Origin of the sequence: Veillonella parvula, assembly GCF_018378075.1 — a bacterium.
Lineage (GTDB): Bacteria > Bacillota > Negativicutes > Veillonellales > Veillonellaceae > Veillonella > Veillonella parvula_K.
In genome coordinates this window covers 1-162142 of sequence record NZ_JAGZYE010000006.1, presented here as the reverse complement: position 1 = coordinate 162142, position 162142 = coordinate 1, and the positions used below count along the sequence as shown (strand labels likewise).

Genomic DNA, 162142 nt, shown 5'->3' with positions numbered 1-162142 from the left:
TTCTATGAGTAAGACTTTCACAAAAAATATCCCAGTCAACGAAATTTTACATCTAGGCGATTGTTTAGAGTATAAAGAAGGGCAAGTGATTAGTATTACGATTGCCCAAAATGAACGCCTCAGTATTACCTTATTTGCGTTACCAAAGGGCGAAGAAATCTCAACGCATATAACTGTAGGCGATGCGATTGTGCAAATCCTCGATGGAGAGGCACATATCGTCGTCGGTGATGTGGAACACAATGTGAAAGCTGGTGAAACATTGATCATGCCTTCTGAAGTCCCTCATAGCCTCGATGCCCAAGAAAACTTCAAGATGCTGTTGACCGTTGTTAAATAAATATATCATAATAAATGCATCCCTTAGATTATAAGGGGTGCATTTTTAATGCGTTGAGAGAGGTCGAATGTATGAATGTCGTTGAACAGTATAATTTAACTTTACAAATAGAAGTTCTAAAAGAACAAAGCGCGGAAACATTAGCGCGTCTCTGTAACTTAGTTGAGGAGAGTGACACTAGTGACTGTGTAGAGCTATTAAAAGCGTATTCTCATATTGTAAATACAGAGTTATATTTAGCCACGTCTATACATGAGTTAGACGTTCTAAAATCAGATATGGTAGAGCTTGAAAGCAATATTAAAGAGTCATTAGCACAAGCTTCTCATGACATTAGTGATGTTAAAGCTGTTAAAGAGACTAGTGATGTACAAGCTATTGAATCCTATAGCTCTGAAGACTTTGATAAGGCCTTAGAACGTACCATTGATTTCTTAACGTTTAATAAAAATATATCTAGTACACCTCGTGCTGTTATTTTAGGTGGTCAAAGTGGAGCCGGGAAAACCACAATTCATCGTGTGAAAATGCTAGAGTCAAAAGGTAATTATATTATCATTGATGGCGATACATACCGTGCTCAACACCCGTATTTTAGAGAGTTACAAGAAAAATATGGTGTTGATAGTGTAGATTACACAAAAATGTTTGCAGGTAAGATGGTAGAGGCTGTAATTGATAAATTAAGCTCTTTAAAATACAATTTAATTATTGAAGGCACATTACGTTCCGCCGCAGTACCAATTAATACAGCTACATTATTAAAATCTAAAGGCTATACCGTCGATTTTTGTTTGATTGCTACTAAGCCAGAGTTATCTTATTTGACGACGCAATTGCGCTATTTAGAAATGATGATTGTGGATCCTTTACAAGCGAGAGCCACTCCTAAAGATCATCATGATGGAATTGTAAAATCCTTGGTCGCTAATATTACTGAACTAGAACAGAGTGGAGTCTTTGAAACTATTCAAGTGTATAAACGTGATTTAGAACAAGTATATAATTCAAAATTATGTACTGAATCTGTTGGAACTGTTGTAGACCAAATTTTATTTGGTCCTTGGACTCAAGATGAATCGGCCTTGTTAGAAGAGAGTAAATCACAGGAACAGGAGTTAAGAGCGAAATTACCTTAGGGAGTAAAAGTGTAATGGATTACTTCGACTATTCATATAAACATAATTACATAGAGTTTAGTAGCAACATATATTGAGTTGGCACATACCATTACAACTGGCATAGTGAGACGGAGATTGTTATTTTATTAAAAGGCCAAATGGAGATGAGTTGTAATGGTGAGACATTTACGATGGAACCACTTGATGTGGTCATTATCTCTCCTCAAGTGGGACATGCCACATTAGCTCTGGAAGAGGATGTCATTGCCTTTGTCATTCATGTAGGAAATGAATTTTACCAACAGTATGATCCAGATTTTGGCGCCTATCAATTTGTATTGCGTTCAGATAATAGTACTCGTCACAATCAATTCTTTACAACCTTACGGCATCATGCAGCTATGACGATGTTATTGATGACTAAAGGTGAAAGCCCGGTACATCGAATGTGGATAGAGCATCATTACTTAGCGTTGGCTGGGGATGTATTTAGAGAGTTTGATCCCATTAAAAAGGTTCATGAAAATGCTAGACCTGGTGATATGAAACCCGCAACGTTCGATAAAATGATTGCCTATATTGATGAGCATTATGAGCAGAAAATAGAGTTGGAAGATATTGCAAAAATTGGGGGCTATAATGTTGCCTATACATCTCAGTTCTTTAAAAAGCAAATGGGGATTTCATTTGTTGAGTATGTATTGAGGTTAAGAATCCGTGACGCTACTGTTCGCTTAGCTGGTACGGATGAGGCTGTCGCAAGAATTGCAAGCGATTGTGGATTTGCAGATGTGAAAGCCTTTAATGTGGCTTTTAAAAAACACTTTAATATGACTCCCACAGAATATCGTAAGCAAGTCAAAAGCATTGGGCGTAAAACCGTCTTACAAGATTGGAAAGAAATTATTTCTGTAGACAATCAAGATGTTCTTGATGTATTGCATTCATTCTTGTCGTATGAAGATGATTCCCGAGCTAAGAGTGAATTGGAATTTATGAGCAAAAAATTGGAATCTTTGAAAGAAAAGTTAGCAGATGTAGTAAAGGATTTATAAAGGTATTTTGTTATATCTCTATGGCAACTAGATTCTTATAGTAACTAATTCTTATAGTAGCTAATTCTTTTAGTAGCTATATTCTTGTGATAAGAGTTTGGTAAGCAAATTATTTTGATGAATTTATGACACATATAGAAAGATTAGAATTGGGTAAATTTCTATATCAAAAAACCCTATAAAGTTATTGAAAAAGCACTACTGTTGATAAGTAGTGCTTTTTTATATGTATTTTCCGGGTGAATTTATATATTGTTATAGTCCCAAAATACAATAAATCGAGAGAAATCTATCTTTTTTCGTTGATTTTAATATAAAAATTATCTTTTAATTTGGATAGTTATATTCACTAAACTGAGTAGAATATATCTCATCAGGAGTAAAAAAATTAGTAAGTTATAATTTTGGAGGATATATGAATCAAGTAAAATTTATGGAAAACGTAGGTAAAGTTGCAACTGTTACTGCTGTAGCTATGTATGTATCTTATTTCCCACAAATCATGCATAACCTTGCACATCCAGGTACTGGTGATTGGATTCAACCACTTGTAGCTGCAATCAACTGTACATTATGGGTAGCGTATGGTTTGTTTAAAGAACATAGAGATATTCCAGTAGCATTAGCCAATGCACCAGGTATCTTCTTTGGTTTAGCAGCGGCTATTACAGCGGTTATGTAATTTTAAGAATAGATATATAATGCTATAGAAGCATAAAACTATAATTTATTAATATATAAAATAAGATTACTGTTGACCGTTATTAATTATATATATCATAATGAATGCATCCCTTTGATTAATAAGGGGTGCATTTTTTATGTAAATAATTGAGAGGTATTTGTTTGATTTTATGAGGGGTATTACGTTGTTATGGATTACTTTCACTATACCTATAAACACAATCATATAGATTTCAATAGTGATATATATAAGGTTAGTACATATCATTACAACTGGCACAGTGGCGTTGAAGTCTTGATCTTGTTAAAGGGCAGAATCGACATGAGTTGTAATAGTGAGGTTTTTACAATGGAACCTCTTGATACCATTATTATTTCCCCTCAAGTAGGTCATGCTACGTTGGCCTTAGAGGAGGATACAACAGCTCTTGTTATTCATGTGAGTAAGGAGTTTTTCCAATACTTTGATCCTAACTTCGGCATGTACCAATTTGTATTGCGCTCAGATAAAACTAATAGGGATAATGAATTCTTTACGTCCTTACGTTATCTTGCGGCACAAATGATGTTGTTAATGGTGAATAGTGAAAGTCCTGATCGTCAATTATGGTTGGAGAGTCACTTTTTAGCCATGACGAGTGATATATATCGTGAAATTGATGCGGTTAAGACTATCCCTATACATACAAAGCCTGCTGATATGACTGTAGCTACCTTTGATAAAATGATTGCCTATATTGATGAAAACTATAAGCAGAAGATAGAGTTAGAAGATATTGCTAAAATAGGCGGTTATAATGTGAACTATACATCTCAATTTTTTAAACGCCAATTAGGGGTTTCCTTTTTAGAGTATTTGTTGCGGTTGAGATTACGAGAGGCTACAGTTCGTTTAGCTAACTCTGAAGATGGAGTAGCACATATTGCAAGTAGTTGTGGCTTTGCAGATATTAAAGCCTTTAATGTGGCCTTCAAGAAACATTTCCATACAACACCATCTGAATATAGAAAGCAAGCAAAAGAGATGGGGCGTAAGACAAAATTACATGATTGGAAGGAAATTATTTCTACTCAGGAAGAAGATATTATAGACATTTTACAAACTTACTTACCCTATCAAGATGTCTCTATCGATAAGAATAGATTAGATGAGGCTAATCAAAAGTTACAGGATGTTAGAGACCAACTTGAGATGGTTGTAAAAAGATTACAATCATAATTTTCATTCTTATAATAACTTGTAATTACCTATAATTTCATGATTTTGAAAATTAAATTAGGTGGATATACAATTATTAGGTATAGGTGATTTTGTATATTTGTTAATCCTATTAAAATATATGGTGAAAGAGCACTACGTTCTGATGGTAGTGCTCTTTTTTTTATAATCATATAGGTGAAATTGTATATTTTTAATGGGTTAAAAGAAAATAATTAAGGAAATTTTGTATGTGTTTGACAGACTTTCACCAATAAAAATCAACTTGTAAATTGGATAGTTATATACTGAAAAAAGAGTAGAATAGAATCATCGAAAGGAGCTAAGGTTCCGAAACAGAAATAATCACGTCTTAAATATTGAAGTCTTTTTGGAGGTTTGCGATGAGTACGAAGGAACAACAAGTACAAGAAATGACAAATAAGATAGCTAATTTCATTTCTTATATGGCAAAGGTATTGCCTGATGATGTACAAGAAAAAATTCATGAATTGGCACAGGATGAAAAAAATCCTATGGCCAAATCTATTTATGAAACAATGCAACATAATATGGATTTAGCAGCTCAGCTTAATCGTCCTTCTTGTCAAGATACTGGTGTATTACAATTTTGGGTAAAGGTTGGATCTAATTATCCCTTATTAGGAGAATTAGAAGATATTCTAAGAGAAGCAACTTATAAGGCTACACAAGAGGCTCCATTACGATTGAACTGTGTAGAAACTTTTGATGAGTTTAATACTGGTAAAAATATTGGCCTCACTGCACCTTATATTCACTGGGATATCATTTCTGGTTGTGATGATGTAGAAATCTTCCCTTATATGGCTGGTGGCGGGTGTTCCTTGCCAGGGTCAGGTAAAACATTGATGCCAGGCGAAGGCTATGAAGGTATTGCTAAGTTTGTTCTTGATTTGATGACAAGCTATGGATTGAATGCGTGTCCTCCACTATTGGTAGGTGTAGGGATTGCTACAACTATTGATACCGCTGCTGGATTATCTAAAAAAGCATTAATGCGCCCTGTATCTTCAAAAGCACCTAATGAAAAAGCGGCTTATATGGAACAATTGTTAGAAGATGGAATTAATAAGATTGGTATTGGACCTCAAGGTATGGGTGGGGATAAAACTGTTTTAGGTGTGAACATTGAACATGGTACACGTCATCCATCTGTTATTTCTTGTGCTGTTAGTGTAGGTTGTTGGAATCATCGTCGCGGCGATCTCGTATTTGACAAGGATGGTAATTGCACAGTTAAATCTCATAAAGGAGTGACATTATAATGGCTAAGAAAATATTAACTACACCTATTCAACAATCTGATTTAGCAGGCATTAAGCCAGGCGATGTGATTTATTTGACTGGGCATATTACAACCTGTCGTGATATGGGGCATCGTCGTGTGGTAGAAGAAGGTAAAACGTTACCGGTTGATGTTAAAGATGGGGCTATACTTCATGCAGGTCCAATTATTCGTACTTTAAGCGATAATGAATTTGAAGTTGTATCTGTAGGACCTACTACATCTATGAGGATGGAAAAATACGAATATGAATTTGTTAAAAAGACAGGTGTACGTCTCATTGTAGGTAAAGGTGGCATGGGTCCTGAAACAGCACGTGCCTGCAAAGACTTTGGTGCACTACACTGTGTGTTCCCTGCAGGTAATGCGGTTCTTGCTGCTACAGAAGTCGAAAAAGTAGAATCTGCTAATTGGCGTGAATTAGGTATGTGTGAGACTTTGTGGACTTTTAAGGTTAAAGAATTTGGTCCGCTTATCGTATCCATTGATGCAGACGGTAATAACTACTTTGAAGAAAAGAAAATAGAATATAATAAGAAAAAAGATGAAATATTAGACGAAATATATAAACACGTAGGTTTCATCAAATAATAAGATAAGAATAGCGATTTCTTTATATTATGAATAACTTCATAACTTGTAAATATATCTATATGAGAAATAATTATTAATAATATTGTTTTGTGATTTACAGCGTATCTTCATATAGATATACTATAAGAGTATGACTACCATGAAAGGAATTCTCATGGATTATAGTATTGCTATTACACTGGGATTTCTTGTATTTGCAATCGTAATGTTTGCATTGGAGAAAATTCCATTGTCTATTACGGCTATGATTGTGGCCGTTGGATTACATCTTTCTGGTGTATTAACTGCAGCGGAAGCTTTTAAAGGTTTCGTTGACTCTAATGTTATTTTGTTTATTGCTATGTTTATTATCGGCGCTGCTTTCTTTGAAACAGGTGTAGCTGTTGATGTTGGTAACGTTGTTAATAAATTTGCTAAAAATGAAACTATCCTTATTATTGCTATTATGATGCTTACAGGTATTATGTCTGGCTTCTTATCTAATACAGGTACTGCAGCGGTTATGATTCCTGTTGTTATTGGTATTTGCAAAAAGGGTGGTTTTAACCAAACTAAATTCTTAATGCCAATCGTATTTGCCGCTGCTATGGGGGGGAATATTTCTATGATTGGCTCTCCTGGTAATATGATTGCAAATTCTAATTTGCAAGAAGCCGGCCTTGGATCCTTTAGTTTCTTTGCTTATGGTGAAGTAGGTTTACCTATGCTTATCGTAGGTACTTTATTCTATGCATTCATTGGTAAAAGATTCTTACCTGAAGTTCCAACGCGTGAACCTGATCCAAACTATCAAAAAAATGCTGATTTCAGTCATGTTCCAGTTTGGAAAAAATGGGTAGCTGGTTTGGTATTGGTGTTGACTATCGCTGCTATGATTTTTGAAAAACAAATTGGCGTATCCTTAGCGGTTAGTGCCTGGGTAGGCGCACTTGTTATCGTAGCGACAGGAGTTATTACCGAAAACGAAGCAGTTAAGTCTATTGATATGAAGACTATTTTATTATTTGTAGGTTCCTTAGCTCTTGGCACAGCAATGGTAAAATCTGGGGCAGGTGCATATATTGCAAATCTTATTGTTGATGCTTTGGGGGATACACCTAATCCATTGGCATTATTAGCGGTACTTTTCTTCCTATCTGTATTTATGACAAACTTCATGTCCAATACAGCAGATGTTGCATTGCTAGCTCCAATCGGATTGTCTCTAGCATCTCAATTAGGTTTTGATCCTAAAGCGATTCTTGTTGCCATCGTAATTTCTAGCTCTCTTGCGTATGGTACACCTATAGGGATGCCTGCAAATACTATGGTATATAATGTAGCTGGGTATAGTTTTAAAGACTATGTAAAAGCAGGCGTACCGTTAATTGTAGTATCTGCAATTGTATCTTTAGTGTTGTTACCGATTTTGTTCCCGTTTAACCCATAATTATATAAAGGTTAGTCATACAAAACCGTCACCATAGGTGGCGGTTTTATTTTTGTACTATTGGGAGAGAATATTTTAGTAATAAGTTAATATAATGTATAGATAGGTAAGAATTGATTAGACATAAGGGCTACTTTCATATATAATAGATTACTGTAGTTGTACAAATATACATCTACAGTAGACATTGAATGTGGTTTCATAGTTGTTATATAGTTTTTGAGCTGGCCATGGTGCCGAGGAGGCTTTATGTTAAGCGATATTGAGATTGCCCAACAGAATAGAATGGAAAAGATTCAGGTTATTGCCAATAAATGTGGTTTAACACCTGATGACATTGAACAATATGGTCATTATAAAGCTAAAATTTCTTTTGATGCTATTCGTCGTTTAGAATCTGAGCCAGATGGTAAGTTAGTGCTAGTCACAGCGATTACGCCAACACCAGCAGGGGAAGGTAAGTCTACAACGAGCATTGGTCTCGTACAAGGTTTACAAAAAATCGGTAAAAATGCAATTGCTACATTACGTGAGCCATCCTTAGGACCTGTTTTTGGGATTAAAGGTGGTGCAGCAGGTGGCGGTTATGCTCAAGTTGTACCTATGGATGACATCAATCTTCACTTTACAGGTGATATGCATGCTATTACAGCGGCTAACAATTTATTATCCGCTATGATTGATAATCACATCCATCAAGGCAATGAATTGCAAATTGACTTGCGTCAATTATCATGGACTCGTGTTCTGGATATGAATGATCGTGCTCTTCGCAATGTGACGGTGGCTCTTGGTGGCAAAGTATGTGGATTCCCTCGGGAAGATCATTTTATGATTACTGTAGCTTCTGAAATCATGGCTATTCTTTGCTTAGCTAAGGATTTAGAAGATTTGAAAGAACGTTTTGGTCGCATCGTTATCGGTTGTAACTTAGCAGGTGATCCTGTTTATGTTCATCAACTTGGTTGCCAAGGGGCAATGGCTCTCCTTATGAAAGATGCTATCAAGCCGAATCTTGTACAGACATTGGAACATACACCAGCTATTGTTCACGGTGGTCCCTTTGCCAATATCGCTCATGGTTGTAACTCCATTGTAGCTACAAAACTAGGACTTAAGCTTGGTGATATCGTAGTTACGGAAGCCGGTTTTGGCGCTGACTTGGGTGCTGAAAAGTTCCTTGATATTAAATGCCGATACGGCGATATTTTCCCTGATGCAATCGTCATCGTAGCTACATTACGAGCTCTTAAAATGCATGGTGGTGTACCAAAACAAGAGTTGAATACAGAAAATGTTGAAGCCATAACTAAAGGTTTCAGTAACTTGCAAAAAGCAATTGAAAACATGCGTTATTTCAATGTGCCTGTATTAGTGGCAATCAATAAATTTGCTAGCGATACAGATGCAGAAATTGCTGAGTTGACTCGCCTATGTGATGAGTTTGGCGTGCCTGTAGAGCTTAATGAATGTTGGGAAAAGGGCGGCGAAGGCGGCACTGATATGGCGAAAAAAGTTGTAGAGTTACTTGAAGGCCCTAAGCCAGCACCTAAATTCGTATATGATTTGGAAGATAGTTTAGAGGATAAAGTTAATAAAATCGTTAAAACTATTTATGGTGGCGATGGAGTTATCTTTACGGACAAAGCCAAAAAGCAAATTAAACAATTAGCAGATTGGGGACTGGATCGTTTGCCTGTATGTATGGCGAAAACGCAATATTCCTTATCTGATAATCCAGCATTATTAGGGGCTCCAACAGGATTCACTATTACTGTATCCGATATTCGTGTTGCCAATGGGGCAGGCTTTATTGTATGTCGTACAGGTGACGTAATGGTCATGCCGGGCCTTCCTAAACGTCCTGCTGCTCTTAATATGGATATCGAAGCAGACGGCACAATTAAAGGCTTGTTTTAATAGAAAGTGTTTTTACATGAGGCTATGTTATGAAATTAGTAGAACAACGAGTAATAGATTTTGTGGCTGCTACTGCCTCTAAAGAGCCAACGCCAGGTGGTGGTGCTATTGCGGCATTGACTGCCGCAACGGGGGCGGCTTTAGCAGAAATGGTAGCAAACCTTACATTTGGTAAAAAAGGTTATGAAGCGGTTCAGACCGAAATGGAGGAGCTTCAAGCTAAAGCAGAAGCGATTCGCAAGCGCATGCTCGAATTATCTCAAGCTGATGCAGATGTATTTAATATCTTTATGAACGCCTTAGGATTGCCAAAGAATACAGATGAAGAGAAGGCTGCGCGTACAGCTGCTATTCAACAAGCATACAAAGATGCTGCTATGGTACCTTTTGAAATTGGAGAATTAGCGAATCAAATATTTGATTTAGCAGAATTAGCCTCTCGTAAGGGGAATCAAAATCTTATTACAGATGGTATTATTGCGGCTATTAATGCGCGTGCTGCGGTGAAATCGGCTTTTTTGAATGTGCGTATTAATTTATCTGGTATTAAAGATGAAAGTTTTGTAGCAGAACTAACATCTAAGATGTATGCCATTGAAAAAGATCTTGATGTTAAAGAGTCGTCTATCATAGGGTTATATGAATAATAAGAGATTATAATATAAATCGAATAATATAACCGAGCAAACTATAAAAGTTCGGGAAATAATATAAAGAGAGCCTATTAATACATATAAAATAATAGACTCTCTTTTTTGTATTGTTAAAATCCGAACGATAGTGTAAAATAAACGGGTGATATTTCGAGATTTTATGTAGGAGACATTATGACAGATCAAAAACAAATGAATACGGTCGATAGCATGCTGCCCATACCACAGCTCTTTGCCTTTGGTTTACAGCATGTACTTGCTATGTATGCTGGAGCTGTTGCGGTACCGATTATTGTGGCACAGGCGATGAATTTACCGGTGGAGGACTTGATTCGACTTATTACAGCAGACTTGTTTACCTGCGGCATTGCGACCTTAATTCAAACATTAGGCTTCGGTAATATAGGTGGGCGTATTCCTATGATCCAAGGTGTTACCTTTGCATCTGTCGGACCTATGACTATGATTGGGGCACAGCATGGTATGACTGCCATTTACGGTGCCATTATTGTAGCAGGTCTATTTACTTTTATAGTAGCTCTATTCTTTAGCCGTCTAATTCGACTGTTTCCCCCTGTTGTAACGGGAACAATAATTACTCTTATTGGGATTAATTTGATGCCAGTTGCCATTAATTGGATGGGGGGCGGTGTAGGAAATCCAGAATTTGGAAGTTATACGAACATAGGACTTGGATTTCTTACGTTCTTAATTGTTGTCTTTGTATACAAGTTTGCTAAAGGTTTCTTAAGTAATCTTTCTGTATTAATAGGCTTGATCGCAGGCACAGCAATTGCCTTTGCAATGGGTGTTGCTAATTTTGATGAAGTTGGTCGATCTCAATGGGTTGCTTTCATTGAACCATTCTATTTTGGTTTGCCAACCTTTGACTGGGCTTCTGTATTATCTATGATTATCGTCATGCTCGTTGTTATGGTAGAGACGACAGGTGATAGTATTGCTATTGGTGAAATTGTGGATAAGCCAATAGGTCGAAAAGAATTAGCCTCTGTTATTCGTGCCGATGGTATCTCTACTTTAATAGGGGGAATTCTTAATAGTTTCCCATATACAGCCTTTGCTCAAAATGTAGGACTTATTGCGGTTACAGGTGTTAAAAGTCGTTTTGTAGTAGCTGCATCTGGAGTAATCTTAATTTTGTTAGGTTTATTCCCTAAGTTAGCCGCTATTGTTGCTAGTATTCCAAATGCAGTACTCGGTGGTGCTGGCATTGCTATGTTTGGCATGATTGTTGCCAGTGGTATCCGCTCTCTTGGCAAGGTTAGTTTTGATGGTAATCATAACTTGATGCTTGTGGCGATTAGTATTGGAGTGGCTATGATCCCTATTGCGGCGCCGAACTTTTATGCTAATTTCCCTGATTGGGCACAAATTATTTTAAAATCTGGCATTACCTTTGGTAGTATTACGGCAATCTTGCTTAACTTATTACTCAATGGTGTTAATCATGGCGATGAAATTCAAGAAATGGGTCGTCGCTAAATAATACATACGAGAACTCTATTCCTATAGAATAGAGTTCTTTTTAGTGATTAAATTCACAGGGAAAATGTATGAATACTATGTTATAATATATAGATAATTGTAGAACTATTTTGTGATACTTTCATAAAATAGGAATACAGTCTGGATTTACAATTAAGTGTTTATAAAAAGTTATGTATATGGAATGTTCCTATAAGAAGGGAAGGGGCACGTGGCAGACGGAAAGATTATTGCTATCTCCATTAGTGAGAAAAAAGGGCAAAAAAAACATAATATTGAATCCGCCAATCTCATTGTAGATCATGGGATGGAGGGAGATGCTCATGCAGGAAATTGGCACCGCCAAATCAGCTTACTTGGTATCGCTAGTATTGAACATATGCGGGCACAAGGGGCAGATGTAAAACCTGGTGATTTTGCTGAAAACATTACAGTAGAAGGTATGGTTCTTTATGAATTAGCTGTAGGGACTCACTTACAAGTAGGGACTGATGTTATTCTTGAAATTACTCAAATTGGCAAGGAATGCCATCATGGTTGCGAAATCATGAAACAAGTTGGTTCTTGCATTATGCCTACACAAGGTATCTTTGGTAAGGTTCTTAAAAACGGTACGATTCGCGTAGGTGATGAAGTATCTATTATTAAATAATTTTGAGTTGGTAAACGAGGTGTATTATGAAAGACGCATGGGGCCGTACAATTGAATATGTACGTCTGTCGTTGACAGATGCGTGTAATTTTTGTTGTCCCTACTGCCGACCTGCAGAAATTACTCCTCAAAGTCAAACACAACTATTATCTGTTGATGAATGGATGAATATATTAGGGGCCTTCCATCATATTGGTGTGAAGGCAGTACGCCTCACAGGCGGTGAGCCTTTGCTCTATCCACATATCGAAGAGTTACTAGGTCGTATTAAAGAAACAGGTTGGTTTGAAGATATTTCTATGACTACCAATGGTAGTTTATTAGCCTCACGAGCGCAACGGTTAAAAAAACTTGGCTTGAATCGTGTGAATATTAGTTTGGACTCTCTTGAAACTGAAGCTTTTGCCACCTGTGTTGGTAAAGTGGGACAGTTGGAGTCCGTCCTCGACGGTATACGTAGTGCTATTAATGCTAACTTTAAATCCGTTAAGATTAATACGGTTTTATCTCGTTATTGGTCCGATGATGAAGTTAAATCTTTATTACAATATGTTGAAAAATGGCCTGTTGTTTGGCGATTTATTGAATACATGCCGTTCCAAGGTGATGCCTTTCATGGGCCTACCTTTGATGAATGGAAGGAACAACTAGAACGCGTTAGTGGCGGATCTCTCACAGAGGTTCATTCTGTTTATGGCTTTGGTCCTGCTACATATTTGGCACTACCTAGTGGTAAGGCTGTAGGCTTTATATTCTCTATGTCTCATAGCTATTGTGACACTTGCAATCGTGTACGTCTTACATCTGACGGTCAAATGCGATTGTGCTTGTTGCGAGATGATGAGGCTGATCTCGTATCACTCGTACGCAAAGGTGTATCTATAAAGGACTTAGCTAATCATATTGAACGTGCTTTGCAACGAAAACAAGAACGACATGATGGTATAGGTATGGATCAACCTGAGCGTCCAATGTGGCGAATCGGAGGGTAGTATGGGATTTTTTGATTTTTTAAAGCCTAGATCAAAGGAGAATGTTGAATCATGCTGGCCTGGAGGCAAGATGCTTCAAGTCCATATAGAATACAATACACAAGAAACCGTATTTACTTATTTTGGTCGTTATGGGTTACAGTTTAGCGTTCCTAAGTCTAATTTGACGAATGTTATTGTAAAAGAAGTAAGTCGCACTCATAGTGTGCTTCAACTATATAGTGGTGAAAACTGCGTAGGGACTAGTGATCTACTCCCTACTGAGGCCTGTAATATTATGAAGGATTGGGTATTACAATATTAATAATATGAATGTTGATATTTTATAGGAGTGTAATAAATTTTCTTTACATTCCTATAAAATAAGCATATAATTATTCATGTCATGGACCACTAGCTCAGCTGGCAGAGCACCTGACTCTTAATCAGGGTGTCCAGGGTTCGAACCCCTGGTGGTCCACCAGAGTAAAGAACTCACATTTTGTGTGAGTTCTTTTTTTGTGTAAATATTTTTCTTTTAGCTTTTTACATATCTTTTTAGCCTTTATATAGTTATTTACATGGTTAAAATACGTTGTGGTTTAATCCTATTTTTCTCAAACGAGTAGTCATTGATTTAATTAAGTTTATAAACTTTGATATTAATTGAATATAGTATTGATACAATATAATATATTTTATAGACAGTAAAACTATAATAGCTTATGATGGTTTTATAATAGTTTTCTCACTAGGAGGTACCAAATGGCAGTAGATGTTTCTAGAACACAAGATGTGTATAAAGATGCTGGCCAAAGTGTCAACTTCACCACTTTGTTATTAAACCGTAAAGATCATGAGGCAGAGCTTGAAGTGATTCAAGATATGGCAGATCGTATTCAAGCCATTAAACGTTCTGTTAGTATTCGCGCTAATGGGGAAGGTTTGGGCATTGCCTTTGGCTTTAGCCGTAAGGCATGGGATTATTTGTTCCCTAATGCACCGGTACCAAAAGAGTTAGAAGACTTCGAAGGCATAAAAGGTGATAAACAAGATGTACCCGCTGTAGCAGCTGACTTATTTTTGCATGTCCGCTCTAATGATGAATCTGTTACGTATACTGTAGTAGATCAAATTATGGAGTTCTTACGCCCTATTACATCTGTTGTAGATGAAACCCATGGCTTCCACTACGAACAAGGTCGTGCGATTATTGATTTCGTTGATGGTACGGAAAACCCTGTTGGCCAAGAGGCTGTAGAGTGGGGCGTTATTGGAGATGAAGATCCTGAATTTACTAATGGCTCTTATGCATTTGCACAGAAATATGAACATGATCTTGATGCATGGCGTGCACTTCCTACAGAAATGCAAGAGAAATTCATTGGCCGCCGCAAATTTAGTGATATCGAATTAGAGGATGACGAAAAAGACCCGGCAGCTCACAATGTAGTGGCTCAAGACAATCGTGATGATGAAGAACATAAGATCGTTCGTATGAATGTTCCATTTGCTCAACCTGGTCAAGGTGTTCGAGGCACATACTTTATAGGTTATGCTCGTTACTGGGATGTGACCAAAACAATGCTTACCAATATGTTTACACAAAATGATAAATTGCTTGATTATTCTAAGCCTATTACGGGCATGCTATTTTTCATTCCGTCTCTTGATACATTGGATGCTATTGCAGAAGGTGAACTATAATCGATTTCTAATTGATGGTGGAGACTAAACATTTATCTAATTAGCTAGTAATGTTTAGTTCTATCTACAAGATTAAAATTTATTATATAATTCTATAGAAAGCGCCCCAAGTGGGCGCTTTTATGCTATAATAAATCTATTAAACTCGTAAAAATCCATTGTAGTTATAAATGAGGTATTCTATGAATTATACTAGCACCCGCGGTACCGTTGCGGTAAATGAAACATATGCATTGTTGCACGGATTGGCAGAGGATGGTGGCCTATATGTACCATCTTTATTCCCTACAAACTGCTTAACTTATAATGATGTGAAAGATAAAAACTACCAAGAAGTAGCAGCCGTTGTTTTAGCAAAGTTGTTTCCATGCTTTTCTGAAGCTCATTTAAATGAAATGATTAATTCTGCTTACTGCGATGCTAATTTCAGCACCCGTGATATTGCACCATTACACTCTTTATTGGAAAAGGTTTCCGTATTGGAACTATTCCATGGCCGCACACAAGCTTTCAAAGATATGGCGTTGTCCTTATTCCCATATTTGTTAGTGGCAGCTAAAGAGGCGGAAGGTGAGAAAAAAGAAGTTCTTATCTTAACGGCTACTTCTGGTGATACTGGTAAAGCAGCTCTTGAAGGCTTCAAGGATATACCTGGCACTCATATTCAGGTATTTTACCCAACTGATGGCGTTAGTCCTATGCAAGCGGAACAAATGCAAAAACAAGAAGGGGCGAATGTCAATGTCACAGCCATTCATGGTAACTTTGACGATGCGCAACAATTCTTGAAACGTCTCTTTGTTGATAAAGTAACTGCAGAAGAGGTTGCTGAAAAAGGGGTTATGTTCTCTAGTGCGAACTCTATCAATATTGGTCGTTTAGCTCCACAAGTAGTTTACTATGTAAATGCCTATGCTGAACTGGTTGCACAAGGTGCAATCCATGAAGACGAAGCTTTCAATGTTGTAGTTCCAACTGGTAACTTCGGTAATATTTTGGCTGCTTACTATGCTAAAAAAATGGGGATTCCTATCGGCAAATTGATTTGTGCGTCCAATCAAAACAACGTACTTACTGACTTCTTTGAAAACGGTACCTACGATATGAACCGCCCATTCTATACGACGATTTCTCCATCTATGGATATTCTTGAGTCCTCTAACTTTGAACGATTCTTATATTATATTTCTGGTGAAGATAGCGAACGTACAGCAGGATGGATGAAAGATCTTAAAGCAACAGGCAAATTAACTGTTAATGAAGAAGAGTTCAAACGTATTAAGACTGATTTTGCTGGTGCCTATGTGGATGATGAAGAAACGAAAGCAATCATTGAACAAGTATACAATTCTTACGGTTATGTAATGGATCCTCACACGGCGGTTGCTATGGGGGCCTATATGAAGGAGTTGGAGAAACATCCTGAAGATGGCGCTCGTCATACAGTGATTGCATCTACAGCACATCCATTTAAATTCCCTACACCAATCTGTGAGGCATTGGATATCAAGGTAGGCGAGACTCCTTATGAAAGCTTAGATAATATCTCTACTGTAACGGGTGTTGCCTTCCCTAAACAATTGGAAGCCTTACAATCCAAACCATTGCGCTTTACAAAAGCAATCGACAAAGAGAATATGAAACAAGAAATCTTAGATTTTGTAGATACATTCTCTAAATAATACAATGCCGCCTTTCATTAGAAGGGCGGCATATCTATATGTTTCTTATTGAGTAACCATTTTTTATTGATTAACCAATTTAATTCATTTTCTCATTAAATTAACATTCATCATATATGATATGGAATTTTGTTAGTATGTATTGATGTATCCATTATTTATAGAAATATGGGTTTATAATTATATAGAGAAATATAATTATAGGAGGGGCTATGGCTAAAAAGGGCCTTATATATGCATTGTTATCTGCACTTTTGTTTAGTACGATGAATGTATTCGTAAAACTGTTGGGGACGAATATTCCACCTGGGGAGATCGCTTTTGCCCGTGGATTCTTTGGGACTGTTGCGGTGCTCATTATCATGTATGTGAAGGGAATCCGATTTTCAAAAGAGGATCGGGGGCTCCTTGTCATGCGTGGCCTATACGGCGGTTTTGGTATGGTCTGTAATTTTATTGCTTTGGTACACATAAAATTATCTGATGCAACAATTCTATTTCAGACGACAGGAATATTTGTTTTTATCTTTAGTGCTCTGTTTCTGAAGGAATCGATACCTAAAGGGGCTGGCAAATGGCTCGGAGTTATTTTGATTGCTGTCTTAGTAATGGTAAATCCTTTTAGTTATGAATCATTTTCTTGGTATGCCTTGTTAGCAATTTTAGGTGCTGCTCTAGCTGCGGCGGCTTATACGACAATACGAACTATTAGTAAACGCGGACAACATAGTAATTTTGAAATTATGGCCTATTTTATGATTACTGGTATGATTGCGGGCCTCGTCACTACAGAACAGCTCGTTATGCCTCAAGGTACAGACTGGCTAATTATCTTTGCTATCGGTGGTATTAGTGTAGTGGCTCAGTTTTTCTTGACCGGAGCCTTTGTTACGACCAATGCTGTAGTGGCTCAATTCTTGCAATACGTTGGCGTATTTATTAGTTCCTTCTACGGGTTCTTGATCTTTGGTGAAAGTTTATCCATAGCCACAGTGGGTGCTGGTATTGCCATGTTTATATCTTCTGTTATGTTGGCGCGTCTTAAAGAACAGAGTGGTCCATTAAGAGAGGGCAAGGTCATAGAGGATAAAATCAAATAAATGTCGAATATATACAATATCAGATTGTATATGACAGTGGGGTGCTGATTACATTCGTGATTAGCACCTTTTTACATAAAAGAGATAATACAAGGGTATTAGTTAGTGATTTGTGGTAATGAAATATACTAGAGCTCTTTCATTTTGAAAGTAGCTACAGACGGAGGAGCTATGTATATAAAATGGATGCATATTGAAAACTATAGGAACTTAGCCGATGTAACACTAAGCTTTCACAATGATATTAATTACTTTGTCGGTGAGAATGCAGTAGGTAAGTCTAATTTTCTAGATCTCTTAGAAATTATCATGGAGTGCCATGGGTTCATTGAAAGTGATTTCACGGATGTAAACAAGCCTATCCGCATTGATTTTGAAATATCTTTAGGTGAGTTAAATTATAAAAGCATGTATACTGCTGATGAAGGCCCCACCTACCGTTTACGACTTGAACAAGTTGTACAAGAGGTATATCCACGATTATACAGAGTCACTGATGCAGGGATTGAACCTATGGCGTTATCTATGATTCGTCATGCCTTATATGTGTGTCATCGCGATACATCAGAGCAAGAGCTATTTTCTATACCCTCTGCTGTATATATTGAATTAGGACATCTCTTACAAGCTTATGTATCTCGATTAGAAATGGCGACTGATGATTTGCAGCGTGAAATTGTCAGTTTACGCAAGGATTTAGATCCCTATTGTATGCTCAATATTCAACACCTTATAGAGGTGTTGTCTACATCTTCTGCTATAGAACGCAAGTATTCTGCTGATAATGTGCGTTTAATAATGGCTGTGGCTCTTAAAATTTTAGCTCAAATCTATATGAAGGTGAGTAGTGCGACTACAAATCTAGAAGCTTTACTTGTATATGATGGAAAGGGTCGCAAGTTTTTACCAATCTTTATCAGTGTGGATGAGCCAGAGCTACATTTAAGCCCTTATTTGCAACGGGCTGTGCTCAATTATTACCGCCAAATTGCAACTAATGAAAATGAAGAGTTTTTATCGTTGTTGCGAGATGTATTTAAAATTGATGGATTGTTAGGACAACTTTTTGTAGTTACACATAGTACAGATGCGCTTGTTGATGATTATCGGCACATTATTCGCCTTTATCGGGATGAAAATAATATGGTCTGTGCAGCTTGTGGGGTTACGTTTAACTTCCCTAAAGAGGTAGAGAAACATTTGATTATGCATTTTCCAGAGGCTAAGGAGGCGCTCTACGCTCGGTGTATTATCATTGTAGAAGGAGAGACAGAGTACGGTAGCTTTGCAGGTTTTGGTAAACGATTGGGGGTAGATTTTGATTACTTTGGCATCTGTCTTATCAATGCCCGAGGAGAGTCTTCTATTAGTAAATTACAAAAATTATTTAATAGATTCTCTATTCCAACAGTAGCTCTCTATGATCGAGATGTAGAGGGAAAGTATGCAAAAGCACATAGCAATATATTTTACACACAAGAAATTTGTTTTGAAATGGATTTTGTATCGTATTTGCTTGCGATGCACAAGCGTTCCATAATGGATGCCATTATCAAGGATATTATTGATGATGCTCGGCCAATGGTAACAAAGGACATGGCACGTCGTGGTTATGCGAAACTAGGTATTACTAAAAGTCAAATTGTACAACGATGTTTATCGAATATTTCGGATCGTAAGTTAGATGATTTACATATTTATTACTTCTCTTGGTTCTATGCCAATAAAGGGGTAATTGTAGGGCGTCGTATTAGTCAATTCTTAGATGCTTCCATGATACCACCTGCATTTATTGCAGTAATAGAGCGTGCTAAACTTCTTTCACTAGGTTTAGGTTAATGGAACAATACATTAATACTTCTAATTAATAGAGTCTGACCAAAGTTTGGTTAGGCTCTATTTTCTAGTATGTATCAAAGCGTTTTAGAGTGTAGGCATAGAAAATATGGTGCAAAAAATACGCATAATACGTGATTTATTACAATAATAGATAGAATTATGAAAAACTATATTAACTAAATTTTAAAAACTACATCGAAATTTCTTGACATCTTTTTATCTTTATTTTATGATTAGTACTGTTATTAATGCATTCTCAATTAAACGTATCTAGGAGTATGAAAATGAAAGACTTTTTAAACGACTTTAAAGCATTTGCTTTCAAAGGCAATATGATGGACCTAGCTATTGGTATGATTATTGGTGCTGCTTTCACAGCATTGGTTAATTCTGTTGTAAACAACCTATTCATGCCTGTTCTCAGTATATTCACAGGTGGTATTGATTTTAGTAATTTGTATTTGCCATTGAGCACAGGTTCTAAAGATGCATTCATGGCTGGCGCTGATATTGCTACAGCTCGTGCAGCTGGATCTGTATTGCCATATGGTACATTTATTACTGATTTGATTCAATTCTTGATTTTGGCATTTGTTGTATTCTTGATGGTTCGTGGTTTGGCTAAAATGATGAAATCCGCGAAAGAAGAGGAAGTTGCAGAAGCACCTGCAACGAAAGAATGTCAATTCTGTAAATCTGAAATCAATATTAATGCAGTTAAATGTCCTAACTGTACTGCAGATTTGAACTAGTTCAAATTTAAATTATACATAAAAGGAGTGAGGTTTTGGCCTTACTCCTTTTTGTTGTATTACGTTAGCTTTCTAGTATAAAATATAATTATAATATATAGAATTTTTTAGGGAGGGATATACATGGAAAAGAAACCTCTAGTAGTAGTAAATGGACTGGTTCGCAAAGATGCGATTGCATATTTAAAAGAGCATGTAGATGTGCGCCAATGGACTGAAAAAACAGTGATGCCTCGTGAGGTACTGAAGGAATGGCTCATTAATGCGGATGGTTTGTGGTGTGTACGACCTTTAGATGTAGATGGTGATCTTGTAAAGAATGCGCCAAATTTAAAGGTTATAGCACAAGCGGCCGTAGGTTATGATAATGTAAATATTGATGAACTAACAGCGGCAGGTATTCCTTATGGCAATACGCCAGGTGTTCTCAATGAAACGGTAGCAGAACTTGCGTTTACGTTGATTGCCACGGCTAGTCGTCGTATTATAGAAAATGCTAACTTTGTAAAAGACGGTCGTTGGGCTCAAAGACCTTCTAATATTAAAGGTTTTGATTTAAGTCGTCGCACTCTTGGTATCATTGGCATGGGGGCTATCGGCGTATCCATTTCTCGACGTGCCCGTGCGTTTGGTATGACTGTTGTGTATCATAATCGTAATCAACGTTTGGATGATAAGATTCATAAGACTACTTATATGGAGTTAGATGATTTATTAGCCATTAGTGATGTAGTATGCGTTATGGCTCCATTGACAGATGAAACATATCATATGTGTGACGAAGCGTTTTTCAAGAAAATGAAGAATACCGCTTTATTTGTTAATGTTGGTCGTGGACCTATAGTAGATACAGAGGCACTTATCAATGCCCTTAAAACGGGTGAAATCGATTATGCAGCCCTTGATGTAACGGATCCAGAACCATTACCAGTGGATCATCCATTATTAGATGTAGAAAATTGCCTCATTGTACCACATATTGGTTCTTATACAGATCGAACTCGTTTAGATATGTCTATTTTGACAGCAGACAATATTATTGCCGGCGTTTATAAGAAACCTTTAAAAACATGTGTAAATGAAGAAGTAAATTATAAGAAACCTCAAATGGATGTAGAGTCTGCGCTAGAAGAGCTTAAAAAGGCTGGCGTTGATTTAACTGATTTCGACTAAAAGTGGAAGACATTAAAAGATATGCGGTTTTATACAAAATATGGTAAAATAAAAGAATATTTTTCCTATGGAGGTAAGAACGTTGGAACATAAAGACATTGAAAAAGATGTAGCTCCTGAAGAAGTTGTATCTGTTAACTTTATTGAAGCTATTATCAACAAAGATAACGAAACTGGCAAATACGGTGGCCGTGTATTGACTCGCTTTCCACCAGAACCAAATGGTTACTTGCATATTGGACATGCTAAATCTATTTGCCTCAACTTTGGTATTGGTAAACAATACAATGGCTTAACAAATCTTCGCTTTGATGATACAAATCCTGTAAAAGAAGATGTCGAATATGTAAACTCCATCATGGAAGATGTTAAATGGCTTGGATTTGATTGGAATGAACAACCACGTTATGCATCTGATTATTTTGACCAAATGTATGAGTATGCTAAGAAATTAATCACGCTTGGCAAAGCTTATGTAGATGATCAAACTGCAGATGAAATTAAACAAAATCGTGGCGATTTCTCTACTCCTGGTGTCAATAGTCCATACCGTGATCGTAGTGTAGAAGAAAATTTGATGCTCTTCGAAGAAATGAAAGCTGGCAAGTATAAAGATGGGGAAAAGGTATTGCGTGCAAAAATCGATATGGCGCATCCTAATATCGTAATGCGTGATCCTGTTATTTATCGTATTGTAAATACAGAGCATCATAATACGGGTAATGAGTGGAAAATTTACCCTATGTATGATTTTGCCCATCCTATTGAAGATGCTATTGAACGCATTACGCATTCTATTTGTACATTAGAATTTGAAGTTCACCGGCCATTATATGATTGGGTGTTAGAGGAATGGGATGATACTGAAATTCCTCAACAAATTGAGTTTGCTCGCTTGAATGTAACTAAAATGGTTATGTCCAAACGTAAATTGCGTGCTCTTGTTGAAGCTGGTCTCGTAGCTGGTTGGGATGATCCTCGTATGCCAACTATTTCAGGCTTGCGCCGTCGTGGTTATACTCCAGAATCTATTCGTGACTTCTGTGATCGTATTGGCGTTGCTAAAGCTGATAGCGTTGTTGATATTGCTTTGCTTGAGTTCTGTATCCGTGAAGATTTGAAACTCAAAGCTACACGCCCTATGGTAGTTATTGATCCTGTGAAAGTTATTATTACGAACTATCCAGAAGGTCAAACTGAACTTTGCACAGTTGAAAACAATCCAGAAAATGAAGAGTTGGGTAACCGTGAAGTTGTATTCGGTCGTGAAATCTACATTGAACGCAATGACTTTATGGAAGAACCAGTTAAGAAATTCTTCCGCTTGGCACCAGGTAAAGAAGTACGCTTGAAAGGAGCTTACTTCATTACATGCACTGATGTTATTAAAGATGAAAATGGTAATATTACAGAAATTCACTGTACATATGACCCTGAAACTAAGAGCGGTAGCGGTTGTACACGTAAGGTTAAGGGCACATTACATTGGGTTGAAGCATCTACTGCAGTAGATATTGAATCCCGTTTATATGATTACCTGCTCAAAGAAGATTCTGATGGCAAAGATTTCTTAGGTGATTTTAATCATGAGTCTTTACAAGTATTCCATAGTAAAGGTGAGGCAAGTCTTGCTACAACTGTACCAGGTGATCATTTCCAATTCTTGCGTCAAGGTTACTTTGTAACTGATAAAGACAGTACTTCAGACCATATTGTGATGAACCGTATTGTTGGTTTACGCGATAGTTGGGCTAAGGCACAAAAGAAATAATATAACGCTTATTTTATATTACTATAATGTTAAAGAACCGCTCCTTGGTGGGCGGTTCTTTAACACTGGGTTATTACTATAAATACTTTAATGACAATAGATGTTTAGAATAGCCTAAGCCATTGTTTGGCTTTAATCTCTAGATGTTGTATTGCTAGTTTATTATATTAATGCTTTCATGAGGAGAAAAATGAAAAAAATAGTACTACTTGCTACGGTAGCGGCTGCGTTGGTATCTATGCCTGCTACGGGTTCTGCAGCAAACATAAAGTCCATTTTAAATAGAAGTCAAACTATAACATATCAAGGTGTTAAATTGCCTGAAGGTGTTACTATGTATCAAAATAATCCTAAAGCGTTGTTTGCTGGGGAGGGTAAAAAAGATATTAAGTCTGTACTTCTTGGGTTGGGCGCGTCTTCTGCAGACGTATATACATTAAACATTAAAAATGAGAATGAAATGCAATATGCTGTTTATGCGAATGTTGTGTTAGGTAAACAATTATTTGGTCGCATGAGTGAAACAAAACATTTGAATACAGATTCTTCATCTCTTGGAGTATTAGCTGCGGCTATTAACAATGGCGATAGTCCTGTACTTGGTACTTTCACGGTAATAAACCCATTAGTAAAACAAGGCAATGCCTATAAAGGCACATTGAAATATAAAAGTATAGCTAATAATAATTCTTATAATGAGATATTACATATTAGTATTTCTGAAGATAAATATACAGGACCAAATGCTCATTTAATTGCTGTTGACGAAGCTAATGATAGTGTTGTATTCCCTAAAGTTAAAGGTTTATTACATACCAAATAATAAATAATTATTGAAAATATATATCAATTATTCTTGACAATTTTTCTCATCAAGAGTACTATGAGCCTATAGGAATTATTCTCATTAGAGGAAATTCTAACGATGTGCAACAGGCAGGTACTATTATGATGAATTCAATTGACCATATCATTGGATATCATTGTGCACCGGCAATTCGAGGTATTAAGCTATCGAACTTGGTTTCTATTCCACGGGACATGAATGAACAAATCCAATTTGTATTGATAGAGTATAATAAAGCGTTCAATGAAAAAGGATTGTTCTTCTTTGAATTATGTCGTTGTAAAGCGCGAAGACTATTATTGGTATTCCGTGAGAAGCAATTAAGAGACTATGTACGGCAACCTGCGGTGATGTTATTTTTGAAAGCCTACGGTTATCATGATCGAATGAGCATTATGGAGATGCTCGAACATCTTAGATATCGTATGGAAGTAAGCATTGAGTTTCCACATGAAATCGGCATTTTTCTAGGTTACCCATTAAAGGATGTGAAATGTTTTATTTCCTATCGTGGTGGGGGATACCGAATGTGCGGAGAGTGGAAGGTTTACCATGATGTGGTAAATGCACAACGCTCTTTCTTGTGTTACAAAGCATGTCGTGAATTTTGTCAAACTCAATTGATGTTGGGAAAAACATTTAGTTCATTGGTCGCAAGAACGGCCTAGGAGGTACAAGATGATTGGTGTAATTTTTTGGTCCGGTACAGGCAATACAGAACGCATGGCTTATGAAGTAGCTGAAGGTATTAAAGCTGCAGGTCAAGAAGTTGAAGTAAAATCCGTTTCTGAAGTATCTGTTGATGAAGCAGCCGCTTATGAAAAATTAGCTCTTGGCTGTGCTGATATGGGTGCAGAACAATTAGAAGAAGGCGAATTTGAACCATTCTACACTGAACTAGAAGGCAAGTTGAGTGGTAAAAAAATAGCGATCTTTGGCTCCTATGGTTGGGGTGGTACTTGGTTGGAAGACTGGGGCACTCGAATTAAAGATGCTGGTGGCGAATTAGTGGCTGATGGCGTAGCAATCTTGGGCGAACCTGATGATGATGGTAATGCACAATGCCAAGAATTAGGTAAAACATTAGCAAACGCTTAATTTGATTTTAATTACTAACATAAATACTAATAGTTAATAATAAAAGGTTGTAATGACGATAATTCGTTATTACAGCCTTTTTTGTATGTACTTATGATTGATATGATGGAGCAAAGGTCATTAAAAATTTTGATATCGATAAGTAAATGTGATGAAAATCATAATGTTTATTTATCTTTATCTCTATTTGTGTATATAAGCGCATAATTATAAATAACTTTAATACATAATTATATTGCGTTTTTGTACACATAGTCCTATAATTTAGTTAAAGAACCTAACAAAAATTTAGGTTGATACAAAAATAGTTAGGGTTAATTTTATATTAGCTATTAACCGGGCTAGCGTAATTTAAACGGGAAAGGTTAATCTATGACATTGAAAGAGGGGTTATTTCAATGAGTACATTAGAGCGAATAAAAGTCATAGCCCATGGATTAGCGGTACAATTTGGACCATCCTGTGAAGTATTGATTCATGATTTACAAGGGGATATTAATTCTTCTCTTGTATATATTGAGAATGGAACTATAACTAATAGACATGTTGGTGATGGCCCATCGCATGTGGTTTTAGATGTGCTGAGTCATGACGATGGTAGCGAGGGCAGATTTGGTTATCTCACAAAGACTAAAGATGGTCGAATATTAAAATCTTCTACCATGTATATTCGTGATGATACAGGTCGTATAGCATACTTGTTGGGGATTAACCAAGATATAACAGAGTTTGTTATGATGCATCGACTTTTGGATAGTTTGGTCAATACAGGTCAGGAAGATGCAGGATCTGTTGAAAAAATTACGACGAGTGTATCGGAACTATTAGATGATTTATTACTAGACGTAGAACGTTTAGTTGGTAAACCAGGACCATTGATGAATAAGGTGGAACGCTTAAAAGCTATTTCCTATTTAAACGAAAAAGGGGCTTTTCTTATCTCGAAGTCTTCTGAGAAGATAGCAGAGTATTTTAATATTTCTAAGTTTACTCTTTATAGTGATTTAAATACTGTAAAGGAAGAATCCTAGGAGGCAAATATGGAACGAATTCAGTGGAAACGTAATACAATGGTACCATCAAGTGACAAGTTTTTGTCCGTTATGGATGTTAGAGAGGTTAAGAAAGCTAAAGCGTTTCATGAAAGTTTTCCACAATATAGCGTTACTCCACTTGTATCGCTTAAGAATTTAGCGTCTTATATCGGTGTTGATGCACTCTTTGTAAAAGATGAATCCTACCGATTTGGCCTTAATGCATTTAAGGTATTAGGCGGCTCCTATGCGATGGCAAAATATGTGGCGCAACAAACTGGTAAAGCTGTTGAGGATGTACCATATGATGTATTAACATCAGCAAAATTAAAAGAAGAGTTTGGTCAAGCTACATTCTTTACTGCCACTGATGGTAACCACGGTCGAGGTGTAGCATGGGCAGCCAATAAATTAGGTCAAAAATCTGTAGTATTTATGCCAAAGGGCTCTACAGAATATCGTAGAAAACAAATCGAAAACGAAGGCGCTACTGTAACAATCGAAGACTTCAACTACGATGAGTGTGTACGCTTAGCAACTAAAAAGTCTAAAGAAGTTCCTAATGGTGTTGTAGTTCAAGATACTGCCTGGGAAGGTTATGAAGAAATTCCAAACTGGATTATGCAAGGCTATGGCACAATGGCTATGGAAACAGCCAATCAATTAGAAGCTGATAATTGTAAAGTTCCTACTCATGTATTTGTACAAGCTGGTGTAGGTTCCCTTGCCGGTTCTGTAGTGGGTTACTTCACTAATCTATACAGCAATGTGGCTAAAAAACCTAAATTAATTGTTGTAGAAGCGGCAGCTGCAGCTTGTTTATACAAAGGTGCTGTAGCTGATGATGGTAAACCTCGTATCGTAGAGGGTGATTTAGAAACAATCATGGCAGGCTTAGCTTGTGGTGAACCGAACACAGTTTCTTGGGATATTTTGAGAAATCATGCAGATGTATTCGTTTCTGCGCCTGACTGGGTGGCACGTTTAGGCATGCGCGTTGGTGGTGCACCAATTAAAGGTGATACTCCAATTACTACTGGTGAGTCTGGTGCAGTTCCATTAGGCCTTGTAATGGCACTTATGACGATGCCGGAATATGAAGATTTACGGAAAGAGTTAGAACTAGATGCGTCTTCAAAGGTACTCTGTTTCTCCACTGAAGGTGATACGGATCCTGAAAGATATAAAAATATTATGTGGTATGGTGAAGATCGTTAGGAGGCATTAATTATGGATTTACAAGCAATTAAACAAGCAGCGGCAACTTATGGCCCAGCGATGACAAAATTTTTACGTGAGATCGTAGCATTCCCAGGTGAAAGTGCTGAAGAAAAAGATCATGTAAAACGTATAGAACAAGAGATGAAAGACCTAGGATTTGATGAAGTTGAAGTAGATCCTATGGGGAATATTCTTGGATATATGGGTACAGGGAAAACCCTCATTGCCTTTGATGGACATATTGATACAGTTGGTATTGGCAATCGTGACAATTGGGATTTTGATCCATATGATGGTTTCGAAGACGAAACTAAAATTGGTGGCCGTGGCGTATCTGACCAATTGGGTGGTATCGTATCCGCTGTATACGGCGCTAAGATTATGAAAGATTTAGGACTTCTAAGTGATAAATATCGTGTACTTGTTGTAGGCACCGTACAAGAAGAGGACTGCGATGGCCTTTGCTGGGAATACATGATTAAGGAACGCAATATCCGTCCTGAATTTGTAGTATCTACAGAACCAACCGATGGCGGTATCTATCGTGGGCAACGTGGTCGCATGGAAATTCGTGTAGATGTACAAGGCGTATCTTGCCATGGTTCTGCTCCTGAACGCGGTGATAACGCAATTTATAAAATGGCAGATATACTTCAAGACATCCGTGAATTGAATGCTAACTCTGCTGATGAAAGCACAAAAATTAAGGGCCTTGTTAAAATGCTTGATCCAAAATTCAACCCTGACCACTATGAAGAAGCTCGCTTCTTAGGTCGCGGTACAGTAACTACTTCCCAAATTTTCTATACTTCTCCAAGCCGTTGTGCAGTAGCTGACTCCTGCGCTATTTCCTTGGACCGTCGTATGACTGCTGGTGAAACTTGGCAAAGTTGCTTGGCAGAAATCGAAGAATTACCACATGTTAAAGAATATGGTGCGAAAGTATCCATGTACGAATACGCTCGTCCATCTTGGACTGGTTTGACATATCCAATCGAATGTTACTTCCCAACTTGGGTAATTCCTAAAGATCATAAAGTAACAGAAGCTTTGGAAGAAGCATACACTAGCTTATATGGCAACGAACGTATTGGTGCAGAAGATACAGTTGAAATGCGTAAAGCTCGCCCATTAACTGATAAATGGACATTCTCCACAAATGGTGTATCTATCATGGGTCGTAATGGCATCCCTTGTATTGGCTTCGGTCCTGGTGCAGAAGCACAAGCACATGCTCCTAACGAAATTACATGGAAACAAGATCTTGTAACATGTGCTGCTGTATATGCATTATTACCATCCGTATACTGCAAAGACTAATATCACATACGTTGAATTAGATTTATTTTAACGAAAATAACTGAAAATAGTTGATATTAAGAATTTCATATGGTACCTCAACATTTGATGAGGCATCGTATAAAGTTAGATCCTAAGTAGCCCTTTAGGGAATTGAAAGAGAGGACTTACAGATGACAGACTTCAATAAAAGTATTGAAACTTTACAAAAATTAGACGTTAGTAAAATGTACGGCGAAGATTTCTTCTTAACTTGGGAAAAATCTGATGATGAATTGCAAGGTGTTTGGGCCGTAGCTGATGCATTACGTGCTCTTAGAGAACGCAATATTTCTACTAAAGTATTTGACAGTGGCCTTGGCATTTCTTTATTCCGTGATAACTCTACAAGAACTCGCTTCTCCTTTGCTTCCGCTTGTAATTTGCTAGGTCTTGAAGTTCAAGATTTAGACGAAGGTAAATCTCAAATTGCTCATGGTGAAACAGTTCGTGAAACAGCTAATATGATTTCCTTTATGGCAGATGTTATCGGTATTCGTGATGATATGTATATCGGTAAAGGGAATGCTTATATGCATCAAGTATCTGATGCAGTTAAAGAAGGTCATGAAGATGGTGTACTAGAGCAACGCCCAACGCTTGTAAACCTCCAATGTGATATCGACCATCCTACGCAAATCATGGCTGATACAGCTCATATCATCAAAGAATTTGGCGGTGTAGAAAACCTTAAAGGTAAAAAGATTGCTATGACGTGGGCGTATTCTCCATCCTATGGTAAACCTTTATCCGTACCTCAAGGTGCTATTGGTTTATTCACTCGTTTAGGTATGGAAGTTGTATTAGCACATCCAGAAGGGTATGAAGTAATGCCGGAAGTTGAAGAAATCGCTAAGAAACAAGCTGAAGCTAGCGGCGGTTCATTCCGTAGAACTAACGACATGAAGGATGCTTTCAAAGATGCAGACATCGTATATCCTAAGAGCTGGGCTCCATTCGGTGCAATGGAAAAACGTACAAAACTGTATGGTGAAAATGATCATGAAGGTATTAAAGCATTAGAAAAAGTTCTTCTTGAAGAAAATGGTAAACATAAAGATTGGGCATGTACGGAAGAGATGATGAGTCTCACAAAGGACGGCAAAGCTCTTTACTTACATTGCTTACCAGCAGATATTACAGGTGTAAGTTGTGAAGAAGGCGAAGTAGATGCAACAGTATTTGATCGCTACCGCATACCTCTTTATAAGGAAGCAAGCTACAAACCATATGTTATTGCAGCTATGATTTTCCTTAGCAAATTTAAAAATCCTGTAGAAACCTTAAAAGAATTAGAACGGAAGGGAACCGAACGAGTTCAACCGTAAAGTAAAGTTTAGGGGCCATCCGTATTGATGGCTCCTTTTATTCTTAATAGTTTGTTATGAGGCATAACATGAAAAAGAGAGTTGTAGTAGCACTAGGGGGGAATGCATTAGGCAATTCCTTACCAGAACAGAAAATTGCAGTAAAAAGTACAGCTAAAACAATCATTGATTTAGTAGAAGCTGATTGTGACGTAGTGGTAACACATGGTAATGGACCTCAAATTGGTATGATCAACAATGCGATGGCTGCATTGACTCGTGAAGTAGAAGGTCAACCAAACACTCCATTATCTGTATGTGTAGCAATGAGCCAAGCTTATATTGGTTATGACTTACAAAATGCTCTTCACGAAGAGCTCTTAAATCGTGGTATTAAAGATTTGCCAACAATGACCATGGTTACACAAGTACTTGTTGATCAAAATGACCCAGCTTTTCAAAATCCTACAAAACCAATTGGTCACTTTATGACTCAGGAAGAAGCTGAATACGCAGAAAAGAATTACGATTATGTGGTAAAAGAAGATGCGGGGCGTGGTTATCGTCGTGTGGTGGCATCTCCAGCACCAAAAGAAATTATTGAACTAGAAGCAATTAAAGGTTTAGTAGGTAAACAATTAATTGTTGCTTGTGGCGGGGGAGGTATCCCAGTAACTAAAGAAGGTAATGAACTTCATGGTGCAGCTGCTGTTATTGATAAAGATTGGACTAGTAGTTTATTGGCCCAAGAAATTGATGCTGATGTTCTCGTTATTTTAACAGCTGTTGAAAAGGTTGCCATTAACTTTGGTAAAGAAAATGAAAAATGGCTTGATGAAATAACCGTTACACAAGCTAAAGAATTTGTATCAGCTGGTGAGTTTGCAGAAGGCTCGATGAAACCAAAGGTAGAAGCCGCTATAGCATTTGCAGAATCCAAAAAAGGCCGTGTTTCAATTGTCACATTATTAGAGAAATCTAAAGATGGTATAGCAGGAAAAACAGGCACACGTATCGTATTATAATAATATATAAGTTTATAAGTATGCATTTCAACGAATCGTTGAGGAGGTGCCCACATGATTATATTAGGAAAAGGTACTGTTATTACTCGCGACGCTGATAGACCTATCATTTATGATGGTGCTATTGCTATCGACGGGACTCAAATTGTTGATATTGGTATATATGATGAATTATGTAAAACGTATGTAAATGCAGAAATCATTGATGCTCATGGTGGCCTAATTATGCCAGGTTTCATTAATGCACATCACCATATTTATTCCGCTCTTGCACGAGGTTTATCATTGCCAGGTCCGGCACCGACTAACTTCGGTGAAATCTTGGAAGGACTTTGGTTCTACTTAGATAATAAATTGACCGCTCCTGATGTAAAAGCAAGTGCATTACTTACGTATTTAGGCTGTATCGAAAATGGTGTAACTACTATTTTTGACCATCACGCAAGTTATGGTGAAGTGCCTAACAGCTTATCCATCATTGCAGATGTAGCTAAACAGTTTGGTGTTCGCTCTTGCTTGTGCTACGAAGTGTCTGACCGTAACGGTGTTGATCAGATGAAAGCCGCTGTTGCAGAAAATGTACGTTTTGGTAAAGAGGCTAAAAAAGATCCATCTAGACTCGCTGCTATGATGGGCTTACATGCATCCTTTACTCTAAGTCCTGAAACATTAGATTATGTGAAAGCACAAAATGAAGACAAGTTAGGATATCACGTTCATGTTGCTGAAGGCCCAGAAGATGTGGCAGATAGTAAAGAAAAATATGGCATGACACCTGTTAGACGCCTCGTAGAGGCAGGTATTTTAGGCCCTAAGAGCATCGCTGGTCACTGTGTACACGTAACTGACGAAGATGTGGCATTATTGAAAAACTCTCAAGCTAAGGTCGTACATAACCCAGAAAGTAACATGGGTAATGCAGTAGGCACGACAGATATCTTAAAACTATTAGATGCAGGGATCACTGTTGGGCTTGGCACAGATGGTTATACAAATGATATGCTCGAATCTTATAAAGTAGCGAATTGTCTCGTGAAACATGAGCAACATAAACCATATGTAGGCTGGGGCGAAGTACCTCATATGCTATTTGAAAACAACCGCAAAATGGCTAATGAATTCTTCGATACTACGGTAGGCATCCTTAAAAAAGGTGCTGCCGCTGACGTAATTGTTCTTGATTACGCAGCACCAACACCACTTGATGAAAACAACATCAATGGTCACTTACTATTCGGTGCTAATGGTATGTATGTGGTAACAACTATTAGTGATGGTGTACCACGCATGATTGATCGTAAATTACAAGGCATTGATAAAGCTGAAGTAATGGACGAAGTTTTAGCAACATCTAAAGGTTTATGGAAACGACTAAACCCATAACGCAAACGCTTTAAAGGAGTGTGACATTATGAGTGACATTATGTATCCGGTAAGTTTCGGAAATTTGATGAACCACATTATGACTGAGTACAAGATGTACAATCGTATTTACAATGTAAATAAAATTCATCGTACGAATCATGATCAACGCTTATCTATCTTTGGTAAATCTATTGAAAATCCTGTAGGCCCAGCAGCTGGCCCTAATACACAGTTGGCACAAAACATTGTGGCATCCTATGTAGCTGGTGCTCGTTGCATCGAATTAAAAACCGTACAAATTATGTATGGTGAAGAATTAGGTATTCCTAGACCTTGTATCTACTCTGTAGACGAAGCATATAACGTAGAGTGGTCTTCTGAATATAGCTGTGATGAAGCTGCTGATGAATATATCAAAGCTTGGTTCGCATTGAAATTAATCTCTAAAGAATTAGGTTTAGGTGATCCAGATGGATTTTTATTCATCATGAGTGTTGGCTATAACTTGGCTGGTATTAAGAGCCCTATGGTTGATAAATTCATCAATACAATGCGAAATGCATCTCAATCTCCTATGTGGGATACATGTAAACAATGGTGTCTTGACCATGTAGATGAATTTGAGCATATTGATGCTGATTATATCAACTCTATCAGTGATGAACTTTGCCAAGCAATTACATTGTCCACAATGCACGGTTGCCCAGCAGAAGAAATCGAATCCATTTGTTCGTACCTTATCAGTGAAAAAGGTCTTCATTTATACTTAAAATGCAACCCTACATTGTTAGGGCCAAAACGCATTAGAGAATTATTGGATAACGCTGGTTTTGAATACATTGACTTTGAAGATCATCAGTTTGAAGTTGACCTTCAATTCGATAAAGCTGTTCCGATGTTAGAGCGTCTTATCGCTCTTGGTGAAAAACACAATAAGATTTTCGGTGTTAAATTGACAAATACATTCCCTGTACAAATTCACAACAATGAATTGCCAGGCGAGCAAATGTATATGTCTGGTAAATCCTTGTTACCTGTAACAATTGGTGTAGCTGAGCTCTTAAGTGCTCAATTCGGCGAACGTTTGCCTATGTCTTATAGCGGTGGTGCTGTAAAACAAAATATCAAAGCTATCTTTGATTGTGGTATTTGGCCTGTAACAGTATGTACAATTCTTCTACAAGGTGAAGGTTACAATACTTTCAAAGGCTTAGCAGACGAAGTGGAATCTACTGATTACAATGCTGCTTTAAAAGTTCATAAAGATCTCATCGCTAAACTTGCTAAAGACATTAGTGAAAATAAAATCTTCAAGAAGAGCGATACAATGAAGAAAAAACGTGAAGCAATGCCATCCTTCCCAGGCACACGTAGTTCTGACTATCACTGCCGCGTAGTGTGTGGTGCTTGTGTTCGCGTATGTCCTAATAGATGTAATGAAGTCGTTACTGTAAATGATGCTAAATTGATCGTCCATGTTGATCAAAGCTGTAATGAGTGTGGTAACTGTGCATGTCATTGCGTAGAACCTTGTCAACCATACAAGGATCGCATTACATTCTTCCACAATGCTGAAGCTTTAGCAGATAGTACAAATGATGGTTTCTACATCAAAGGCACTAGCTGTGGTTATCGCTTCAAAGGTGAAGAAGCAGTATGTGACATCGATGCATTACCTGAAGAATTGAAAGGAGTCGTACATGCCTTCTGTAAAGAGCATGTGTACTATGTATCATGATTATCATACAACAAGGGGACTTGGTCTTAACTGATCGAATCCTTACCGGAGATTTATTAATTGATAGCGACAAAATTGTCGCCATCGATGAACACATTCCTGTTCCAGACGGGGCTAAAGTAATTGATGCAAAAGGTTGCTATGTGTTCCCTGGATTTATTGATCCTCATACACACTTTCAAATGACAAATGCCTTGGCGTCTACTGCAGATGATTTTGATAGTGGTACAAAAGCCGCTATTCTTGGTGGGACAACATCAATTATTAACTTTGCTTCTCCTGAGGAAGGATCCCTTTGTAAAGGTTTAGAAGTTCACAAGGAGCGTGCCTTAGGGCATTGCTCCTGTGACTACAAATTCCATATGGAGCTTGTAGAAATGAATGAAGAGGTATCTCATGAAATACCAAAGGTTGTAGAAGCTGGTGTATCATCCTTTAAAGTGTACTTAGCGTATGGCTTCCGTTTAACAGATCGAGAAATTTATGATGCTATTGAAGCTATAAAACCAACGGGTGCGCTTGTAGGGGCTCACTGTGAAAACGGTGATCTTATCGATGCCTTTGTAGCAGATAAACGTAAACGTGGTGAATTAGATGTAGACAATCATCCACTCACAAGACCGGCCATGATTGAATCGGAAGCGATTAAGCGATTTAGTACAATTGGTGCTGCATTAGAGTATCCCGTGCATATTGTGCATGTAAGTTCTAAAGAAGGCGTAGATGAAGTTCTACGTGAGCGGGCATTAGGACATCAAGTCACTTGTGAAACATGTCCACAGTATTTGGTGCTTGATGAATCACGATATAAATTACCTGATTTTGAAGGGGTTAAATTTGTGATGAGTCCTCCACTTAGAACGATACAAGATCAAATGGCATTGAAGGATGCACTAGTAAATGGTGTTTTTCAAACCATTGGTTCCGACCATTGTAGCTTTACCTTTAATGACCAAAAATTAAAGAGTCGGTATGACTTTACCCGAATTCCTGGAGGTATTCCTGGAGCCGAAGAACGGGGTATCATTGCTTATGATGTGTTGGTTAATCAATGCAATATGAGCGCTGTAGATTTTATGAAATTAGTTAGTGAAAACCCAGCAAAGCTATATGGCATGTATCCCAAGAAGGGTACATTAGCTGTAGGTAGTGATGGGGATATAACAATTGTAGATAAGCATATAGAACATGTGCTTTCAAAAGAGTCCGCCCATACAAAGGCTGACTATATACCTTACGAAGGAATATCTGTAACTGGCAAGGTTCGAGATGTTATCCTTAGAGGTCACCATGTGGTACAAGATGGATCCTTAACAGAATCATATCTTGGTGAATGTATTCCTTAATGAGAGGAGGGCTATATATGTACCGCTTTCAAGTGAATGGCACCCAATATGAGGTTCAAGAGGATCAACGTTTAATTGATTTCTTGCGAGCTGATTTAAAGTTGACGGGCACTAAAGAAGGTTGTAGTGCTGGTGCATGTGGTACGTGTACAGTAATTATAGACGGAAAAAAAGCAAAGGCTTGTGTAAGCAAACTATCTCAATTAGATGGTAAATCAATTGTCACGATTGAAGGTTTATCTGAACGAGAAAAAGCAGTATACACCTATGCTTTTGGTGAATGCGGAGCGGTGCAGTGTGGTTTCTGTATACCAGGTATGATTATTAGTGCAAAAGTATTGATTGACGAAAATAATGACCCTACACCTGACGATGTTAAAAAGGCGATATTAGGTAATATTTGCCGTTGTACAGGCTATGTAAAAATTGAAGAGGGCATTATGTTAGCTGCAAAAATGTTCCGTGAGAACTTACCAGTTCCAGAAAAGGATACAAATGGTAATGTAGGCGCTCGTTTACACCGTGTAGATGCTGAGGAAAAAGCATTAGGTACTGGACAATACTCTGATGATATCTATATGGATGGCATGATTTATGCCAAAGCATTGCGTTCTAAATACCCACGAGCTAGAGTTGATCGTGTTGATGTGTCTAAAGCTCTTGAACATCCAGCATGTGTAACGGCATTGACTGCTAAGGATGTACCATTCAATAAGACTGGTCATTTAGTACCGGATTGGGATGTACTTATCGCCGAAGGTGATATTACACGTTATGTAGGCGATGCAATTGCATTGGTAGCAACTACTGAGAAGAAGTATCTAGATGAAGTATTGGCTTTAGTTGAAGTTGATTATACTGAATTAGAACCTATACTAGATCCATTGGAAGCGCTAAAACCAGATGCTCCTCAATTACATCCAGAGGGAAATGTATTGTCTCGTCAAACGTTATCTCGTGGCGATGTAGATAAGGCTATTGCAGAGGCTGCTTTTGTAGTAACAAATCATTATTCTACGCCTCAAACCGACCATGCATTTATGGAACCAGAATGTGCCGTTGCATATCGTGAGGGAGACGAAATTCATCTGCATTCAGGTAGCCAAAATGTTTATGATGATCGGCGTGAAGTTGCTCGTATGCTTGGCATTCCAAATGAATCTGTAAAGGTTCATAGCATGCTCGTAGGTGGCGGCTTTGGTGGTAAAGAGGATATGACCGTACAGCATCATGCATCTCTCGTAGCTTGGCTTACAGGTAAACCAACTAAGGTTCTATTCTCTCGTCAAGAAAGTCTTAATATCCATACTAAACGTCATGCGATGGAAATGGATATTACAACAGCTTGTGATGCAGAAGGTAATCTGGTAGCAAGTAAGGTAAATATCATTTCTAATTGTGGCGCGTATGCATCTTTAGGTGGTCCTGTACTTCAACGTGCTGGTACTCATTCTTGTGGCCCTTATCACTTTGATAATTTTGCCTTTGATGGTGTATGTGTTTATACAAATACTGTTCCTGGTGGTGCATTCCGTGGGTTCGGCGTAACACAAACTATCTTTGGTCAAGAGCAAAATATTGATGAATTAGCTGCGTTAGTAGGCATGGATCCTTGGGAATTCCGCTATAAAAATGTTGTGCGCCCTGGTGACTCATTACCAAATGGCCAAATTTGTTCCAAAGAAACCGCTTTAGTAGAATGTTTGGAAGCTGTAAAAGATGCATATTATGCCTCTGATCGTACTGGTCTTGCGGTATGTTTGAAAAATAGTGGTATTGGTGTAGGACTACCTGATACGGGTCGCGTTATTTTAGAAGTACGTGATGGTAAAGTTCGTATTCGTACGGGTGCTGCTTGTATTGGTCAAGGCATGGCTACTATGGCAACACAAGTACTTTGTGAAACAACAGGCTTAACGGCGGATAAAGTATTTGTAGAATGTCCTGATACAGTACGCACACCAGATTCTGGTACAACTACTGCATCTCGCCAAACGCTCTTTACCGGTGAAGCAACGCGCAAAGCAAGTCTTCGCTTAAAAGAAATGTTAGATTCTAAAACATTAGAAGAACTGAATGGCGTAGAGATTTATGAAGAGTTCCTCGGTGAAACAGATCCATTTAATTCTGATAAATCGCATCCAAAAAATCACGTTGCCTATGGTTATGGTGCATGTGTAGCAACAATTGGTGAAGACAATAAGGTTGCTAATTTACATGTAGCATACGATGTAGGTCGTGTAGTGAACCCTCAATCCTGTACAGGTCAGGCCGAAGGTGGTGCCATTATGGGAATGGGTTATGCCGTTACAGAAGACTTCCCTTATAAAGAAGGGTATGTAACATCTAAATACGGTACGCTAGGACTTCTTAGAGCTACCCAATGTCCTCCAATTCATGTAAGTCTTATCGAAAAAGGGACACCAGAACAATATGCATACGGAGCTAAAGGTATTGGCGAAATCTCTAGCATTCCGATTGCACCGGCTATTGCAAATGCGTATCGTCGTATCGACGGAGAACCACGTAGGTCCTTGCCGATTAAACATACAGGTTATAAAAAATAGAATATTTGCTTAATGGTAGGGGCTTTTGCCCCTAGCCATCAAGGTTCCCACGTGAAGTCGATGAGATTTCTAAACTCTATCATGTACGATAGTATGACTATATTGTTTAACTAGTAACTAAAACGTAAGATATGAGGTGATTCTTATGAGTAAAGGTGCATCTGGTGTCGACCATGTAGATGGTATGCTGCCAATCCCGCAGTTATTCGCTTATGGTTTACAGCACGTTCTGGCTATGTATGCTGGGGCAGTAGCTGTACCAATTATTATTGCACAAGCTATGCATTTGCCAATTGAAGATTTAATTCGTTTGATTACAGCTGACTTATTTACATGTGGTGTAGCTACATTGATTCAAACATTAGGATTCGGACCAGTTGGCGGGCGTATTCCTCTTATTCAAGGTGTTACATTTGCTTCTGTAGGCCCTATGATTATGATTGGTCAACAGCATGATATCAATACGATTTACGGTGCGATTATCGTAGCTGGTCTCTTTACATTCCTTGTGGCACCATTTTTCAGTCGTTTGATTCGGCTATTCCCACCTGTAGTAACAGGTACTATCATTACTATTATTGGTATCAACTTGATGCCAGTAGCTGTTAACTGGATGGGGGGTGGCGTAGGCAATAAAAACTTTGGCGATCCACTATACATAGCTCTTGGTGTAGCTACATTTGTTCTCGTTATATTAACTTATCGATTTGGTAAAGGTTTCCTTGGTAATTTGGCAATCTTAGTTGGCCTTATTCTCGGTACAGCCTTAGCTATGATTGTTGGTATTACAGATTTTTCAGAGGTAGGACGTTCTCAATGGATTTCTGTTGTAACACCATTCTATTTTGGTCTTCCAACCTTTGACTTTGCTTCTATTGTATCTATGATTATTGTAATGCTCGTAGTTATGGTAGAAACAACTGGTGATAGTATTGCGGTAGGTGAAATTGTAGATAAACCTATTGGTCAAAATGAATTGGCTGCGGTACTTCGCGCGGATGGCTTGTCTACTATTATTGGTGGTATCCTTAATAGTTTTCCGTATACAGCATTTGCTCAAAACGTAGGTCTTATTGCTGTAACACGTGTTAAGAGTCGTTTCGTTGTAGCAGCATCTGGTGTAATTTTAATTTTATTAGGCCTTTTCCCTAAATTAGCCGCTATCGTAGCTTGTATTCCAAATGCTGTACTAGGGGGCGCAGGGATTGCTATGTTCGGCATGATTATCGCCAGTGGGATTCGTTCTCTTGGTAAAGTTAGTTTCGATGGTAACTATAACCTGATGCTAGTTGCCATTAGTATTGGGGTATCCATGATTCCTCTTGCAGCACCTCAATTCTATACACACTTTCCAGCATGGGCTCAAATTCTTTTGAAATCTGGTATCACAGCTGGTAGTATAGTAGCTGTTATTTTAAATGTAATGTTTAATGGTTTTGGTTATAAAACTGTTAACGAACCTAATCGTGCGACTCGTAAATATCGCCACTTCACACGATTCAAAGGTTATCCTAAACATTTCTACCAATAAGATATAGTTAGACGAGTTTACTCTCATGCGATTATATGTATTGTCTCTCACAGTAGAAACCTTGTTAGTATAGGTAAAACATCAATATATATGGTTTCGTTTGTTAAAAAGATCTCACTCTGATTTGGAGTGAGGTCTTTTTTTATGGAATCGTATACTACTTTGGTATATAATTAAATAATATTATTGCAAAGGAGACGCATTATGAAAGACGAGCGATTTATAGTTACATATAGAATAGAAGCGAGTACATATGAAGAAGCAAAATCAATTGCTTGGGCTGTTCAAGTGGAGCAAACTATAGAATTTCCTTATGAGTTTGTAACGGATCCATACATTAAAGAAACTATTACTGGTCGACTAGAATCTCTTGAACCTATAGTAGAAGACTCTCCTTATATCAATGTAGGTGTGATGCCAAATGCTGTAATTGACACCTCTCGTTACTATTTGGCTCGTATTTCATATCACGTAGATACCACGGCCTTAGAGGCTACACAATTTTTAAATGTTGTCTTTGGTAATTCTTCGTTACAGCCACATATTTGGGTAGTAGATATTGAACTATGTCCAACACTTTACGATGTGTTTAAGGGACCACAATTTGGCTTACAAGGAATTCGTCGATTAGTGGAAACCCCGACGCGTCCAATGATTCAAGCCGTTGTAAAGCCGATGGGCACACCGAATGTAGAATTGGCTCGTATGTGTGGCGCTTACACACGTGGTGGTGCAGATGTCATAAAGGATGATCATGGTATTTCTAATCAGTCCTTCTCTCAATATAAAGATCGTGTAAAACGATGTGCTGCTATGGTACAGGAAATGAATGCTGTACATGGTACACATACTTTATATGCTGCAAACGTATCAGGTGATGGTACAGATGTGTTAGAACGCGCTTATTTTGCCAAAGAGGCTGGTGCTACAGCTCTCATGGTGGCTGCAGGTCTCGTTGGTTTCGGTTGGTTACACAAATTAGCTACTGATGAAAACTTACGATTGCCCATTATTCATCATCCAGCTTATTCTGGTGGATTTGTAAGCCCTGGTGTATCTGGAGTAGCTGACTATTTACAACTAGGTTTATTACCTCGTATCTTTGGGGCTGATATGTCAATTTTCGTATCTTATGGTGGACGCTTTACTTTTACAGAGGAACAATGCAAGAGAATTTCCTCTTACATTAAACGACCAATGGGCTTGATGAAAGCAGCTTGCCCGGCACCGGGTGGTGGTGTTACAGATGCTCGTCTTAATGAACTCGTTGAGCTGTACGGAAATGATACTATGTTCCTCGTTGGCGGTGACATGTTCCGTCGAGGACCAGATATTGAGGCTAATATGTCGTACTTTGTAGAGCGTTTGACTAAATTATCTGAAAGAACGTAATAATAGCTTGAATTTAAATGAGTTAATACAATGTTTAACTAAATAACTAAGCTATTGACTTTTACAGAAATAATAGATTTATGATTAAGTATATGGAGTGTTTTGATGAGTGAATCATCACCGTTGGAGGTCCATGTCCTTGCCAGTGGTAGCAAGGGCAATTGTACAGTAATAAAAAAAGGGAACTCTGTCATATTGCATGATGTAGGCATTAGTTGCCGGCGCATTGTCAATGGGTTAAAAGAATTGCATATAGACATGGCTCAGGTGGAGGGCATATTCGTCAGTCATGAACATAGTGATCATATTGCGGGACTACAACAATTACTAAAACGATTTGATCTTCCTGTGTATACGAAGCAGGGCACATGGCGTGAAATTCAAGATAAGTTAATCGTACCGAAGAATCGATTGATTGAGCTTACAAAGGGCAGTTTAACGTTGGGCGGTCTCACCGTAGAGCCGTTTTCGGTAAGTCATGATGCGGCTGATCCAATTGGAATAAATGTGTTTGCTGGGAACGATAAGGCAACTGTTGTTACTGATACAGGTGTGATTTCAGATGATATTTTACGCAGGCTTGATGATACGACGCTGTTAGTGCTAGAGGCAAATTATGATCCGCATATGTTGCGTTTCGGACCCTATCAGCCGTTTTTAAAACAACGTGTGGCTAGTGATGAAGGTCATTTGAGTAATGAAATGGCTGCACAAGCTCTACTCATGATGAAGCGTCCTAATTTTATGCAAGTTATATTGGCTCATCGATCTGAAAATAATAATAACGCTGTCCTTGTTACTCAAACCATTGGTAAAATGCTTGTGGATGGTGGTGTTCGTATTGGACCTGAAATGAAGCTGCAACATGGTCAACCTAATGAAATCGTGTCCATCCAATCTGTGAAGAGGTAAAAATGAGATTTTATATAGTCTGTATTGGTAAATTGAAGGATGCTTATTTACGTGAGGGTGTAGCAGAGTTTGTGAAACGTATGCGTCCCTATGGTGGTATTACAATTACAGAGCTGAATGAAAGTAAAATTGGAGATAAGCCGAGTGATGCGGATCGCAAACAAGTTGTTGCCGAAGAAGGAGACCGTTTATTAAAAGCGGTTCCTAAAAATGCGTATACCGTATTACTTGATGTGTATGGCAAAACGATGTCCTCTGAAGAACTCGCTAAGACGGTATCTAAACTTGAGGTGGATGGTGTGAGCGATATGGCCTTCATTATTGGTGGTGCCTTTGGGGTGAGTGATACATTACGTCAGACTGCAAATTATAAATTATCCTTTAGCCCTATGACTTTTACACATCAAATGGTTCGATTGTTACTCGTAGAGCAAATATATCGAGCATCAAAAATTAATCGCAATGAACCTTATCATTGGTAGAAGAAGTAGATTTAAAAATTATTTGTATAATACTTTCAGAAAAAAGGAGTTTTATTATACTGTGGCGAATAGTATAATAAAGCAAGATGTATTTGTAAGGAGGAATTCACTATGAAAATCCAAGAAGTAATGAATAAATACCCTGTTACTGTTGGCAAAGATGCGCCGATTTCTGATGTAGCTGATTTGTTGGTTAAATATAATTTAACAGCGGTGTCCGTAGTGGATGATGATAATAAGTTGTTAGGTATTATCTCTGAAGGTGATTTACTATATAAAAAAGTACGTCCTCATGTGCCTCATTATGTTAATGTATTAGGCGCTAGCATCTATTACAATGGCATTGGCGAATACAATGCTCAATTCAAAAAATTATTGGCATCTCACGTTCATGAGTTGATGACTGATGAAGTAATTACAACCACACCGGATAAAGATGTAGAAGAAATTGTATCTGTTATGCTTGATCAACATTTGAAAAATGTGCCAGTTGTAGATAAAGAGTATCGTTTGATCGGGATTTTGTCTCGTCGTGACATTATCAAATTGATTGCTAAAGATAACTAATTAGCATAATTATGTAAAATATGTAAAGACCACCCATTTTGGGGTGGTCTTTTAGTGTATATTGAGAAGAATTGCATTGACCTTGCATTTATGTTATTATTAGGAGTGCATAATATACTACAGAAATTTGGGCATATTGCCCTTCGAGGAGGACATATTTTAAATGAAAGCAACTGTAAATCCTGTTGATCAACACGTAGTAACGTTAACTATTGAAGTACCTGCAGCAGAAGTAGATAAGGGCATTAAACAAGCTGTAAAACGCATTGCAGGTCAAGTGAACATCCCTGGCTTCCGTAAAGGACATGCGCCTCGCCGTATTTTGGAAATGAACTTCGGCAAAGAAGCTATCTTGGAAGAAGCATTTGAAGTATTGGCTAGCCAAAACTATAGTGCTGCACTTCGTGAAAATGATATTGTGCCTGTATCTGAACCTGAAATCGAACGAGAACAATTCGAAGAAGGCAAAGATTTGATTTTCAAAGCTACTGTAACTAAACGCCCTGAAGTTAAACTTGGCGATTACAAAGGCTTAGAAGCAGAAAAACAAGATGCTACAGTATCTGATGAACAAATCGAAGAACAGTTGAACAATATTCGTGAACAACAAGCAAAAATGGTTGTTGCTGAAGAAGGCGCTACAATTCAAAAAGATGACTTCGCAGTAATCGACTTTGCTGGTTCCGTTGATGGTAAACCTTTTGATGGTGGTGAAGGTAAATCCTACCCATTACAAATCGGTTCTGGTAGCTTCATTCCTGGCTTCGAAGATCAATTAATTGGCGCTAAAGCTGGTGATGATGTAACTGTAAAAGTAACATTCCCTGAAGACTACTTCGTAGCAGAACTTGCTGGTAAAGAAGCAGAATTCAAAACTCATATCCATGATATTAAACGTAAAGAATTGCCTGAATTGAATGATGAATTTGCAAAAGAAGCAAGCTCTTACGAAACTATTGAAGAATTGAAAAAAGATCTTCGCACTAAAATGGAGGAAGAAGCTTCCCGTCGTGCAATCGATACTTACAATGCTGACTTGATTCAAACAGCTGTTAAAAATGCAACTGTAGAAATCCCAGAAGTAATGATTAAAGATCGCGTAGAACAAATGATTCAAGAATTGGCTATGAATATGGAAGGCCGTGGCTTGAAACTTGATGACTACTTGAAATTCTCCAATAAAACTATCGAAGATTTACGCTCTGAATACAAAGATTCCGCAGCTGAAAACGTACGCGCTGATTTAGTATTGGATGCTATTGCAACTGCTGAAGGTATCGAAGTAACTCCAGATGATATGAACCGTGAAATCTTCATTATGGCTCAAAACTTTGGGGCAGATCCTAAAGAAGTTTGGGATATTATTGCAAAAGAAGGTCGTGTAGCTATGTTGGCAGGCTCTGTAGCTCGCAAAAAAGCAGCTCGATTCATTATTGATAATGCAAAAGGCGCTGAAGCGGCTGAATAATAGTTTGCTCAACTAGGTACATGAAAAGGTGATTATATGTATGTACCAATCGTAGTTGAACAAGGTGAACGCGGAGAGCGTTCCTATGATATTTACTCTCGCTTGTTAAAGGATCGCATTATTTTCCTTGGTGGCCCCATCGATGATAATGTGGCAAATGCGGTTATTGCGCAAATGTTATTCCTAGAAGCAGAGGATCCTGATAAGGATATCCATTTGTACATCAATAGCCCTGGCGGTGTTGTAACTGCTGGCATGGCTATTTATGATACGATGCAATATATCAAACCAGATGTGTCTACTATTTGTGTAGGCTCTGCAGCGAGCATGGGTGCTGTGCTTTTAACAGCTGGCACTAAAGGTAAACGATATGCGTTGCCTCATGCGCGCATCATGATTCACCAACCATTAGGCGGTGTGCAAGGGCAAGCATCTGAAATTGAAATCCATGCCCGTGAGATTCTTCGCATGCGTGAAGAGTTAAATGGTATCTTAGCTTCTCGCAGTGGACAAGATATTGAAGTAGTAGCTCGCGATACAGATCGCGATAACTTCATGAGTGCTCAGGATGCCGTTGAATACGGCTTAATCGATGAGGTACTCACAAGAGAACCTGTAGAAAGCAAGTAATGGAGGCGCCCCTTGGCAAAAGATAAAGATACTATGCGCTGCAGTTTTTGTGGACGCACAAGCGAAGAAGTCCGCAAATTAGTGGCGGGTCCTAACGTGTATATTTGTGACGAATGCGTTGAAGTTTGTGAACGCATCATTGCAGATGAGTTGGGTGCGGTTGAGACGGACGACTTCAATTTAAAAGAATTGCCAACGCCTAGAGAAATTAAAGCTCATCTTGACGAATATGTTATTGGTCAAGATGATGCTAAAATCTCTTTAGCTGTGGCCGTATATAATCACTACAAACGCTTACAAACAGATAATGTAGTAGATGATGTAGAATTACAAAAGGCTAATGTATTGTTCATTGGTCCTACTGGTAGTGGTAAAACACTATTGGCTCAAACCTTAGCGAAAATGCTAGAAGTACCATTTGCTATTGCAGATGCTACAAGCTTAACTGAAGCTGGGTATGTGGGGGAAGATGTAGAAAACATCCTACTCAAAATTATTCAAGCTGCAGATTATGATATAGCTCGGGCTGAACGTGGCATTATCTATATCGATGAAATCGATAAAATTGCTCGTAAGTCTGAAAATCCTTCTATTACACGTGATGTGTCTGGTGAAGGTGTACAACAAGCATTGCTTAAAATCTTAGAAGGTACCGTTGCTTCTGTTCCTCCTCAAGGTGGTAGAAAGCATCCTAATCAGGAAATGCTTCAAATCGACACTACGAATATTCTCTTTATTTGTGGTGGAGCATTTGATGGTATGGACAAGGTTATTACTAAGCGTACCGCTAAGAAAACACTTGGTTTTGGTGCAGATGTACAGCGTAAAGAAGAACGTAATATATCGGCTATCTTAAAAGATGTTGTACCTGAAGATTTATTAAAATTTGGTTTGATCCCTGAGTTTATTGGACGTTTGCCTGTAATGGTGACATTAGATCAATTAGACAGAGATGCATTAATTCAAATTTTGACAAAGCCTAAAAATGCATTAACAAAACAATATGAAAAAATTCTATCCCTTGATGGTGTAGAGTTAACTTTCACTGAAGATGCATTAGAAGAAATCGCTGATGAAGCATTACAGCGAAAAACAGGTGCTCGTGGTTTGCGTGCTATCATTGAAAAGGTGATGAAACGCGTAATGTTTGAGGTTCCTTCCATGCCGGAAGTAACTAAGTGCATTGTGAATCGTGAATCCGTATTAAGCACAGGTGAACCTATACTCAAAAATGAGGCAGACCAAGACATCCAGTTGAAATCGTAATTCGAAGAAACTCATTTCTGTGTAGGAATGAGTTTCTTTTCATAATATATATACCTGGAGGAAGTATGAATTTACTCGAAGTTGGGATCCCTACCGTACCTCTCAGAGGCATGGTAGTATACCCGAATATCGTGATTCACCTCGATATCGGTCGAGACAAATCCATTAAGGCGGTGGAAGCCGCAATGAATGAGGACCGCATTTTAGCCGTCGTAACTCAAAAAGATGATGCTGTAGATGCACCAACAGTTCATGATTTAGCCCAAATGGGTACATTAGTAAAAATTAAACAAATGTTGCGCTTACCAGGTGGTATAGTACGTGTTCTTGTAGAGGGCATCACTCGTATTCGTCTTATGAATATTACTAGCATGGACCCTTATTATATAGGAGACTATGAACGAGTGGCGTCTGAATTTGAAGACGATGTAGAGCTTGAAGCTTATCGTCGTTTGGTTCAAGCTAAATTTGGCGAATGGGCAGAAGAAGCTAAATCAGTTACTGATGAAGGTGTAACGCGCGTTATGGAATTACGCAATCCTTGTGAATTAGCTGACCAAGTTGCATTTCTATTGCCTATTAATAATTTGAAACGTCAAGAGTTACTTGAAGAATTATCTGTAGCTCGTCGTCTTAACATGATTGTAGGCATTTTAAATATGGAATTACAAATCTCTGATTTGGAAAATTCCATCAATAATCAAGTGCGTCAATCTATGGAAAAAGCGCAGAAGGAATATTTTTTGCGCGAAAAAATCCGCGTTATCCACGATGAGTTGGGTGATAAAGGAGATCCCGAGGAGGAGGCAGAAGAACTACGAGTTAAGTTAAAAGCACTTAACCTAAGTGAAGACGTACATACGCGTATTGATAAAGAAATTTCTCGTTACAGCCGCATGCCTCAATTGATGCCGGAAGCAACAATTTTGCGCAATTACCTAGATTGGGTATTGGCATTACCGTGGAATGAATTAACGGAAGACCGCTTAGATATCAAGGGCGCTCATGCTATGCTCGAAGCCGATCATTATGGCCTTGAAAAGGTTAAGAAACGCATTTTAGAATTTTTAGCGGTTCGTAAATTAACCGGTAAAAATAGTGGCTCTATTCTTTGTTTAGTAGGCCCACCAGGCGTTGGTAAAACCTCTTTGGCTACCTCTATTGCTAAAGCAATGAATCGTAAGTTTATCCGTGCATCCTTAGGTGGTGTTCGTGATGAAGCTGAAATTCGTGGACATCGACGTACTTATATTGGTGCTTTACCTGGTCGTATGATTCAGGGGTTAAAAAATGTAGGTACTAAGAATCCTGTATTTTTATTGGATGAAATTGATAAATTAGCATCTGATTATAAAGGTGATCCATCTTCAGCGTTATTAGAAGTATTGGATCCAGAACAAAATAGCACATTTAGTGATCACTTTATCGAAGTACCGTTCGACTTCTCTGAAGTTTTCTGGATTACTACGGCTAATGTAGCATCTAATATTCCTGGTCCATTGTTAGATCGTATGGAAATTATTGAGTTGTCCAGCTATATGGAAGAAGAAAAACTAGAAATTGCTAAGCGTTACTTAACACCTAAGCAAATTAAGAAAAATGGCCTTGAAGATTACAAGGTTAAATTATCTGATGCTGTGTTAAGAAAGGTAATTTCCGAATATACTCGCGAAGCAGGTGTTCGTACTTTAGAGAAAACAATTGCTAAGATTTGCCGTAAGATTGCTTTCAAAGTAGTTGAAGAAGGCGGAGACGCACCAAAAGTCACTACTAAGAATCTGCACGAATTCTTAGGCGCACCAATCTTTGTTGACCAAGAGCGAGAAAAGAAAGCACAAGTTGGCTATGTAAATGGATTAGCTTGGACATCTGTTGGTGGTGTAGTATTACCATGTGAAGCTACAACTATGAATGGTACCGGTAAATTGGCTTTAACTGGTAGTCTCGGCAAGGTTATGCAAGAGTCTGGTCAAGCGGCTATGAGTTATATTCGCCATAATGCAAAAGCTTTAAAGATTGAAGAAGATTTTTATAAAAAGCTTGATATTCACGTTCACTTGCCAGAAGGGGCAACCCCTAAAGATGGTCCTTCTGCAGGTATTACAATGACATTAGCTATGGTATCTATTTTGACTAACCGCAAGGTTCGTTCTGATATTGCCATGACTGGTGAAATCACATTGCGTGGCCGCGTATTACCAATAGGCGGCTTAAAAGAAAAATTATTAGCAGCCTTGTCTCATGGTATAAAAGAGGTATTGATTCCAAAAGGCAATGAAAAGGATATTGCAGAATTACCTGACATTGTGAAAGAAGGCCTCATCATTACGCCAGTTAAGACAATGGATGAAGTATTAGCAAAGGCACTTGTGTAATGCAAAAGAAGAAAAAATCCACTAAACCAATGGGCCCAAAACCACAATATACACGAAAAGAACCAAAGGGGCCTCGTATTATAGCTGCAAAATATAATACTTCCTGTGTGAAGGCGGATCAATATCCTGAAGGGGATACCGTAGAAATCGCCTTCCTTGGACGCTCTAATGTGGGCAAGTCTTCGTTGATTAATTCTTTATGTAACTATCGTGGGTTAGCCCTCGTTAGTGGTCAGCCAGGTAAGACTAAGACGATAAACTACTTTGATATTGAATCAAAAGAGGATATTTCTGACACCGAGGAACGCAGATATAACTGGTTTCTTGTGGACCTTCCTGGTTATGGTTTTGCAAAGACAAATAAAGGAAACCGCAATCTGTGGTCTTCCTTTATTGCCGATTATATTTTACATTCTGAACGATTGATGTTGTTGTGTTTGCTTATCGATGGTCGCCATCCTGAAATGACCATTGATAAGGTGGCCTTTGATTGGCTCGTCGAAGCCGGTGTTCCGTTACAAATTGTAGTGACCAAGGCCGATAAATTGACGGCTAAAGAAAAGTCTGCAAACTTGTCTATTATTAAAGAACTATATCCAACGGCTACCCCGCCGATTTTGTACAGCTCTTTAAAGCATACTGGACGTGAGCTTTTACAACAACGAATCAATAAAATTTTGGTAGGAGATGAAGCATGAGTCAAACGAACGAATTAGAGATTATGGAACGCATTGCTCTAGATTTAGAGCATGTCGAAGAGTCTCTTGCATCATCTTTTAATACCGGTGCAGAGGACTTCAATGCACTGATTCGACCGTTATCAGCAGCAGGTGGTAAGCGTTTGCGCGCTCAATTGTGTCTATTGATTGCTAATGCAGGTACATCTATAGAGCGTCAACGCATTAAAATTGCTGAGGCTGTTGAAATGCTTCATTTAGCAACACTTATCCATGACGATGTTTTAGATCAAGCTGAAATTCGCCGTGGGGAGGATACAATTCACATGCATAAAGGTAATAAGGTAGCTATCCTTAGTGGTGATTATTTATTTGCCAAAGCATTTAAAATCGTATCTGAAATGACGAATATGAAGTATCTTCAAGTATTCTCTCATATTATTACATGCCTCGTAGAAGGTGAGTTCATGCAAATGGAAGATGTATATCGCATCGATCAAGGCATAGAGCGTTATATGACAAAGACGCAAAAGAAAACAGCAGACTTCATGGAAGGCTGTATGGAGCTTGGTGGTCTCTTAGGAGATTGGCAAGAGGATGAAATCATAGAGTTGAAAAAATATGGTCATGCATTAGGCATGGCATTCCAAATTACAGACGATATTATGGATTATCGTGAAACAGCGGAGACAACGGGAAAGCCTGTAGGGAATGATCTTCGAGAGGGACTATTGACGTATCCGTTATTAAGTATCGTTAACGATGGTAATAAAGATAAATTGCTTGAAGATATTAAAGGCTTAAATAATGGTGGTAATGAGCAAGACATTATTGATTATGTTATTGCTCAAGGTGGCATTGATAATACATTAGCTGTAGCTGATAAATATTGTAAAGATGCTCTAGCGGCACTCGCTGCAGTGCGTGATTTCCCAGGGAAGGAATTCCTTGTGATGGCTGTAGAAAATCTAGCTGATAGAAAGGTATAATATGGAACCATTCGAACCAAAATCGGATTTCGAATATCCCATGCAAAAACCTTCTTTTGACAGTGTAGTTCGTCAAAAACGGCGTGAAGCAGAACAAAAGTCTGAGCAAGAACGATATAAGGTGGCAACTCAACACATTCCTGAGGATGTGGAAGATGAACCAGTTTATACGGCTATAGAGCAGAAGATGATGGATGAAGCAAGGGAATTGTCTCTTGTAGGACATCTTTCAGAGCTGCGAAAACGATTGATTATAATAGCTGTAGCAGTTATTGTGGGAACTTGTATTTCTTATTATTATGTAGACTTATTATTGGAAATACTCCTAAAACCGGCTGGCAAGCTCTATTATATGAGACCTACTGAAGCATTTTTTACATATATGAAGGTGTCTGTTGTAGGTGGCTTAGTCATAGCCGCTCCCATTATATTGCATCAGATTTGGCTATTTGTTAAGCCTGCACTAACTGTGCGAGAAAAGCAGCTATCTAACTGGATCTTACCAGTAGCAATTGGTCTATTCGGGATAGGTATTGTATTTTCTTATTTTCTCGTATTGCCTGCAGCAGTGAGGTTCTTTATGGGCTTTGCTACAGATGAATTACAGCCGATGTTTTCTATTGGTCAGTATATGGACTTTGTATTATCCTTTGTACTGCCCTTTGGATTTATCTTTGAGTTGCCGTTGATCTTAATTATTTTGGGATATTTCAACTTAATTACATCACGCTTTTTAAAAACGAAGCGAAAGATATTTATTCTTATATCCTTTATCATAGGTGCTGTCATTTCACCTACACCGGATATGTTCTCGCAAACGATGATTGCATTACCTATGATATTGCTATATGAAACAAGCCTATTTGTATTGGCTAAAATTATGAAGCGCTAAGGAGTCTTTTAGGAGGAACGATGAAAACCTACGAAAATTTAACCACATATAATCCTGGTGAAATAGAAGGCAAATGGTATTCTTATTGGGAAAATCAAGGATACTTTCACGAAGAAGTAGACACGAATAAAGAGCCATTTAGTATCGTATTACCACCTCCTAATGTAACTGGTATGTTGCATATGGGGCATGCCCTTGATAACACATTACAAGACATCCTCATCCGTTTCAAACGCATGCAAGGCTACAATGTATTGTGGATGCCAGGTACAGACCACGCTGGTATTGCTACACAAATCAAAGTAGAAGAGATGCTTGCTAAAGAAGAAGGAAAATCTCGCTATGATTTGGGCCGTGAAAAATTCGTAGAGCGCGTGTGGGAATGGAAAAAAGAATATGGTGATACTATTGTAAAACAAATCCGTAGCCTTGGCGCATCCTGTGATTGGAACCGTGAGCGATTTACTTTGGATGAAGGGTATTACCATGCAGTGCGCGAAGTATTTGTAAGTCTTTATGAAAAAGGTTTGATCTATCGCGGTGAACGCATCATCAACTGGTGTCCTCGTTGTGCCACTGCGTTATCTGATGTTGAAGTTGAGCATGAAGATGAACATGGCCATTTATGGCATATTAAATATCCTGTAAAAGGTGAAGATAATCGTTTTGTTGTTGTTGCTACAACTCGTCCAGAAACAATGTTTGGTGACGTAGCAGTAGCAGTAAATCCTGATGATGATCGTTATAAAGATCTCATTGGTAAAACATTGATCTTGCCATTTGTTAATCGAGAAATTCCTGTAATTGCCGATGACTATGTAGATGCTAGCTTCGGTACAGGCTGTGTAAAAATTACACCTGCTCATGACCCTAATGACTTTGAAATGGGCCAACGTCATAATTTGGAATCCATCGTTGTTATGAACAATGATGCAACAATGAATGAAGGTGCTGGCAAATTTAATGGCTTACCTCGTGAAGAAGCGCGTAAACAAGTAGTAGCAGAACTTAAAGAATTAGGCCTACTTGAAAAAATTGATGATCATGACCATGCAGTAGGTCATTGCTCCCGTTGTAATACAATCATCGAACCAATGGTATCTAAACAATGGTTCGTAGATATGAAACCATTGGCAGAGCCCGCTCTTAAGGTTGTTAAAGACCACGAAGTAGAGTTCGTTCCTGAACGTTTTACAAAAACATATGTGAACTGGCTTGAAAATATCCGCGATTGGACGATTTCTCGTCAATTGTGGTGGGGCCATCGCATTCCTGCATGGTATTGTGATGACTGTGGTGAAACTATCGTTAGCCGTGAAGATATTACAGAATGTCCTCATTGCCACGGTCATGTTACACAAGATCCAGATGTTCTTGATACATGGTTTAGCTCTGGTTTATGGCCGTTTGCCACAATGGGTTGGCCTAAGCAAACTCCAGAACTTAAACAATGGTATCCAACAAGTGTGCTTGTAACTGGTTACGATATTATCTTCTTCTGGGTTGCTCGTATGATCTTTATGGCTCTTGAGTTTGAACATGAAATTCCATTTAAACATGTATTTATTCATGGTCTTGTTCGCGATAGCCAGGGCCGTAAAATGAGTAAATCTTTGGGCAATGGTATTAATCCGCTTGAAGTTATCGACCAATATGGTGCTGATGCATTGCGCTTTACTCTTGTAACTGGCAACACACCTGGTAACGATATGCGTTTCTATATGGAACGTGTTGAGGCTAACCGTAACTTTGCCAATAAGATTTGGAATGCATCAAAATTTGTATTGATGAACCTTACTAATTATGATGAAAGTTTCGTTCCAACAGCAGATGATTTGACATTAGCAGACCAATGGATTGTTCAAAAATACAATGAAACAGTACAAAGCGTAACATCTAATCTCGATAAATTCGAACTTGGTGAAGCGGCAAGTTCCGTATATGATTTCATTTGGAATACGTACTGCGATTGGTACATTGAATTAGCGAAACCTCGTTTGTATAGTGAAAGCGACGAACGTGATCGTCGTACAGTTCAATATTTACTTGTAACAATCTTACGTCATATGCTCGAATTATTACATCCATTCATGCCGTTCGTAACTGAACATATTTGGCAACATTTGCCACACGAAGGGGACAGCATCGTTGTTACTAAATGGCCTGAAGCATTGAAATTCGATAATCTTGAAGGGGCAGCACGTCAAATGGAAGTTATGATGGATGCTATCAAAGGTATTCGTAACATGCGTGCTGAAATGAATGTGCCTTTAGGTAAAAAAGCTGAGGTTATCGTAGCGCCAACAGATGAAGCATTAGCTAAAACTGTAGCAGAACATAGTGACTACTTCGTAACATTGGCTTGGGCTGAGAAAGTAACAATTCTTGGTACCGATGATCCAAAACCAGAAAATGCGACTGTAACCGTTGTCAATGGTATGGAAGTATATCTCTTACTTAAAGACTTGATTGACGGTGAAAAAGAAAGAGAGCGTATTGCAAAGGAAAAAATCCAAATGGAAAAAGAAATTTCTCGTTTGGAAGGTAAATTGTCTAACCAAGGCTTCTTAGCAAAAGCTCCTGAAGCTGTAGTAGCAAAAGAAAAAGAAAAGTTAGAAGAATATAAACAAAAACAACAAGCGTTATTGGAACGTGAAGCGTTCCTTGAAACCTTATAATAGGAGGTTTATATGACATATCAGGAGGCCTTAGCCTATTTGGAGCAGGCATCTTCATTTGGTATTAAACCTGGCCTTGAACGAATTACGGCTCTTATGGATGTGTTAGGGAATCCACAAGAAGATTATAAAATTGTTCATGTTACAGGTACAAATGGTAAGGGCTCGGTTACCTCATATATTTCCTACGCACTGTTTACAAGTGGATTACGGGTGGGGCGATTTACATCGCCTCACCTTCAATCCTATACGGAGCGTATTCAAATTAATGATGGAAATATAACAGAGGAAGCCTTTGGGACATTAATTAGTCGCGTAAAGGTTGCCGTAGATACTATTATTAACAATGGAATAGAAGCGCCAACACAATTTGAAATATTAACAGCTGCCGCATTTTTATTCTTTAAGGAGCAAGGTGTAGACTATGCCGTAGTAGAAGTTGGTTTAGGGGGCTTACTAGATTCTACTAATATCGTGACTCCAAAAGTATCTGTTATTACTAATGTAACAATAGATCATCAAGCATATTGTGGTGATACTGTCGAGGAAATTGCACGCCATAAAGCGGGGATTATTAAACCTAAGGTGCCTGTAGTGACAGCTGCACAAGATACACCTCTTAATATCATTGAGGACGTAGCTAAAAAACGACATGCCAAGCTTTATGTTTTTAATAAAGATTTTGGTATTGATAGCCGCAGCGCTGTAATGGGTGGTCAAATGATTACGGTTAGTTCTAACAATGCTGCACCTGCTATGTTGTTTACGACGATGGCTGGCATTCATCAATCTGTAAACCTCGCTTGTGCATTGATGGCCGTACGCCTGTTGATGAAAGAGGATACGAACATCAGTGAAGAAACAATGCGTGAAGGATTTGCCCGCACTACGTGGGCGGGGCGCTTTGAAGTTAAACGAGGCTTAGATCGTACCTTTATATTTGACGGTGCTCACAATGCGGCAGGGGCTGAGTCTTTTGCCATGACGTACAATGAACTATTTAAGGACACACCGAAAACGGTGGTAATGGCTATCCTTAAAGATAAAGACCAAGAGGCTATTATTCGTGAAGTGGTTAAATCTGGCGACACAGTCCTCGTTGTACCTGCACCAACAGATAGAACAGAGGTACCTGAGAGCTTGGTTGAAGTGATTCGCCGTACTGTGCCTAAGGTGACGGCTCAAACTGCAGAATCTGTTGAGGCTGCGTTAGCCTTAGCATACAAACATACAAAGAATGGTGATATCATTGCTGTATGTGGTTCTTTATATATTCTAGGGGATGCTCGTCAGTGGTTTTTCCATGAGATGAGTCATTGAGGTGAGATTATGGAGCTCTCACTCATTCCTAATCAGAAACGAATTACTTTTTATATTGAACGATTAATCTATGGTGTTGTCATTGCGATGCCACTTCAGCCAATGGTGGGAGATGTACTTCTCTGGTTGGCCATAGGTCTAGCATTATATGATTTAATTTCTAGTAAATCATTGAGTCTGCCGACCGGTTATCTATCTTGGACTGTTATGATCTTTGTTATCTGGACAGGTATATCGTCGTTAATGTCACCAAACTGGGATTGGTCTATTCAGAGTTGGTTCTACCAAATTGTGGCGGGTGGGGGCATGTACTATTTAGTTCGTACCTATATTCGAACACCTAAACAGTGGAACTATTTTCTTCGTGCCTTTTTAGGTACAGCCCTTCTTGTATGCATAATCGGGGCCTATCAGTATATATTTGTTCCTAATATACATATAAAAGAATGGGTTGATGCAGCACAATTTCCTAAATTGATGCGTCGAATGGCGTCTACATTGCAAAATCCTAACTTGTTAGGGGCTTATCTATTGATGGTATTAAGTGTATGTATTAGCTATATTCTTGTTTATATGAAAGAGAATCGTACTCGTGAAGTTGTTACAATGCTGATTATTGGTATTGTATTATTTTTAACGATGTTATTAACCTATTCGCGTGGTATTTGGATTAGTTTTGCGGCCATGATTCTGTATTGGGCTATTTTCGTAGAACGAAGACTATTCTTATCTTTGTTAGTGGTACCGCTAATTCTATACTTCTATGAAGGGGAAGTTGCTTCGCGACTTTGGTCTATATTCCAAGGTCATGATACGTCATCAGATCTTCGCTGGGCTCTATGGGACAGCACAATGTATATCGTACGAGAAAATCCAATCTTTGGTATAGGGTGGAATACATTCTACTTAGTTTATCCAGAGTATAACTATTACATTCAAGGTCCTAATGTGTTGATGTATCATGCCCATAATTTATATTTAAATATATTGGCTGAAACAGGTATTCCTGGCTTGCTATCATTCCTAGCAGTTATCGTCGGTCATGTTATTACATCTGTTCGTTTGAAAGGGGATATGTTCCGACAAGCTGCACAGATAGGTATAGGTGCTTTAGCTATCGGAGTCCTTTTTAGTGGATTGTCTGATTTTGAGCTCTATAGCCATCAAGTTACTATTGTTTTTTGGCAACTCCTTGGTTGGGTTGGGGCCTTTGTGAAAGTACAACTTTCCACAAAGAAACATATGTAAAAGGTACATTTTGTATAATCAGTAAGTTTTATGGTAGAGATATAATTTCATAGTATGGTATAATTTATATATACCTTAGCAGGGTAAGCTTAAGTATATTTAACCGGTTTTCTAATGTTAGGATAATTGAACATTATTGCTTGCATTTGAAAACCGGTTTTTTGTATATCTATATTTTTATAGGAGGTGTAGCAGTCAGTTTTGTATATATTATTTTTTTTATATTGATAAGGCTCTATATGTTGTATTGAGATAGTTCGATATGCATAAAAAACAACAATATATACTATTAAAATGATAATTCCTGTGAGTTATATCGGTGTGAATAAAACTTATGTGAAAATGTAAAAACCTATGCGTTTTAGTCATAATGCACAGTCGAAGTGTGATAAAAAATACATTTTAGTCATATAAGTTGACAATACATTGGATGTGGACTACGATGAAGTCGGTTTAAGGAACGTATTAGACCAAAGAGATTCAATTGTCGTTTAACAATGTTACTCTTAAAGGAGATGGTTATGGTGATAGACATCAAAGACCGCGTAAAAAATGTGGACCTGCAAGGTAAAATTGTCACTGCTTATGATGCAGCTCAGTTGATTAACCCTAATGATAAAGTTGGTATTTCCGGCTTTACACCATCGGGTTATGCAAAAGTTGTGCCATTGGCATTGGCAGAAAGAATGGAAAAAGAACCATTCAAAATCGATTTGTGGACAGGTGCTTCTGTAGGTGATGAAGCTGATGGTGCGTTAACTCGTGCTAATGGTATTAATCGCCGTTTTCCATATCAAACCAATAAAGATATGAGAAAGGCTTTAAATGGTGGAGATGTTAAATACATCGATATGCATTTAAGCACAATGGCACAAAATATTCGTTATGGATTTTTCGGAGATTTAGATGTAGCAATTATTGAAGTATGTCAAATCAACGAAGATGGTTCTTTAGTACCGACTACCTCTGTTGGCAATTCTCCAACATTTGTTAGTCAAGCTAAAAAGGTTATCGTAGAGGTAAATGTATCTCAACCATTATCCTTAGTTGGTATGCATGATATCTATGAACCGTTGGATCCGCCACATCGTAAACCAATTCCGTTGGAACAGGCCGGCGATCGCATCGGTACAGAAGCAATACCTTGTGATCCTAGCAAAATTATTGCTGTGGTTCCAAGTGATGTACCTGATACAACAAGACCTTTAGCTGCTATTGATGATGATGCAAAGGCAATGAGTCAACATCTTATCAAATTCTTTGAACAAGAAATTGCAGAAGGTCGTTTGCCTAAAAACTTGCTTCCGTTGCAATCCGGCGTAGGTTCTGTAGCAAATGCGGTAATCAGTGGCTTGGCTCAAGGGCCTTTCACAGATTTATCTATTTATACAGAAGTAATTCAAGACGGTATGTTTGACTTGATCGATGCTGGTAAAGTAACTGTATGTTCCGGTACTGCATTGAGTCCTTCTCCAGATGGATTGAAACGTTTCTATGCGAATATTGATGAATATCGTAAAAAAATTATTCTTCGTCCGCAAGAAATTTCCAATAACCCTGGTATTGCTCGTCGTATTGGTGTCATTGCCATGAATACTGCTATCGAATTTGATATTTTTGGCAATGTAAACTCTACTCATATTATGGGTAGCAAAATGATGAATGGTGTTGGTGGTTCTGGTGACTTTGCACGTAGTGCATATCTCACTATCTTCTGTACCAACTCCGTTGCTAAAAATGGCGACATCAGTTCTATCGTTCCATATGTATCCCATGTGGATCATCCAGAACATGACACTATGATTTTCTGTACAGAACAAGGTGTTGCTGACTGTCGTGGTTTGAGCCCAGTGGAAAGAGCTCGTTTGATTATTGAAAAATGTGCTCACCCAGACTACAAACCTATGTTAACTGAATACCTAGAAAAAGCATTAGCTGCAACAAAGGATGCCCATACACCAATGTTGCTTGATGAAGCTCTTTCTTGGCATAAACGCTTCACAGAAACTGGAAGCATGAAAAAATAACCTGTTTTTTTAGGAGGATGATGAAAACATGGCTTACGAAAACTTAAAAGCCCAAATTGCTGAGTACAACAAACTTTGTGACGAAAAATGCGCAAAAACTCCAGAACGTCAAAACTTAAAATACAACCGTGTGTATACACCAGTTGATATTGAAGGCTTTGATTATGAACGCGATTTGGGAATGCCTGGCGAATTCCCTTATACTCGTGGCGTACAACCTACTATGTACCGTGGCCGTTTCTGGACAATGCGTATGTATGCAGGCTTCGCTACAGCTGAAGAATCTAACAAACGTTACCGCTACCTAATCGAATCTGGTGCAACAGGTCTTTCCTGTGCATTTGACTTGCCTACACAAATCGGTTATGACTCTGATGATGTTATGGCTGAAGGCGAAGTTGGTAAAGTAGGCGTTGCTATTGACTCCTTGGCAGATATGGAAATCTTGTTCGAGGGCATCGACCTTGGTAAAGTATCCACATCCATGACAATTAACGCTCCGGCGTCTGTTTTGTTGGCAATGTATATTGCAGTAGCTGAAAAACAAGGCGTACCTTCCACTGAATTGAAAGGTACAATTCAAAATGATATTTTGAAAGAATATGCAGCTCGTGGTACTTACATTTTCCCTCCAAAACCATCCATGCGTTTGATCACTAATATCTTCGAATATTGTTCTCAATACGTTCCTAAATGGAATACTATTTCCATCTCCGGTTACCACATCCGTGAAGCAGGTTCCACGGCAGTGCAAGAAATCGCATTTACAATTGCTAATGGTATCGCATACGTAGAAGCAGCTTTGAAAGCTGGTCTTGATGTTGATACATTCGCTGGTCGTCTTTCCTTCTTCTGGAATGCTCATAATAACGTACTTGAAGAAGTTGCTAAATTCCGCGCATCTCGTCGCTTGTGGGCAACAATCATGAAAGAACGTTTTGGTGCTAAAAAACCAAAATCCATGATGCTTCGTGTACATACTCAAACAGCTGGTTCCATGTTGACTGCACAACAAGTTGATAACAACATCGTTCGTGTTGCTCTTCAAACTGCAGCTGCTGTAATGGGCGGTACTCAATCCTTACATACAAACTCCCGTGACGAAGCTTTGGCTCTTCCTACAGAAGCATCTGTACAAGTAGCCCTTCGTACTCAACAAATCGTGGCTTACGAATCTGGTTTGGCTGACGTAGTTGACCCATTGGGCGGCTCCTACTATGTTGAAGCTATGACTAACGCTATCTATGACGAAGCTATGGCATACATCAAGAAAATTGATGAAATGGGCGGCGCTGTAGTAGCAATCGAAAAAGGCTACATCCAAAAAGAAATTCAAGAATCCGCTTACAAATGGCAAATGGAAGTTGAATCTGGCTTGCGCACAATCGTTGGCGTAAACAAATTCCAAGTTGAAGAAGAAGCTCCAAAAGACTTGCTTCGCGTAGACGCTTCCGTAGGTGTTAACCAATCTAAGAAAACTCAAGCAGTTCGTGCTAACCGCGATCAAGCCGCAGTTGATAAAGCCTTAGCTGATTTGAAAGCTGGTGCAGCTGACGAATCTGTTAACTTGATGCCATTAATTCTTGCAGCAGTTAAAACATATGCTACTTTGGGTGAAATTTGTAATGTATTGCGCGAAGTATTCGGTGAATACGAAGCTCATTCCACATTATAATATCAGCTGATTTCGGAGGTAATATATCATGGCAGAAAAACGTATTAGAGTAATTGTAGCAAAACCAGGTCTTGATGGTCATGACCGTGGTGCAAAAGTAGTAGCACGCGCACTTCGCGATGCTGGTTTCGAAGTAATCTACACTGGTCTTCGTCAAACACCAGAACAAATCGTTGAAGCAGCGCTTTCTGAAGACGTTAATGTAGTTGCATTATCTCTTCTTTCCGGTGCTCACAATACATTGTTCCCTAAAATTGTTGAACTTTTGAAAGAAAAAGGCATGGGGGATGTTCTTGTAATCGGTGGTGGCGTTATTCCTGACGCTGATATCCCTGGCTTGAAAAAAGCTGGCGTAGCGGCAGTATTCACACCTGGCACACCAACTAGCGATATCGTTAACTTTATTAAAGAAAACGTAAAATAATTGCTTGGGCAAAGAGGGGTGCAACTCGAATAGTTGGCTCCCCTCTATTCCCATATTCGAAGATAGGTGGTGAGGCGAATGGATTTAGTTAAAGGCCTTTTTGAAGGTTCTAGACTAGCCTTAGCACGGTCCATAACAGCTGTAGAAAACGAGTATGATAATGCCATCGATATTATGAAGGCAATTTACCCTAAAACGGGGAACGCACGTATTCTCGGTATTACAGGGGCCCCTGGTGCTGGTAAAAGTACTTTGACCGATAAGGTAGTTAAACATTATTTAGATCAAGGTAAAAAAATCGGCATCGTTGCCATCGACCCAACTAGCCCATTCTCTGGAGGTGCTATCTTGGGGGACCGTATTCGAATGAATGATTTAACATTAAATGAAAATGTATTCATTCGAAGCATGGGCACGCGTGGTAGTCTTGGTGGATTATCTAAAAAGACTGCAGACGTTGTAAAACTCATGGATGCCTTTGGCATGGATTTAGTAATTATTGAAACTGTAGGCGTAGGTCAATCTGAAGTAGATATTGTAAAAAATGCTGATACTACATTGGTTGTACTAGTTCCTGGTCTCGGTGATGATATCCAAGCTATCAAGGCGGGTATTCTTGAAATTGGCGATGTATTTGCTATCAACAAAGCGGATCGGGACGGTTGCGATCGTTTGAATGTTGAAATCGAGATGATGCTTGATCTCGATTCTCGCGAAGTCAAATGGAGACCTCCGATTAAGCGTACTGTTGCCAGCAAAGATCAAGGTGTAGATGAACTCATCGAAGCCTTGGATGAACATTTTGAGTATCTTGAAGACTCTGGTGAGTTGGATGCTCGCCGGGCAGAACGTACGCGTGATGAAATCATCGCAATGATTAATGAGCAAATTGGTCGTTATGTGGCGGAAAAAATAGTCACTAGCGATGAATTTAATAGCCAAGTGGCAGCTGTAAATGAACGCATGAGCGATCCATATACAGTTGTTAACGGCGTTATGTCAAATGTGCTAAAGTAGACGGCGACTACATAGCATGAGAGATTTAGCCTTATAAAAGGAGATAATCAAAATGGCTTTTAAAGTATTACAAGTGGACCACATCGGTATTGGTGTTAATGATTTAGCAGCAACTAAAGAATTCTATAAAAATGCATTAGGCATTGAACATCTTCCTGAAGACGAAATCGTAGAAGAACAAAAGGTAAAAGTATCCTTCTTCCCTTGTGGTGATGCTGAACTTGAATTCTTAGAAACTACAACTCCAGATGGCCCTATCGGTAAATTTATCGAAAAAAATGGCGGTCGTGATGGCATCCAACACGTTGCATTGCGCGTTGATAATATTGAAAATGCTATTGCTGATTTGATGGCTAAAGGCGTTCGTATGATTGACGAAAAACCTCGTTATGGTGCAGGCGGCTCCTCAATTGCTTTCTTACATCCAAAAGCAACTGGCGGTGTTTTGCTTGAATTATGTCAACGTATGAAATAATACAGTATCCAATTCACATCATTATATATGAGTTGTAGATATACATATACATATAATCCTACGTTATATATTAAATATGTATGCTTCTTGAACTTTATTCATTTATGAAATAAAATGATACTGTAACAAGTTTTATTTGGAGGTGCTATAATGGCAACAGTGCAGGAAAAAATCGAGTTATTGCACGAAAAACTAGCTAAAGTTAAAGCTGGTGGCGGTGAAAAACGCGTTGAGAAACAACATGCTCAAGGTAAAATGACTGCTCGCGAACGCTTGGCTAAATTGTTCGATGATAATTCCTTCGTTGAACTTGATCAATTCGTTAAACATCGTTGTGTTAACTTCGGTCAAGAAAAGAAAGAATTACCAGGCGAAGGTGTAGTAACAGGTTATGGTACTATCGATGGTCGTTTAGTATATGCATTTGCACAAGATTTCACTGTAGAAGGTGGCTCTCTTGGTGAAATGCATGCTGCTAAAATCGTTAAAGTACAACGTTTAGCAATGAAAATGGGTGCTCCTATTGTTGGTATCAACGATTCTGGCGGTGCTCGTATTCAAGAAGCAGTAGATGCCCTTGCTGGTTACGGTAAAATTTTCTTTGAAAATACAAATGCATCTGGTGTTATTCCACAAATTTCCGTAATCATGGGTCCATGTGCAGGCGGTGCTGTATATTCTCCAGCATTGACTGACTTTATCTACATGGTTAAAAACACTTCTCAAATGTTCATCACTGGTCCTGCAGTAATCAAATCTGTAACTGGTGAAGAAGTAACAGCTGAAGATCTTGGTGGTGCAATGGCGCACAACTCCGTGTCTGGCGTTGCTCACTTTGCAGCTGAAAATGAAGATGATTGTATCGCTCAAATTCGTTACTTATTAGGCTTCTTGCCATCCAATAATATGGAAGATGCTCCATTGGTAGATACTGGTGACGATCCAACTCGTGAAGATGAAAGCTTGAATAGCTTGTTGCCAGATAACAGTAACATGCCTTACGACATGAAAGATGTTATCGCAGCTACTGTAGATAATGGCGAATACTATGAAGTACAACCATTCTATGCTACAAATATCATTACTTGTTTCGCTCGTTTTGATGGTCAATCCGTTGGTATCATCGCTAACCAACCAAAGGTAATGGCTGGTTGCTTGGACATTAACGCTTCTGACAAATCTTCCCGTTTCATCCGTTTCTGTGATGCTTTCAATATTCCAATCGTTAACTTCGTTGACGTTCCTGGTTTCTTGCCTGGCACAAATCAAGAATGGGGCGGTATCATTCGTCATGGTGCTAAGATGTTGTATGCTTACTCTGAAGCTACAGTACCAAAAATTACTGTTATCACTCGTAAAGCATATGGCGGTTCCTACCTCGCTATGTGTTCCCAAGATTTAGGCGCAGACCAAGTATATGCTTGGCCTACATCCGAAATCGCTGTAATGGGTCCTGCTGGTGCAGCTAATATTATCTTCAAGAAAGACGAAGATAAAGATGCTAAAACAGCTAAATATGTAGAAGAGTTTGCGACTCCTTATAAAGCTGCAGAACGTGGCTTCGTAGATGTTGTAATCGAACCTAAACAAACTCGTCCAGCAGTTATCAACGCTTTGGCAATGCTTGCAAGTAAACGCGAAAACCGTGCTCCAAAGAAACATGGTAATATTCCATTATAATTCGATTCGGTAAACATATCATCGAATTTGGGAGATACCTTTCTTTACTACTTTTTTAGAAAGGGGAATGATTATGGAAGGACAAGCAGTTACTACCAATCCTTGGTTAATCATGGCGATTAATATGACAGTTGTATTTGCTGTATTGATAGCTTTAGGTATTCTTATGGAAATCGTACATTTAATCGATCCTACTAGGAAGAAAAAAGAAGCACCAGCAGCAACTGCTCCTGTTGTTACTCCAACAGCTACTTTTGTAGCTCCAGCAAATGCATCTGCTCAAAATGAGGATGAAGTAGTAGCAGCTATCGTAGGTGCCATTGTGGCGATGGGGTACTCATCTGAACAAATTGCATCTATTCGACCTACAGCAACCAGTGCTAAATGGCGCTTGGAAGGTCGCTTAAGCGGTAGAGGTTAAAATATTTTTAGGAGGCATTTGTAATGAGCAATGCTACAACAACTAACGGTAAAGCTCCATCTCAAGATGTAGTAGCAGTAATCGTTGGTGCATTAGCGGCAATGGGTTATTCCGCTGATCAAATCGCGCATATCCGTCCAATCGTAAGCTACAATTGGAAAATGGAAGGCCGTTTGCGTGGTAATCGATAAGATAATTGGCTATTTTGATAATCCGTGGGATTACTCAATTTATATGTGTAAAAATATTTATAAGTTTTGTGTAGGAACTACACATTTTGGAGGAATTTAAGATGAAAAAATTCAACGTTACAGTAAATGGTACAGCATATGATGTAGAAGTTAATGAAGTAAAAGCAGCGGCTCCTGCAGCAGCTCCTAAAGCAGCTCCAGCAGCAGCTCCAGCTCCTAAAGCAGCTCCTGCACCAGCTCCTGCTGCAGCAGCAGCTCCAGTTCCAGCAGGTGCTGAAACTGTAAAAGCTCCAATGCCTGGTAAAATCTTATCTGTAGCAGTATCTGCTGGTCAAGCAGTTAAAAAAGGCGAAACTTTGTTGATCCTTGAAGCTATGAAAATGCAAAATGAAATCGCAGCTCCACATGATGCTGTAGTTTCCGAAGTTCGCGTATCTGCTAACCAAACTGTATCCACTGGTGACGACATGGTTGTTCTTGGCTAATACCAAGTGTTGTATGACGTGGCTGCGCCACGTCATCTAACAATTTTATATTTGTGAAAGGGGAACGCATATGGAGGCTTTTGCTGTTGCGATTCAATCCGTTATTACAGATAGCGGGTTCCTCGCATTTACAACAGGCAATGCTATTATGATTCTTGTAGGTTTGATCCTATTGTATTTGGCATTTGCTAAAGAGTTTGAACCTTTATTGTTGGGTCCGATTGCGTTTGGTTGTATACTTGCCAATATTCCTCGTAATGGTTTCGAAGAAGGCGTTATGGCACTTATTAGCGCAGGTATCTCCCAAGAAATCTTCCCACCTTTAATTTTCCTAGGTGTAGGTGCAATGACTGACTTTGGTCCACTCATTGCTAATCCTAAAACATTGCTTTTAGGCGCTGCCGCTCAAATCGGCGTATTCGTTGCTTTAGGTGGCGCAATGATGCTTGGCTTCACAGCTCAAGAAGCAGCTGCTATCGGTATCATCGGTGGTGCTGACGGCCCTACATCCATTTACTTAGCTACTAAACTAGCTCCTCATTTATTAGGTGCTATCGCGGTTGCCGCATATTCCTATATGTCCTTGGTACCGTTGATTCAACCGCCTGTAATGAAACTCTTCACTACGCAAAAAGAACGCGAAATTGTTATGGAGCAATTGCGTGAAGTTACACGTTTTGAAAAAATCGTGTTCCCAATTGTTGCAACGATCTTCATTTCCTTATTGCTTCCTTCCATTACATCCCTTTTAGGTATGTTGATGTTAGGTAACTTGTTCCGTGAATCTGGCGTAACTGAACGTTTGTCCGATACTTCTCAAAATGCGTTAATCAATACTGTTACAATCTTCTTGGCAACTGGTACTGGTTTAACAATGAGTGCGGAACATTTCTTAAGCGTACAAACAATTCTTATTATCTGCTTAGGCTTAGTTGCATTTATCGGTGGTACTGCTGGTGGCGTATTATTTGGTAAATTGATGAGCTTAGTAGATGGTGGTAAAACAAATCCACTTATTGGTTCTGCCGGTGTATCCGCGGTTCCAATGGCGGCTCGCGTATCTCAAGTAGTAGGTGCGAAAGCTAACCCAGCTAACTTCTTGCTCATGCATGCTATGGGTCCTAACGTAGCTGGCGTTATTGGTACAGCAGTAGCTGCAGGTACAATGCTTGCTATGTTGTCTAACCACTAATAATTTAATAATTATTCACCCAGGTGTACCTAAATTGGTACACCTATTGGTGAATCAAAAAGCCCTTGGTCATTATGTAATCATACATAAAAGGGAATATTTGCAATAAATGCTTTTCAGATCGGTCATTAGGTGATTAGCAAGATTTCACAGAATAACCTTCTAGTGCTTTAAATATAGTAGAGGTGGTCACTTGTTATCAATTGAATTAAAAATACTGATTTGTTTTGTTTGGGCATTTATTGTTTTTTTTATTACTGCGCTGATTATCGGTGCTGAAGGTAAAGCTAAATGGTTTCAGCAGAGAACTAAATATTCTTGGTTTAACCGCCGAGGTTTTCTTGGTGAAACTTTATTATTTGGGTATCCTAAAACAAGAGAGGGATATGGGATTACTTTTATAATGGCCTCTGCCATTGGTATCGTAGGTTATATTTTATACCTATTATAACTATATCAGTGCATTTCTCTGAAGGGAGATGATGATGTATGGGTACTGCAGAACAAACCTTAATCGTCCTTGCAGTCATGGCTGTTTTATTCGTTACGGAAATTATTCCTCTAGCTATTACTTCTTTAGGCGGCGCAATTACATTAGGCCTTATGGGTATTATTACTCCTAAGGTTGTATTCTCTGGTTTATCTGATAGTACAGTTGTGTTGTTTGCAGGCATGTTCGTTGTTGGTGCTGCATTATTCTACACTGGTTTGGCTCAAAAAATTGGGGAAACCGTAGTATCTCATGCAGGGACTAGCGAAAATGGCTTGATGCTTGCGATTATGCTCGTAACAGCTACCATGTCCGCATTCTTATCTAATACTGGTACAACAGCTGCGTTACTTCCTGTGGTTGTTGGTATCTGTGCTGTTGCTAAGATTCCTGCATCTCGCCAATTAATGCCTTTAGCATTTGCTGCAGGTATCGGTGGTATCATTACAATGGTTGGTACACCACCTAATATCATTGTAAGTGGTACATTATCTAAATTTGGCATTGAACCATTTGGTTTCTTTGAATTTGCTTGGATTGGTATTCCTTTGACTGTTGCTACTATCGTATTCATGATGCTCGTTGGTAAACATCTATTACCTAAACATGAAATTACTGATGCTGGTGATGTTGAACAAGAAGTAGCTGCTGAAGATATTTCTAACGATCCTAAGAAACAATTATACTCTGGTCTTATTCTTTTAGGTGTAATCATTGCTATGATTTTAGGGGATCCTCTAAAAACATATTTTGGTATTAATTTACCATTGAGCATGGTTGCAGTTATTGGCGCAATGCTTTGCGTATTAACTGGTTGCTTGAACGAAAAACAAGCTTACACATCTATTGACTGGGTAACAATCTTCTTATTCGCTGGTATGATGCCAGTGGCAACTGCACTTGACCAATCTGGTGCAGGTAAAATGATTGCTGATGCAGTAATCGGTGTTATGGGGTCTGATCCTAGCCCTTACTTTGCAACAGCAGTATTATTTGCATTGTCTTGTATCATGACTCAATTCATGTCTAACACTGCATCTTGTGCATTATTGGCACCTATCGGTATCTCCATTGCTCAAGGTATGGGCGCTGACCCTCATGCAGTATTGATGGCTATCGGCGTTGCTGCATCTTGTGCATTCGGTACACCTGTAGGTACACCTCCAAATACACTAGTACTTGGTCCTGGTCAATACAAATTTACAGATTATGTAAAAGCCGGCGTTCCATTGATTTTAGTTTGCTTCGTAGTAAGCTTAATTATCATTCCAATGGTATGGCCATTCTTCCCTGGTAAATAATAGGGAATAGGTTACTCTACTATACAAGCACACACGAGGTCGAATCGTAAGATTCGGCCTCGTTTTTTATGATTTTAGTCTATATGATTTTAATATAGATTACATATAAGTGTAATCAAAAGCAATATGAATTAAACTAATTTGCATGATTAATTTTACACAATTGACTACATCGAAAAAAATATGATATAGTATATTGTGTAAGATATAATAATGTAATGTTGAATAAGGAGGTCATCTATGACAAAAGAAAGATTTAACATGTTAGTTGGTTCTATTGGTGCATTTATTGGTGTATTTGTATTTTTAGCCTATATCCCACAAATAATTGCTAATCTTCATGGTCAACCTAGTCAACCATGGCAACCATTATTTGCAGCAGTATCCTGTTTGATCTGGGTATTATATGGTTGGACAAAATCACCTAAACGTGATTATATTTTAATCGTACCAAACCTTGCAGGCGTTATTTTAGGTACACTAACATTCTTAACATCTTTCTAAGTGCTATAAGAAAAAAATAGTATTATTGTTATATAGTGAATAATAGTAAAGATATTACTTTACTTTATAAATATAAATGAGGTCGAATCGTATGATTCGGCCTTTTTTAGAGTGAAGTTTATATGTTAGATTAAAATATAGATAAGCGTTAAATCTGTTGTAATAAAAAAATAGTTTTTATGATAATAAATATTGATAATTGAATTCCTAGTATAATAGTACGTATTTTAATTGAAATGATAATTAGTGCATTCTCAATTATTGATTATTAAACTCAATTACATAAATGAAAAGAAATATCAAAATACATATAAATATAGGCTTTTTATGATAAAAAGGAACAATTATTATGCAAAATATTATATAATTTTTTATCATTTTCATTTGACTTTCAATTTGAACTGTGTGATAATGAGAACATAAGTTGAGGCAAGTGCCTTTCTAAATGATAATAAAAAGTTCTGATCTATATTTTGATGGAGGTCCTAATTATGAGAGTTATTGCTGATGGTTGCATTAAATGTGGTTCTTGCGCATCTGTTTGCCCAGTTTCCTGCATTACTGAAGGCGAAACTAAATACGAAATTGGCGATGCTTGCATCGATTGTGGTTCTTGCGAATCCGTTTGCCCAGTTTCTGTAATTTCCGCTGAGTAATCACAAATAAAACACGCCCCTCATTGAGGGGCTTTTTATTTTGCCTAAATTTGCGTAACTTAGTATAATAGGACTATTAAGAATTATATTATAGTAAGGGAGTTAATCTTGTTTTATACAGTACTTATCATTTGGTTATTATTGGACCAATTAACTAAATATTATGTAATGAATCATTTTTTGTTAGGTGAATCTTTACCTGTTATTCCTAATGTATTTCATCTTACCTATATTATCAATCGCGGTGCAGCCTTTGGCATGTTAGCGAATCAACGATGGTTTTTTTTACTAGTAGCTTTTATTCTATTAGCTGTTTGTGCTTTTTATTGGAAGCGATTAGCTAAGGGCCATTGGACTTTGCAAATCGGATCCGCCTTATTAGTCGCAGGTGCAATTGGTAATGGCATTGACCGATACATGATTCATGGGGTAGTGGACTTTTTTGATTTTCGTGTATGGCCTATTTTTAATGTGGCAGATATTGGTATTTGTATAGGTGTAGCTTTTGTTGTATTTTATTTGTTTTCATTGAAAGAGGACCATGAATAACTTTCATCATTAGGACCCTTTATAAATCATTGACTTGATTCGTCAATAAATATATATCTTATACTTGACTCAAAGAGGAATAGAGGATGAATGAATATATTGTAAGTGCTGAGCAAGAAGGCATGAGACTAGATGTATTTTTAACTGAACAGATGGAAGGATCTCGTAGCTATATTCAAAGTTTAATTAAAGGTGGTCATGTTACAGTAGGTGATAAAGTAGGGAAGGCTAATCTTCGGCTTACACCTGATACCGTAATTCATGTAGAAATCCCAGAGCCTGAATCGATTGAGGTTAAACCTGAGGATATCCCTTTAGATTATTTATACGAAGATCACGATATTGTTATTGTTAATAAACCTCGTGGCATGGTGGTGCACCCTGCAGTAGGAAATTATTCTGGAACCCTTGTAAATGCTCTATTATTCCATTGTAAGGACCTATCAGGCATTAATGGTGAAATTAGGCCAGGTATTGTGCATCGCTTAGATAAAGATACGTCTGGCGTTATGATGGTGGCAAAAAATGATGCAGCGCATATTGGTTTAGCAGAACAAGTAAAAGCACATTCTGCAAGACGTACGTACTGGGCGCTAGTACAAGGCAATATTGTAGAAGAAAAGGGGACTATAAAGGCGCCTATTGGACGCCATCCTAAGGACCGTATGAAAATGGCTGTTGTCTTTGAAAACAGTAAAGATGCAGTAACACATTTTAAAGTATTGGAGCGTTATGGTCATCAAACATTGGTTGAATGTAATTTGGAGACTGGCAGAACCCATCAAATTCGTGTTCACTTTGCTCATATTGGACATCCTGTTGTTAATGACCCATTTTATGGATATAGACGTATGGATTTTCCTATAGAAGGGCAAGCATTACATTCTAAATCGTTAGATGTTAAACACCCTATTACAGGTGAAGAAATGCACTTTGAAGCACCGGTACCAGCTGATTTTGAGGCGTGCTTAGAATTTGCTAAGACCTACCGTGAAGATAAACGAAAATAGTCTAAATGTTTACATTGATTGTTTAAGTACTTATTTTTACTACTTATTTGGATATAGGGGCATAGAACAATCCTATGCTGTAAGGGCGTATATATGGAAAAGAAACGCTTATTAATGGATCAAGACGCTATAATGCGTGCGATTCGTCGTATTAGTCATGAAATTTTAGAACGCAATAAAGGTTTATCTAATGCGTTAATTGTAGGTATTGAACGGCGTGGTGTCATTTTGGCAAAACGTTTACAAGCGGAAATTGAGCGTATAGAAGGTATTCATATTGATTGTGAGTCTTTGAATGTTGCAGTGTATCGTGATGATCGTGATGCTCGTCCTAAAGAGGGGGAACCGTGTACGATTGATACAACGGAAAAGACAATTATCCTTGTAGATGATGTTTTGTATACGGGCCGTACTATTCGTGCTGCTTTAAATGCATTAATGACGGCTGGCAGACCAAGATCTATTCAATTGGCCGTCCTCGTCGATCGTGGTCATCGTGAATTGCCTATACGAGCGGACTATGTAGGTAAAAATATTCCTACATCACATCTTGAAAGTGTACGCGTTGCCGTCGCTGATCTGGATGGTGAAGAAGGGGTTACAATACAGGAATAATCTGTATTGTAACCCCTTCTTCTTTTTGAGTATTACTATATAATAAGATGATTAACTTAATAAAATTAAATTATTTGACTCTTATATTTATGTGCAGAATGTTTCTACCAGATTGTAGTTCTGCTTATTTTATGTATTGTGGCGTATAGGTGTAGTCCATATGACCCATTCGTTTAACTTCATTATGTAAGCATAAGGCTTGTATATCTGTAGCTAATGTATCAATTTGATGCATCGTTTGTCCCAACGTATTTAATTCATTAGGTGCTTTGGCCCATTTTTGAATAAGTGGTATTTCAAAATCATTTCGAAGCCATTGACGACCTCTATCGTTGAAGGCCAGTAAACGAGCATATTGTGGCGATTCCTGTATAGCACTTTGTAGTAAATCTTTTTGTATTCCTAAGGTGAGATAGGCTCCCATTCGTTGTAAACGGGCATAGGTATAGCGCTTTGATTTTATTTGCTTCATAACCAGGTCCCACGTAGGTTGTTGGGCCGCTTTGGACCATAAGTGTTCAATGCCTTCACTGAACTCTCCAAAGCTTTCTAGCTCCTTAGTTGAAGTACGACGACTTAAGGTATGGACCATATCATAGTAGCGGTTATAGTTTACATAAGCACCATTAGAAATTATATTAGTCATATCGTCTGCAATAGTCTTAGGAATGATTGACTGAAGTTGTAACTCTATTTTACTATTTAGTGTATTTAATTTTGTTAATGTAGTTGCAGTTGAATTTGAATTTGAAGTTGTATTTGTATTTGTATTTGTATTTGTACTTGCACTGGTCGTTGTATCTATATCTGTAGAAGTGTAGATACTATTTTTATTACAATTGTTACTACCTGTAGCCATATTTGTTATAAGTTTACGCAATGCTGTACCAGAAGGAAAATCTTTTGTAATATTCGCGTCGTGATGATCTGATGTGCGTAAGATTGGTATATATTTTAAGGAAGGATAATAGGTAAGTCCTGCCCGAATATATTCAAGTCCTAACAGTGCATTAGGGGTGTTGAGCATCTCTGTATTAAGGGCTTTACGGAAGGCAGAGCCATAGGACATACCTTCGTTAATATAGGTCCGTAATACTGTTTGAGTACTTTCACAATCCATACGTTTAGTTATATCAACGAGTGTATCTAGATCAGCCGTTTCAGAACCAAAGGAGAGTGCATCGATATGTAAAGCTTTTACCATGCGAATAGCACCTGTTCCAAACAGTTGTGCACTACCCAAAGAATAGAGTGTAGGTAGCTCGATAACGATGTCTGCACCACCGAGAATAGCCCAACGAGCACGGTCAAATTTAGAAAAAATAGCAGGTTCTCCTCGTTGTACAAAGGAACCACTCATGATACAAATGCGCAGCGCTTCAGGATGCTCTTGTGCTAAGGTATGTAATTGATGCGCATGTCCATTGTGAAATGGATTATATTCACAGATGATACCGATTGTTTTCATAGTGACTCCTTTCATTATTGTTAGTGTAACAAAGCGAAGAAATGCTGTAAATAACATTTCATGATATCCATATAAAAGGTCTGGTTATAGAAATGATGTTATGTGCAAATATTAAGTTTAGTATAGATTTTCTTGACACTATAGGCTATAATTAACTGTAAATGCTGAATTGATGTGAGGTATATGATGAAACAAAATTGGAAACGTACATTACAAGGGGCTCTGCTCGGTGCTGTGCTGCTAGCAATGGCGGGATGTGGCTCTACAAATGTAATGGATACATATAGTTTTGGCCATCAAGTTATCCGTGCTGGTCAATCTGAAATTACCATTGCTTTGCCTTATGAAATGGGTAAAAGTACAAAAAATATGTCTGATAAGGGGTATCCAATTGATATTTATGGATCTGTTACAGAACATATGGTAATTGAGGTTGAGGCTTTACGGCCTGGTGAAAATAAACCTTTACCTACGGTAGATGAGTATATTAATCACAGTAAGTCTGAATTTGCTAAAGTAGGCGCGACCATCAAAGAAGAGTCCGTAGCATTAGAAGGTGCATCTGCTAAAAAGCTTGATGTTACTGTTACATCACAAGGACAAATATTTAGAATTTCTCAATACGTATTCTTAGATCATGGCGTATTGTGGAATATAGTCTACCAATATCCTGAAAAGGATCAGGTAGGTGCTGATATCAGCAAAGAAATTCAAAACAAGATTCAAGTTACACAACAGAAAGAGGGTTAATCGATGAACGTATTAGTAGTTAACTGCGGTAGTTCTTCCTTGAAGTATCAATTACTTGATATGACAACTGAAACAGAATTGGCAAAAGGTCTTTTTGAAAAGATTGGTGATCAAGATGCTATCTTCACTCACAAACGTCCTAATGCAGATAAATTAGAACGGGTTGAACCAATTTTGAACCATAAAGAAGCGCTTCGCATTTTGCTAGATATTTTAGTTGATGCTGAATTTGGTGTTATTTCCTCTATGGATGAAATCGATGCTGTAGGTCACCGTGTAGTACACGGCGGTGAAAAATTTGCTGATTCCGTATTGATTACTCCAGCAGTTATGGAAGCATTGGAAGAATGTGCTTCTCTTGCACCATTGCATAACCCACCAAACATTCAAGGTATTGAAGCTTGTGAAGCTATTATGCCAAATGTACCTCAAGTTGCTGTATTTGATACTGCATTCCATCAAACTATGCCAAAAGAAGCATATATGTATGCGCTTCCTTACTCTTATTATGAAGATTATGGTATTCGTCGTTACGGCTTCCATGGTACATCCCATAAATATGTAGCGCAACGTTGTGCAGAATTAATGGGTAAACATATGACTGATCTTCGTATCATCACATGCCACTTGGGTAATGGTTCCTCTGTGGCTGCTATTAAAGGTGGTCGCTCCATCGATACTACAATGGGCTTTACTCCATTGTCCGGTTTGATCATGGGTACGCGTACAGGTGATATTGACCCTGCTATCGTTCCATTCTTGATGGAAAAAACAGGTATGACCTATGAAGAAATCGATAGAGTTATGAATAAAGAATCCGGTGTATTAGGGATTTCTGGTGTATCCAATGACTTCCGTGTGATTGAAGAAGCTGCTGCTAACGGCAATAAACGCGCACAATTGGCATTGAATATGTTCCATTACAAAGTTCGCCGTGTAATCGGTGCCTTTGCGGCTGTTATGGGCGGTGTAGATGCTATTATCTTTACTGCAGGTATCGGTGAAAACGGTATCGGTAACCGCGATGCAATTTGTAATGGTTTGGAATACTTAGGTACTCGTATTGATTCTGAACGCAATAATGTTCGTGGTAAAGAACAAGAAATCAGTGTTGAAGGCTCTAAGGTTAAAATCTTCGTAATTCCTACAAACGAAGAAATCATGATTGCTCGTGATACTCAACGTATTACAGCAGCGTTGAAAAAATAATATAGTTCGCATCTGAACTGAGTGACTAATAGAGTCATAAAACCCCGTCTATATCTTGGATATAGACGGGGTTTTTGTAGTTTTTATGCATAGAATATCTTATAATAGGATGTATAGTTATTAATTAGTGATTTCTTTAAAAGGGGTAAAGCATGACAGTATTATATGAAGAAAAATCTCAGCGCACCAGAAGTGCAGAGTTATTGGTAGTATTTTTTGTGATTTTATTGTTGTGTGCAGCAGCTTATACAACGTATCGCAGTATTCAATTACATACGGTTTTATTAGCTGAGTATTTTATTGAAATCATGGCCATCATTGTTATGGTTAAACAGGCTGTTAGTCGATATACATATATTTTGACAGATACAAAGCTTGTGATTGAAGAGAACTCTATCTTTAGAAATCGTCATTTTGAAGTAGATTATAACATGATTGATGGGGTGTTCAAGTTTGAACGTGAGTTGTTGACAAATATTAAATACCGCTATAAATATAGAAAATGTTCTACCTCTGACCCGCGCCCGATTTGGTCTCTTGTGTATTCTATTGTAGATGGAAATAAAGTTAAAAATGGCCGTTTGTTGTTGAAAGCCGACGATAGATTCTTTGAAATATTAGAAGAGCATGTGCCTGGCCGTATTCGTGTGCCTCAAGCGGATATTGTATTTTATGCAGCGGTGCGAGCTGATGCGGTAAAACATGGGGAAGATGTACAAGAATATTATGAAAGATTAATTTCTTCAGAAGAAGATAAAGGAACAACTATGTAAGGGATGGTAAGTTCTGGGGGATAGGCAGGATAGTTTAGTTATACCAAGAATTTTATGTACAAGTTTTTTAATACGAAGGAGCGTATATGGCTGGATTATATTTGGCGAGTCAATCACCACGTAGAACTGAATTATTAACACAGGTTGGGATTGATCATACTGTTGTATCCAGTACTTATGAGGAATCTAATGAGGGTTACGACAACCCTATTGAAATGGTGAAAGCCCAAGCATTAGGTAAGGCTCGTTGTGCTGTAGGTGTTCCAGACGGAAGTATTGTGTTAGGCGCAGATACTATTGTTGTCCTTGATAATAAAGTATTAGGAAAGCCACATGATGAATCCGATGCACGCCATATGTTGGAGCATTTATCGGGTAGAGCACATTCTGTAATCACTGGAGTCGCGTTACTCATCAAAGGGGAGGAGATAGTTTTTCACAATGAAACAAAAGTATATTTTAAACAATTAGCACCCTTTGAAATCGAGTCTTATATTGCTAGTGGGGAACCGATGGATAAGGCTGGAGCTTATGGCATCCAAGGAAAAGGTGCATTATGGGTAGATAAAATAGAGGGCTCTTATACTAATGTGGTAGGGTTACCAGTTGAACATGTATACGAGGAACTGTGCAAGGCGTTAGGGGCAAAATAGTACTAGCGTATTAGACAGATAGTGATATAATTGGCTGTGCTGTGCTGTGCTGTGCTGTGCTGTGCTGTGCTGTGCTGTGCTGTGCTGTGCTAAATAATTTTTAAGAGAGTAGATGTGTTTATTGTTTGATTTACAAATGGTGTTATCTATTTGAATGGAGAGATTCTATGGAAGTACCAACAGTAAGTGTAAAAGATATGCTACCATTCCAGCGCCCTCGAGAAAAATTTCTCGCCTTAGGCCCTTCACATATGGCAATGGAGGAGTTGTTGGCTATTTTATTGCGCACAGGGGTAAAGGGGCAATCTGCGATTTCTTTGGCAAGTGATATCCTACAATCCTTTGATGATGGCGTATATGGTCTTAACCGAATGACCGTAGATAATCTAATCAAAATCAAGGGTATTGGTAGAGATAAAGCAGTGACGCTATGCGCAGCACTTGAAATGGGTAGGCGTCTAGGGGAGCTTAAGATTAAAGAGACTTATGAAGATTTTTCGCAACCTTTTGTAATAGCTCAATATGTGATGGAGCGACTGCGTCACGAAGATGTGGAACATGTGTGGGCTGCCATGTTAACATCTCGAAATAAGCTTATTCAGTTGGAACATATCTCTAATGGTGGATTGGTATCAAGTCTTGTAGAGCAAAGAGCAGTATTTAAAAAAGCTATAGCATGCAATGCAGCGGCTATTATCCTAATCCATAACCACCCGTCAGGTGATAGTAGACCAAGTGATGAAGATATACGGCTAACGAAAATGTTTGTTAGTGCTGGTCAATTTATGGGGATTCCTGTACTCGATCATATTGTTATAGGGGATAATGAATTTACGAGCCTCAGCGAAATTGGTAAATTGAGCTGAGCCTAAATAAACTGAACAAAGCCAAGTAAGATTATTAAAAGCATTCATTTTGAACTATACCTAATTTTGACGCATGGGTAAGTTCCTATAAATGAGTGCTTTTCCTTATTGTGTATGAGATTGTATGTATGAAGTTATGTAATTTTTATGTATGACTTATGAGTACAGGGATTATGCGTTATCTGTGCTTTTAACAAAAGGAAAGGTACTGATATCAATGGAAAAAGTCGCGTTATATATGGTAAAATGGAATGATGATGTAATGAAGGAGAAATTACTATGAGTTCCATTTTACCTACTCTAGGAAAAGATGTAAGTATAGATATTGGTTCCATACAAACGCGCCTCATGGGGGGGACGCGAGGGACTGTTATAAGCGAACCATCGATTATAGCAACTGATACAAAACAAGAAAAAGTAGTAGCCGTTGGTGATGAAGCGGCGCGCCTCGTATTGCGCATGCCCGATATATGGCGTCCGTTAACGCCTTTAAAGGATGGATTTATAGTTGACTATCGCGTTATGCATACTATGCTTAGCTACTTTCTTAATAAGGTGTCTAATGCATTGCGTCGAGCCCGCGTTGTCGTAGGGGTTCCTTGTGGGATGACCGATGTTGAGCAACGAGCCATGATGGATGCTGTTATTCAAGCTGGTGCTCGAGAGGTATTTCTTATCGAACGACCTGTGGCGGCTGCTATTGGTTGTGGTGTGCCTATCTTTGAAGCACAAGGATCTATGATTATTGATATCGGCGGTGGCACTATTGATATGGGGATTGTTTCTTTAGGTGGTATCGTAGATAGCAAAACAATTCGTTTTGGTGGTTCTGATATTAATAATGCCTTATTACGCTATGTGCGTGAGTGTTTTGGCATTATCGTATCTGATGAAACTATAATAGATATTAAGCATACATTAGGAACAGCTGTCGCTCCTTTAGAGGATGCAGAGTATGCCTTTCAAGGGCGCGATATGATGAACGGCTTAGGTAGACGTTGTGTGATTCATCAATCTGAAGTGTACCAAGTTGTAAATGAATGTTTGATAGGACTCTTGGATGAGGTTAAGCAAATGATTCGTGCTACGGCACCAGAAATCGTGGCTGATATTATGCAACATGGCATATGGCTTACTGGCGGTACAGCAAGACTATCTGGATTAGCGGATCGGATTGGTACTGAAGTAGGTGTACCTGTTCACGTTCCTGAAGCACCTGAAACAAAAGTTGTGGTAGGCCTTAATGGGGCCTCATCTGATTTGGTGAGCTTATCGCGTTTTATTGTAAATTCTAAGAATAGAAAGGGCCGAGACTAGCATGATACAGTCAGATAAAAAGTTAATTATCATCGTTGTCATTGGTTGTATCCTAATGTCATTGCTCGGCTTTGCGTGGAAGCAACGGACTAGTATTCCCTTTGTTACGGTTACCCTTGAAGGAATTACAACGCCTTTCTCTTATGGGTCAGCTCGTTTATTAGAGGGCGTCCAAACTAGCTTTACAGTACTTAATAATGCTATTTTCTCTACTATCGAACGCGAAGAGGAAGCATCTCGTAAAGCTACATTGGAACAAAAGGTAGTTAACTACGATGAAGTAGTGGCAGAGAATATTCGCCTTCGTCAGCTTTTAAACTATAAGAGTAGCCATCCAGAATTCTCCATGACCTTAGCAGGTATCATTACAAAGGATTACGGTACTTGGACAAATACTTTCACCATTGATAAAGGGAGTGAAGAAGGTATGGCAGTTAATATGGCTGTTGTTGTACCTAGTGGTGTCGTTGGTTTTATTACAGATGTATATCCGCATTCTGCTCGCGTTCAAACCATTCTTGATCCGCGTAGCGCAATAGGTATCCTTGTACAACGACCTGAATCTCGTTTGTCTGGCGTTGTAAAAGGTAATGGCAATACACCTCGTACACCATCTATGGTAAATATTGCTCGCGATGGTGATGTATTGGTAGGTGATAAGTTGATTACCTCTGGATATGGAGGCATTTATCCGAAAGGTCTACCTGTTGGCAACGTGCAATCTATCGAAAATGATTCGGAAGGATTTGTTAAAAATGCGGTAGTCACACCGAGTGTAGATTTTCATCGTTTAGAAGAAGTTTTTGTGCTTACCTCGTCTTCTCTAAGCGCACCACAAAAACCAGAACTTGAGCCTAAACTTGTGCCTCAAACACAACGAGATCAAGTAGAGGGTGCAAAGGGGGCCGTTAAACAATGATGCGTCTAGCTTTAGCTCTCTCTGGATTTTTAATATATTTTATACAAGCGCAATTATTGCCTACTATTTTCCATACAAATTGGTTACCAAACTTAATTTTGACGATAATTGTTATGATTACTTTATTTAAAGGTCGTCGTATGGGGCTGATATCCGCTGTTGTTGGGGGTATCGTACATGATGTATTGATATCTAACTTTTTTGGGCTCCATCTATTCCCTTACGTAATTGTGGTATACCTACTATCTGCCGTAAAGCATCGTATCTATGAAGAACGCTGGTATTGGTCTAGTGGTATAGTAGCTATTTGTACGCTGCTAGATGGCGTTATTCGTAGCTTTATGATATTAGCTAGTGGTGGCGATTTGCACTTTGGACTATACTTGTGGCATATGGTATTACCCGTGATGTTCTGGAATGGCTTGTTAGGCGCTATTGTGCATGGTTTGTTATGGCGTAAAGATGATGAACAACAAGGTTATATTTGGTAAGGATTAAGGGGGTGAAAGAGTGCTTGAAGGCCTCTATAAACGAAGAAAAACGAATCGCTTTGATGTACTCTTTTACATTGTAGCCGGCATATTTATAGTCTTGGCATTACGCCTGATGACGTTGCAAATCTTGTCTGGTGGTTATTACCAAGCTAAGGCAGAAGGCAACCGTTTGCGCATGGTATCCATGACAGCTGCTCGTGGTATTATGTACGATCGAAATGGTCAGATCTTAGTAGGTTCTAGACCGGCATACACTATCTCCATTTTGCCTACGGGGAAGGCTCTAGACGAAGGTGAAGTTGCTAAGTTGGCAACTTTGCTGAAAATTAAACCAGAAGATATTACAAAAAAGGTAAATGATCATAAATATGGTTATGAGCCAATTCGTATTGCTAATGATATTTCTATGGATGTAGTTACAAGCATCGAAGAGCATCGTCATGAATTACCAGGTGTTACCATAGATGTAGAACCACTTCGCTATTATCCATATGAAACGATGGCTTCTCAGCTCTTTGGGTATGTGGGTGAAGTGAGCGAAGAAGAATTAGAAGAGCTAAAACAGCAAGATCCAAATACCCTTATTAGTGGTGGTACTATTTTAGGCCGTTCTGGTCTTGAAAAACTATATGATTCCATCTTGCGTGGCACTGATGGTGGTAAACAGGTAGAGGTTGATGCTACAGGCCGACCGGTTGCGGAGGTAGATAGAAAGCATACAGTGCCTGGATCTAATATCCATTTGACAATAGATGCAAATCTACAAAAGGCTGCTGAAGAAGCTGTTAAGAACCAATTAGAACAGTTGCGTGCCCAAGGCATTCCAGCTCAAGGAGCTGCTGTAGTAGCAATGGATCCAAATACGGGTGCCATTTTGGCCATGGTCAGCGCCCCTGAGTTTAACCCTAATTGGTTTGCGAAGGGGATTACAACGGCACAGTGGAATCAATTGAATAACGATAAGAATCATCCATTTGATAATAAGGTTATTTCTGGTGAATATCCACCAGGTTCTCCGTTCAAGATTATTACAGGTACGGCGGCTTTAGATCTTAAAAAGGTTACCCCTGAAGAAATGATTTTTGATAGTGGTAAACATTGGCTTATCGATAAACGAAATGCAGAAGGTGAAGCATTAGGGTGGCTTAACTTTAATAAAGCTCTTGCAAAATCAGATAATGTTTACTTCTATGAAATGGGCAATCGCGTTGGCATAGAAGGACTTGTAAAATATGCTGGCTACTTTGGTATTGGCGAAAAGACAGGCATCAATCTTGTTGGTGAGGCCTCTGGTAATATGGCAAGTCCTGCTTATAAACGCAAAGTGTATGATGAAGATTGGTATTTAGGTGAAACCTTTGATGCGGCCATAGGTCAGTCTTTTACTTTGGTGACACCATTACAAATGGCTGTTATGCTTAGTGAAGTAGCAAATGGTGGCATTAAATACCGCCCATATGTAGTGAGCCGTATTGATAATAAGGATGGCACGCCAAAAGAAATCTTTGGCCCAGACAAGCTCGGTATCTTACCTGTACCAAAAAATATTATGGATCTTGTTCGCGAAGGCTTGCGTGATGTTACTAATGAAGGTGGTACAGCAGGGGAGTTGTTTAAAGGATTCCCTATTGATGTAGCTGGTAAAACAGGTACTTCAGAGAATGCACATGGCAGAGATCACGGCTGGTTTGTAGCCTATGCACCATATGATAAGCCACAAATTGTAGTGGTTGCACTTGTTGAGCAAGGTAGCTTTGGTGCGGGCTCTGCAGGGCCTATCGTAAGAGATATATTGGCTGCGTACTTCAATGTACCAGTGAATAAGAAATCTAATGATACAAATAGTAAGGGCAATAAGGAAACTGCTACGGGGACAAGTATTAATAAAGGGCAAAAACCTCAGAATGCGGTAACTAGTGGACAACCAAGAAAGGATTAGTATGGGCGAGATAATCGGCGTTGTATCCGGTAAGGGAGGCGTAGGTAAGACTACGATTACCGCTTGCTTGGGTTCAGCCTTAAGCAATGCAGGGCATCGCGTATTGCTCTGTGATGGAGATTTTGGATTGCGCGATTTAGACCTTGTGTTAGGAGTGGCAAATGAAATTATTTACGACGCATTAGATGCGAGCGAAGATAAAGACTATATGGATGATGCCATTGTATCAATTGCTGAAAACTTAGATTTCCTACCAGCTAGCCAAAGTGCTCGTTGGGAAGATATAGGTCGTAAAAAATATAAAAAATTAGTCCGTCGCCTCTCTGAGACATATGACTATATTTTAATTGATGCTCCTGCTGGTATCGGTAAGGGCATAGAGTCTATTTTAGAATTAGTAAATCGTTGCATCGTGGTGACGCATCCTTTATGGGTGTCCTTGCGTAATGGGGCACGCATGATTCAAGTATGTCAAGAACATAATATTCGTGATTATGCTATTGCTTTTAATGCAGTACCTATCGATGGAGAGGATATCCATTTATATGATATGTTAGAAGTCCTTCGTGCTGAATATGTAGGGGCTATAATTCCTTATGATGAGGATATTTTGACCTATACACAAGATGGTCGTTTGTTAGAATTTGTTTCTAGTGAACTAAAAGCTATGTTAGCACCTCTTGTTGATTATGTAACTACCGGTGAGTGTTGGGAAGACTACGATGTACAAAAGCACTTCGATGCTTATGTAACTAAGAAAAAAACATCGAAGGAGCAAGATAGTACACCAAGTCTTGCAACAGTAGGTGAGTCTATTTTTGAGGATTCTAACAATGTTCATTACATTAATCGTGGCGGTTGGACCACGCAACGCTTATTGGTGCAAGGGAAACAAAGCTTGTGGCGCCGTAGCAAGTTGAAATAGGTGATATGATGTGGCGTAAAATATGGACAGATAGCGATTGGACTATCATCATATGTACTATATTACTTGTCGGAATTGGTCTTACAGCTATTGGTAGTGCTACCCATGTGAATCATGAAGCTATCGGTTTTGGTAGTTTAGTGGTAAAACAACTCGTATTCTTTTTAGCAAATATAGCTGTCGTTATAGGCATGCAATTTCTAGATTACCATCGCCTTAAAGGGTGGGGGAATATGATTTATGTGATTACCATGCTTATGTTAATTGCAGTTATGGTAGTTGGTACCTCCGCACTAGGTGCACAGCGTTGGATTCAACTGGGGCCAATTACTATCCAGCCTTCAGAGTTTTCTAAACTATTGATGATTATCTGTATGGCTAAAATGTTAGAACCGCGCATTGGCAAGTTAGATACTTTTAAATCCCTATTGATGCCAGTGTTATATGTAGGGATTCCTATCCTTCTCGTATTTTTACAACCTGACTTGGGGACATCCCTCGTATATATTGCTATATTTGTAGGGATGCTCTTTATATCTGGTATCAAAACTAAGCTTATAAAAATCATTGCGAGCGTGGCTTTACTCTTGATGCCTTTGGGCTGGTTTGTACTGAAAGAATACCAAAAGCAACGTATTCTAGTATTTTTAAATCCAGATATTGATCCCTTCGGTTCTGGCTATCATATTATTCAATCTAAGATTGCCATCGGGTCGGGTATGATTTTTGGTAAAGGTATCTTTAATGGCACTCAAAGTCAGTTGAACTTTTTACCAGAAAATCATACGGACTTTATCTTTTCTGTAATCGGCGAAGAATTTGGCTTTGTAGGATGCATTGTAGTATTGCTATTATTGTTTATGCTTATTTATCGCAGCATTCAAGTAGCATATACCTGCAATGATAATTTCGGTATGTTATTAGCAACGGGTATTGGTACGATGTTTGCCTTTGAAGTGCTCGTAAACGTAGGCATGACGATTGGTATCATGCCTGTAACGGGGATTCCGTTGCCATTCCTTAGCTATGGTGTTAGTGCGCTAACAACTAATATGCTGAGCATTGGCATTTTATTAAATATTGCTAGACAGCGGACAAAATATATATTTTAATATCCTTTCATAGGATTGATTGTGAAAGAAGTCTTTCATTAAAGACGGAGGATGTATGATTCAATTAGATACGTCATGGTTACAACATGTCCAAAAGCCCGCTCGCTACACGGGCGGCGAATACAATAGTATCGTGAAAGATCACAGTACTGTTGATGTAACTATGGCTTTAGGTTTTCCCGATGTGTACGAAGTGGCCATGAGTCATTTGGGCATCAAGATTTTGTATGGTCTCGTAAACCGTCGTGAAGATGCGGTAGCCGAGCGCGTATTTGCACCGTGGCACGATATGGAAGAGGAAATGCGCAAGCGTAATATTCCATTATTTTCCTTAGAAACACGTACGCCTATTAAAGACTTTGATGTGTTAGCATTTACGCTTCAATATGAAATGAGTTTTACTAACATTTTAAATATGCTCGATTTAGCAGGCATTCCTATGTATGCTAAGGAGCGTGATTTAGATTTTCCACTGCTTGTATGCGGTGGCCCTTGTGCGTATAATGTAGAGCCTATTGCTGATTTCTTTGATATCGTATCCCTCGGTGAATCCGAAGAGTGGGGCGATGAATTCATCGACTTATTTAAAGCAGAAAAAGCCAAAGGCTTCCCAGGTGGCAAAGAAGGCTTTTTGCGTAAAGTAGCCCAAATTCCTGGCACATATTGCCCGGCTTTATACGATGTAGAATACACTGAACAAGGCGATTTTAAATCGATTACGCCGCGTTTCGAAGACGTACCTGCAACCGTTGAGAAACGTATTATAGAGGATGTAGAGAATGTATTCTATCCAACAAAGCCTGTTGTACCGTTCCTTGATATAGTGCATGACCGCGCTGTATTGGAGCTATTCCGTGGCTGTACGCGTGGCTGTCGTTTCTGTCAGGCAGGTATGCTCTATCGTCCAGTTCGTGAAAAGACACCAGAACGTTTGTTGCAAATTGCTAAAGATACGATTGCCAATACGGGGTATAATGAAATATCCTTGATGAGTTTAAGCTCTGCAGACTACTCCAAATTACCTGAGCTTGTAGATATGCTCATGGAAGAGTTTAAAGATAAACAAGTTAGCGTTAGCTTACCGTCCTTGCGTATCGACAGTTTCTCTATCGATATTGCGAAAAAGGTACAGCAAGTGCGCAAGAGTGGTCTTACCTTTGCTCCTGAAGCAGGTACGCAACGAATGCGTGACGTTATCAATAAAGGCGTTAGTGAAGAAGACTTATTGGCGGCCTGTTCTAATGCTTTCAAATCTGGTTGGAATACAGTTAAATTATATTTTATGATGGGCCTTCCTACAGAAACAGACGAAGATTTGGCTGGTATTGCGGATCTTGCGTACAAGGTGCTCGATTTACACCGTGAAATTACAGGGAAGCGAAATGGTTCTGTAACGGTCAGCGTATCCTTCTTCGTGCCAAAAACACATTCTCCATACCAATGGTATGGTCAACAAGATGTAGAGGAAATTCATCGCAAACAACGTTACTTGAAGTCCCTCATCAATAATCGTAACATTTCCTACCACTACCATGATGGCTATACTGGCTACATGGAAGCCGCTTTTGCTCGTGGGGACCGCAGATTGTCCAAAGTTCTCGTAGAGGCTTGGAAGGCAGGTTGTAAATTCGATGGTTGGACCGAGTTCTTTAACTATGAAACTTGGTTGAAAGCATTCGCTGACTGCGGATTGGATCCTGCGTATTTTGCACGTCGTACACGAGATTTCGATGAGCCATTGCCTTGGGATCATTTAGATTGCACCGTAAGTAAAGCTTTCTTAAAACGCGAGTGGGAGCAAGCGGTAGCAGCTAATCTTACAGGCGATTGTCGTCGAGCTCCATGTAAGGGCTGTAATGTATGTCCAGAGCTCAATACAGCTATTATTGACTATAAGGAGGGTGGTAGAGTTGAAAAAGTTACGTTTGGCCTTAAATAAAGGCGAAGAATTACGATTCCTGTCACACCTTGATTATGCTCAAGCTGTAGAGCGGATGATACGTCGAGCAGAAATTAAAATGGCGTACTCTGAAGGGTTTAACCCTCACATGAAAATTAGCTTCTCCTCTGCACTCGCCTTAGGCGTAACCGCAGCGGCTGAATATATTGATATGGATGTGCTTGAAGAGGATAGTTTAGAGTCCATTATAGACCGTTTAAACCGTGTAGCGCCTCCTGGTCTTGAGGTTCTAGATGGTAAAGAAATGCCTGAAAAGGTGAAAAAGATGATGGCCATCTGTAACTTTGCTATCTATGAGGTAACAGGCCCTGTGACAGATGAAAATGCTGATTGGGATGCGTTACTCAAACCTTTTAATGAAGCAACGGAAATTTCTTATGAAAAGGTAACACCTAAGAAAACTCGTACCATTGATGTAAAAGAGTTTGTAAAAGAACCAATCGTAGCATCTGTTAAAGACGGTATGGTGATACTTACAATGGGCATCGGCATTTATCCGCAAGGGACTATTAAACCTAGCGAAGTGTGGAATCTTGGTAAAAATCAGTATAATTGGCCTATTACTTCAGATTACGAAATTCATCGTAAAGCAATTATAGTAGAAAACGAAGAAGGCCGTTATACGCCTTTAGAGATTAATTACTAATTATAATTTAGATGACAAAGAAGGGAGGGATAGGATGCATAAAATTTTGGTCAATGTTATGCGCGAAGAAATTCGTATGGCTGTTATAGACGAAGAAGGACAGCTAGTGGACTTTGTCTTGGAGCGTACCGATGAGTCTCATATGGCAAATCATATGTACAAAGGCACAGTAAAGAACGTATTAAATGGTATGCAAGCGGCCTTTGTTGATATTGGGGGCTCTCAAAATGCGTACTTGAACCTGCAACAAGGGAAGGAACAGAAAATCTTGCCACGCTTATCTGTGGGGCAACAAATCCTCGTTCAAGTAGTGAAAGAAGAAATGCTTGGTAAAGGTGCCCGCGTGACTGCAGACGTCAGTTTGGCCGGTCGTTTTATGGTACTATTACCATATTCTGAAGGCATGCATATTTCCAAGAAAATTACAGACGAAACCATGCGCAGTAAACTACAAGAATTGGCAGCCCCTTATGTACAAGAAGGTTGCGGTTTTATCATTCGCACTGCAGCAGCTAAGGCCAGTGCCGATGAAATCGGTCGCGATATGGAGTATCTGTGGCGGACCTGGCAACATGTGTTGAAGCGCTTTAAGGTGGCTAAGAGCGGTACTGATTTATATAGTGACGCGGATTTCTGGTTCCGCCTTGTACGGGACTATGCGCATCGCAATGTAGAGGAAATCATCGTCGATTCCGATATGGGAGAATCCCGATTGCTGGACCTCTTAGGGCATGGACCTACGTCACAACAAATTAAAGTAACACGTCATCGTGATAGCACACCGATTTTTAAAGCAAATCACATTGAACCTCAATTGGAAGATCTTATCTCTCGCGATATTAATCTTCCTTCTGGTGGTTCAATCCGTATTGACCATACGGAGGCCCTCACAGTATTTGATGTAAACTCTGCTCATTACACTGGTAAATCTAATAAGCTGGAAGATTTAGCTTTCACAGTCAATAAAGAAGCGGCAAAAGAAATCTGTCGTCAATTGCGCTTGCGCGATATTGGCGGTATCATTGTGGTTGATTTCATCGATATGAAAGATAAAGAGCATCAACAAGAATTGTTAAAATTGTTGGGGGTACAAGCTAAGTTAGATAAAATGAAAACTGTTGTATGCGGCATTAGTTCGCTTGGCCTCGTAGAGATGACCCGAAAGCGAGCTCGCCAAGGCTTGCAAACCTTGATGTTTGATACATGCCCTCAATGTGGTGGTACGGGCTATATGTTGTCAGGGCGTACTGTATATATGCAGATTGTGCGTCGTATCCGCGAGTTATTTAAATCGGGACGTATTAAAACAGATTTAGAACTCGAAGTTCATCCGGAGGTAGCTCAGTATTTAACAAAGGCTGTTCTCGTGGATTTGGGTGAGTCTATAGGGCGCAAGATTTCTATTGTGGTAAATCCACAAATTAGCCGTGAAGGGTATTCCCTGATGGCTGTCACTGAATAATATGTAGTTTGTTTATAGAGGAGTACCGTGTCTGTATTTGAAATTATATTAATTAGTATAGGCCTAGCGATGGATGCCTTTGGTGTATCTATCGGTAAGGGGCTGACAATGCCTGTAGGTGAGAATGGTCGCAAGGTAACCTTGGCATTTCTTTTTGGTTTGTTCCAGTTTCTTATGCCTCTTATTGGTTGGCTCATCGGTCGTCAATTTATCGATGTGATTGCTGATTGGGACCACTGGATTATCTTTGGCCTTCTTGGTTATTTAGGTATCGCTATGATCAGAGAGGGACTTAGCGATGATGATGAAGAGGACGATGATAAGCAATTCTTGGGTGTCTGGGAAATGATGATGCTCTCCGTAGCGACTAGCTTTGATGCAATGGCTGTAGGACTGACCTTTGCATTCTTACCTATTAATGTATGGAAAGCATCTACGATGATTGGTGTTATTACCTTTGGTATATCTTTAGTGGGTGTTTACTTAGGTAAATTTATGGGCCGATTTGTTGGAAAATATGCAGATATAGTAGGTGGCGGTGTATTGATCCTCATCGGTACAAAGATACTTTTACAACATCTTGGGATTATTGGAGAATTTTAAGGTATATATATGTGAAAGTGTTAGAAACTGAGCGGATTCTGTTGATTTTTGTTTGACATGACTGTGTAAATAGGATATACTATATCAGTATTAGTTCGGTTTACTGAACTTTGCAATCCGCGTGAAGCAGGTTTAAACGCCCGACCGAAGTTCGGGTCGGGATACCGAATTCAGCGAGTTCGATAACAAGGAGGTGTTCTCATGTACGCAATTATTAAAACTGGTGGTAAACAATATCGCGTTGCTGAAGGCGATGTAATTACTATCGAAAAATTGGAAGCAGCTGCTGACGAGTCCGTTACATTCGAAGAAGTTTTGACTGTAGTGAATGACGGCGACGTTAAAGTTGGCGCTCCTCTTGTAAACGGTGCAAAAGTTACAGGTACAGTTCTTGAGCATGGTAAAGGTAAAAAAATCTTAGTATTCAAATACAAAGCTAAATCCAACTACCGTCGTCGTCAAGGCCATCGTCAACCGTTCACAAAAGTTCGTATTGAATCTATCCAAGCTTAATTATGGTTTCCATTGGAATCCAGCGGAATAGTGATGGCCAAGTAGTTGGTTGTCATATGTCCGGTCATGCAGGATATGATGAACATGGCTTCGATATCGTATGTGCCGCAGTGTCCGCCTTGTCGGCAACGGCAATGTTAGGACTCACCCAAATTGCTCGACAAGAAGGGGAGTATACGAATAGCGAAGGTCAATGTGATATAGTTCTCTCTGGTACGATTAATCAGAGTGGACAGGATATTCTGGGGACTATGCTTCTCGGTTTGGAGGAAATTAGCCGTCAATATCCAGAGTTTGTCCAAATTCACGAAATATAGGAGGTGAACTTAATGTTTACTTTTGATTTGCAATTGTTCGCACATAAAAAAGGTGTGTCCAGTACTCGTAACGGTCGTGACAGTGAATCTAAACGTCTTGGTGTTAAATGCCATGATGGTTCCATCGTAAAGAGCGGTAACATCATCGTTCGTCAACGTGGTACTCACTTCCACCCTGGTACTAACGTAGGTATCGGTAAAGATGACACTTTATTTGCACTTGTGCCTGGTAAAGTAGCATTTGAACGTGCTGGTCGTTATAACCGTAAAGTTAGCGTATACCCTGTAGAAGCTTAATTTTATAAGACTATTAATCCCTAGTGGTTTCCACTAGGGGTTTTTTGTTGCTTATTTTTGTTTATTATGGTGTAAGTTGTATTGGTATAATATAATATAGTTTAAAGTGATTATTAAATATATCATAGAGTCTTGAAATATGATCGGAGGCATTATGGCACTATTAGAGTTATCTAATATATCCTATGTTGTAAAAGAAAAGTCTATTATCCGTGATGTATCTCTATCTGTACATGAAGGAGAGTATCTCACTATTGTAGGTCCTTCTGGTAGTGGTAAAAGTACACTTTTAAAATTATGCAGTGATTTAATTAGCCCTACCTCAGGGATTATTACTTATAATGGGCGTGATTTAGCCACTATAGATCCAGAAAGTTATCGTAAAGAGGTTGGTTATTGCTTTCAAAGACCTTACTTGTTTGCAAAAACGGTGCGTCGTAATATTTTGTTCCCTTATGATATTCGAGGTATGGAACCTGATATGATTCGTATCAAATATCTTTTCGATTTACTTCATATGCCTATCGAATATCTTGAGCGCCGTAATGATGAATTATCTGGTGGAGAAATGCAACGGATTTGTCTTATTCGCAGTCTTATCTTTGAACCTAAAGTATTGCTTTTAGATGAGGTAACCTCTGCATTAGACGCTGTCAATACGGCTATTGTAGAACAGGTAATCGGTGAGCTCCATAAAAATGGAATGACCATCATAGCAATTACACATAGTGAGGAACAAAGCCTACGCATGTCTAATCGTCGTATTACAATTGTAGATGGATCATTAGCTAAAGAGGAGGTATTACGATGAGTCAATTTCATGCTATTTCAGCCACGTCATTATGCCTTGCATCTACATTAGTTATTATCAGTATGTTTATGTCCTATCAGCAGGAGTTGAAGTTAGAGAAAGATATTTTTATAAGTGCTTTGCGGGCTACCATACAGTTATTTGTTATAGGTTTTATTTTAGCTTATATTTTTAGTACCGAAAGTCCTATATTTATAATTGGTTTATTAGGATTTATGGCTATCAATGCGGCCTATAATTCTTCTAAGCGGGGAAAGGGAATTCCTTATGCTCTGTGGATTTCTTGGTTTGCTATAACCGTAGGTGCAAGTATTACTTTAACGATTTTGCTTTTAACGGGCGTGCTTAATTTTACTGCTTATCAAGTGATTCCTGTTGGTGGTATGGTCATTAGTGGTGCTATGGTAGCGATTGGGCTTTGTTATCGCCAAATGCTATCAAATTTTGAATTGCGTCAACAAGAGGTAGAGATTAAACTAGCGCTAGGAAGTACACCTAAGCAAGCGTCAAAAGCCATCGTGCGAGATGTTATAAAGACTGGATTGCAGCCAACTGTGGATAGTGCTAAGACCTTAGGAATTGTGGCTTTACCAGGGATGATGACAGGTCTTATTTTAGCGGGGATGCCCCCGCTTGAAGCTGTAAAATATCAAATGATTGTGACATTTATGAGTTTATCTACCATATCGATTGCTTGCTTTATTACTTGTCAATTAGCGTATAAAACATTTTTTAATAATAGGAATCAATTAAATAGGTAAATTTAGTGCTTTAAATATATTTTATTGTACATCAAATCAGAATATTTACTCATAACTTAGAGTAGTAGCCTTAAGGTTACTGCTCTTTTTTTATAGAAATAATGTTTATATATGATTATAGGAATAAAAATTGTTGGATATAATTCTGTATAGTTATAAAGATTTACTTATTTTGTTTTTAACATTGCATTATTGCTATAAATGATACTGAGATTTATTATTGAAATAGATAGAGCATTGTTGATATAATGTATCAGTAAATTCTATAGTATTTCGTATTGTAAGGAGTTCTTATGAGCAATTATGACGTAGAAACAAGGGGAGGGCGTGCAGCTAAAACTACGCTACTAGGTATATTAGCCTTAGCTATTTTAATTGCCACATCTCTTGGTTCACTCTTCATTGGGATACGCTATATCAGCATAGATGATATTACTCTATCCTTTACCAACTATGATCCTAATAGTATAGGACAGATGATCGTTCAAACATTGCGCCTGCCACGTATGATAGCAGGTATCGTTGTAGGTATTAGCTTTGCCGTATCAGGTGCACTGATGCAAGGTGTTACCAATAATTCTATGGCAAGTCCTTCTATTTTGGGGATTAATGCAGGTGCTAGTTTTGGTCTAGCTGTTGGAATGATTTTATTTCCTTATTTAACCTTAAATGGAAGTATTTTATTTTCCTTTGCTGGGGCTGCGTTGGCAACACTATTTATTTTAGCTCTTGCTAAACGCGTAGGTGGTAAAGCTACCCCTGTATATCTTGCACTTGCAGGTACGGCTATTAGTGCAGTATTTGTAGCTGTTACACATATGCTTGTTGTGTACTTCCAAGTAGCACAAGAATTAAGCTTCTGGACTGCCGGCGGTATAAGCGGTATTCGCATGGAACAAGTATTACTCGTATTACCTTGGACTATTGTTGGTATTCTTATTGCTATGTACGTATCAAAATCTGTTACGCTTTTAAGCTTTGGTGAAGAGGTGGCGATTGGTCTAGGTAGTAATTTAAATCGCGTCCGTGTGTTATCTGGTTTGACAGTACTTATTCTTAGCGGTTCTGCTGTTGCTCTAGCCGGTCCTATCGGTTTTGTAGGTCTCGTCATTCCACATATAACACGTAAACTGGTGGGCATCGATTATCGACTAGTAATTCCATTCTCTGCACTTTTTGGTGCGGTTCTTGTTATGATTGCAGACGTTGTGGCTCGTATCATAAATCCTCCATTTGAAACACCATTAGGTGCCATTACTGCGCTCGTAGGGGTTCCATTCTTTATTTATTTAGCAAATCGTAAGGGAGGGAAATAAGATGAAAAAACGCTTTTTTGCCTACTCTTTCGTTATGACACTTATATTATTAGGTGCTATATATGGACATCTTCATACAGGATTTAGCGATATGTCTACATCTGATCTTATTCGCATTCTTTTTGGCGGTGGTAATGATGTAGAAAACCTCACGGTTTTTGATTTTCGTTTAGTTCGTACCATCTTGGCTGTATTTATTGGTATGGGCCTTGCTATGTCTGGTGCGATTTTCCAAACTATATCTCGTAATGAATTGGCTAGCCCAAGCTTGTTAGGCGTAAATGCTGGTGCTGGCTTAGGTGTAGTTCTTTTAGTGTATTTTGCAGGTTCTACAACGGCGTGGGGGATTTGGACATTACCAACTGTTGCCGTAGCTGGTGCTGTTGTGGCAGCGCTTTTAATTTATCTTTTATCTTGTCGAGGCCGCGATATTATTTCGCCATATCGTTTAATCTTAACAGGTATTTCTATGAGCGCAGGGTTCCATGCATTGCAAGTCTTACTCGTAACGCGTTTGGACCCTAATAAATTTTATTTAGTTAATACCTGGACAATCGGTACCATTTCGGGTAATACCTGGGAGCACGTATGGGTGCTTGTACCAGTTGTCATTGTATTATCACTTATTCTCTATGCTCGTTATATGGAGTTAAATTTATTAAGCTTAGCTGATGAAACGGCGATTGGTCTTGGCGTACATATAAATCGCTCTAGATTCGTATACTTAATTATTGCAGTTCTTTTATCTGGGTTCTGTGTAGCTATCGGTGGTAGTATTGGTTTTGTAGGGCTTATTTCCCCTCACATTGCACGTCGTTTAGTTGGTGCCGACCATGCGTATTTCTTGCCGTTAACAGGTCTAATTGGCGCTATTTTAGTGGTCACTGCCGATTGGATTGGCCGAGCCATTATTGCGCCTGACGAAATCCTCTTAGGCATTATTGTAGCCTTAATCGGGGCACCATACTTCTTGTATATTTTAGCGAAAACAAAAGCGTAAAAGGGGAGATATAAATGAAATTAGAAATTAATAACTTAACCACAGGTTACGGTGATACAAAAATTATAGAAAACTTGAATCTTACAATTCCAGAAGGTAAAGTGACCGCATTGATTGGTGCTAATGGTTGTGGTAAGTCTACATTGTTAAAAACAATTTGTCGTATTATTCGTCCCATGGATGGTGATGTATTATTAGATGGTAAGTCTATTGGTGATTACAATAGTCGTGAATTAGCGAAGAAGGTTGCTATTTTACCTCAAAATCCTACAGCACCTGGTGAAATCACTGTTCGCGAACTTGTTATGTATGGACGTGCACCGCATCAAGGTAGCCTTTTTGCTCGTACTACAAAGGAAGATAAAGAAATTGTAGAGTGGGCTTTAAAAGAAACTGAATTACTATCATTTGCAGATCGTGGTATTACGCACATGTCTGGCGGTCAACGCCAACGAGCTTGGATTGCTATGGCTATTGCACAAAATACAGATATTTTGTTTCTTGATGAACCGACGAGCTTTCTTGATGTATCTCACCAAATGGATGTATTGCATTTAGTAGAGCATTTAAATAAAACATATAATAAGACGATTATTATGGTTATTCATGAACTTAATGAAGCAGCTCGTTTTGCTGATTATTTAGTAGCTATGAAAGATGGAAAAATTCAGTACGAAGGTACTCCTCATGATATTTTCCATAACGAGATGTTAAAGGATGTATTTGGTGTAGATTCTACGATTATGAATGATCCTAAGACGGATCGTCCGTTCTGTATTCCTTATTCTATGAAGAATTATGACCATACGGCACGTGAGGTGTAGTATGAAGCGATTGTTACTGTCAAGCTTAATAGGAGCTTGTGTAATTATGGGGATTGCCGGTTGCGGACCTCAACAAAATGGCATGACTCATGAAGCTATCTATGCTAGCCTTGATGATAAGATGAAAGCTGCCCTAGAACGATCTAATGATCCAAAGGAAATTGATAAAGAGTTTAAGAAGCGATTAACGGCTATCCAAAAGGCAGCAGATAAAATTGTTACTGTTGAAGGAGATAAGATTATTGTCACTCATAAGCTCGGGACAACAGTTATGCCCAAAGAACATAAACGTATCGTGGTTGTTCGGACAGAAGATCCTATGATTGCATTAGATGAATCTTTTATAGGGGCAAATTTTAATGAAAAAAGCTATCTTTATAATGAATTAAGTAATCGTAATGTTCAAAATTTTAGTATTAATGATGAAACAAAGACTATCAACTATGAGCAGATTCAGGCTTTAAAACCGGATTTGATTATTATGCGTGACTCTTATGGCAAAGCGGCATATAATGCACTTTCTAAAATTGCTCCAACCATTTCTGTCAACGTAAATAAGGAAGAAGTTGCACTACTAACTATTGCTAAAGCACTTGGGGTCCCTGAAAAAGGGGAAGCTCGTTTGAAAGAATATTATTCACAGGCTAAGAAAACACGGATAGCTTTAGCTGAACATATGCAAGGGGAAACCGTAGCTTTTCTAAGAATTTTAAATAAAGAAATACGATTGTATCCGTATATGAAAAGCGATTTGAATGTCTTTATGGCTGAATTACTTAATATTAAACCGCCTGATATGGTATTAGAAACAGAACTTAACCCTACGAACAATGCGATTTCTTTAGAGCGATTACCCGATCTTGATGCAGGCTATTTAATCGTTTCTGCTGGTTACGGTGCTTCTAGTGCTAATAATCAAGGTGTAGCAGACCAACGATTGGCAAATCTTAAAAAAGATGAGTTGTGGAAAAATTTGCCTGCTGTAAAAGCCGATCATGTATTGCAAGTGGATAGTACTTTGTGGATGGCCCATGGTATTATTGCGAAAGAACGTGCTATGAAAGAGCTGTATGATACATGGGGAGAATAGGACTAAATACATTTGTAATATATAGTTAGTACTATTATGTAAGGGTTTATCTCGTGTAAAAATACATACATACATTTTAGTCATGTTCGATATAGATAATCGATATAGATTAGAAACTCCCATGATATAAAGGTTGCTTCCTCTTATGAGGTGGCAACCTTTTTGCATGTATCAAATTCCTGTGCTTTTTAGTAGGAATAGTGGTATACTATGTACAGTATCAGTGAAATACCAGAAGACTGGTTGTCATATACTTTCATAAACCTAAAGAGGGGTGGCATTGCCACTAGAAAGATTTGAGGTAAGTACTATGTATGATGTAAAATCTCCTAAGGCGGAGGAATTTATTTCCCATCAGGAAATCCTTGACACACTTGCCTATGCAGAGGAAAACAAGGAAAATAGGGAGTTGTTAGATGCTATTTTAGCGAAAGCTGCTACATTTAAGGGATTAAACCACCGAGAAGCAGCAGTTCTCTTAGAATGTCCGTTACCTGAATATAAGGAAAAGCTTTTTGCTTTAGCAAAGGAAATCAAGAAGGCTATCTACGGCGATCGTATTGTTCTATTTGCACCGTTATACTTGTCTAACTATTGTATCAATGGATGTGTGTATTGTCCGTACCACTCCAAAAACCGCGATATTAAACGTAAAAAATTAACGCAAGACCAAATCAGAGAAGAGGTTATTGCGTTAGAAGCGATGGGCCATAAGCGTATTGTAATTGAGTCTGGTGAAGATCCTCTTAATAATCCACTGGAATATATTTTGGAATCCATCAAGACGATTTACAGTATCAAAAATAAAAATGGTGAAATCCGCCGTGTAAACGTAAATATTGCAGCTTGTTCCGTTGAGGACTACAAAAAATTACATGAAGCTGGTATTGGCACGTATACATTATTCCAAGAAACATATAATAAAGAAAACTATGAAGCTTTACATCCTACAGGCCCTAAGAGCGACTACGCCTACCATACAGAGGCGATGGACCGCGCTATGCAAGGTGGTATTGATGATGTAGGCATCGGAGTTCTTTATGGTTTGGAACATTATAAATACGATTTCGTTGGTTTGTTGATGCACGCAGAACATTTAGAGGCTGTGTATGGGGTAGGTCCACATACTATTTCTGTACCTCGTATTTGTCCAGCGGATGATATCGATGTAGATGATTTCAGTAATGCTGTACCTGATGATGTATTTGAAAAAATTGTTGCTCTTATCCGCGTCTCCACACCGTATACAGGTATGATTATGTCCACTCGTGAAAGTCAATCCATGCGTGAACGTGGCTTGGCATTAGGTATCTCCCAAATTAGTGGTGGATCTCGTACTAGTGTAGGTGGTTACAAAGAAGAAGAAAAGCCAGAAGATAATACGGCACAATTCGATCGTAGTGATACGCGTACATTAGATGAAATCGTTAACTGGTTGCTAGACCTTGGGTATGTTCCAAGCTTCTGTACTGCTTGTTATCGTGCAGGTAGAACTGGGGATCGATTCATGGCTCTTGCAAAATCCGGTCAAATTCACAACTGTTGTCAACCAAATGCGTTGATGACATTGAACGAATATATCATGGATTACGGCAATGATGAAACTAAGGCTCATGGTTCTAAGGTTATTGAACAACAGTTAGAAAATATCAAAAATGATTTAGTTAAAGATAAAGCTAAAGCTTATATTGCACAGATGAAAGACGGCGAACGGGACTTCCGGTTCTAAGGAATTCACTGATATGGAGCCTCCTATTGATAATGGGAGGCTCTTTCTTGTTGAGAAAATAGCAAGATTTAAATGAGAATAAAATATATAAAATAGTTTATTTTATTTGCATTTTAAGGTATAATAAATAAAAATGATAATGATAATACGTTGAATTCAAGAATAATATTGATTATAAACTACTGAGGGATATGATGATTAAGAAAAAACGTTGGCGCCTTTGTAAAGGTGATCAAGAGAAAGAGAATATCTTAATCCGTGAACTTGGTGTAAACCCTATTGTGGCTAAATTAATGGTGAATCGTCACATTGATGTAGACGAAGGTCGTCAGTTTTTACAAGGTACTTTGTCAGATTTGTTAGATCCATTTACATTAAAAGATATGGATGTGGCTGTTTCACTAGTTCTGGAAACAATTGAAAGTCACAAACCAATCGTCATTTATGGTGATTATGATGTAGATGGTATTACTGCAACATCAGTACTTTATCGATTTTTAAAGAAATTAGGTGCCGATGTTACCTATTACATACCAGAACGTCAAAGTGAAGGGTATGGCCTCAATTTAGAGGCTTTAGAGCACCTTATTGAACGGGGAACGGCTTTAGTCATTACTGTAGACTGCGGCATTAGTTCTTACGATATTGTAGAGGCTGTACGAGACCGCATCGATATGATTATTACGGATCACCATACGGCTCCTGATATGATTCCACGAGCAAAGGCCGTTATAAATCATAAGCAAAAGGATTGTCCATATAAGGATAAAAACTTATCTGGCGTAGGGGTTGCTTTCAAATTATGCCAAGCCTTGTGGCTTACAAAGCACGGAGAATGGTACTTAGATGATTTAGATATCGTTGCACTTGGCACTGTGGCCGATGTAGTACCTTTGGTCGGTGAGAACCGCATCATTGTGAAATCAGGCCTTGAGAAGATGAATAGGGAACCTAATTTAGGAATTAAAAAGCTTATTGGTGTAGCTGGGCTCCATGAACGAACTATTACATCTGGACATATTGGTTTTACCTTAGCACCTCGTCTTAATGCAGCGGGTCGCGTAACGCATGCAACGCGTGCGGTCGAACTACTTGTGACCGATGACGAGGATATAGTAGAGGCAATTGCGGATGAACTAAATGAAACGAATCGTGAACGACAAGAGTTAGAACGAAATATTCATGAGTTAGCTCGTGTTGATGTAGCTAATCAAGGACATAAAGCTGATTATGTAACTATTGTGGCCGGCGAAGAGTGGCATCCAGGAGTCATTGGTATTGTTGCTTCTCGTCTAGTAGAGGAGTTTTACAAACCAACCTTAGTTATCAGTATTCATGATGGCATTGGTAAAGGCTCGTGCCGTAGTATAGATGGCTTTAACATATATGATGCATTAAAATCTTGTGAGGATATCTTGCTACAGTTTGGCGGGCATGCTGCGGCAGCAGGCTTTAGCATCGATGCAAATCGTATTGATGAGTTACGAGAACGGTTAACCAAGTATTGCAAAGCAGTTATTACAGATGAGGAATATATTCCTGTGGTTGCTATTGATGCGGAACTACCTGTTGATGATATCGATGTCGATATCATTGACCGCGTATCAGACCTTGAACCTTATGGGATGGCCAATAGCACGCCAGTCTTTGCTATTATGGAAGCTACCGTGCAAGATATTATGCTCATGGGCCAATTAAAAAATCATTGTAAGATAATATTTGAAACTTCGAATGGTACATTAGATGCTATAGCTTGGAATCGTCCAGACTTATTTAAATCTATCTTTATGGGAACTGTGGTAAAAGTGGCTTTTTCCTTGCAAAAGAATGAATGGCAAGGTATGGTTTCTCCGCAACTCATGATTCAAGCTATTGAACCATTGACTGAAGAGCCGATTAAGCTTTCTACAGAAGGGCTTAGACAAATGTATGTCATAATAAAACAGTCCATGCGAGGTCGTAGTCAATCGGTTTATAATGTAGAACAAGATATATTGCGCCGTAAGCCGGCAGATCAGAATAATCGCAGTGCTCTAACATCTATTGATGTATTTAAAGAATTGGGCATTGTTGAAGAATATACAAGTGATGATGGTCAATTAATGCTTAGATGGAACGCCATTGAAGGAAAATTAGATCTTGTCACATCCGTAACATTCCTTACTTATAGTGTATAGGAGGTGACATCATGACAACTGTAAATGAAGAAGGCAAAGCTTTGGTGGAACAAAGTACATTTGATAAAAGTAAAGCCTTAGCCGAGTTTATGGAGTATATCCATACGTATTTAACAGATGATGAGTGTGACCAAGTATTGAAAGCTTTTGAGCTTGCTGATAAGGCTCATGAAGGTCAGTTTAGAGCTTCCGGTGAACCGTATATTATGCATCCTTTAGCTGTAGCTGATATTTTGGCACATTTACAAATCGACCATATTACACTCATGGCAGCTCTTATGCATGATGTGGTTGAAGATACATCTTACTCGAAGGAAGACCTAGAGGAGATGTTTGGCTCTGAAGTAGCATTCCTCGTTGATGGGGTAACAAAATTAAACCAATTCCAGTATGAAACAAAAGAAGATCGCCAAATGGAAAACTATCGAAAGATGATTTTAGCTATGGCGAAGGACGTACGTGTCGTAGTTATTAAATTGGGTGATCGCTTACATAATATGCGCACCTTAAAGCATATGCGTAGTGACAAACAAAAACGTATTGCTAAGGAAACCCTAGAAATCTTTGCACCTTTGGCACATCGTCTTGGTATCTTCAATGTGAAATGGGAGTTGGAAGATTTATCCTTCCGTTATTTAGAGCCGGAAAAATACTATGATCTAGTCGATCAAATGAAACAAAAACGCCAAGTCCGGGAAGACATTGTTAATGATACGATGAGGCAACTTACAAAGGCCTTAAGTGAAGCCCATATTAAGGCGGATATCAAAGGTCGTCCAAAACACTTCTACAGTATTTATAAGAAGATGAAAAAGGACAATCGTGATTTATCCCAAATTTATGATTTGCTTGCCGTTCGTGTAATTGTTGATAGCATTCCTGATTGTTATGCAGTACTTGGCATTGCACATAGCTTGTGGAAGCCATTGCCTTATCGCTTCAAAGATTATATTTCCATGCCGAAGTCTAATATGTATCAATCCTTGCATACAACCGTTATCGGCACGATGGGGCAACCGGTAGAGATTCAAATCCGTACTTGGGAAATGCACCGTGTATCTGAATATGGTGTGGCTGCTCACTGGCGATATAAAGAAGGAAATAAAAACGGCGATAAAGAATTTGATCAAAAGGTTGCATGGCTGCGCCAGGTTCTTGAATGGCAAGATACTAGTAATCCAACAGAACTCGTTAATGCTTTGAAATTAGACGTTTTCTCTGGTGAGGTATTTGTATTTACGCCAAAGGGTGACGTTGTTAAGTTGCCAATAGGCTCTGTACCGCTTGACTTTGCCTATCGAGTTCATACCGATGTAGGTCATCATTGTGTTGGTGCTAAGGTAAACGGCAAAATTGTGCCGTTGGATTATACCTTGCAAAATGGTGATATTGTTGATATCATCACATCCAAAACAGGTCGTCCTAGCCTTGATTGGTTGAATATCGTAGGTTCTTCTGAAAGTAAGAGTAAAATTCGTAATTGGTTCAAGCGTGAAAATAAAGCTGAAAATATTGAAAAAGGCTTAGAAGCTCTTGAAAAAGAAGCAAAACGATTGAATCATAATTGGAAAGAATTATGTGCAGACAACCGTTTACAACATGTAACGAAACAACTTAAAGCCGGTACAGAAGAGGAAATGTTTGCAGCCTGTGGCTATGGCGGCATTCCTGTAAGCACTGTTCTCTTGCGTTTAATTGAACTTTATAAAAAGTCTAAAGAGGTAGAGGAATCTAAGCGCAGTACAGAGCAAATTATTGAGAAATTAAAATCTCAAGGACAAAAGAAAACTAAAAATGGCACTGGTGTTCTCGTAAAAGGTGAAGCTGGTGTGATGGTGCGTATGGCAAAATGCTGTAATCCTGTACCTGGTGATGATATTATAGGTTACATAACCCGTGGTCGTGGTGTTTCTATTCACCGCTGTGATTGCCCTAGCATGGGACATTCTCCTGAAGACTTAGAGCGGATGATAGAAGTCTCTTGGGACGGTTCTTCTGGAGAATCTTTCCATGTAGGCATTGATATTCAGGCTTATGATCGAGCTGGCATTCTCATGGAGGTTATGGCGGTGCTTTCAGAATTGAAAATCACCATTACTAACATCAATGCTAAGGTTCAAGAAGATACAAAAAATGTAAGCATCAATTTGGTGGTTGATATTCGGGATATTTCGCAACTAGATTTCGTAATGACTAAATTGCGTCGTATTCGTGAAGTGTATACTGTTCAACGTAGTAAAGGAGGGGCTTAATGAGCGAACAACAATTAGTGCTTATGCGCATGCCTTTAGGTCCATTAGGAACAAATTGCTATGTTATCGGTGATAAAGCGATAGGTGAAGCTTTCATTATCGATCCTGCAACAGCTGAAGTACTAGATGCGCTAAAAAAACATGACTTAAAGCCGAAGGCGGTTGTACTGACACATGGACATGGAGATCATATTGGTGGCATTCAAGAAATTGTAAACACCTATCATGTGCCTGTATATATTCATAAAGGCGATGTACCGTATTTATCTGATCCTGAACTTAATCTTAGTGCTTATAGCAATCCAACGCCAATTAAGGTAAAAGCGGAAATCATCGAGGTTAAACAAGGTGATCATATTACATGTGGTGATATCGATCTTGAGGTGCTTGAAACACCAGGTCATACGCCAGGAGGGGTGTGTTATTACATGGAAGGTCTTGTATTTGTAGGGGATACTCTATTCAGAGATTCCGTAGGCCGTACAGATTTTCCAAATGGTTCTTATGAGATCCTGATATCATCGATTAAGACTCAGCTATATAGATTGCCTGATAATACAATGGTTTATCCTGGTCATGGACCGGAAACAAATATAGGGTATGAAAAACAATACAACCCATTCGTTGGTCAGTAGGTTTAAACGAATTATTTTTTACAGTCGAGGGGAAATTTATTATGAACACAACATTAGAAAAATTAAAAGAACGCATTAAAGACAAAAAGTACAAATTGACAACTCAACGTCAAACAATTTTGCAAGCATTCATCGATGCTGATGAAAATCACTTGAGTGCTGAAGATGTATATGTTCTTGTAAAAGAAGTAGCACCTGATATCGGGTTAGCAACAATTTACAGAACTCTTGATCTCTTCACAGAACTTGATTTGTTAAAACGTCTTGATTTTGGTGATGGCCGTAATCGCTATGAATTAAATGACGAAGAGTTCGCTCATTTCCATCATCATTTGATTTGCGTAAAATGTGGTAAAGTATCCGAGTTTGAAGACGACATGCTTGAAACATTGGAGTCTATTATCGCTAAGAAATTAAACTTCCGTACCATTGATCATCAATTGAAAGTATATGGTTACTGTAGTGATTGCCAAAATCATATGACTGAAGCAGAATTAGAAAAGCTTGAGCGTATGTCCCATCATGGTTAATGGATATCTATATACGGGTCCATTACCACTTGGCTCCGTAGTAGCTCATAACTGTGGCGCGGCGGGACTCTTTTCTGATAAGATAAATCCAGAGGTTATCCTTGAAGCACATGAAGTGGAAGGGCTCTACACATTAACTGTTACCATTGGTGATTCGGTTCAGATTTTTGAAGGCCCTGTTTCCTCTATGGGGCGTCGCCAAATTGGACAAGCCTTGTTGCGCTATTTGCGTGAATATCAAGGCTTACCTGCTGAGGCTCCGTGGGGAACTATGGTAGGTGTGCGCCCTACAAAGCTACTACATAAATATATAGATACATATGGCTCTGTCCACGCAGCAACTCGTCACATTCGGGACGAGTTTTCTGTGTCTATGGAAAAGCTTGCTACTTTGGGGGACATTGGCGAGTATCAACGTCCATTTCTATCTGATACAGATGATAAAAAGGTGAGTCTCTATTGTGGTATTCCTTTCTGTGACACGCGTTGTGTATATTGCTCGTTTCCATATGGTCTCTATCAGGATTATGCTGGTAAAAGTCAATTCCTAAAGGCTTTAACCCGTGATATAGAAGATATGAAAGCTATTGTCCAATCTTATAATTTAACCGTAAATACCCTCTATATGGGCGGTGGTACTCCGACAGTGCTAAAGGATGAAGACTTTCACCAGGTTCTAAAACAGTTGTCTCTACTCGTACCAGAAGGTCATGAATTTACTGTAGAGGCAGGACGACCTGATTCTGTTAATCCTACAAAGCTACGTTCCATGCTTGCGCTAGGTGTGAATCGTATTAGCATTAACCCGCAAACAATGCAAGATGATATTTTGCGTCGTATTGGACGCGGCCATAGTGTACGGGATATTGATGAACTTTTACAATATGTAAAAAACAATACATCATTAGCCGTAAATATGGATTTTATTGCAGGCTTGCCTAATCAAACGATGTTAAACATGATAGAGAATATGGATTATGTATGTCAAAATCTGCCGGAAAATGTTACAATTCATACGTTAGCATTAAAACGTGGTAGCCCGTTGTACGATTTACATATGGAAGATGATATTCCTGAAGAACATCTTGTGGCGGAAATGGTACAATATGGTAAAGAGCGTCTTGAAGCAGCTGGTTATGTGTCATATTATTTATATCGCCAACAATATATGAGAGGGCAGTTAGAGAATATTGGCTATACCTTGCCTGGCAAAGCGTGTGAATATAATATTCAGATCATGGAAGAACGGCAGAGTATTCTATCTATGGGGCCTGGCAGCTCGTCTAAGTGGATGCGAGCCCCTGAATACCGTCAACTTAAACAGCATATGCCAAAAGACGTAGATGTTTATCACGTAACGATAGATGCACTTTTAGAGAAACGACATAAAATTTGTGAAAGATTTTGGGAGGTTGTGTAATGGCTATAAGAAAACCAAGAGGTACACAAGACTTTTTGCCAGAACAGATGATAAATTGGCACTATATTGAACAACGTATGCGCGAAATTTGTAAAGTATACGGCTTCAATGAAATTCGCACACCTGCCTTTGAAGAAACTAAATTATTTTTGCGAGGTATCGGTGAGACTACAGATGTAGTACAAAAAGAGATGTACACCTTTACCACCGGAGATGACGGTGGTTCTAGCTTTACCTTACGCCCTGAAAATACGGCGTCTGCTGTGCGCGCATACTTAGAAAATAAAGTATATGGTAAAGAAGGTCTCACCAAATGGTATTATATGGGCCCTATGTTCCGTCATGATAAACCGCAAGCAGGCCGTTACCGTCAATTTCACCAATTTGGTGCTGAGGTATTAGGCTCTCAATCTCCAGTAGTGGATAGCGAAGTTATCTGCATGGTTGTGCAGTTGTTAAAAGATTTTGGACTTAAAGATCTCAATGTAGAGGTAAATTCCGTAGGTTGTCCGACATGTCGTCCTGTATATCGTGAAAAATTAATCGCTTTCTTTGAACCTAAAAAGGAACAATTATGTAGCGACTGCCAAGAACGTTTGTACAAAAACCCTTTGCGTATACTGGATTGTAAAAATGAAACATGTAAATCCTTGTCCATAGGTGCTCCTGAAATTCACGAACATTTATGTGAAGAGTGTCATGATCACTTTGAAGAATTAAAGACTTATTTAACAGCTGCTAATGTGCAATATACTTTAAATCCTCGTCTCGTACGTGGCCTTGATTACTATACAAAAACAGCTTTTGAGGTACAATATACTCCTTTAGGTGCTCAAAGTGCCGTAGCCGGTGGTGGTCGTTACGATGGTCTCGTAGAAGAGCTCGATGGACCGCATACCCCAGCTATCGGTTTTGCTATGGGCATGGAGCGCTTATTATTAGCTCTTGAAAAACAAAACCTATTGCCTGAACCAACTGTAGAACCATCTGCATTCGTAGTAGCTCTTGGTGATGCGGCTAAGGTAGAGGCTTTCAAAATTTGCCAAAAACTTCGCAGTCTTGATATTCCTGTTGAAATGGACGGGCAGGGCAAAAGTATGAAGGCACAATTAAAATACGCTAACAAAATTAATGCGAAATATGTTATTATATTGGGTGATGATGAATTGGTTCGTAAAGAAGCCATAATTCGATTCATGGATACTAGTGAACAAGAGACTGTATCTCTTGATACAGTGGCTGAACGTATAACTTCTTTGGTGAAAGGATGACAATTAGAATGGAAACAATGCAAGGCTTACACCGTACGCACGGTTGTGGCACCATCTCTGAACAAGAGGTAGGTAAAGAGGTCGTATTATGTGGTTGGGTTGAACGCCGTCGTGACCATGGTGGTTTGATATTCTTAGATTTACGCGATCGTTCTGGCGTAGTACAAGTAGTGGCATCCCCAGATCACAACGTAGAATCGTTCCACAAAGCAGAGGATGTTCGTAATGAATATGTGCTTTGCGTGCGTGGAACTATTACAAAACGTGATGATTCTGCTATTAATCCTAACCTTCCTACAGGTGCATACGAAATGTTCTGTGAAGAGTTGCGCGTATTGAACTCCGCTAAAACTCCTCCTTTCTATATTCAAGATGATATCGATGTAGATGAAAATATTCGTTTGAAATATCGTTACCTTGATTTGCGTCGTCCTGAAATGCAACGTAACTTGATTTTACGTCACAAGGTAACAAAAGCAATGCGCGACTTTTTTGATAGCCGCGATTTCTTGGAAATTGAAACTCCAATGCTTACTAAATCTACGCCAGAGGGCGCTCGTGACTATCTAGTGCCTTCCCGTGTAAATGCTGGTACATTCTACGCATTGCCACAATCTCCACAAATCTTTAAACAAATCTTGATGGTTGCTGGTTATGAAAAATATTTTCAAATCGTTCGTTGCTTCCGCGATGAAGATTTGCGCGCAGACCGTCAACCTGAGTTCACTCAGCTCGACTTAGAAATGTCCTTTGTTGATGAAGAAGATATATATGCATTGCTTGAAGAGATGATTGCTCATATATTTAAAACTGCATTAGGTAAAGAAATTTCTTTGCCTATGTCTCGTATTACATGGGACGAAGCAATGGATAAATACGGCTCTGATAAGCCGGATCTTCGTTTTGGTATGGCGTTTACTGATGTAACTGATCTTGTAAAAGATACAGAATTCAAAGTCTTCCGCTCTGTTATCGACAATGGTGGCGTAGTTAAAGGTATCGTTGTGCCTGGTGACGCTGGCATTCCTCGCCGTGAACTTGATGATCTTGTTGAGTATGTAAACCGTTACGGCGCTAAAGGCCTTGCGTGGGCTTGCTTCAATGAAGATGGTTCTATCAAGTCTCAAATCATGAAGTTCTTAGGTGAAGATACAATTCGCAATATCGGTGAAAAAATGGGCGCTAAAGGTGGCGACCTCGTATTGATGATTGCTGATAAACCTGCAACTGTGGCACGTGCATTAGGTGAATTACGCCTTGAAATGGCACGTCGTATGAACATGATTGACCAAGATAAATTGGCATTCACATGGGTAACTGATTTCCCTATGTTCGAATATAACGAAGATGAAAAACGTTATGTAGCAATGCACCATCCATTCACAATGCCACGCCATGCGGATCTTGATAAATTAGAATCCGATCCTGGTAATGTAAAAGCGATTGCTTACGACATGGTATTGAATGGCGTAGAAATCGGTGGCGGTTCCTTGCGTATCTACCAAGCTGACGTACAAGAAAAAGTATTCAAAGCAATTGGTTTGTCCATTGAAGAAGCAAGATCCAAATTCGGCTTCATGCTTGATGCATTCCAATATGGTGCACCTCCTCATGCAGGTTGTGCATTTGGCCTAGATCGTCTTGTTATGTTGATGGCAAAACGTCAATCTATCCGCGACGTAATTGCATTCCCTAAAACTCAATCTGCTTCTGATATCATGAGCCAAGCTCCATCTGAAGTAGAACCAAAGCAATTAAAAGAGTTGCATATTAAACCAGATGTAGAAGAAGAACAAGAGCAATCTTTAGTGTAAAAACATAGGCAAGAATTGATTAAAATCGAAATGTCAAGACTTGTTAATTGCTAATCTTTCTGATACTATTTAAGTATAAGATATCCCTGCCATGTGCGTGTGATATCGCAGTTTTGAGCCAACACATTTACTTTGGGAGTCTGAACTCTCGTCTGAACGTTACGCCCGTACGGGACAACTGCAGGATGAGGAGGACACCCACCTGCCCTTGCAGGATCAAAACGCGGTACATTACGGCATGGTGGGGTTTTTTTGCGTGTAAAAATAGACTTAAATATCATATACTATAAATATATCTTTGGTAAGAATTTAAATTTTTTAAAATCTTAAGAGTCCTAAATGTCATAAATGTCTTATAAATATTATTAGTGATACCAAGTTACTGACGTCATTGGGCTTTTATGACGAGTAAGACATTGTTTTTTGATTGAATAGTTATAGATATTAAAATACGATAGTTAAACTGGGTGCGAATTGAGGTGATAGAATGGATAGTTTATTTGATATGACACCTACAAATACATACGAGCCACTTCCTGTACGAATGCGTCCTACTAAACTGGATCATTTATATGGTCAAGAGAAGGCCATAGGGAAGGGGACTTTCTTGCGTGCTATGGTAGAGAAGGATACAATACCATCTATGCTTTTTTATGGGCCTTGTGGAACAGGTAAGACGACGTTAGCCGGAATCATAGCTAAGGTGAGCAATAGTCATTTTGTAAACCTGAATGCTACTAACGCTGGTATTGGTGAGTTGAGAACCATCATTGAAGACGCTCGTAAACGGGTTCGTTCTTTACAGCAACGAACAATTCTATTCCTCGATGAAATTCATCGCTTTAATAAAAGCCAACAAGATGTGTTGTTACCCTGTGTAGAGGATGGAACTATCATCCTTATTGGTGCTACTACAGAGAATCCGTTCTTTGAAGTTAATAGACCACTTTTGTCTCGTTTGCGTCTTATTATATTAGAAGCACTTACTCCAAAGGCTATTGGTCAAATTTTACGTCGCGCCATTACCGATGAAGAAGTGGGATTAGGCAAACGCCATCTACAGGTAACGGATGAAGTTTTGGAAGATGTGGGGATTTTCGTCAATGGTGATGGACGCATGGCCCTTAATATTCTTGAACAAGCGGCAGCTATGGTTCCCGATGAGGGGGCGATTACTATTGATGTTCTCGAAAAGGTCGTAGGCCGTCGCATATATACATACGATAAAAAAGGCGATAGTCATTACGATACAATTTCAGCTTTTATTAAAAGTATGCGTGGTTCTGATGTGCAAGCAACGGTACATTATTTAGCGCGTATGATTGAAGCTGGAGAGGATCCTAATTTCATTGCTCGTCGTATTGTTATTTGTGCAGCAGAGGATGTTGGCCTTGCGGATCCACAAGCTCTTATACTCGCCAATGCAGCGGCTCAAGCGGCTCATATGGTAGGCTTTCCTGAGGCGCGTATTATATTATCCGAAGCTGCGTGTTATGTTGCTCTTGCACCTAAAAGTAATTCTGCTTATGTAGCTATTGATGCAGCTATATCTGATGTGCGACATAAGGATTGTGGACAAGTACCTGATCATTTGAAAGATAGTCACTATAGCGGGGCTAGTAAATTAGGTCATGGAAAAGCTTATAAGTATGCTCATAATTATCCTAATGGATTTGTAAAACAGCAGTATTTACCAACGCCTCTAATCGATGCAACTTACTATAAGGGTATAAAGAGAGGGACTGAGGAACAGTTACTTCACGACTGGGAGAAACGTAGTAAAAATTAACTTAATATTACGATATATGCTATAATATAATGATAAGTTAATTTACTGTAATGTTATATAAGTAAGGGGTTTGTATAGATTTATGGCAGAAGAAAATACTTCCACCAAAAGACGCACCACACGCCGTAAGCGAACAAGTACAAAACAGCAATCAAAGTCTCAAAGCTTTTCTTTGCGCAGTGAAGTGAAAGGTCTTATTGTCATTGCCTTTGCTGTGATTTCCTTTCTCGGATTTTTCGGCTTTGAACTTGGCCTCGTAGGACAGATTTTAACAGGTATATTCCGTTATGGCTTTGGCCTAGGGGGGATTATTCCTTGTTTATGCGTTTTCTGGTTAGGTTGGAGATTATTATATAAGGATACATTTATTTCCATTACAAAACGAGGCGTTGTAATGACCTTGTTTTTCCTATTCTTGTTAGCTCTTGTTCCCTTGTGGCGCGTTCCTGAGGGACAGGAACTCATTACTACACAACTGGCTAATCAAGGTGGTTTTGTAGGTGGTGCAATTGCTACATTCCTTCGTACACTATTAGGCAACTTAGGGGCTATTATTCTTGATGTATTCTTACTCATAGCTTTTGGATTACTGGTGACACGTTTGTCTTTGCGCAGTGGATTACAAAAGGCTGCGGACAAAACACAGGTTGGCCTTGATGTTGCAAAAGAGGTAGCTGCTGAGAAGGTTGCTGTTGCAAAAGAAGCGTTTGAAGATTGGAATGAACAACGTAAAGAAGCGGCAGAACAGCGTAAAGCTTATAACAGGGAAAAAGATACACGCTTTGCTGATGCAGCAGATCAAGCATTAGATGCACTAGAAAAACAAGGCATTGCTACTGGCAGAGACCTTTTTGACTCTACCACAGCTATAGATGTTGATACTATTGAAGATACAGTTACTACTGTGGAGTCGCCAAAACCTCCTACATCTTGGAAGGAATTGGCTGAGATAGAAGCACGTAATCGTGCGGCTGAGCAATTGGCTAATATTTCTGAAGCATCTGGTGATGCTAAGTCTTATGAAGCTGATGACTTTGAACAATTCTCTGATACACATAGAACTACGAGTGATGATTATGTATATGTTCCAGATGAGGACTATGCATATACACCAGATGAAGAATATACGGATGAGTTTGGAACTGCAGCAAACTCTGATGACGAAGAACCAGAATTCTCCTATCAAAATACAACGATGGGTCCATTGGAAACTAATCATGGTGCTATCGCTTCTGTTGTGCCAGGAACGGGGGCGGCTGCAAGCTCTGTAAGTGCTGGGGCCGGAATGGCAGGCATGGGATTACACGTACCGTCCATTATTAGTACTACAGAAGATACGGCACAAGTAGCTGTATCTAAAGATGGCCAAATTCATCGTTCCTATGATAGACCGTACCACTTCCCAAGCCTAGATATTTTGGCGAAAGGGAAGGGGAGTCAAAACAATGGTGAAGAAGTAGCGCAAAATGCGATGATGCTTGAACATGTATTGAGTGACTTTGGTATTACTGCTAAGGTTGTTAATGCTACACAAGGTCCAACTGTTACGCGTTATGAAATTGAGCCAGCACCAGGCGTAAAAGTAAGTCGTATCGTTAATTTAACAGATGATATTGCCCTTAATTTGGCAGCTCAGCATATTCGTATGGAGGCTCCGATTCCAGGTAAATCTGCCATCGGTATTGAGGTGCCTAATAAAACGACAGAAGCCGTTCATTTACGTGATGTACTTGATTGTAGTGACTTTAAAGATGCTCGTGGTGGTATTCCTGTCGGTCTTGGTAAGGATATTGCAGGTAAACCTGTTATTACGGATCTTGCTAAGATGCCTCACTTGCTCGTAGCTGGTACGACTGGCTCTGGTAAATCCGTATGTGTAAATACATTAATTTCTAGTATTCTCTTTAGCCGCAAACCGGAAGAGGTTAAGTTATTATTAATCGACCCTAAGATGGTTGAATTGTCTATTTACAATGGGATTCCGCACTTGATGGCTCCAGTTGTAACGGATATGAAAAAAGCAGCAGCTGTATTGCGTTGGGCCGTTCGTGAAATGGAGGCTCGTTATAAGGCGTTTGCTGCATCTGGTAAACGTGATATTAAGAGCTATAATGAGGCTCATCCTAAGGCTGCAATGCCGCTAATCGTGTTGATTATCGACGAGTTAGCTGACCTTATGATGACGGCTCCTGATGATATTGAAGAATCTATTAGTCGTTTAGCACAAATGGCTCGTGCCGCAGGTATTCATATGGTTCTTGCGACACAACGGCCATCTGTTAACGTTATTACCGGTTCTATTAAGGCTAATGTACCAAGCCGTATTTCCTTTGCTGTAGGCTCTCAAATTGACTCCCGTACCATTCTTGATATGGCAGGAGCAGAGAAACTATTGGGTAAAGGGGATATGTTATTTGCTCCGATTGGTGCAAATAAACCTATTCGTGTACAAGGAGCCTTCATTTCTGATGATGAGGTAGAAAAACTTGTAGAGTTTGTGAAAGCTCAACGAGAACCAGAATATGATAATACGGTAACTCAAGAAGTGGAAAAGGAAGCTGAAAAAGAATCTTCTGATGCTAATGATGTTTACCGCGATGAATTATTAGAGCGAGCTGTCAATCTCGTTATGGAATCTGGTCAAGCTTCCGTATCGATGTTGCAACGTCGTTTCCGTATAGGTTACACCCGTGCAGCACGTCTTGTAGATACAATGGAAGACCTTAAAATCGTTGGCCCTAGCATGGGCAGTAAGGCTCGAGAAATTTTAATGAGCCCTGAACAAGCTAAGGCTAGATATTTCTCCGATTCCAATGATGAGCAATAATTAGCTAATTACTATATGAATATTACGTAGATTTAGAAAGGAACGAAAATGGCTGAATTAGGCGAAGAATTACGACGTGAACGGGTAAGACGTAATCTAACCTTTAAAGATGTGGAGCAAGTGCTGCACATTAAAACAACCTATTTAGAGGCTATCGAAGATGGCAACTATGATATCATTCCTGGTCAAGTCTACGTAAAAGGTTTTATTCGAAACTATGGTAACTACTTAGATCTTGATGGGGATCGCTTGGTAAAAGTATATCAGGGCCAAGTAGGGGACATAGATACCTTTTCTTTACGTTCTGTTACAAGACGGAAGGCTCAAGCAACTCCTAATTTGGTACAAAGTGAGTTTGTTGAATACCAAACATCTAAAAAGCGTATGTCCTTAGAAACGCGTCAACGAAAACGTCAACGCTCTATTGTACAAGAACGCATTATTTTAGGGATTATTTTAGTTTGTATGGCATTATTTTTACTATGGTTATTCCTGTTCTAGTATCTGATTAGGCATGATAGAAAGGCATTTACACAATCAATGGATAGATTTTTAGTAACAGAACCTTCGGATATGAAGGAACGTGGTTGGGCTGAATTAGATTTCGTTCTCATCAGTGGGGACGCTTATGTGGACCATCCATCCTTTGCGCCTGCAGTTATCGGTAGATACTTGGAATCCAAAGGTTATCGTGTAGGCATTATAGATCAACCAGATTGGAATGATGTAGAGGCTTTCAAAAAACTAGGTAAACCACGTCTAGCATCCCTTGTTACGGCAGGGAATTTAGATTCAATGCTTAATAAATTTACGGCAGCAAAGAAAGTTCGCCGTCAAGATGATTATTCTCCAGGTGGTGAGTCAGGTCATCGTCCAGATCGTGCTACCTTGGTATATGCTAACCGTATGAAGGAGGCTTACAGTGATGTACCTCTTATCATTGGTGGTATAGAAGCGTCTTTGCGTCGCTTTGGTCATTATGACTATTGGTCAGATACGGTGCGTCGATCCATCTTAGTAGATTCTAAGGCCGATGTACTCGTCTATGGCATGGGAGAACTTCAAATCGTTGAACTAGCTGATGCCTTAGATCAGGGTCGATTTAAAGAGTCTTTGCCATCTATACGTGGCATTTGCTACATGGCAAAGGAAATTCCAACCATTGACTATGTAGAGTGCCCATCGTATGAAGCTATTAAGGCGGATAAGATGGATTTTGCCGATGCATTCCGCATTCAATACGATGAACAAGATCCGTTCTATGGACGTATTGTAGTCCAAAAGCATGGTGATAGATATCTCATTCAGAACACGCCTGCCTTGCCATTGACACAGGAGGAAATGGACGGTGTCTATAACTTGCCATATACTCGAAAGTGGCATCCTAAATACGATGATAAGGGTGGTGTGCCAGCATTAAGCGAAGTTCAATTTAGCCTTGTGAGCCAACGAGGTTGCTTTGGCAGTTGTTCTTTCTGTGCTATTACTAATCACCAAGGGCGTATCATTCAGAATCGTAGTCATGAGTCTTTGATTGAAGAAGCTCACATGATGATCAAGATGGACAATTTTAAAGGGTATATTCATGATGTAGGGGGCCCTACGGCAAATTTCCGCCATCTAGCTTGCGATAAACAAGCTGTCTATGGTGCGTGTAAAGGTCGTACTTGTGCGGCTCCAGAACCTTGTGAAAACTTGAATACAAATCATGATGACTATATTGCTTTACTGCGTAAATTACGTAAACTAAAAGGTGTAAAAAAGGTATTTGTTCGTTCTGGTTTGCGTTATGACTATGTACTAGCCGATAACAATAAAGATTTTGTGCGGGAACTTTGCGAGTTTCACGTAAGTGGGCAACTAAAGGTAGCTCCAGAACATGTATCTAAACGGGTTACCAATATGATGGGGAAAGCTGGTAAAGAAGAATTCCTAACCTTTAAGTCTTGGTTTGAAGAGGCAAATAAAAAGCTTGGTAAGAAACAATACTTAGTTCCGTACTTTATGAGCTCTCATCCCGGTTGTGCCCTAGAGGATGCTATTGAATTAGCGGAATTTTTACGAGATCACCATATGTACCCAGAGCAAGTACAGGATTTTATTCCTACGCCGGGTAGCCTTTCTACTTGTATGTATTATACGGGCATTAATCCACTAGATGGAAAACCTGTATATGTTGCTAAAAAGGGTAGAGATAAAGCAAAACAGCGCGCATTGATGCAGTTTAAAAATATTGAAAACTATGACCTTGTTAAAGAGGCTCTCATAGAAGCCAATCGACGTGATTTAATTGGCTTTGGCCCAGAATGTTTAATTCCACCCCGACCAATTGGTGGAAATTCTAAGCGTATTAGCCAATCTAGTAAATCTCGTAATGGCAAACGAGGTTGCGAATCTAGGAATCGATGCCAGACTGGAAAAAGGCGTAGTAGAGATGTGACTAAAGTTCGTACATCTAATAAAAGTTTTGGTGGTCGTTACATGTAGGGAGTAGCTCTAGCTACTCTCATTTTAAGATACTTTATGTCTTATGGGAGGCATATATGAAACGATGGATTGCTCCGAGCATCTTAGCATTATTTGTGGTAGGAATGTTGATCTATGGCATAAACTTTTACCAACAAGAACAAATAGAACAGGCCAAAGAGCCTATTCGTGGTGAAATTATAGTCTATACGGACTTACCTAATACTTTGACAGCTATGCTTGCTGAGCGTTATGAAGAGGAACAAAAGGTAAAAGTCACTGTAATGCCTCTTACAGAGGAACAAATGTCGCAACGGTCGGCTTCTATAGTGGCTGATACTTCTGGTGATTTGGTGCTAACTTCTGAAGATAATCTCGTAATTGGTGCCAATGCAGGTAAATATATGCCCATCGTCAATGAACGTATTGACGAGGTACGTGATAATCTAAAGGATCCAAATGGCTATTGGGTTGGTATTTGGTATGATCCCATCGTATTTGTTCAGAATGATACCTTCCATAATGGCATTGGTAAATATATTACTACATGGGATACATTGGGAAAACAAGGTGATTGGTCTATCGTTATGACCGATTTTGTAGCATCTCAGAATGCGGCCAATTTGCTATATAATATGGTAGAGTATAAAGGGGAACCAGAGGCTCTTGAATACTTATATAGTTTGAAGCCCCATGTGGTTCAACATGCTAAATTTTTGTCTACTCCAATACGCCTAACTGCGCTAGGGGAGACAAATATTGGTATTGGTAACTTGTCTGATGCGGCGCAATATAGTCATCATGGGTATCCAATTAAGATCATTTATCCTAAAGATGGTACGTCTTATTATGTGACTGGTGCTGCCGTTTTAAAAAATTCAAAACATAAAGCAGATAGTGTAGAGTTTATTAATTGGTTACTATCTTCTAAAACGGCGAAATATATGGTAGAAAAGAATTTTACTTATATATTTACTAATCCTGAGATGGATGAGCCAAAAGATTCTATGGGGCATGATTTAGTATTATGGCCTGTGAATGGTGGCTATACTCTAGAAGGTAAAAAGTTACTATTAAATCATTGGGTTAGTCAAGTACGATTCCGTAAGGACTAAGTCAGTTGTATAAATCCAAGAAATAAATAAATAAGAATCTAGTGACGAAAGGATATAGAATGGGAAAAAAATTAGGATATGTTAGCCTAGGTTGTGCTAAAAATTTAGTAGATACAGAGGTAATGTTAGGCTTATTGAGAGATAATGGCTATTCGATTACAGAAGACTTAAGCGAAGCAGATCTTATCGTTGTAAATACCTGTACTTTTATTGAAAAAGCTAAGGCTGAGTCTATAAATACTATCCTTGAGGTTGCCCAATATAAGGAGGATGGTACTTGTAAGGGCCTTATCGTAGCAGGTTGTCTTAGCCAACAATATCAGGATGAATTATTCCAAGAAATTCCTGAAATTGATGCATTAATCGGTACCGGTGCATGGGATCAAGTTATGGTAGCCGTTGATGCTATTGAGCACGGCAATCGCAGTTGTATCATGGAAAATATTACGAATATCTATGATGAGCGCATGCCTCGTATTCAAACAACACCTCGTTATAGTGCATATGTAAAAATTGCAGAAGGCTGTAATAACGGGTGTACATTCTGTATTATTCCTAAGGTACGCGGTGCATTCCGCAGTCGTACTATCGAGTCTATTAAGGCTGAAGTGGAACGATTGGCTGCGACCGGGGTTAAGGAAGTTGTCCTTATCGCTCAAGATACAACGAGCTATGGTATCGACCTTAATGCTGGTAAACCATTATTGACGACATTGTTAAAAGAATTAACAACTGTAGAAGGCATAGAATGGATTCGCATGCTATACCTATATCCGACATTTTTCTCTGATGAATTGTTAGATATTATTGTTAATGAGCCAAAGCTTTGTAAATATGTAGATATTCCATTGCAACATGTTAATAACGATATTTTGAAACAAATGAATCGCCGAGACGATCGCAATGATATTGAGCGCTTGCTTAAGAAGATTAGAAATGCACCGACTCATATTACATTGCGCACCTCTATCATCGTTGGATTTCCTGGTGAAACAGATGAACAATTTGAGGAACTTTGTGACTTTGTAAAAGAAATCAAATTCGATAATATGGGCGTATTTACGTATTCTCAAGAAGATGGTACACCAGCTGGTGCTCGTGAAGACCAAATACCAGAAGAGGTCAAAGAAGAGCGTTATCACGTTCTTATGTCCATCCAAGCTGCTATCTCTGAAGAGAATAATCGCAATTTAGAAGGTACCATTGATTATGCGATGATAGAGGAAATCGAAGAAGGCGAGAATAACACATTGCTTGCAAAAGGTCGATTGAAATCTCAAGCACCTGATGTAGATGGTAATATGTACATTGAAGACTGCGGTGAAGACATTCAACCTGGTGATATTCTTAAGGTACAAGTAGAGCAAGGCTTTGCTTATGATGTAGTAGCTACAGTTGTAGAATAATGCACAGTTCGATATATTCGATTGTGGAGGTGATCTGATGATTGTAGAACTTATTTCTACAGGTTCAGAATTATTGCTAGGTGATACAGTAAATACGAATGTATCTTGGCTAGCACAAGAGTTAAATAAATTAGGATATACCATTGCCCATCAATCGGTGGTAGGTGATAATCCGAAACGAATGGCTGAAGTTTTTCAGCTCGCTAGTACAAGGGCTGATATCGTTATTAGTACTGGTGGGCTAGGACCAACGCAGGGCGACATTACACGTAATGTACTTGCCGATTCAATTGGCAGACCTATTGTGTTTAATCAAGAGGCCATGAACGAGCTTGAAAGGTTTTTTAAAAGTGTAAACCGTACTATACCCGATGCGAGTCGGCGAGAAGCACAATTACCAGAAGGGGCGAAAGTATTATATAACCCTGTTGGAGTTGCTCCAGGTGTCGTCGTTGAAGATGGCGACACTACGTACATACTTTTACCTGGACCTCCTGGAGAAATGAAGGGCATGTTCCAAGAGAGCGTAGTTCCTTATTTAAATGGCCGATTTGGTTCTCAAGGTATTGTTACATCCTATCGTTATGGCGTATATGATATTCGTGAAATTGATTTAGAAAGTACCTTGATGGATCTAATTAAGAAGCAATCTAATCCGACCATAGCTTTGCTCATTAAAAAGGGCTACATTGAGGTTCGCATCACTGCTAAGGCTGAAACATTAGAAGCGGCACAAGACCTGCTTAATCCTTGGGATGCAATCATACGAGAACGCTTAGGCTCTCGCATAGGGCGCAACTTAACAATTTCTATGGAGGAAACATTAGGTCGAACCTTGTTAGAGGAACATAGTACTATTAGTACTGCTGAATCATGTACATCAGGATTGGTTGGTAAATTACTGACTAATGTCAGTGGTAGTAGTGAGTACTATATGGGTGGTGTTATTTCGTATAGTAATGATGTGAAACATCGTGTTTTAGGTGTACCACAAGATATGTTAGATACATATGGCGCTGTTAGTGAACAAGTGGCTAAGGCTATGGCAGAGGGGGCACGAACTGTTGGACAAACAACATATGCCGTTTCTACGACAGGCATAGCTGGTCCTGGAGGTGGTACTCGAGAAAAGCCTGTTGGTCTTGTATGGTTTGGTGTTACTGGTCCACATGGCACAGTGGCCCATAGAGCTAATTTAATTGGCAATCGAGAAGATATTAGACAAAGTGCAGCAGAGCTAGCACTATACTATGTTTATACTTATATAACAGAAAAGGGGAAATAAAATAATGGCTGTAGATGGCAGACAAGCAGCGTTGGATAACGCGTTAAAACAAATTGAAAAAGATTTTGGTAAAGGTGCTATTATGCGTCTTGGCGAAGCGGCAGATCGCATGAATGTAGAGGTGATTTCCTCTGGTTCTCTTGCTATCGATATCGCTGTTGGTGTAGGTGGCTTCCCTCGTGGTCGTGTAATTGAAATCTACGGTCCAGAATCTTCTGGTAAAACAACAGTAGCTCTTCATGCTGTAGCAGAAGCTCAAAAACAAGGTGGCATTGCAGCATTTATTGATGCGGAGCATGCGATGGATCCTGTATATGCTCGCAACTTGGGGGTAGATATCAATAATTTGTTGATTTCTCAACCAGATAATGGAGAACAAGCTCTTGAGATTACGGAAGCTCTTGTTCGCAGTGGTGCAGTAGATATCGTTGTAGTTGACTCCGTAGCGGCTTTGGTGCCTAAAGCGGAAATTGATGGTGAAATGGGTGACGCTCATGTAGGTTTACAAGCTCGTTTGATGAGTAAAGCGTTGCGTAAATTGACTGGTATCATCAGTAAATCCAAAACAGTTGTTATCTTCATTAACCAATTGCGTGAAAAAGTAGGTGTTATGTTCGGTAATCCTGAAACAACAACTGGTGGTCGTGCGTTGAAATTCTATTCCTCTGTGCGCCTTGATGTTCGTAAAGGGGAATTGATTAAAGCAAATAATGAGAATGTTGGTGCGCGCACAAAAGTTAAAGTTGTTAAAAATAAGGTGGCACCTCCATTTAAGACAGCTGAATTTGATTTGATGTATGGTGAAGGTATCTCTAAAACTGGCACACTTATTGATATCGGTACAAATATGGAAATTATCAATAAATCAGGTGCTTGGTACTCCTATAATGGGGAACGTATGGGGCAAGGTAAGGAAGCGGCTAAACAATACTTGTTAGAGAATCCACAAATAGCTGATGAAATCGATCGGATTATTCGTGATACACTGGCTGTTGGCACTGAAGAAATCGATGTAATTGGTGAAGAAGTAACTGAAGAAGTATAATCATGAGTGACGAAACGATGCAAGCTGCTATGGATCAAGCGTATCGCTTCCTAGCTCAGCGCTTTCTTAGTTCTTATGAGCTGACGCAAAAAATGAGACGTAAACAATTCGAGGACCCTATCATTGAGAGGGTCCTTGAGCGCCTTAGAGATTATGATTACATTAATGATGAACGTTTATCTGAGCAGGTATTAGCCTATTTGATGAAAGAACAGAAATACGGTGCTTATATGATTAAGCAAAAAATGAAACTTCGAGGACTTGCGATTCCTCAAGAAATTTCTGCTTATAATGAGGTAAAAGCTGCTTATCGGGTGGTAGAAAAAAAATTTGGATCTATTCTCAATGAAGAGAAGACTCCTCGGGTAAAAGTTTTTAGTTTTCTCAAATACAGGGGGTTCTCAACAAGCACAATTCAAGTTGTATGCAATGATTTTTATGAATAAATTCTGCTTTTTGAGAGGCCTTGGTAGGCTTGTAAAATCTTGACAGAAAGGGCTTTGAAGTCTAAAATTAATAATAGCCTTATTTATTTATATGATGATATGGCTAATTGATAATTTAATGCATAAAGGGCATAAAAAGGAGCATGAAAGCTCAATTTTGAGAAATAAAAAGGAGGTGAAAGAAATTTTAGAGTATAGTCTAATTGCAGTGGTAATGGTACTGATTGGACTAGGGGTAGGCTATTTTTTAAGAAAAAATATTGCTGAAGGAAAACTGAATCAAGCTGAACAAGAGGCTGCTCGCATCATTGCAAATGGTGAACGCACAGCTGAGTCTAAAAAGAAAGAAGCTTTATTAGAAGCGAAAGAAGAAATTCATAAGCTCCGTTCTGATGTAGAACGAGAAAATAAAGATCGTCGTTCTGAACTTCAACGTATGGAACGTCGTATTCTTCAAAAAGAAGAATCTTTGGATAAAAAATTAGACAATATTGAGCACAAAGAGGAAGCTTTACATCGCAAAGAAGCTGACTTAGCCCAAAGCCGTGAAAAGGTAGAAGCTTTGTATGAAAAACAAATGGCAGAATTGGAACGTATTTCTGGCATGACGTTCGAAGAAGCAAAAAATATCTTGTTAACGAATGTGGAACAAGAAATCCGTCATGAAACGGCGATTATGGTTAAGGAAATGGAGCAGCAAGCTAAGGATGAAGCGGAGAAAAAAGCGAAAGAAATTATCTCCTCTGCTATCCAACGTTGTGCAGCTGACCATGTAGCGGAAACTACCGTATCCGTAGTGGCATTGCCTAATGATGAAATGAAGGGGCGCATTATCGGTCGTGAGGGCCGTAACATTCGTGCACTCGAAACATTAACAGGTATTGATTTGATTATCGATGACACACCAGAAGCAGTTATTCTTTCCGGCTTCGATCCAATTCGTCGTGAAGTGGCTCGTATTGCGCTGGAAAAATTGATTGTAGATGGTCGTATCCATCCAGCTCGTATTGAAGAAATGGTTGGTAAAGCTCGTAAAGAGGTGGACCAAACTATTAAAGAGGCTGGTGAACAAGCGACATTTGAAGCTGATGTTCATGGCTTACATCCTGAAATTGTTAAGATTTTAGGCCGTTTGAAATATCGTACTAGTTATGGTCAAAACGTATTGAAACATTCCATTGAAGTATCTCATTTAGCAGGTTTAATGGCAGCTGAACTAGGCTGTGATGTAACTTTGGCTAAACGAGGTGGTTTGATTCATGATATTGGTAAAGCATTAGACCGTGAACTTGAAGGTTCTCATGTTCAAATCGGTGTTGATGTGGCTCGTAAATATCGTGAAAGTGCAGCAGTAATTAACTGTATTGGTGCTCATCATGGTGATGAAGAGTTCCAAACCGTAGAAGCTGTATTAGTAGCTGCCGCTGATGCTATCTCCGCTGCCCGTCCAGGAGCACGTCGAGAAACATTAGAAAACTACTTAAAACGTTTATCTAAATTGGAAGAAATCGCTGAATCCTTCGAAGGCGTTGAAAAATGTTTTGCTATTCAAGCCGGTCGTGAGATTCGCGTTGTAGTAAAACCGGATAAGATTGATGAAGCTGAGTCTACATTACTTGTTCGGAATATCGTAAAACGCATCGAGTCAGAACTTGAATATCCAGGCCAAATTAAGGTCGTAATTATTCGTGAAACTCGCGTTGTGGATTACGCAAAATAATATGCTATAAGCGATAAGTATAGGCTGCAATGTTTTCATTGCAGCCTATTGTTATCAAAGTTTCGGTAATTATATATTGCTATATACGGCGTATAGGAATCATCATTTACATTGCGTTGTAGATGATGATTCCTATGATTCGTATCAAGTTATTTATACTTTTTTAATAATTTAATTGATTAAAATGCTTTACAAATAGAGGATTTTTTATTTGTATATAGAATTAATATATATATGGGGAAGGAGGCGTTGGCTATGAGCCGATATTTTGAAAATGAGTTGATTGAACAAATCAAAGATGCTAATGATATCGTGTCAGTTGTATCCGAGCATGTAGCCTTAAAGAAACGCGGCAAGAACTATTGGGGTTGTTGTCCATTTCATAATGAAAAAACGCCATCCTTTAGTGTAGCCCCTGAAAAGGGTTTTTATTATTGCTTTGGGTGCCATGCATCAGGAAATGCTATTAAATTTCTTATGGAATTAGAGCATTTAACCTTTGTAGAAGCCCTAGAGCGGCTAGCTAATCGAGCTAATATTCCATTGCCAGAGGCGAAACTTTCACCTGAACAAAGAGCTAGAGATGAAAGGCGCAAAAAATTGTATGAAGCTTCTGATTTAGCGGCTACCTTTTTCCATAACTGTCTCACTCAAACGTCTATTGGTAAGGTGGGATTAGATTATTTGAAAAAGCGAGGGCTCACACAAGAGACCATAGAAACATTTAAGCTTGGTTTTGCCCCTGATGGTTGGGATAAGTTATATCGTGCCTTTCATGAGCGTGGCATTGATGATTCCATTCTCTTGGAGTTGAATCTTGTCCGAAAGAATCAAAAGGGTCAATTTTATGACTTCTTCAGAAATAGAATCATGTTCCCCATTATGGATGGTAAAGGGCGAGTCGTTGCTTTTGGTGGGCGTGTTATGGATGATAGTACACCAAAATATTTAAACTCTCCAGAGTCATCAATCTTTGAAAAAGGTAAACTCTTATTTGCCTTTGATAAGGCTTATAAATCTATTCGTGAGGAAAAACAAGCTATTCTTGTAGAAGGCTATATGGACGTTATATCTGCTCATAATCATGGTGTTACTAATGTAGTCGCATCATTGGGGACTGCTTATACAAGAGATCATGGACATATCTTGATGAGACAGGCTGAAGAAATCGTGTTAGCTTATGATATGGATGGTGCTGGTCGTCAGGCGGCTGCTAGAGCTATTGAATTATTGCAAAATACGGATTTTAAGGTGCGTGTCCTTGCTATGCCAGACGGCAAAGATCCAGATGATTATGTGCGTAATCATGGGGGACAGGCATTTAAGGAGTTAGTTGCTAAAGCTGTTAAGCCTCTAGATTATCTATTAAGTGAGTCTTTAATCAAACATGATACAAATGATACAGAAGGGAAGCAGGCTGTTATGGCAGATGTTTTCCCATATATTGCAAATATAGATAGTCAAACACAGAGAGATGATGCTTTAAAAACATTGGCATTGCCATTATGGCTTGATAATAGTACTATTTTTAGATACTTTAGAGATTATGTGAAAAAAGGACAAATTGAATTAGTGGATACTGCATCAACACCTTTGCCAACACAGGATTTACCAAAGGGAGATGCGGAAAAATTATTGTCCTTAGCTTTCACAGATGGCGAAGTATTACAACATATGATGAGCTATTTGCCATTAGAGGACTTTGAAAAAATTGAATATCGAGGTATAATAGAAAAGCTATTCACCTTGTATAAGTCCGAAGGTCGTCTAGATGAAACTGCAATTCAATCTGTTTTATCTTCTCAAGAATACGATATTTACTCTAGGTTGGTCGTCATGAGTGACGATGAATACAAGGTACAAGTGCCTGCATTAATCCGTAAGATAAGGCTCCATTCATTGCGTGAACAGTATAAAGCGCATTCAATTATGGCGGATCAATTAAAACGAGCAGGAGATTCGACGTTTATTAGCGAATTACATAAGTGTCAGGAAATACAGAATTTAATTAGAGAATGGTCTAAGTAAATCATTAATGGTTAAAAAGGAGAGCGCTGTGGCTAAGAAAGTACAAAAAAGTCAAATAGAGGAGATTGTTGAGCAACTTCTTGAAAAAGGCCGTAAGAGCGGTGTGTTGACACAATCCGAGATTTCAGATGCTCTTCATGAGCAGACGGAAATTACTGCGGAACAATTAGATGATATTTATACGACTTTGGGTAAATTGAATGTAGAGATTGTGGCAGATATTGATGCTGATGATACAGATAGTCATACAATTGAAACGGATGAAGATGAAGACGAAGTTTCTAGCGAGAAGAAAATTTCTATCGATTTAAGTGTTGATTCTGGTGTTAATATTGATGACCCTGTACGAATGTACCTAAAAGAGATTGGTCGAGTGCCATTGCTTTCAGCTGATGAAGAAATCGTATTAGCTAAGCAAATCGAAGCTGGTTCACAAGAGGATGCTACATATAAAGATATTCAACTTAGCAAAAAGGCAAAGAAAAAATTGGTAGATGCTAACTTGCGACTAGTTGTAAGTATCGCAAAACGTTATGTAGGTCGCGGTATGTTGTTCTTGGATTTAATCCAAGAAGGTAACTTAGGTCTTATTAAAGCGGTAGATAAATTCGATTATACTAAAGGTTATAAATTTTCTACGTATGCTACATGGTGGATTCGTCAAGCGATTACGCGTGCTATTGCAGACCAAGCTCGTACGATTCGTATTCCTGTACATATGGTAGAAACAATTAATAAATTGATTCGTATTTCTAGACAATTGTTGCAAGACAAGGGTCGTGAGCCATTGCCAGAAGAAATTGCTGAAGGTATGGGCATTACTGTAGAGCGGGTACGTGAAATTCAAAAGATCGCCCAAGAGCCAGTATCCTTGGAAACTCCGATTGGTGAAGAGGAAGATTCCCATTTAGGGGACTTCATCGAGGACCAAGATGCAATTGCTCCAGACGATGCAGCTAGTTACATTTTATTGCAAGAGCAAATTGAAGATGTATTTACATGCTTAACTGATCGTGAGCAACAAGTATTGATTTTACGTTTTGGGTTGAAGGATGGTAAGCCTCGCACATTGGAAGAAGTTGGTCAACATTTCAATGTTACACGTGAACGTATTCGTCAGATTGAAGGTAAAGCGCTTACTAAATTGCGCAACCGCGGTAAACGTGATAAAATCAAAGACTTCTTATAAGATTTTGAATCTCTTAAGGGTTGTAATGCAGTGTTGTATAGCACTGTATTACAACCCTTTTGTGTTATAATAAAAAATGGTAATATCTTACAATAAAAAGTAATTTATGATAAGACTTACGTAATAGACAAGCGTTTCATGTAATAGCGATAAGTTTTATGTAATAGATATAAGTTAAACACTTATGTAATAGATAGGAGATATAATGTTTACAGTTACTAAACGGTTAGAGGTGAGTGCATCTCATCAATTAAAACTAGATTATCCGAGTAAATGTCAAAATCTTCATGGGCATAACTGGATTATTACAGTTCATGCACGTTCTGAAGAGTTAGATCATAATGGGATGGTCATCGACTTTACGATTATTAAAGAAAAAATTCATGGTCGCTTGGACCATCGCCATATCAACGATGTACTAGGCGATATAAATCCTACTGCGGAGAATATGGCAAAATGGATCGCTGATGAATTGGGCCCAAAATGCTTTAAAGTAGAGGTTCAAGAATCTGAAGGGAACACAGCTATTTATGAACGTGATTGAGATTTTTGCCTCTATTGATGGGGAAGGTAGTCGGCAAGGCTTGCTGACTACATTTTTACGCCTTCATGATTGCAATATTCGCTGTTCCTATTGCGACACGACTTATAGCTACGGCATTGATAGTGTTTTCACAGAGATGACTGTAGCTGAGGTGGCTGATGTTATTGAAAGCTTAGGCAATCATCGCATTACTATTACTGGTGGGGAGCCTCTATTACAAGAAGCTGCTGTTGTAGAGTTAATTGATGAATTAAATCGTCGGAAGGCTTTAAAGATACAAGACAGTCCATCAAGTCAAAGTGATTTAACTCGTATTAATGATGTAGATAAACGAGAGAGGCCTAATAATAGTCCTTATGATTTCAATATTGAAACAAATGGCACGATTATACCGAGCTTTCATAGAGATAATGTGTGGTTTACCTACGATTATAAAACGCCGTCCTCTTTAGCCGAAGAGTCTATGAATATAGATATATTCAAGGTGGCTACAGAACGTGATTTGATTAAGTTTGTCGTTGGCTCTCCAGAAGATTTGGATTGTATGCGTCGCATAATTAGTAAATATCCTACAGTGGCTCAAATATATGTATCGCCTGTATGGGGACAGATTGAGGCGGCATCGATTATCGATTATATGAAAACATATAATTTGCAGAATGTACGATTCCAACTGCAAATCCATAAATTTGTCTGGGATCCAGATGCAAAGGGTGTATAGTATTGTTAGGCTGTGTAGTATCAGTATTTTTTCTATGGTATGATATGAGGTCTGATGAAATCTTGATATAAAGGGGTAAATATGGATACAAAAAAAATAGAATCGCTTATATATCAGTTGTTAGAAGCATTAGGTGAGGATCCTAATCGGGACGGTTTGTTAGAAACACCGAAACGGGTGGCTCAAATGATGGAAGAGGTATATGAAGGCATTCAGTATACAAATGCTGAGATTGCAGACATGTATGGTAAGACCTTCGCTGTAGATACAAATCAAATGGTAGTAGTAAAGGATATTACTTGCTTCTCTCATTGTGAACATCATATGGCATTGATGTATGATATGAGTATCAGTATTGGGTACATTCCAAAAGGTCGTGTCATAGGTTTATCTAAGATTCCCCGCATAGCTGAAATGTGCTGCAAGCGTTTACAACTACAAGAAAAAATTGGTGAAGATATTGCGGAAGTAATTTCCTTAGCGACAGGGTCTGATGATGTTATTGTGCACATTACATCGTCTCACAGCTGCATGAGTGCACGAGGCATTAAATCTACAGATAGCCAAACGACTACACTAACTACTAAAGGCGTATTTAACGAAGATCATATGATTCACCGTTTTATGCTAATGAAATAGTCTTAGCGTTTGAGTTGCCTTGACTAAATGACAGTCTATTCGGTATAATTAATAAGCTAGAAACTAACTGAGGGCCTATAGCTCAGGGGTAGAGCAACCGGCTCATAACCGGTCGGTCCCTGGTTCGAACCCAGGTGGGCCCACCATTATGTTGATATCTACCGTCCTTGAGATTTCAAGGGCGGTTATTTTTATATGTAATTCATTTATTTTTGTAACTTAACAAAGCTTATTTTTGAATAGTATTATGTTTAGAAATAAATAAACGAGAACAAATAAGCAAATAAATAAGCAAAAAATAATCAAGAATAAATAGTTAAGAATAAATAATTAAGAATTAAGAATGAATAGTTAGTAATATATAATTAGTAATAGTAGAGGAAGTTATGGAACCTAGACCTATGATGGACCGCCTAGAAGCGGTATTCTCAATCGTACCTAAGGCTCATGCCATTGCAGATATTGGCACCGATCATGGCTATTTAGCGGTAGAGCTCATCAATCGTCAACGCGCTGAATATGTCATTGCCGGTGATGTACATAAAGGTCCGTTAGAGTCTGCAAGATCATATGTTGAGTCTTGTGGACTAGCCGATAAAGTAGATTGTCGTTTAGGCGATGGTCTTAAAGTGACAGAAATGGGCGAGTTGAACGGCGCCATTTGTTGTGGTATGGGTGGCTTTTTAATGCGGGATATTGTAGATGCAGGCCCAGAACCATTAGAGTTTTATGTACTCCAACCACAGAATGGACAAAAAGAATTACGTCAATATATGGTTCAAAAGGGATATGTTATCGTTCTAGAAATCATCGTAGAAGATGCTGGTAAGCTCTATACAGCATTTTTAGCTGTGCGCAATGACTGCGTGGAAGCTTATACAGGTATGACTGAATATGTAGATATTTATCAATCGTTACCGGAAGACTCCTTGTTGTGGTCTGTAGGGGCTTTATTGGAACAAGATAGACCACCACTTTGGATGAAATATATAGAGTATTTAATATATCAACGACAATGTGCATTAGATGATATGACAGAGAAATTAAATCATACTGATAAATATCAGGATTTAAAGCAGGAAGTTAATTTTCTTCGTAATCTTTTAGAGAATAAATAGAAAGAAGTGAGTTGTATGATAACGGTTCAACAAGTTATTACCTTGATGGAGCAATTAGCACCGCGTTCTTATGCAGAGTCTTGGGATAATGTAGGTTTAATGGTGGGCGATCGGAATGTAGTTGTTACAGGTGTAGTGACTACGTTAGACGTAACAGAAGAAACCGTAGAATATGCTATTGAACAAAATTGTAATTTAATTGTTAGCCACCACCCATTAATCTTTAAAGGGTTGAAACAGATATCATGTGATACGGCTCAAGGGCGTACGATTAATAAGCTGATTCAACATAAGATTGCCGTATATAGTGCTCATACAAATCTTGATATCGCTCCAGGCGGTCTCAATGATATGTTGGCGAAGCAATTGGGACTTATTGATATTAAGGGCTTCATTAAAACTGGTGAAGAGGCGCTTTATAAGGTGACCACCTTTGTACCTGAAAGCTCGGCTGATGCGGTTCGTTTGGCGATGGGCGATGCAGGGGCAGGCCGAATTGGCAATTACGAGCATTGTAGTTTCAGTATCCATGGGGAAGGACGCTTTGTTGGTAATGAAGATTCTCATCCTGTCATTGGGGCAGCTGGCGCTTTGACAGTGGTTCCTGAGGTACAAGTGAATGCTATCGTTGATGGTACGCATTTAAGCAAAGTCGTAGCGGCTATGAAAGCTGCTCATCCATATGAAGAAGTTGCTTATGAGGTTTTGAATATAGTCGAGCCTACTAGTTCAACTCAATATCTAGGACGGGTAGGTCGCTTGCCTAATGCATTAAACTTAGATTCTTTCCGTGAGTGGGTACAAGAAGCGTTGCCTGATGCTAACATTCGTTTTGCTGGTATTGTGCCGAAAGCGATTCAATCCATTGCTCTATGCTCTGGTGCAGGTGCAGAATTTATTAAGGATGCTGCCCGGTTACATGTAGATGCCTATATTACAGGTGATGTGAAGTATCATGAGGCGCAAATGGCTAAGGAATTAGGCTTACTCGTAGTTGATGCGGGGCATTTTGGAACTGAGTCTATAGTGGCACATGGTTTACGTGACTATTTAATCTCTGCAGGGCTTACTGTTCCTGTGAAAGCTTTCACAGAACAAAATGATTTCTTCTTTGTGTAATGATGCATTTTCTTGCAACAAATTGTTAGCTATGATAAACTGAATTGAAGCAAGTATGAAAGACGGTTGCGAGTCTATAAGACTCGAGGAAAGTCCGAGCTCCATAGGGCAGGATGCCAGATAACGTCTGGCGAGGGTAACCTTAGGGAAAGTGCCATAGAAAAGGAAACCGCCACGTAAGTGGTAAGGGTGGAAAGGTGAGGTAAGAGCTCACCAGCAGTCTGGTAACAGGCTGGCTCGGTAAACCCCATCCGGAGCAAGACCGAATAGGGAAGGGTTAAGGGTGGTCCCGCCTACCTTCCGGGGTGTGTCGCTCGAGCGTGCAGGCGACTGTACGCCTAGAAAGATAATCGTCACCGCGCAAGCGGAACAGAACTCGGCTTATTGATTGCTTGCTTCTATATTTAACATATAATTGATAGTATATAAGATTGTAGATCTTTGTTAGGAGAACTTCATGGCAATTACAGCAATTACTAGTGTACAAGAATTTGATGAGAAAGTGCTTGGCGCTAAAGGTTTAGCTATTGTTGATTTTTGGGCTGGTTGGTGCGAACCATGCACTGTTATGCGCCCAGAGATTGAAGACGTAGCAGAGCGTTTAAAAGGTCAAGTAGAATTCTTTAGTGTTAATGCAGAAGATAAAAATCTTCGCGGTATTTTGTTAAAAGAAGATGTTGATGGTATTCCATCCTTAGTATTCTTCCGCGATGGCAAAATGCTCGATTCCCTTGTGGGCTATAAAAAAGCAGATATGCTTGAGTCTCTAATAAAGGAAGTTATCTGATTAATTAATAACTAGGAATTCTTAGGAAATGAATAACATGAGGCTGTATATAAGGAAAGTTAATTTCTTATATACAGCTTTTTTGTTAAATTTCATAGTTTTCAAAAATGTTAAGTGATATAATAAAATAGTAAAAATATGATTGTCATCATGTTGGTTGAACTTCTTCAAAGTGATAGAGGACGCTAATAAAATGATTTCCGTCATAAACGTTGTAGTTTATTAAGTAATATAATTATATTGCGCAAAGTTGTTGTAAGGAGGCTATATTCCATGAAGAATCGTATAAATAGTTTGTGGACACTCTTCCAAGAACGCCGTTTGAGTCGACGAACATTTATGAAATCCTGTGTAGCACTCACTGCTATTTTAGGACTACCTCCAACGATGTTAGACACCGTTGTTAAGGCTGCCGAAACAACTGAATTACCTACAGTGATTTGGTTGCATGGTCATGAATGTACTGGTTGTAGTGAATCTTTTATCCGTTCATCTTCTCCCTTTACTTCTGATGTTATTTTAAATATGATCTCTTTAGAATATGATGATACTTTGGCGGCAGCGTCTGGTGCACCATTAGAGGAACATTTAGAAAAAATCATCAAAGAAAAAGCCGGTAAATATATCTTGGCTGTTGAAGGTGGCGTACCACTTGATGAAGATGGTGTTTATTGCACAGTAGGTGGACGTACATTTAAAGAATCCCTATTAGAAGCTGCTAAAGGAGCTGCAGCAATCATAGAATATGGTTCTTGTGCTTCTTGGGGCGGTATACAGGCCGCAAAACCAAATCCAACAAATACAGTTTCTGTATCTTCCGTTGTATCTGGCAAGCCAATTATTAAGGTCCCTGGTTGTCCTCCAATTCCAGAGGTTATGACTGGCGTAATCATGCACTATGCATTATTCGGTCAAATCCCACCTCTTGATGCGCAAGGTCGTCCAAAACAATTTTATGGCAATCGTATTCACGACACATGCTACCGTCGTGCCTTCTTTGACTCTGGTCTCTTCGTTGAAAAATTTGACGATGATGCATCTAAATCTGGTTGGTGCCTATACAAGGTAGGTTGTCGTGGACCTCAAACATATAATTCTTGTGGTAATCTACGTTGGTGGAATGGTTTATCCTATCCAATTCAATCCGGTCACGGTTGTATTGGTTGCTCTGAAAAGGGCTTCTGGGATAATGACGTATTCTATAAACGTTTACCAGATATTCCATTGGCTAATACCATCACAACTGCTGATACAATCGGTACAGTAGCTGCTGTTGGTGCCACTGCAGCGGTTATCGTTCATGGTGCTGCAACTCTTACGCGTAATAAAATTCTTGATATGAAAGAAGAAAAACGCTTAAAAGAAGAAGGCTTATGGGATGAAAAGAAACATAATAATGGAGGAGGTCACTAATGAAACGCGTAGTAGTAGATCCGATTTCCCGTATTGAAGGTCATTTACGGGTTGAAATAAAAGTTGATGAAGCAAGTGGTAAAGTAGAGGACGCATTGTCTTCTGGCACTGCTTGGCGCGGTATCGAACTTGTTGCTAAAGATCGCGATCCTCGTGACCTTTGGGCTTTCGTACAACGTATTTGTGGCGTATGTACTACAACACATGCGTTGGCAGCATTACGTGCGGTAGAGGATGCACTTGGTATTACCATTCCTAAAAATGCAAACTATATACGTAATATCATGCATAGTTCTTTAGATGTACATGATCATATCGTACATTTCTATCACTTACATGCTCTTGACTGGGTTAGCCCAGTAGCAGCTCTTAGTGCAGATCCAGCTAAAACTGCACAATTACAAAATGATGTATTAGCTACTTATAATGTAAGTGGTTTAGCGCCAGCTGAAACTGCGTCTAAAGATTCTGCATATCCTAAGGAGTTCCCTAAAGCTACAACTGCCTATTTTGCAGCTGTACAACAAAAGGTTAAGAAAATCGTAGAATCTGGTCAATTAGGCATCTTCTCCGCTCAATGGTGGGATCATCCTGATTATAACTTGTTATCTCCAGAAGTTCATTTGATGGCCGTATCTCATTATTTGAACATTCTTGATCGTCAACGTGATATTGTAATTCCTCACGTTGTATTTGGTGGCAAAAACCCACATCCTCATTATATTGTAGGTGGCATGCCATGTTCTATCTCTATGAATGATATGAATGCCCCTATTAATACGCAACGCCTTGCTGCCGTAGAGCAATCTATTGCATTGACTAAAGACTTAGTTGATAATTTCTACGTGCCAGATCTATTAGCTATCGGTAAAATATATGTAGAAAAAGGTATGATCGATGGTGGTGGCCTTGCGAAGAAACGCGTTATGTCCTATGGCGATTATCCTGATGATACGTACACCGGTATTTCTAATGGTGATTATCATAAGAAATGTATTGTTCGTTCCAATGGTGTTGTTGAGAACTTTGCATTAGGTGTAGATAAAGCAACATTCATCCCATTAGAAGGTAAAGACTTCATGGATCCTCAATACCTTAGTGAAGAGGTTGATCATTCCTGGTTTACATATCCAGATGGAACAAAAACACTTCATCCTATTGAAGGTGTTACTGATCCTAAGTTTACAGGTCCTAAATCTGGTACAAAAGAAAAATGGGAATTCCTTGATGAAGATAAAAAATATTCTTGGATTAAATCTCCAACTTTCAAAGGGAAAACTGCAGAGGTTGGTCCATTAGCAAAATATATTGTTGTGTATACAAAGGTGAAACAAGGAATAATCAAAGACCCAACTTGGGCTGAATCTATGATTGTTCGTCAAATTGATACAGTATCTCAAGTATTGGGTGTACCAGCTCATGTATGGATGACTACTATGGTAGGACGTACGGCATGTCGTGGTCTTGATGCACAAGTAGCGGCAAATATTAGCCAATACTTCTTTAACAAACTTGTATCTAATATTAAAAATGGTGATACTGCAGTAGCGGATATGACTAAGTTTGAACCAAACACATGGGATAAAGATGCTAAAGGTGTTGGTCTTGTAGATGCGCCTCGTGGTGGTTTGGGTCACTGGATACATATTAAAGATGGACGCTCTGCAAATTATCAATGTATAGTACCATCTACATGGAATGCGTGCCCTAAAACTGCAGCTAATGAACATGGGGCATATGAAGATTCCATGATTGATACACATGTAAAAATTGCGGATAAGCCACTTGAAATTTTGAAGGTAATTCACTCCTTTGATCCATGCCTCGCATGTGCAACCCATTTATACAATAAAAAAGGCGAAAAAATTGTTTCCGTCAATACAGATGCATTGTGTAAATAAAGGGTGGTGGGCTTATGTTAATACATACTGACAAAAAGGCGTATGTCGTATTTAGTCTATGGCTGCGCATATTCCACTGGACTATGGTGCTTAGTGTAACGGCTTTATTCTGGACAGGACTATATATCGGTGATCCAGGCTTTGCTGCGATTACGGGTAACCCTGAACCAACTTTTGCTATTGATGGCTGGTTCTCTATGGAAACTATGCGACGTGTTCATTTCATTGCAGGTGTTATCTTAACATTCTCCTTTATCTTCCGTTTTGCAGGCGCTCTTTGGAACCGAGGGGATAGATTATTACCTAAATTCCGTCAAAAACGGTATTGGTACGGTCTTAAAGAAACAACATTGCACTATTTAATGATTCCTCAAAAACATGAACATCATTGGCTTCGTAATTCCTTAGCTAGAACTGCGTATATGATGGTATACATTATGTTCTTCTTTGAAATCTTAACGGGTTTTGCAATGTATTCGATGGTTAATCCTAATGGTATTCTAGGAACTTTATTTGCACCAGTGATTACATTATTTGGTGGTGAATATAAAGTCCATGTTATCCATCACTACATTGCGTGGGGATTCTTGTTCTTTACTATTGTTCACGTGTATATGGCATTCCGAGAAGACGTTATGGAGGAATCCGGCGAAGTATCTGCTATGGTTTCGGGTATGAAATATTACGCTCATGACCCAATTGATATTGAAGACCTCAATGGTAAACGCCGTCGTGGGGAACGTATTGATAAACCATCTGGTACTACATATCGTCCAAGTGATCCTAATGATCCTAGAGAAAGAGAATTACAAGAAAATGACTAATACAAGTACTGATATCATCAGTGGCTTGAAACAATACGCGGACTCAGAGGGTCCGCGTATTGATTTAAACAGCCTTTATGATGATGGAGATAATGAAATTGTCCTACTTGGAGTCGGTAATATTTTGCTTACCGATGAGGGGTTAGGTGTTCATGTAGTAAAAGAATTGAAAGAATCTTTCACATTTACACCTGCAATTTCCATTATTGATGGTGGCACTATGGGGATGGAATTACTCACGTATATGCGTGGTATGAAGAAAATTCTTCTTGTAGACGCTATTAATGGTGGAGATGCTCCAGGAACTATATATGAATTTCCTCATAAGGAATTGGAACAATATTTTACGGAACATATTTCTGTACATGAAGTAGGAATGCAAGATATTTTACGCATCCGTGCTATTCAAGAAGATCCATTAGAAGATGCAGTGGTTATCGGTGTAGAACCGGAATCATTGGAAATTGGTTTTGAACCTAGCGGGCCGGTACAATGTGCCTTGCCTGAGGTTAAAAAACGTATTTTGCATGTCCTACGAGAATGGGGCGTAACAGTTGAGCCTAAAGCATAAAGTGGAAATTTCATATAATGTATAGATAGCTTATAGAATGTAAAGATAGTTTCTGTATAGGAGTATTTATGATTGAAAATTATGGTAATGTTCGCGCCGTTTTAAATGAGTTGCGTTTGGCTCTAAAGAATTTGCGTGAAAATGGTGAGACATATTCGATTTATATTGAAAAAACAGGTTTAACAGAGGAAGAACAAGTTGAAGTATTAGAAACACTTGGACGCGGTCATATTACGATTAACTTTAATGAAACTGATCAACCTGTAGAATGGTATGAATCACAATTTTCTGGAATCTGGATTGGGACTTATAAAAATGGTCGCGATGATTCCATTTTACATACAGTAGAGGTCGCTAAATATCCAGTTGTAGCTGGTGCTTATATAGAAGATATGGAACTGGCGGAGGAAGATTTACAATCTTGGATTGATGCTGCTGGATTATAGTAAAGGAGACCCTTAACGGGTCTCTTTTTCATGAAAGATAGATGAAATTAGGCGTTTTTGATAATTTTATGATAAAAATTCATATAAATTTTTAATTAATAGTTGATAAAGCTAGAAATAATCATATTTGTTTCTATATTAATAAAATAAATATTTTTTATAAATTACTTTATTAAGTAGCTTGATAAATAAATTAATATAATATTGATTTACTGTACTTATATAAAGGATAAATGAAGGGTTTTATTGGTATTTTATAGAGAAGTAGCTTGTTTACTGGCTTTATAAACATTATCAGTCCTATTGTTAACCTTTAGCATTTGCCTTAATTTACTAATTAACATAAAATATGTGAGTAAAATACTTTGGAGGATTTATGTTACTTTCTATTGTAGTGCCTGTATATAACGAAGAGGAAAATATAGCGAACTTTTATAAAGCTGTAACTGATGTTATGTCAGGTCTCACATATGATTATGAACTAATCTTCGTGGATGATGGATCTAGTGATTCGTCAGCTATGATACTGCGTGAAATTGCATTCAATGATAAACATGTTAAAGTGTTATTGCTGGCTCGTAACTTTGGGCATCAAACGGCACTTACATGTGGACTTGATTATGCTCATGGCGATGCAGTCATTACAATGGACGGTGATATGCAGCATCCACCTGCATTGATTCCTGAACTAGTTCGATTGTGGGAATCAGGGTATGATGTGGTGCGTACCATTCGCGATTCAACTGATGACGCTAGTTGGGCTAAATCTTTCACGTCTAAGTATTATTACAAACTAATGAACAAAATGGCCGATGTTCCTATTGTTGAAGGTGGGTCAGATTTCCGCCTCATGAATAGTAAAGCATTGGGCACGTTGAAACGATTTAGAGAACATGGTCGATTTTTGCGCGGTATTGTCGGTGCCTTAGGGTATAGACAAGCAGAGTTGCACTTTGTGGCACCACCTCGATTTGCAGGTGTCTCAAAGTTTAGTGTGCGTAAAATGATTCGATTTGCTCTCGATGGTGTAACCGCTTTTTCAAGGGTGCCTTTACGGGCGGCCTTGTATGTAGGTGTACTTTGTGGTGGAATGAGTTTTTTGCTCATCTTACATCTTTTGTATGTATATCTTACAGGACAAGCTTTGAATGGGTGGACAACCTTGGGCGTATCAATCTTGTTTATTGGTGGAATTCAACTCGTCGGACTGGGAATCATTGGCGAGTATGTAGGTCGTATTTTTGAAGAGGTGAAGCAACGGCCTTTGTATTGGGTTAAGTCAGCTATAAATTTTGAAGAGCATGAAGAGGCTCCGTTACTCGGACCAAGCAGTGCAGATGTTTTTATGGCACCAGAGGCTTATACCAACAAGAGCAAAGAAGACTAGCTGTATTTGTGAATGCAAATAAATAGACGGTTAGTATATTTTGAATAAATAACTTACTTTAAAAGTTTTTTGGAAAGGAAGCATATGAAGTCAAAATATAGTAAGGTTAAAATAACGGCATTAACATTAACTTTTGTGTGTGCCACAACAGCCATGGTTGGCGCAACAACATTACAATATGGTGATAAGGGCAAAAGTGTTACAGCGGTTCAACAACAACTAATTAAACACGGCTATAATGCTACAGATAAAAATGGTGTATATGGTAAGGAGACGAAGTGGGCAGTTCGTTTGTTCCAACAAGATCGTGGCCTTCCAGTGGATGGTATCGTAGGCCCTGCTACGTATAATGCGTTGATGGGTGCTCCTCGTTCTACGAAGGCAGTATTGACTCAAAATGCAGCGACTAAAGCAGTAGCAACGAAATCCGCTTTTACAAACAGCAACGCGACATCCCGTCGTATCGCTGGTCAATCCATTAATGGCAAGAACGTTAAATTAAACAATATTACGAAAAATGAAACACCTAGCAGTATTCACGCAATCTTGGCAGAAGCTGACAAATACCGCGGTGTACCATATGTATTTGGCGGTACTACTCCAAGTGGCTTTGACTGCTCTGGTTATGTTAAATATGTATTTGAAAAACAAGGTATTTCCTTACCACGTTTGGCAGATGAACAGTATAACGTAGGTGTTGAAGTTTCTCGTGCGAACTTGAAAGCAGGGGATTTGGTATTCTTCGAAACATATGAACCAGGTCCATCTCACTCTGGCATTTATATTGGCGATGGCAAGTTCATTAGCGCCACTTCCAGTCGTGGTGTTGCAGTAGCAGATCTTGATACTGGCTATTGGGGTGAACGTTACATCGGCGCAAAACGCGTTGTACGCTAATTTAATAACTAGCTATAAAAGAGGCTATACGAATCAATTTTGTTTTGTTGATTTGTATAACCTCTTTTTATGTTTATTATTCACGATTTAACTAGCATTGACTAAATTTGACCTTTACTTTTATTGTAAAAAATATGGATTAAAATTTATATCTTTCACGGTCTGATTGGATTGGTATGAAAGTGCGTGAATTCCGCATAATCTCAATGTTTTTGATAGATTTTATATCGTTTTTGAGTTATAATGAAGAGTAAATAATTTTAGGAGGAATATACACATGAAGGGTAATGAACTGCGTCAAGCATACTTGCAGTTTTTTGAAAGTAAAGGACATTTAAAATTAGATAGTTTTTCTCTTATACCAGAAAACGATCCGTCTTTGTTATTGATCGGGGCAGGTATGGCGCCATTGAAGCCGTTCTTTACAGGTAAATTGGTACCTCCTTGTCGTCGTATTACAACATGCCAAAAAAGTATGCGTACCGGTGACCTTGAAAACGTAGGGCGTACAGCACGGCATCATACATTCTTTGAAATGTTGGGGAATTTCTCTTTCGGGGACTACTTTAAAAAAGAAGCTATTCATTGGGCGTGGGAGTTTTTAACTGAGGTTATTAAACTCGATAAAAATAGATTATATGTTACTGTATATCCAGATGACCAAGAGGCATATGATACATGGCATAATGATTGTGGTGTAGAAGAGAGCCATATCACGCGTCTCGAAGATAACTTCTGGGAAATTGGAGAAGGCCCATGTGGTCCAGATAGCGAAATCTTTTTTGATCAAGGTCCTGAACATGGTTGTGATGACCCTAATTGTGCGCCAGGCTGTGATTGCGATCGCTATCTTGAAATTTGGAACTTAGTGTTTACTCAATTCAATAAAATGCCAGATGGATCTTATGAACCATTACAACATAAAAACATCGATACAGGCGCCGGTCTTGAACGATTGGCTTCCGTATTACAAGGCTGTAAAACAAACTTTGAAACCGATTTGATTTTCCCAATCATCGAAGCCACTGCAAAATGCGCTGGTGTTACATATAACGAAGATCCAAATACAGATGTTTCTTTAAAAGTTATCGCTGACCACGCTCGTGCTGTCACTGCATTGATCTCCGATGGCGTATTGCCATCCAACGAAGGTCGCGGCTACGTATTGCGTCGTATTTTACGCCGTGCTGTACGTCATGGCCGTTTACTTGGTATTGAAGGTATCTTCTTAACACCACTTATTGATGTAGTCGTAGACATTCTTGGCCCTGGTATTACATCTATTGCTGAGAAACAAGACTTCGTTAAACGCGTGGTTCAAAACGAAGAAGAACGCTTTAACCAAACCTTGGAGCAAGGTCTTGAGCTATTAAACTCCTTGATCGATACATTAGCTGCTGAAAAGGCAACTGTAGTTCCTGGTTCTGAAGTATTCAAACTATATGATACATATGGATTCCCTTGGGAATTAACAGAGGAAATTGTTTCTGAACGTGGTTTTACAATCGACCATGAAGGCTTTGAAGCTGCTATGAAAGAGCAACGTGAACGCGCTCGTGAAGCCCGTGTTAAAGAAGATGCAAAGGTAGCAACACCGGATATTACATTCTTGAAAGACGAAGAACTTCTTGAGGACGAGGCTGTAGAAGCATCTTCTGTATTGATGATAGGTAAAGGTGCTGAACGTTTACAAACAGCTGCTGACGGTGATGAAATTACTATCATCGTACGTACGACTCCATTCCATGCAGAAGGGGGCGGTCAATTAGGCGATACAGGTTTTATTGTGGGCCCAATGGGTAAGGTAGAGGTTCATAACACTAAACGTTTACCAGAAGGCACTGTATACCATATCGGTACTGTTATAGAAGGCTCCATCTCTGAAGGCGATGATGTCACTCTTGAAGTGGATACAAATCGCCGTGCAGCAATGGCTCGCAATCATACAGCGACCCATTTGTTACATGCAGCTTTGAAACAAATCTTAGGTGAGCATGTAAACCAAGCAGGTTCTTTAGTAACTCCAGATTACTTGCGTTTCGACTTCACCCATTTCTCTCCTGTAACGCAAGAGGAACTTGATCAAATCGAAGCTCTTGTAAACGAAGAAATTTTAAAAGCTACGGACCTAGCTATTGCTGAAATGTCCATGGATGAAGCAAAAGCAAAAGGTGCTATGGCACTCTTCGGAGATAAATATGGTGATGTAGTTCGCGTTGTAGAGGTTCCTGGCTTCTCCGTTGAATTATGTGGTGGTTCTCATGTAGGCAATACAGCTTTCATTAGTTCCTTCCGTTTAACATCTGAAGCTGGTATCGGTTCTGGTGTACGTCGTATTGAAGCGATTACAGGTCGTGCAGCTCTCGATGCAGCAAAACAAGATCGTTTGACTATTGAACGCATGGCAAGCGAGCTTAAAACTAAAGCGCCTCAAATAGAAGAACGCTTACACCAAGTGTTGACAGAAGCTAAAGACACAGCAAAAGAATTAGAACAAATTCGTAAAGAAGTTTCGGCAGCGGGTGCAGCTGACATCGTTGCTGGTAAAGTTGTGATAGGTGATGTTGAATTTGTTGCCGCAGCTGTAAAGGCGTCCTCCATTGATGAATTGCGCGACTTAGCTGATATGGGTCTTGATAAATTGAATGGCTCTGGTGTGGTTCTTGTAGGCGCTGCTATGGGCGATGATAAGGTAAACTTTGTATGTAAAGTATCTAAAGATGTCGTTGCTAAAGGTGCAAAAGCAGGTAATATTGTTAAAGCAGCAGCTCAAGTAGCTGGAGGTAATGGCGGTGGCCGTCCGGATATGGCACAAGCAGGTGGCAAAGAGCCAGCTAAATTAATGGAAGCCTTAAAAGCTGGTGGTGAAGCCTTAAAATCTATGTTACAATAGGCATATAATTTTATAATTATACTTGTATCTGTTATAGAAATTTTTTATAATGCATAAAAAGTTACTGACTTTGTAGCTTTAATTCAAGTATAATAGTAGGTGAGATTTCACTTGTATGGTGAAATCTGCCGATGTAATAAAAAGGAGGGATACGATGAACGTTTCAGATGAAACCATGTTATTCCGTAAAGTAGACGATGAACCGATGACCGCTGAAGAGGTGCTCACTCGCGTTTATCAATCTATTCAAGAAAAAGGTTACAATCCAATTAATCAAATCTTAGGGTATCTAATCTCTGGAGATCCTGCGTATATAACAAGTTATAATAATGCGCGTTCCGATATCCGCCGTTTAGAGCGTGATGACTTGATTGAAGAATTGTTGAAAGAATACGCAAAGGCTAAACAATTATAATGAGAATTATGTCATTAGATGTAGGCAGCCGTACTATTGGTATTGCCTGTAGCGATGCACTGCTCATGACTGCACAAGGTATTGAAACCATTCGTAGAACATCTCTGGAAAAAGACTTTAATCGCTTACAAGAACTCATTTCTGAATATGAAGTACATGAACTTGTGGTAGGTATGCCGAAAAATATGAATGGTACAAAAGGTGAACGGGCTGAAAAGACTGAAGAATTCGTTGCAAAAATGAAGGAAGTCATCGATTTACCTGTTACATATTGGGATGAGCGGTTATCTACTGTTATGGCTGAACGTCAACTCATCGCAGCTGACGTGAGCCGTAAAAAGCGTAAATCTGTTATCGATAAAATGGCAGCGGTTGTAATTTTGCAAGGATATTTAGATCGCTTGCAGTTTAATAAATAAGTATTTTTCCTTAAGGAGGGTTTCCAATGGTTGACCAAAATTTTGAAGGTGAAGTGTATTATTTGGAATTCGAAGACGAACATGGTAATAAACAATACTTCACAGAAGATGTTATCTTGAGCCATGAAGGTCAAGAGTATGCCGTTCTTGTACATGTACAAGATGAAGATGCCGACCATGAAGGTCAAGATGACACGTACATGATCTTGGCTCGCATCGAAACAAATGAAGAAGGCGTAGAAGAATACGTACCTTTGGATGAAGAAGATGAAAACTTTGAAACTCTAGTAAAACTGTATGAAGACATGGATGAAGACGAATAATCGTTTTTAGCATAAATTTAGCGTGTTGTCAGTGGACAATGCGCTATTTTTATTTTGTTATACATTATCATTGTTGTACAAAGAAGGGACTTCATTCATGCTAAGGGCATAACAAATATATAAAATTAATATATTGCATAAAATGGAATAAGTGGAATCATTGCCCTTTTATATAGGGGAAATATAGAGTTTATGGTATAATGAATTGATATACTGTTATGTTACAGAAAGGAACTCAACAACGTGAGAAAAGCCTTAAGATATATTTTGATCCTAGTTATTGTAGGTATATTAATTATTGGTGGAGGCCTTGGTGCATTGTACTTTGTACCGAATACCTTTGCTCAAGATGATGGAACACAAGTAGTCGTTATAGAAAAAGGTCAAACGGGTACTGAAATTGCAGATATGCTTTTTGAAAGGGGGCTAATTCGCTCAACTCAGGGCTTTAAGCTCTGGTTATACTTGAGTGGCACCAATGATAAGCTTCAAACTGGCCATTATCAAATACCTAATAAGGTAACTGTGCGTGAACTCATTTCCTTATTACAAGAAGGTCATGTAGAATCTATTCGTATTACAATTCCAGAAGGATATACAGTTGGTGATATTGCTATCGTTCTTGAAAAGAATCAAATTATGAAGGCGAAGGACTTCTTAGCTGAAGCTAAGACCTATGTACCATACCCTTATATGAAAGGCACAAAACCTGCCACATATCCTGTAGAAGGCTTCTTGTTCCCAAGTACGTATGAAATCCCCGTAGGTGCTACGCCTCGTGATGTTATTCAAATGATGGCTGACGAAATGAATCGTTACCTTACACCAGCTGTGAAGAAACAAATTCAAGCTCAACATATGAGTATTCATGACTTTGTAACCTTGGCATCTATCGTTGAACGAGAATCTTTATTTGATGCAGACCGTCCAACTATTGCAGGGGTATTCAAAAAGCGTTTAGCTCATGGTATTCCATTGCAATCTGATGCGACTATTTCCTATGTACTTGGCTATGCGAAAGAAAATGTAACAATTGGTGATACACAATTGCAAAGCCCGTATAATACATATGTATCTAAAGGTTTACCACCAGGACCAATTGCAAACCCTGGTAAAAAAGCTCTAGATGCGGTATTACATTCTGAAAATACAGATTATTTATACTTCGTAGCAGATAAAGAAGGGCATAATCACTTCTCTAAATCATACGAAGAACATTTAGCAGCGGTTAATAAAATTTATGGTGCTGATACGGTAAAAAATTCTTCTGCTAATACGGAAGTAGCCGCACAAGCTGGTCCTAACTATGACGTAGCAGTAGCGACTACAGAGCCTAATTATAATTATAGTTCTGCAGAAGCGGTGGAAGCAGATTCTCAATATGTTGACGTAGAACCTAGTTATAAATACACACCAACTACAGTTCCAGCAGCTGAGATTCCAGATCCTGTACCAGGTTCAACACAAAATCAATCATCGACGCAAGTCACGCCGGCTGCTCCATCCTATGGAAATAATACAAATAACAATACGTATGTACCAACGACGACACCTGTACCTGAATCGATGCAAAATGTGATTCCTAATGCACAACAAGTACCACAAATTCAGGTAGAACCTGCAAATCCTGCTGAACGCTCTACGTTGGTAGTTCCTAGTGGTACTAACAATAGATAATGTAGGAGATTTAATCTACTTTCATGACATTAAATGATATTTTAAATGAACAGCGTATTTACGCGATGATTAATGATGTGCCGATTTTACGAGAATCTGAGGTTCATCTATTTGAAGAATTAATAGGTTTGTACCGGCCCACCTCTGTGTTAGAGGTGGGCACCGCCATTGGTTACTCCGCTTTGTTGATGGCTCCGCTACTTGACGAGGAAGAGGGGCATATTACATCCATTGAACTGGATGATGTGCGTCACGAAATGGCGAAATACTATATTAACCAATCCGATTATGCCGATAACATTACATTGCTGAAAGGCGATGCATCTCAAGTCTTAACGGAACTCACAGGCGAATATGATCTAGTGTTTTTAGATGGTCCAAAGGGGCAATATTTAAAACAACTTGAACTTATTCTGCCACATGTGAAAGAAGGGGGCGTCATTCTTGCAGATAATGTACTCTTTAGAGGCTATGTAAGGGGCGATAAGGAACCACCAAAACGGTTCAAAACTATCGTAAAACGGTTACAAGAATACTTAACATATGTTGAAAATAAAGAATTGTTTAACACTACTATTTACCCAATGGGTGATGGTATGAGTGTGAGTGTGTGGAAAGGGCACAACAAATAATGGCAGAACATTTTATGGAATTGCTTTGTCCTGCAGGTAATATGGACAAGCTTAAAATGGCTATCCGCTATGGGGCGGATGCCGTATATTGCGCAGGCAAACGTTTTGGCTTGCGCGCAGGTAACTCTAATTTCTCTGATGAGGAATTAAAGGAAGCTGTAGAATTTGTACATGCACATGGCAAAAAGATTCATGTTACATGTAATATCATTCCTCACAACGAGGACTTTGAAGGTTTAGAGGACTATTTGAAATTTCTTGAAAGCATTGGTGTTGATGCTATCATCGTTGCAGACATGGGGATTTTTAGCCTTGCTAAGCGCGTGGCTCTAGGTTTAGAACTTCACGTAAGTACACAAGCTTCTACTACAAATTGGCATACAGTTCAAATGTGGAAAGAACTTGGTGCCACACGTGTTGTAGCGGCTCGCGAAGTATCCTTAGCAGACCTTAAAGAAATGAAGGATCATGTAGATATTGAAATTGAGTCCTTCGTACATGGTTCTATGTGTATTTCTTACTCTGGTCGCTGCTTATTGTCTAACTATATGACAGGTAATCGTGATGCTAACCGTGGTCAATGTTCTCAATCTTGTCGATGGAAATATTCTCTTGTGGAATCTAATCGACCTGGTGAATATTACCCAATCGAAGAAGATGAACATGGCACGTATATCTTTAACTCTAAAGACTTGTGCTTAATTCACCGCATTCCAGATTTATATGAAGCTGGTATTGATAGCCTTAAAATCGAAGGTCGCATGAAATCCGTTCACTACTGTGCCACAGTGGCAAAAGTATATCGCACAGCGATTGATACATACCTTAAAGAAGGTAAAGATTGGTACGTTCGTCCAGAATGGATTACTGAATTAGAAAAGATTTCCCATCGCCCTTATACAGACGGCTTTGCTGAAGGTCGCCCTGATGAAACAGCGCAAAACTATGGTAAATCTACGAATACTCAAAGCCATGACTTCATCGGTTTAGTTATGGGCTACAATGAAGAAGAAAAATACGTTGATCTTGAACAACGTAATAACTTCAAGGTAGGCGAAAAGGTAGAATTCTGCCAGCCAAAAGGAGAACTCGTTGAAACTGTTATCGAAAAAATGACAGATGAAGACGGCAATCCTATCGATGTAGCACCTCATGCACAAATGAAAGTACGCATTTATATGGATACACCTCTTGAACCGTATTCCATGATGCGCCGTGAGTGCAAATCTAAAGAAGATGAATAGTTTATGAGCAGTACACCCTTAGAGCCGAGTAAATCAATTGGTGCATTTCCAGATATACCCGATTTAACCACCTCTGGAGAAGAAGCGTATGTGTACTTTCACATTGATCCTAAGCATACGAATTTTATCAATCGCATCATTGAAGGCTATGAATATTTAGGTGTTATGACCTCTGTAGATGCGAGTGGGCGGTGTATGTTGCGCTGCACACCATCTACAAGGCCCTTGGCGCTTGAAGTATTGAGTAGTTTATCCAACTATGTCACTATAGAAGATTAAGTATAATTTTGATTGTAAATCATATGAGGGAATTTTATGACTATATTAGATTTACAATTACATCAAATGTATACGAATTGTAGAGAAATGAGAGTATATCTATGAAAAAATCTATTTTGAAACGCACATTATTAACAGCTTGCCTTGGAGTATCGATGGCAGGTGTAGCTATGGCGGGTCCTGTAGGTCCTGTAATCATTCCTCAAGCAGGAGATGTGGTTGTTATCAACCATGGTCCTGATATGACTTTCACAGGGAATATCAATTTTGATGTGGAAAGCCAAACTAACAACAATTTACAAATTGGCTCTACTGTGATTCCTAATGTAGTATATGGTGCGGCATTCAATAAATCTGGTGCACCAGATACCATCATCCCGGCTCAAACCTATGTATATGTAGGCACAAAAGACGGGGCGAATGCTTTCACAGAAGCTAGCGATGCAGACAAAAAAGGCGCAAGCTGGAATGTGGAAACATTGAAGAAAACTAAATCTGGCGATGTACAATTGGCGAGCCGTGGCGTTCCTGAAAAACCGTTGGCTAATCAAGTAGCGACCATTAAAGATTCCATTATGCTTAGCGCTGTAGACCTCAGTACAACAGAGGTGGGACGCAATAGCAAGGGCATTTTATACATGACCGTTCCTAAGGAATTGAAATTGACTGCTGACACAGGTATTCCTGATGACGTGCGCGAAACGATGCCAGCCATGTTCCGCGGCAAGATGGGTGACTCCCTCATGGTAAACCTCATGCCTCTAAATGAAGAAGAGAAGCAACAATTAGCGGCAAATCCTCATAATGCAAATGCAATCGTATTTAACCGTGGTATGAACATGGCAAAAATGATTGGTTCCTCTGCGCGCACAAGCAAGGTGTACACATACATGAAGGATCATTATTTGAACCTTGTTATCGTAGCAAAAGATTACGATGATAACGGTGCTCGCGGTAGTGGCGTTATGATGGTATCTAAACAAGATAATTCTAATGATGTACTCTTAACACTTTACAAAGGTCCAGATCTTTCCACTAGCAAATTGGAAAAAGTAATTGGCGCTATGTTGTCTACAAACTTCAAACGCTAATTTACAAATAATGTATATAAAATGGCTCGAGATTCTGATATGTTCCGCTTTCACTGGTTGTCTAGTAAAGGGGGCCATATCATTCTCGGGCCGTTTTCTTTTAAAAATAAATGTATATACGAAAAATAAAGGTGAAGTTTATAGTATATCGTTCTAACAACAATTACAATTTATAGTTCTTATTAAATTTCCAGTTAAACTGTATTGAATTTTTTAATTCTCTATGATACTATAATCTAGTAAAAGTGATGCAAAGGACATGATTCTTTTATCCCTGTGTACCAGAGAGAGGCAGATGCTGGAAATGCCTTACACATATATTAGAGTTACCCCCTTTAAACTGATTTGTCGAACCTAAGTAGGCAAGTACGGCCGCCACCGTTATCGGGCTTAATGAAGTGAATTAACTATACACATATATTCGTATAGGTAGTTAACTAGGGTGGAACCGCGAATGATCTTCGTCCCTTGTTTGTAGGGATAGAGGGTCTTTTTTTATTACCCAATTTCTTCAAGATATTTACTCACTGTATATGTATTGTGTGGTAAGTAGGTCTATTGGGGACAGTGAAAAATCAAAGCTATCCTAGTTTATAAATTGGAGGAAAGAAAAATGGCAGATGTAAAAATCATTTTACCTGATGGTAGTGCAAAGGAATACGCTGCTGGCACTACTCTTGGGGAAGCAGTAAAACAACTATCTAACAGCTTAGCTAAAAAAGTATTAGCTGCAAACGTAAATGGCGAATTAACAGACCTTCGCGAAGAACTTGTAGATGGTTCTGAAGTAGCATTCTTAACATTCGAAGAAGATGGTGGTAAACATACATTGCGCCACACAGCTTCTCATATCTTGGCTCAAGCTGTCAAACGTTTATGGCCTGAAGCTAAATTGGCTATTGGACCCGCTATCGACAAAGGTTTCTACTATGATATCGATATGGAACATACTTTGACTCCAGAAGATTTAGGTAAAATCGAAAAGGAAATGAGCCGCATCGTAAAAGAAAATTTACCGATTACTAAATCCGTTATGCCTCGTCAAGAAGCTATCGAGTTCTTCAAATCTAAAAACGAAGACTACAAGGTAGAATTGATTCAAGACCTTCCTGAAGATGCTGTAATCTCCTGCTACTCTCAAGGCGATTTCATCGATCTTTGCGCAGGACCTCACGTGGCATCCACTGGCAAGGTGAAAGCTTTCAAATTACAAAGCATTGCAGGTGCATACTGGCGCGGCGATGAAAAAAATAAAATGTTGCAACGTATTTACGGTACTGCATTTGAAAAGAAAGAAGAACTTGATGCATACCTTCACTTGCTTGAAGAAGCGGCTAAACGTGACCACCGTAAACTTGGTAAAGAACTTGGCTTGTTTGTTATCAAAGAAGAAGGTCCTGGCTTCCCATTCTTCTTACCAAAAGGTATGGCTCTTCGCAACGAATTAGAAAACTTCTGGCGTGAAGTTCACCATGATTTTGATTATGAAGAAATTCGTACACCTATCATCTTAAGTAAACATTTGTGGGAAACTTCTGGTCACTGGGATCATTACCGTGAAAATATGTACACTACAATCATCGACGATGAAGAATATGCAATTAAACCTATGAACTGCCCAGGTGGTATCTTGGTTTACCAAAACGAAATGCATTCCTATCGTGACTTCCCATTGCGTTACGCTGAACTCGGTCTAGTTCACCGTCATGAATTGTCCGGTGCATTACACGGCTTATTCCGTGTACGTGCGTTCACACAAGACGATGCTCATGTATTCATGTTGCCAGATCAAATGCAAACTGAGTTGATGAAAGTTATCGAATTGTTCGACCGTATCTATAGTCAATTCGGTTTGAAGTATCATGTAGAACTGTCCACTAAACCTGATAATGCAATGGGTGATGACGCAATTTGGGAAGCAGCGACAGAAGCATTGCGTAATGCTATCGAAGCGAAAGGTATTCCATACGTAATCAACCCTGGCGACGGCGCATTCTACGGTCCTAAACTTGACTACCATATCGAAGACTCCTTAGGTCGTACATGGCAATGTGGTACTATCCAATTAGATATGAACTTGCCTGAACGTTTCCAAATTGAATACATTGGTGAAGATGGTCAAAAACATCGTCCTATCATGATTCACCGTGCATGCTTCGGCTCTATGGAACGTTTCATTGGTATCTTAACTGAACATTATGCAGGCGCATTCCCAACATGGATGGCTCCTGTACAAGTTAAAATCTTGCCTATCTCTGAAAAACACGTTGAATATGCTAAAGAATTGGCAAAACAAATGCACCGCGACTATGTACGTGTAGAAGTGGATGATCGCAGCGAAAAAATCGGCTACAAAATCCGCCAAGCGCAAATGGCAAAAGTTCCTTACATGCTTGTTGTGGGTGATAAAGAGGTTGAAGAAGGCACAGTTAACGTTCGTAAACACGGCGGTGATGAATTAGGTTCTGTACCATTCGAAGAATTCTTTAATTCTATTAAGATTGAAATTAAAGAACGTAATTAATTAAATATCTATTGTTTATATTGATAAAAATCCCCCTCACATCTTGCACAATTATGATTAGTCTGTATAATTTATTAGTGGTGAGATTATATGAGGGGGATTTTGTTATTATATTCTCTTTAATTGTTACCTGTGAGTAGCGAAAGGAAATGACTATGAAAGAAGTAAATTCATACGGTTGGAAAGCTGTTATTGGTTCATCTATAGGTTATGCCATGGATGGGTTTGATCTCTTGATTCTCGGCTTTATGCTAACCTTGATTTCGGGGGATTTAGGCTTGACTACTGGTCAAGCAGGTTCACTTGTGACGTGGACCTTGGTAGGTGCTGTAATCGGTGGCTTTATCTTTGGTACCTTGTCAGACAAGTTTGGTCGTGTTCGTGTGTTGACATGGACTATTGTCTTATTTGCTATATTTACTGGTTTATGTGCTTTTGCACAAGGGTATTGGGATCTTCTCATATATCGTACAATTGCTGGCATCGGCCTAGGCGGTGAATTCGGCATTGGTATGGCCTTAGCAGCTGAAGCATGGCCTGCACAACACCGTGCAAAGGCAACAAGCTATGTTGCCATCGGCTGGCAGTTAGGCGTATTGGCCGCAGCACTGTTAACCCCTGTATTACTTCCTTATATTGGATGGCGTGGTATGTTCATGGTTGGCATTATTCCTGCCTTTGTCGCTTGGTTCTTCCGTGCGAAATTACATGAACCAGAAATCTTTGTTCATAGTAAAGAAACTAAGGAACATTCCCATACAAACTCATTCAAGTTATTAGTAAAAGATGTAAGAACTACAAAGACCTCTATAGGTGTTGCTGTTTTAACATCTGTTCAAAACTTTGGTTATTACGGTATTATGATCTGGTTGCCTAACTTCTTGAGTAAGCAATTAGGTTTTTCTCTTACAAAATCGGGTCTGTGGACTGCCGTTACCGTATGTGGTATGATGCTTGGCATTTGGTTATTCGGACGATTGGCGGATAAAATTGGTCGTAAACCAACATTTATCTTGTTCCAAGTATGTGCTGTGGCATCTATCTTGATTTACTCTCAACTATCTGATCCAACAGCTATGCTATTTGCTGGCGCTATTCTAGGGGCCTCTGTAAATGGCATGATGGGTGGCTACGGTGCCTTAATGGCAGAAGCTTATCCAACAAGTGCTCGCGCAACGGCTCAAAACGTATTATTTAACATCGGTCGAGCTGTAGGTGGCTTTAGCCCAATGGTAGTAGGTATGATTATCTCAATGTACTCGTACCAAGTGGCAATTGCATTCTTGGCGATTGTCTATGTAATCGATATATTGGCAACCGTGTTCTTAATTCCTGAACTTAAAGGTAAGGAATTAGAATAGATAATTATTTGTGAAAGCTTTACATTGAAAAGAATATAGACGTTTTATATTGAAACTTATATAAAAATCAAGAGGCTCTGTCATAAGACAGAGCCTCTTATAGTATGTTTAATTTAAAATATTAGAATTATTTAGAGTGTTTGGTCTATTTAGAATATTTAGACTTACGCAATTCCAATCCAGTGCCAGTATGTAAGTGCAAATACGAGCATCATGATATAGCCGATGATGGTTAATGGAATGCCTGTAGTCATAAATGTTTTTACATCGAATGTATCTGTACCATAAGCTACCATGCCTTGTGGAGAGTTTACTGGTAGTACCAGACCGAAGCAGATTGCATATTGCATGAGCATTGTTACGCCAAGTGGATTAAGTCCTTCTGCAGAATGTCCCATAACGATGGATATTACGATAGGAATCATGGCAGAAGAGAGAGCTGTAGCTGATGCAAATCCAAGATGGATTAAAATCAGGAAGGCGGCCATAATAGCAATTAAAAGGAACACGCTTGCCGTTTCAAGGGAAAAGGCATTTACAAATACCTGTGCGAGCCAAGTAGCAGCTTTTGTTTTAAGTAATACAGAGCCAAGACCGATACCAGCCCCAAACATGACAATCGATCCCCAGTCGATATTTGGTTGTGCAAACTTCCAGTCCATAATGCCAATTTTAGGGAAGAAGAATAAGGCAATTGCAATAATCGTAGTTGTTGTGGTATCGATAGAGTGTAGTTTACCCCCTGTTGCCCACAATGCTAATAAACCAATAGAGATGCATAATAGTTTCTTTTCATCAAATGACATGGGACCGATTTCTTTGCGCATTTTAGCGAGTTGGACATCACCGCCAACGAGCTCTTTAAACTCTGGTTTAATAAAAGCTTGCGTTACAAAGTAGGTAATGATAGCCATAATTATGGAGAACGGTGCAGCTGCTGTGAGCCAATCAATCCAACTTACCGATGTGTTCATCTGTGTTTGCATAAACCCAACAGCTACGAGGTTTTGAGCGGCAGCTGTTTGAATCATAATATTCCAAAATGTATCTGCTTGTATGGCACCTACCATGAGTAGGGCTGCTACACGGCTTTTACGTTCAATACCTAAGTTTTCGACGATACCGATAATAATTGGAGCCAAACAAGCAATACGAGCCGTTGCACTTGGTACAAAGAAGGCGAGAATAAGGCCTGTAATAATAACACCTAAATAAATGTGGCTAACCTTTGTACCTACACTAGATAATACGAGCATGGCTATGCGACGATCGAGACCTGTTTTACGCATGGCTACGGAAATAAACATCGCTGCACCTACGAGAATCATCGCAGGGGAAGAATAACCTGAAATAATCAGCTTTAAGGCATTGGCCGTGCCCATAGCTTTCGCTGGCGCTTCTGGATTTGGAGAGAAGCCTAGTAATAAGGCAGTGAGTGCCGTAATCATAGTCGCACTTACCGGATAGGATACAGCCGATGTCATCCACAAGATGATAGCAAAGGCGAGGACACCAATCATGCGATGTCCACCAGTAGATAATGTCTCTGGTGTTGGTAATAATAAAATGCCAACTAACACAATAAAAGCAAGAATAAGACCTATATTTTGAACTGTTGTACGAGCCTTTTGAGGAGGCAAGCTAGTTGTTACACTCATAATAAAACCCCTTTCAGTTTGTGTAATACCTATTACTGTATAATACTTAGTTAGATAATGTTTAGTTAGATAATACTCAGTTTAAAAATATCTAGTTAGATAATACATAGCTAGATAATACTCACTTAAATAATACTCAGTTAGATAATATGTTGTTAGATAATACCTTGCTAGGTAGTATATATTATATATATTATTGTATCGTATTTTTCTATAGAATTAAAAATCATATTATAGAAATATTGTATACATAAAGGGGGATAGGTGTCAGTAAGTATGCCTATATACAGAACTTATAATCTCTGTTATACTGTAAGAGTTGTAATAATAAATTGCTGAGAGCAACTTAAGATTGTTGTTGACTTTCATTATCTAATTTGTTATTATAATTAAGTAATTTATGAAGCAGAGGCCATCCGCCACTCACCTAATACCAAGAAGTATGAGGTTAATATAGAGAATTCTATTCGGATGGTGTTTGCCGTCCGTTTTTTTTATTCTCTTGGAGGTGAACGCTATTAGCAAGGATACACCACGCATTAATGAAGAGATTCGTGCTCGTGAACTTCGTGTCGTAGGTCCTGAAAACGAACAAATCGGTATTATGTCTGGCCGTGAGGCGTTGGCATTGGCTGAAGAACAGCATCTTGATCTTGTGGAAATTGCACCTAACGCTAAACCACCAGTAGCTCGCATTATGAACTACGGTAAATATCGTTATGAACAACAAAAACGCGAGAAAGAAGCGAAAAAGAAACAAAAAATCGTAACTTTGAAAGAAGTCAAATTACGTCCACATATTGAAGACCATGACTTTTACGTAAAAATGAAAAACGCATCCAAATTCTTGGCTGAAGGTAACAAAGTAAAAGTAACCATTATGTTCCGCGGTCGTGAACTTTCACATCCAGAACTAGGCATGGCAGTGTTGACACGTTTTGCTGAAGAACTCAAAGAAACGGCGTCTATTGAAAAAGCAGCTAAATTAGAAGGTCGTAACATGACCATGATTTTAGTAAGTAAATAAGGTATTGGGAGGATTATATTATGCCAAAAATTAAAACTCGTCGCGCAGCGGCTAAACGTTTCGCAGTAACTGGTACTGGTGAATTCAAGCGTGCGAAAGCTTTCAAAAGCCACATTCTTGAGAAAAAATCTCCAGCTCGTAAACGTAATTTACGTAAAGCTACATTGGTTGCAAAAGCTGACCACAAACGCGTAGCTAAATGCTTACCATACGCTTAATCGTTAACTATTAGATCGATACATCGTAATTTAGGAGGAATATACAATGGCAAGAGTGAAAAAGGGCGTTACAGCTCATGCACGTCATAAAAAGATTTTAAAATTAGCTAAAGGTTACCGCGGTACACGTTCCCGTTTGTTCAAAAAAGCTAACGAAACAGTAATGAAAGCGTTGTACTACGCTCGTCGTGACCGTCGTGCGAAAAAACGCGAATTCCGTCAATTGTGGATCGCTCGTATCAACGCAGCGGCTCGAATCAATGGCTTGACTTACAGTCGTTTCATCGCTGGTTTAGCTAAAGCAGGCGTTGAAGTTAACCGTAAAATGTTGGCTGACTTGGCAGTTAACGATGCAGCAGCATTCGCTAAACTTGTTGAAGTAGCTAAAAACGCTTAATAGCATAACCATATATATATTGAGGACTCTCTTTGGAGGGTCCTTTTTTATGTGGTGAAAGTAATAGATTATCAATACTTTTATAATATGATATTCTATACATATAATGTGTGTGATAATATTAAAAGAGAGGATTTAAATTAATGAAAAAGTTATTTTCTATGTTATTGTTAGTATGTATAGTAATACCATTACAAATTCAAGCTATATCGATGGAAGCTATTAAAAATGATAAGAATAATATTCCTATTCTTACAGGGAAAAATGCCATTACGTATTTTGTAGACAAGAGTTCTATTAAAAGAATAGAAGAGAACCAGTTTATTTATAAAGCACAGGCAGTTGTATATGAGGTTGAAAATAATAATAGTCGTAGAACTAACTCATATATTCACAAGGTTTTAGTTACTTATCGTTATAATATAAACCATTCTGTAGCCAGCGTATTACGTACACTCCACAGTATGCACAAGACTATTCACTCCTCATATATGCTAAACAAGCTAGCTCTGGTATGAAATTAACGATAAATAGTGTGGAAGATTTTAATTATGAAGGTGTGGCTTTGGGGAATTTCGGTAATATTCCACAACAATATGTTGATGTAGCTTTGCGTGATCCTAAATATGTTGTAGGTAACTATATCTTTAAAGAAGCTTATGGTACAGCTTTTGAAAATATGGCTCTTCATAAGAAATAAGATAAATGAGTTTATGGAAGTAGCTAAAAACGCTTAATAGCATAATAATACAGATTAAGGACTCTCTTTGGAGGGTCCTTTTTTGTATGGTGAAAGTATGATATAGCTACATTTATATTTTAGTGTAAAATACTAAATCGTTTTAGCTGTTTTATAAAGTGAAATAAACTATCAAAAAAGTAAAATATAAAAGAGGAGTTTTATTATAGCTTGTAGAACTAACATAGTAATAAACCTATTTAAGGTGCTTGTAAAAGGAGACATTATTATGGGAATCTTTAAAAAGCTATGTATGACCTCTATGTTAGGTGTTATGTTAACTGTACCAACGTATGCAACTGTTGTTACAGGCAGTCAATCAGATGTAAATTTAGATTTAAAGTATCCTTTAGTTTATACAGATCATGCTTATGCTCAAAGAGTTATTAATACAGATATTGCAAATTATGTACTCGAAGCAAAGGATATGTATTACAACCAACATATTTATCAAGTTTCTCAAAACTATAAGGTTACCTATGAGGATAGTCAAGTTGTTTCAATCCTACTAACTACCTATTATTACTACGCCGGAGCTGCTCATGGTATGTATAATACAAGAGGTCTTGTATATAATAAAGTAACAGGTCAACGCATTCCATTATATAACTATATAAAAATTGCGAATGCAGCACAATTGGATAACGGCTTACGATCCCATGTATTAAGTTATTATACAGGTAATCATACAAAGAGCTATATTCCAAGTGGATGGAGTGTAAAATATGTAACCGATAACTATTGCTTACGTGGTAAGGGGAACATTGATCTAGTTTACCAACCATATGAACTAGGACCGTACGCAGCTGGTAATACCTATATTGGTTTTACACCAAAAGCCATTGAATACTTTAACAGAATGAACTCCTGATAAAAGTATGTTGCTATATTGATCCTAACTGTATTTTGATGAATTAAATAGTATTCTTGTAATATACGACAAAAGCCTATAGTACATTTTTAGTACTATAGGCCTTTATCGTATTTACCATATTATCTTCTAAATCCGCCGCATCCTCTAGTATTAGAGTTTGGACCGCAATAATTTTGGTTGTTATTGGTGCCTGGTGCATAGTTAGTATTGTTCGTATTGTTATCGGAGTTGTATTGTGTGTTAGTGTTGCAATTGTACTGAGAGTTATTGCATACATAATCGTAAGCAAATCCAGTAGATACAACAGCGGTTACGGCTAAAGCAGTCATGATGAGTATACGTTTTGTAAATTTCATAGTAATTACCTCCTTGTTCCTATATTTATATTATACTACTATGAGTCAAATAAAATATGATATTCTATATATATAATATTGGGGAGACATTATGTGAAAGGATGAGAGTTTATGATGAAACGTGCGTTAATGGCTGCACTATGTTTTAGTTTTGTGACATTAGGTAGCCAAGCAATTGATATTAATATACCAGGTGCGGATTCTACCATATCAAAGGATTCATATCAAAATTATCGCAAGACTGATTCAGATGCACAGAAGATAGAACGCGAGGTTGAAGCAGAGATAAAAAATTATATGCCCAAAGCAGTGGTAGGTAATGGTGATATAGATTTAGATAAGGTAATTTATTCAAATCGTGAGTTAAACCATTCACTAAATTTTTCTTCAACAGTATTTATTTTAAAGGAGGATGGAACAAATATAAAATTTACTATGCCATATCCAAGTCGGTATGGCAATACTGAAAAAATTTCAGATGGCACCTCTGCGTTCAAACAGGCAATGATTATGAGTCCTAATGGGATTATGGCCTATGAATTACGACATCAACCAGCTGGAAATAATTGGGAAGATAGTAAGATTCCATATAACAAGTTGACTATTGATGATATGAAAGCTATTGCAGAGAAAACAGCTGGAGTGTATAAAGCGCCTAATCCTTCATTATATGCTGATAAATTTATGTATCCTACTATAGAAAAAGCTACATGGGATGTAACATATGCTAAGGGGACTCCGATGGTAGGGAGTATCAATTTTACAATGAAGGATACACCTACAATTTCCTATCATATCGGTTACAATTTGACACCTAAAAAACAGTTGAATTCATTGGAGAAACAAGGTGCAGATAAGACTAAAGAAATTATAATGTCACCTTTGGTAAACTATGTTCTACCATCTATTGAGCCAGCTAAGGATATCCTTTCTAAAAGTAAGACATTAAAAATTAATGATTTTACATTTTTAACACTAAAAACAAGTAAAATGGTACGGGTAGATAAAAGCGATTCGTATATGTACATACATGATAGCGATTATTATAAAGAGGGGATTATGGTGATGCCAATAGCAGATACTGATATGCAGCATCTAGAGAATATATTCCCAAAAGTTGTACGAAGTATCATTATGTCTGACAAATATTCGATGCGACAACCAATTCAATTTGCTACCGTATGGAATGATGCTATGCCATCTGTATACTTGCAAATTAAGCGCCCTAAAACAACTTTGTATATGTTAATATCTCATGACAAACAATATGTATATACACACTTTATTATGTCTAATAATAGTAATCTATTGACAAAAGATTTGCGGGATATTGTGCAATATGTAGATACTAATAACAATAAGGATTACTATAATACATTCCAAAGTGGACTAGGGGCTAAGATGCCAAAAGAAATGGTTACCTATGATATTAAGAATACTAAGTAGAAAAATATTTTGTTTATCAGTAAGGAGAAACTATGCGATATTATAAATTTTTACTATTATCAATATTTTTGGTTTTATGCAGTTTCACAGTATTAGCTGTAGATGCATTTACTATGCAAGGATCATGGATATCTAAGAGTGGTTATTATTTACATGTAGACACTCATAATTTAGGCAAAGCAAATTATACTATTAAAGATATAAATCATATAGACGGGAAAACTTATATCAGAGTTTCTTTGTTTGGTGGAAGATATATTGATCAAATTACTATAGCAGATGATAATCCTAATTATATGATTATTGAAAATGAAACTACTCATACTTTTGCAGAGTATTCTAGAATATAATAATGTAAAAATTATTTGAATGAATCAAGTGGGAAAATTAAAATGAGAAAATTTTTATTAATGTTACTAGCTATCTACATAACAACTTTTAGTTGTCAGGCAAGAACATCTGAGCTAGCTGGTAAAAGGGAGGGATATGGTCCTCACAATGGTTGGGTTGTTGCAGATATGTCTTTGAATGATGGTGTTGTATCTGAAGTTGTAGCATATTCTATGCGCACATTTAAGGATTATGGGTTAGTCCCTGTGGCCTATTGTTCATCTGGAGGAAGTCATTTAGGTACTTACTATCTGTTTTATGTAAATCCATATCATGATACATTAATTATTGGGAGAGAAGCTGGTGTAGCTTCTCATGTTAATCCGTTTGTTGCAGAATCTAAACCATTTGATAAAACGGGTGAGTTTATTCGCTATACAGATATGCAATCTAATCAGGCTCTATATAGAAAGATGATTGATGTAGCTAAGACTGAATTTAGTAAATATCAACAAATGACGAAATAGAATTGCATTTTAAAAAATTACAAAAATATGATTGCTTTTATATGGATTACACTGTATACTTAAGTTAAAAGTTATACAGTGTAATTTTTTTACATGCAAAAATAAATATAAAATGAAAACTGTTTTTGAGGAAGAGGTGACATAGTGTATATTAAAGATATGTTTCATAGTAATACAGGGGTATCACAATATCGATTAGAGGAAAGCACTAGTAAAGATGCAGTGCTATATACCTTGTATGGGCAGAACGAATTATATGAAGATTTAACTGGTGTACCTGGAGATATGAGTGATAGGAAACAAATTCGTACAGAATATAAAGGCTCTACTCTTAAAGCCGGAGATTTAATATTTAGTACAATATCTGGCATGGCTACACTCGTTACCCGTGATCATGAAGGTTATCTTTTTACTCAAAACTATGTTCGGATGGAGCCTTTAAATATACCTATAGATAAAAAATATATGGCTTATTTAATTAATGAGAATTCTAAAATTAAAAGGCAGTTCAAACAAAACTTACAGGGAAGTCAGGTTGTACGATATAGTCTTAGCTTATTAAAAGAAATACAGTTACCAAAACTACCATCAATTGAAACGCAACGTATTATGGGAGATATTTATTTTAAACAATTACGACTGAGATCATTAAAACAGCGTGTGGCAGATAACACATATCGTAAAGCAATTATTATGTTACGGGGAGTAAACTAATATGACAGAGCTAGAATTTGAAAATAAATTAATTGAGCAATTATCAACTGGGATTGTGAGTAATACAGGTAACTCTAATCAAATAGGTGATACAATAGATGCTTATGGTAATATGAAGGTTTATAAAAGTAAACTTTGGAAATATGAGCCAACTATAAAAACAACCGAGGCACTTTGGGATAACTTCCGCAAGATTTTATATCAATTGAACCAAAATCAATTGACACAACCATTAAGTGATACAGAATTTAAACAAGTTCAAAAGGTGATTAATGAACTGTATACACCATATCAAGCAGGACAGTTTCTATATGGTATAAATGGCGTATCTCAAGTAGAAGTTGACCTAGATGATGGCCGCCATGTATTTTTAACAGTATTTGATCAAAAACAAATAGGGGCAGGTAATACTGTCTATCAAGTGGTTAGTCAAATCAAGCGAGAGCCGCAAATTGCAGGTCGTCCAGAACGCCGTTTTGACACAACGCTACTTATTAATGGTTTACCTATTATTCAAATTGAGGAAAAATCTGTTAAACATCATGTAGATGAAGCATTAAATCAAATGCATCAATATATTCAAGAGAAACAATACAGTGATATTTTCTCAACAGTTCAAATTTTAGTTGCAATGACGCCAAATAGAATTAAATATATGGCGAATACTACGGCGGATTTATTTAATAAAGACTTTGCTTTTGAATGGCAAAATCCTAATGATAACAAGGTTGTTCGCAATTGGACTACATTTGCAGATATGTTCCTTAGCATACCAATGGCACATCAAATGTCTACATTGTTTACTATTCTTGATGGTACTAAGAATAAACAAATGCTTAAGGTTATGCGTCCTTATCAAGTATATGCTACAAAAGCAGTTTTAAATGAATTAAAACGGGCTGATTTTGATTTGCCAATTAATAAATTAGGTTATGTCTGGCATACAACAGGATCAGGTAAAACGATTACTAGTTTTAAAACTGCCTGGTTGGCGAGTCGCATGCCAAATGTTGATAAGGTTGTATTCGTCGTTGACCGTATAGCGCTAACGAAACAAACTGAAGCAAATTATAAAGCCTATGATCCTGAAGGCTCTATTGATATTGATGGTAAACAATTTGATACTGTTGGTGGAACAGAGAATACTTCAGCGTTAAAGAAAAAATTAAATGAAAAAGGGTATGGCATCATTGTTACCTCTGTACAAAAACTAAATACTCTCATTAATCGTAAAGACTTTGTAGTACCTAATAAGAACTTTGTGTTTATTGTCGATGAGGCACATAGGTCTACCGGTGGTGAAAGCTTTGAGGACTTACAAAAAGTATTCAAAGGTGCTGCTTGGGTTGGCTATACAGGAACACCTATGTTTGATAAGGTGGTTGGTAAAAAAGGTACTAAAACTCATGAAGTCTTTGGTAAGTTGTTACATGCATATACTATTCGAGAAGCTATTGCAGATAAAAATGTATTAGGTTTTAAAGTGGATTTTGAAACTACAATTGCCGAAGATCAAATGAAACAAGAGTACTTACCCAAATTTTATAAGGCACAATATCCTGATTGGAATGAACAAGATATTGAACGTAAAATCGCTAACCTTACCGACAATGATATGGATGACATGATTGAACCAAGTTTCTATGATAATAATCCTAATCATGTACGATTGGTAGTAGAAGATATCTTTAAAAATTGGCGAAACCGTTCTAGTGATGGTGCTTATAATGCAATGCTTACTACACATGTAGGTGGAAATAGACCAAGTACACCAATGGCACTAATGTACTTTGAAGAATTTGAACGAGTGAATCAAGAACGCCAAAAGCAAGGGCTTCCTACATTAAAAGTTGGTATTACTTTCAGCATGAGTACTAACAATAGTGATAATCAATTAAGTACAAATGATGGTCTATTACGTGCTATGAAACATTACAATAAAATGTTTGGTACTAGTTTTGGCTTAGATGATGTATCGGGCTATACTCAGGATTTAACAACACGCTTAAATCGTACAGCACAAGATGGGCAATATTTAGATATTGTTATCGTTGTAGATCAACTTTTGACTGGTTTTGATGCACCACAACTAAATACACTATATGTGGATCGTACATTAAAGGATGCAATGCTAATTCAGGCGTATTCTAGAACCAATCGCATTGCCGATAATCAAGGAAAGCCATGGGGCCGTATAGTCAATTACAGATGGCCAGCTAAAAACGAAGAACTCATGAATCGAGCTTTGAGTATTTATGCGAATAAACACTCTGCTGATGTACAAGACACATTAGTAGATACAAAAGTTTTAGTTGATAGTGGTGTTTTAGCGAAACCTTTCAAAGAACAATTTGAAGAAGTAAAACAAGTGGTAGATCGTCTTGCAGATATGACGGATAACTTTACAGAGGTTCCTGCTAGTGAAGCTAAGCAAGAAGAAATGTTTAATCTTATGCGTACATATAGCGCTGGAATGTCAAAGCTAAAACAATATGATCCAGATGTTGTTAATGGAGAAGACATCGGATTTGACTATGATAATCCAGATGAGCTTGTTACATTGCTTGGGATGACACCTGAACAGGAAGAAATGTTAACCACATCTCTGTATAACGACTTGAAAGAACGTATTGCTGAAAATCATGATGTACCAGTTGCTCAAATTGAACTACGTATGATACATGTAAAGCAAATTAGTGTTAACTATGACTATCTTACTGAATTAATCGAAGCGTTAATGAATGCTGTTCATGAAAAACGTATGGATGTAGCTGCGGATTATCGTGAAAAAATTAATGATTTTGCAATGGCTTTAGATGATCGCCAATATGCAAAACAAATTAATAATGCAGTTGATGCAATTTATAATGGTGCATATCCACCAGAAGGAAAGAATCTCCAATATCCTGTAAAGTTAACTAGTTTGGAAGTCATTGAAGATGTAAATACAATGATTATGAAAGATGATATTTTCGATTTCCGTTTAAAATGGGGGATTATTGATGTTATCAGTAATGACGAAATATTAGATCTATTTTCTCGACATACGGCTGGTAAACAGGATTTAGATAGTACTGGTAGAATTAGTAAGCTAAAAAAAGATGCACGTGCAGAATATCAAGCAAAAGCACAAGATACAGATATTGTAAGCCTTAATAAAATTAAATATGGTAATGAACTTGTGGCGGCTTTATATAAATTTGCAGATTCTTATGTAAATGAAAGGTAGTGTTGTTATGATAGAAGAAAAGCGAGGTTATGATGAGTAAAGAAACGCGGAGGGTACCTAAATTACGATTTCCTGGATTTACTGAAGATTGGGAACAGCGTAAGTTTGTAGATTTATTTGAATATGAAAGGCCTGATGCATATATAGTTAAGTCAGATAATTATAATGATAAATTTAATATGCCTGTCTTAACTGCAAATAAAGCCTTTATATTAGGTTATACAAATGAGAAAAATTCATATGATAAGCCATCAATAATTTTTGATGATTTTACCCTTGATAGAAAGTATGTTGATTTTCCTTATATGTTAAAATCTTCTGCTATAAAGATCTTAACATCAAAAAGTCAGCATAATTTACGGTTTTTATTTGAACGATTAAATGCTACACGATTTGAAGTTTTAGGACATGCACGTCATTATATAAGTGTAGTTCAGAATACAACTACCTTATGTCCATCTATTGAAGAGGCAGTTTGTATAAGTAATCTATTAACTAAATTTGATGAATTACTTACCCTTCATCAGCGTAAGCTTGATCATCTAAATATGAAGAAAAAAGCGTTGCTTCAGAAACTTTTTCCTAAAAATGGAGAGCGATATCCTGAACTTCGGTTTTCAGGATTTACTGATGCTTGGGAACAGCGTAAGTTGATTGATATTGCTAAAACTTTTATTGGATTAGTTACGACAATGACGGAAAACTATAGAGATAGTGGTACTTTACTTATTCGG

At 38.5% G+C, this 162142-nt stretch carries 147 protein-coding genes, 2 tRNA genes, 2 other RNA genes, 1 pseudogene and 1 other annotated feature; of the genes and pseudogenes, 149 read left to right on the top strand and 3 right to left on the bottom strand.

The features are described from left to right. The 66 genes and pseudogenes from KH286_RS07170 to pyrR all read left to right on the top strand — a co-directional run. Positions 1 to 340 (top strand): cupin domain-containing protein (locus KH286_RS07170; RefSeq protein ID WP_353799498.1); only part of this gene is annotated, 340 nt, incomplete at its 5' end. Positions 341 to 411: 71 nt separating this feature from the next. Further along, positions 412 to 1479: a zeta toxin family protein gene (locus KH286_RS07165; protein ID WP_278617788.1), complete on the top strand. Its 1068-nt coding sequence runs from the start codon at positions 412 to 414 to the stop codon at positions 1477 to 1479. 14 nt (positions 1480 to 1493) lie between these two features. Next, positions 1494 to 2516: pseudogene (locus KH286_RS07160) on the top strand (AraC family transcriptional regulator). Between the two features lie 415 nt (positions 2517 to 2931). Then, positions 2932 to 3198, top strand: a complete 267-nt coding sequence (locus KH286_RS07155; RefSeq protein WP_004698672.1) for a SemiSWEET family transporter — start codon at positions 2932 to 2934, stop codon at positions 3196 to 3198. A gap of 192 nt (positions 3199 to 3390) precedes the next feature. Further along, positions 3391 to 4419 carry an AraC family transcriptional regulator gene (locus tag KH286_RS07150; protein WP_038150581.1) on the top strand — a complete coding sequence of 343 codons (1029 nt, stop codon included), beginning with the start codon at positions 3391 to 3393 and terminating at the stop codon, positions 4417 to 4419. A gap of 383 nt (positions 4420 to 4802) precedes the next feature. Further along, positions 4803 to 5705: a L(+)-tartrate dehydratase subunit alpha gene (gene ttdA, locus KH286_RS07145; RefSeq protein ID WP_004698665.1), complete on the top strand. Its 903-nt coding sequence runs from the start codon at positions 4803 to 4805 to the stop codon at positions 5703 to 5705. Continuing rightward, a complete protein-coding gene (gene ttdB, locus KH286_RS07140; RefSeq protein WP_195394632.1) occupies positions 5705 to 6316 on the top strand; it encodes a L(+)-tartrate dehydratase subunit beta in 612 nt (203 codons plus the stop codon). The genes ttdA and ttdB overlap by 1 nt, the downstream gene beginning before the upstream one ends. A 157-nt stretch (positions 6317 to 6473) precedes the next feature. Continuing rightward, the gene (locus KH286_RS07135) at positions 6474 to 7748 is read left to right on the top strand and encodes an SLC13 family permease (protein WP_077708600.1); all 1275 of its coding nucleotides are present in this window, start codon (positions 6474 to 6476) and stop codon (positions 7746 to 7748) included. Between the two features lie 249 nt (positions 7749 to 7997). After that, positions 7998 to 9668, top strand: coding sequence for a formate--tetrahydrofolate ligase (locus tag KH286_RS07130; RefSeq protein ID WP_278617787.1), 1671 nt, complete (start codon positions 7998 to 8000; stop codon positions 9666 to 9668). 29 nt (positions 9669 to 9697) lie between these two features. Beyond that, on the top strand, positions 9698 to 10315 hold the full coding sequence (locus KH286_RS07125) for a cyclodeaminase/cyclohydrolase family protein (protein ID WP_004698544.1): 618 nt from the start codon (positions 9698 to 9700) through the stop codon (positions 10313 to 10315). Positions 10316 to 10495: 180 nt separating this feature from the next. After that, the gene (locus tag KH286_RS07120; RefSeq protein ID WP_278617786.1) at positions 10496 to 11824 is read left to right on the top strand and encodes a nucleobase:cation symporter-2 family protein; all 1329 of its coding nucleotides are present in this window, start codon (positions 10496 to 10498) and stop codon (positions 11822 to 11824) included. 214 nt (positions 11825 to 12038) lie between these two features. Further along, positions 12039 to 12479 (top strand): MOSC domain-containing protein, encoded by a 441-nt coding sequence (locus KH286_RS07115; protein ID WP_278617785.1) that lies wholly within the window; start codon positions 12039 to 12041, stop codon positions 12477 to 12479. Between the two features lie 26 nt (positions 12480 to 12505). Then, complete coding sequence (moaA, locus tag KH286_RS07110) at positions 12506 to 13471, top strand: GTP 3',8-cyclase MoaA (protein WP_278617784.1); 966 nt, start codon at positions 12506 to 12508, stop codon at positions 13469 to 13471. Position 13472: 1 nt separating this feature from the next. Then, positions 13473 to 13775, top strand: coding sequence for a hypothetical protein (locus KH286_RS07105; RefSeq protein ID WP_008714343.1), 303 nt, complete (start codon positions 13473 to 13475; stop codon positions 13773 to 13775). An 83-nt stretch (positions 13776 to 13858) separates the two neighbouring features. Further along, positions 13859 to 13934: transfer RNA gene (locus KH286_RS07100), tRNA-Lys, on the top strand. Between the two features lie 281 nt (positions 13935 to 14215). Beyond that, a complete protein-coding gene (locus KH286_RS07095; protein WP_008714341.1) occupies positions 14216 to 15157 on the top strand; it encodes a Dyp-type peroxidase in 942 nt (313 codons plus the stop codon). A gap of 182 nt (positions 15158 to 15339) precedes the next feature. Continuing rightward, positions 15340 to 16839, top strand: a complete 1500-nt coding sequence (gene thrC, locus KH286_RS07090; protein ID WP_278617783.1) for a threonine synthase — start codon at positions 15340 to 15342, stop codon at positions 16837 to 16839. A gap of 212 nt (positions 16840 to 17051) precedes the next feature. Next, on the top strand, positions 17052 to 17939 hold the full coding sequence (locus tag KH286_RS07085) for a DMT family transporter (protein ID WP_278617782.1): 888 nt from the start codon (positions 17052 to 17054) through the stop codon (positions 17937 to 17939). 171 nt (positions 17940 to 18110) lie between these two features. Further along, complete coding sequence (locus KH286_RS07080) at positions 18111 to 19778, top strand: ATP-dependent nuclease (RefSeq protein ID WP_004696557.1); 1668 nt, start codon at positions 18111 to 18113, stop codon at positions 19776 to 19778. A gap of 284 nt (positions 19779 to 20062) precedes the next feature. Then, entirely contained in the window at positions 20063 to 20530 is a 468-nt protein-coding gene (gene mscL / locus KH286_RS07075; protein WP_278604567.1) for a large conductance mechanosensitive channel protein MscL, read from the top strand. Between the two features lie 123 nt (positions 20531 to 20653). Continuing rightward, a complete protein-coding gene (locus tag KH286_RS07070) occupies positions 20654 to 21703 on the top strand; it encodes a 2-hydroxyacid dehydrogenase (protein ID WP_195394634.1) in 1050 nt (349 codons plus the stop codon). 82 nt (positions 21704 to 21785) lie between these two features. Continuing rightward, positions 21786 to 23474, top strand: a complete 1689-nt coding sequence (locus tag KH286_RS07065; RefSeq protein ID WP_195394635.1) for a glutamine--tRNA ligase/YqeY domain fusion protein — start codon at positions 21786 to 21788, stop codon at positions 23472 to 23474. Between the two features lie 190 nt (positions 23475 to 23664). Further along, positions 23665 to 24297, top strand: coding sequence for a hypothetical protein (locus KH286_RS07060; protein WP_195394636.1), 633 nt, complete (start codon positions 23665 to 23667; stop codon positions 24295 to 24297). A gap of 104 nt (positions 24298 to 24401) precedes the next feature. After that, entirely contained in the window at positions 24402 to 24989 is a 588-nt protein-coding gene (locus tag KH286_RS07055) for a DUF3793 family protein (protein ID WP_008714331.1), read from the top strand. Between the two features lie 10 nt (positions 24990 to 24999). After that, positions 25000 to 25419 carry a flavodoxin gene (locus KH286_RS07050; protein ID WP_004696544.1) on the top strand — a complete coding sequence of 140 codons (420 nt, stop codon included), beginning with the start codon at positions 25000 to 25002 and terminating at the stop codon, positions 25417 to 25419. Between the two features lie 398 nt (positions 25420 to 25817). Then, positions 25818 to 26450: a helix-turn-helix transcriptional regulator gene (locus KH286_RS07045; protein ID WP_004696542.1), complete on the top strand. Its 633-nt coding sequence runs from the start codon at positions 25818 to 25820 to the stop codon at positions 26448 to 26450. Positions 26451 to 26459: 9 nt separating this feature from the next. Next, entirely contained in the window at positions 26460 to 27671 is a 1212-nt protein-coding gene (gene dpaL / locus KH286_RS07040) for a diaminopropionate ammonia-lyase (protein ID WP_278617781.1), read from the top strand. 12 nt (positions 27672 to 27683) lie between these two features. After that, positions 27684 to 28994, top strand: coding sequence for a YgeY family selenium metabolism-linked hydrolase (locus tag KH286_RS07035; protein ID WP_004698551.1), 1311 nt, complete (start codon positions 27684 to 27686; stop codon positions 28992 to 28994). 152 nt (positions 28995 to 29146) lie between these two features. Further along, positions 29147 to 30340, top strand: coding sequence for a knotted carbamoyltransferase YgeW (gene ygeW / locus KH286_RS07030; protein WP_004696537.1), 1194 nt, complete (start codon positions 29147 to 29149; stop codon positions 30338 to 30340). 68 nt (positions 30341 to 30408) lie between these two features. Beyond that, positions 30409 to 31344 (top strand): carbamate kinase, encoded by a 936-nt coding sequence (gene arcC / locus KH286_RS07025; RefSeq protein WP_101928837.1) that lies wholly within the window; start codon positions 30409 to 30411, stop codon positions 31342 to 31344. Positions 31345 to 31398: 54 nt separating this feature from the next. Then, positions 31399 to 32727, top strand: coding sequence for a putative aminohydrolase SsnA (gene ssnA / locus KH286_RS07020; RefSeq protein ID WP_101928838.1), 1329 nt, complete (start codon positions 31399 to 31401; stop codon positions 32725 to 32727). 28 nt (positions 32728 to 32755) lie between these two features. After that, positions 32756 to 34447 (top strand): selenate reductase, encoded by a 1692-nt coding sequence (locus KH286_RS07015; protein ID WP_004698536.1) that lies wholly within the window; start codon positions 32756 to 32758, stop codon positions 34445 to 34447. After that, on the top strand, positions 34444 to 35793 hold the full coding sequence (hydA, locus tag KH286_RS07010) for a dihydropyrimidinase (protein ID WP_004698618.1): 1350 nt from the start codon (positions 34444 to 34446) through the stop codon (positions 35791 to 35793). Before KH286_RS07015 ends, hydA begins: the two co-directional genes overlap by 4 nt. Before the next feature lie 17 nt (positions 35794 to 35810). Next, positions 35811 to 38360: a selenium-dependent xanthine dehydrogenase gene (xdh, locus tag KH286_RS07005; protein WP_278617780.1), complete on the top strand. Its 2550-nt coding sequence runs from the start codon at positions 35811 to 35813 to the stop codon at positions 38358 to 38360. Between the two features lie 145 nt (positions 38361 to 38505). Further along, positions 38506 to 39891, top strand: coding sequence for a nucleobase:cation symporter-2 family protein (locus tag KH286_RS07000; RefSeq protein ID WP_004698561.1), 1386 nt, complete (start codon positions 38506 to 38508; stop codon positions 39889 to 39891). 204 nt (positions 39892 to 40095) lie between these two features. Then, positions 40096 to 41283: a RuBisCO large subunit C-terminal-like domain-containing protein gene (locus KH286_RS06995; RefSeq protein WP_004698549.1), complete on the top strand. Its 1188-nt coding sequence runs from the start codon at positions 40096 to 40098 to the stop codon at positions 41281 to 41283. A 105-nt stretch (positions 41284 to 41388) separates the two neighbouring features. Next, positions 41389 to 42195, top strand: a complete 807-nt coding sequence (locus KH286_RS06990; protein WP_004698746.1) for an MBL fold metallo-hydrolase — start codon at positions 41389 to 41391, stop codon at positions 42193 to 42195. A gap of 2 nt (positions 42196 to 42197) precedes the next feature. Next, a complete protein-coding gene (rlmH, locus tag KH286_RS06985; protein WP_004698704.1) occupies positions 42198 to 42677 on the top strand; it encodes a 23S rRNA (pseudouridine(1915)-N(3))-methyltransferase RlmH in 480 nt (159 codons plus the stop codon). 111 nt (positions 42678 to 42788) lie between these two features. Continuing rightward, complete coding sequence (locus KH286_RS06980; RefSeq protein ID WP_004696521.1) at positions 42789 to 43244, top strand: CBS domain-containing protein; 456 nt, start codon at positions 42789 to 42791, stop codon at positions 43242 to 43244. Positions 43245 to 43407: 163 nt separating this feature from the next. Beyond that, positions 43408 to 44712 (top strand): trigger factor, encoded by a 1305-nt coding sequence (gene tig / locus KH286_RS06975; RefSeq protein ID WP_004698674.1) that lies wholly within the window; start codon positions 43408 to 43410, stop codon positions 44710 to 44712. 36 nt (positions 44713 to 44748) lie between these two features. Then, positions 44749 to 45342 carry an ATP-dependent Clp endopeptidase proteolytic subunit ClpP gene (gene clpP, locus KH286_RS06970; protein WP_004696517.1) on the top strand — a complete coding sequence of 198 codons (594 nt, stop codon included), beginning with the start codon at positions 44749 to 44751 and terminating at the stop codon, positions 45340 to 45342. 12 nt (positions 45343 to 45354) lie between these two features. Further along, the gene (gene clpX, locus KH286_RS06965; protein ID WP_004698679.1) at positions 45355 to 46608 is read left to right on the top strand and encodes an ATP-dependent protease ATP-binding subunit ClpX; all 1254 of its coding nucleotides are present in this window, start codon (positions 45355 to 45357) and stop codon (positions 46606 to 46608) included. 65 nt (positions 46609 to 46673) lie between these two features. Then, on the top strand, positions 46674 to 48983 hold the full coding sequence (gene lon / locus KH286_RS06960) for an endopeptidase La (protein ID WP_004696511.1): 2310 nt from the start codon (positions 46674 to 46676) through the stop codon (positions 48981 to 48983). Beyond that, positions 48983 to 49681, top strand: a complete 699-nt coding sequence (gene yihA / locus KH286_RS06955; RefSeq protein ID WP_004698657.1) for a ribosome biogenesis GTP-binding protein YihA/YsxC — start codon at positions 48983 to 48985, stop codon at positions 49679 to 49681. Before lon ends, yihA begins: the two co-directional genes overlap by 1 nt. Further along, positions 49678 to 50649, top strand: coding sequence for a polyprenyl synthetase family protein (locus KH286_RS06950; protein ID WP_004698598.1), 972 nt, complete (start codon positions 49678 to 49680; stop codon positions 50647 to 50649). The genes yihA and KH286_RS06950 overlap by 4 nt, the downstream gene beginning before the upstream one ends. A 1-nt stretch (position 50650) precedes the next feature. After that, positions 50651 to 51541 (top strand): twin-arginine translocase subunit TatC, encoded by an 891-nt coding sequence (gene tatC, locus KH286_RS06945; RefSeq protein WP_101928841.1) that lies wholly within the window; start codon positions 50651 to 50653, stop codon positions 51539 to 51541. 20 nt (positions 51542 to 51561) lie between these two features. Next, entirely contained in the window at positions 51562 to 54219 is a 2658-nt protein-coding gene (locus tag KH286_RS06940) for a valine--tRNA ligase (protein WP_101928842.1), read from the top strand. A gap of 12 nt (positions 54220 to 54231) precedes the next feature. After that, a complete protein-coding gene (locus KH286_RS06935; RefSeq protein ID WP_101928843.1) occupies positions 54232 to 55539 on the top strand; it encodes a bifunctional folylpolyglutamate synthase/dihydrofolate synthase in 1308 nt (435 codons plus the stop codon). A gap of 9 nt (positions 55540 to 55548) precedes the next feature. Next, complete coding sequence (locus tag KH286_RS06930; protein WP_101928844.1) at positions 55549 to 56787, top strand: O-antigen ligase family protein; 1239 nt, start codon at positions 55549 to 55551, stop codon at positions 56785 to 56787. Between the two features lie 521 nt (positions 56788 to 57308). Beyond that, on the top strand, positions 57309 to 58814 hold the full coding sequence (locus KH286_RS06925; RefSeq protein ID WP_101928845.1) for an acetyl-CoA hydrolase/transferase family protein: 1506 nt from the start codon (positions 57309 to 57311) through the stop codon (positions 58812 to 58814). A gap of 28 nt (positions 58815 to 58842) precedes the next feature. Further along, the gene (locus KH286_RS06920) at positions 58843 to 60489 is read left to right on the top strand and encodes an acyl-CoA mutase large subunit family protein (RefSeq protein WP_024062000.1); all 1647 of its coding nucleotides are present in this window, start codon (positions 58843 to 58845) and stop codon (positions 60487 to 60489) included. A 28-nt stretch (positions 60490 to 60517) separates the two neighbouring features. Continuing rightward, a complete protein-coding gene (locus tag KH286_RS06915; protein ID WP_004696492.1) occupies positions 60518 to 60913 on the top strand; it encodes a cobalamin B12-binding domain-containing protein in 396 nt (131 codons plus the stop codon). A 78-nt stretch (positions 60914 to 60991) separates the two neighbouring features. Further along, the gene (gene meaB / locus KH286_RS06910) at positions 60992 to 61930 is read left to right on the top strand and encodes a methylmalonyl Co-A mutase-associated GTPase MeaB (protein ID WP_024061999.1); all 939 of its coding nucleotides are present in this window, start codon (positions 60992 to 60994) and stop codon (positions 61928 to 61930) included. A 52-nt stretch (positions 61931 to 61982) separates the two neighbouring features. Then, entirely contained in the window at positions 61983 to 62405 is a 423-nt protein-coding gene (gene mce / locus KH286_RS06905) for a methylmalonyl-CoA epimerase (RefSeq protein WP_004696488.1), read from the top strand. A gap of 150 nt (positions 62406 to 62555) precedes the next feature. After that, positions 62556 to 64085: a methylmalonyl-CoA decarboxylase subunit alpha gene (gene mmdA, locus KH286_RS06900; RefSeq protein WP_004696486.1), complete on the top strand. Its 1530-nt coding sequence runs from the start codon at positions 62556 to 62558 to the stop codon at positions 64083 to 64085. 73 nt (positions 64086 to 64158) lie between these two features. Beyond that, positions 64159 to 64506 (top strand): methylmalonyl-CoA decarboxylase subunit delta, encoded by a 348-nt coding sequence (gene mmdD, locus KH286_RS06895; protein ID WP_024061998.1) that lies wholly within the window; start codon positions 64159 to 64161, stop codon positions 64504 to 64506. A gap of 23 nt (positions 64507 to 64529) precedes the next feature. Continuing rightward, a complete protein-coding gene (mmdE, locus tag KH286_RS06890) occupies positions 64530 to 64697 on the top strand; it encodes a methylmalonyl-CoA decarboxylase subunit epsilon (RefSeq protein ID WP_004696483.1) in 168 nt (55 codons plus the stop codon). A 101-nt stretch (positions 64698 to 64798) separates the two neighbouring features. Next, positions 64799 to 65182 carry a methylmalonyl-CoA decarboxylase subunit gamma gene (gene mmdC / locus KH286_RS06885; protein WP_008601436.1) on the top strand — a complete coding sequence of 128 codons (384 nt, stop codon included), beginning with the start codon at positions 64799 to 64801 and terminating at the stop codon, positions 65180 to 65182. A gap of 70 nt (positions 65183 to 65252) precedes the next feature. Continuing rightward, positions 65253 to 66374 carry a methylmalonyl-CoA decarboxylase subunit beta gene (gene mmdB / locus KH286_RS06880; protein WP_008601435.1) on the top strand — a complete coding sequence of 374 codons (1122 nt, stop codon included), beginning with the start codon at positions 65253 to 65255 and terminating at the stop codon, positions 66372 to 66374. Positions 66375 to 66567: 193 nt separating this feature from the next. Further along, positions 66568 to 66825, top strand: coding sequence for a hypothetical protein (locus KH286_RS06875; RefSeq protein ID WP_004696478.1), 258 nt, complete (start codon positions 66568 to 66570; stop codon positions 66823 to 66825). A gap of 38 nt (positions 66826 to 66863) precedes the next feature. Next, positions 66864 to 68165 (top strand): SLC13 family permease, encoded by a 1302-nt coding sequence (locus KH286_RS06870; protein ID WP_021148363.1) that lies wholly within the window; start codon positions 66864 to 66866, stop codon positions 68163 to 68165. Positions 68166 to 68405: 240 nt separating this feature from the next. Continuing rightward, the gene (locus KH286_RS06865) at positions 68406 to 68669 is read left to right on the top strand and encodes a SemiSWEET family transporter (RefSeq protein WP_004696474.1); all 264 of its coding nucleotides are present in this window, start codon (positions 68406 to 68408) and stop codon (positions 68667 to 68669) included. A 491-nt stretch (positions 68670 to 69160) separates the two neighbouring features. Then, positions 69161 to 69325, top strand: coding sequence for a DUF362 domain-containing protein (locus tag KH286_RS06860; protein WP_004696472.1), 165 nt, complete (start codon positions 69161 to 69163; stop codon positions 69323 to 69325). Positions 69326 to 69433: 108 nt separating this feature from the next. Further along, entirely contained in the window at positions 69434 to 69874 is a 441-nt protein-coding gene (gene lspA, locus KH286_RS06855) for a signal peptidase II (protein ID WP_021148362.1), read from the top strand. An 86-nt stretch (positions 69875 to 69960) separates the two neighbouring features. Further along, positions 69961 to 70884 carry an RluA family pseudouridine synthase gene (locus tag KH286_RS06850; RefSeq protein WP_021148361.1) on the top strand — a complete coding sequence of 308 codons (924 nt, stop codon included), beginning with the start codon at positions 69961 to 69963 and terminating at the stop codon, positions 70882 to 70884. 93 nt (positions 70885 to 70977) lie between these two features. Then, a complete protein-coding gene (pyrR, locus tag KH286_RS06845; RefSeq protein ID WP_004696466.1) occupies positions 70978 to 71499 on the top strand; it encodes a bifunctional pyr operon transcriptional regulator/uracil phosphoribosyltransferase PyrR in 522 nt (173 codons plus the stop codon). Between the two features lie 124 nt (positions 71500 to 71623). Here the strand turns inward: pyrR and KH286_RS06840 are convergent, their stop codons facing one another. Further along, complete coding sequence (locus KH286_RS06840) at positions 71624 to 72967, bottom strand: tRNA(Met) cytidine acetate ligase (protein WP_118091358.1); 1344 nt, start codon at positions 72965 to 72967, stop codon at positions 71624 to 71626. Between the two features lie 186 nt (positions 72968 to 73153). Here KH286_RS06840 and KH286_RS06835 point away from each other — a divergent pair, with 186 nt between their 5' ends. From KH286_RS06835 to KH286_RS06485, 71 genes are all read left to right on the top strand, one after another. Further along, positions 73154 to 73717, top strand: coding sequence for a hypothetical protein (locus tag KH286_RS06835; protein WP_004696462.1), 564 nt, complete (start codon positions 73154 to 73156; stop codon positions 73715 to 73717). Positions 73718 to 73720: 3 nt separating this feature from the next. After that, complete coding sequence (locus tag KH286_RS06830) at positions 73721 to 74926, top strand: acetate/propionate family kinase (protein ID WP_021148357.1); 1206 nt, start codon at positions 73721 to 73723, stop codon at positions 74924 to 74926. A 152-nt stretch (positions 74927 to 75078) separates the two neighbouring features. Then, positions 75079 to 75699: a hypothetical protein gene (locus KH286_RS06825; protein ID WP_024061992.1), complete on the top strand. Its 621-nt coding sequence runs from the start codon at positions 75079 to 75081 to the stop codon at positions 75697 to 75699. Positions 75700 to 75785: 86 nt separating this feature from the next. Next, positions 75786 to 76352, top strand: coding sequence for a Maf family protein (locus KH286_RS06820; protein WP_004698546.1), 567 nt, complete (start codon positions 75786 to 75788; stop codon positions 76350 to 76352). Between the two features lie 167 nt (positions 76353 to 76519). Then, positions 76520 to 77218, top strand: coding sequence for a RadC family protein (gene radC, locus KH286_RS06815; protein ID WP_024061991.1), 699 nt, complete (start codon positions 76520 to 76522; stop codon positions 77216 to 77218). Between the two features lie 279 nt (positions 77219 to 77497). Beyond that, the gene (locus KH286_RS06810; protein ID WP_195394641.1) at positions 77498 to 78535 is read left to right on the top strand and encodes a rod shape-determining protein; all 1038 of its coding nucleotides are present in this window, start codon (positions 77498 to 77500) and stop codon (positions 78533 to 78535) included. Position 78536: 1 nt separating this feature from the next. Beyond that, complete coding sequence (gene mreC, locus KH286_RS06805) at positions 78537 to 79454, top strand: rod shape-determining protein MreC (protein ID WP_024061989.1); 918 nt, start codon at positions 78537 to 78539, stop codon at positions 79452 to 79454. Beyond that, entirely contained in the window at positions 79451 to 79945 is a 495-nt protein-coding gene (gene mreD / locus KH286_RS06800; protein ID WP_004698677.1) for a rod shape-determining protein MreD, read from the top strand. Before mreC ends, mreD begins: the two co-directional genes overlap by 4 nt. 19 nt (positions 79946 to 79964) lie before the next feature. Beyond that, the gene (gene mrdA / locus KH286_RS06795; RefSeq protein WP_278617779.1) at positions 79965 to 81887 is read left to right on the top strand and encodes a penicillin-binding protein 2; all 1923 of its coding nucleotides are present in this window, start codon (positions 79965 to 79967) and stop codon (positions 81885 to 81887) included. A 1-nt stretch (position 81888) separates the two neighbouring features. Continuing rightward, the gene (locus KH286_RS06790; protein ID WP_278457617.1) at positions 81889 to 82812 is read left to right on the top strand and encodes an AAA family ATPase; all 924 of its coding nucleotides are present in this window, start codon (positions 81889 to 81891) and stop codon (positions 82810 to 82812) included. An 8-nt stretch (positions 82813 to 82820) separates the two neighbouring features. Beyond that, positions 82821 to 83924 carry a rod shape-determining protein RodA gene (rodA, locus tag KH286_RS06785; protein ID WP_083791376.1) on the top strand — a complete coding sequence of 368 codons (1104 nt, stop codon included), beginning with the start codon at positions 82821 to 82823 and terminating at the stop codon, positions 83922 to 83924. A 55-nt stretch (positions 83925 to 83979) separates the two neighbouring features. Continuing rightward, positions 83980 to 85863, top strand: coding sequence for a TIGR03960 family B12-binding radical SAM protein (locus KH286_RS06780; RefSeq protein ID WP_278457616.1), 1884 nt, complete (start codon positions 83980 to 83982; stop codon positions 85861 to 85863). Next, positions 85835 to 86530 (top strand): TIGR03936 family radical SAM-associated protein, encoded by a 696-nt coding sequence (locus tag KH286_RS06775; protein WP_316591821.1) that lies wholly within the window; start codon positions 85835 to 85837, stop codon positions 86528 to 86530. The genes KH286_RS06780 and KH286_RS06775 overlap by 29 nt, the downstream gene beginning before the upstream one ends. A 34-nt stretch (positions 86531 to 86564) precedes the next feature. Next, positions 86565 to 87992 carry an Rne/Rng family ribonuclease gene (locus KH286_RS06770; protein WP_004696438.1) on the top strand — a complete coding sequence of 476 codons (1428 nt, stop codon included), beginning with the start codon at positions 86565 to 86567 and terminating at the stop codon, positions 87990 to 87992. A 27-nt stretch (positions 87993 to 88019) separates the two neighbouring features. Then, positions 88020 to 88595, top strand: a complete 576-nt coding sequence (locus KH286_RS06765; protein ID WP_278457614.1) for a manganese efflux pump MntP family protein — start codon at positions 88020 to 88022, stop codon at positions 88593 to 88595. A 201-nt stretch (positions 88596 to 88796) separates the two neighbouring features. Next, positions 88797 to 89108 (top strand): 50S ribosomal protein L21, encoded by a 312-nt coding sequence (gene rplU, locus KH286_RS06760; RefSeq protein WP_004696434.1) that lies wholly within the window; start codon positions 88797 to 88799, stop codon positions 89106 to 89108. 2 nt (positions 89109 to 89110) lie between these two features. Then, positions 89111 to 89425 (top strand): ribosomal-processing cysteine protease Prp, encoded by a 315-nt coding sequence (locus KH286_RS06755; RefSeq protein WP_008601403.1) that lies wholly within the window; start codon positions 89111 to 89113, stop codon positions 89423 to 89425. Positions 89426 to 89437: 12 nt separating this feature from the next. Further along, a complete protein-coding gene (rpmA, locus tag KH286_RS06750) occupies positions 89438 to 89722 on the top strand; it encodes a 50S ribosomal protein L27 (RefSeq protein WP_004696430.1) in 285 nt (94 codons plus the stop codon). Positions 89723 to 89876: 154 nt separating this feature from the next. Further along, the gene (locus KH286_RS06745; RefSeq protein WP_060919192.1) at positions 89877 to 90533 is read left to right on the top strand and encodes an ABC transporter ATP-binding protein; all 657 of its coding nucleotides are present in this window, start codon (positions 89877 to 89879) and stop codon (positions 90531 to 90533) included. After that, positions 90530 to 91294: an ABC transporter permease gene (locus KH286_RS06740; RefSeq protein WP_278457613.1), complete on the top strand. Its 765-nt coding sequence runs from the start codon at positions 90530 to 90532 to the stop codon at positions 91292 to 91294. Before KH286_RS06745 ends, KH286_RS06740 begins: the two co-directional genes overlap by 4 nt. A 293-nt stretch (positions 91295 to 91587) precedes the next feature. After that, positions 91588 to 92610 carry a FecCD family ABC transporter permease gene (locus KH286_RS06735; protein ID WP_060919190.1) on the top strand — a complete coding sequence of 341 codons (1023 nt, stop codon included), beginning with the start codon at positions 91588 to 91590 and terminating at the stop codon, positions 92608 to 92610. Between the two features lies 1 nt (position 92611). Continuing rightward, entirely contained in the window at positions 92612 to 93610 is a 999-nt protein-coding gene (locus KH286_RS06730; protein WP_060919189.1) for a FecCD family ABC transporter permease, read from the top strand. Positions 93611 to 93624: 14 nt separating this feature from the next. Beyond that, the gene (locus tag KH286_RS06725; RefSeq protein ID WP_278457610.1) at positions 93625 to 94434 is read left to right on the top strand and encodes an ABC transporter ATP-binding protein; all 810 of its coding nucleotides are present in this window, start codon (positions 93625 to 93627) and stop codon (positions 94432 to 94434) included. Position 94435: 1 nt separating this feature from the next. Next, positions 94436 to 95524: an ABC transporter substrate-binding protein gene (locus KH286_RS06720; protein WP_278457609.1), complete on the top strand. Its 1089-nt coding sequence runs from the start codon at positions 94436 to 94438 to the stop codon at positions 95522 to 95524. Positions 95525 to 95834: 310 nt separating this feature from the next. Next, positions 95835 to 97253, top strand: coding sequence for a [FeFe] hydrogenase H-cluster radical SAM maturase HydG (gene hydG, locus KH286_RS06715; RefSeq protein ID WP_077708570.1), 1419 nt, complete (start codon positions 95835 to 95837; stop codon positions 97251 to 97253). 194 nt (positions 97254 to 97447) lie between these two features. Beyond that, the gene (recJ, locus tag KH286_RS06710; RefSeq protein ID WP_278471783.1) at positions 97448 to 99430 is read left to right on the top strand and encodes a single-stranded-DNA-specific exonuclease RecJ; all 1983 of its coding nucleotides are present in this window, start codon (positions 97448 to 97450) and stop codon (positions 99428 to 99430) included. An 11-nt stretch (positions 99431 to 99441) separates the two neighbouring features. Next, positions 99442 to 101682, top strand: coding sequence for a RelA/SpoT family protein (locus KH286_RS06705; RefSeq protein ID WP_004696424.1), 2241 nt, complete (start codon positions 99442 to 99444; stop codon positions 101680 to 101682). Then, a complete protein-coding gene (locus KH286_RS06700; protein WP_004696422.1) occupies positions 101682 to 102317 on the top strand; it encodes an MBL fold metallo-hydrolase in 636 nt (211 codons plus the stop codon). Before KH286_RS06705 ends, KH286_RS06700 begins: the two co-directional genes overlap by 1 nt. Before the next feature lie 41 nt (positions 102318 to 102358). Then, positions 102359 to 102847, top strand: coding sequence for a Fur family transcriptional regulator (locus tag KH286_RS06695; protein ID WP_004696420.1), 489 nt, complete (start codon positions 102359 to 102361; stop codon positions 102845 to 102847). After that, positions 102840 to 104267, top strand: a complete 1428-nt coding sequence (gene hemZ / locus KH286_RS06690) for a coproporphyrinogen dehydrogenase HemZ (RefSeq protein ID WP_278617778.1) — start codon at positions 102840 to 102842, stop codon at positions 104265 to 104267. The genes KH286_RS06695 and hemZ overlap by 8 nt, the downstream gene beginning before the upstream one ends. Continuing rightward, entirely contained in the window at positions 104267 to 105538 is a 1272-nt protein-coding gene (gene hisS, locus KH286_RS06685; RefSeq protein WP_012864578.1) for a histidine--tRNA ligase, read from the top strand. Before hemZ ends, hisS begins: the two co-directional genes overlap by 1 nt. Before the next feature lie 8 nt (positions 105539 to 105546). After that, positions 105547 to 107352, top strand: coding sequence for an aspartate--tRNA ligase (gene aspS / locus KH286_RS06680; RefSeq protein ID WP_278617777.1), 1806 nt, complete (start codon positions 105547 to 105549; stop codon positions 107350 to 107352). An 80-nt stretch (positions 107353 to 107432) separates the two neighbouring features. Further along, positions 107433 to 107604: non-coding RNA, 6S RNA (gene ssrS / locus KH286_RS06675), on the top strand. Between the two features lie 235 nt (positions 107605 to 107839). Further along, a complete protein-coding gene (locus KH286_RS06670; protein WP_278457601.1) occupies positions 107840 to 109141 on the top strand; it encodes a replication-associated recombination protein A in 1302 nt (433 codons plus the stop codon). 82 nt (positions 109142 to 109223) lie between these two features. After that, a complete protein-coding gene (locus KH286_RS06665; protein ID WP_278457599.1) occupies positions 109224 to 111968 on the top strand; it encodes an FtsK/SpoIIIE family DNA translocase in 2745 nt (914 codons plus the stop codon). 48 nt (positions 111969 to 112016) lie between these two features. Further along, positions 112017 to 112469 carry a helix-turn-helix domain-containing protein gene (locus KH286_RS06660; protein ID WP_004698676.1) on the top strand — a complete coding sequence of 151 codons (453 nt, stop codon included), beginning with the start codon at positions 112017 to 112019 and terminating at the stop codon, positions 112467 to 112469. 39 nt (positions 112470 to 112508) lie between these two features. Beyond that, complete coding sequence (locus KH286_RS06655) at positions 112509 to 114455, top strand: YgiQ family radical SAM protein (RefSeq protein WP_004698698.1); 1947 nt, start codon at positions 112509 to 112511, stop codon at positions 114453 to 114455. A gap of 56 nt (positions 114456 to 114511) precedes the next feature. Further along, positions 114512 to 115549, top strand: a complete 1038-nt coding sequence (locus tag KH286_RS06650) for an ABC transporter substrate-binding protein (RefSeq protein WP_004698526.1) — start codon at positions 114512 to 114514, stop codon at positions 115547 to 115549. A 59-nt stretch (positions 115550 to 115608) separates the two neighbouring features. Then, positions 115609 to 116955, top strand: a complete 1347-nt coding sequence (gene rimO, locus KH286_RS06645) for a 30S ribosomal protein S12 methylthiotransferase RimO (protein ID WP_004698709.1) — start codon at positions 115609 to 115611, stop codon at positions 116953 to 116955. 37 nt (positions 116956 to 116992) lie between these two features. Next, entirely contained in the window at positions 116993 to 118240 is a 1248-nt protein-coding gene (locus KH286_RS06640) for a competence/damage-inducible protein A (protein ID WP_004698616.1), read from the top strand. A 4-nt stretch (positions 118241 to 118244) separates the two neighbouring features. Then, positions 118245 to 119285, top strand: a complete 1041-nt coding sequence (recA, locus tag KH286_RS06635) for a recombinase RecA (RefSeq protein WP_004696404.1) — start codon at positions 118245 to 118247, stop codon at positions 119283 to 119285. Positions 119286 to 119287: 2 nt separating this feature from the next. Next, on the top strand, positions 119288 to 119731 hold the full coding sequence (locus KH286_RS06630) for a regulatory protein RecX (RefSeq protein WP_278617776.1): 444 nt from the start codon (positions 119288 to 119290) through the stop codon (positions 119729 to 119731). A gap of 118 nt (positions 119732 to 119849) precedes the next feature. Further along, a complete protein-coding gene (gene rny / locus KH286_RS06625) occupies positions 119850 to 121451 on the top strand; it encodes a ribonuclease Y (protein ID WP_004696400.1) in 1602 nt (533 codons plus the stop codon). A gap of 255 nt (positions 121452 to 121706) precedes the next feature. Next, complete coding sequence (gene dnaG / locus KH286_RS06620) at positions 121707 to 123479, top strand: DNA primase (protein ID WP_004698524.1); 1773 nt, start codon at positions 121707 to 121709, stop codon at positions 123477 to 123479. 28 nt (positions 123480 to 123507) lie between these two features. Then, entirely contained in the window at positions 123508 to 124668 is a 1161-nt protein-coding gene (gene rpoD, locus KH286_RS06615) for an RNA polymerase sigma factor RpoD (RefSeq protein WP_118091352.1), read from the top strand. A gap of 205 nt (positions 124669 to 124873) precedes the next feature. Beyond that, a complete protein-coding gene (gene queD / locus KH286_RS06610; RefSeq protein WP_004696395.1) occupies positions 124874 to 125212 on the top strand; it encodes a 6-carboxytetrahydropterin synthase QueD in 339 nt (112 codons plus the stop codon). Then, a complete protein-coding gene (locus tag KH286_RS06605; RefSeq protein ID WP_004698641.1) occupies positions 125199 to 125933 on the top strand; it encodes a radical SAM protein in 735 nt (244 codons plus the stop codon). The genes queD and KH286_RS06605 overlap by 14 nt, the downstream gene beginning before the upstream one ends. Positions 125934 to 126014: 81 nt before the next feature. Further along, complete coding sequence (gene folE, locus KH286_RS06600) at positions 126015 to 126572, top strand: GTP cyclohydrolase I FolE (protein ID WP_004698667.1); 558 nt, start codon at positions 126015 to 126017, stop codon at positions 126570 to 126572. Positions 126573 to 126643: 71 nt separating this feature from the next. After that, positions 126644 to 126718, top strand: a tRNA-Ile gene (locus tag KH286_RS06595). Between the two features lie 240 nt (positions 126719 to 126958). After that, entirely contained in the window at positions 126959 to 127690 is a 732-nt protein-coding gene (locus tag KH286_RS06590; RefSeq protein WP_118091351.1) for a tRNA (adenine(22)-N(1))-methyltransferase, read from the top strand. A gap of 15 nt (positions 127691 to 127705) precedes the next feature. Next, complete coding sequence (locus tag KH286_RS06585) at positions 127706 to 128809, top strand: Nif3-like dinuclear metal center hexameric protein (RefSeq protein WP_118091350.1); 1104 nt, start codon at positions 127706 to 127708, stop codon at positions 128807 to 128809. A 49-nt stretch (positions 128810 to 128858) separates the two neighbouring features. Further along, an RNA gene (gene rnpB, locus KH286_RS06580) (RNase P RNA component class A) lies at positions 128859 to 129209 on the top strand. Positions 129210 to 129266: 57 nt separating this feature from the next. After that, positions 129267 to 129596: a thioredoxin family protein gene (locus KH286_RS06575; protein ID WP_004698670.1), complete on the top strand. Its 330-nt coding sequence runs from the start codon at positions 129267 to 129269 to the stop codon at positions 129594 to 129596. A gap of 273 nt (positions 129597 to 129869) precedes the next feature. Continuing rightward, positions 129870 to 131009 (top strand): hydrogenase small subunit, encoded by a 1140-nt coding sequence (locus KH286_RS06570; RefSeq protein ID WP_118091349.1) that lies wholly within the window; start codon positions 129870 to 129872, stop codon positions 131007 to 131009. Continuing rightward, positions 131009 to 132910 (top strand): nickel-dependent hydrogenase large subunit, encoded by a 1902-nt coding sequence (locus KH286_RS06565; RefSeq protein WP_118091348.1) that lies wholly within the window; start codon positions 131009 to 131011, stop codon positions 132908 to 132910. The genes KH286_RS06570 and KH286_RS06565 overlap by 1 nt, the downstream gene beginning before the upstream one ends. A 14-nt stretch (positions 132911 to 132924) precedes the next feature. Next, the gene (gene cybH / locus KH286_RS06560; protein WP_118091347.1) at positions 132925 to 133734 is read left to right on the top strand and encodes a Ni/Fe-hydrogenase, b-type cytochrome subunit; all 810 of its coding nucleotides are present in this window, start codon (positions 132925 to 132927) and stop codon (positions 133732 to 133734) included. Continuing rightward, positions 133727 to 134305, top strand: coding sequence for a HyaD/HybD family hydrogenase maturation endopeptidase (locus KH286_RS06555; protein ID WP_004698675.1), 579 nt, complete (start codon positions 133727 to 133729; stop codon positions 134303 to 134305). Before cybH ends, KH286_RS06555 begins: the two co-directional genes overlap by 8 nt. Before the next feature lie 68 nt (positions 134306 to 134373). Next, a complete protein-coding gene (locus KH286_RS06550; protein WP_004696374.1) occupies positions 134374 to 134751 on the top strand; it encodes a hydrogenase expression/formation C-terminal domain-containing protein in 378 nt (125 codons plus the stop codon). 376 nt (positions 134752 to 135127) lie between these two features. Next, positions 135128 to 136138 (top strand): glycosyltransferase family 2 protein, encoded by a 1011-nt coding sequence (locus KH286_RS06545; protein ID WP_004696372.1) that lies wholly within the window; start codon positions 135128 to 135130, stop codon positions 136136 to 136138. Between the two features lie 84 nt (positions 136139 to 136222). Beyond that, a complete protein-coding gene (locus KH286_RS06540; protein ID WP_008714242.1) occupies positions 136223 to 137035 on the top strand; it encodes a C40 family peptidase in 813 nt (270 codons plus the stop codon). Positions 137036 to 137312: 277 nt separating this feature from the next. Then, the gene (gene alaS / locus KH286_RS06535) at positions 137313 to 139928 is read left to right on the top strand and encodes an alanine--tRNA ligase (RefSeq protein WP_278471755.1); all 2616 of its coding nucleotides are present in this window, start codon (positions 137313 to 137315) and stop codon (positions 139926 to 139928) included. 154 nt (positions 139929 to 140082) lie between these two features. Further along, positions 140083 to 140343 (top strand): IreB family regulatory phosphoprotein, encoded by a 261-nt coding sequence (locus KH286_RS06530; RefSeq protein WP_004696366.1) that lies wholly within the window; start codon positions 140083 to 140085, stop codon positions 140341 to 140343. Then, on the top strand, positions 140343 to 140762 hold the full coding sequence (gene ruvX, locus KH286_RS06525) for a Holliday junction resolvase RuvX (RefSeq protein WP_004696363.1): 420 nt from the start codon (positions 140343 to 140345) through the stop codon (positions 140760 to 140762). Before KH286_RS06530 ends, ruvX begins: the two co-directional genes overlap by 1 nt. Positions 140763 to 140788: 26 nt before the next feature. After that, the gene (locus tag KH286_RS06520; RefSeq protein WP_008601328.1) at positions 140789 to 141085 is read left to right on the top strand and encodes a DUF1292 domain-containing protein; all 297 of its coding nucleotides are present in this window, start codon (positions 140789 to 140791) and stop codon (positions 141083 to 141085) included. Positions 141086 to 141328: 243 nt separating this feature from the next. After that, positions 141329 to 142762, top strand: a complete 1434-nt coding sequence (gene mltG / locus KH286_RS06515) for an endolytic transglycosylase MltG (protein WP_118091345.1) — start codon at positions 141329 to 141331, stop codon at positions 142760 to 142762. Positions 142763 to 142785: 23 nt separating this feature from the next. Next, entirely contained in the window at positions 142786 to 143394 is a 609-nt protein-coding gene (locus KH286_RS06510; RefSeq protein WP_004697053.1) for an O-methyltransferase, read from the top strand. Next, the gene (locus tag KH286_RS06505; protein ID WP_278617775.1) at positions 143394 to 144638 is read left to right on the top strand and encodes a peptidase U32 family protein; all 1245 of its coding nucleotides are present in this window, start codon (positions 143394 to 143396) and stop codon (positions 144636 to 144638) included. Before KH286_RS06510 ends, KH286_RS06505 begins: the two co-directional genes overlap by 1 nt. A gap of 3 nt (positions 144639 to 144641) precedes the next feature. After that, a complete protein-coding gene (locus tag KH286_RS06500; protein ID WP_118091343.1) occupies positions 144642 to 144917 on the top strand; it encodes a DUF4911 domain-containing protein in 276 nt (91 codons plus the stop codon). A 101-nt stretch (positions 144918 to 145018) separates the two neighbouring features. Continuing rightward, positions 145019 to 146008 (top strand): hypothetical protein, encoded by a 990-nt coding sequence (locus KH286_RS06495; protein WP_118091342.1) that lies wholly within the window; start codon positions 145019 to 145021, stop codon positions 146006 to 146008. 239 nt (positions 146009 to 146247) lie between these two features. Beyond that, positions 146248 to 146480, top strand: a binding site (T-box leader). Between the two features lie 141 nt (positions 146481 to 146621). Then, complete coding sequence (gene thrS / locus KH286_RS06490; RefSeq protein WP_118091341.1) at positions 146622 to 148532, top strand: threonine--tRNA ligase; 1911 nt, start codon at positions 146622 to 146624, stop codon at positions 148530 to 148532. 155 nt (positions 148533 to 148687) lie between these two features. Beyond that, positions 148688 to 149893: an MFS transporter gene (locus tag KH286_RS06485; RefSeq protein ID WP_278471754.1), complete on the top strand. Its 1206-nt coding sequence runs from the start codon at positions 148688 to 148690 to the stop codon at positions 149891 to 149893. A 164-nt stretch (positions 149894 to 150057) separates the two neighbouring features. Here KH286_RS06485 and KH286_RS06480 read toward each other — a convergent pair whose 3' ends face one another. Continuing rightward, on the bottom strand, positions 150058 to 151551 hold the full coding sequence (locus tag KH286_RS06480) for a DASS family sodium-coupled anion symporter (RefSeq protein WP_278617774.1): 1494 nt from the start codon (positions 151549 to 151551) through the stop codon (positions 150058 to 150060). A 508-nt stretch (positions 151552 to 152059) separates the two neighbouring features. Here KH286_RS06480 and infC point away from each other — a divergent pair. The 6 genes from infC to KH286_RS06450 all read left to right on the top strand — a co-directional run bounded on the left by infC (position 152060) and on the right by KH286_RS06450 (position 154803). Further along, positions 152060 to 152578: a translation initiation factor IF-3 gene (infC, locus tag KH286_RS06475; protein WP_038150063.1), complete on the top strand. Its 519-nt coding sequence runs from the start codon at positions 152060 to 152062 to the stop codon at positions 152576 to 152578. Between the two features lie 20 nt (positions 152579 to 152598). Then, positions 152599 to 152796 carry a 50S ribosomal protein L35 gene (rpmI, locus tag KH286_RS06470; RefSeq protein WP_004696338.1) on the top strand — a complete coding sequence of 66 codons (198 nt, stop codon included), beginning with the start codon at positions 152599 to 152601 and terminating at the stop codon, positions 152794 to 152796. Positions 152797 to 152842: 46 nt separating this feature from the next. Further along, complete coding sequence (gene rplT / locus KH286_RS06465) at positions 152843 to 153193, top strand: 50S ribosomal protein L20 (RefSeq protein ID WP_119563182.1); 351 nt, start codon at positions 152843 to 152845, stop codon at positions 153191 to 153193. A gap of 143 nt (positions 153194 to 153336) precedes the next feature. Continuing rightward, entirely contained in the window at positions 153337 to 153711 is a 375-nt protein-coding gene (locus KH286_RS06460) for a hypothetical protein (protein WP_278617773.1), read from the top strand. Continuing rightward, complete coding sequence (locus KH286_RS06455) at positions 153708 to 153893, top strand: hypothetical protein (protein WP_278617772.1); 186 nt, start codon at positions 153708 to 153710, stop codon at positions 153891 to 153893. Before KH286_RS06460 ends, KH286_RS06455 begins: the two co-directional genes overlap by 4 nt. 268 nt (positions 153894 to 154161) lie before the next feature. Continuing rightward, positions 154162 to 154803 carry a PdaC/SigV domain-containing protein gene (locus KH286_RS06450; protein ID WP_227037082.1) on the top strand — a complete coding sequence of 214 codons (642 nt, stop codon included), beginning with the start codon at positions 154162 to 154164 and terminating at the stop codon, positions 154801 to 154803. A 122-nt stretch (positions 154804 to 154925) separates the two neighbouring features. Here KH286_RS06450 and KH286_RS06445 read toward each other — a convergent pair whose 3' ends face one another. After that, positions 154926 to 155162, bottom strand: coding sequence for a hypothetical protein (locus KH286_RS06445; protein ID WP_038125447.1), 237 nt, complete (start codon positions 155160 to 155162; stop codon positions 154926 to 154928). A gap of 111 nt (positions 155163 to 155273) precedes the next feature. Here KH286_RS06445 and KH286_RS06440 point away from each other — a divergent pair, with 111 nt between their 5' ends. From KH286_RS06440 to KH286_RS06415, 6 genes are all read left to right on the top strand, one after another. After that, complete coding sequence (locus tag KH286_RS06440) at positions 155274 to 156608, top strand: hypothetical protein (protein WP_278617771.1); 1335 nt, start codon at positions 155274 to 155276, stop codon at positions 156606 to 156608. A gap of 32 nt (positions 156609 to 156640) precedes the next feature. Next, on the top strand, positions 156641 to 156958 hold the full coding sequence (locus tag KH286_RS06435) for a hypothetical protein (protein ID WP_119563178.1): 318 nt from the start codon (positions 156641 to 156643) through the stop codon (positions 156956 to 156958). A gap of 60 nt (positions 156959 to 157018) precedes the next feature. Continuing rightward, the gene (locus KH286_RS06430) at positions 157019 to 157465 is read left to right on the top strand and encodes a hypothetical protein (protein ID WP_278617770.1); all 447 of its coding nucleotides are present in this window, start codon (positions 157019 to 157021) and stop codon (positions 157463 to 157465) included. A 144-nt stretch (positions 157466 to 157609) separates the two neighbouring features. After that, positions 157610 to 158179, top strand: a complete 570-nt coding sequence (locus KH286_RS06425) for a restriction endonuclease subunit S (RefSeq protein ID WP_119563176.1) — start codon at positions 157610 to 157612, stop codon at positions 158177 to 158179. A 1-nt stretch (position 158180) separates the two neighbouring features. Next, complete coding sequence (locus KH286_RS06420) at positions 158181 to 161408, top strand: type I restriction endonuclease subunit R (RefSeq protein ID WP_278617769.1); 3228 nt, start codon at positions 158181 to 158183, stop codon at positions 161406 to 161408. Between the two features lie 29 nt (positions 161409 to 161437). Further along, on the top strand, positions 161438 to 162142 hold a 705-nt coding region (locus tag KH286_RS06415; protein WP_278617768.1), incomplete at its 3' end, for a restriction endonuclease subunit S.

Coding starts and splice junctions, on each gene's coding strand:
- queD (WP_004696395.1), top strand. CDS start 124,874: ATGTTTACAGTTACTAAACGGTTAGAGGTGAGTGCATCTCATCAATTA.
- xdh (WP_278617780.1), top strand. CDS start 35,811: ATGTACCGCTTTCAAGTGAATGGCACCCAATATGAGGTTCAAGAGGAT.
- mce (WP_004696488.1), top strand. CDS start 61,983: ATGGCTTTTAAAGTATTACAAGTGGACCACATCGGTATTGGTGTTAAT.
- hemZ (WP_278617778.1), top strand. CDS start 102,840: ATGGTTAATGGATATCTATATACGGGTCCATTACCACTTGGCTCCGTA.
- KH286_RS07000 (WP_004698561.1), top strand. CDS start 38,506: ATGAGTAAAGGTGCATCTGGTGTCGACCATGTAGATGGTATGCTGCCA.
- KH286_RS06835 (WP_004696462.1), top strand. CDS start 73,154: ATGAAACAAAATTGGAAACGTACATTACAAGGGGCTCTGCTCGGTGCT.
- KH286_RS07105 (WP_008714343.1), top strand. CDS start 13,473: ATGGGATTTTTTGATTTTTTAAAGCCTAGATCAAAGGAGAATGTTGAA.
- KH286_RS06540 (WP_008714242.1), top strand. CDS start 136,223: ATGAAGTCAAAATATAGTAAGGTTAAAATAACGGCATTAACATTAACT.
- dpaL (WP_278617781.1), top strand. CDS start 26,460: ATGGAACGAATTCAGTGGAAACGTAATACAATGGTACCATCAAGTGAC.
- tig (WP_004698674.1), top strand. CDS start 43,408: ATGAAAGCAACTGTAAATCCTGTTGATCAACACGTAGTAACGTTAACT.
- KH286_RS07035 (WP_004698551.1), top strand. CDS start 27,684: ATGGATTTACAAGCAATTAAACAAGCAGCGGCAACTTATGGCCCAGCG.
- KH286_RS06430 (WP_278617770.1), top strand. CDS start 157,019: ATGTTACTAGCTATCTACATAACAACTTTTAGTTGTCAGGCAAGAACA.
- KH286_RS07045 (WP_004696542.1), top strand. CDS start 25,818: ATGAGTACATTAGAGCGAATAAAAGTCATAGCCCATGGATTAGCGGTA.
- lon (WP_004696511.1), top strand. CDS start 46,674: ATGAATTTACTCGAAGTTGGGATCCCTACCGTACCTCTCAGAGGCATG.
- KH286_RS06940 (WP_101928842.1), top strand. CDS start 51,562: ATGAAAACCTACGAAAATTTAACCACATATAATCCTGGTGAAATAGAA.
- ttdB (WP_195394632.1), top strand. CDS start 5,705: ATGGCTAAGAAAATATTAACTACACCTATTCAACAATCTGATTTAGCA.
- KH286_RS06820 (WP_004698546.1), top strand. CDS start 75,786: ATGGCTGGATTATATTTGGCGAGTCAATCACCACGTAGAACTGAATTA.
- tatC (WP_101928841.1), top strand. CDS start 50,651: ATGGAACCATTCGAACCAAAATCGGATTTCGAATATCCCATGCAAAAA.
- KH286_RS06850 (WP_021148361.1), top strand. CDS start 69,961: ATGAATGAATATATTGTAAGTGCTGAGCAAGAAGGCATGAGACTAGAT.
- recA (WP_004696404.1), top strand. CDS start 118,245: ATGGCTGTAGATGGCAGACAAGCAGCGTTGGATAACGCGTTAAAACAA.
- mmdB (WP_008601435.1), top strand. CDS start 65,253: ATGGAGGCTTTTGCTGTTGCGATTCAATCCGTTATTACAGATAGCGGG.
- KH286_RS06865 (WP_004696474.1), top strand. CDS start 68,406: ATGACAAAAGAAAGATTTAACATGTTAGTTGGTTCTATTGGTGCATTT.
- ttdA (WP_004698665.1), top strand. CDS start 4,803: ATGAGTACGAAGGAACAACAAGTACAAGAAATGACAAATAAGATAGCT.
- KH286_RS06640 (WP_004698616.1), top strand. CDS start 116,993: ATGATTGTAGAACTTATTTCTACAGGTTCAGAATTATTGCTAGGTGAT.
- KH286_RS06460 (WP_278617773.1), top strand. CDS start 153,337: ATGAAAAAGTTATTTTCTATGTTATTGTTAGTATGTATAGTAATACCA.
- KH286_RS06920 (WP_024062000.1), top strand. CDS start 58,843: ATGGCTTACGAAAACTTAAAAGCCCAAATTGCTGAGTACAACAAACTT.
- clpP (WP_004696517.1), top strand. CDS start 44,749: ATGTATGTACCAATCGTAGTTGAACAAGGTGAACGCGGAGAGCGTTCC.
- KH286_RS06995 (WP_004698549.1), top strand. CDS start 40,096: ATGAAAGACGAGCGATTTATAGTTACATATAGAATAGAAGCGAGTACA.
- KH286_RS06575 (WP_004698670.1), top strand. CDS start 129,267: ATGGCAATTACAGCAATTACTAGTGTACAAGAATTTGATGAGAAAGTG.
- KH286_RS06825 (WP_024061992.1), top strand. CDS start 75,079: ATGACAGTATTATATGAAGAAAAATCTCAGCGCACCAGAAGTGCAGAG.
- folE (WP_004698667.1), top strand. CDS start 126,015: ATGGATACAAAAAAAATAGAATCGCTTATATATCAGTTGTTAGAAGCA.
- KH286_RS06450 (WP_227037082.1), top strand. CDS start 154,162: ATGGGAATCTTTAAAAAGCTATGTATGACCTCTATGTTAGGTGTTATG.
- yihA (WP_004698657.1), top strand. CDS start 48,983: ATGCAAAAGAAGAAAAAATCCACTAAACCAATGGGCCCAAAACCACAA.
- KH286_RS06665 (WP_278457599.1), top strand. CDS start 109,224: ATGGCAGAAGAAAATACTTCCACCAAAAGACGCACCACACGCCGTAAG.
- KH286_RS06730 (WP_060919189.1), top strand. CDS start 92,612: ATGAAAAAACGCTTTTTTGCCTACTCTTTCGTTATGACACTTATATTA.
- KH286_RS06510 (WP_004697053.1), top strand. CDS start 142,786: ATGACATTAAATGATATTTTAAATGAACAGCGTATTTACGCGATGATT.
- KH286_RS06545 (WP_004696372.1), top strand. CDS start 135,128: ATGTTACTTTCTATTGTAGTGCCTGTATATAACGAAGAGGAAAATATA.
- KH286_RS06435 (WP_119563178.1), top strand. CDS start 156,641: ATGCGATATTATAAATTTTTACTATTATCAATATTTTTGGTTTTATGC.
- KH286_RS06810 (WP_195394641.1), top strand. CDS start 77,498: ATGAGTTCCATTTTACCTACTCTAGGAAAAGATGTAAGTATAGATATT.
- KH286_RS06565 (WP_118091348.1), top strand. CDS start 131,009: ATGAAACGCGTAGTAGTAGATCCGATTTCCCGTATTGAAGGTCATTTA.
- radC (WP_024061991.1), top strand. CDS start 76,520: ATGGAAGTACCAACAGTAAGTGTAAAAGATATGCTACCATTCCAGCGC.
- KH286_RS06520 (WP_008601328.1), top strand. CDS start 140,789: ATGGTTGACCAAAATTTTGAAGGTGAAGTGTATTATTTGGAATTCGAA.
- KH286_RS06830 (WP_021148357.1), top strand. CDS start 73,721: ATGAACGTATTAGTAGTTAACTGCGGTAGTTCTTCCTTGAAGTATCAA.
- mscL (WP_278604567.1), top strand. CDS start 20,063: ATGAAAGACTTTTTAAACGACTTTAAAGCATTTGCTTTCAAAGGCAAT.
- hisS (WP_012864578.1), top strand. CDS start 104,267: ATGGCTATAAGAAAACCAAGAGGTACACAAGACTTTTTGCCAGAACAG.
- KH286_RS06670 (WP_278457601.1), top strand. CDS start 107,840: ATGGATAGTTTATTTGATATGACACCTACAAATACATACGAGCCACTT.
- hydG (WP_077708570.1), top strand. CDS start 95,835: ATGTATGATGTAAAATCTCCTAAGGCGGAGGAATTTATTTCCCATCAG.
- KH286_RS06500 (WP_118091343.1), top strand. CDS start 144,642: ATGAGCAGTACACCCTTAGAGCCGAGTAAATCAATTGGTGCATTTCCA.
- KH286_RS07120 (WP_278617786.1), top strand. CDS start 10,496: ATGACAGATCAAAAACAAATGAATACGGTCGATAGCATGCTGCCCATA.
- mmdE (WP_004696483.1), top strand. CDS start 64,530: ATGAGCAATGCTACAACAACTAACGGTAAAGCTCCATCTCAAGATGTA.
- KH286_RS06980 (WP_004696521.1), top strand. CDS start 42,789: ATGAAAATCCAAGAAGTAATGAATAAATACCCTGTTACTGTTGGCAAA.
- KH286_RS06480 (WP_278617774.1), bottom strand. CDS start 151,551: ATGAGTGTAACAACTAGCTTGCCTCCTCAAAAGGCTCGTACAACAGTT.
- ssnA (WP_101928838.1), top strand. CDS start 31,399: ATGATTATATTAGGAAAAGGTACTGTTATTACTCGCGACGCTGATAGA.
- meaB (WP_024061999.1), top strand. CDS start 60,992: ATGGATTTAGTTAAAGGCCTTTTTGAAGGTTCTAGACTAGCCTTAGCA.
- KH286_RS06705 (WP_004696424.1), top strand. CDS start 99,442: ATGACAACTGTAAATGAAGAAGGCAAAGCTTTGGTGGAACAAAGTACA.
- KH286_RS06790 (WP_278457617.1), top strand. CDS start 81,889: ATGGGCGAGATAATCGGCGTTGTATCCGGTAAGGGAGGCGTAGGTAAG.
- KH286_RS06725 (WP_278457610.1), top strand. CDS start 93,625: ATGAAATTAGAAATTAATAACTTAACCACAGGTTACGGTGATACAAAA.
- mmdA (WP_004696486.1), top strand. CDS start 62,556: ATGGCAACAGTGCAGGAAAAAATCGAGTTATTGCACGAAAAACTAGCT.
- KH286_RS07130 (WP_278617787.1), top strand. CDS start 7,998: ATGTTAAGCGATATTGAGATTGCCCAACAGAATAGAATGGAAAAGATT.
- KH286_RS06745 (WP_060919192.1), top strand. CDS start 89,877: ATGGCACTATTAGAGTTATCTAATATATCCTATGTTGTAAAAGAAAAG.
- KH286_RS07095 (WP_008714341.1), top strand. CDS start 14,216: ATGGCAGTAGATGTTTCTAGAACACAAGATGTGTATAAAGATGCTGGC.
- KH286_RS06570 (WP_118091349.1), top strand. CDS start 129,870: ATGAAGAATCGTATAAATAGTTTGTGGACACTCTTCCAAGAACGCCGT.
- KH286_RS06495 (WP_118091342.1), top strand. CDS start 145,019: ATGAAAAAATCTATTTTGAAACGCACATTATTAACAGCTTGCCTTGGA.
- thrC (WP_278617783.1), top strand. CDS start 15,340: ATGAATTATACTAGCACCCGCGGTACCGTTGCGGTAAATGAAACATAT.
- KH286_RS06420 (WP_278617769.1), top strand. CDS start 158,181: ATGACAGAGCTAGAATTTGAAAATAAATTAATTGAGCAATTATCAACT.
- KH286_RS06530 (WP_004696366.1), top strand. CDS start 140,083: ATGAACGTTTCAGATGAAACCATGTTATTCCGTAAAGTAGACGATGAA.
- KH286_RS07080 (WP_004696557.1), top strand. CDS start 18,111: ATGTATATAAAATGGATGCATATTGAAAACTATAGGAACTTAGCCGAT.
- KH286_RS06630 (WP_278617776.1), top strand. CDS start 119,288: ATGAGTGACGAAACGATGCAAGCTGCTATGGATCAAGCGTATCGCTTC.
- KH286_RS06755 (WP_008601403.1), top strand. CDS start 89,111: ATGGTTTCCATTGGAATCCAGCGGAATAGTGATGGCCAAGTAGTTGGT.
- KH286_RS07155 (WP_004698672.1), top strand. CDS start 2,932: ATGAATCAAGTAAAATTTATGGAAAACGTAGGTAAAGTTGCAACTGTT.
- KH286_RS06660 (WP_004698676.1), top strand. CDS start 112,017: ATGGCTGAATTAGGCGAAGAATTACGACGTGAACGGGTAAGACGTAAT.
- aspS (WP_278617777.1), top strand. CDS start 105,547: ATGGAAACAATGCAAGGCTTACACCGTACGCACGGTTGTGGCACCATC.
- KH286_RS06770 (WP_004696438.1), top strand. CDS start 86,565: ATGCATAAAATTTTGGTCAATGTTATGCGCGAAGAAATTCGTATGGCT.
- KH286_RS06915 (WP_004696492.1), top strand. CDS start 60,518: ATGGCAGAAAAACGTATTAGAGTAATTGTAGCAAAACCAGGTCTTGAT.
- KH286_RS06605 (WP_004698641.1), top strand. CDS start 125,199: ATGAACGTGATTGAGATTTTTGCCTCTATTGATGGGGAAGGTAGTCGG.
- KH286_RS07125 (WP_004698544.1), top strand. CDS start 9,698: ATGAAATTAGTAGAACAACGAGTAATAGATTTTGTGGCTGCTACTGCC.
- KH286_RS06735 (WP_060919190.1), top strand. CDS start 91,588: ATGAGCAATTATGACGTAGAAACAAGGGGAGGGCGTGCAGCTAAAACT.
- rimO (WP_004698709.1), top strand. CDS start 115,609: ATGGGAAAAAAATTAGGATATGTTAGCCTAGGTTGTGCTAAAAATTTA.
- KH286_RS06590 (WP_118091351.1), top strand. CDS start 126,959: ATGGAACCTAGACCTATGATGGACCGCCTAGAAGCGGTATTCTCAATC.
- rlmH (WP_004698704.1), top strand. CDS start 42,198: ATGAGATTTTATATAGTCTGTATTGGTAAATTGAAGGATGCTTATTTA.
- KH286_RS06870 (WP_021148363.1), top strand. CDS start 66,864: ATGGGTACTGCAGAACAAACCTTAATCGTCCTTGCAGTCATGGCTGTT.
- rny (WP_004696400.1), top strand. CDS start 119,850: ATGCATAAAGGGCATAAAAAGGAGCATGAAAGCTCAATTTTGAGAAAT.
- KH286_RS06485 (WP_278471754.1), top strand. CDS start 148,688: ATGAAAGAAGTAAATTCATACGGTTGGAAAGCTGTTATTGGTTCATCT.
- KH286_RS07070 (WP_195394634.1), top strand. CDS start 20,654: ATGGAAAAGAAACCTCTAGTAGTAGTAAATGGACTGGTTCGCAAAGAT.
- hydA (WP_004698618.1), top strand. CDS start 34,444: ATGATTATCATACAACAAGGGGACTTGGTCTTAACTGATCGAATCCTT.
- KH286_RS06445 (WP_038125447.1), bottom strand. CDS start 155,162: ATGAAATTTACAAAACGTATACTCATCATGACTGCTTTAGCCGTAACC.
- alaS (WP_278471755.1), top strand. CDS start 137,313: ATGAAGGGTAATGAACTGCGTCAAGCATACTTGCAGTTTTTTGAAAGT.
- cybH (WP_118091347.1), top strand. CDS start 132,925: ATGTTAATACATACTGACAAAAAGGCGTATGTCGTATTTAGTCTATGG.
- mreC (WP_024061989.1), top strand. CDS start 78,537: ATGATACAGTCAGATAAAAAGTTAATTATCATCGTTGTCATTGGTTGT.
- ygeW (WP_004696537.1), top strand. CDS start 29,147: ATGACAGACTTCAATAAAAGTATTGAAACTTTACAAAAATTAGACGTT.
- ruvX (WP_004696363.1), top strand. CDS start 140,343: ATGAGAATTATGTCATTAGATGTAGGCAGCCGTACTATTGGTATTGCC.
- rodA (WP_083791376.1), top strand. CDS start 82,821: ATGTGGCGTAAAATATGGACAGATAGCGATTGGACTATCATCATATGT.
- mmdD (WP_024061998.1), top strand. CDS start 64,159: ATGGAAGGACAAGCAGTTACTACCAATCCTTGGTTAATCATGGCGATT.
- KH286_RS06440 (WP_278617771.1), top strand. CDS start 155,274: ATGATGAAACGTGCGTTAATGGCTGCACTATGTTTTAGTTTTGTGACA.
- KH286_RS07015 (WP_004698536.1), top strand. CDS start 32,756: ATGAGTGACATTATGTATCCGGTAAGTTTCGGAAATTTGATGAACCAC.
- KH286_RS06585 (WP_118091350.1), top strand. CDS start 127,706: ATGATAACGGTTCAACAAGTTATTACCTTGATGGAGCAATTAGCACCG.
- KH286_RS06925 (WP_101928845.1), top strand. CDS start 57,309: ATGGTGATAGACATCAAAGACCGCGTAAAAAATGTGGACCTGCAAGGT.
- KH286_RS06740 (WP_278457613.1), top strand. CDS start 90,530: ATGAGTCAATTTCATGCTATTTCAGCCACGTCATTATGCCTTGCATCT.
- KH286_RS06505 (WP_278617775.1), top strand. CDS start 143,394: ATGGCAGAACATTTTATGGAATTGCTTTGTCCTGCAGGTAATATGGAC.
- KH286_RS06860 (WP_004696472.1), top strand. CDS start 69,161: ATGAGAGTTATTGCTGATGGTTGCATTAAATGTGGTTCTTGCGCATCT.
- KH286_RS06720 (WP_278457609.1), top strand. CDS start 94,436: ATGAAGCGATTGTTACTGTCAAGCTTAATAGGAGCTTGTGTAATTATG.
- rpmI (WP_004696338.1), top strand. CDS start 152,599: ATGCCAAAAATTAAAACTCGTCGCGCAGCGGCTAAACGTTTCGCAGTA.
- thrS (WP_118091341.1), top strand. CDS start 146,622: ATGGCAGATGTAAAAATCATTTTACCTGATGGTAGTGCAAAGGAATAC.
- KH286_RS06840 (WP_118091358.1), bottom strand. CDS start 72,967: ATGAAAACAATCGGTATCATCTGTGAATATAATCCATTTCACAATGGA.
- moaA (WP_278617784.1), top strand. CDS start 12,506: ATGAAAGACGCATGGGGCCGTACAATTGAATATGTACGTCTGTCGTTG.
- KH286_RS07085 (WP_278617782.1), top strand. CDS start 17,052: ATGGCTAAAAAGGGCCTTATATATGCATTGTTATCTGCACTTTTGTTT.
- KH286_RS06650 (WP_004698526.1), top strand. CDS start 114,512: ATGAAACGATGGATTGCTCCGAGCATCTTAGCATTATTTGTGGTAGGA.
- arcC (WP_101928837.1), top strand. CDS start 30,409: ATGAAAAAGAGAGTTGTAGTAGCACTAGGGGGGAATGCATTAGGCAAT.
- KH286_RS07150 (WP_038150581.1), top strand. CDS start 3,391: ATGGATTACTTTCACTATACCTATAAACACAATCATATAGATTTCAAT.
- KH286_RS06695 (WP_004696420.1), top strand. CDS start 102,359: ATGAACACAACATTAGAAAAATTAAAAGAACGCATTAAAGACAAAAAG.
- rpmA (WP_004696430.1), top strand. CDS start 89,438: ATGTTTACTTTTGATTTGCAATTGTTCGCACATAAAAAAGGTGTGTCC.
- KH286_RS07135 (WP_077708600.1), top strand. CDS start 6,474: ATGGATTATAGTATTGCTATTACACTGGGATTTCTTGTATTTGCAATC.
- dnaG (WP_004698524.1), top strand. CDS start 121,707: ATGAGCCGATATTTTGAAAATGAGTTGATTGAACAAATCAAAGATGCT.
- KH286_RS06950 (WP_004698598.1), top strand. CDS start 49,678: ATGAGTCAAACGAACGAATTAGAGATTATGGAACGCATTGCTCTAGAT.
- KH286_RS06990 (WP_004698746.1), top strand. CDS start 41,389: ATGAGTGAATCATCACCGTTGGAGGTCCATGTCCTTGCCAGTGGTAGC.
- KH286_RS06780 (WP_278457616.1), top strand. CDS start 83,980: ATGATTCAATTAGATACGTCATGGTTACAACATGTCCAAAAGCCCGCT.
- KH286_RS06655 (WP_004698698.1), top strand. CDS start 112,509: ATGGATAGATTTTTAGTAACAGAACCTTCGGATATGAAGGAACGTGGT.
- KH286_RS07165 (WP_278617788.1), top strand. CDS start 412: ATGAATGTCGTTGAACAGTATAATTTAACTTTACAAATAGAAGTTCTA.
- mreD (WP_004698677.1), top strand. CDS start 79,451: ATGATGCGTCTAGCTTTAGCTCTCTCTGGATTTTTAATATATTTTATA.
- KH286_RS06930 (WP_101928844.1), top strand. CDS start 55,549: ATGGAGCTCTCACTCATTCCTAATCAGAAACGAATTACTTTTTATATT.
- KH286_RS07060 (WP_195394636.1), top strand. CDS start 23,665: ATGAAAAAAATAGTACTACTTGCTACGGTAGCGGCTGCGTTGGTATCT.
- KH286_RS07050 (WP_004696544.1), top strand. CDS start 25,000: ATGATTGGTGTAATTTTTTGGTCCGGTACAGGCAATACAGAACGCATG.
- mmdC (WP_008601436.1), top strand. CDS start 64,799: ATGAAAAAATTCAACGTTACAGTAAATGGTACAGCATATGATGTAGAA.
- rplT (WP_119563182.1), top strand. CDS start 152,843: ATGGCAAGAGTGAAAAAGGGCGTTACAGCTCATGCACGTCATAAAAAG.
- recJ (WP_278471783.1), top strand. CDS start 97,448: ATGATTAAGAAAAAACGTTGGCGCCTTTGTAAAGGTGATCAAGAGAAA.
- KH286_RS06555 (WP_004698675.1), top strand. CDS start 133,727: ATGACTAATACAAGTACTGATATCATCAGTGGCTTGAAACAATACGCG.
- rplU (WP_004696434.1), top strand. CDS start 88,797: ATGTACGCAATTATTAAAACTGGTGGTAAACAATATCGCGTTGCTGAA.
- pyrR (WP_004696466.1), top strand. CDS start 70,978: ATGGAAAAGAAACGCTTATTAATGGATCAAGACGCTATAATGCGTGCG.
- KH286_RS06455 (WP_278617772.1), top strand. CDS start 153,708: ATGAAATTAACGATAAATAGTGTGGAAGATTTTAATTATGAAGGTGTG.
- KH286_RS06700 (WP_004696422.1), top strand. CDS start 101,682: ATGAGCGAACAACAATTAGTGCTTATGCGCATGCCTTTAGGTCCATTA.
- KH286_RS06935 (WP_101928843.1), top strand. CDS start 54,232: ATGACATATCAGGAGGCCTTAGCCTATTTGGAGCAGGCATCTTCATTT.
- KH286_RS06550 (WP_004696374.1), top strand. CDS start 134,374: ATGATTGAAAATTATGGTAATGTTCGCGCCGTTTTAAATGAGTTGCGT.